Annotated in this window: 206 protein-coding genes, 1 tRNA gene and 1 pseudogene (3 of these 208 cut by a window edge); 115 read left to right on the top strand and 93 right to left on the bottom strand. The window is 65.5% G+C overall.

The features are described from left to right. Positions 1-21, top strand: partial view of an MFS transporter gene (locus FIV34_RS11345; protein WP_139982783.1) — the 3' portion only. 1,173 nt of this gene lie to the left of the window's left edge; only the last 21 of its 1,194 coding nucleotides appear in the window; its start codon lies off the left edge, out of view; the stop codon is at positions 19-21. Here the strand turns inward: FIV34_RS11345 and FIV34_RS11340 are convergent. Then, positions 1-919 carry the 5' portion of a LysR family transcriptional regulator gene (locus FIV34_RS11340; RefSeq protein WP_139982781.1) on the bottom strand. It extends 26 nt beyond the left edge of the window, so only the first 919 of its 945 coding nucleotides appear in the window; the start codon lies at positions 917-919; its stop codon lies off the left edge, out of view. The two genes, FIV34_RS11345 and FIV34_RS11340, sit on opposite strands and share 47 nt — an antisense overlap. Positions 920-1,061: 142 nt before the next feature. Here FIV34_RS11340 and FIV34_RS11335 point away from each other — a divergent pair, with 142 nt between their 5' ends. Continuing rightward, the gene (locus tag FIV34_RS11335; RefSeq protein WP_170207595.1) at positions 1,062-2,039 is read left to right on the top strand and encodes an MBL fold metallo-hydrolase; all 978 of its coding nucleotides are present in this window, start codon (positions 1,062-1,064) and stop codon (positions 2,037-2,039) included. On the opposite strand, the gene FIV34_RS11330 is transcribed toward FIV34_RS11335, so the two are convergent. The 4 genes from FIV34_RS11330 to fumC are packed head-to-tail and all read right to left on the bottom strand — an operon-like array spanning position 2,008 to position 6,597. Then, positions 2,008-3,249, bottom strand: a complete 1,242-nt coding sequence (locus FIV34_RS11330) for a threonine/serine exporter family protein (RefSeq protein WP_139982777.1) — start codon at positions 3,247-3,249, stop codon at positions 2,008-2,010. The genes FIV34_RS11335 and FIV34_RS11330 overlap by 32 nt on opposite strands. Next, entirely contained in the window at positions 3,242-4,744 is a 1,503-nt protein-coding gene (gene mqo / locus FIV34_RS11325; protein ID WP_139982775.1) for a malate dehydrogenase (quinone), read from the bottom strand. Before mqo ends, FIV34_RS11330 begins: the two co-directional genes overlap by 8 nt. Next, the gene (locus tag FIV34_RS11320) at positions 4,741-5,136 is read right to left on the bottom strand and encodes a cupin domain-containing protein (protein ID WP_139982773.1); all 396 of its coding nucleotides are present in this window, start codon (positions 5,134-5,136) and stop codon (positions 4,741-4,743) included. The genes mqo and FIV34_RS11320 overlap by 4 nt, the downstream gene beginning before the upstream one ends. 12 nt (positions 5,137-5,148) lie before the next feature. Beyond that, on the bottom strand, positions 5,149-6,597 hold the full coding sequence (gene fumC, locus FIV34_RS11315; RefSeq protein WP_425462895.1) for a class II fumarate hydratase: 1,449 nt from the start codon (positions 6,595-6,597) through the stop codon (positions 5,149-5,151). A 282-nt stretch (positions 6,598-6,879) separates the two neighbouring features. Here fumC and FIV34_RS11310 point away from each other — a divergent pair, with 282 nt between their 5' ends. Continuing rightward, positions 6,880-7,725, top strand: a complete 846-nt coding sequence (locus FIV34_RS11310) for an alpha/beta fold hydrolase (protein ID WP_139982771.1) — start codon at positions 6,880-6,882, stop codon at positions 7,723-7,725. A gap of 11 nt (positions 7,726-7,736) precedes the next feature. Here FIV34_RS11310 and FIV34_RS11305 read toward each other — a convergent pair whose 3' ends face one another. Next, on the bottom strand, positions 7,737-8,360 hold the full coding sequence (locus FIV34_RS11305) for a response regulator (RefSeq protein ID WP_139982769.1): 624 nt from the start codon (positions 8,358-8,360) through the stop codon (positions 7,737-7,739). A 191-nt stretch (positions 8,361-8,551) separates the two neighbouring features. On the opposite strand from FIV34_RS11305, the gene FIV34_RS11300 reads away from it, so the two are divergent. The 11 genes from FIV34_RS11300 to FIV34_RS11250 all read left to right on the top strand — a co-directional run bounded on the left by FIV34_RS11300 (position 8,552) and on the right by FIV34_RS11250 (position 21,124). Further along, complete coding sequence (locus tag FIV34_RS11300; RefSeq protein ID WP_139982767.1) at positions 8,552-9,100, top strand: helix-turn-helix domain-containing protein; 549 nt, start codon at positions 8,552-8,554, stop codon at positions 9,098-9,100. Between the two features lie 86 nt (positions 9,101-9,186). Beyond that, complete coding sequence (locus FIV34_RS11295; RefSeq protein ID WP_139982765.1) at positions 9,187-9,867, top strand: response regulator transcription factor; 681 nt, start codon at positions 9,187-9,189, stop codon at positions 9,865-9,867. Positions 9,868-9,990: 123 nt separating this feature from the next. Further along, positions 9,991-10,632 carry a hydrolase gene (locus FIV34_RS11290; protein WP_139982763.1) on the top strand — a complete coding sequence of 214 codons (642 nt, stop codon included), beginning with the start codon at positions 9,991-9,993 and terminating at the stop codon, positions 10,630-10,632. Positions 10,633-10,636: 4 nt separating this feature from the next. Next, on the top strand, positions 10,637-10,879 hold the full coding sequence (locus FIV34_RS11285) for a DUF1427 family protein (protein WP_139982761.1): 243 nt from the start codon (positions 10,637-10,639) through the stop codon (positions 10,877-10,879). Between the two features lie 20 nt (positions 10,880-10,899). Beyond that, the gene (locus FIV34_RS11280; protein WP_139982759.1) at positions 10,900-12,786 is read left to right on the top strand and encodes an amidohydrolase; all 1,887 of its coding nucleotides are present in this window, start codon (positions 10,900-10,902) and stop codon (positions 12,784-12,786) included. Between the two features lie 20 nt (positions 12,787-12,806). Continuing rightward, entirely contained in the window at positions 12,807-13,193 is a 387-nt protein-coding gene (locus FIV34_RS11275) for a DoxX family protein (RefSeq protein ID WP_211352630.1), read from the top strand. Next, complete coding sequence (locus tag FIV34_RS11270) at positions 13,183-14,802, top strand: MFS transporter (RefSeq protein WP_139982757.1); 1,620 nt, start codon at positions 13,183-13,185, stop codon at positions 14,800-14,802. The genes FIV34_RS11275 and FIV34_RS11270 overlap by 11 nt, the downstream gene beginning before the upstream one ends. Before the next feature lie 17 nt (positions 14,803-14,819). Then, positions 14,820-15,692 (top strand): glyoxalase, encoded by an 873-nt coding sequence (locus FIV34_RS11265; protein WP_139982755.1) that lies wholly within the window; start codon positions 14,820-14,822, stop codon positions 15,690-15,692. After that, positions 15,689-17,110 (top strand): alginate export family protein, encoded by a 1,422-nt coding sequence (locus tag FIV34_RS11260; protein ID WP_139982753.1) that lies wholly within the window; start codon positions 15,689-15,691, stop codon positions 17,108-17,110. Before FIV34_RS11265 ends, FIV34_RS11260 begins: the two co-directional genes overlap by 4 nt. A gap of 118 nt (positions 17,111-17,228) precedes the next feature. Beyond that, entirely contained in the window at positions 17,229-18,002 is a 774-nt protein-coding gene (locus FIV34_RS11255; protein WP_211352629.1) for an alpha/beta fold hydrolase, read from the top strand. Positions 18,003-18,274: 272 nt separating this feature from the next. Then, positions 18,275-21,124: a sensor histidine kinase gene (locus FIV34_RS11250; RefSeq protein WP_170207594.1), complete on the top strand. Its 2,850-nt coding sequence runs from the start codon at positions 18,275-18,277 to the stop codon at positions 21,122-21,124. Here the strand turns inward: FIV34_RS11250 and FIV34_RS11245 are convergent, their stop codons facing one another. Next, entirely contained in the window at positions 21,125-21,751 is a 627-nt protein-coding gene (locus tag FIV34_RS11245; RefSeq protein WP_139982749.1) for a hydrolase, read from the bottom strand. It abuts the gene before it with no gap. 194 nt (positions 21,752-21,945) lie between these two features. Between FIV34_RS11245 and FIV34_RS20975 the strand changes: the two genes are divergently transcribed. The 4 genes from FIV34_RS20975 to FIV34_RS11230 are packed head-to-tail and all read left to right on the top strand — an operon-like array spanning position 21,946 to position 23,410. Beyond that, positions 21,946-22,092 carry a hypothetical protein gene (locus FIV34_RS20975; protein ID WP_170207593.1) on the top strand — a complete coding sequence of 49 codons (147 nt, stop codon included), beginning with the start codon at positions 21,946-21,948 and terminating at the stop codon, positions 22,090-22,092. 35 nt (positions 22,093-22,127) lie between these two features. Continuing rightward, positions 22,128-22,505: a hypothetical protein gene (locus tag FIV34_RS11240; RefSeq protein WP_139982747.1), complete on the top strand. Its 378-nt coding sequence runs from the start codon at positions 22,128-22,130 to the stop codon at positions 22,503-22,505. 33 nt (positions 22,506-22,538) lie between these two features. Next, positions 22,539-23,018 (top strand): hypothetical protein, encoded by a 480-nt coding sequence (locus tag FIV34_RS11235; protein WP_139982745.1) that lies wholly within the window; start codon positions 22,539-22,541, stop codon positions 23,016-23,018. 38 nt (positions 23,019-23,056) lie between these two features. Then, positions 23,057-23,410 carry a PHD finger domain-containing protein gene (locus tag FIV34_RS11230; protein ID WP_139982743.1) on the top strand — a complete coding sequence of 118 codons (354 nt, stop codon included), beginning with the start codon at positions 23,057-23,059 and terminating at the stop codon, positions 23,408-23,410. Positions 23,411-23,415: 5 nt separating this feature from the next. Here FIV34_RS11230 and FIV34_RS11225 read toward each other — a convergent pair whose 3' ends face one another. Further along, positions 23,416-27,075, bottom strand: coding sequence for a LamG-like jellyroll fold domain-containing protein (locus FIV34_RS11225; RefSeq protein WP_139982741.1), 3,660 nt, complete (start codon positions 27,073-27,075; stop codon positions 23,416-23,418). Between the two features lie 437 nt (positions 27,076-27,512). Between FIV34_RS11225 and FIV34_RS11220 the strand changes: the two genes are divergently transcribed. Genes FIV34_RS11220 through FIV34_RS11200 form a run of 5 tightly spaced genes read left to right on the top strand, consistent with a single transcriptional unit; the run spans position 27,513 to position 34,681 of the window. Continuing rightward, positions 27,513-28,763: an efflux RND transporter periplasmic adaptor subunit gene (locus FIV34_RS11220; RefSeq protein ID WP_139982739.1), complete on the top strand. Its 1,251-nt coding sequence runs from the start codon at positions 27,513-27,515 to the stop codon at positions 28,761-28,763. Between the two features lie 16 nt (positions 28,764-28,779). Continuing rightward, positions 28,780-29,550 carry an ABC transporter ATP-binding protein gene (locus FIV34_RS11215; protein ID WP_139982737.1) on the top strand — a complete coding sequence of 257 codons (771 nt, stop codon included), beginning with the start codon at positions 28,780-28,782 and terminating at the stop codon, positions 29,548-29,550. Continuing rightward, positions 29,547-31,988, top strand: a complete 2,442-nt coding sequence (locus FIV34_RS11210; protein ID WP_139982735.1) for an ADOP family duplicated permease — start codon at positions 29,547-29,549, stop codon at positions 31,986-31,988. Before FIV34_RS11215 ends, FIV34_RS11210 begins: the two co-directional genes overlap by 4 nt. A gap of 10 nt (positions 31,989-31,998) precedes the next feature. Continuing rightward, the gene (locus FIV34_RS11205) at positions 31,999-33,387 is read left to right on the top strand and encodes a sigma-54-dependent transcriptional regulator (protein WP_139982733.1); all 1,389 of its coding nucleotides are present in this window, start codon (positions 31,999-32,001) and stop codon (positions 33,385-33,387) included. Continuing rightward, the gene (locus tag FIV34_RS11200) at positions 33,374-34,681 is read left to right on the top strand and encodes a sensor histidine kinase (protein ID WP_139982731.1); all 1,308 of its coding nucleotides are present in this window, start codon (positions 33,374-33,376) and stop codon (positions 34,679-34,681) included. Before FIV34_RS11205 ends, FIV34_RS11200 begins: the two co-directional genes overlap by 14 nt. 156 nt (positions 34,682-34,837) lie before the next feature. Here the strand turns inward: FIV34_RS11200 and FIV34_RS11195 are convergent, their stop codons facing one another. Then, a complete protein-coding gene (locus tag FIV34_RS11195; protein ID WP_139982729.1) occupies positions 34,838-35,131 on the bottom strand; it encodes an energy transducer TonB in 294 nt (97 codons plus the stop codon). 117 nt (positions 35,132-35,248) lie between these two features. On the opposite strand from FIV34_RS11195, the gene FIV34_RS11190 reads away from it, so the two are divergent. After that, the gene (locus tag FIV34_RS11190) at positions 35,249-35,998 is read left to right on the top strand and encodes a DUF72 domain-containing protein (RefSeq protein WP_139982727.1); all 750 of its coding nucleotides are present in this window, start codon (positions 35,249-35,251) and stop codon (positions 35,996-35,998) included. A gap of 55 nt (positions 35,999-36,053) precedes the next feature. Here the strand turns inward: FIV34_RS11190 and FIV34_RS20970 are convergent, their stop codons facing one another. Further along, entirely contained in the window at positions 36,054-36,305 is a 252-nt protein-coding gene (locus FIV34_RS20970; protein ID WP_170207592.1) for a hypothetical protein, read from the bottom strand. A 105-nt stretch (positions 36,306-36,410) separates the two neighbouring features. Between FIV34_RS20970 and FIV34_RS11185 the strand changes: the two genes are divergently transcribed. The 5 genes from FIV34_RS11185 (at position 36,411) to FIV34_RS11165 (ending at position 42,107) form a co-directional block, all read left to right on the top strand. Beyond that, a complete protein-coding gene (locus FIV34_RS11185) occupies positions 36,411-37,055 on the top strand; it encodes a YceI family protein (RefSeq protein ID WP_170207591.1) in 645 nt (214 codons plus the stop codon). Between the two features lie 307 nt (positions 37,056-37,362). Then, the gene (locus tag FIV34_RS11180) at positions 37,363-38,388 is read left to right on the top strand and encodes a LacI family DNA-binding transcriptional regulator (protein ID WP_139982723.1); all 1,026 of its coding nucleotides are present in this window, start codon (positions 37,363-37,365) and stop codon (positions 38,386-38,388) included. A 104-nt stretch (positions 38,389-38,492) separates the two neighbouring features. Further along, positions 38,493-39,077 carry a sugar dehydrogenase complex small subunit gene (locus FIV34_RS11175; RefSeq protein WP_139982721.1) on the top strand — a complete coding sequence of 195 codons (585 nt, stop codon included), beginning with the start codon at positions 38,493-38,495 and terminating at the stop codon, positions 39,075-39,077. 19 nt (positions 39,078-39,096) lie between these two features. Continuing rightward, positions 39,097-40,683 carry a GMC family oxidoreductase gene (locus tag FIV34_RS11170; RefSeq protein ID WP_139982719.1) on the top strand — a complete coding sequence of 529 codons (1,587 nt, stop codon included), beginning with the start codon at positions 39,097-39,099 and terminating at the stop codon, positions 40,681-40,683. Then, positions 40,683-42,107 carry a cytochrome c gene (locus FIV34_RS11165; RefSeq protein WP_139982717.1) on the top strand — a complete coding sequence of 475 codons (1,425 nt, stop codon included), beginning with the start codon at positions 40,683-40,685 and terminating at the stop codon, positions 42,105-42,107. Before FIV34_RS11170 ends, FIV34_RS11165 begins: the two co-directional genes overlap by 1 nt. A gap of 25 nt (positions 42,108-42,132) precedes the next feature. Here the strand turns inward: FIV34_RS11165 and FIV34_RS11160 are convergent, their stop codons facing one another. From FIV34_RS11160 to FIV34_RS11150, 3 genes are all read right to left on the bottom strand, one after another. Next, positions 42,133-42,621, bottom strand: a complete 489-nt coding sequence (locus FIV34_RS11160) for a hypothetical protein (protein WP_139982715.1) — start codon at positions 42,619-42,621, stop codon at positions 42,133-42,135. Between the two features lie 185 nt (positions 42,622-42,806). Further along, the gene (locus FIV34_RS11155) at positions 42,807-45,458 is read right to left on the bottom strand and encodes an excinuclease ABC subunit UvrA (RefSeq protein ID WP_139982713.1); all 2,652 of its coding nucleotides are present in this window, start codon (positions 45,456-45,458) and stop codon (positions 42,807-42,809) included. 139 nt (positions 45,459-45,597) lie between these two features. Beyond that, positions 45,598-48,654, bottom strand: coding sequence for a TonB-dependent receptor (locus FIV34_RS11150; RefSeq protein ID WP_139982711.1), 3,057 nt, complete (start codon positions 48,652-48,654; stop codon positions 45,598-45,600). A 379-nt stretch (positions 48,655-49,033) separates the two neighbouring features. On the opposite strand from FIV34_RS11150, the gene FIV34_RS11145 reads away from it, so the two are divergent. Genes FIV34_RS11145 through FIV34_RS11135 form a run of 3 tightly spaced genes read left to right on the top strand, consistent with a single transcriptional unit; the run spans position 49,034 to position 50,923 of the window. After that, positions 49,034-49,606, top strand: a complete 573-nt coding sequence (locus FIV34_RS11145; protein WP_170207590.1) for a cytochrome b — start codon at positions 49,034-49,036, stop codon at positions 49,604-49,606. Beyond that, entirely contained in the window at positions 49,603-50,157 is a 555-nt protein-coding gene (locus FIV34_RS11140) for a sigma-70 family RNA polymerase sigma factor (RefSeq protein ID WP_139982706.1), read from the top strand. Before FIV34_RS11145 ends, FIV34_RS11140 begins: the two co-directional genes overlap by 4 nt. Beyond that, entirely contained in the window at positions 50,147-50,923 is a 777-nt protein-coding gene (locus FIV34_RS11135; protein WP_139982704.1) for an anti-sigma factor family protein, read from the top strand. The genes FIV34_RS11140 and FIV34_RS11135 overlap by 11 nt, the downstream gene beginning before the upstream one ends. A gap of 15 nt (positions 50,924-50,938) precedes the next feature. Here the strand turns inward: FIV34_RS11135 and FIV34_RS11130 are convergent, their stop codons facing one another. After that, positions 50,939-51,142 (bottom strand): 2-hydroxymuconate tautomerase, encoded by a 204-nt coding sequence (locus tag FIV34_RS11130; RefSeq protein ID WP_139982702.1) that lies wholly within the window; start codon positions 51,140-51,142, stop codon positions 50,939-50,941. Between the two features lie 207 nt (positions 51,143-51,349). Here FIV34_RS11130 and FIV34_RS11125 point away from each other — a divergent pair, with 207 nt between their 5' ends. Next, positions 51,350-52,096, top strand: a complete 747-nt coding sequence (locus FIV34_RS11125; RefSeq protein WP_139982699.1) for an SDR family NAD(P)-dependent oxidoreductase — start codon at positions 51,350-51,352, stop codon at positions 52,094-52,096. Positions 52,097-52,100: 4 nt separating this feature from the next. Here the strand turns inward: FIV34_RS11125 and FIV34_RS11120 are convergent, their stop codons facing one another. Then, a complete protein-coding gene (locus tag FIV34_RS11120) occupies positions 52,101-52,616 on the bottom strand; it encodes a lipocalin-like domain-containing protein (protein ID WP_139982697.1) in 516 nt (171 codons plus the stop codon). 109 nt (positions 52,617-52,725) lie between these two features. Here FIV34_RS11120 and FIV34_RS11115 point away from each other — a divergent pair, with 109 nt between their 5' ends. Further along, positions 52,726-53,652, top strand: coding sequence for a LysR family transcriptional regulator (locus FIV34_RS11115; protein ID WP_139982695.1), 927 nt, complete (start codon positions 52,726-52,728; stop codon positions 53,650-53,652). Positions 53,653-53,674: 22 nt separating this feature from the next. Here the strand turns inward: FIV34_RS11115 and FIV34_RS11110 are convergent, their stop codons facing one another. Next, positions 53,675-55,588 carry a glycoside hydrolase family 76 protein gene (locus FIV34_RS11110; protein WP_139982693.1) on the bottom strand — a complete coding sequence of 638 codons (1,914 nt, stop codon included), beginning with the start codon at positions 55,586-55,588 and terminating at the stop codon, positions 53,675-53,677. 529 nt (positions 55,589-56,117) lie between these two features. Here FIV34_RS11110 and FIV34_RS11105 point away from each other — a divergent pair. After that, positions 56,118-57,209 (top strand): ComEC/Rec2 family competence protein, encoded by a 1,092-nt coding sequence (locus FIV34_RS11105; protein WP_170207589.1) that lies wholly within the window; start codon positions 56,118-56,120, stop codon positions 57,207-57,209. 6 nt (positions 57,210-57,215) lie between these two features. Here FIV34_RS11105 and FIV34_RS11100 read toward each other — a convergent pair whose 3' ends face one another. Beyond that, entirely contained in the window at positions 57,216-57,548 is a 333-nt protein-coding gene (locus FIV34_RS11100) for a hypothetical protein (protein ID WP_139982688.1), read from the bottom strand. A 262-nt stretch (positions 57,549-57,810) separates the two neighbouring features. Between FIV34_RS11100 and FIV34_RS11095 the strand changes: the two genes are divergently transcribed. From FIV34_RS11095 to FIV34_RS11080, 4 genes are all read left to right on the top strand, one after another. Beyond that, a complete protein-coding gene (locus tag FIV34_RS11095; protein ID WP_139982686.1) occupies positions 57,811-58,038 on the top strand; it encodes a hypothetical protein in 228 nt (75 codons plus the stop codon). Between the two features lie 137 nt (positions 58,039-58,175). Beyond that, on the top strand, positions 58,176-58,544 hold the full coding sequence (locus FIV34_RS11090) for a nitrogen regulation protein NR(II) (protein WP_139982684.1): 369 nt from the start codon (positions 58,176-58,178) through the stop codon (positions 58,542-58,544). A 60-nt stretch (positions 58,545-58,604) separates the two neighbouring features. Beyond that, positions 58,605-60,686 (top strand): catalase, encoded by a 2,082-nt coding sequence (locus FIV34_RS11085; protein WP_139982681.1) that lies wholly within the window; start codon positions 58,605-58,607, stop codon positions 60,684-60,686. Positions 60,687-60,794: 108 nt separating this feature from the next. Continuing rightward, positions 60,795-62,213 (top strand): sugar porter family MFS transporter, encoded by a 1,419-nt coding sequence (locus FIV34_RS11080; protein ID WP_139982679.1) that lies wholly within the window; start codon positions 60,795-60,797, stop codon positions 62,211-62,213. Positions 62,214-62,225: 12 nt separating this feature from the next. On the opposite strand, the gene FIV34_RS11075 is transcribed toward FIV34_RS11080, so the two are convergent. From FIV34_RS11075 to FIV34_RS11045, 7 genes are all read right to left on the bottom strand, one after another. Further along, positions 62,226-62,549, bottom strand: coding sequence for a type II toxin-antitoxin system PemK/MazF family toxin (locus tag FIV34_RS11075; protein ID WP_139982677.1), 324 nt, complete (start codon positions 62,547-62,549; stop codon positions 62,226-62,228). Beyond that, complete coding sequence (locus tag FIV34_RS11070) at positions 62,549-62,806, bottom strand: AbrB/MazE/SpoVT family DNA-binding domain-containing protein (protein WP_139982675.1); 258 nt, start codon at positions 62,804-62,806, stop codon at positions 62,549-62,551. The genes FIV34_RS11075 and FIV34_RS11070 overlap by 1 nt, the downstream gene beginning before the upstream one ends. 118 nt (positions 62,807-62,924) lie before the next feature. Continuing rightward, positions 62,925-64,181, bottom strand: coding sequence for a histidine-type phosphatase (locus FIV34_RS11065; protein ID WP_170207588.1), 1,257 nt, complete (start codon positions 64,179-64,181; stop codon positions 62,925-62,927). Between the two features lie 10 nt (positions 64,182-64,191). After that, positions 64,192-66,678 carry a TonB-dependent receptor gene (locus FIV34_RS11060; protein ID WP_139982671.1) on the bottom strand — a complete coding sequence of 829 codons (2,487 nt, stop codon included), beginning with the start codon at positions 66,676-66,678 and terminating at the stop codon, positions 64,192-64,194. 98 nt (positions 66,679-66,776) lie between these two features. Continuing rightward, a complete protein-coding gene (locus FIV34_RS11055) occupies positions 66,777-67,835 on the bottom strand; it encodes a FecR family protein (RefSeq protein ID WP_139982669.1) in 1,059 nt (352 codons plus the stop codon). Next, entirely contained in the window at positions 67,828-68,334 is a 507-nt protein-coding gene (locus FIV34_RS11050; RefSeq protein ID WP_139982667.1) for an RNA polymerase sigma factor, read from the bottom strand. The genes FIV34_RS11055 and FIV34_RS11050 overlap by 8 nt, the downstream gene beginning before the upstream one ends. 79 nt (positions 68,335-68,413) lie before the next feature. Further along, the gene (locus FIV34_RS11045) at positions 68,414-69,019 is read right to left on the bottom strand and encodes a phosphatase PAP2 family protein (protein WP_139982665.1); all 606 of its coding nucleotides are present in this window, start codon (positions 69,017-69,019) and stop codon (positions 68,414-68,416) included. A gap of 83 nt (positions 69,020-69,102) precedes the next feature. Between FIV34_RS11045 and FIV34_RS11040 the strand changes: the two genes are divergently transcribed. From FIV34_RS11040 to FIV34_RS11030, 3 genes are all read left to right on the top strand, one after another. Next, a complete protein-coding gene (locus tag FIV34_RS11040; protein ID WP_139982663.1) occupies positions 69,103-69,540 on the top strand; it encodes a low molecular weight protein-tyrosine-phosphatase in 438 nt (145 codons plus the stop codon). Between the two features lie 83 nt (positions 69,541-69,623). Continuing rightward, complete coding sequence (locus FIV34_RS11035; protein WP_139982661.1) at positions 69,624-71,090, top strand: YjbF family lipoprotein; 1,467 nt, start codon at positions 69,624-69,626, stop codon at positions 71,088-71,090. Further along, complete coding sequence (locus FIV34_RS11030) at positions 71,087-73,267, top strand: YjbH domain-containing protein (protein ID WP_139982659.1); 2,181 nt, start codon at positions 71,087-71,089, stop codon at positions 73,265-73,267. Before FIV34_RS11035 ends, FIV34_RS11030 begins: the two co-directional genes overlap by 4 nt. 55 nt (positions 73,268-73,322) lie before the next feature. On the opposite strand, the gene FIV34_RS11025 is transcribed toward FIV34_RS11030, so the two are convergent. The 3 genes from FIV34_RS11025 to FIV34_RS21365 all read right to left on the bottom strand — a co-directional run bounded on the left by FIV34_RS11025 (position 73,323) and on the right by FIV34_RS21365 (position 76,053). Further along, complete coding sequence (locus FIV34_RS11025; protein ID WP_139982657.1) at positions 73,323-74,660, bottom strand: UDP-glucose dehydrogenase family protein; 1,338 nt, start codon at positions 74,658-74,660, stop codon at positions 73,323-73,325. A 43-nt stretch (positions 74,661-74,703) separates the two neighbouring features. Next, positions 74,704-75,819 carry a polysaccharide biosynthesis/export family protein gene (locus FIV34_RS11020; protein WP_170207587.1) on the bottom strand — a complete coding sequence of 372 codons (1,116 nt, stop codon included), beginning with the start codon at positions 75,817-75,819 and terminating at the stop codon, positions 74,704-74,706. A 105-nt stretch (positions 75,820-75,924) separates the two neighbouring features. Further along, positions 75,925-76,053: a hypothetical protein gene (locus FIV34_RS21365; protein WP_281286815.1), complete on the bottom strand. Its 129-nt coding sequence runs from the start codon at positions 76,051-76,053 to the stop codon at positions 75,925-75,927. 625 nt (positions 76,054-76,678) lie between these two features. Between FIV34_RS21365 and FIV34_RS11015 the strand changes: the two genes are divergently transcribed. Together FIV34_RS11015 and galE are read left to right on the top strand one after the other, a co-directional pair. Beyond that, complete coding sequence (locus tag FIV34_RS11015) at positions 76,679-78,148, top strand: undecaprenyl-phosphate glucose phosphotransferase (protein ID WP_139982655.1); 1,470 nt, start codon at positions 76,679-76,681, stop codon at positions 78,146-78,148. A 3-nt stretch (positions 78,149-78,151) separates the two neighbouring features. Then, positions 78,152-79,129 carry a UDP-glucose 4-epimerase GalE gene (gene galE, locus FIV34_RS11010; RefSeq protein WP_139982653.1) on the top strand — a complete coding sequence of 326 codons (978 nt, stop codon included), beginning with the start codon at positions 78,152-78,154 and terminating at the stop codon, positions 79,127-79,129. Between the two features lie 21 nt (positions 79,130-79,150). Here the strand turns inward: galE and FIV34_RS11005 are convergent, their stop codons facing one another. The 9 genes from FIV34_RS11005 to FIV34_RS10965 are packed head-to-tail and all read right to left on the bottom strand — an operon-like array spanning position 79,151 to position 90,163. Then, positions 79,151-80,608 carry a right-handed parallel beta-helix repeat-containing protein gene (locus FIV34_RS11005; RefSeq protein ID WP_139982651.1) on the bottom strand — a complete coding sequence of 486 codons (1,458 nt, stop codon included), beginning with the start codon at positions 80,606-80,608 and terminating at the stop codon, positions 79,151-79,153. A 17-nt stretch (positions 80,609-80,625) separates the two neighbouring features. Further along, positions 80,626-81,447: a glycosyltransferase family 2 protein gene (locus tag FIV34_RS11000; protein ID WP_139982649.1), complete on the bottom strand. Its 822-nt coding sequence runs from the start codon at positions 81,445-81,447 to the stop codon at positions 80,626-80,628. Further along, positions 81,444-81,929 (bottom strand): serine O-acetyltransferase, encoded by a 486-nt coding sequence (locus FIV34_RS10995; RefSeq protein WP_139982647.1) that lies wholly within the window; start codon positions 81,927-81,929, stop codon positions 81,444-81,446. Before FIV34_RS10995 ends, FIV34_RS11000 begins: the two co-directional genes overlap by 4 nt. Then, complete coding sequence (locus FIV34_RS10990) at positions 81,919-83,148, bottom strand: O-antigen ligase family protein (protein WP_139982645.1); 1,230 nt, start codon at positions 83,146-83,148, stop codon at positions 81,919-81,921. The genes FIV34_RS10995 and FIV34_RS10990 overlap by 11 nt, the downstream gene beginning before the upstream one ends. After that, entirely contained in the window at positions 83,148-84,020 is an 873-nt protein-coding gene (locus FIV34_RS10985; RefSeq protein ID WP_139982643.1) for a glycosyltransferase family 2 protein, read from the bottom strand. The genes FIV34_RS10990 and FIV34_RS10985 overlap by 1 nt, the downstream gene beginning before the upstream one ends. Positions 84,021-84,062: 42 nt before the next feature. Further along, a complete protein-coding gene (locus FIV34_RS10980; protein WP_139982641.1) occupies positions 84,063-85,487 on the bottom strand; it encodes an MOP flippase family protein in 1,425 nt (474 codons plus the stop codon). A gap of 14 nt (positions 85,488-85,501) precedes the next feature. Beyond that, positions 85,502-86,734 (bottom strand): glycosyltransferase, encoded by a 1,233-nt coding sequence (locus FIV34_RS10975; RefSeq protein WP_139982638.1) that lies wholly within the window; start codon positions 86,732-86,734, stop codon positions 85,502-85,504. 2 nt (positions 86,735-86,736) lie between these two features. Then, positions 86,737-87,966, bottom strand: coding sequence for a colanic acid biosynthesis pyruvyl transferase WcaK (gene wcaK, locus FIV34_RS10970; protein ID WP_139982636.1), 1,230 nt, complete (start codon positions 87,964-87,966; stop codon positions 86,737-86,739). A 16-nt stretch (positions 87,967-87,982) separates the two neighbouring features. Further along, a complete protein-coding gene (locus FIV34_RS10965) occupies positions 87,983-90,163 on the bottom strand; it encodes a polysaccharide biosynthesis tyrosine autokinase (RefSeq protein WP_425462894.1) in 2,181 nt (726 codons plus the stop codon). A gap of 675 nt (positions 90,164-90,838) precedes the next feature. Between FIV34_RS10965 and FIV34_RS10960 the strand changes: the two genes are divergently transcribed. After that, positions 90,839-91,948 carry a histidine kinase gene (locus tag FIV34_RS10960; RefSeq protein ID WP_139982634.1) on the top strand — a complete coding sequence of 370 codons (1,110 nt, stop codon included), beginning with the start codon at positions 90,839-90,841 and terminating at the stop codon, positions 91,946-91,948. On the opposite strand, the gene FIV34_RS10955 is transcribed toward FIV34_RS10960, so the two are convergent. The 7 genes from FIV34_RS10955 to FIV34_RS10930 all read right to left on the bottom strand — a co-directional run bounded on the left by FIV34_RS10955 (position 91,930) and on the right by FIV34_RS10930 (position 98,181). Continuing rightward, positions 91,930-92,724 (bottom strand): c-type cytochrome, encoded by a 795-nt coding sequence (locus FIV34_RS10955; RefSeq protein WP_139982632.1) that lies wholly within the window; start codon positions 92,722-92,724, stop codon positions 91,930-91,932. The genes FIV34_RS10960 and FIV34_RS10955 overlap by 19 nt on opposite strands. Beyond that, complete coding sequence (locus FIV34_RS10950; protein WP_139982630.1) at positions 92,721-94,346, bottom strand: cbb3-type cytochrome c oxidase subunit I; 1,626 nt, start codon at positions 94,344-94,346, stop codon at positions 92,721-92,723. The genes FIV34_RS10955 and FIV34_RS10950 overlap by 4 nt, the downstream gene beginning before the upstream one ends. Beyond that, on the bottom strand, positions 94,336-94,902 hold the full coding sequence (locus FIV34_RS10945; protein WP_139982628.1) for a cupredoxin domain-containing protein: 567 nt from the start codon (positions 94,900-94,902) through the stop codon (positions 94,336-94,338). Before FIV34_RS10945 ends, FIV34_RS10950 begins: the two co-directional genes overlap by 11 nt. A gap of 10 nt (positions 94,903-94,912) precedes the next feature. After that, positions 94,913-95,086: a hypothetical protein gene (locus tag FIV34_RS20965; RefSeq protein WP_170207585.1), complete on the bottom strand. Its 174-nt coding sequence runs from the start codon at positions 95,084-95,086 to the stop codon at positions 94,913-94,915. A 14-nt stretch (positions 95,087-95,100) separates the two neighbouring features. Further along, positions 95,101-96,351, bottom strand: a complete 1,251-nt coding sequence (locus FIV34_RS10940; protein ID WP_211352627.1) for a cytochrome c — start codon at positions 96,349-96,351, stop codon at positions 95,101-95,103. Positions 96,352-96,353: 2 nt separating this feature from the next. Further along, complete coding sequence (locus tag FIV34_RS10935) at positions 96,354-97,106, bottom strand: c-type cytochrome (protein ID WP_211352626.1); 753 nt, start codon at positions 97,104-97,106, stop codon at positions 96,354-96,356. Positions 97,107-97,257: 151 nt separating this feature from the next. Further along, entirely contained in the window at positions 97,258-98,181 is a 924-nt protein-coding gene (locus FIV34_RS10930) for a LysR family transcriptional regulator (protein ID WP_139982624.1), read from the bottom strand. Between the two features lie 98 nt (positions 98,182-98,279). On the opposite strand from FIV34_RS10930, the gene FIV34_RS10925 reads away from it, so the two are divergent. The 3 genes from FIV34_RS10925 to FIV34_RS10915 are packed head-to-tail and all read left to right on the top strand — an operon-like array spanning position 98,280 to position 99,702. Further along, the gene (locus FIV34_RS10925; RefSeq protein ID WP_139982622.1) at positions 98,280-98,708 is read left to right on the top strand and encodes a DMT family transporter; all 429 of its coding nucleotides are present in this window, start codon (positions 98,280-98,282) and stop codon (positions 98,706-98,708) included. 11 nt (positions 98,709-98,719) lie between these two features. Further along, on the top strand, positions 98,720-99,172 hold the full coding sequence (locus tag FIV34_RS10920) for a DMT family transporter (RefSeq protein ID WP_139982620.1): 453 nt from the start codon (positions 98,720-98,722) through the stop codon (positions 99,170-99,172). A 2-nt stretch (positions 99,173-99,174) separates the two neighbouring features. Continuing rightward, the gene (locus tag FIV34_RS10915) at positions 99,175-99,702 is read left to right on the top strand and encodes a hypothetical protein (RefSeq protein WP_139982618.1); all 528 of its coding nucleotides are present in this window, start codon (positions 99,175-99,177) and stop codon (positions 99,700-99,702) included. Between the two features lie 4 nt (positions 99,703-99,706). On the opposite strand, the gene FIV34_RS10910 is transcribed toward FIV34_RS10915, so the two are convergent. After that, on the bottom strand, positions 99,707-100,723 hold the full coding sequence (locus FIV34_RS10910; protein ID WP_139982616.1) for an LLM class flavin-dependent oxidoreductase: 1,017 nt from the start codon (positions 100,721-100,723) through the stop codon (positions 99,707-99,709). A gap of 129 nt (positions 100,724-100,852) precedes the next feature. On the opposite strand from FIV34_RS10910, the gene FIV34_RS21360 reads away from it, so the two are divergent. Next, a complete protein-coding gene (locus FIV34_RS21360) occupies positions 100,853-101,806 on the top strand; it encodes an NADP-dependent oxidoreductase (RefSeq protein WP_139982614.1) in 954 nt (317 codons plus the stop codon). Here FIV34_RS21360 and FIV34_RS10900 read toward each other — a convergent pair. Next, positions 101,803-102,195 carry a DNA-binding transcriptional response regulator gene (locus FIV34_RS10900; protein WP_139982612.1) on the bottom strand — a complete coding sequence of 131 codons (393 nt, stop codon included), beginning with the start codon at positions 102,193-102,195 and terminating at the stop codon, positions 101,803-101,805. The two genes, FIV34_RS21360 and FIV34_RS10900, sit on opposite strands and share 4 nt — an antisense overlap. Before the next feature lie 160 nt (positions 102,196-102,355). Between FIV34_RS10900 and glgX the strand changes: the two genes are divergently transcribed. From glgX to FIV34_RS10880, 4 genes are all read left to right on the top strand, one after another. Then, a complete protein-coding gene (gene glgX / locus FIV34_RS10895) occupies positions 102,356-104,476 on the top strand; it encodes a glycogen debranching protein GlgX (protein ID WP_139982610.1) in 2,121 nt (706 codons plus the stop codon). A gap of 35 nt (positions 104,477-104,511) precedes the next feature. Continuing rightward, a complete protein-coding gene (locus tag FIV34_RS10890) occupies positions 104,512-105,744 on the top strand; it encodes a two-component system sensor histidine kinase NtrB (RefSeq protein ID WP_139982608.1) in 1,233 nt (410 codons plus the stop codon). Between the two features lie 117 nt (positions 105,745-105,861). Next, a complete protein-coding gene (locus FIV34_RS10885; protein WP_211352625.1) occupies positions 105,862-109,239 on the top strand; it encodes a response regulator in 3,378 nt (1,125 codons plus the stop codon). Positions 109,240-109,256: 17 nt separating this feature from the next. After that, positions 109,257-110,027, top strand: coding sequence for a YkgJ family cysteine cluster protein (locus tag FIV34_RS10880; RefSeq protein WP_139982604.1), 771 nt, complete (start codon positions 109,257-109,259; stop codon positions 110,025-110,027). Positions 110,028-110,036: 9 nt separating this feature from the next. On the opposite strand, the gene FIV34_RS10875 is transcribed toward FIV34_RS10880, so the two are convergent. Then, positions 110,037-111,044 carry a GlxA family transcriptional regulator gene (locus tag FIV34_RS10875; RefSeq protein ID WP_139982602.1) on the bottom strand — a complete coding sequence of 336 codons (1,008 nt, stop codon included), beginning with the start codon at positions 111,042-111,044 and terminating at the stop codon, positions 110,037-110,039. Positions 111,045-111,168: 124 nt separating this feature from the next. Between FIV34_RS10875 and FIV34_RS10870 the strand changes: the two genes are divergently transcribed. After that, entirely contained in the window at positions 111,169-112,098 is a 930-nt protein-coding gene (locus FIV34_RS10870; protein WP_139982600.1) for a LysR family transcriptional regulator, read from the top strand. A gap of 71 nt (positions 112,099-112,169) precedes the next feature. Then, positions 112,170-113,045 (top strand): NmrA family NAD(P)-binding protein, encoded by an 876-nt coding sequence (locus tag FIV34_RS10865; protein WP_139982598.1) that lies wholly within the window; start codon positions 112,170-112,172, stop codon positions 113,043-113,045. Positions 113,046-113,054: 9 nt separating this feature from the next. Here FIV34_RS10865 and FIV34_RS10860 read toward each other — a convergent pair whose 3' ends face one another. Next, the gene (locus FIV34_RS10860) at positions 113,055-113,702 is read right to left on the bottom strand and encodes an HD domain-containing protein (RefSeq protein ID WP_139982596.1); all 648 of its coding nucleotides are present in this window, start codon (positions 113,700-113,702) and stop codon (positions 113,055-113,057) included. A gap of 68 nt (positions 113,703-113,770) precedes the next feature. Continuing rightward, positions 113,771-114,529, bottom strand: coding sequence for a helix-turn-helix domain-containing protein (locus FIV34_RS10855; protein WP_139982594.1), 759 nt, complete (start codon positions 114,527-114,529; stop codon positions 113,771-113,773). A 909-nt stretch (positions 114,530-115,438) separates the two neighbouring features. Here FIV34_RS10855 and FIV34_RS10845 point away from each other — a divergent pair. Together FIV34_RS10845 and FIV34_RS10840 are read left to right on the top strand one after the other, a co-directional pair. Then, positions 115,439-116,977: an MFS transporter gene (locus tag FIV34_RS10845; protein WP_139982590.1), complete on the top strand. Its 1,539-nt coding sequence runs from the start codon at positions 115,439-115,441 to the stop codon at positions 116,975-116,977. A gap of 126 nt (positions 116,978-117,103) precedes the next feature. Beyond that, positions 117,104-117,874 (top strand): energy transducer TonB, encoded by a 771-nt coding sequence (locus tag FIV34_RS10840; protein WP_139982587.1) that lies wholly within the window; start codon positions 117,104-117,106, stop codon positions 117,872-117,874. Between the two features lie 15 nt (positions 117,875-117,889). On the opposite strand, the gene FIV34_RS10835 is transcribed toward FIV34_RS10840, so the two are convergent. The 3 genes from FIV34_RS10835 to FIV34_RS10825 form a co-directional block, all read right to left on the bottom strand. Beyond that, complete coding sequence (locus FIV34_RS10835) at positions 117,890-120,943, bottom strand: TonB-dependent receptor (protein WP_139982585.1); 3,054 nt, start codon at positions 120,941-120,943, stop codon at positions 117,890-117,892. A gap of 181 nt (positions 120,944-121,124) precedes the next feature. Then, positions 121,125-121,511 carry a TraR/DksA family transcriptional regulator gene (locus FIV34_RS10830; RefSeq protein WP_139982583.1) on the bottom strand — a complete coding sequence of 129 codons (387 nt, stop codon included), beginning with the start codon at positions 121,509-121,511 and terminating at the stop codon, positions 121,125-121,127. A gap of 88 nt (positions 121,512-121,599) precedes the next feature. Beyond that, positions 121,600-122,649, bottom strand: coding sequence for a permease (locus FIV34_RS10825; RefSeq protein ID WP_139982581.1), 1,050 nt, complete (start codon positions 122,647-122,649; stop codon positions 121,600-121,602). Between the two features lie 83 nt (positions 122,650-122,732). Between FIV34_RS10825 and selD the strand changes: the two genes are divergently transcribed. Continuing rightward, complete coding sequence (gene selD, locus FIV34_RS10820; RefSeq protein ID WP_139982579.1) at positions 122,733-123,773, top strand: selenide, water dikinase SelD; 1,041 nt, start codon at positions 122,733-122,735, stop codon at positions 123,771-123,773. 13 nt (positions 123,774-123,786) lie between these two features. Here the strand turns inward: selD and FIV34_RS10815 are convergent. The 7 genes from FIV34_RS10815 to fdnG all read right to left on the bottom strand — a co-directional run bounded on the left by FIV34_RS10815 (position 123,787) and on the right by fdnG (position 132,641). Further along, a tRNA-Sec gene (locus FIV34_RS10815) sits at positions 123,787-123,882 on the bottom strand. Then, positions 123,835-125,799, bottom strand: coding sequence for a selenocysteine-specific translation elongation factor (gene selB, locus FIV34_RS21510; protein WP_139985885.1), 1,965 nt, complete (start codon positions 125,797-125,799; stop codon positions 123,835-123,837). The genes FIV34_RS10815 and selB overlap by 48 nt, the downstream gene beginning before the upstream one ends. Continuing rightward, positions 125,796-127,202 carry an L-seryl-tRNA(Sec) selenium transferase gene (gene selA, locus FIV34_RS10805; RefSeq protein ID WP_211352624.1) on the bottom strand — a complete coding sequence of 469 codons (1,407 nt, stop codon included), beginning with the start codon at positions 127,200-127,202 and terminating at the stop codon, positions 125,796-125,798. Before selA ends, selB begins: the two co-directional genes overlap by 4 nt. Positions 127,203-127,236: 34 nt before the next feature. Next, complete coding sequence (gene fdhE / locus FIV34_RS10800; protein ID WP_139982577.1) at positions 127,237-128,184, bottom strand: formate dehydrogenase accessory protein FdhE; 948 nt, start codon at positions 128,182-128,184, stop codon at positions 127,237-127,239. Next, positions 128,181-128,840: a formate dehydrogenase subunit gamma gene (locus FIV34_RS10795; protein WP_139982575.1), complete on the bottom strand. Its 660-nt coding sequence runs from the start codon at positions 128,838-128,840 to the stop codon at positions 128,181-128,183. Before FIV34_RS10795 ends, fdhE begins: the two co-directional genes overlap by 4 nt. Then, positions 128,837-129,754, bottom strand: coding sequence for a formate dehydrogenase subunit beta (gene fdxH / locus FIV34_RS10790; RefSeq protein WP_139982573.1), 918 nt, complete (start codon positions 129,752-129,754; stop codon positions 128,837-128,839). Before fdxH ends, FIV34_RS10795 begins: the two co-directional genes overlap by 4 nt. A 10-nt stretch (positions 129,755-129,764) precedes the next feature. After that, the gene (fdnG, locus tag FIV34_RS10785) at positions 129,765-132,641 is read right to left on the bottom strand and encodes a formate dehydrogenase-N subunit alpha (RefSeq protein ID WP_246058822.1); all 2,877 of its coding nucleotides are present in this window, start codon (positions 132,639-132,641) and stop codon (positions 129,765-129,767) included. Positions 132,642-133,088: 447 nt separating this feature from the next. Here fdnG and FIV34_RS10780 point away from each other — a divergent pair, with 447 nt between their 5' ends. Then, positions 133,089-133,847 carry an SDR family oxidoreductase gene (locus FIV34_RS10780; RefSeq protein WP_139982569.1) on the top strand — a complete coding sequence of 253 codons (759 nt, stop codon included), beginning with the start codon at positions 133,089-133,091 and terminating at the stop codon, positions 133,845-133,847. A gap of 6 nt (positions 133,848-133,853) precedes the next feature. Here the strand turns inward: FIV34_RS10780 and FIV34_RS10775 are convergent, their stop codons facing one another. After that, positions 133,854-134,762 carry a LysR family transcriptional regulator gene (locus FIV34_RS10775; protein ID WP_139982567.1) on the bottom strand — a complete coding sequence of 303 codons (909 nt, stop codon included), beginning with the start codon at positions 134,760-134,762 and terminating at the stop codon, positions 133,854-133,856. 117 nt (positions 134,763-134,879) lie between these two features. Further along, positions 134,880-135,869, bottom strand: coding sequence for a zinc-dependent alcohol dehydrogenase family protein (locus FIV34_RS10770; protein ID WP_139982565.1), 990 nt, complete (start codon positions 135,867-135,869; stop codon positions 134,880-134,882). Positions 135,870-136,053: 184 nt separating this feature from the next. Between FIV34_RS10770 and FIV34_RS10765 the strand changes: the two genes are divergently transcribed. The 4 genes from FIV34_RS10765 to FIV34_RS10750 all read left to right on the top strand — a co-directional run bounded on the left by FIV34_RS10765 (position 136,054) and on the right by FIV34_RS10750 (position 139,288). Next, positions 136,054-137,166, top strand: a complete 1,113-nt coding sequence (locus FIV34_RS10765) for an alkene reductase (protein ID WP_139982563.1) — start codon at positions 136,054-136,056, stop codon at positions 137,164-137,166. 15 nt (positions 137,167-137,181) lie between these two features. Further along, positions 137,182-138,105 carry a LysR family transcriptional regulator gene (locus FIV34_RS10760; protein WP_139982561.1) on the top strand — a complete coding sequence of 308 codons (924 nt, stop codon included), beginning with the start codon at positions 137,182-137,184 and terminating at the stop codon, positions 138,103-138,105. Between the two features lie 129 nt (positions 138,106-138,234). Then, entirely contained in the window at positions 138,235-138,849 is a 615-nt protein-coding gene (locus tag FIV34_RS10755; protein WP_170207584.1) for a restriction endonuclease, read from the top strand. A gap of 115 nt (positions 138,850-138,964) precedes the next feature. Next, positions 138,965-139,288, top strand: coding sequence for a carboxypeptidase-like regulatory domain-containing protein (locus FIV34_RS10750; protein WP_246058599.1), 324 nt, complete (start codon positions 138,965-138,967; stop codon positions 139,286-139,288). Positions 139,289-139,348: 60 nt separating this feature from the next. Here FIV34_RS10750 and FIV34_RS10745 read toward each other — a convergent pair whose 3' ends face one another. Together FIV34_RS10745 and FIV34_RS10740 are read right to left on the bottom strand one after the other, a co-directional pair. Continuing rightward, complete coding sequence (locus FIV34_RS10745; RefSeq protein WP_139982557.1) at positions 139,349-140,095, bottom strand: glucose 1-dehydrogenase; 747 nt, start codon at positions 140,093-140,095, stop codon at positions 139,349-139,351. Between the two features lie 112 nt (positions 140,096-140,207). Then, positions 140,208-141,029 (bottom strand): DUF5694 domain-containing protein, encoded by an 822-nt coding sequence (locus FIV34_RS10740; RefSeq protein ID WP_139982555.1) that lies wholly within the window; start codon positions 141,027-141,029, stop codon positions 140,208-140,210. 345 nt (positions 141,030-141,374) lie between these two features. Here FIV34_RS10740 and FIV34_RS10735 point away from each other — a divergent pair, with 345 nt between their 5' ends. Genes FIV34_RS10735 through FIV34_RS10720 form a run of 4 tightly spaced genes read left to right on the top strand, consistent with a single transcriptional unit; the run spans position 141,375 to position 146,003 of the window. Continuing rightward, the gene (locus FIV34_RS10735) at positions 141,375-142,439 is read left to right on the top strand and encodes an HlyD family secretion protein (RefSeq protein ID WP_246058598.1); all 1,065 of its coding nucleotides are present in this window, start codon (positions 141,375-141,377) and stop codon (positions 142,437-142,439) included. Next, positions 142,436-143,974: a DHA2 family efflux MFS transporter permease subunit gene (locus FIV34_RS10730; protein WP_139982553.1), complete on the top strand. Its 1,539-nt coding sequence runs from the start codon at positions 142,436-142,438 to the stop codon at positions 143,972-143,974. The genes FIV34_RS10735 and FIV34_RS10730 overlap by 4 nt, the downstream gene beginning before the upstream one ends. Beyond that, positions 143,964-145,421, top strand: a complete 1,458-nt coding sequence (locus tag FIV34_RS10725) for an efflux transporter outer membrane subunit (protein WP_139982551.1) — start codon at positions 143,964-143,966, stop codon at positions 145,419-145,421. The genes FIV34_RS10730 and FIV34_RS10725 overlap by 11 nt, the downstream gene beginning before the upstream one ends. 3 nt (positions 145,422-145,424) lie before the next feature. Beyond that, positions 145,425-146,003, top strand: coding sequence for a TetR/AcrR family transcriptional regulator (locus FIV34_RS10720; RefSeq protein WP_139982549.1), 579 nt, complete (start codon positions 145,425-145,427; stop codon positions 146,001-146,003). Here FIV34_RS10720 and FIV34_RS10715 read toward each other — a convergent pair. Then, complete coding sequence (locus FIV34_RS10715) at positions 145,996-148,293, bottom strand: sensor domain-containing protein (RefSeq protein ID WP_170207583.1); 2,298 nt, start codon at positions 148,291-148,293, stop codon at positions 145,996-145,998. The two genes, FIV34_RS10720 and FIV34_RS10715, sit on opposite strands and share 8 nt — an antisense overlap. Positions 148,294-148,391: 98 nt before the next feature. After that, positions 148,392-149,180, bottom strand: a pseudogene (locus FIV34_RS10710) (exodeoxyribonuclease III); the annotation flags it as partial. A 132-nt stretch (positions 149,181-149,312) separates the two neighbouring features. Here FIV34_RS10710 and FIV34_RS20960 point away from each other — a divergent pair. The 6 genes from FIV34_RS20960 (at position 149,313) to FIV34_RS10685 (ending at position 153,602) form a co-directional block, all read left to right on the top strand. Further along, positions 149,313-149,462: a hypothetical protein gene (locus tag FIV34_RS20960; protein WP_170207582.1), complete on the top strand. Its 150-nt coding sequence runs from the start codon at positions 149,313-149,315 to the stop codon at positions 149,460-149,462. A 9-nt stretch (positions 149,463-149,471) separates the two neighbouring features. Continuing rightward, on the top strand, positions 149,472-150,374 hold the full coding sequence (locus FIV34_RS10705; protein WP_139982543.1) for an SDR family oxidoreductase: 903 nt from the start codon (positions 149,472-149,474) through the stop codon (positions 150,372-150,374). 118 nt (positions 150,375-150,492) lie between these two features. Further along, positions 150,493-150,816 (top strand): hypothetical protein, encoded by a 324-nt coding sequence (locus FIV34_RS10700; RefSeq protein WP_170207581.1) that lies wholly within the window; start codon positions 150,493-150,495, stop codon positions 150,814-150,816. Positions 150,817-150,890: 74 nt separating this feature from the next. Next, positions 150,891-151,877 (top strand): dicarboxylate transporter/tellurite-resistance protein TehA, encoded by a 987-nt coding sequence (gene tehA, locus FIV34_RS10695; protein WP_139982541.1) that lies wholly within the window; start codon positions 150,891-150,893, stop codon positions 151,875-151,877. Between the two features lie 144 nt (positions 151,878-152,021). Then, positions 152,022-152,666, top strand: coding sequence for a hypothetical protein (locus FIV34_RS10690; protein WP_139982539.1), 645 nt, complete (start codon positions 152,022-152,024; stop codon positions 152,664-152,666). Between the two features lie 636 nt (positions 152,667-153,302). Beyond that, the gene (locus tag FIV34_RS10685; protein WP_139982537.1) at positions 153,303-153,602 is read left to right on the top strand and encodes a hypothetical protein; all 300 of its coding nucleotides are present in this window, start codon (positions 153,303-153,305) and stop codon (positions 153,600-153,602) included. Positions 153,603-154,060: 458 nt separating this feature from the next. On the opposite strand, the gene FIV34_RS10680 is transcribed toward FIV34_RS10685, so the two are convergent. Continuing rightward, positions 154,061-155,239: an IS30 family transposase gene (locus FIV34_RS10680; protein ID WP_139979782.1), complete on the bottom strand. Its 1,179-nt coding sequence runs from the start codon at positions 155,237-155,239 to the stop codon at positions 154,061-154,063. 396 nt (positions 155,240-155,635) lie between these two features. Here FIV34_RS10680 and FIV34_RS10675 point away from each other — a divergent pair, with 396 nt between their 5' ends. From FIV34_RS10675 to FIV34_RS10655, 6 genes are all read left to right on the top strand, one after another. Beyond that, positions 155,636-157,804, top strand: a complete 2,169-nt coding sequence (locus tag FIV34_RS10675; RefSeq protein WP_170207580.1) for a TonB-dependent siderophore receptor — start codon at positions 155,636-155,638, stop codon at positions 157,802-157,804. 176 nt (positions 157,805-157,980) lie between these two features. After that, positions 157,981-158,142 (top strand): hypothetical protein, encoded by a 162-nt coding sequence (locus FIV34_RS20955; protein WP_170207579.1) that lies wholly within the window; start codon positions 157,981-157,983, stop codon positions 158,140-158,142. A gap of 249 nt (positions 158,143-158,391) precedes the next feature. Further along, positions 158,392-161,121: a TonB-dependent receptor gene (locus FIV34_RS10670; protein ID WP_139985873.1), complete on the top strand. Its 2,730-nt coding sequence runs from the start codon at positions 158,392-158,394 to the stop codon at positions 161,119-161,121. A 28-nt stretch (positions 161,122-161,149) separates the two neighbouring features. Further along, on the top strand, positions 161,150-162,517 hold the full coding sequence (locus FIV34_RS10665) for an APC family permease (protein ID WP_139982535.1): 1,368 nt from the start codon (positions 161,150-161,152) through the stop codon (positions 162,515-162,517). After that, positions 162,499-163,443 carry a carbohydrate kinase family protein gene (locus FIV34_RS10660; protein ID WP_246058596.1) on the top strand — a complete coding sequence of 315 codons (945 nt, stop codon included), beginning with the start codon at positions 162,499-162,501 and terminating at the stop codon, positions 163,441-163,443. The genes FIV34_RS10665 and FIV34_RS10660 overlap by 19 nt, the downstream gene beginning before the upstream one ends. Next, a complete protein-coding gene (locus FIV34_RS10655) occupies positions 163,421-164,830 on the top strand; it encodes a family 4 glycosyl hydrolase (RefSeq protein ID WP_139982533.1) in 1,410 nt (469 codons plus the stop codon). Before FIV34_RS10660 ends, FIV34_RS10655 begins: the two co-directional genes overlap by 23 nt. 15 nt (positions 164,831-164,845) lie before the next feature. Here the strand turns inward: FIV34_RS10655 and FIV34_RS10650 are convergent, their stop codons facing one another. Continuing rightward, entirely contained in the window at positions 164,846-165,757 is a 912-nt protein-coding gene (locus FIV34_RS10650) for a serine hydrolase (protein WP_170207578.1), read from the bottom strand. 185 nt (positions 165,758-165,942) lie between these two features. Here FIV34_RS10650 and FIV34_RS10645 point away from each other — a divergent pair, with 185 nt between their 5' ends. The 5 genes from FIV34_RS10645 to FIV34_RS10625 all read left to right on the top strand — a co-directional run bounded on the left by FIV34_RS10645 (position 165,943) and on the right by FIV34_RS10625 (position 172,535). After that, positions 165,943-169,053 (top strand): response regulator, encoded by a 3,111-nt coding sequence (locus FIV34_RS10645; protein ID WP_139982529.1) that lies wholly within the window; start codon positions 165,943-165,945, stop codon positions 169,051-169,053. Beyond that, on the top strand, positions 169,026-169,883 hold the full coding sequence (locus FIV34_RS10640; protein ID WP_170207577.1) for a CheR family methyltransferase: 858 nt from the start codon (positions 169,026-169,028) through the stop codon (positions 169,881-169,883). Before FIV34_RS10645 ends, FIV34_RS10640 begins: the two co-directional genes overlap by 28 nt. Further along, entirely contained in the window at positions 169,880-170,452 is a 573-nt protein-coding gene (locus FIV34_RS10635) for a chemotaxis protein CheB (protein WP_139982525.1), read from the top strand. Before FIV34_RS10640 ends, FIV34_RS10635 begins: the two co-directional genes overlap by 4 nt. Continuing rightward, positions 170,449-171,576: a hybrid sensor histidine kinase/response regulator gene (locus FIV34_RS10630; RefSeq protein ID WP_139982523.1), complete on the top strand. Its 1,128-nt coding sequence runs from the start codon at positions 170,449-170,451 to the stop codon at positions 171,574-171,576. Before FIV34_RS10635 ends, FIV34_RS10630 begins: the two co-directional genes overlap by 4 nt. Before the next feature lie 80 nt (positions 171,577-171,656). Further along, complete coding sequence (locus FIV34_RS10625; RefSeq protein ID WP_139982521.1) at positions 171,657-172,535, top strand: VOC family protein; 879 nt, start codon at positions 171,657-171,659, stop codon at positions 172,533-172,535. A 2-nt stretch (positions 172,536-172,537) separates the two neighbouring features. On the opposite strand, the gene FIV34_RS10620 is transcribed toward FIV34_RS10625, so the two are convergent. Continuing rightward, positions 172,538-173,452, bottom strand: coding sequence for a LysR family transcriptional regulator (locus tag FIV34_RS10620; RefSeq protein ID WP_139982519.1), 915 nt, complete (start codon positions 173,450-173,452; stop codon positions 172,538-172,540). A gap of 97 nt (positions 173,453-173,549) precedes the next feature. On the opposite strand from FIV34_RS10620, the gene FIV34_RS10615 reads away from it, so the two are divergent. From FIV34_RS10615 to FIV34_RS10605, 3 genes are all read left to right on the top strand, one after another. Next, positions 173,550-174,299: an SDR family oxidoreductase gene (locus FIV34_RS10615; protein ID WP_139982517.1), complete on the top strand. Its 750-nt coding sequence runs from the start codon at positions 173,550-173,552 to the stop codon at positions 174,297-174,299. A gap of 111 nt (positions 174,300-174,410) precedes the next feature. Then, positions 174,411-174,731: a hypothetical protein gene (locus tag FIV34_RS10610; protein ID WP_139982515.1), complete on the top strand. Its 321-nt coding sequence runs from the start codon at positions 174,411-174,413 to the stop codon at positions 174,729-174,731. Between the two features lie 106 nt (positions 174,732-174,837). Continuing rightward, positions 174,838-175,065 carry a hypothetical protein gene (locus tag FIV34_RS10605; RefSeq protein WP_139982513.1) on the top strand — a complete coding sequence of 76 codons (228 nt, stop codon included), beginning with the start codon at positions 174,838-174,840 and terminating at the stop codon, positions 175,063-175,065. Between the two features lie 33 nt (positions 175,066-175,098). Here the strand turns inward: FIV34_RS10605 and FIV34_RS10600 are convergent, their stop codons facing one another. The 3 genes from FIV34_RS10600 to FIV34_RS10590 form a co-directional block, all read right to left on the bottom strand. Continuing rightward, a complete protein-coding gene (locus FIV34_RS10600) occupies positions 175,099-176,403 on the bottom strand; it encodes a carbohydrate-binding protein (protein ID WP_139982511.1) in 1,305 nt (434 codons plus the stop codon). A gap of 280 nt (positions 176,404-176,683) precedes the next feature. Then, a complete protein-coding gene (locus FIV34_RS10595; protein WP_139982509.1) occupies positions 176,684-177,433 on the bottom strand; it encodes a 3-keto-disaccharide hydrolase in 750 nt (249 codons plus the stop codon). A gap of 49 nt (positions 177,434-177,482) precedes the next feature. Then, positions 177,483-178,274 carry a CHAD domain-containing protein gene (locus FIV34_RS10590; protein WP_170207576.1) on the bottom strand — a complete coding sequence of 264 codons (792 nt, stop codon included), beginning with the start codon at positions 178,272-178,274 and terminating at the stop codon, positions 177,483-177,485. Positions 178,275-178,398: 124 nt separating this feature from the next. Between FIV34_RS10590 and FIV34_RS10585 the strand changes: the two genes are divergently transcribed. Continuing rightward, a complete protein-coding gene (locus FIV34_RS10585; protein WP_139982505.1) occupies positions 178,399-179,985 on the top strand; it encodes an inorganic phosphate transporter in 1,587 nt (528 codons plus the stop codon). Between the two features lie 3 nt (positions 179,986-179,988). Here FIV34_RS10585 and FIV34_RS10580 read toward each other — a convergent pair whose 3' ends face one another. The 6 genes from FIV34_RS10580 to FIV34_RS10555 all read right to left on the bottom strand — a co-directional run bounded on the left by FIV34_RS10580 (position 179,989) and on the right by FIV34_RS10555 (position 184,949). After that, positions 179,989-180,867 (bottom strand): bestrophin family protein, encoded by an 879-nt coding sequence (locus FIV34_RS10580; RefSeq protein WP_139982503.1) that lies wholly within the window; start codon positions 180,865-180,867, stop codon positions 179,989-179,991. A gap of 59 nt (positions 180,868-180,926) precedes the next feature. Beyond that, entirely contained in the window at positions 180,927-181,274 is a 348-nt protein-coding gene (locus FIV34_RS10575; RefSeq protein ID WP_139982501.1) for a 2-hydroxyacyl-CoA dehydratase, read from the bottom strand. A gap of 132 nt (positions 181,275-181,406) precedes the next feature. Beyond that, positions 181,407-181,928 carry a hypothetical protein gene (locus FIV34_RS10570; protein WP_139982499.1) on the bottom strand — a complete coding sequence of 174 codons (522 nt, stop codon included), beginning with the start codon at positions 181,926-181,928 and terminating at the stop codon, positions 181,407-181,409. Between the two features lie 17 nt (positions 181,929-181,945). Further along, positions 181,946-182,275 (bottom strand): BON domain-containing protein, encoded by a 330-nt coding sequence (locus FIV34_RS10565; protein ID WP_139982497.1) that lies wholly within the window; start codon positions 182,273-182,275, stop codon positions 181,946-181,948. Between the two features lie 162 nt (positions 182,276-182,437). Next, entirely contained in the window at positions 182,438-183,169 is a 732-nt protein-coding gene (locus tag FIV34_RS10560) for a 2OG-Fe dioxygenase family protein (RefSeq protein WP_139982496.1), read from the bottom strand. 49 nt (positions 183,170-183,218) lie between these two features. Next, positions 183,219-184,949: a L,D-transpeptidase family protein gene (locus FIV34_RS10555; protein ID WP_139982494.1), complete on the bottom strand. Its 1,731-nt coding sequence runs from the start codon at positions 184,947-184,949 to the stop codon at positions 183,219-183,221. Positions 184,950-185,088: 139 nt separating this feature from the next. Here FIV34_RS10555 and FIV34_RS10550 point away from each other — a divergent pair, with 139 nt between their 5' ends. Then, complete coding sequence (locus FIV34_RS10550) at positions 185,089-185,811, top strand: murein L,D-transpeptidase catalytic domain family protein (RefSeq protein WP_139982492.1); 723 nt, start codon at positions 185,089-185,091, stop codon at positions 185,809-185,811. Positions 185,812-185,864: 53 nt separating this feature from the next. Next, entirely contained in the window at positions 185,865-186,200 is a 336-nt protein-coding gene (locus tag FIV34_RS10545) for a hypothetical protein (protein ID WP_139982490.1), read from the top strand. Here the strand turns inward: FIV34_RS10545 and FIV34_RS10540 are convergent. Beyond that, positions 186,197-186,919, bottom strand: a complete 723-nt coding sequence (locus FIV34_RS10540) for an SOS response-associated peptidase (RefSeq protein ID WP_139982488.1) — start codon at positions 186,917-186,919, stop codon at positions 186,197-186,199. The genes FIV34_RS10545 and FIV34_RS10540 overlap by 4 nt on opposite strands. A 93-nt stretch (positions 186,920-187,012) precedes the next feature. Here FIV34_RS10540 and FIV34_RS10535 point away from each other — a divergent pair, with 93 nt between their 5' ends. Continuing rightward, entirely contained in the window at positions 187,013-187,240 is a 228-nt protein-coding gene (locus FIV34_RS10535) for a hypothetical protein (RefSeq protein WP_139982486.1), read from the top strand. Positions 187,241-187,246: 6 nt separating this feature from the next. On the opposite strand, the gene FIV34_RS10530 is transcribed toward FIV34_RS10535, so the two are convergent. Both FIV34_RS10530 and FIV34_RS10525 read right to left on the bottom strand, forming a co-directional pair. Next, positions 187,247-187,567, bottom strand: coding sequence for a DNA-binding transcriptional response regulator (locus FIV34_RS10530; protein WP_211352623.1), 321 nt, complete (start codon positions 187,565-187,567; stop codon positions 187,247-187,249). 101 nt (positions 187,568-187,668) lie between these two features. Continuing rightward, a complete protein-coding gene (locus FIV34_RS10525) occupies positions 187,669-188,139 on the bottom strand; it encodes a hypothetical protein (protein ID WP_139982482.1) in 471 nt (156 codons plus the stop codon). Between the two features lie 66 nt (positions 188,140-188,205). Between FIV34_RS10525 and FIV34_RS10520 the strand changes: the two genes are divergently transcribed. The 7 genes from FIV34_RS10520 to FIV34_RS20945 all read left to right on the top strand — a co-directional run bounded on the left by FIV34_RS10520 (position 188,206) and on the right by FIV34_RS20945 (position 193,033). Next, positions 188,206-188,619: a hypothetical protein gene (locus FIV34_RS10520; RefSeq protein ID WP_139982480.1), complete on the top strand. Its 414-nt coding sequence runs from the start codon at positions 188,206-188,208 to the stop codon at positions 188,617-188,619. A gap of 88 nt (positions 188,620-188,707) precedes the next feature. After that, positions 188,708-188,944, top strand: coding sequence for a hypothetical protein (locus FIV34_RS10515; RefSeq protein ID WP_139982478.1), 237 nt, complete (start codon positions 188,708-188,710; stop codon positions 188,942-188,944). A gap of 104 nt (positions 188,945-189,048) precedes the next feature. After that, positions 189,049-189,282 carry a hypothetical protein gene (locus FIV34_RS10510; protein WP_139982476.1) on the top strand — a complete coding sequence of 78 codons (234 nt, stop codon included), beginning with the start codon at positions 189,049-189,051 and terminating at the stop codon, positions 189,280-189,282. A gap of 73 nt (positions 189,283-189,355) precedes the next feature. Continuing rightward, positions 189,356-191,773 carry a DEAD/DEAH box helicase gene (locus tag FIV34_RS10505; RefSeq protein ID WP_139982474.1) on the top strand — a complete coding sequence of 806 codons (2,418 nt, stop codon included), beginning with the start codon at positions 189,356-189,358 and terminating at the stop codon, positions 191,771-191,773. Continuing rightward, complete coding sequence (locus tag FIV34_RS10500; RefSeq protein ID WP_246058595.1) at positions 191,770-192,657, top strand: ribonuclease H-like domain-containing protein; 888 nt, start codon at positions 191,770-191,772, stop codon at positions 192,655-192,657. Before FIV34_RS10505 ends, FIV34_RS10500 begins: the two co-directional genes overlap by 4 nt. A gap of 51 nt (positions 192,658-192,708) precedes the next feature. Further along, positions 192,709-192,867, top strand: a complete 159-nt coding sequence (locus FIV34_RS20950; protein WP_170207575.1) for a hypothetical protein — start codon at positions 192,709-192,711, stop codon at positions 192,865-192,867. 19 nt (positions 192,868-192,886) lie between these two features. Beyond that, on the top strand, positions 192,887-193,033 hold the full coding sequence (locus FIV34_RS20945; protein WP_170207574.1) for a hypothetical protein: 147 nt from the start codon (positions 192,887-192,889) through the stop codon (positions 193,031-193,033). 90 nt (positions 193,034-193,123) lie between these two features. Here the strand turns inward: FIV34_RS20945 and FIV34_RS10495 are convergent, their stop codons facing one another. Continuing rightward, positions 193,124-193,705 carry an FMN-dependent NADH-azoreductase gene (locus FIV34_RS10495; protein WP_139982472.1) on the bottom strand — a complete coding sequence of 194 codons (582 nt, stop codon included), beginning with the start codon at positions 193,703-193,705 and terminating at the stop codon, positions 193,124-193,126. Between the two features lie 129 nt (positions 193,706-193,834). Between FIV34_RS10495 and FIV34_RS10490 the strand changes: the two genes are divergently transcribed. From FIV34_RS10490 to FIV34_RS10480, 3 genes are read left to right on the top strand one after another with little or no spacing between them, the layout of a single operon-like run. After that, positions 193,835-194,863, top strand: a complete 1,029-nt coding sequence (locus FIV34_RS10490) for a LysR substrate-binding domain-containing protein (RefSeq protein WP_139982470.1) — start codon at positions 193,835-193,837, stop codon at positions 194,861-194,863. A 9-nt stretch (positions 194,864-194,872) separates the two neighbouring features. Then, complete coding sequence (locus FIV34_RS10485) at positions 194,873-196,018, top strand: pyridoxal phosphate-dependent aminotransferase (RefSeq protein ID WP_139982468.1); 1,146 nt, start codon at positions 194,873-194,875, stop codon at positions 196,016-196,018. Continuing rightward, positions 196,006-196,806, top strand: coding sequence for an amidohydrolase (locus tag FIV34_RS10480; RefSeq protein WP_139982466.1), 801 nt, complete (start codon positions 196,006-196,008; stop codon positions 196,804-196,806). The genes FIV34_RS10485 and FIV34_RS10480 overlap by 13 nt, the downstream gene beginning before the upstream one ends. Positions 196,807-196,825: 19 nt before the next feature. Here the strand turns inward: FIV34_RS10480 and FIV34_RS10475 are convergent, their stop codons facing one another. The 4 genes from FIV34_RS10475 to FIV34_RS10460 are packed head-to-tail and all read right to left on the bottom strand — an operon-like array spanning position 196,826 to position 199,829. After that, on the bottom strand, positions 196,826-197,899 hold the full coding sequence (locus FIV34_RS10475; RefSeq protein WP_246058594.1) for a C13 family peptidase: 1,074 nt from the start codon (positions 197,897-197,899) through the stop codon (positions 196,826-196,828). Beyond that, entirely contained in the window at positions 197,883-198,566 is a 684-nt protein-coding gene (gene mtnC, locus FIV34_RS10470) for an acireductone synthase (protein WP_139982464.1), read from the bottom strand. Before mtnC ends, FIV34_RS10475 begins: the two co-directional genes overlap by 17 nt. Positions 198,567-198,618: 52 nt before the next feature. Then, on the bottom strand, positions 198,619-199,188 hold the full coding sequence (locus FIV34_RS10465) for a 1,2-dihydroxy-3-keto-5-methylthiopentene dioxygenase (RefSeq protein ID WP_139982462.1): 570 nt from the start codon (positions 199,186-199,188) through the stop codon (positions 198,619-198,621). After that, complete coding sequence (locus tag FIV34_RS10460) at positions 199,185-199,829, bottom strand: methylthioribulose 1-phosphate dehydratase (RefSeq protein WP_139982460.1); 645 nt, start codon at positions 199,827-199,829, stop codon at positions 199,185-199,187. The genes FIV34_RS10465 and FIV34_RS10460 overlap by 4 nt, the downstream gene beginning before the upstream one ends. Positions 199,830-199,971: 142 nt before the next feature. Between FIV34_RS10460 and FIV34_RS10455 the strand changes: the two genes are divergently transcribed. Continuing rightward, positions 199,972-200,307, top strand: coding sequence for a high-potential iron-sulfur protein (locus tag FIV34_RS10455; RefSeq protein ID WP_139982458.1), 336 nt, complete (start codon positions 199,972-199,974; stop codon positions 200,305-200,307). Between the two features lie 314 nt (positions 200,308-200,621). Here FIV34_RS10455 and FIV34_RS10450 read toward each other — a convergent pair whose 3' ends face one another. The 3 genes from FIV34_RS10450 to FIV34_RS10440 all read right to left on the bottom strand — a co-directional run bounded on the left by FIV34_RS10450 (position 200,622) and on the right by FIV34_RS10440 (position 204,811). Continuing rightward, positions 200,622-202,061, bottom strand: a complete 1,440-nt coding sequence (locus FIV34_RS10450; protein ID WP_139982456.1) for an amino acid permease — start codon at positions 202,059-202,061, stop codon at positions 200,622-200,624. Positions 202,062-202,155: 94 nt separating this feature from the next. Then, the gene (locus tag FIV34_RS10445) at positions 202,156-203,646 is read right to left on the bottom strand and encodes an amino acid permease (RefSeq protein ID WP_139982454.1); all 1,491 of its coding nucleotides are present in this window, start codon (positions 203,644-203,646) and stop codon (positions 202,156-202,158) included. 211 nt (positions 203,647-203,857) lie between these two features. Further along, on the bottom strand, positions 203,858-204,811 hold the full coding sequence (locus tag FIV34_RS10440) for a transporter (RefSeq protein ID WP_170207573.1): 954 nt from the start codon (positions 204,809-204,811) through the stop codon (positions 203,858-203,860). A gap of 157 nt (positions 204,812-204,968) precedes the next feature. On the opposite strand from FIV34_RS10440, the gene FIV34_RS10435 reads away from it, so the two are divergent. After that, positions 204,969-205,523 (top strand): NUDIX hydrolase, encoded by a 555-nt coding sequence (locus FIV34_RS10435; RefSeq protein WP_139982450.1) that lies wholly within the window; start codon positions 204,969-204,971, stop codon positions 205,521-205,523. Here FIV34_RS10435 and FIV34_RS10430 read toward each other — a convergent pair. Then, positions 205,520-206,047, bottom strand: a complete 528-nt coding sequence (locus tag FIV34_RS10430; RefSeq protein WP_139982448.1) for a 3-hydroxyanthranilate 3,4-dioxygenase — start codon at positions 206,045-206,047, stop codon at positions 205,520-205,522. The genes FIV34_RS10435 and FIV34_RS10430 overlap by 4 nt on opposite strands. A gap of 108 nt (positions 206,048-206,155) precedes the next feature. Between FIV34_RS10430 and FIV34_RS10425 the strand changes: the two genes are divergently transcribed. Then, positions 206,156-207,430 (top strand): NAD(P)/FAD-dependent oxidoreductase, encoded by a 1,275-nt coding sequence (locus tag FIV34_RS10425; protein ID WP_139982446.1) that lies wholly within the window; start codon positions 206,156-206,158, stop codon positions 207,428-207,430. 8 nt (positions 207,431-207,438) lie between these two features. Here the strand turns inward: FIV34_RS10425 and FIV34_RS10420 are convergent, their stop codons facing one another. From FIV34_RS10420 to FIV34_RS10405, 4 genes are read right to left on the bottom strand one after another with little or no spacing between them, the layout of a single operon-like run. Next, positions 207,439-208,365 carry an MBL fold metallo-hydrolase gene (locus tag FIV34_RS10420; RefSeq protein WP_139982444.1) on the bottom strand — a complete coding sequence of 309 codons (927 nt, stop codon included), beginning with the start codon at positions 208,363-208,365 and terminating at the stop codon, positions 207,439-207,441. Between the two features lie 57 nt (positions 208,366-208,422). After that, the gene (locus tag FIV34_RS10415; protein WP_139982442.1) at positions 208,423-209,631 is read right to left on the bottom strand and encodes an acetyl-CoA C-acyltransferase; all 1,209 of its coding nucleotides are present in this window, start codon (positions 209,629-209,631) and stop codon (positions 208,423-208,425) included. Between the two features lie 51 nt (positions 209,632-209,682). Further along, the gene (locus FIV34_RS10410; RefSeq protein ID WP_139982440.1) at positions 209,683-212,052 is read right to left on the bottom strand and encodes a 3-hydroxyacyl-CoA dehydrogenase/enoyl-CoA hydratase family protein; all 2,370 of its coding nucleotides are present in this window, start codon (positions 212,050-212,052) and stop codon (positions 209,683-209,685) included. Between the two features lie 34 nt (positions 212,053-212,086). After that, on the bottom strand, positions 212,087-212,749 hold the full coding sequence (locus FIV34_RS10405; protein ID WP_139982438.1) for a TetR/AcrR family transcriptional regulator: 663 nt from the start codon (positions 212,747-212,749) through the stop codon (positions 212,087-212,089). A gap of 240 nt (positions 212,750-212,989) precedes the next feature. Here FIV34_RS10405 and ndk point away from each other — a divergent pair, with 240 nt between their 5' ends. The 8 genes from ndk (at position 212,990) to moeB (ending at position 220,996) form a co-directional block, all read left to right on the top strand. Then, entirely contained in the window at positions 212,990-213,415 is a 426-nt protein-coding gene (gene ndk / locus FIV34_RS10400) for a nucleoside-diphosphate kinase (RefSeq protein WP_139982436.1), read from the top strand. Further along, positions 213,412-214,548 (top strand): dual-specificity RNA methyltransferase RlmN, encoded by a 1,137-nt coding sequence (gene rlmN, locus FIV34_RS10395; protein ID WP_139982433.1) that lies wholly within the window; start codon positions 213,412-213,414, stop codon positions 214,546-214,548. The genes ndk and rlmN overlap by 4 nt, the downstream gene beginning before the upstream one ends. Further along, complete coding sequence (gene pilW / locus FIV34_RS10390) at positions 214,538-215,323, top strand: type IV pilus biogenesis/stability protein PilW (RefSeq protein ID WP_139982431.1); 786 nt, start codon at positions 214,538-214,540, stop codon at positions 215,321-215,323. The genes rlmN and pilW overlap by 11 nt, the downstream gene beginning before the upstream one ends. A gap of 86 nt (positions 215,324-215,409) precedes the next feature. Further along, a complete protein-coding gene (locus FIV34_RS10385) occupies positions 215,410-216,381 on the top strand; it encodes a helix-turn-helix domain-containing protein (protein ID WP_139982429.1) in 972 nt (323 codons plus the stop codon). 131 nt (positions 216,382-216,512) lie between these two features. Continuing rightward, positions 216,513-217,163, top strand: coding sequence for a YfgM family protein (locus tag FIV34_RS10380; protein ID WP_139982427.1), 651 nt, complete (start codon positions 216,513-216,515; stop codon positions 217,161-217,163). After that, positions 217,160-218,356, top strand: a complete 1,197-nt coding sequence (gene bamB, locus FIV34_RS10375) for an outer membrane protein assembly factor BamB (protein WP_139982425.1) — start codon at positions 217,160-217,162, stop codon at positions 218,354-218,356. Before FIV34_RS10380 ends, bamB begins: the two co-directional genes overlap by 4 nt. Before the next feature lie 21 nt (positions 218,357-218,377). Further along, a complete protein-coding gene (gene der / locus FIV34_RS10370) occupies positions 218,378-219,787 on the top strand; it encodes a ribosome biogenesis GTPase Der (RefSeq protein WP_139982423.1) in 1,410 nt (469 codons plus the stop codon). A gap of 27 nt (positions 219,788-219,814) precedes the next feature. Further along, positions 219,815-220,996 (top strand): molybdopterin-synthase adenylyltransferase MoeB, encoded by a 1,182-nt coding sequence (gene moeB / locus FIV34_RS10365; protein ID WP_139982421.1) that lies wholly within the window; start codon positions 219,815-219,817, stop codon positions 220,994-220,996. Here moeB and FIV34_RS10360 read toward each other — a convergent pair. Continuing rightward, positions 220,993-221,556, bottom strand: coding sequence for a GNAT family N-acetyltransferase (locus tag FIV34_RS10360; RefSeq protein ID WP_139982419.1), 564 nt, complete (start codon positions 221,554-221,556; stop codon positions 220,993-220,995). The two genes, moeB and FIV34_RS10360, sit on opposite strands and share 4 nt — an antisense overlap. Positions 221,557-221,606: 50 nt before the next feature. On the opposite strand from FIV34_RS10360, the gene folD reads away from it, so the two are divergent. From folD to guaA, 3 genes are all read left to right on the top strand, one after another. Next, complete coding sequence (gene folD, locus FIV34_RS10355) at positions 221,607-222,461, top strand: bifunctional methylenetetrahydrofolate dehydrogenase/methenyltetrahydrofolate cyclohydrolase FolD (RefSeq protein WP_139982417.1); 855 nt, start codon at positions 221,607-221,609, stop codon at positions 222,459-222,461. Between the two features lie 76 nt (positions 222,462-222,537). Next, positions 222,538-223,992, top strand: a complete 1,455-nt coding sequence (gene guaB, locus FIV34_RS10350; protein WP_139982415.1) for an IMP dehydrogenase — start codon at positions 222,538-222,540, stop codon at positions 223,990-223,992. A gap of 94 nt (positions 223,993-224,086) precedes the next feature. Then, positions 224,087-224,542: the beginning of a glutamine-hydrolyzing GMP synthase gene (guaA, locus tag FIV34_RS10345; protein WP_139982413.1), read on the top strand. It continues 1,101 nt past the right edge of the window; only the first 456 of its 1,557 coding nucleotides appear in the window; the start codon lies at positions 224,087-224,089; its stop codon lies beyond the right edge, outside the window.

The raw sequence follows: 224,542 nt of genomic DNA, 5'->3' as shown, positions 1-224,542 counted from the left end.
CAGGCCCCGCAGGCGCATTGAGGGGGTGGGTGTCGTCGGGGTGCATCAAGGCCTCGACGAACGCGGCAAAGGCCCTGGCCTTGGCACCGGGCAGCCGTCCTGCGGGGTAAACGGCCCAGAGCGAAATGTCCCCGAACGACCAGTCGGGCAGCAGCGCGACGACATCGCCGCTGCCCAGCTCTGCCTCCACCACCCAGCGCGATGTCACCGAAATGCCGATGCCAGCGAGCACCGCAGCCCGCAGACCTTCGGCGGCGGTGACGTGGAGGGGCCCGTCAACCACGACCTCCTCGGTGCGTCCGCCGCGGGAGGCAGTCCATTCACGAGAAAGGCCGCCATGGGCATACGTGATCACCGCATGCCGGCTGAGGTCGGCGAGCGTCGCCGGAGCGCCGTGGGCATCGATGTAGGCGCGCGATGCGACAGGTACGCGTTCGGTCCGCGCAAGCACCCGCGCCGTCATTTCCGAGTCGTCGAGCGTGCCAATGCGAAGCGCAAGATCCATTCCCTCCCGCAACAGGTCGAGAGGGTGGTCGTCCTGGATCATCTCCACATGGAGTCCAGGATGCGCCGCGAGAAACTGGGGCAGGCGGGGAATGATCCGCATGCGGCTGAAGGTTACGGGCACAGTCACGCGCAGTCGGCCCGTCAGTGCCGCCTGCTCGCCACGCGCCGCTTGCTCGGCTTCACCCAGGTGCGACAGGGCAAGCCTGGCGTGTTCATGGAACGCGCGCGCGGCATCGGTCGGAACGAGGCCGTGCGTGTTCCGCAGGAACAACCTGACCTGGAGGCGCTCCTCGAGCTGCGCAATGATCTTTGATACCGCGGGCTGGCCGAGGTCGAGGCGTCGCGCCGCGGCGGAAAAGGATCCGGTATCCATCACGGCATCGAACACCTGCAAGGAAGCGAAACGGTCCATTGGGGTCATCCTCTCACTGCGCGCCGCGGTCCAGCGGTGGGTTCTGGCGATCACGAGTGTGCCTGAGTGCGGATCACCTTTCTGCTATCCGGCCGCACGAGAATTGCACAGACTCATACCATCACACCCATGGTATCGTCCCATGCTGCTGCGCTCCTTCATTCGGCGTCATCCCGTATACGCAACGACAGCGCTGCTTGCGGCGCTGGACGTCACCTCCGTCGCCCACGCCGATGACACATCGGCAGGTTTTTTCAGGATGCCGCTCGGCAAGATCACCGTCGTGGCGCTCTCCGACGGGCGTTTTATGCTTCCCGCATCACAGTTGATGGTCGAGCCGAGGAAGGGGGAAGTGGCGGGCGCGCTGGCGAAGGCCCATCTCGATGACGGGGTGCCGACCTCGGTCAATGCCTTCCTCATCGACACCGGTGACAAGCGGATCCTTATCGATACGGGATCCGGGGCGTTCCTCGGCGCAACGCTCGGTGAGGTCGGCCAACACCTGAGGGCCGCAGGCTACCGCGCCGACCAGGTTGACGAAGTGCTCATTACACATCTCCATGCCGATCATGTCGGCGGACTCATCGATCATGGCAGGATGGTGTATCCGAATGCGACGGTGCGGGTCGATGCTCGCGAGCAGGCGTTCTGGGAAGACCGTGGAAACGCTGGCAAGGTCGATGCCTCGGTCAAGGCCACCTTCGATGCCGTCGCCACCGCCCTGAAGCCCTACGAAGCCGCCGGACACGTCAAACCCTTCAAGGCGGGCGACACCGTCGGCCCAGGCATCACCGCACTTGACGAACCGGGGCATACGGCGGGCCACACAGGCTACCGCGTCGAGAGCGATGGCAAGGTGCTGCTCGTCTGGGGAGATCTCGTCCACCTTGCAGCCGCGCAGTTTCCTGATCCCAAGGTCACGATTCATTTTGACAGCACGCCCGCCGACGCGATCCATACGCGTGAGAAGGCCCTCGCAGCGGCCAGCAAGGCGGGCTACCTCGTGGCCGGCGCTCACATCGCCTTCCCAGGTATAGGGAGAGTGGCGCGAGGCGGCACCGGCTTTAGCTGGATTCCAGTCGGGCCGGTCAGCGTGAATCACGCAAGCCCTCAACCATGAGCAATCCAGCAGCGATAGCCACCGTAAGGACCCCGGCGGCAGTCACTGAAGCAAGGGTGGCCGCCACCAGGTCGAACGACGCGGAAGCACCTGCCCGCATCACACCAAGGGCGCCGATCATCCCGCGAAATGCGTACGAGCCCGGTACCAGAGCGACCACTCCGGGAAACGCGAACGCCGTCCAGGGCAGTCTCATCGAGCGGGCTAAAAGCACGGCAAGAATACCTGCCGCGAATGAGCCGACAGCGGTCCCCGTCGTAAGGTCGCCGCCAAGGCTTACCGCGACGGTCCGCAGGCCATGTGCGAGCGCGCCGCATGCCGCGATTCCCGCGATGGCCCTCGACGGCGCATTGAAGGAGATGGCGAATCCGAGCGCTGCCATACCCGCAAACAGGAAATCCCACGGGATGCTGACGCTCCCTTGCTGCATGACATCAGGAAGATCCAGCTGCCACATAACGCTCGCTGCGGCCAGGCCTGTCGCAATGGCCATCACGATCATGGCGCCGTTCGCAAGCCGTGCGACACCCATGGCGGCGTGTCCATGAAAGACATCGCGCAACCCGTTTATGAGTGGTACGCCCGGAACGAGGACCATTCCAGCGGCGACCGCAGCCATTGACGGATTCACGCCGAGGTAGTGCAGCGGTGCGATGGCGGTTGCCGCGCTGGCTGCCGCGGTTACCGCAGCAACGCCCACGGGCAACATTCCCAGCTTCGGCAACGCCCGGCGCATCAGCGCGTTGAGCACGCCGGCACCCAGGGCCGCACCCACGACATAAGCGTCGGCCCCAAACAGTCGCGCGAGCGCGGCAGCGCTGCCGCCCACCGCCATGACCGTCATCCACTCCGGGTAGGTCGGCGGCCGACGCTCTAAGTCGTCGAGGCGCTTGTCCGCGTCGGACGTACCGCACGCCCCTGTGTTGAGGCCGTGTACCAGCACCTCGAGGCTGGAAAGGCGCCCGACGTCCACGCCGAGTGCCCCCATGCCGTGTCCAACGCGCACCTGATAGGCGTCACCATCACCAAGCATGAGAAGCAGGCGTTCGCTGCCGATGATGAGTTGTGCGGTCATCGCCCACCTGTTCGAGATGGCCTCGATGGACCTACGCGTGTCCTCGCTGTCGGCACCCGCCTCCAGAAGGAGCCTGGCGAGCCTCAGGAGCAGGTGGGCCCTGGAGTCCAGGCTCCGCTGTAAAGCCTCAGGCATCGACGTTGTCGATCTTCAGGATGGTTGCGGTCGCTGCCCGCGTGGCATCGCAGGCCGCGGCGTCCTGAATCAGGTCGATGCCATACGTTGGAAAAATCGTCCTCAGTTTTGGAAGCCACTCCGCCTCGGTCAGGCGTTCGGCAAAGCATGCGTGCAGGACCTGTACGGCGATGGCGGCAGCGGTTGATGCACCGGGCGAAGCGCCTAGTAGAGCAACAAGCGATTTGTCTGCAGCGGCCACGAGCTCCGTGCCGAAGACCAGTTTCCCGCCATGATCATCTGCGTCTGGCTTGATAATCTGGACACGCTGGCCCGCAACGGCTTCCTTCCACTGGGAGCGCTGGGCTGTTGGATAAAACGCCTGCAGCATTTCAAACTGGTGATGCGTGCTTTGTAGGACCTGGCCGATCAGGTACTCCTCAAGGGCCACATTCGCTTTGGCCACGGAGAGCAGCGGCTGGATATTGCTGGCGGTCACGGACTCGAACAAATCAGTGTGGGAGCCGTGCTTGAGGAACTTGGTTGAGAATCCTGCATAAGGGCCGAACAGCAAAGACGTCTTCCCATCCACGATGCGGGTATCAAGATGCGGCACTGACATGGGCGGCGAACCTGAGGACGCCTTGCCGTACACTTTGGCGTGATGCTCAGCGGCAACGCCTTCGACATCGCACCGCAGCCAGATGCCGCTCACCGGGAATCCGCCATAACCCTTCGCTTCCGGAATGCCTGACTTTTGCAACAGCGAGATGGCCGCCCCGCCGGCACCAATAAACACAAAGCGGGATGAGACGGTCCGGATGACACCGTCGGTTGTGCTCCTGAACGTCACGGCCCAGTGTTTGTCGTCATCCCGCTCCAGGGCCAGGACTTCGGAGTTGTACCTGATTTCGATCGACTCTTTCCCCAGATGCTGGATGAGCAGGCCGGTCAAGGCTCCGTAGTCGACATCGGTGCCGGTGACGAGACGCGTTGCGGCGACCCTCTGCGCCGGATCACGTCCTTTCATGACCAGCGGTGCCCATGTGGCAATCTGCGCATGATCTTCGGTGTACTCCATGCCCCGGTAGCAGTGATGCGCGCTCATGGCGGCATGGCGCGCCTTGAGGAACGTGACGTTCTCGTCGCCCCAGACGAAGCTCATGTGAGGGCAGGGATGGAGGAAGGCCCTGGGGTCAGGGATGGCGCCCGCTTTGACAAGATGGGCCCAGAATTCCCGGGAGACATCAAACTCGGTGTTAACCTTCAAGGCCTCAGAAATGTCAATGCTTCCATCGGCAAGCTGGGGGGTGTAGTTCAACTCGCAGTTCGCGGCGTGTCCCGTTCCCGCATTGTTCCAGGCCATCGAACTTTCCAGCGCACAGTCCTCGAGTCGCTCCAGGACCATCATCTTCAGCGCGGGCTCGAGTGCATGGAGCAATGCCCCGGTTGTTGCACTCATGACGCCAGCGCCGATGAGCAGCACGTCGACGGACGGGGAGGTTTTGGAATTCATGCTCCGTGTACCTTTTTCGTGAAGTGGAGTGCAGAGCCCGTGTCGTACACGACGTAAGCCCTGCGCCAGGGCTGGTCGCCGATGAGGCGCCAGCGGTGACCCGTCCCGCTGTCGTCCTGGGCTATGAGCACATCGCCCGGGTTGACGACAAACGTCGCTCCGGACTTGACCTCAAACTCGACGTTGCCGGCGAGCGTGAGCACGAACTGCGGTTGCGGGTCTTGATGCCACTCGAAAGAGCCGCCCGTTGTGGTTTCCTGGAAGGACAATTCATGGACGGCGATGGGCAAGCCGGACGCACGCCCGTGCAGGCCAACACCTATGTCAAGTTCCCCCTCCTCGAAGACCGAGTTGCCATCGGTTCCGGTCCAGAGCCTTACGCATCGAATCATCGTCTCGCTCCTTTATGCGCCGGCGAGACCGTGGCCGACCATGTCAATCGGGCGAATGGTCTTGTCAAAGGTCGCTTGATCCACCAGGCCTGAGGCGAGCGCGGCCTCTTTCAGGGTTGTTCCGTCAGCCACGGCCTTTTCCGCGATATGCGCAGCATTCTGGTAGCCGATGAGGGGAGACAGGGCCGTGACCAGCATGACGCTGCCCGCGACGTACTGCGCGATTTTCTCGGGCACAAGTTGCGTGCCCTCGACCGAGAACTCACGGAACCTGTCACATCCGTCGGCCAGGATTCGTATGGAATGCAGGATGTTGTTGATGATGACGGGGCGCATCGCATTGAGCTCGAAGTTACCTTGGCTCCCGGCAATGGCAACAGCGCTGTCGTTTCCAAGAACCTGGATGGCAATCATGACCATCGCCTCGCACTGCGTCGGGTTCACCTTTCCCGGCATGATCGAGGATCCAGGCTCATTGTCCGGAAGTTTCAGTTCACCGAGCCCGCATCGCGGGCCCGATGCGAGCCAGCGCATGTCATTGGCGATTTTCATCAGCGCGACGGCAAGTCCCCGAAGCCCTGCTGAGGCACGCACCATGGCATCCAGTGATCCCTGCGCCGTAAACTTGTTCGGCGCAGTCACGAACGGCTTTCCCGTCAGTTCGGCAATCCTGGCGGCCACGTCTACGGAGAATCCCGGAGGCGCATTCAAGCCAGTGCCGACCGCCGTACCGCCCACGGCCAGCGCGTAGAGGCCGCTCCGTGTTTGCTGGATGTCGTCGATGCACGCCCGGAGCTGTCCTGCCCAGCCGTGCCACTCCTGACCGACCGTCAGCGGTACGGCATCCTCAAGGTGCGTACGGCCGATTTTGACGACGGCCATCCAGTCGTCCGCTTTCCGTTCAATAACGCCAATGAGCGCGTTGACCGCAGGGACGAGCTGCTCGTCGATGGCCATGACGGTTGCGACGTGCATGGCCGTGGGGAAGGTGTCGTTCGATGACTGCCCCATGTTGACGTCGTCGTTAGGGCCGACGGGCTGCTGTGTCCCGAGTTCGCCGCCGAGCAGTTGAATGGCACGGTTGGACAGGACTTCGTTGACGTTCATGTTCGACTGCGTGCCTGAGCCGGTCTGCCACACATACAGTGGGAAGTGGATGTCCAGCTTTCCGCCGATCGCCTCGTCTGCCGCCTGGACGATAGCGTCACGTTTCCAGCCGGGCAGGCGGCCTGCCGTTGCATTGACCAGTGCGCAAGCCTTCTTCACGAATCCGTACGCGTGATAGACCTCAACCGGCATCTTGTCGCCGCCGATGTTGAAATGGTGCAGGGACCGCTCGGTCTGCGCGCCCCAATACCGGTTTGCTGGCACAGACACCATGCCCATGCTGTCGAATTCTTCCCTGGTACCTGTGGCCTCAATGCCAATCGGTATGGCGCGCAATCGGGGGATGTCGCTCACATGCATCTCCTCTGCTCTCATGAAGATCACCGCTATGCGCGGCGAATGGCGTTGCGGATTTCAAGCGTGATTTATACCAAGGAGGGGTAGCCGTTCGACTTGCAAGGAGCGACCGTTCAACCGGTGACAATTAACCTATAGCCGCCACTTTTTCGGGTGATAGCGTGAACGGTTCCGTAGTTTTTGCGCCAACGACGCGCGCTGTTAAGGGAACAAACGTCCTATATCGAGCTCGCTCAAGACGATACGTTGAAGCTTCTCTATGACTGCAGTCGATGCGCAATGAAACACCACACCGTCAGGGCCAACGGCATCCGCCAGCATTTCATCGACGCCGGTGAGGGTTCGCCGGTTGTCCTTCTCCACGGATTCCCCGAAACCAGTTACGCCTGGCGCCACCAGATTCCTGTATTGGCGCAGACGTATCGCGTCATCGCACCGGATCTACGTGGCTACGGCAAGACTGACAAGCCGGCAACGGGCTATGACAAGCGCAACATGGCGAAAGATCTTGTCGCGCTGCTCGACCAGCTCGGCATCGGACGCATCGCGCTCGTCGGTCACGATCGTGGTGCGCGTGTCGCGACGCGTTTTGCCAAGGACCACCCGGAGCGTCTCGACCGGCTCGTGGTCATGGACAACGTGCCCACCCGCATTGTCGCCCAGTCAATGAATGCAAAGGTCGCCAGGGCCTACTGGTTCTTTGCCTTCCACCAGGTGCTCGACTTGCCGGAGGCGCTCATTTCAGGGCGCGAGGATGTCTGGTTGCGTCACTTCTTCACCGATTGGTGCTACGACCCGCATACGATTGAAGGAGCTGACTTCGAGGCGTACGTGTCGGCGTACCGCGAACCGGGTGCCGTCCGCGGCGCCATGGCGGATTATCGCGCCGCGCCCGAGGACGTCCTTCAAGACGAACAGGACGCCGATACGCTCATTGGATGTCCCACGATGGCGATCTGGGGTGCCGACTTCGAAGCCGTCGGCGGTACTTTCGATATGGCAGCGGTCTGGCGCGGGATGGCAACGCAGCTTCGCGCCGAGCCCATTGCCCAGTGCGGCCATCTGCCCCAGGAAGAGCAGCCGGAAATCGTCAACAGCCTGCTGCTCGATTTCCTCAGCGGCTGAAACACCCTGATTCAGGCGAGATAACCCCTGGCGAGTGCGATGGATAGCGCATGCGCGCGGTTGGTCGCGCGCAGTTTGGCCATGATGTGGGAGAGGTGCTCCTTGACGGTGTCTGCGGCAATCCCGAGGTGCTGGGCTATTTGCTTGTTCTCCAGCCCGGCTGCCACGCCGCGCAAGACGGAGAGCTCCCGCTCCGTGAGCGGTTCATCGCCACGGTGTTCGGAAAGGCGTTTCGCGACCTCTGCCGAGACGCGGTGCTGCCCCGCGTGGACGGCGCGAACGACCCCCACGAGGTCGTTGGCGAGTGAGGTCTTGAGCAGGTAGCCCTGGGCGCCCGCTGCAAGGGTCCGTCTGGCGGCCGCATCCCCGCCGTAGGTCGTCAGCACGATCACACGGGCCATGGGCTCTATCTTCCGAATAGCGCGAACCACCGCGTCGCCATCCATATCTGGCAGCTTGAGGTCAATGACGGCTACATCTGGCCGCATGGTCCGGAAGGCCTCGATGCCCTCGGCCCCTGTCCCTGCCTGTCCGACGATGAGCACATCCGGTTCGGCCGCCAGCATGGCTACCACGCCAGCGCGGAAGAGGGGGTGGTCGTCGACGACGATGACGCGAATGGCCAGTGGTGTCATGGCGGTGCCCGGGGTTGGACTCGCGATCAGGATACGGCGTTTGGGCGATTGGCCGCACGTGCGATGAGAAAGATCATATTCCGGCCAAAAAGCCTTCGTCCTAAGAAAATGACCCCCCGTACAGGGGGTCACCCGTCTGGGGCGGGCGGATAGCATCCGATTCGTCTTCGGGCTGTGAAGATGGTGGCTCCATGCGAATCGATACCTCATCGCCGTCGGGTACGTCCGACGACGGCCAGTCGCCGGTCCGCGCCGTGCAGCAACTGCTTGACCATGCGTTGCGTCAAATCGCGGATGTCGACACCGCGGATCGCGTCGCTTGTGCGCGCTATATCGCGCAGGCGTTGCGAATTCACCAGGAGCGCATCACTGGCGGTGCGACGCGTACGCATAGCGGTCTGGCCGCGTGGCAAATCCGCACCGTCGAGGAAATCGCGCTCGCGCGGCTCGACCTCGGCCTTGCGATCAGCGACCTCGCCGCAGCGTGTAGTTTGTCGCGCGGCTATTTTAGTCGCGCGTTCAGGGTCACCTTCGGCGAAAGTCCGCATCGCTGGCGCCACGGCAAGCGCATTGAGCATGCCTGCCTGCAGCTTTCCAGTACTCGCGGAAGCCTCGCGGACATCGCCATCGCGTGCGGTTTCAACGACCAGGCGCACTTTACCCGCTCATTCAAGTCCGCGATCGGCGTGACGCCTCACGCATACCGCAAGTCGAGGGGCGTGGGGAGCATCCGCGCCTGACCTCGCCGGTGGTTTCCCTTTTCTCCCAAGGTCTAAACGAATCCGATGCACCGTAAGCTCTCCCTCCGCAGGCGCACGCCGCGTCCATGACTGAGCCGCCACGCGTTCCTGCAGCACAACGCCACAAGGTATCCCCGGACACCGATCGGCTTCAGCCCATCCGGATACTCGTTGTCGATGACCATCCGGTATTCCGCGCGGGGCTTATCGCCGTTCTCTCCGCTGCCGATGACCTGTTGGTCGTCGCTGAAGCAGCCACTGGGCAGGAGGCGATCGCTCTGTTTCGCAGGCACCGGCCGAACATTGCCCTGGTTGACATGGTGCTTCCCGACATGCCCGGCGAGCGCTTGATTACCAGTATCCGCCAACTTGATCCAGCGGCCCGCAGCATCGTTGTCACGACGTTTGGCGGAGATGGCGTGGCGCGCCGCGCGCTCAACGCGGGGGCGCAAGCCTACCTGTTGAAGACCTCGATGGGCACTGATCTTGTCGAAGCGATACGTGCAGTCCACCGTGGCGAGCACCGCATCGATGCACACGTTGCCCAGCAACTTGCCAACTTCAAGGGGCAGGACGTTTTGTCGGAGCGCGAGCTCGATGTCCTCCGCGGCGTCGCCGCTGGCCTGGAGAACAAGCAGATTGCGTCGCGCCTGGGTCTCTCACCCGAGACGGTCAAGGAGTACCTGTCGAACGCCATGGCCAAGTTGCGCGCGAGCAATCGTGCGCATGCCGTGTCCGTTGCGCAGGCGCGGGGTTTCTTCCGTTAAGCAGGATTTTTATCAAACGTCCGGCACGATGGATTCCAAAGATTCTATTCGTGCGTGGTATCGCTGCCTATCGTGAGTGTACTCGCAGGAACGGCCTGCGATATGCCAACGAGGCCTCATCCCATGTCGTTCAATGAACTCATCACGCCGGATAGCTGTGCGCTTGCGCTCATCGACTTCCAGCCGGCGATGTTTCAGGGCGTCCAGAGCCATGACCGGAAGGTCATCATGGACAATGTCCAGATCCTTGCGCGCGCCGCAAAGCTCTTCAAGGTACCGACAATCCTGACGACCGTCGCCAAGGACAGCTTCTCGGGTCCCTTCATGCCGGAAGTCACCGACGGTGTGTTCCCTGGCCAGGCCATCATCGACCGCACCTCCATCAACTCCTGGTTGAACGAGGACTTCCGCAAGGCCGTGGCTGCCACGGGCAGGAAGCGCTTCGTGCTCGCTGGCCTGTGGACGGGCGCCTGCGTGAACTTCCCCACGCTCGACATGTTGCGTGAAGGCCTCGAGGTGATTGTCGTCACCGATGCGTGCGGCGACACGAGTGTCGAGGCCCACGAGCGTGCCGTGCAGCGCATGGTCCAGGCCGGCGCGGTGCCGATGACCACGCTGCAGTTCATGTTCGAACTCCAGCAGGACTGGGCACGTTCGGGCACGTACGAGGGCGTCATGGATATCCTGCGCGCGCTGACGCCGTACGGCATCCAGGTGCGCTTCTCCAAGTGGGCGCTCGGCGAACATGCCTCTGAAGCGGGTTAAGGCCATGTGGCCCTACCTGATCTCCCTTGGCTTCGGCCTCGCGGTTGGTATTGCCTACGGGTTCTTTGGCGTGCGCTCCCCGGCGCCCCCGATGATCGCCCTCCTTGGTCTGCTCGGCATGCTTGCCGGTGAGGCGGCTGTGTCCTGGGCCAAGGGACATCCTGACGTCTGGGCCAACCTCTGGCACAGCAAGAGCTTCGCTGTGACCAAGGACGAGCCACCCCGATCCAACGACGACCCCGCCTGAGCCATTCCAGGAGCTTTGCCATGTCACACGTCCCCGTCCCGGACCTCATCTTGCACAGAGGTCTGTTCACCACGCTTGACCGGCGCCGTCCCACCGTTAGTGCCGTGGCCATCCGCGACGGCCGGTTTCTGAAAGTGGGAGATGATCATGAAGTTCTGGCGCTTGCCGGGCCGGGGACGCGCGTGGTGGATGTCGGTGGACGCCGGGTGCTTCCCGGGCTCATCGACAACCACCTTCATCTCATCCGTGGTGGCCTGAACTTCAACATGGAGCTGCGCTGGGATGGCGTCCCGAGCCTCGCCGATGCCATGCGCATGCTCCGCCGACAGGTAGAGATCACACCTCCGCCACAGTGGGTGCGCGTGGTCGGCGGGTTTACCGAGCACCAGTTCGTCGAAAAGCGCCTGCCGACCATCGACGAACTCAATGCGGTCGCACCGGACACTCCGGTATTCATCCTGCATCTTTACGACCGCGCGCTGCTCAACGCGGCGGCACTGCGCGTGTGTGGGTACACGAAAGACACACCCAACCCACCGGGCGGTGAAATCCTCCGGGACGCGAGCGGCAATCCGACCGGTCTACTGTTGGCCAAACCCAATGCATCCATCCTCTATGCGACGCTCGCCAAAGGGCCGAAGCTGCCGTTTGAGTACCAGGTCAATTCCACCCGGCACTTCATGCGCGAGCTGAACCGCCTTGGCATCACCGGTGCCATTGATGCCGGTGGTGGCTCGCAGAACTGGCCGGACGACTATGCGGTGGTCCAGCAGTTGTCCGACGCCGACCAGCTGACGATCCGCATTGCCTATAACCTCTTTACGCAAAAGCCGAAGCAGGAGAAGGACGATTTCCTTGAATGGACGAAGTCGGTGACCTACCAGCAGGGGGACGACTATTTCCGTCACAACGGCGCTGGCGAGATGCTCGTCTTCTCGGCCGCTGACTTCGAAGACTTCCGCCAGCCGCGGCCTGACATGGCTCCCGAGATGGAGGGCGAGCTTGAGGGCGTCGTGCGGATCCTCGCCCAGAACCGCTGGCCGTGGCGGCTGCATGCGACCTATGACGAGACGATCAGCCGCGCGCTGGATGTCTTCGAGAGGGTCGCCCAGGACATCGCGCTTGACGGCATCCACTGGTTCTTCGACCACGCCGAAACGATTTCTGACGCGTCCATTGATCGCATAGCAGCGCTGGGGGGTGGTGTTGCCGTGCAGCACCGCATGGCGTACCAGGGCGAATACTTCGTCGAACGCTACGGTATCGGCGCCGCACAGGCCACGCCACCGGTCCGCAAGATGCTTGATGCAGGTGTCAAGGTGTCGGCTGGCACGGACGCGACGCGCGTGGCGTCGTACAACCCATGGGTATCCCTTGCGTGGCTGACGACAGGGCGGACCGTGGGTGGCATGCGCCTGTATCCGCAGCGTAACTGCCTCGATCGCGATGAGGCACTGCGCATGTGGACCGAGAACGTCACCTGGTTTTCCAATGAGGAAGGCAAGAAGGGACGCATTGCCGATGGCCAGCTGGCCGATCTGATCATCCCCGACCGCGATTTCTTCGCGTGTGCGGAGGACGAGATCGTCGGCACCACGTCGTTGCTGACGATGGTGGGCGGCAAGGTGGTCTATGCGAGCGGACCCTTCTGCACGCTGGACGAGAGCGATATTCCCGCCGCCATGCCCGATTGGTCTCCCGTCAATGCCTACGGTGGCTATGCCTCCTGGGCGGAGCAGCAATTGCGGATGGACGGGGCAGAGCGGCGCCGACAGGCGGCTTGCGGTTGTGCCAGTGGGTGCTCGGTGCATGGACATGACCATGGGCGTTCGCACGCGGCCCCCCTCCCGGTCGATGACTTCAAGAGCTTTTGGGGCGCGCTGGGTTGCGCGTGCTGGGCTGTATGAACAGGCCCGCCCCGCTTCGCGTGGACGTTGTGCTGTGGCTCGCGCTTCTGGCGCTTTGCTCTGCCTATCTGCAGGGCGCTATCTGCAAGCTCATCGATTTCAATGCCGCCATCGGCGAGATGCAGCACTTTGGTCTGTCCCCAGCGCACCTGTTCGCGGCAGGCGTCATCGCCTTCGAACTGGTCTGCGCGCTTGCCGTCCTCACCGGGCACTTCCGGTGGATTGGCGCGTTCGCACTCGCCCTCTTTACCTTTGCGGCCAACTTCCTCGCCAACGCCTGGTGGCATGAGGCGGCAGGCCCCGGGCGCGACATGATGATGAACGGCTTCTTCGAACACCTCGGCCTTGCAGGCGCCTTCGTCTACGTCGGCTGGCTTGACCTTCGGGGGACCCGCCATGGCCACTGAGCAGGGTGGGCTTGCCGATAGCCTCAGGCCGCTTAAGCACGCAACCTTTGCCATTCTCTGGGTAGCGACGGTGCTGGGGAACACCGGCACCTTCATGCGTGATATCGCCAGCTCCTGGATGGTGACCGAACTTGGCGGTGGTCCGGCGGCGGTTTCGCTCATCCAGGCTGCGGGGTCGCTGCCCATCTTCCTGCTGGCCATTCCCGCAGGCGTCCTCTCCGACATCCTCGACCGCCGGCGCTTCCTTATTGCGGTGCAGGTCCTCCTGGCCTGTGTCAGTGCCACATTGATGATGCTTGCGGCAACCCACAACCTCAGTATCGCGGCGCTCGTCGCACTGACGTTTGTCGGCGGGATTGGCGCCGCACTGATTGGGCCGACCTGGCAATCCATCGTGCCCGAACTGGTCGACCGGTCGGAGCTCAAGGACGCGGTCTCCCTCAATTCCCTCGGAGTCAACATTGCCCGTGCCATCGGCCCTGCCGCGGGTGGTCTGATTCTCGCGGGCATGGGGGCGGCGGTGACCTACGGCACCGATGTCTGTAGTTACTTCCTCGTCATCGCAGCCCTTGTCTGGTGGCGACGCAAGAGCACGGCCGACACGGCGCTGCCGGAAAACTTCCTCGGCGCCTTCAGGGCGGGACTACGCTTCACGAAGGCCAGCCGTGAGCTGCATGTCGTGCTCATCCGGGCTGCGGTGTTTTTTGCATTTGCGTCTGCTGTCTGGGCGCTCCTGCCCTTGGTCGCGCGCGGCACGCTGCACGGCGGGGCCGGCTTTTATGGCGTATTGATGGGGGCAGTGGGTGCCGGCGCCATCCTCGGTGCGTTGCTCCTGCCAAAGATGCGCGCACGGTGCAGCGCGGATGCGTTGCTTCTCGGCGCGGCGCTCCTCTCCGCCCTCGTCATGGTTATTCTCGCCATCGTTCCGAATAAACTTGCCGCGTTCCTGGCACTCCTGGTGCTCGGCGGTGCATGGATCATGTCGCTGACGACGTTCAACGGGGTCGCCCAGGGTATCCTGCCCAACTGGGTGCGGGGCAGGGCGCTTGCGGTGTACCTCACCGTATTCAATGGCGCGATGGCGGCAGGGAGTATCGGCTGGGGTGCGCTCGCCGAGGCGGTGGGTGTGGCGCCCACGCTCATCGTGAGTGCGGCTGGCCTTGTCGTTGCTGCGTTCGTCATGCGTGCCATGCCGCTGCCATCGGCTGAGCTTGATCTTTCTTCGGCGCACCAGTGGGCCGAGCCGCTGACGACAGAACCCGTGGCTAACGACCGTGGTCCGGTGCTCATCCTTGTCGAGTATGACGTGGCCCGCGAGCGGCTCGCGGCCTTCCTCGTCGTCCTTGAACGCTTTTCGATAGAGCGCCTGCGTGACGGTGCCTACGCCTGGGGTGTCACCCAGGACTCGGGAAATCCCGAGCGGGTCGTCGAGTGGTTCATGGTCGAATCCTGGGCCGAACATCTACGCCAGCACGAGCGCTTCAGCCACGCTGGCGCGGATATCCAGGCGGAGGCCCTGGCCTTCCATCGCGGCCCCCAGCCGCCGCTGGTTACACATCTCATCGGTGTCAGCGCCCGCGCGGTAGCGCAGGGCCTTCCTTCTTCATGAATACACGGACTTCGCCCATGCGCCCCTACAGCCTTATTGCCTCCCTCGTGCTGCTCGTCTCCTCGGCCGCCATGGCCGAAACGCCCGACTATGCGGTCGGTTCCCAGTACGACACGACCCACGTTTACGTTGCGCCGTCCGATGTCGACGCGTTCGTCAGGAGCTTCACGGCAACATTCGGCGGCCAGTCGACCAAACAGGTCGTCGTGACCGTCACCCCGACGCCGTCGAGCACGTCCTCGCAGCTCGTGCAGACGCCGGTTGGCACCGTGTCGGTCTTCGGCTTTCGCACTCCGGTCCCGTATCCCTTTGGGCTTGAGCGCACCGGATATCTCGTGACCGACCTTGATGCAGCGGTAAAGGCCGCGAACGCGGCAGGCGCGGCGACCCTGGTTGCACCCTTCGATGACCCTATCGGGCGCGACGCGGTCGTCACCTGGCCGGGCGGCGTCAACATGCAGCTGTACTGGCACACGAAAAAGCCCGCTTACGCCGCGTTCGAGCATGTCCCAGAGAATCGCGTCTACCTTCCCGTTGAATCGGCTGATGCCTTCGTCAAAGCTTTCGTCGGATTTTCCCACGGCAAGGTCGTCTCCGATGATCGCCATGCGCCAGGCACCGAGCTCGGGCGCCGGGGCGTAACCTATCGCCGCATCCGCATCGAGTCGGTATACGGGAAGGCCACCGTGCTCGTGACTAACGGTCAGCTCGACTGGCCCTACGGCACGGAGCTGACGGGATACGAGGTCACCGATCTCGACGCCACGCTCAAGCGAGCGAAGGACAGTGGTGCAAAGATTGTTGTCGATGCGCATGCGGAAGGCGATCGCCATGCTGCGATGGTGCAGTTCCCCGGCGGCTACGTCGCTGAACTTCACAGCAGCAAATGACCCGTCGCGGCCTCCCGCTCGTCGCGGCCTTCTTTCTCGCGACCACGGCGGGCGCCCAGGACGTGCCCGACGAAAAGGGCACGACGAACGACGGCGTCGTCAGCACGCCAGGTCGGCCGGCCATCCTGCCCAATCGCTGGCAGGAGGACTGGTCGGTTCTCGCCAACCCGGCGGTCACCCGCCAGCCGGGCGATTCCCTCAAATACCTCCCCCTCGGCCCCGGCGGCGACCACTACCTTACCTTTGGCGCCTTGCTGCGCGAGCGGGTCGAGACCAATAACGCACCGGCCTTTGGCATCGGTCGTGACGACGACACCTATCTCCTGCAGCGCCTCCAGGTGCACGCAGGCCTGCGCTGGGGAGCACCTTGGCTGGCATTCGTACAGCTCGAGGATGCCCGTCCCTTTGCGAAGGCCAGCTGGGGGCCAACCGATCGCAATCGTGCGGACGTCCGCCTGGCCTTCCTCGCGTGGCAAGGTGACGTCCTCGGTGGCACGGTCCGCGTGCGCGCGGGGCGCCAGGACTTCGCACTGGACCTGCAACGCTTCGTCTCCCTGCGTGATGGACCCAATGTGCGCCAGTCCTTCGATGCGGTCTGGGCCAATTTCGAACGTGGTCCCTGGCGCGTCATTGCCTTCGTCAGCCACCCCGTTCAGTACCGCGACGAGCACGCCTTTGATGACACCTCAGGCTCGAACGACCGGTTCCACATGGTTCGCGTCGAGCGTCATGTGTTCGGAACCAACGAGCTGTCGTACTACCACGCCTGGTACGACACCGATGGTGCATCGTTCCTCGATGCACGCGGCAACGAACGCCGGCGTGTCGACGATGTGCGCTTTGCCGGACAGCATGGTCCCCTCGACTGGGACGTCGAGGGCATGCGGCAGCGCGGCCGGGTGGGGGATACAGCCATCCACGCATGGGCTGTCGGTACGCGGGCGGGCTGGACTTTGACGGACGCGACGTGGACGCCGCGCATCGGCATGCAGGTCGACACCGCCTCCGGTGATGACCACCCCGGCGACGGCCGCGTCGGCACCTTCAATCCGCTGTTTCCCAACGGTTACTACTTCTCCCTAGCCGGTTATACGGGGTACGCCAACCTCGTCCACGTCAAACCCAGCATCACCCTCAAGCCTTCCTCCACCCTGACGTTGCTCGGTGCGGTCGGGTTGCAGTGGCGGCGCACCACGAGGGATGCGATTTACGTCCAGCCCAACAACGCACTTGTCGATACAGCCGGGAGGGGCGGCAAATGGACGGGGATGTACGGCCAGCTCCGCCTCGACTGGAAGTGGCGTCCAGGCATCACGTTCTCTATCGAAGGAGACCATTTTCGTGCGGGCCGCACCATACGCGATGCGGGTGGCAGCGATGGCAACTACGGCAGCGTGCAGGTGCTCTTTGGGTGGTAAGCGATGCATGGACGTGCTGCGAATGGCTGCCGATGTTTCAATCGGCCGGGCGGTAGCATTCCTATCCTTCTGGGGAGGTCGGCATCGTCGTTCGACTCATATCCCCAGGAGCATTCCCGTGAAGAAGCATTTCCTCTCTCGCGCGCTGGCCGTTGCCGCGCTGGCCGTCGGTTCGCTCACTGGCGCACACGCCGAAGGCAAGAAGCCGACCATCGTGCTTGTGCACGGTGCATGGGCGGACGGTTCGAGCTGGAACAAGGTTATCCCGCTCCTCCAGGCCAAGGGCTACACGGTCTTTGCCGTCCAGAATCCGCTGACGTCGCTCGCTGCCGATGTCGCGGCCACGAAGCAGGTCCTTGAGTCGACCACCGCCCCGGTGGTGCTCGTTGGTCATAGCTGGGCGGGCACGGTGATCACCGAGGCCGGCAATGACCCGAAGGTCGCCGCCCTCGTCTACGTCGCGGCTTTCGCCAACAATGATGGCCAGGCAGCCGGCGAGCTGGTCAACGCCTATCCGAAGACGCCGGCGATCGGCACCCTCCGTGACGATGGGCATGGCTTCCTCTACCAGACCGAGCAGGGCGTGATTGAAAACTTTGCGCCGGACCTCCCACGCGCCGAGGCGAAGACGATGGCAGTGACCCAGGGTGCGCTGGCTGCTAGTACGTTTGCTGACAAGGTGACCCACGCAGCGTGGAAGGACCACCCGTCCTGGTACATCGTTTCGGCGAACGATCGCGTCATCAGCCCGCAGCTCGAACGCGATGCGGCGAAGCAGATGAATGCCAAAACCACGATTCTCGATTCGAGCCACGTGTCACTTCTCTCGCATCCGAAGGACGTGGCAAAGGTGATTGAAGAGGCCGCCGAATCGGTCGCCGGAGGAAGGTGATCCCGACTGTCGATGATGGGTGCCCTATTTGCCTGCGCATGATATAGGAAGTGCCAGAGCCGTCTAGTGACGCGTTGGCGCGCCAGGTGCGACATGCAATAGGGGGATCCTCGATGGTTTGCCTAACTTGCCGGTTCGGGCTGCCCCGATGCTGGATTCGACTCTGCCTCGCGCTGTTCGTCGCGATGGCAGCGTCGCCGTGGGCGGTCGCTAGTGAGATTCCCGGCTACATCACCACGACCTGGGGAGCTCAGGAAGGGGCTCCTCAGGACGTGCAGGCTCTTGCCGTGGACACGACGGGTTGGTTGTGGTTAGGCACATCTGGAGGTCTTTACCGCTTCGATGGACGATCGTTCAGTGCCCATGAGCTCCTGCCGCCCGGGTATCGCGGCTCTCGTCTGGTATCGAGCCTGATCCCTGATGCGAGTGGCGGCCTGTGGGTCGTCTATGGACGTGAAAGCGCCCGCCACCTCGAGGCGGACGGCAATACCATCACTGCACCTCCCGGGCTGCCTGATGCCGGAATAGAGTGGATAGTGATCGATGGCACAGGTCGGACGTTCGCCGCGGCCAATGGAAAGCTCTACGTCCTCACGAATGGGCGGTGGACCATGTGTGACAACCGGCGGTGGGGACTACCCGGTGATCGTATTCGATATGCCATTCTCGATGACGAAGGAAGCCTGGTCCTCGCAAGCGAGAGCGGCTCTTATCGGTTGCGTAGAAACGCGACGCGTGTCGAACAGATAACGGCTCAGCCGACCGGTCGCTTTTATCCAACGCCGGATGGTCGCGTCTATTATTCGTCCCAAGGCAATCTTCAACTGCTTTCCGACGTCCGGTCCAGCGAGCCGGCAAGGCGGTTCCAGGCAGGCAAGCTTGCAGCGTTTGACGTCAGGGGGCATTTCTGGACGCTGCTTGGGAAATGCCCCACGGTATGCGTGTTCACCGGATATCCGAAAACGGTCGTCAGTCCGGACGCCACGCCCAATGCCACCGATTTCCTCGCGCTGGGCCAAGACATCGGGGCAACTATATTGCTTGCAGACGCAGAGGGTAATACCTGGGTTGGGACGAAGAGCGGGCTTGTCCGCTTTCAACCGTCGGAGGTGGAAGCGGTCCCTTTGTCGACCGCGACCTACTACTTTGCAGTGATGCCCCAGCGCGATGGTACGGTCGTTGTCGCCTCCGACTCCCATGCCGTCGACGACGTACTTTATCGCCAGGGTGCGACGGGACTTGTCGCCCTCGCGCCGAACCTTGCCACCACGGCGATTGGCGAGTTTCCGGATGGGACAGTCGTATTGGGTGGTCACCGAGACATCGTTCGGTTGTCGGGTGCTGATCTATCCACATTCTCGCGACGACCTCAGGGTCTAGGAGATGAGCCTCTCCAGGTGGCTCTTCCATTGGATGCCCGTCGGCTCTGGGTGAGCGTCAGGGACCACGGACTATTTCTCGTCGACGAGAACCATTGGCGCCCAATATCTCCTGGCACGCCGTTGGCGAAGGGTTGGCCGCTCGTCGCGGCGGCGGCCGGCCAGGGCCGCACGTGGATGGGTTATGCGAATGGGGCGCTGGTTGATATGTCGTCGGACGCGCAGCCCAGGGCCACTGAGGTTTTAATGAGTGAGGTCGGCGCGGTCGGCGCCATTTTGCCCGGCGAGCGTCTCTTCGTCGGCGGTGAACTCGGGGTGGGCTGGTTCGAAGGCACCGTATTCCACGCGCTAAAACTGCGCCAGGCGAACTTGCTCAGTGGGGTTACCGGGCTTGTACGCACCGCGGACGGTGCCCTGTGGGCAAGCGGTCGTGCAGGCGTGGTCAGGGTCGGCGCGGCTGAGCTTGCAGCGGTCATGTCCGGCAAGGCAGATGAGGCGGCGTTTCGCATAATCGAGGCCAGCGCCGGCCTCCCGGGCGGCGCCCAGCAGACACGGCCACTGCCGACCCTGCATCTCGATGCGAACGGTTTACTGTGGGTAGCGGCGACATCAGGTCTCGCCAAGATCAATCCCCTGGCATTGCGTTCTCATCAAGGACCTCACGCCGCCATAACGGGCATGTCGTCCCCGGCAGGGGCGCTCCCGCTGTCCCGCGAAAGTACCCTTTCAGCCGACAATCGCGCTCTCGACGTGGCTTTCACCGGTGTTTCCCTGCGAGATCCGGACCGCGTGCAGCTTCGCTATCGCCTTCGTGGCACGGACGACGGATGGCACGTGGGAAGCGTGAATGGAACCGTCAAATACGAAGCGCTTGGACCAGGTGACTACCAGTTCGAAGTGCAGGCACGGGGACCCGAAGGCGACTGGTCCGCAAGCGTGGTCTCTCCGAAAGTCAGGGCGCTCCCTGCGTTTACCGAGACGTTCCTCTTCGTTGCACTGCTGTCGATTATCAGCGCGGTGGCTTTCTACGGCGCCCACCGATGGCGTCTGCACGTCGTTGAACGTCGCCAGTTAGATCGGCTGCGGGCCCAGTTCGAAGAGCGAGATCGCATCGCCCGTGAACTTCACGACTCGATGCTGCAGGGAATGCTGGGTGTTGCCTTGCGCGTCGGCGCGTGGAAGACCAATCCGCGTGCACCGGATGACCTGAAAAGCAGTTTTGGGACCGTCGCCGACCAGATTCTGGGTTTGGTCCTCGAAGCGCGGGCACGGGTCATCACACTGCGGAGCCTTGGCGCCGCGGGCCTGCCTCTTTCCGAGGCGATCCGCCTGATCGGGCAGGATCATGCTGAGGGTTCCCCCGCGGACTTCTTGCTTGAAGTCGTTGGCGACGATCGACCACTCGGCGATAACCTCAGTCAGCTGGTTCTCGACGTGGTGAGGGAAGCGGTCCACAACGCTTTCGTGCATGCGTCGCCGCACGTTGTCCATGTGACGCTGACATACGCGTCGGAAAGCCTGACCGCAACCATCGTTGACGATGGGTGCGGTATTCCTGCCCAGGTGCTCGAAGAAGGGCGACGCCCAGGTCATTGGGGCATGATCACGATGCAGGAGCGCGCTGCGAGTGCGGGCGCGCACCTCACCATGCACAGCGAACCAGGACGGACGGTTATCGAACTTCGTGTTCCGCTGGTCTCAAAGTCGCGTCGGTGGCGGGATTCGCGGCGAAGAAGGCGTTGATCACGCTGGCTTTATCATGTCCCGCGCGTAGTCAAGGCCGATGCCATAGCCACCGCCATGGTCGACGACGATGCTGCGCGCCGCTTCGTACGTATCGTGTCGGGTCCAGTCCCGCTGCAGCTCGAGCAGAAACTGGAGCCATGACGTGAGCACCGCGCCCGCTTGTTCGAGCCGTCGGAGCGCCGCATCGTGGCTTGCTGGCGTCAGGCCCCCGCAGGCATCCGCGACGACATGGACGCGGTACCCCTCGCGCAGCGCCGAGAGCACGGGGAAGCTCACGCAGGCCTCGGTGAGCAGGCCCGCGATGACAAGGGTCTTGCGGCCCGTGGCGACCACGGCTGAGCGCCCCGCCTCATCCTCCCACAGGTTCATGTTCCGCCGTTCGATGGGCGTGATATCTGGAAGTGCCGCGCGAAGTGGTGGCATCAGCGGGCCACTGTAGACTTTCGACGCCGATGTGCTGACGACAACAGGGACCTTGAACGCGACGGCGGTCCGTGCAAGGGCCACGGCGTTGCTGCGGAGCACCTGGCGGTCCTGGGAGCCGGCGGCGAACGCGAGGCCCGCCTGTTCATCGACAAGGACGACGGCGCATTCATCGGGGCTCAAGAGCGGAAGCATGGTCATGGGCGGGTCCGTCGGGGAAAGCACCATGATCGCGCGCGCTTACGGGGCGCTCTTGCGCAATTGGTCCCGGGATAGGGCCGCTTCGCGCAAGTGCGGCGGTAGGCGATGCCGGTTGGGGTGACCGACTTCCGTAGTGCCCGGTACACATGGCAAAGTGCGGTCTCGGACATGATCCTGGGACCAGGGAGCGCCGCATGCAGCCCATTACCGCACTAGCCGACCTGGAACGGTGGATTCAGCTGTCGGGTGACGATCCCGAGTTGCCGTTCTATATGTCGCTTGGACCCGGTCTGAGATTCGCCGTCTTTGGCGACTACTCGGTCTTGTTCGTCCCTGAGTAGTGAAGGCTGTCTGCCACTGGTCCGCGGAATGCGCCATGCAGCCCTTCGCCATGTTCTGTACGTATCCGGACCCGGTGGAGTATCTCCGCGAAACCGGGTCCGGTGGTCTGGTCGCGACGGGTGCCGATGACCCGGCTGCCATTGAAGAGTTCCTGACCCACGGCAATCGATGGAAGGGCTTCGTTTCGCCTTACGATGCATCGCATCGCTTCATCGTCCTTCCGGAAAGCCGGGCCTGGATGTTCATAGGCGACAGGGATGCCGACCTGGCGATCCTTGGATTCTCATCTGACGGGCTGCGGCAGAGTTTCATGGATGTCGCGGGCATTGGTTTCTTCGAGACCGCCGAAGATGCAGCCGCCCATGCCCATTCTTTCATGGGCTACACGTTGAACGTGGCCGATTGGCTATGATCATCCACCACGACCCTAAGGAAAGGACTACGCATGAGCGTCGACAGTAACCTGCACCAGGAAGCGCTGGACTGGAACAAGGCAGCTGAGTACGTCCTGTCCGCTGAAGCGATCGCGAAACGTGAACACGCCGGCGCACTCATCAAGTTCGATGGGGAGCGCACGAACGGAAAAATCTATACCGTGCTCCTGGACGGCTTCCGAGGTCAGGATCTGTTCTTCCGGATGGATACGAGCGACCTTCTTGGCACGCTTGCCAAGGCCTATCCCTTCGGAGACGACGCAACCTTTGACGTCGCCCAAACGGCGCGCCTGTCCCATTTGCTCTCCGAATGGGATAGGTGGGTAAGGAAGGGCTTTGTCCTGAGCCTCAATTTTGCGTGGGTCGACGGCGCGATGAGCTACTCGGCCATCATTTCCGGCGAGCACGGCGTGTTTGAACACATTCACGTCGAAGGCAAATCGATCCTCGAGGTCATGAGTAACGCGACGGGTCAGCTTGAGGCGCGATAGGGAAGGTCTGATTCATACTTTTGCCAGGAGACACCAGGATGCTGCTCAGACAATGGATCGCAGTCGCCATCATGATGGCATGGGTCCTACCAGCTATATCGAACGCCGCGGGCCGCGAACCCATCACCATTCGTACTGAAACCTACCCCAGGCCGCCGTACTCAGGGGCGACGTATTACGTCTACGAGAGGGGTGGTGCCGTTATCTGCACCAAGCTGGCTGTCTGTAATAAGTACGATGAGTGCCAAACCAGTTACCACGCCGGTGTGTTTAAAGATCCAGAGGACGTCGAGACTGGCAAGCCCTACGGTGGCTCACCAGCAGTGACGATTCCCGACGGCAAGCTCCGAAAGCACCAGTGTCTGGCGAAATTCGTCCCCGACGTTCTGTAAGACGGCTAGCTCGCCACCACCATCGAACTCCCCTGCGACGCCCCAAACAACGCATTGATCCGGCTCACCTTCAGCTGGTTCGCGCTGATGACGGTGGAAGGCACGATGCGTACGCCTTCCTTCTCCTTCACCGCGAACTGGCTGCTCAGCTTCGTGCCTTGTTTGGTGTAAACCAGGCTGACATCGGCCTTGATCACCTGCCCAGCGGAGACCAGCTCCACGCCGCCGATGCCCGGCTTGATGTTTATCTGCAGCTCGCCGCCGGCCGCGATGGGGATGTTGTCGATGGTCAGTCGTAGCTGGTCGTTGCCTGCGCCCAGGCGGTGCTGGACGAGCAGGGTGAGGCTCTGGTCGCGGTAGCTCTTCACCGAGAGCTTGCTGTTCTGGCTGCCAAGGTCGGTTACGGTGAAGGTATGCAGCTCGTTGGTACCGGCATCCCCCGTGAGGAGGTACTGGCTGAGGCCGTTCTTGATGGCGTACACAATCCGCCCGCCGCGAATGGAGCGCGTGGTGTGGATGAAATTGCCTGACACGGCCGGGAAGGGGTTCGCAGCGACGACGCCCTTGTTCTCCTTCGCGCCAAGGATCTTCTTGAACAGATCCGATTCCGCCAGGTGGTAAATCAGCCGGCCGTTATTGGCACTGACATATTCCGGCTGCCGCGCGAACTTTTCCCGGATGTCAGCCGGCGCCACCTGGCACAGGTACTCGCGGAGGGTCAGGCGGGTCCAGTCGCTGCCGCCCCGCTTGTTTGGCGGCGTCCGGCTGGTGATCACCTTCGGCGCCGAGCGCAGGTGGAACTCGGACGTCAGCACGCCCTGCGGGCGCGGACGCCGCGGATCATTGGGCTGGTCCACCTTGTCGCGCGGCGGCCTGGCGCATTCGCGGACGTGGTTGAAGCCCTTGTACGACACGAACTTGTTGGTCAGCGCCTTGCCGGCCTTCAGGCGGTTAATCGAGTCGGTGCCAAAGGCATCCAGGTCCACGCCGTTCTCGTCTGTCAGGCCTTGGGTCTCGCCGTCGGAACCGACGAGGATGATCACGCCGGACAGGATCAGCATGATCGCCTCGAACACCGGCGTACGCGGCCGCTCATTCACGACGTTATAGGGCATGTAATGCATTCGCCCGCCGCTCCATTCGCCACCGGTGTAATAGTCGTCGCCGACGCCCTGATAGGTGAAGGTGTTCTTGTTCGGATCGACGTAGATCACCCGCAGGGCATCGGTGGGCGAGGTGGTGGGGAAGTTGGGATCGTGGATGCGCATCTCCCACGGAGACACCTGGTCATCCCACTCCACGGGAAGGACGCAGTGCGGTGCCCCGCCAAAGTCGTAGTGCTCGGCGATGCACAGCACCGGATCACAGCCGGAGGCCTTCGCGGCGCGGGTGGCCTTGAACACGGAGATGGGGTCGTGCGTCTTGCCCGACAGGAACTCACCGACAAACCACCAGATAGCCGGTGCTCCCACCTGGTACTGGTGCTTGATGTTGAACTCGTTGACGACGATCGGATCCCAGGTTTTAAAGTCGCTGAGCGGGAGCCGAAGAATGCTTCGATGCTTCTTGCTGTAGATCGCCGACAGGGACATGCCAAAGCAATTACCCGGCTTGGCAAGGTGCTTCACCACCAGGTCGTAATAAAGGGTGGCCAGCCAGTCCAAGGGGTCCCACGCCTCCGGCTCGGAGTCCACGTCGCTGAAGGCCGCGGCGTATTGCTCGTGGGTGAGGGGATCCGTGCCGGCGTTATCCACACCCCACCACTTCTCCGCTTCTGTAAGCAGCGCTTCGTCGATGCGCTGCGATACCGACCACGTGATCGAATTGATGTTGTCGAACGAGCCGCTGTTGAACAGCCCATTCAAGTTATCGCGCCGACCCCAGGCATTGGCCATCTCCAGTGTGTACTCGTACGTGCCCAGGTGGTCGTCGTCATCGGGCCAGTCGCTGTCCCAGACGTCGAGGGTCATTTTGATGATCCGCGACGGCGAGTTCGGGGTGATGCCGGCCGGCCCAAGGTCGAAGGTGACGTTGGGTTCGTAGATGTTGTTGCCGTCGGAGTCGCCGCTGTGGGGCAGGCGCTCGGCGTGGATGACGTGGCCGCTGTCCTCGATGGTGGCGTGCAGGTAGACGTCGTTCTCACCGCGAAGCCAGCCCTCGGATTCCTTGGTGTCCAGGCGCCCCAGGTTGATGTCGAAGGTCCTGCAGACGATGGGATCGCTGCCGAACCAGAGGACGCTGCCTTTCTGGAAGGTGTTGTAGCGCGCGGGCTGGCTCGCACCGGGGATGTCGGTTTCATCGGAGGTGGGGAAGCCAAGGCTGCCGGAGGGACCGGTCTGGCTCCGGTAGGTGTCGCGGATGCTGCCATGGACTTCGAAGGCGCCCGTCGCGGCGCTCCAGTAGATGGTGCAGCCCTCGAACTCGCTGGTGCGGCCGATGGCCTGGGTGGCGCTGAAGAGGTCGCCTTCGTTGCTGACCGGGAAGCCCCAGGTGGCCGTGCCGCCCGTGGACAGGTATTTCGCGAGAATGGCGCCGTGGACTTCGAAGGCCTTTGGGCTGCCATTCTTCAGGTACATCTGCGCACTCTGGAAGATCTGCCGGGTACCGCCGGGGATGGAGGCGGCAACGGCCTGCGGTACGCCGATGGCGGCCGCTTCGCCCATGCCTTCGTAATCCACCCAGATCTGCCCCAGCACGGGGATGGCGCCTGACTTGGGCGACCAGTAGATACCGCCGCGGTTGAAGAGGTTCTTGCGGCAGCCGCTGATGGTGCCGTCCATCTCGTCCGAGATGAGGTAACCGATGGCCGCGCGATTGGGCATGGCCCAGTACGTCGCCAGGATGGCACCGTGCATGGAATACGCTTGCCCGTTGGCGTCCTGGTACATGAGGATGCCGCCGGTGAATTCCTGGATCCACGAGAGGCTGGGGAAGTCGTAATAGAACTCGCCCGTCGGCACGCCAAAGGCCAGCGTGGTTTTGATTTCTCCCTGCTTGTAGGTCAGGTACCACTGCGGGCTGGAGCGCCGTTCGTCCAGCTGGGATTCCAGCTCGATGGGCATGTCGGCCAGCAACTGCAGCGCCGCCATGGCGCCGATAAAGGGCTGACCGGTACCGTTGGCGGCGACGCCAGCGAATAGCGTGTCCGCCGAGCCCGCCGCGAGGGTGCCGGCCGGGAACGCATGTACCGAGTAAATCGTGCCGTCGACGAAGGTCGCCAGCGTGTCGGTGTCATACGCCAGGTCCAGCGCATACCACGTGCCCAGCTGGAGCTTGAGCAGGTATTGGGTCGACGCGCTGCCTGCGCCATAGGCCTGCGTGGTTACGGATGAAACCACGTGGAAGTCGCTGCCGTCCGAACCGGGGTCGAGGTACAGCGCGAAGGGCAGGGGATTGGCTGCTGCCAGTACCTGGCGGCTTGTGACGGCCGCATCCACCTTGATCACGACACGAACGCAGAACTTCGTCCGGTCGAGCTCGGGCAGGGGCAAGGACACCTGCAGGTCGCCCGTGCCGTCAAACGCCAGCGCATGCGGGTAGGTGCCGAGCGAGGTGGCGCCCGGGCCGGCAACGACCGTGCATCCCGTCACAGTGGCCGGTAGCGAGGTATCGGGGTTGGCTGGGGTCAGGCTATCCAGCGTGTAATCGACGATTTTCTGGCTCATGGCGCGTTACTCCACGGCAGCCGCGGCAATTCAGCGGCAAACGGGGACCTTACGCCGGGTACCGTGGCCGGGCCCATTGGCAATACGGCCTAGCCAGGCCCACGAAATGGGCCGTAGGGTGTAAGTAGATTTCGTGATGAGCCCGTCCGAAACGGCGATATCGGCACCAGTATCAAACGCCCATAAAAAAGCCCGCGGAGGGGGCCGCGGGCTTCGGGGGGAACGTCCATCAATGCAAAGGCAGCAGGGGAACCGCCGGAGATGCGTGGGACTGGTGCCTCTCGGCAACCTTGGGATAACTATACCCATTGGTACATGAATGGCCCGTTAAGTCGCTGAATCCGTACACCGACTGTCCGAAAACGGACGGTTCGCCACCCCGAAACCGCGCTACGAAGCCATTTCCGTCTTGGCACGCCCCGTGCTCTAGCCATGGCATGGACATCGCCAAAGCCTCCGCGCCCATCCTCCGACGCCCCCGATTGTGGTGGCTGGCCGGGGGTGCCTTCGCCCTGGTGGCCGTCGTCGGGGCCTCCCTGGCCCTGGGCAAAGCCACGCCCACGGTCATCCGTTCCGACGTCTGGATCGGTACCGCCCAGCTCGGCGACATGAAGCGCGAGATCCGCGCCAACGGCACGCTTGTGCCCCGGCAAATCCGCTGGATCACGGCCGGCGCGGCCGCGACCGTGCAGCAGGTGGTCGTCGAGCCCGGGGCACGCGTGCAGACCGGCACCCTGATCCTGCAGCTGGTGAATCCCGAGCTGCAGGCCAGCTTCGCCAAGCAGAAGGCGGCGCTCGCCGGTGCCGAGGCCGCCGTCACTGCCCAGAAAGCCCTCCTGCACTCCCAGCTGCTCGACGCGCAGGCCATCCAGACCCAGGCCCAGTCCGACCTGCTCACCGCCGACATCAAGCGCATCGCCAACGAGCGCGCCTTCGCCAAGGGCGCCTCCGCCGAAATCGAAGTCAGGCAAAGCCAGATCACCGTCGAGCAGGACCAGAAGCGCCTCGCCATCCAGCGCCAGCGCGTCGGCGCCATCCAGGCCAACATTGAAGCGCAGGTGCGCGCGGAAGAAGCCAAGCGCGACGAAGCCGCCAGCGCCCTGGAGATCGCCCGCCAGCAGGTCGAATCGCTGAGCGTCCGCGCCGGCATTGACGGCATCCTGCAGCAGGTGGACGTCGAGCCCGGCCAGCAGATCGCCTCCGGCGCCAAGCTCGCGCGCGTCGCCCGCCCCGACGACCTCATCGCGCGCCTGCAGGTGCCCGAAGCCCTCGCCAGCGAAGTGGCGCTCGATCTCCCCGTCGAGGTCGACACCCGCAACGGCAAGGTCACCGGACGCCTCATCCGCGTCGATCCCTCCGTACGCAATGGCAGCGTCACCGTCGACGTCGCCTTCGACAGCGCGCTGCCTGCCGGTGCGCGTCCCGAGCTATCCGTCGAAGGTCGCGTCGTGCTTGGCACGCTCGCCAACGTCGTCAACGTAGGCCGCCCGCACGCCACGGGACCCAACGCCACCGGATCCCTGTTCGTCATCCACCCCGGCGACAACGAGGCCCACCGCGTGCCGGTGCGCTACGGCGCGATGTCGAGCGACCGCGCCGCGGTGCTCGAAGGCCTGCACGCCGGTGACCAGGCCATCCTTTCCGATACCAGCCAGTGGACCGGCTATGACACCCTACGACTTCGCTGACATGGAGAGCGACCGCATGAACCCTGCCGACACCGCGAATGAACGCGCGCCCCTGATCCGCCTGGATGGCCTGGGCAAGGTGTTCCACACCGATGAGGTCGAGACCCACGCGCTCTCCGGCGTCTCGCTCGACATCCACGCCGGGGACTTCGTCGCCATTACCGGGCCCTCCGGCTGCGGCAAGTCCACGCTGCTGTCGATGCTCGGCCTGCTGGATTCACCCAGCACGGGGCGCTTCCTCCTCGATGGCGCCGATGTCGCCGGCCTCGACCTGCGCAGCCAGGCGCGCGTGCGCAACGCCAAGATCGGCTTCATCTTCCAGGCCTTCAACCTTATCGCTGACCTGACGGTGGAAGAAAACATCGCGTTGCCGCTGACCTTCCGCGACGACTATCGACGCGACGTGGCCCAGCGCCGCGTCCGCGAGGTGCTCGACCAGGTGGGGATGAGCCACCGTCATCGCCACTACCCGGGCCAGCTCTCCGGCGGCCAGCAGCAGCGCGTCGCGGTGGCGCGTGCCCTGGTCGGTGGGCCGCGCATCCTGCTCGCCGACGAACCCTCCGGCAACCTCGATTCGCGTAACGGCGAAGCAGTGATGCAGCTGCTCGAAGAGCTCAACCGCAATGGCGCCACGCTGTGCATGGTCACCCATGATCCGGCGTTTGCCCGCCGGGCCCACCGGATCGTGCACATGCTCGATGGCTGCATCGTCGACGAAGACACCTTCGACCGCCTGCGCAATGAAGAAGACAGGGACATGCCGCTGCTGCGCGAGGTCCTGCCATGATGCCGGCGTCGGTGGTTCTCACCGAACTGCGCCAGTCGTGGCGTGGCCTGTTCCGGCGGCCGGCCTTTCTGCTGCTGGCGGTGTTCACGCTCTCGCTGGGCGTGGCCACGATCACCGGCATGTTCGCACTGCTCGACCAGGCGCTGCTGAAGCCATTGCCGTTTCCGAATGCGGATCGGCTGGTGACGATGGGTACCTATCTGGACGCCAACGAGAACGCCGCCGCACCGGGCTATTACGCCCCGCTGCGCGCGATGTCGTCGATCGAATCCGCTGGCATGGTCAACGGCGGCAACGTCAACGTGAACATCGCGCCGGGCGGCCGCCCGGAAGTGGCCCGGGCCACCAGTGCGGACCGCGGCTTCTTCGAGACCCTGGGCTTGCCCATGGCGCTGGGGCGTAACTTCGACGAGGCGGAGAATCGCCCCAACGGCCCGGGCGCCGTGATTCTCACCCACGCCTTCTGGCGCTCGCGCTTCAACGCGGACCCGTCGGTGGTGGGGCAGACCCTTGAGGTAGAAGGCAAGGGCATGCAGATCGTTGGCGTGCTGCCGAAGGAGTTCCAGTGGCCCGTGCCGCTGGACCTGCTGCTGACGATGCAGCCGGACATGGCGTCGCAGAACCTGTCCACCAACCAGATGGTGATCGGGCGCATGCGGCCGGGCGCCACGCTGGCCGGTACGTCGGCGGAGACGGCGAGCACCCTGACCGCGCTGGTGCTGGCCTCGGCGGACAACATGGCGAAGGCCAGCGAGGCCCTGCGCCTGGAACCGCCGCGCGCGTTGCCCTTGCTCAGCAGTGCGTACGTGGGGGACACCGGGAAGACGCTTTGGCTCTTCGTCGGTGCGGCCTCGTGCGTGCTGTTGATCGCCGTGATCAATCTGGCCAGCCTGATCCTGCTGCGTTCGCTGACGCGTACGCATGCGAGCGCCGTGCGTGCCGCACTGGGTTCGTCGACGGGCCGGCTGAGCCTGCCCGCGTTTGGCGAAGGCCTGCTGATCGGCCTGCTGGGCGCGGCGTTTGGCCTGCTGCTGGCGTGGCTGGGGCTGCGGCTGATGGGTGACATCGTGCCGCCGGAATGGCTGCGCGGTGAACATGTCGCGCTGACCGGCACCAGCGTGGTCTTCGCCCTGCTTGCCGGCCTGGTCGCCGCCGTGGGCGCCACGGTGCTTGCCGTACTGCGTGGCCGTCGCCGCGAGTGGCGGCGCGAGCTGGTCGGCGGCGGACGCAGCGGGATCAGTCGCGAAGACGGCCGCACCGGGCGCGCGCTCGTGGTGGCCCAGGTAGCGGTCGCCGTGGTGCTGCTGGTGGGCGCGGCGCTGTTTACCCGCACGTTGCATGCGCTGGAGTCCGTGCCGATGGGCTTCAGCAGCCGTAACGTCACGACGTTCACGCTCTCGCCGGTGAAGGACCGCTACGTGACCGTCGCCGACGCGTCAGGGCTCACCCGCAAGGTGCTGGAGCGCCTGCAGCGATTGCCACAGGCCGAGGCAGCGGGTGCCTCAAGCAACCTGCCCACGGGCTCGCAGCTCAACTGGCCCATCGTGCTGCCGAACGGCTCCGAGGTAGGTGTTCAGTACCGCATGAGCAGCCCAGGCTTCCTCGAGACCGTGGGCGTGCCGCTGCTGACGGGGCGCCTGTTTACCGATGCGGATAACGCGGGCAGCGACGCGGTATGTGTCGTGAGCGTCTCCTTTGCCCGCAAGTATTTGGGCGAGGACGATCCGCTGGGCCGCACGGTGATGCTGCGGCTCGCGGACGATAAGCAGCTGCCGATGCGCGTGGTCGGCGTGGTCGGCGATGTCCGCCAGCGCGGACCCGCCGTGAACGCACCGCCGATCCTCTACACGCCGCTGGGGCAGGTGCCGGAAGGGATCTGGGCGATCATGCGCGAGTTTGGCCCGCTGAGCTTTGCGGTGCGGCTGCATCCGGGCATGGGGTTGGACGACGGCGCGTTGCGCGATGCCATCAACGAAGTGGCACCGGGCCAGCCCATCTCCGACGTGCAGACCCTGGCGACGGTGGTGGCGTCGACCACCAGCGCGCAGCGCCTCAACCTGTTGCTCGTGGGCCTGTTCGCCGGGCTGGCCTTGCTGCTGGCATCGGTGGGGCTGTACGCGGTGATGTCCGTGGCGGTGGCGGCGCACCGGCATGACTATGGCGTGCGTGCGGCGCTCGGCGCGACACGTGGGCGCCTGTTGATGACGGTGGTGCGCTCCGCGGCCATCCAGGTGGGGCTGGGGCTGGCGATCGGGCTGGCGATGGCGATGGTGTTGTCGCGCGTGCTGACCAGCTTCCTCTTCGGCATCCAGGCGCTGGACCCGTTGGCGATCGGTTCGGTGTTGCTCGTGCTCGGCCTGTCGGGCCTGCTGGCGAGCCTGCCGCCGGCGTGGCGCGCGGCGCATGTGCGGCCGATGCAAGCCCTGCGCATCGACTAAACTGGCGCCCATGGCCGATCCCTCCCAATCCGGCGCCTCGTTGCCGCACGTTCTCGTGGTCGATGACCAGGAGGCCGTGCGCGACGCGGTACGCCTCTTGTTGAAGCACTCCGGCTACCGGTTTAGCGAAGCGGCCACGCCTTCGGATGCGCTCGCGATGGTGGCCGGCGACGACTTCGCCGCCGTGCTCGTGGACATGAATTTCCGCCAGGACACGACCTCGGGCGAGGAGGGGCTGGCGTTGATCCGTGAGCTCACCGCGCGTAAACCGGAGCTGCCGGTGATCGCGATGACCGGCTGGGCGAGCATCGAGCTGGCTGTGGAAGCGATGCGCGAAGGGGCGGTGGATTTCATCGAGAAGCCCTGGCAGAACGCACGCCTGCTGAGCGTGCTGGCGTCGCGCATCGAACTGCGCCGGCAGGAACGCGACGTGCGCCACCTGAGCGATGCGCAGGCGCTGCTGCTGGATGACGGCGACAGCTTTATCGCGGAATCCCCGGCGATGCGCCGGCTGATGGACGACGTCGCGCGCATTGCCATGAGCGATGCGGCGGTGTTGCTGCTGGGCGAGAACGGCACGGGCAAGAGCGTGCTGGCGAAGCGCCTTCATCGCCTCTCGGGCCGCCGGGCACGACCCTTCGTGAAAGTGGATATCGGCGGCCTGGCACCCACGCTGTTCGAGGCGGAGCTGTTCGGCCACGTCAAAGGAGCCTATACCGACGCGCGGCAGGACCGCGCCGGCCGCTTCGAGACGGCGGACGGCGGCACGCTGTTCCTGGATGAGATCGGCAACCTGCCGCTGGAGCAACAGCCCAAGCTGCTGCGGGTGCTGGAGGACGGGGAATTCGAGCGGCTGGGTGCGTCGCGCACGCGGCGGGTGGACGTGCGCGTGGTGGCAGCCACCAACGCCGACCTGGATGCGGAAGTGGATGCCGGGCGCTTCCGTGAGGACCTGCTTTACCGCCTCAGCGTGTTTCCCATGCGCCTGCCGCCGCTACGCGAGCGCCGCGAGGACATCATCCCGCTGGCCCGCTATTACCTCGCCGAGGCCAGCCGTCGCTACCGCCGGGATCCGCCCGTGCTCGGCAGCGCCGTGGAGAGTGCTTTGCTGGACCACGCGTGGCCGGGCAACGTGCGTGAGCTGTCGCATGCGATGGAGCGTGCGGCGCTGCTCGGCGGCGATCACGTCAGCGCGGCAGACCTGCGTCTGCGCAAGTCATCGAAACCCCGCGGCGTCGAGGAGATGACCCTCGACGATGCCGAGGCGATGCTGCTGCGTGTGGCGCTGGAACGCCACGACGGCAACCTCATGCGCGCCGCGGAGCATCTCGGCATCACGCGGCAAGGGCTGTACCGACGATTGGAGAAACACGGGCTCCAGCGTGATGAAGCGGAGTAGGGCGGCAACGAGCGGACTGCTCGTCGCATTGCCTGCACTGCTGGCCCTGGGCGGCATGCTGCTGGTTGGCGTGCCGTCGCTCGCGGAGGCGATCGCGCTGTTCGTGCTGGTGGTGTTTCTCACCGTCGTGGCGTGGCGTGTCGCCGGTGGCCGGCCGAGCCGCATGCAGACCGTGGCCAACCTGCTGGAGGCCCTGCGCGAAGGGGATTACGGCGTGCGTGCCTCGGGCACCGAACGCCAGGACGACTTTGGTGACATCGCGCGCCGCTTCAACGAACTGGCCGCGCGGCTGCAGGATGAGCAACGCGGGCTGCAGGAATCGCTGCAGCTGTTGAGCAAGACGCTGGCCGCGCTGGATGGCGCCGTGTTCGCCTTCGAGCGCGATGGCCGACTGCGCCTGGTCAACCCGGCGGGCGAGCGTTTGCTCGGGCGCCAGGCGTCGGAGGTGCTCGGCATGGACGCCCATGCGCTCGGGCTGTCCGGCCTGTTCGACGTGCCTTCCGGCGATATCGTCCCTTACGAATTTGCCGGCCAGGCCGGCCGCTGGCAGGTAGGCCACGCCGCGCTGCGCAGCCGCAGCCAGGAAGGGCGCCTCCTCGTCGTCCAGCCCATGGAGCGTGCACTACGTGAGGAGGAGGCCCAGGCCTTCCGTCGCCTGCTGCGCGTACTCAGCCACGAGATCACCAACTCCATGACGCCGATCGGCTCCATGGTGGAAACGCTGCACGGCCTGCTCCCCGACGCCGGCCAGCCACTCGGCCCCGAACTCGACGCCGACCTTCGCCATGGCCTGGAAGTGATCGGCCAGCGCAGCGCCGCCCTGCAACGTTTTATCAGCCACTACGCGCGGCTCGCGCGCCTGCCATCACCGAACGTAGCCGTTGTGGATGTGGCAGCGTTCTGCGAACGCGTCGTGCGGTTGTTCGACGACGCGCGCATCCGCATCGAGCCGGGTGAATCGCTAAGCCTGCAAGGCGACCGCGATCAGCTCGAGCAGGTGCTGATCAATCTCCTGCGCAACGCCGTCGAAGCTGGCGGCGACGACGAGGTGCTGCTCGGCTGGCGTCGCGCCGGCACCCGCGTGCTGGTCGAAGTAAGCGATCTCGGCCCCGGCCTGCCACCCAGCGGCAACCTCTTCGTTCCGTTCTTCACAACGAAGGCCAACGGCGCAGGCATCGGCCTGGCGCTATCCCGCCAAATCGTCGAAGCACAGGACGGAACGTTGGAGTTGTTTGCGCGGGAAGGTTCGCGCGGTGCGGTGGCGCGTGTGAGCTTACCGGTGTCCGCGCGCTAGTCCGTTGCGTGGCGCGGCGTATCTCCAGCGCTGATCACTTTACATGCGTAACCTCAGACCGTAACCTTCCGCGCAGGTTGGTGCTGGCTTCCAATGGGCGTGCCTACGACCCAGCACAGAGACCTGTTTTTCTTTGCCCCGCTTTTGCGGGGTTTTTTATGTCGACGGATTGGGGGCGGCGTCGGATTCAAACACTACCGGAACCCGCACATGTGCGGCCACCGGCTTCCCCCGCACCATCGGCGGGTTGAAGTGCCACTTCTCCACGGCCACGATCGCTCGCGCGTCGATGTCTTTAGATCCCGACGACGTTACGACGGCCGTGTGGGTCGCGTGCCCGGAGGTGTCGACATCGACGTCGACCAGCACCGTGTTGCGTACGACCGACGCCGCGTCGACGGTAGAGGCCGCGCTTAATCCAAGGAGTGCGATCGCAAGTTTCCACGTCATCGGTTGGCTCCGGTCGATAGGCGAGGGATTGTAGCTTGACGATACGCAACCTTCATCGGCGCGGTGCCACCGTCAGCCTGGGGCTTCATACGGCAGGACTGACGTGGGCCATATGGCATGACGAGGCGCGACAGCGGAGCGGGAGGCAGCATCCGGGTGGGTTGCGCGGGCTGGGCGCTGCCGGCGAGTGTCGCCGGATCGTTCCCTTCGGACGGCACCCATCTCGAACGCTACGCGCAGGTGTTCTCCTGCGTGGAAATCAATTCGTCGTTCTATCGGTCGCATCAGCCGAAGACGTATGTCCGCTGGAAGAGCAGCGTCCCGGACGCGTTCCGCTTCAGCGTGAAAATGCCACGCACCATTACCCACGAAAGCCGACTCGAGAAGTGCGAGTCGCTCGTGCGAGCGTTCGTGCAGGAGACAGCTGGACTTGAAGAGAAACTCGGGTGCGTTCTGGTGCAACTTCCGCCCAGCCTTGCCCTCGATACCAACATCGCCACTGACTTCTTCGAGATGCTCCGGAGAAGCACGCCTGTTCCACTGGCGTGCGAGCCCCGCCACGCTTCGTGGTTCACGCCGGAGGGCGCCGCCGTTCTGGGCGACACTGGTGTCTCGTGCGTATGGGCCGATCCGCCGCCCGTCGCAGGCGTCGAGCCGCCCATCGACCGGGGCATGCTCTACCTCCGCCTGCACGGGTCACCGCAGGTCTATTACTCGGCGTACGACGACACATTCATCGAACGTGTCGCCGGGACGATGCGAGAGGCCCGCGATCAGGGCAGGGTGGCGTGGTGCATCTTCGATAACACCGCGCGCGGAGAGGCCATTCCGAATGCCCTGGCCCTGGCGAAGCTCACTGCCACTTAAGCGCCAGATCCCGCACCCGCTCGCATTCACTCCTGTCTTTCTGATCGCCATCGCTCTATTTGCGGTGCCTTGCATAGACATCGTCGGCTTCTGTTGAGCCTTGCTTTGCGTAAGCGGCCAGGCTCGGATGCTCCTTGAGCCGCTGGTCCAGCCACGCGGCCACCTTGTCCAGCTCGTTGGCGGCGAGATGGCAAACGATCTGGTTCATGCGAAGCAGGTAGCCGGCATCCTTGGCGGCCTGTTCCTGCGAATCCCCACACGCGGCGACGGCACTGGTCGCGATAAGCACAGCGAAGACGCGTTTCATGTTGGATCCCTGTTAGCTGGCGTGGAGGGGTGCCATGAGACGTGTTGTAACGCCCAACGGCACGGGGCTAGCTTACCCGTTCCCTCCCGCTCGCTGGATTTGCGCATGGCCCCGACGTTCGTAAAAACTTGCCTTTTTCTGGCGGTAGCGGCCTTGGTGCCGGTGGCGAGCGCGGCGCCGGCCGATCCGCCCAAGGCCGAAGACGCCAGCGCGGCAAGCCAGTACAAGAACCTCGGCCTGACCAAGGACCCGACCGCCGCGCAGGCCGGCAGCTACAAGCTCGACCCGCACCACACCTCGGTGATGGCGAAGCTCGCCCACATGGACCTGTCACGGTACACGCTGCGCTTCGATGAGATCAGTGGCAGCTTCGATTACACGCCCACCAGCAGCACCGCGTCGAACCTTTCGATCACGATCAATCCGGCATCCATCAGCACGGGCGATTCGACGTTCGACAAGCGCATTGCCACGCGGTATCTGGAAGTCGACAAGTTCCCGACGATCCATTTCACGGCGGACTCGGTGAAGATCGTGGGCGGCCACGCCACGGTGTCGGGCACCCTGGAATTTCACGGCATCAAGAAGCCGCTGGTGCTGAACACGACCTACCGTGGGTCTGCGCAGTCGCGCATGGGCTTCTCGGCGGAAGCGTCGTTCAAGCGCTCGGACTTCGGCGTGAGCCAGTGGATACCGCTTGAAGCGGATGAGGTCGACGTCATGATTGAAACCGAGTTCGTAAAGCAGTGAGATAGCGGGACCAGGTGATCAGGAGAGACGGCCATGGCCGGTGATGACAAACCCAGGGCGCGGCAAGAGGGCCCGACGGATGGTGAGCCCGGTTCCCTCGACAACGGGGGGAAAAGCCCCACGAGCGGGTCCGAACGCGAGAGGGCCCGCCGGGAAAAGGAAGCCACCAAAGGTGCCGATGTGGCGATGATTCGCCGCAAACGACTCCGCTCGGGACAGTAGTTCTGCACCTGCTCTTCACATCTGCGGGCAGGCGGTTGAGAGGCGCAACTGCTAGAATTGGTGCATTGCATCAAATTGCGTTCCCATGCCCAAACAGAAAACCCGCATCGTCGACCTGGCCTCCGCCGCTCGCGTCAGCCCGGCCACCGTCGACCGGGTGCTCAATGGGCGGGGTGGCGTCAGCGAGCGGGCCCAGTCGCTGGTGCTGGAAGCCGCCAAGCGGCTGAAGATCAACCGGGTGATCGAAACCCCGCCGGCGCGCTGGCTCAACGTGCCGATCCTGATGCAGTCGCCGACCATCCACTTCTATAAGGAGCTGGCCCGGCGATTCGGCGACCACGAGATGGCCATGCACCAGCTCAAGGTGCGCTGTGCCGTGCACACCTTCGATAGCATCATTCCGGCGAATATCGCCGAGCAGATCGAAGCCCTGGCCCGGCATGCCGATGCGCTGGTGCTCACGACGCACGATCATCCCGTCGTGCGCGATGCCGTCCGTCGGGTGGCATCGCGCTGCCCGGTGGTGACGCTGGCGTCCGACATCGCCGACAGCGGGCGCCTGGCTTACGTGGGTACCGATACCGAGGCGGCCGGCCGTCTGGCCGGCGAGTTGATGGGCCGGTTCCTCGGGCCGCAAGGCGGGCCCATCCTGCTGATCAAGGGCTACCACCACTTCCGCAGCCACGAGCAACGCGAGCGTGGCTTCACCCAGGTGCTGCGCCAGTCGTTCCCCAACGTGCGCATCATCGCCCGGGGTGACAGTCGCGAAGACCCGGGCAGCACCGCCGACATCACCCGTGATGTCCTGCGCGCCGTGCCCGGTTTGCGTGGCATCTACAACACGTCCGTGGGCGATGAAGGCGTCGCGGATGTGCTGGTTGCCGAGACCAAGCCACATGACGTTATCTTCATCGGGCACGACTTGACGGACAGCAATCGCCGTTTGCTGGAGCTCGGCCACATGGATGCCGTGCTCGACCAGAACCTCGCCGCCCAGGCCGCGCGGGCGCTACAGCACGTCCTGGCGCGCTTTGGCCGTGCCGCCACGCCGTCGCCGATGCTGCAGCCGACCAGCATCGTCATGCGCGAAAACCTGCCCGACGTGGCTTGAGGTAAAACCATCAATCTGAAGGATTGACGGTTTTACCTCAGAACGGCTGTTCATACTTCGAAGGCTCTTCCGCTTCTCAGCCGTCGCAAAAGGAAGCCCCATCCATGTCCAACCCTCCTGTTGCCCAGGCGGCGGGTGGCGACGCTTTGCCTGAAAATCCGGCACGCCGTCGCGTTCTCCTCTCCGCTGGCCTGATGGCCGCCGCCGCAGCCCTGCTTCCCTGGGCTCGCATGGCTTACGCCGATGCCCCCGCCCAGGCCAGCCCCGCCGACCTCGATGCGTTCCTCGGGCTCGGCGAGCGCCTGACCGGCCGCGCGCACCTGCCGCCCGACATCTCCGCCCGCCTGTTTGCCGCGCTCGCGCAGGGCAACCGCGCGTTCGGCGCCAGCGTCACCCGCCTGGTCAGGGCGATGGACATCGCCGGCGTCGACGACATGCGTGCCTTCAAGGGCTCGGCGGTGGATAGGAACCCCGAGCTCAAGGCCCTCGCCGTGAGCATCGTCAGTGGCTGGTACCTCGGCTATACCGGCACGCCGGAAGGCCTGGTGGTGAAGGACGACACGCAGTTCATCACCTACACCGGGGCGCTCATGTTCGAACCGACCCGCGATGTCACCGTGATTCCCACGTACGCCCGTGCAGGTACGGATCACTGGGCCGTTGCGCCCGCCAGCATCGCGACCGACTGAGCCGCGCAAGGACACCACCATGACTACCTCCTACGACGCCGACGTTGTCGTCATCGGCTCGGGCGCGCTCGGCAGCAACGCCGCGTATGAACTGGCCAAACAGGGCCGCTCGGTCATCCTGCTGGAAGCCGGTTCGCGCATCCCGCGCTGGAAGATCCTCGAGAACTTCCGCACCTCCTCGCGCAAGGCCAACTTCAACGACCCGTACCCCAACGAGCCGTGGGCACACACCTCGTACGACCCCGAGTACCTGGAAAACACGGGCTCCTTCAACTTCCGCCCGGGCATGCTGAAGCTGGTGGGCGGCACGACGTGGCACTGGGCGGCCGCCTGCTGGCGTTACCTGCCCAACGACATGAAGCTGAAGACGCTGTACGGCGTGGGCCGCGACTGGCCGATCGACTACGACACGCTGGAACCGTATTACCAGCGCGCCGAGGAAGCCCTGGGCGTGGCGGGCAACGGTGATGAGGACCAGAGCGGGCAGGGTGGCAAGGCCTGGCCGCCGCGGTCGCAGCCGTATCCGCTGCCGCCGGACGCCACCACCTACATGAACCAGCAGCTGGTGAAGCGCCTGGCGCCGGAGGGCTTTCACTACATCCACGAGCCGAACGGCCGCGTCACCCGCCCGTACGATGGCCGCCCCGCCTGTTGCGGCAACAACAACTGCATGCCGGTGTGCCCGATCGGCGCGATGTACAGCGGCGACATGCACGCGACGCACGCCGAGAACGCCGGCGCGAAGCTGATCACCGAAGCGACGGCTTATAAGCTGGAGAAGGGCGCGGGCAACAAGATCGTTGCCGTGCATTACCGCAAGCCGGACGGCAGCGACGTGCGCCTCACGGCCCGCTACTTCGTGGTCGCCGCGCACGGCCTGGAAACGCCCAAGCTGCTGCTGATGTCCGACGTGGCGAATTCGTCCGACCAGGTGGGCCGCAACCTGATGGACCACACCGGCATCGGCCTGCTGATGATCGGTGACGAACCGCTGTGGCCCGGACGCGGCGCCGTGCAGCAGGGCGGCATCTTCAACTGGCGTGACGGTGATTTCCGCAAGCAGCACTCCGCGGTGAAACACTCCATGTCCAACGCCGTGCCCAACCGCACGATTACCGAGCGCCTGCTGAAGCAGGGCGTGATCGGGCCCGAGCTGGATGAAGGCATCCGCCACGACGCCGCGCGCTGGATCGACGTGGGCACCGTGTTCGAGATGCTGCCGAGCCCGACCAACCGGGTCACCCCGAGCGACAAGAAGGATGCCCTCGGTATTCCGATGCTGCGGGTGAACTACGACGTGGATGACTACGTGAAGGCTGGCAAGGAAGTGGCGAAGAAGGATTACGCCCGCTTCGCGAAGATCTTCAATGCCCAAATCGTCGAAGACGAATCCGGCTGGCAGAACCGCGACCACATCATGGGTAGCGTGATCATGGGCAGCGATCCGAAGGACTCGGTGGTGAATGGCGACTGCCGCACCCACGACCACGACAACCTGTTCCTGGCCACCACCGGGGTGATCCCGGCTTCGGGTGTGATCAACCCCACGCTCACCGGCGTGGCGCTGTCGATCCGCATTGCCGACACGATCAACAAGGAAATCTGATGCGAGCCAACCTCACGTCACGCTGGCTGGGCCGGGCGGCGATGCTGCTGGTGGGGGCTGCCGCCTGCAGCGCCCACGCGCAGGACAGCGACCTGATCGCCCGTGGCAAGGTCGTGGCCACGGCCGGCGATTGTGCCGCGTGCCACACCTCCGCGCCTGCGCATCCGTACGCGGGCGGCCGCGCCATCGGCTCGCCGATGGGCAACATCTACGCGTCCAACATCACCCCGTTCAACGGCCACGGCATCGGCGGTTACACCGAGCAGCAATTCGCCGACGCCCTGCGCAAGGGCGTCAACGCGAAGGGGCAGCACCTTTACCCCGCCATGCCTTACACCGCGTACGCGGGCATCTCGGATGAGGACATGCATGCGCTGTATGCGTACTTCATGCAGGGCGTGAAGGCCGATGACAACGTCGTGCCGGAGACGAAGCTGCCGTTCCCCTACAGCATGCGCTGGACGATGGCGGCCTGGAATCTCCTGTACCTCGGCGATGGTCTCCACCCCGCGGACGCCACGGACGACGCCCGCGTCAACCGGGGCCATTACCTGGTCGACACGCTCGGCCACTGCAGTTCCTGCCATTCCCCGCGTACGTTCCTGATGGCGGAAGACAGCCACGCCTACCTGGCCGGTGCGAAGATCGACGGCTGGATGGCGCCGAATATCACCTCAGACCCGGTCAGCGGCATTGGCGCGTGGTCCGAGGATGAGATCGCGGCCTACCTGAAGACCGGCCATGTGAAGGGCAAGGGTCAGGCCGGTGGCGGCATGGCCGAAGCGGTGGAGCAGAGCCTCAGCCATTTGTCCGATGACGACGTGCACGCGATGGCCGCATACCTGAAGACGGTGAAGCCGATCCGGGATCCGGCCGATACGAAGGCTGCCTTCGAGTACGCGGGGGCGAGTGCGATTCCCGCGCTCGGCGTGCGCGAACCGGTGCGGCCCGATGGCGCGGTGGACCCGGAAGCGCTGCGCGTGGCTACCACCACCGATGGCGCCACCCGGTACGCCGGCGCCTGCGCAAGCTGCCACCAGCCGGACGGCGGCGGTACGCAGAACCAGTATTTCCCGTCGCTGAGCCACAATCGCGCGGTGGGCATGTCCGCCCCCGATAACCTGGTGATGGCCATCCTCCTCGGCATCGACCGCAAGGGCGCCGACGCCCACGTGGCCATGCCGGCCTTCGGCCGCGACCTCACCGACGAGCAGGTAGCCGCTGTCGCAACCTACGTGGAGCAGCATTTCGGAAACCCGGACGTCCACGTCACCGCGGACATCGTCGCCGGCATCCGCTCAGGCGGCCCAAAGCCACTGCTTCTCCGGCTCACGCCGTACCTGATGCTGGGTGGCGTGGTGCTGGCGGCGCTGGTGCTTTGGCTTATCGTGGTACTGATTCGGCGGCGCAAGCGAGCCGCGTGATGGCTTGGCAGTCCGTGGTCGTGACCTACTTTCCCTGGATGGCGTTTATGGCATCGGCTGCCACGGCGTGGCCAGATAGACGTAGAAGGAAAGCAGTGAACGACCACGTGGCAGCTAAAAGCAACGCGAGCATGGTGCATGCGAAGTAGAAGAACTGAATCTTCGTGGGAAACCGGCTGAGTTTCTCAGTCATCGCGTCCAGCTTTGCTGTGATGGTTTGCTGGAATTCGTCCAGCCGACCATTCATGCTCGTCAGCTTCGTATCGACGATCGTGCGGAAATCGTCGATCTTCGTATTCATGCTTTCGAGTCGCGTATCCATGCCGTCGAGCCGCGAGTCCATGCTATCGAGCCTGGCGTTCACGGTGGTCTCAAGGCTGACGAACTTCGCCGTCATGACCTCCCGGGACGCTTCTGCCTTTGCATCCATGACATCCAGTTTCGCATTCACGCCGGTGAGCTCCACCCGCATGTCGCGAAACCCGAGCTCTAATGTGGTGATCCGAGATTCCATAGTCCTATCATCGTGTGCGCTCACCGCGGCGGCAAGCCGAAGCTCGGGCCCGCGGTAGGATCTTTGTTGAGTGGTGTCTTGCGTTCTTGCAGCCATCATCCCTCCCTGTACTACGTCTGGCGCAGCAAACACATGCTATTCCAGCGTTTCGAGAGACGTGCCCGCGTCCTTCTGTAAGCGTTGCCTTACAGGTCGACGCCGAGCACTCGTGCCAGATATTTCGCAGTCACGCTCCCGGCCGCCGTTGCGACCTCGCGCGGCGGCCCGCTTGCCACGATGCGCCCGCCGTTGCCACCCGCGCCCGGGCCGACATCGATCACCCAGTCGCTACCCGCGACCACGCGCATCTCGTGCTCGATGACGATCACCGTATTGCCGGCATCGACGAGACCCTGCAGCTGGGCGACGAGCTTGTCGACATCCGCCGGATGCAGCCCGGTGGTCGGTTCGTCGAGTACGTACAGCGTGCTTCCGCGTTGCGGGCGTTGCAGTTCGGTGGCCAGCTTGATGCGCTGGGCTTCGCCACCGGAGAGTTCGGTGGCCGGCTGGCCGAGCCGGAGATAGCCCAGGCCGATATCGCGGAGCAGCTGTAGCGGCTTCAGGATGGCCGGTTCATCGGCGAAGAACGCGCAGGCTTCCTCGACGGTAAGACGAAGCACCTCGGCGATGTTCTTTTCGTTCCACTGCACCTTCAGGGTGGCCTCGTTGTAGCGGGCGCCGTGGCAGGTGGGGCAGGGGGCGAAGACGCTGGGCATGAACAGCAGTTCGACACTGACGAAGCCTTCGCCTTCGCAGGTGTCGCAACGGCCCTTGGGCAGGTTGAAGGAGAAGCGGCCTGCATCAAATTTCTTCGCCTTCGCGCTTTTTGTTGCGGCAAAGAGCTTGCGGACGTGGTCGAACAGGCCGGTATACGTCGCGAGGTTGGAGCGAGGTGTACGCCCGATCGGCTTCTGGTCGACCTGGACCAGGCGCTTGATGGCGTCCGCACCGGACTGGATGCGGCCGCCGGTCCGGATGACGACGCCCGGGCCGGGCTCGTCCGTCTCTTCGGGGAGCGCGGCAAGGTCCTGCCCAAGGTGCTCGCCGAGCAGCTCAACCAGCGCCTGGCTCACCAGGCTCGATTTCCCCGAGCCGGACACGCCGGTGACGGCGGTGAATACGCCGAGCGGAAAATCGACGTCGAGGTGGTCCAGGTTGTTTCGGGTGATGCCGCGCAACGCCAGTAAGCCATTGGGTTTGCGCGGCTCGCGAACGTCAATGCGATCGTGCCCAAACAGGTAGCGCGCCGTGTGGGAGGCCTTGACCGCCTTCAAGCCGGCAGGCGGGCCGCTGTAAAGCACCTGGCCACCGCGCTCGCCGGCGTCAGGGCCGACATCGACCAGCCAATCAGCGCGCCGCATCATGTCGAGATCGTGCTCGACCACGAAGATCGAGTTGCCTGCTTCCTTGAGCTGGACGAGCGCGGACATGAGCGCTTCACCATCAGCGGGGTGCAATCCTGCCGAGGGTTCATCGAGCACGTACACGACGCCGAAGAGGTTGGAACGAATCTGCGTGGCCAGGCGCAAGCGCTGCAGTTCACCCGGTGACAGCGTCGGGCTGGCCCGATCCATCGACAAGTAACCCAGGCCGAGGTTACGCAAGGTGGCCAGCCGCGCCAGGAGGTCTTGGGCGATGCGCTGGGCAGCGATGCGCTTCTCTTCCGAAAGGTTTGGCGTGCGCCGGACGTCGGAAGAACCTTCATGCGACAAGCCGCCTTCCGCCACGCGGCGCGCCATGTCCTTCTTGCCGTCGGCACGTGACCGCGTGCCCTTGCGGCCGCTCGCCGAACCGTCGTCGAAGCGTCCTTCCGCCACCGGCATCAGCACATCCGCCATGTCGTCGAACGACAACGCCGACAACGCGCCAATATCGAGCCCGGCAAACGTCACGGAGAGCGACTCCTTCTTCAGTCGCTTGCCGTGGCAGACCGGGCATACGCTGCCGATCATGTAACGCGAGACGCGCTTTTTCATCAACGCGCTTTGCGTCGTCGCGAAGGTGTGCAGCACATAGCGGCGCGCGCCCATGTAGGTACCCATGTAGCTGGGCTCCGTCTTGCGCTTCAGCGCCGCACGTGTCTCGGCCGGCGTGAACCCGGTATACACCGGCGCCACCGGCTGCTCCTCCGTGAAGAGGATCCACTCGCGCTGCTTCTTCGGCAGGTCACGCCAGGGGATGTCCACGTCGTAGCCGAGGGTGACGAGGATGTCGCGCAGGTTCTGCCCGTGCCAGGCGGGCGGCCACGACGCGATGGCGCGCTCGCGGATGCTCAGCGAGGGGTCCGGCACCATCGACTGCTCGGTGACCTCGTACACGTGCCCGAGGCCATGGCAGTGCGGGCAGGCGCCTTGCGGCGTGTTCGGGGAGAAGTCCTCGGCGAACAGCATGGGCTGGTTCGCGGGATAGCTGCCGGCGCGCGAGTAGAGCATGCGTACGAGGCTGGAAAGGGTGGTGACGCTGCCCACCGACGAGCGCGCACCGGGGGTGCCGCGCTGCTGCTGCAGGGCCACCGCGGGCGGCAGGCCCTCGATATCGTCGACATCCGGCACGCCCACCTGGTCGATCAGGCGCCGGGCGTACGGGGCCACGGACTCGAGGTAGCGGCGCTGGGCCTCGGCATACAGCGTGCCGAAGGCGAGCGATGACTTCCCGGAGCCGGAAATGCCCGAAAACACCACCAGGGCGTCTCGCGGAATGACGACATCCACGTTCTTGAGGTTGTGTTCGCGCGCGCCGCGGACGCTGACACAGTGGTCCGGGGTGGCCGTGGGGCGGTTCGGGGGCGTCTTCTTCATACCCGAAGTATCCCACGCAAAAAAAACGCCACCAGAGGCCTGGTGGCGAGGGGAGCTTTGCTTACCCCCGTCCTAGGGGAAATTGTTCTGAAGTTCGGTCCGGCGCCCAGGCTAGGGCGCCGGCCGGGACATGGCTGGATCAGAAGTCGTACGTGGCCGTCAGGCGAGCGTAGCGCGGCTGCTGGAAGTACTGGCCAAGACCGTAGTTGTTGAGCACGGTCTGCGGCAGCGCTTCGTACGTCGCGTAGCTGTTGAGCGGCTTGCGCTCGTTGGTGACGTTGAACACGCTGACCGCGAAGGCAAGCTTGTTCTCGAAGTACGACGGACGGTAGGTGACAGCCAGGTCCAGCTGACGGAACCAGGCGTTACGCTTGTCGCCCGGGTGCGACGGCTGGCCGTTGCAGTTGTGGTACGACGAGCCGTAGCCGATCGGATCCGGATCCGCCTCGCCATCTTCGAAGCCCAGGCAGGACTTCGGCGAGCCGGAGGCCAGGCGCAGGTTGCCCGAGAGCAGCCATTCGTCGGTGAGCTGGTAAGCGCCGTACGCCTTGATCTGGTGCGTGCGGTCGTTGGCCAGCAGGCCGTTGGCGTAGCGCATCAGCTCAGCCGAATCCCAGTCCTGCGTCTTCGAGATATCGGACTGGCCGATGTCGGACTTGGTCTGGCCTTCGGTGTTGCCGTAGGCGCGCGAGAACGTGTAGTCGAGGCGACCCTGCCACTTACCATCGAACGGATGCTCGAGGTACATGTCCAGTGCGTAGTAGGCGCGCTTGGCCTTCTGCGAGAAGCCCCAGTCTTCCTGGTTCATCTTCACTTCGGTGCGGCCGCTGCCGTCGACATTTTCCAGGCTGAACGTGTTGGTCGAACCCGGGTTGAAGATGATGCAGCCAGGCACCACCACCGAATCCGGATCCAGGCCTTCGCGGGTCATCTTGTCGCCGATCTTGCCGGTGTCGCAGACGTCATCGATGGCGGTACGCAGCTTGCGCACGGTCACCTTGGCGCCGGTGATCCAGTCGGAGCCGAGCTGCTTGTCGAAACCGAAGATGGCTTCATCCTGGTACTGCGACTTCAGGTCACGCGCGGCGACGGCCTGGGCGTCGATCGGCTGGCCGAACTCGCCGTCCGGCGACACCTTGCCGCCGATCTGGGTCAGGCCGGTCGGGCGACCGTTGGCGTCGATACCGGTGTAGTTGAAGTACTCGTAGGTGTACGTGGACGGCGAGGCGCCACGGACAGCGACGTTGTTGGGCAGGGCGAGGTAGTAACGGCCGAGGTTACCGTAGACCTTCAGGCTGGAATCGCCGAAGACGTCCCACGAGGCGCCGAGGCGCGGAGCCCACTGTGCCTGGTTGTTGACGTACGGCTTGTTCTTGTCGTTGAAGTTCTTGAAGCCGTCGTTACGCACGCCGATGCTCAGCATGACCTTGTCGGAGATCTGCCAGCGGTCTTCGAGGTACTGTGCGCGCTGGTCGAGCGACATGTTGGTGACGCTGGTGAACACCACGCGACGAGCGTAGTAGCCGTCGCCACCCGGTGCGCCGATGCCCTGGCCCACGCTGATCGGGTTACCCGGATTGGCCGAGTGGAAGTAGCGCCAGTAGTAGCCCGGGCCGCTGGTCGAGGTACCTTCTTCGATACCCTTGTAATGCATGTTGTCGATACCACCGGCGAGGTGGTGATCGCCGAGCTGCCATTCGAGATCGAGGCGCAGGCCGTGCGTACGGCTGCCGGCGTTCGGATCCTGGCTGGTGTTCGAGGCGTTGAGGTTGGTGATCTGGTTGCCACCGTTGAGCGCCGGGTTCTGCAGGTTCGGGCTCATGATGTACGGCTGCTGGTCGATGTTCGGGGTCGGGTTTGACAGGTAGTCGGTGGTCCAGCCCTTCGCATACGTAGCCGACAGCGTGATGTCATCGGTGATGTACGAGGTGTACTTGGCGATGGCGTACTTCGAGGTGATCTTCGACGTATCGGCGTTGGCGCCCGTGAGGCCGGTGCCGCTGCGCGTGTCGTAGTCGTAGCCGGTGTAGTAACCGCGCTGCTCGTCCGTCGAATGGATGCCGGTCAGCTCGAGGATGTTGGAATCGTTGATGTTCCAGTCGAGCTTGGCGTAGATCTTCGGCAGGTTGTACGTGTAGTGGTTCGTGGCCACCGGGTTGGATTCGACGTTCGACGTGCTGTCGCCCTCGGACTTTTCAGCCTCGGCCGCCAGGAAGAAGAACAGCTTGTCCTTGATCAGCGGGCCGCCGACATACGCGCTGTACGTCTGGGTCCACTTGGTGTTGTCTTCGCCGGAGCGATAGATCGTGCCGACCTTGTCGGCCTGCTGGTAGCCGTAGCCGGCCGGCAGGGCGCGGTTACCGTAGTACACGCTACCCGGGTTGGAGGCGGCGAACTTCGGCTCCCACAGCACCTGTGCACCGAAGTGCCAGTCGTTGGTGCCGCGCTTGCCGACCTGCGAGATCACGCCGCCATCCGAGCGGCCGTACTTGGCGGAGTAACCGCCCGTATAGACTTCCTGCTGGTCGATCGCGCCGTACGGCAGGCCAACGCCGCCGAGCGCCTTGTACGGATCGGTCGTGTTGTAGCCGTTGATGTAGTACGCGTTTTCCGACGCGCCCGAACCACCGAAGGAGACCGTGCGGAAGCGGCCGTTGCCGAGCGTGCTGCTACCCGGGACAGCGCCGGGAGCGAGCAGGGCGATGGCTTCGGCGTTACGGCCGAGCGGCAGGCGTGCCAGCGTTTCGGAGGTGACGACGGTGCGCGAGTCGACCTGCGAGGTATCGATGGCCGGCAGGCTGTTCGCGGTGACGGTCACCTGCGAGAGGTCCTGGGCGGACGCGGCGGTGGCGGCTGCGGCGGCGAACGAGACGTCCGTGCTGCCACCGACCTTGATGGAGACGTTCTTGCGCGAATCGACGACGGCACCGTCTTTCTTCGCGTTGACCGTGTAGCTGCCCAGCGGCAGGTTGTTGATGTTGTAGTGGCCCTGGGTATCGACCGGCACTTCGCGGGTCAGACCGTTGGAGCCGCTCACCTGGACGGTGGTGACGCTGCCCGGCTCAACCGAACCGGCGATGGCACCGGTGGTGGACTGCGCGTAGGCGCCGCCCGTGAGTCCCAGACCCGTCGCCAAGGCAAGCGCGAGCGTCGACCGGCGCAGCATGTGCGCCCGTACGTTGTTGCTGAACTGCATTGTGTCTCCCCGGATGGCCTTGCGGCCGCAATATGCGGACAAAATGCCCGCACAAAATTTGACAATCTGGTGCAAACGTTGCACCAACATCGCATGAAAGCAGCGCTACCCTCGCCACCTCTTTCCGACGTTAAGATTGCGTCTGTAATGGTGTCTATACGGTTTTTTCCTATAGACGGACCGCAAGAAATTGAGAAATTTCGTAAGGTGATGAAAGTTCTTAGGAATTTTTCTGTAACACGGCTGTGACACTTACGAAATTTCTTTGCGGCCGATGGCCGAATTTGCGATTTCGGGGCCTCGAGGGAATAAAAACGCGCCGTGGACGATCTGGGAGGCATGGGCACGCATCCCGTGCCGCGACCCGGAGGTTCCCCTGATGTCCATGCCAGCCCACGCGTTAAACGTAGCGGTGGCTTCCCCGCCGACGTCCTACACCAAGGTGGCCGTCGCCATGCACTGGCTGATCGCGCTGCTGATCTTCCTGAATGTCGGTCTTGGCTTCTTTATGGAGACCTTCCCGAAGAAGGCGCCCGGCCATGACGAGGTGCTCTTCTACCACGCGTCGTTCGGCAGCCTGATCTTCATGCTGGCGGTGTTCCGGTTGTTCTGGCGGAGCACGCACAAGCCGCCGGTGCTGCCCTCGACGATCCCGGCGTGGCAGCGGGGCCTGGCCCATACCCTGCACTGGGTGCTGTATTCGCTGATGCTGCTCGTGCCCTTGACCGGCTATCTCCATCGCATGGCGGGCGGACATCCGGTGAGCTTCTTTGGCCTGGGCAATCTGCCGGTCCTGATCGGGAAGGACGAGCCCTTGCGCCTGTTGACCGACACCCTGCACGTGTCCCTGGTCTGGGTGCTGTGTACCCTGGTGGTCGGCCATATTGGCGCGGCCCTGAAGCACCGGCTGATCGACCGTGATGGCGTGATCCAGCGTATGTTGCGTGCATGATCGCGACGAGCAACCGCACGGTGGTCGATGAGCTGGCGTTACGCCATCTCGATGCTGCCTACAATCTTGGCCGGTGGTTGCTCGGCAGCGAGCAGGATGCCGCGGACGCAGTGCACGATGCCTACCTCCGTGCCGCCCGCGCCAGCGATACCTACGCGGGTGGCAACGCACGCGCATGGTGGCTCGCGATCGTCCGCAACTGTTGCCTGGCTCGCCTGAGCCTGCGCAACAAGGACAAGCACAACGTCGCGATTGATGCGAACCCCGCGGCGGCGGAGCGTTGGCTACCGCGGGCCGAGGCCGAGGAGATCGAGGAGCGCCTGGATGATTCGAGGCGCTCGCAGCGGCTCGATGTGCACCTGCGCAATCTGCCCGTGACCTACCGCGAGGTGCTGATCCTGCGCGAGATCGAAGAGCTTTCCTACCGGGAGATTGCCGACGTGCTGGAAACGCCGATTGGTACGGTGATGTCCCGACTCGCCCGCGGGCGCGCCTTGCTGCAAAAGGCGCTGACCGAGGACGGCAGCATGGAGATCCCGCATGGACTGTAAGACCGCGAGCGATCTGTTGCCCCTGTACTTCGATGGCGAACTGGACCGCGCCACGAGCCGTGAATTCGAGGCCCATCTGGACGAATGCGCCGCGTGTCGCGACGCCCTTGTGGCGCTGGATAGCCTGCGTACTGCCCTGCGCAGCGAGACGGCGCGTTACGGTGCGCCTGCCAGCCTGCGTGCGCGCGTTGAGCAGAGCGCCGCGGCTCCTCCGGTCGCGCGGACCCAGCGGACACGCACGCATACACGCTGGCTCGCGATGGCCGCTTCGTGGGTGCTGGCCTTCGTTGCCGGCGGTCTCACGCTCGGCCTTTGGCATCAGGGTTCTGCCGGGGCCAGCGACGCGGCACAACTGAACCGCGACCTGTTCGCCAGCCACTGGCGTGCCCTCGCCGCGACGTCACCGATCGACGTGGTGTCGACGGACCAGCACACCGTCAAACCCTGGTTTGCCGGGAAGGTGGCCATGGCGCCGGCTGTGCACGACTTCGCCGACCAGGGGTATGCGTTGATGGGCGGTCGTATCGATTACGTGGGTAGCGAGCGCGTGCCGGTGCTGGTCTACCGGCACGGCAAGCACCTGATCGACGTGTTTGTCCTGCCCGAGATGGCCAGCTCGTCAACGCGTGACGTCGTGACAGCGCAGGGCTACGTGCTCGAGGCGGCCACCCTGGGCGGCCAGCGCGCGATGATCGTTTCGGATATGGACCGGGTGGAGCTGACGCGCTTCAGGGACCTGCTGAGCGCGCAGGTCCCGGAAAACTGAGCGCGCGTCGGACGGTCAGGGCTTTGCAGCGGCCTGTACTTCCGCCATCGTCCGGGAGCCCACGCTCCAGTGCTCACGCTCCACCTCGGTAAGGATGATGGTGACGGCATGCTCGGGTACACCGAGCGTTCGCTGGGTCACTTCGGCGACTTCTTTCATGAAGGTATTTTTCTGTTCCGGGCTGCGGCCGGCCAGCATCTGGACGTTGATCACGGGCATGGGTGGGGTCTCGTGGGGAAAGGGACGTGCTCCCTAGTTTGACGTGAGTCCGTGGCCTGTTAAATAGGCGGGACGCTCAATCGGTGGCGCGATCGTCGCACCTTCCCGGCCATGCCCCCGAGGCATGACGGGCTGCTCTTAAAGTCTTTCCTGTGGGCGTCGCAAGAAGCCTAAGCTCTCTCCATCCCCCCTTTTGAGAGCAACCCCATGACTTCCCTTACTGGTAAAACCGCCCTTGTGACCGGTGGCTCGCGCGGCATCGGCCGGGCGATCGCCCTGAAGCTGGCCCAGGCCGGCGCCCAGGTGCTGGTGCATTTCAGTGCGTCGCCGAAGGACGCCGACGAGGTGGTCGAGCAGATCATCCGGGCCGGCGGCCGCGCTACGGCGGTGGGCGCCGACCTGGGCGCGCCGGATGGCCCGCACAAGCTCGCCGCGGCCGTGCGCAAGGTGGTCGGCGACCGGCTGGACGTGCTCGTGAATAACGCGGGCGTGTCGTATGCCGCGACGATCGAAGACCAGACCATCGAAGACTTCGACAAGCAGTTCGCCGTGAACGTGCGTGGGCCGTTCTTCCTCGTACAGCAGCTGCTGCCGATCCTTGGCAAGGGCAGCTCCGTGGTATTCGTCAGCTCACTGGCGGCGCGTTCCGCGGTGGGCAATCTTTCCGCCTACGCGGCGACGAAGGGTGCGACGGATACCCTGGTGAAGCACTTCGCTGCGGCACTGGGTAGCCGCGATATCCGCGTGAATGCCATCGCTCCGGGCGTGGTGGAGACGGAGATGTCGAAGTTTGCGAAGACGGACGAAGGTCGCCAGTTCACCCTGGGCATGCAGGCATTGCAGCATGTGGCCCAGCCGGATGATATCGCCGGTGCCGTGCTGTTCCTTGCCTCGCAGGATGCCGGCTGGGTGAACGGTACGACCCTCGCCGTGGACGGCGGTTCGAAGCTCTGACCGGCTAGCGGACGCGCCGCCAGACGACCTCACCATGGGCTCCCTCGGCCGCGCCACTGGACGGCTTGGCGACGGTGTAGGTGAGCTCGTCGTCCTTGAGCGTATAGGCGGTGTCACCGCCCTTGCCGTCCCAGTTCGGGAAGGACGCCCGCAGGATCTGGCTGTGCATCGTGTGGGCGTCGGCGCTGACGTGGCCGAAGTGCGCGTTGCTGTCCATCGAGGCCGCTTTGTACTCCTCGGGAGTGCCCTTCGACTTGTCATTCACCGCGAAGGGCACCCGTTTCGCCCGCACGATCTGCATCATGTAGTCGCCCTGGGCATCGATAAGCCACATGCCTTCGGGCGAAGGTCCGTAGAGCTCCACGCGGCGCCCGTCCGGGTAAACGTTGTCGCAGCGGACGAGGGTCCACGCTCCGATCAGTTCGCGAGGCACGGGCATGGCGTCGGCCGCCACCGAGAGTGAAGGGACGATGGCGAGGGCCATGGCGCAGGCGAGCAGGGACGGGGGCAGGCGGGACATGGCGGCTCCTTCAGGGGATGGGTGGCCGGATCATGGCGCTGCTGGCTGGATTTGATAATGAGTCCGAATCTGGATTGACCTTCAAAACGAAGTTGAAGATCATCGGCACATGAACCGCCTGAGCGACATGCAGCTTCTTGTCGACGCGGCCGACCTCGGCAGCCTGTCGTCGGCAGGTCGTCGCGCTGGCCTGTCGCCGGCGGCGGCGAGCGCCTGCGTGCAGCGGATCGAGGCGGCGCTGGGTGCGCGCCTGTTTGAACGAACGACACGCCAGCTTCGCCTTACCGACGAAGGGCGCACCTATATCGCCTCGTGCCGGATCGTGCTCGACACCATGCGCGAAGCCGAGCGCGTGGTGCGCAGCGGTACCGGTAGCGTCAGTGGCACGCTGCGCGTATCCGCGCCCTCCGACCTGGGGCGCAACTTGCTGGTGCACATCCTTGACCGATTCATGGTCCGGCATCCCGACGTGCGAATCGTGCTGACTCTGTCCGATTCGCTCTCGCGATTCGTTCCGGACGACGTCGACGTGGCCGTGCGTGTCGGCCCGCTGGAGGATAGTGACCTGGTAGCGCGCCATCTCGCGGATAGCTGGCGGGTGGTTTGCGCTTCGCCCGAGTGCATCGCAGCCAACGGCATGCCGGACCATCCGGACGATCTTGCCGACCTGCCGACGCTTGTCCTCACCACCAGCGCGGGCCCGCGACGTGAATGGCGCCTCGGCGACACGGTGGTGCAGGTACGGCGCTATCACGAATGCACGGACAGCGAAGTCATCCGTACCTGGGCGGTGCTCGGCAGGGGATTTGCCTATCGGCAACTGTGGGCAGTGGCGAAGGACGTTCAGGAAGGACGATTGGCGCTGGTCCATCCCTCGACATGGCATGCCTCATCACCGATCCACGCGGTGTATCACCCGAACGCCTTCCAGCCTCCGCGCGTGCGGACCTTTGTCGACTTTCTTCAGGCGGAGATGGTGGAGCGCCTGACGCATGAAGCCGCCGCGCAACTCTTGGGCACTCCGCCCTCGCGTTAACGAGGGCGGAGTTTCCTGCCGCTTATTCGACGATGGTCGCCTTCACGTGGTAGACGCGGCCACCCCAACCGTCATTGGGGAAGCTGTCGGACACCTTCAGGTAGACCGGCTTGGAACCGTCCACCGCGGCGCCGAGGAACGGCGTGAGGTCGATCGTGCGGTCCGCCTTGTTGGATCCGTCGGTGACAGGGTTCGTCTCTTGCAGCACCGTGGTCCAATGCTCGTTGTCCGTGCTGGCCTGCACCAGGAACTCGGCGTCGATCGTCAGCGTAACGTGGGCCGACGTGGTATCCGCGGGGAACGGGAACCGGTAGGTGAAGTGCGCATTGCCATCGGCGAAACGGTTCTGCACGCCGTTGCTCTGCGAGTTAGCGGGATCGAACAGCCACGGGTTCTCATCCACCGTGCCGGTGTCGAAGTTGATCGCATGGGCGACCAGGACGTCGGCCTGTGTCGAGAAGCGCAGCCCTGCCGCCACGAGGTTGGCGGTGACAAGGTGATGGCCATCCGTCGCCGTGCCGGGCACGGTGACCTTCAGCGGAAGCGTGCTGCTGGCCGGAATGGCATTGCCGCGCGGTTGCAGGCGCACGAGTGACGCCCGTTGCGTGGCCGTCCAGCCCGACGGTGCATCCACCGAAGCAAGGGCGAGGAGCGGGAAGAAGCCCGTTGCCGAGCTGCTGAGGGTGATGGGAATGGTCGTCACCCCCGAGGCCGCCGGCATGATGACCGGTTGCGCCGGTGACAACGTGGCAGCCAGTGAAGCGAGCGGCGTCAGGGTTGGCACATTGCCCACCAGGGCGCTAAGCGCGCTGGCCTGCGTGCGCCAGTCGAACACGTTGGGATGGTCGTCGCTGGTGGCACCCGACCAGCGCGTGCCTAGGCGGCCCGCGGCGTCGCGGTCGTTGTTCCAGATGCTATCGGCCTGCTGATCCAGGAACGACGCGTAACGGCGGTCGTGGGTGGTGTCGACCAGGTCCGTCCAGTAGCGCATGAAGATGCCCTTGAACTGCTTGCCGTTGTCGTCGCAGGTCTGGTCGGTGGCGTCGCAGATTTCGGTGAGCGTGCCGTCCTTCACCAGCGCGTTCGGGCCGATGGCGGCATCGGCCAAGCGGCGCACCGAGGTCAGGATCTTCGGGTCACGGGTCGCGCGGAACAGTTCGAGGCCGCCGCCGATGGCGAGGCCCTGGTTGTAACTCCACACGTTCTGGCCGTTGTTGGTGCAGGCGTTGGTGAGGCCGTCATTGACCTGGCCATCGGCGTTGATCATGCCGCTGTTCTGGAACCAGGTCCACGCGGTCTTCGAGCGGCCCAGCCACAGCGTGTCGCCCGGGATGCGGTTATGCAGTTCGGCCGTCAGGCGGATCCACAAGCCGTTGGTGATCGCGTTCTTGTACGTGCGCTCGCCATCCCACCAGACGCCGCCACCGCAGGTGCTGGTGTCCCAGTAGCCGTACACGTAATTGGCGATGGTCACCGCCATGTTCAGGTACTTCGGGTCGTGGGTGAGGTCGTAGGCCTGCAGCCAGGTGAGGCCCCACCATTCGGAGTCGTCGATGGCCCGGCTGGTGAAGTTGCCCAGCAGCGGGTCGCCCGAGAGCACGCCGGCGGGGAAGACACCCTTGTCCTTTTCGAAGGTGTTGTTGAGCTGGCCGAGGTACCGGCGGTCGCCGGTGCGCTGCATGTAATCGCCGATGGTTTGCAGGGCCACGGCGGAGTTCCACCAGCTGGACGGGAACCAGGCCTTGTCCGGGTCATACGAACTCATCAGCACGTCCGCGGCGACGCGGGCACGGGCCATGGCGGTGGGGCCATCGGTTTGCGCGGCGTTGGCTTGGGTTTGTTCCGCGGCGATGGCAGGGCAGGCGGCGGCAAGGGCCGTCAGGCTGGCGACGGCCAGCAGGGTCTGAACTCGTGAACGTATCGCGACGAGGTTCATGGTCAGGGAGCGCTCCTCTTGAGTACCCACAATGGGGATGGAGGCAACGTTCCCCCCACCTTGCCGCAGCCGGACCGTGGGCGGTGATCCGGCCTGAAAGCATCTGCGCATGAAGAAGTAGTTAGACGTCTAAATTGCTCAACGGCTCGTGCGAAGTCGGGCGAGTGTTGCAGAGCCGAGACCGCAAAAGTGAGAACCAGTTCCGAAATTATCACGATTTAAATGCAGCGATGGCTCACGGTGCGTGCGACTGGCCGTTCGGCGTATGGCGTGGTCTGCACCGTCGTGAAACGATCGCTGGGGTCGACAGGGGGATGCTGCAATGCAGTACAAACGGTTCGTGCTTTTGAGCGCGTCGTTCGTTGTGTTGTGGGGTTGCGCCCATGGCGGTGCGCCACAGGCCGTGTCTTCTCCGGTACCCGTGGCGAGTGCGCGGAAGGTTGCTCCTGAGGCTGCGCCACCCGCGGTGAAACGCATCTCGCGGCAACGCGATGCCGTCGCTGCCCATGCCGCAACCGTACCGCCTCCCATGCAGGTGCATTTCATCAACGTGGGGCAGGGCGCCGCGGCCATCGTCGAGTTTCCCGGCAAGTGCGGGGCCATCCTGATTGATGCGGGCCGTGGCCCCGGATTCACGGGCGTGTTGCGCACCCACCTCGATGATTTCTTCGCCCATCAGCGTCCCGATCTCCAGGGTACGTTGACCACGGTGTACCTGACGCATCCGCACGAAGATCACCTGGGCTCGCTTTCTACGCTCGGCCTGACGGGCACGATCGTGCCGGTGTATGACGTGAAGAACCTCGTTGATGATGGCTTGCTGCAAACGAACGCGACCACGTGGCAACAGGCGCAGAAGGCATTCGGTGACTGGGTCGCGACGAACAAGGGAGCGACTCATCATCGCATCGTGGCGTTCAGTACCAAGCCGCAACAGGGCGGCTATACGGGGCCGGCGATCGATGCGATCCAATGCGCCGACGTCGACCCGAAGATCCGCGTGCTGTGGGGGCAATCAAAGAAAAACGTCATGGGGACGGCGGAGGACTTCAAGGATCCGAACAACCACAGCCTGGTGATTCGCATCGACTATGGCGCGTCGTCGATCCTGTTTACCGGTGACCTCGAAGCACCGGCGATCGCCCAGCTCCTCGCTGCGTATGCAAACCAGCCGGAACTGTTGGACGCGGATGTCTACGTCGTTGGCCATCACGGTTCGATCAATGGCACGACGCCCGCGCTCCTGAAAGCCATTACCCCGATGATCGCGGTGATACAGGTAGGCGACCTCGCGGACCCGGGCCGCGCACGTACGGCGCGGGACTACGCCCACCCGAATGCAACGACGGTCGATAATCTCGTGCACTCGGTGGCCTGCGGGCGGGAGCCGGAGGCGTACGCGCTGGTGACCTCAGTGACCAATGACGCGACCGACGACACGATCACGCCGATCGGCATGCCATGCCACGTCTACGCCACGGGCTGGAACGGCGATATCACCGTCAGCCTGCCTTACGACAACGCCGACCTTGAAGTGCAGCTCGATTGCGAACTGCGGTTTGCCGATGCGACCGACGCTGCCGCGGTCGAAGCCCACCATCGGTGCGTGGCCTCGCCCTGATCGCGCTCAGGGCGCGGCGCGCGGGCTAACGGCGCCGTAGGGAAGCACGGCGGCTGATGCCGTCGCAGCATCACGGGTCATCGCGCCGTACGGAAGGATGGCCTGCGGGGCTTCGGCCCTGGCGTGGCTGACGGCGCCATAGGGAAGGACGGTCGCGGATGCGAGTGATGCGTCGTGGCCGACGACGCCATACGGTGGGATGGTCGGCATGTCGCCGACGAACGACGCAACGCGTGCAGGCGATGCAGGTTGATTCGCTGACATCGCGCAGGCACAGGCGCCCACCAAAACGAGCGCAAGCGGCAGCCACCGCGCGCGTGAGCGGGAAAAGGTCTTCATGGGAGGGGCTCTAGGGATTACACCTGGATGGTGTCCGGAGCATCATCCGCCCCCGCCGACGTTCAATCCAATCGTTACTTGCTATAGAGCCGATAGCGCTGGTGAATACCGGATATTGGGCTCCAGTCGGGGGCCGGAGACGGCCTGCGCCAACAAGTAACACCCAGATAACACCTCGTGTGACATACGGGTGTCACCACTATGAGCATCCTATGACCGTCGATTGCCCTGTTTCTGCCGTGATTATCCGGCACCGCCCCACATGAACGCGGACGGGATTCGTCGCCGGATTTTCATTTTCTACCCTGGGATCAACCAGCGCACCTGGCGGGTGATTGCCGCCGGTGGCTCGACGGAATGCGCTTCCGAGGGCCAGGCCGTGGCGTTTGCGTTCCAGTGTGCGCACAAGGCCGGCGGCTCGCGCATGGTGGATGTGCTGAAGGAAACCATCTCGGGTGCCTGGATTCCCCTGATCGTCCCCATCGCCTGACGGGCGGATGGTGGAGGTTTGCCGGATTTGCGGGCATGCTCTGGCTGCATGCCGCGCAGGCTAGGGGGAAGATTTCATGTCCGGCAGGGGCCATGGATAGACAGCCAGCTGACACCACAGAAGATCTTGATCTCATCATGGACGCCCTCGGCGCCCATGCATCCGAAGAAACGAAGGGCGTAGTCGCCAGCAACCGCGCGGGCGTGATCGTCTACGCGAACGCGTGCGCTGCGGACATCCTCGGGGCTGTCCGGGTGGGCTCCGGCGTCGATGACTACAGTTGCATGCACGGCGTCTTCACGGAAGACGGCCGGCCTTATCCCTCCCGCGATCTTCCATTGTCGCGAGCGGTCCTGGGCAAAGAGACCACGCGCAACGTCCCGCTGCTCGTCCGTCGCAGTGACGGAGGCACGCATCGCATCAGTGTGTCGGGCAAGCCGCTCTACGGCCCGGATGGCGCCCACATCGGTGGCGTCGTCACGTTTGTGATTGTCCCGCCGGCTTGACCACCCGCTGTATACGTTGACGGGTGCACCGTCCGAGGCTAGCCCAAGCCGAGGTCAGCCATGGTCAGCAAAGCCACCACCCCTTCCGGATCCCCGCGTGACATGCGCGGTAACGGCGATGAACTGCATCAACCGGCCGGTGGATCCCATCCGCCCCTGACGACGAACCAGGGGCTGCCGGTCAGCGATAACCAGAACTCATTGAAGGTGGGCGAACGCGGCCCGGTCTTGCTGGAGGACTTCATCCTCCGCGAAAAAATCACCCATTTCGACCACGAACGGATTCCCGAGCGGATCGTCCATGCTCGCGGCACGGCAGCCCATGGGTTCTTCGAGCTGACCGCGTCGCTGTCGAAGTACACCACGGCGCGCGTGCTCACCGAAGTGGGCGAGCGAACGCCTGTCTTCACGCGATTCTCCACGGTTGCCGGCGGCGCGGGTTCGGTCGATACGCCGCGCGACGTCCGCGGCTTCGCCGTGAAGCTGTACACGAAAGAGGGTAACTGGGATCTCGTGGGCAACAACATCCCGGTGTTCTTCATCCAGGACGCGATCAAGTTTCCGGACCTCGTCCATGCGGTGAAGATGGAGCCGGACCGTGGCTTCCCGCAGGCGGCCACGGCGCATGACACCTTCTGGGATTTCATCTCGCTGACGCCCGAATCGATGCACATGATCATGTGGGCGATGTCGGATCGGACGATACCCCGTTCGCTCAGGATGATCGAAGGCTTTGGCGTCCACTCGTTCCGACTGGTGAATGCCAAGGGCGGCAGTACCTTCGTCAAGTTCCACTGGCGCCCCAAACTGGGACTTCAGTCCACGGTGTGGGATGAGGCGGTGAAACTGGCCGGTGCCGACCCGGACTTCCATCGTCGTGATCTCTTTGAAGCGATCACCGCGGGCAACTTCCCGGAATGGGAGCTGGGTGTCCAGCTGTTCACCGAGGACGAGGCCGCCCGCTTCCCGTTCGACCATCTCGATGCCACGAAGCTCATTCCCGAGGAGCTCGTGCCGCTGAAGATCATCGGCAGGATGGTGCTGGATCGCTGGCCGGATAATTTCTTTGCCGAGACGGAGCAGGTGGCATTCTGTCCCTCGCACCTCGTCCCTGGCCTGGATTTCAGCAACGACCCGCTCCTGCAGGGGCGGTTGTTCTCCTACCTGGATACGCAGTTGTCGCGTCTTGGGTCCCCCAATTTCCACCAGCTGCCCATCAACGCCCCGAAGTGCCCGTTCGCCAATCATCAGCGCGACGGCCATATGCAGCAACAGGTGCCCAAGGGGCGCGTGGCGTATGAACCCAGTTCGCTCCAGGCGGACTCACCGCGCGAGGAGCCGAAGTCCGGGTTCCGCTCGGCAGCCGTCGACGAAGCCGGGGCGCGGGGCAGGGTGCGTGCGGAAACCTTCGTCGACCACTACAGCCAGGCGCGTTTGTTCTTCATCAGCCAGACGCCTTATGAGCAGGCGCACATGGCGTCCGCGCTGGTCTTTGAGTTGTCGAAAGTCGAGACCCTGCACGTGCGCGATGCCGTGGTGGGACACCTGCGTCACATCGACGAGGACCTTGCGAAGCGCGTAGCGGCTGGCCTTGCGATGGATAAACTACCGCCGGCTCCGAAGGCACAGGCTCCGCTGGTCGAGATGCCACCGTCGCCCGCGCTGCAGATCATTGGCAAGATGAAGGCCACGCTGGAAGGGCGCGTCGTGGGCATTCTCATCAACGACGGGACGAACGCGAAGGCCGTGGCCGCCCTGCGCAAGGCCGTGGAGGCGGCGGGTGCCACGGTGAAGATCGTTGCGCCGAAGGTGGGCGGGGCGAAGCTCTCCGATGGAAAGAAGCTCGCCGCGGATGGCCAGCTGGCAGGCACGCCATCGATCGTCTTTGACGCGGTGGCCGTGCTCCTGAGCAGCGAGGGCGAGGAGCAGCTGGAGAAGGAAGCGGCCGCGGTGGACTTCGTTCGCGACGCGTTTGGCCATTTAAAAGCCCTGGCGCTCGATGAGGGTGGCCTTGCCCTGTTCGATGCGGCCGGACTGGAAGCCGATGACGGCGTCATCTCCGCTGAGGACCCGGCGGCGTTCGTCGAAGCGGCGAAGGGTCGGTTCTTCGATCGGGAAGCAAAGGTTCGCATCTTGCCCTGACATCTGGCACATTCCCCCGATGCCGGGGCTGACGGGGAATGCATTGATGCTTCGGTTGCAGGTGAAACTGTCGCGGCTCGCCGCGCGTACCCTTCCGATGGAGTCTGCATGAGCGTTATTACACCCTCCGCTACGGCGGCCAGCGAGGCCTCGCCGCGCGCGGGCCTTGTTGTCGGCATTGCTGTTATCGCTGCCCTGGGCGGCCTGCTGTTTGGTTACGATACGGGCGTGATCGGTGTGGCGCTCCTCGGTATCGGCCGGCAGTTCGCGCTTGACGATACGACCAAGCAGCTGGTCACCGGCGGCATTATCTTCGGCGCCTTGATCGGTTGCCTGGCCACGGGCCCTTTCTCCGATCGACTGGGCCGTCGGCGCATGGTGATCTTCGTCGGTGTGTTGTTCGCGCTGGGCTCGATCGCGTCGGCTCTTGCTCCCTCGGTAGGTTGGCTGATTGCTGCACGTTTCCTGCTGGGTCTTTCCGCGGGTAGCTCGACGCAGATCATCCCCGTCTATATCGCGGAAGTCGCGCCGACGAAGCATCGCGGCAAGATGGTGGTGCTCTTCCAGTTCATGGTGGTATTTGGGATCACCGTGGCGTATTTCACCGGCTTCGCACTCGGCGAACACTGGCGCTGGATGTTTGGCTTGGGCATCGTGCCAGCGATCATCCTGCTTGCTGGCATGGCCTTCCTTCCCGAGAGTCCTCGCTGGCTGGTGGCTGAGCGTCGCCTCGACGAGGCGCAGAAGGTCCTCGAGCGCATCCGTGGCAGCGCCTCGGCGGCGCGTGCCGAGATCGCCGAAATCGAAACCGTGGCGGAGCGGGAGCCGACCGGCCGCTGGAAAGACCTGACCAAGCCCTGGATCCGCCCGGCGATCGTCGTGGGTGCGGGTATCTCGATGTTCTCGCAGATCACCGGCAACAACGCGCTGATTTATTACGCGCCGACCATTCTCACCAAGGCGGGTTTCTCTGACGAGGCCGCCGTGCTGGGTACGGGTGCCAGTACGGTGCTGCTGGTGGTGATGACGGTAATCGGCAGTTTCCTCGTCGACCGCGTGGGTCGCCGGAGATACCTCCTGTGGATGGTGCCCGGCTCCATCGTGGCGCTGATCGCCATGGGCGTACTGTTCCAGGGCGCGGGCCCGCAAAACGATGTGACCCGCTGGGCCACCGTGGGCTGCCTCGCTGCCTACATGATGTTGAACTGCGGCAGCTTCGGCGTGTGCATCTGGCTGATCAACGCCGAGGTCTATCCCTTGTTCGTGCGCGGCAAGGGCTCCAGTCTCGGCTCTTTCAGCCACTGGTTCTTCGACCTGATCGTCACCCTCACCACGCTGTCCCTGGTGACGTGGCTCGGTGCCACGCACACCTTCTGGCTCTACGCGGCGATCTCGCTGGTCGCGCTCGTGTTCATCTATTACCTGGTGCCCGAAACGATGGGCAAGAGCCTGGAAGAGATCGAGCACGAACTGCGCGAAGACCGCTTCTACCCGTACCAGCAGAAGCGGTTGGCTAAGGGTGGTTGACGGCTGCGCGCGTCAGATAAGCGTTCGCAGCCGCGCCAGAACATCGTCGATCACCGCCTGTGGGGCTTGTTCGACGAAGGCATTCTTTCTCGCGGCGAAATCCAGCGCGCGAGGCTGGTCGCAGCGCACGACCCCCGACGTCCTGGTGCCGGCCAACGCGACAGCGAAGCCGGCCATACGTGAAAAGGTCCCACCGTTGGTGATCGGAAGTACGATGGGTGTCTTGCTGAGCTCGTTGAACGGCGCGGGTGAGAGCACCATCACCGGCCGAAAGCCGGACTGTTCATGGCCTGCGACTGGGTCCAGGCCCACCATGTAAATGTCGCCTCGCCGCATCAGATGAGCTCATTGCCGGCAGCGGTACCACCTGTCCAGGTCTGGTCATCCTCGGATAGCGGCTGCTCTGGATGGCACTGTGCGAGTAGCTGATCGAGAGAATATTCGGGCGCGCGGGTGGCGGTGACCACAAGCTTTCCACCGTCGATGTCGATACCGACCTGGGTACCGGCAGTGAGGTGCAGAATCTCAAGCAAGACAGGTGGAATGGCTAGCATGAGCGAGCCACCCACCTTCCGGATGCTGGTCTTGTACATGGCGATCGCTCGATGGCAGAAGTTATACTCTAATATAACCTTATTCGCACTGGCGTCAAGGCGAGAACGCCCCTGAATGCCGTAGTCGTTGGACTCGACGGCCGTCCGGGATGCCTCGTCAGGGGGCTCCGACGGCAGACGTCATAGGCTCGTTGGCAGCACTGACTGATACCGCATCGCCCACGGCGCGACCGGAAGTGGCTGCGAAGCTGCTGATGGGACACAGGGCGATCGCGCCACAATCCGGCTGTGGAAGGGACTTCAGAACGACCGCGTTTGCCGGAATGACGTCGCCCGCCCGAAGCGCGGCCAGTGTTGGCATCGCGACGGAAAGGCGAACGGCGTACCCGCCGGGAACTTTCACCAGGTCATAGACCAGGGCTCCCCCGGGCGGAAAGTCGTCACCCTTGGTCGCCGCCTGCCAGTCGAGGCCAAGCAGGCCGGCCTGGGCGGCGAGGTCCGTGTCGTGGCCGATGAGCACGAGTACGCGGGTTCCCGCCGGCGCCAGGGCCTTCACCGTGGTGGGCCTCCCTGCGGCTTCGGCGAGTGTCGCGCTGATGTGGGCCAGCATGTTGCCACCGCGCCCGCGCGAGGCTTCTGGTGTGGCATGGGCCAGCCGGAACGACGCGTTGTGCAGGCCGATGACTCGCGCGACGCCTTCGGCATCGAGCCTTCCCCAGCCGAACTGCGCGGCAGGCATGCCTTGCACGTAGGCAAGCATGATGTTCTCGGACAGCGAGCCCGCGGTTTTTAGCGCCTTTGCCGCATCGCCCCCGAGCAACACCTGCTTGCCGTCGCTCTTCGCCCTGGCCAGGCAGGCATCGTCATGGCAACCCAGCAGTACCTGCTGCAGTTCCGCCATCGTGGCGCGCGTGGTGTCGTCGATGGCTGCAGCATCGATGCCGGCCTTGTCGTCGTCATCGCCTCCTCCAGTGCCTCGGAATAGCGGGTCGTCCTGGCCCACGGGGAACGCTTGCCAGACGGGTGCGCACGAAGGCGAAAGCCCTTCCAGCAAGGCCTTCGCGCTGGCCTGGTTGCGCGGCGTGCTGTCGGCAATCACCCGCACCTCGCGCTTGCAGGCGTCCGCGGGAAGGCCGGCGTCGGCCAGGTCCCGCCGCATGCGCTTGCCCAGCGAGCGCAGGGTGTCGATGCCATGGGGCGTCAGCAGGCCGGGCGCCACGGGCCATGCGGGCCACGGCTCGCTGGCGTAGCGCGCCAGGTCCGCGGGCGCCTTGGTCGGCGATCGAATGCCGTGGCGCATCAGGATGATCCGCTGCACCACCGTTGCCTGGCTACCGTCGTCAGCCAGGGTGTCACCCGGCGACAGCATCCCAAGGGCGAGCAACAGGCCCACGATCCGAAACGTCATCGACATCGACATCACCTTACAGCTTCAACGACAGGTCAAGGAAAACGCCACGGCCGGGCAAGCCGAAGTACAGCGCGTCGCCGCTCACGCTCTGCGTGCCGGCATAACCGATGAACTTGTGGACGTTGAAGATGTTGTTGACGTCCATGCTCACCGACCAGCCCTTGCCGGTGGGGCCGCCGTCCTTGCTGCGGTAACCGAGGGCCGCATCGGTCGAGACGTAGCCGGCAAGGCGGTTGTCGTCGACGAAGACCGTGTTGCCGGCGTCGTCCGTGGCATTGTCGCTGCCGTACTGCTTGCCGACGAACTTGGTCATCAGCGAGCCGTAGTAGCCGAGCGGGCTGCTGTAGAGCAGGCCCAGCGCGGCGGTGACCTTCGGTGCCCCGGCAATCTGGGTGTCGGTGTTCTTGTACGTCGCCTTGTTATACGTCGCATTGCCGTAAAGGCTAAGCGTCGGCGTCATCGCCCACGTGCCCTCGACCTCGGCGCCCTTGTAGATCGCGCCGCCCGTATTGAGGTAGGTCTGCTGCTGGCCTTCGTCGGTGTTGACGAACGTGGCCGCCAGATAGTTCGAGAAATCGATGTAGTAGACATCGGCGCCGAAAGTCAGGCCGCGGTCCGCGAAGGCGGTGCCCAGCTGGTAGTTCGTCGTCGTCTCCGGCTTGAGCTGCTTGGAACCGACCAGTTCGATCACGTCGATCGGCGGCGCGAGAAAGCCCTTGGCGACCTGCGCGTACGCGCTCCAGTGGTCACTGAGGCTGTCGTGCAGGCTTAGCGAGGGCAGGGTGGCGTTGTAGTTGGCCGAGTTGTACTGCGAAACCTGGGCGTTTTCCTTGCTGATCGGCGCGTTCATCTGCCGGGTGACGGTGCTGTAGCGCACGCCGGGGCTCAGGGTGAGCGTGTCGGTCAGCATCCAGTCGTACTGCACGTAGGGCTGGAAGGTGTCGGTGCGGTCACGAAGGATGTAGTTGTACTTCGAGCCGTACTTGGTGTTGGTGGGCGTGCCCGTGGTCAGGTCCAGCGGGTACTGGTAGCGCGCGTCCTGGCTGCGTTCCAGCCACGCGCCCGTCTGCAGTTCACCCGGGCCGAGTTCGCGCTCGAAACGCAATACATCGCCGAAGCTGTGGAAGCCGGAGTCCGCGAGCTTGCCCGGTACATCCGTTTTCAGGGTCGATACCTTCTTGCCCGCCGCGTTGTACAGCGTCACGCCGTTGTCCGCTGGGTTGTTATCCGACGCATCGGTGGCCTTGCGCGCCCAGTGGTCGAAGCTGTTGTAGTAAGCCTTGTTGTCGATCGACCACGCGCCCAGCTGCGTCGCGAGGCCCACGTAGGTAAAGTTCGAGTAGTAGGCTGCGTTGTTATAGCCCTTGTAACTCTGCAGCGCCGGATCGTTCCCCAGGCCATAACGCCAGCCGAAATCGGCGATTTCCTGTTTGGTGGCGCCCTGCACCGTGTTCTGGTGTTCGCGGTTGTAGCTGCTGACGAAGGTCAGGGTGGTGGTCGGCGTCAGCGTGGTGATGGTCTTGATGAACGCGTGTTCGCGCTGGTCGTCGGTACCCTTCAGATAGGTGTCGCTCTTCTCCTTCGAGAGATCCGCGAAAATGCGCGTATTACCGAGGGTTTCTTCGGCATTCACGCCACTGGCGAAGGTGTTCCAGCTGCCTGCCGTGGTGTACAGCGTGATGCCATCGACGGCACCAGGATCGCGCGAACGCAGGCCTACCGTGCCGCCGAACGTGGCGTTACCGATGGTGGAACCGCCGCCGGGGCCGCGATCGATTTCAGCCTGGCCCAGGACGTGGTTATTGAAGTACGCCGACGTCGTGTGGTGCAGGTCGCTCGCATCACCGAAAGGAATGCCGTCGAACGTGATGTTGAACTGGCCGTCCTGGAAGCCACGGATGCTGATGCCTTCGTTCTTGCCCATGCCGGGGCCTTCGGGCGACGTCACCGTGACGCTCGGGGCGTACTTGATGATGTCGTCGAAATTCGAGTTGAACCGCAGGCCGTCGCGGATGAAACGCTCGTCGATCACGGAGGTAGGCTGGGTGGCTTCCAGCGGCGGTGCGCTGGGCGCCAGGGTGTCGACCGTATTGGCCTGGACGCTTACCGGGGCGAGGTCGCGGGCGGCGCTTTCGGCGTCGTTGATGGGCGGGAGTGGTGCGGCGCGGCGAGCGGCCGCGGCGCTTTTGTCGGTGCCGGCGCTGGCCACGAGGGTGACGGTGGTCGGCGTGACGAAGCGATAGTCCAGCCCGGTGCCGGCCAGCAAGGCATGCAACTGGCCCCTGGGCTCAAGCCCAGCCGGCACGGCTTTGCTACGCAGGGCATGCACCGCGTCAGGGGTGTATACCACCTGCAGGCCGGTCTGCCGAGCAAAGGTATCGAGCGCCTGGTCCAGTGGCATGGGAGCGATGGGTGCTTCGGTGGCTGCCTGAGCAGCGATGGCGGACGCGGGCAGGGTGCCGAGCAGCAGGGCGAGGTGGAAGGCGAGCTTGGTGCGCATGGGAAAGACTCATGAAGGAGGACGGTGCGCTGCGAACGCATGTCATCTACGAGTCGGCGGCACGCCGGTCGGGTACCGCTATTTCAATGAATTTTTTCTTACAGCCGATGGACGTGTACGCCTTCTGCGTCGCGGCGGACCTTCACGCCGGGCAACGTTTGCAGGTATGCCACGAACCCGGCGGGGTCGCGTGCGTGGAAACGCCCGCTGATGCGCATCTGGCCCAGCGACATGTCTTCGATGAGCAGCGGCGCCTGGCCGTAGTCGTTGAAGCGCCGTGCCACCTCGGCGATCGGTGTATCCCGGAAATCGATCTCGGCTGGAAGCCACGCAAGATCCTGCGTGAGGTCGCTGCGTGGAATGAGCCGGGTGAGGGTTCCATCGGCATCCAGGGTGGCGCCCTGGCCGCCCTGTAGATGTGCAACGACATCCTGGGTGCCGTCACGCGGGGCCAGTACATCGACGCGACCGCTGAGCACGGTCACATCGCTGCTGTTGGCATGGTTGCTCACCTGGAACACCGTGCCGATGTCGCGCAGGACGGTGCGGCCCAGCGTGACGCTCAGCGGCGCCGATGATGCATGGCCCACGTCGATCAGCAGGGTGCCACCAAGGACGGCGATATCACGTCGCTGGTCATCCAGATGGACGCGGATCGCGCTGCCACGATCGAGCTGGATCCGGCTGCCATCGCTGAGCGTCAGGCTTCGGGTCGCGTCCGCGGGTGCGCTGTACACGGTGCCTGCTGCCAGCACGGGGGCATGTGCATGCCAGGCCATGAGGGCGGCAAACGTGACGGCCGCGATGCTGGCCGCCGCGGCCCATGGCCAGTGCCGGCGGCGCGGCGTGACGGCGTGTCGTGGGTTGAAGCGTGACGGCACGCTGGTATGCGGACGCAAGGGCACGACGGCGGGCTCCGCTGCCGCCATCTCGACGAGGGCAGGCGTGTCGAGTGGCTCGCGCCCGGCGGCCTCGCGCATTTCCTCGTGCCACTGGACGATGGCCATGTATTCACCGACGTGCGCGGGCGAGTGGCGTAGCCAGGCGAGAAATGCGTCGCGCGACGATTCGTCCAGCCCTTCGCGGTTGGCGAGCAGCCACTGTGCGGCCTCTTCGGTGATCCGTCGAGCCGCCGCCTGGCGGAGATCGTCATCCATATCGACCCATCCCTTGCCGGCACGCGGCCAATCCCTTGACGATGTACTTCTTCACCATGTGCACCGAGATGTTGAGCTGCGTCGAGATGTCCCGGTAGTTCAGTTCGTCGCGGTAATGCAGCACCAGCACGGTGCGGCATTTCGGCGACAGGCGGGCCATCAGCTCCTGCAGGCGCTTGCTGCGCAGCGCCTGGTCGACGCCGGCAGCGGCCTCGCAGGGCGTGGCGAGCCGGTCAAGCACCTCTTCCACGCCGCCGTCTTCGCGTCCACCCGTCTGCCGACCGCCCGCGCGCTGGCGCAGCAGGTTGGTGGCGACGGTGAACAGGTAGGCCTCGGGATTCCGGATGGAGTCGGGGTCCGCCGAAAGCAGGCGCAGATAGGTTTCCTGGACCAGGTCCTGCGCGTCCCACGCGTGCCCGGCGCGTCGGTGGATATAACGCTGCAGCGGGCCGTCCTGCTCCAGGAGCAGGTGGGATAGGCCCGGAGAGGCGTCTGGCATAGGTGCGCCCTTGCGTCGTAGCCGCCGCGCGGGCGGCAGGCGAAAGCGCGGATGCTAGGGAGGCTTCATGACGGCGGTGTTACCGGTGGGTGTGGCGGGTAAACACATTCGAGTGCCCGCTTACCCAGAGCGCAATGTCCTTCAGCACATGCTGCGAAGGGAAGATCCGGCCGTAGAAGATGAACCAGAGGATGACGATGCCCGTGGCGAGGAGCAGCAGGTGCCATGCGGGAGGGGCGTCGTCACGGCGAAGACCGTGGATGAACCAGGCGGCGACGATGACGCCGAGCGTGGCGCCCATGGTCACCTCTGAAACACTGTGCACCTCCAAGGCAAGTCGCGATATGCCCACGGCGCCGCCGAGCGCCACGCCTGCCGCGATGGCAAGCCACGCGAGCGGCCGGGTCGCCATGCGACGTACCAGCAGGGCGGCAAGGCTTGGCCAGGTCAGCAGGGCCAACGCGGTGTGTCCGCTGAAGCCGGTGTAATCGAGTCCGGGTGGGCCTATGCCCCACGCCATGAAGGCCAGCTTCGAAAGCGCGACCATGCCGCCACACCCGATGGCCGCAAGGATCCAGCGCAGCGCATCGCGCCGTCGTGGTGACATGCCCAGCACGATGGCCATCCACGCGATGACCGGCAGCAGCAGGGCGCTGTCGCCGAAGCTGGTGACGTGATGCCACATCACAAGGCGTGGGGTATGGTGTTTATCATGGTGCCGTCTTGCATCGTGCCTCGTCTTTTCCTATTCGGGAGTGTTCGCCCCGCATGTTCCAACAGATCCTCGTCACCTGCATCGGCAACATCTGCCGCAGCCCGACCGCCGAATACCTCTTCCGTCGCCACCTCGGCGAGGGAAGCACGGTGCAGGTCTCCAGTGCGGGCCTGGGCGCGATGACCGGGCACGGCATCGACTCTACCGCGCTGGAGCTCCTGCGCGAATCAGGTATCGACGGTAGCGCGCACCGTGCGCGCCAGCTGGATCGCTCGCTCCTGCGTCGTGCCGACCTGGTGTTGGCGATGGAGCGGGCCCATGTCGCTTCCATTGTCCGGATGGCGCCGGAAGCGAGTGGGAAGGTATTCCTGCTGGATCGCTGGCTCGACGGGCAGGATATTCCGGACCCCTATCGGCAGGGGCGCCCCGCCTTCGAACATGTCTACAGGCTTATCGATAACAGCGTAAACAGCTGGATGAAATATCTCTAGCCGTAAAACGCGCAGTCAGTCAGTTTTCAGTCCGCTTTGGTCGTGTAGTGTCTGTGGGACATGCCGAGTGCGAAGGACGTGTGTTGAAGGTCCTTCAGTCAGTGCAGTCCTATGTGGGCCCTTTCTTTCAGTTATCTGACGGGCCCTTTAATCCACTTGCCGGACCATCGCTGATCTTGTCTTGGCCTGACGCCCGACAACGCGCATACGGCGCGCTACGTTTCATTGCCCTTGGCGGCCTCGCCCTCGCGCTTATCGCGATACAGGGCTGCTCAGCGGTATCCCGGGGAAGCGTGGAGGCTATCCGTCTCTCCATCCACGGAGAATCGGTGCATCCCACGGCGGAATTCGTGGCAGCGTCGCCGTATTACCAGCTCCAGGCCAACGGGCCACAGGGGCAGGCCATCCTCATTCTCGGCAAAGTGCAGGACGGATTGCTTGGCTGGTACGGCCAGGGCGACGACATCGTCTTTACGCGCAAGGGCCTCGTCGTAAGGACCACCGGTTTTCCGCAGAATCTCTCCAGCACGGTGCCTGGTGCGGTAGATCCCTTTGATGAAGGGCTCCAGCACGTCACTTCGCCCACGACGTATACACGTACGGTGGACTGGTCCCCCGGTTACCGGGGCGGCATCGTGATGCAGGCGACACTGTCGCCTGGCGGCTCGGAGGACATTGAGATCCTCGGCACGGTTCACCATCTGCGCCGCTACGACGAGCGCCTGAGCGGTGCCGGTGGCAGTTTTACCAACCGTTACTGGGTCGATCCGGCCGACGGTTTCATCTGGAAGAGTCGTCAGTACGTCGCGCCTGGCTTTCCGCTCGAGCTGATTCAGCTTCGCCCGTACACCGGATCCGCCGATCAACCGGATACAGCCGTTTATCCGTCCACGGGACGGCTTGCCGAACTGGCCGGGGCGGCACGGGTGAAGCCGGATGCATACGTGGCGGGCGCCGCCTGGTTGCGGCCGTCACTCGTGCCCGACCAGGTCCGGCTGAAAGCGGGCGTGGTGTTTGAACTGGGCGTCATCCGCATGGACGCCCTCAGCCACGGCAAGGACGCACTCGGCACCGATGCCGCGGCCTTCCAGGCCTGGATTACGTCGCTGCCGGTCACCGGGCGCCGCACCAGCGTGGTGCTTGACCCGGCCCAGCTGGAGGTCTCGCCACCCGACAACCTCACGACCGAGCCGGGCGACACCCTCTATTATCCGCAGCGTCCGACCGGGGTTCGTATCGTCGGCGCCGTCGCCAAACCATGCCGCGTGCCTCATGTCGCTCTGCAGGACGCGCGCCGTTATCTCGCCGATTGCCCGCCTTCGAAGGCCGCGGACCCGGACAGGATCTTCGTCATCCAGCCCGACGGTACCGTCTTTCCGCAGAACATCGCGGCATGGAACCGTGACCCGCCGCGCGTGCTCGCGCCGGGCGCATGGATCTACGTGCCGTTCAATCACACCGCCATCCGCGGGGCGACCGACGGGCAGTTCAATGAGGACGCCGCCGCGTTCATCGCCACCCAGCGCTTCGACGTGGAGGGCACGCCTTGAGGCGGCGCCATCCGGCATGGCGGGGCAGTTGCGCCGCCCTGGTGCTCTGGGCGGGTGGCGTCGCCAGCGTCCATGCGCAGGAGTACTACACGCAGAGTGACTTCGGCGGGGTGGGCTTGCTCCAGACGCCGACGGCGCGCATGGCGGAGGAGGGCGAATTCAGTTTCGTACTGAGCCGCACCACCCCGTATACGAACTACAACGTCTCCATGCAGCCGTTGCCGTGGCTGGAAGGAAGCTTCCGCTATACGAATGTCAGTAACCGCCTCTATGGCGCGCGCTCGCTCAGCGGTAGCCAGACCTACAAGGACAAATCCATCGACGTGAAGGCGCGTCTGTGGGAGGAATCGCGCTGGCTGCCTGCGGTGGCCTTTGGCGTGCGTGACGTGGGCGGTACGGGCCTGTTCTCCAGCGAGTACCTGGTGGCCAGCAAGCGCGCCGGCAACTTCGATTTCAGCCTGGGCCTGGCCTGGGGCTATATCGGCAACCGCGGCGATATCGCCAACCCGCTGAACTTCATCAGTGACCGCTTCCGTACCCGCCCGGCCAGCGGCACGGGGGCGACGGGTGCGCTGAGCATCAACAAGTTCCTGCGTGGCCGGCCGGGTTTCATCGGCGGCGTCGAATACCACTCGCCCTGGAAATGGCTGGTGCTGAAGGCCGAGCTGGACGGCAACGATTACAAGAACCAGCCGCAGAAGAACAACCAGCCGCAGCGCTGGCCCGTGAACCTTGGCGCCGTGTTCCGTCTCAACGGCAACGTGGACCTCACCCTGGGTTATGAGCGCGGCAACATCGGGACCGCGGCGCTGACGCTGCACAGCAACCTCGCCAAGCATGTCGGGCCGGAGAAGTCGTTCGATCCGCCGCCGGAGCCGGTGTCGTTTACCAGCGCGCCGGCAGCGGCCGCGCCCCCCGATCTCGGCGCGGGACAAGACGCGGCGCCACCGCCCGACCGCAAACCGCCGGCACAGGTGGACTGGGCCGAGGTCGCCAGGACCTTGAACGCCAATGCGGGCATCAACGTCAGCAGTATTAGCCGGCGTGGCTCGGAACTGGTGATCCAGGGTGAGCAGGAGCGCTTCTTCTATACGGCGGAAGGCGCAGGCCGCGCCACGCGCATTGTCGATAATCGCGTGGATAACAGTATCGACTGGGTCACGGTGACCAGCGAGCGAAACGGCCTGAGCACGGTGGATACCAGCGTGCACCGCCCGCGGTTCATCGAGCTGTTGAACCACGAGATCGACTTGCCCACCTTCCGCCGCAGCGTGGAACAGGACCCGGTGACCTCCCGCGAGGAGGAAGTGCTGTACAACGCCCCACTCAAGCGCTTCACGGGCGGCACGTCCATCGGTTATCAGCAGAGCGTTGGCGGCCCGGATGCCTTCATCTTTTACCAGGTGTATGGCGCGGGATACGGCACTTTCAACTTCAACCGGCACTTGTGGCTGGACGGCGTGCTGGCGGTGAACATCGCCAACAACTACGACAAGTTCCGCTATGACGCGCCCAGCAACCTGCCGCGCGTGCGTACCGACGTGCGCAAATACGTGACCAGTTCGGACATCACGATGCCGAACTTCCAGCTCACCGGCACCCACAAGCTGGGCGAAGATCTCTATGGCATGGCCTACGCCGGCATGCTGGAAAGCATGTACGCGGGCGCCGGCGGTGAAGTGCTCTACCGACCGTTCGGCGAGCACTGGGCCGTGGGTGGCGACATCAACTGGGTGAAGGCCCGCGGGTTTGACCAGGATTTCTCGCTGCGGAAGTACCACGTGATCACCGGGCAGGCCACGGGCTACCTGGATACGGGGTTCCACAACGTCACGCTCGCGGTCAGCGTCGGGCGTTACCTGGCGGGCGACTGGGGCACGACGATTGACGTGTCACGCCAGTTCGCCAACGGCACCCGCATGGGCGCCTATGCCACGGTGACGACCAAGTCGGGTAATGCGGGGTATGGCGAAGGCAGCTTTGACAAGGGCATCTACGTGTCGATCCCGTTTGATGCGCTGCTGCCTAACTCGTCGCGGAACAGGGCGACGCTGATGTGGCAGCCGCTGGTGCGTGACGGTGGCGCCCGCCTGAACAAGCGGTACACCCTGTACACGCTGACCAACGATCTCGACAGCGACCTGTTCGACAAGAACCTGGGGAAGATTTCCCAATAAGCCGGATGGATCACGGCAAGGCGCGCGCCGGTTCACCGGCGCGCGCCTTGGTTCGTTAGCGCTGGAGTGAGCGGCCGCGGCCGATGCCGTAGTAGGCGAGGCCGGCCTCTTCCACCGTGGCCGGGTCGTAGAGATTGCGGCCATCGAACAGGGCGGGTTCCTTCAGGGCCGCCTTCACCCGCGCGAAGTCGGGGCTGCGGAAAGCCTTCCACTCGGTGACCAGGGCGAGGACATCGGCGCCCTTGAGGGCATCGTACGGCGACTCGCAAAGGACGAGGTCATCACGCGTGCCGTAGATGCGTGCCGTTTCTTCGCGGGCCTCCGGATCGTAGGCGCGAACCTTGGCCCCTGCTTCCCAGAGCGCTTCGATGAGTCGCCGGCTCGGCGCTTCACGCATGTCGTCGGTGTTCGGCTTGAACGCCAGGCCCCACAACGCGATGGTCTTGCCAGCGACGTCGCCGTTGAAATGGCGCTGGATCTGCGCGAACAGACGGGTCTTCTGCGTGTGGTTCACGGCCTCGACCATGGCGAGCAATCGCGCGTCGTAGTCGTGTGCGCGGGCGATGCGCTCCAGCGCCTGCACATCCTTCGGGAAGCACGAGCCACCGTAGCCGGCGCCCGGGTAGATGAAGTGGTAGCCAATGCGGGGATCGGAGCCGATACCCTGGCGCACGAGCTCCACGTCCGCCCCGACGCGTTCGGCGATGTTGGCGATCTCGTTCATGAAGCTGATCTTGGTGGCCAGCATCGCGTTGGCGGCGTACTTGGTCAGCTCGGCGGATCGCTCGTCCATCACCACCATGCGGTCGTGGTTGCGGTTGAACGGGGCGTAGAGCTTGCGCAAGCGGCCCACCGCGCGATCGCTCGAGGCGCCGACGACGATCCGGTCCGGGCGAAGGCAATCCTCGACGGCGTCGCCTTCCTTCAGGAATTCGGGGTTGGATACCACGTCGAAGGCGATGCCTTCGCCGCGGCCAGCGAGTACCTCGGCGATGGCATCGCGGACCTTGTCGGCCGTCCCCACGGGTACCGTGGACTTGTTCACGACCACCGCGTAACGGTCGAGGTGCTGGCCGATGGTGCGTGCCACGCTAAGCACGTAGCGCAGGTCGGCACTGCCGTCCTCGTCGGGCGGGGTGCCGACGGCGATGAAGATGATCTCGCCGTGCGCAATGGCCGAGGCCGGGTCCGTGGTGAAATCGAGCTGACCGGCCGCGTGGTTGCGCGTGACGATGGGCTCGAGGCCCGGTTCATAGATGGGGATGACGCCCTTCTTGAGGCCCTCCACCTTGGCTTCGTCGATATCCACGCAGACTACGTGGTTGCCCATTTCCGCGAGACAGGCGCCGGTAACCAAACCCACGTAACCGGTACCAAAGATAGTGACCTTCATTCATGTCGCCTGTAGTGCGGGAAAGATGTCTCCGGCGCCTCCGCTACAACTGACTGTCGCGATCGAGGTTGTATTGGGCGGTCGCTGCGTTATTGATCAGGCCCGAGAGCGGGAGCAGCTGGCTGATGAAGCGGTTCCAGCGTGTAATGCCGGCTGGGCCGACGTAGATCACGTCACCGGGTTTCACCGCGAACTGCGCCGCCACCGCGAAGGCGGCGGGGGACGAATTGTCGAGCTGGAAGATCGAGGCAGGTGCCTTCTCCATGTTCTCGACGCCGCGGATGACATACACCGCCTTGCCGTTTGAACTGGTCTGGTTGAGGCCCCCGGAGCGCCCCAGGGCCTGCGTGAGGCTGAGATCCGTGGTCTTGAACGAGATGGCCTGCGGACGCAGTACCTCGCCCAGGACGTAGACCTCGTGGTTATCGTTGTAGGGCAGGTAGATGCTGTCACCGCCCTTCAGGTACACATCCTGGCCGCCCTGCAAGGTATGGGAGAGCGCGTCCAGGTTCAGGTGGTACTCGCGGTTGTCGCGCCGAAGCACGACGTTGGAGAGGTCCGCCAGCTGCGCGTTGACGCCTGCCGCGCCCACGGCCTGTGACAGCGTGAGCGGCGCGACGGTGATGTTCTGCGGGGACGTATTGGTGAATGCGCCGCCCATCGTGACGCGTTGGCTCGCAAAGCCCACGATGCTGATATCCACCTGGGGCTTGGCGATGTACTTGGTCAGCCGGTCGGAAATCTCCACCCGCAACTGCTCGATGGTGAGGCCCGTGGCCTTGATCTGGCCCACATACGGGTAGAACAGGGTGCCATCCGGGCGCACCAGGCGGCCGTTGGCGGCGGTTTGCTGCTGGGACCCCGCCGGTGAGGTGAGCTCGGGATGCTCCCATACCGTGATGTAAAGCGAATCGCCCGGGCCAATATGGTAGTCGTCGGGCTTGTAGGCGGTCAGCTCGGGATCAAGGCCGGCCGGGGTGGCCGAGGCCTTGTCCATGGCGATCAGCTTGGGGGTAATGGGGACGAGCTGGTAACGCGCGCCAGCGGCGCTCTCCTTGTCGTTCAGCTCGCCGGTGTTCATGTGCTGGCCGGGTGCGAGGACGCAGGCGTGCAGAAGCAGGCAGCATCCGGCCAGACCGAGGGTCGGCAGGAACTTCATCGTGCGCGGATTCCTAGGGTGAAACTCCACTACTTAAACCGACCCAGCATTAACCGATCGGGAACGCATCGGACGTCTGGACGTCCAATTTCCTTACGCACCAACTTAGTGCGTGCCCGTCGTGCCGCCTGTGCCGCCCGTGCCGCCGGTTCCACCCGTGCCACCCGTACCGCCGGTGCCATCGTTACCCGTGCCCGTTGCGGAGTTGGCGGTTGCACCCGTTGCCGCTGCCATGGCAGCTGTGCCGGGGCCGACGCGTGCGGGCGCTACAGCACCTTGCGACGCGTGTCGTGCTTGCGTCGGAGTGGCGACGCGCGGCGCTTGCGCAGGAGTATTTTCGGCATTTCCATTTTCTGCGGCCGGTTGCGCTGCGCGCTGCGTTTGCGCCCACAGTGGTGCAGCAACAGCCAGGATGGTGCATGCAATGAGCAGACGCTTCATGATTTTTCTCCTGCAATGTCGAATCGCGCTGTGGCGAAGAGATGCGTGCTACGCGATACACACGCTGCGTGTTCAGGAACGCGTACGTTCATGCAACACGCATCATCATTCACCGCTATTGACGTGACAACAAGCAAGTCATTCCGCTGAACGTCAAAATTCATCCACTGTTTCTGTGACTCGTGTCAGCTTTTACGTGATACGCGATTGCGGCGAATTTCGTGGCCATGCAGCATCCTCTCATCTCGCGGTGTTGCGATGGTGGTGAACAAAACCGATTCCGGTGGCTCCGCGGAATCGGCCGAACGCGTGTTGGACCGATACGAGATCCTGGATGGAGCCTCGCCGGTGCTACAGGGGGCACGTACCTTGATACGACCGCTTTGCGGGCCGTGTCGCCTGGCAGAAGGTACTTGTCATGCAACTGAAAAAAATCAACGCTTTAGTTGATCTGGAGCTTCATGCGGGTGACCTGATGACGGCGGTCACCGCGGCCCACGTGGCCCATCTGGTGCGCTTTGAGGGCGCAGCCATGGACAGCACCTACGCGGCTGCCATGGTCATGCTCGTGCTGATGACCCTGGTCATATCCATGGGCTTGCGTGTGTACGAGCAACCGCTTGGCGAACGCCCGATCAGTCAATATTTGCGCATCGCAGCATCGTGGGCTGCGTCGTTTGTCGGTCTCATGGTGATGGGATATCTGCTGAAACTCGGCGACACGTTCTCACGTGGCTGGGTGTTGCTGACATTCGCGCTTGGGCTTGTCGGATTCGCGCTGGTACGACTCATCGCGCTTGTTGCATTGCGTCGCCTTCGTGAGCGTGGCGAAGGTATTGCACGCTGTCTCCTCGTCGGTGCGACCGATTCAGGTTTGCACATGCTTGAACAGGTGCGTGGCAATGCCGCACTGGGCATGGATATCACCGCGTACGTCAAAACGAGCTACGACCACGGCGTGCCCGAAGGCGTTCCGCTCGCAGGTTCGCTCCTTGAACTCGAAGACATCCTCCAGCGCGGTGAATGGGACGAGGTGCTCATCGCACTGCCGGTGAGTGCAAATCGCGCGATCACCTACGCCATGGACCGCATGGAGCAGTTCGTGGTCACGGTGAAGCTCGTGCCGGACCTGCTCGGCCGGCAGCTCATCAACCACCAGATGGAAGATTGCGGCGGCGTGCCTATCGTTACGCTGCGCACCAGCCCGCTGGAAGGCCAGGCATGGCTGGTGAAGAACATCGAAGACCGCGTGCTGGCCGCCGGTATCCTGCTCATGATCTCGCCGCTGATGTTGGCGCTTGCCATCGGCGTGAAGCTCTCCAGCCCCGGCCCCGTGCTCTATCGCCAGCGCCGCATCGGCCTGGATGGCAAGGAGTTCGAGATGATGAAGTTCCGCTCCATGCCCGTGGACATGGAGAAAAGCGGCAAGGTCGCGTGGGGCGGTGCGCAGAACAAGACCACCACCCGATTCGGCAAATTCATTCGCCAGACCAGCCTGGATGAGCTGCCGCAGTTCCTGAACGTGTTGCGTGGAGACATGTCCATCGTCGGCCCGCGCCCTGAGCGGCCCATGTTCGTGGAGCAGTTCAAGGGGGAGATCGACGGCTACATGCACAAGCACCTGGTCAAGGCCGGGATCACCGGCTGGGCCCAGGTGAATGGGTGGCGCGGGGATACCGATCTCACCCGGCGCATCGAGCATGATCTTTACTACATCAACCACTGGTCGCTCGGTTTCGACCTGCGGATCATCTTCATGACCCTGTTCAAGGGCTTCGTCCACAGTGAAAAGCAGTCATCGTCGCGGACAGGGCTGGTGGCCGGTGCCGCACCTGAGGCCGCCACCGCTCCGCAAACGCCCGTCGTTGTCGTAGAAGAGGCGCAGTAGACCTTGAAGATCCTGATTTGTGGTGGCGCGGGCTATGTCGGCTCGCACATGGTGCGCTACGTGCTGGATAACGGCCACGACGTGGTGGTGTACGACAACCTCTCCACGGGGCACCGAGGCTCGGTGCCCCAGGGGGTGCCGCTGGTGCACGGGGATATCGGTGACGCGGGCAAGCTCGCCCGGGTGTTCGCGGAACACCGTTTCGATGCGGTGATGCACTTCTGCGCGCGTTCGCTGGTGGGCGAGTCCGTCACCGATCCGTATGCGTACTACGAGAACAACGTAGGCAATACGATCTCGCTGCTGGAGGCGATGCGACATGCGTCCGTGGATCGCATCGTGTTCTCGTCGACGGCAGCGGTATTCGGGCACCCGGTGTCGGACACCATTGATGAGACGCACCCGACCGTGCCCATCAATCCCTACGGCCAAAGCAAGCTGATGATCGAGCAGGTTCTGGCCGATGCTGCCAAGGCGTATGGGCTCCGCTCCGTGGCCCTGCGTTATTTCAATGCCGCGGGTGCGTCATCGTGTGGTTCCATCGGCGAGGCCCACGACCCCGAAACACACCTTATCCCCAACGTGCTGAAAGCGGTGCTGGGACAGGGCAAGGGCCTGAAGGTGTTCGGTACGGACTACGACACCCGCGACGGCACCTGCGTACGTGACTACGTCCACGTCAGCGACCTCGCCTCGGCGCACATGCTGGCCATTGATTACATGGCGCGCAACGAAGGCGCATTCACCTTCAACCTGGGCAACGGTGAAGGTTTCAGCGTTCGCGAAGTGATCGCGGCGGCGGAGAAGGTGACGGGGCGACCGGTGCCGCACGAGTTCGCCGAGCGTCGGGCCGGCGACCCCGCCACCCTGGTCGCCTCGAGCCAGCAGGCGCGCGACGAGCTGGGCTGGCAGCCCGCCATGGCGCGAATGGAGGACATCCTCGCCAGCGCATGGAACTGGCACCTGCAACCCCGCTTCTGACGGCGGGGCTTCGGTTTCGGGTCAGGCGCCGGCGAGCTGCCCGATGCGGGTCATCGCATCGGGTACGGCCTTGCCATCGGCGAAGCAGGACTTCACCAGCGCATTAACCTGGGCCAGGGTGGGCCGGTGATCACGAAAGCGCTGCAGCATGGCGTGGTCCGTCGCATCCATCCGGTTCTCGGCCAGGCGCGTGGCCTGCGCCACCTTCATATCGATGCCCGGGGACGCCGGGGAAACGACGATGTTGTCGTGGATGGCCGTGCTGCTCGGCACGCCTTTCCAGCTGGTAGCCTTGAACACCGTCACCTCGGCGCCGGCGATGGGCTTCTCGGGGATGATGATGATGTTGTTGTAGATCTGGCTGCCATCGACGGGCCCAGAGATGCGCAGGCTCGCGCTGTCGGTCTTGCGCAGGGCGTCGTTGATGCTGACGTTGAAGCGGACGACCGTGCCGGAGTTGCCGATGTCGCCCGCGCTGCGCCCGTCGTTACAGACCAGTGCCATGCCGCCGATGTTGTCGTGGCTGTAGTTGTACTGGATCACCGTGTTGCGGCAGTGGAAATCGGCGTCGAAGCCCTGGCCATCCGCGTAGGCCTTGTGGTCGCTGACCTCGTTGTACTGGATGGTGGTGTTGTCGCAGTCGAACGGCCAGATGCCGGCGGCCGCTTCACCACGTGGGAGCGGGCCGCACTGGCTGACCGTGTTGTGCTCGACCAGGGCGCCATCGCAGCCCTTGATCAGGATGGCGTCTCCCGGCACCCGGGTGATCCGGTTGCCGCGGACGACCACGCCCGTTCCCAGGCCGCCCTTCCGGCTGCCGGCGGCAAGGAAGAGAATGCCGTCACGCTGGGCATTGTCCAGGACATTATCGGCAATGGTAAGGCCGTCGTAGCGGGTTGGCTTGTTGGCGCCCCTGGCTTCGATGAGGATGCCGCTACCGCCGCCATCCTTCTTCACCGGCACGCCGTTGACATCACGGACGTGCAGGCCCTGCAAGGTGATGCCATGCACGACGCCGGCATCCTGGTGGAACAGGTGTACGCCCGTGCGTTTCGCTGCCGGCTGTGGCCCCTGGTTCGAGATCTCCAGGTTGCGCACCGTCCAGTATTCGATGTTCTGCAGGCGGAGCGTCGATGGCGCCTTGCCGTCGGCATGCAGGTGGGGCAGCGCACCCTGGCCATAGGCATCCACCACGATCGGCGCGCCGGCGCTACCCGAACCCCTCGGCAGGAATGCCCCCGGGTAGTCGCCGCCACGTTTGAACAGGATGCGATCGCCCGGGGCGAAGGTCTCTTTGTTCAGCCGGTCCAGGCTGCGGAAGGCCTGCGCCTCGCTGCTGCCCGCGTGGCCATCGTCACCCGCGTGGGCGTCAACGTAGAACGTTCGCTTGGCGGCCGCGGCCTTGACGTGGCGTAGCGGATAGATCGCGAGCATGGCCAGCGCGAGGCTGGTGTGGCGCAGGAAAGTCCGGCGGTCCATGGGCAGCCTCCGTGGCGTCAGCGACGCTCACTCAGGGAATAGCGGTACACGCCGCCGTGCTTCCTCAGCATGTAGGCGAAGCCAGCGAGGTGCTTGATGGCGAGTTTCGAGAACTTGCGCGTCCGCCGCTTGTAGTCGTGGACGATGGAGATGCGCCGCGAATAATAGTTGCGCAAGCCGAGCTTGCGGGTGCGTACGCAGAACTCCGCGTCTTCCGGGCCGAAGAAGATCCGGTCGTCGTAACCCATCAGCAGCGCGGCGGTCTTCTTGGTGAAGGTCTGGTTCGCGCCAAGGACGTAGTCCACTTCCATCGGATCGGCCTCGTTCTCGAACGTTGTGTCGGTCATGAGGTGGCGGTCCAGCTCGCGCTGCACGAAACCCAGCTTGCGGCTGGCCGGGATCCGCGCGGCGATGGGCTGGTAGAAGCGCGGAAAGCGCCGCGTGGAGTCCTGTCGGGTGCGGTCCACGTTCAGCAGCTCGAAGCCGACGACGCCCGCGTCCGGATGCTCCCGGAAGAACGTGTCCACGACGGCGCCGGGGTCGCTGGTCAGGAAGATGGTGTCGTTATCCAGCGTCATGCAGTACTTGCCGCGGGACAGGAACAGGCCGCGGTTGCGCGCCGGGCCCACGCCAAGGTTGGTCTCCAGCGGGAAGTAACGGATCTGCGGAAGGGTGGCGACGAATTCGGCGCTGCCATCCCGTGAGCCGTTGTCCACCACAATCACTTCATCCAGGGCGAAATCCACCTTGTCCATGAGGGACAGCAGGCAGCGCTCGAGGTTGGCGAGCTCGTTCCAGGTGATGATGATGATCGACAGGCGCTTCTCAGCCTCGCTCATGACGATGTTCCTAGGGGGGCGTGGGTTTTCAGGGATGAGGGGGTGATGACGGCGTTGGCTTTCACCACATAGTTATCCGGGATGACCACGGGCCCGAAGATGCAGGCGCCCGTGCCAATCGTGACGTTGTCACCGATGACGGGCGTGCCGTCACCAGGGAAGCGGTTACCGATGCAGACGCGCGCATACAGCGTGCAGTTGCGGCCAATCGTGGTCTTGCCGTTGATGATCACGCCGAAGGCATGGAAGATCACCAGCCCCGGGCCGATCGTCGCTGTCGTTGGCACGTAGCTCTTGAAGATGAACTCGGCGACTTTCTCCAGCACCCGCAGCGGCGTGTGGAACACCGTGCCGCGCGCGCTGGCGATGACGCGATAGGTGAGGATCACCCAGAACGACTGGTCCAGCATCCACCAGATCATGCCCCGCCATCCGGGCATCGCCTTCAGGCGACGGGCGTCCGCGCGAAAATCACTGAGCATGGGCGGGCTCCGGCAGGGGAATAGGTGCCTTGCTGCGTAGCCAGGCCCGTCGTGCTTTTTCGTGTTCGCCCGCTTCCGCCTTCAGGCGCCGGTGGCGTACCTCCTGGCGGGCGTAGAACATGCCGACGAAGAACCAGAAGTACGCTTCGTAGCCACTGAACTCGATGCAGGCGAGCATCAGGTAGAGCAGCAGGAAGGCCTTCACGTTGGTGTTCTGGCCTTCGGTCTTCGAGAACAGGATGTGGGCGCACATGACGAGGAAGAGCAGGGCTGACTGCAGGCCGCCCTCAAGCAGGAACTGCAGGTAGATGTTGTGGACGTTGTTTTCCACGAACTTCAGGCCCGAGATCTGCTCCATGATCGGCACGCCGTTGCCCACGCCGTAGCCGAGCAGGTTTTGTTTCAGGGCCACGCCGGCATTGGTCCACAGGGCGAGGCGGCCCACGTTCTTGTGTTCCAGCTGGGTCTCGGCCTGGAGGTTGAAGCGGTCCAGCACCGGTACATCGATAACCTGCGAGAGGATCAGGCCGACGACGAGTACCACCATCGCCACGCAGAAGAACGTGTAGAAGTAGTAATGCCGGGTCTTCCGCATGCGCCAGGCAGCAATGAAGATGGAGACGGCGGCGCCGATCAGGCCGGCGCGCGAGAGCATGGTGGCGCTGGTCAGGAAGGCGATGCCGGCGGCGATGGGATAGGCCCGGGTCCCGATCAGCAGGATGGACAGCAAGGCCAGCAGGCTGGCTTCGATGTTGCGGCCGCCCGTGGACATGTACAGCACGCTCGAGGCTGTCTCGCTTCGCGTATAGATCGAGCCAAGGGCATTGGCGTAGGCGATGTCGCGCAGGATCAGGAAGGTGAAGCAGCAGCCCAGCATCCAGATGAAGATCTTGCGCAGCTCCATCTCGGCCAGCTTGTGGCCGAACACCATGCCCAGGAAATAGGACGACGCCACGAAGACGATCAGGGTGGAGCGCAGGCCGCCACCGTACGTGGCGGCGGCCGCCAGCGAGGTCGTCGTCACCACGGCGATGAACGCCGTCGCCGGGTTCAGCTTCAGGTACCTCGCCGCCGGCAGGTAGAGCACCGGCATGATCAGCAGCAGGAGATGGTAGACGTTGATATGCGTCTTGCTGGTGGTGCTGTGCCCAAGCGGAATCTGGACGAAGATCATCGCCATGAGGGTGATCGCCGTGGCCCGGGTCTTGTTGAGCACCATCAGCCGAGCGCCACGCCGAAGAATTTGTGGATCAGCACCTTCATGGTGGACTTGTAGCCGCCCAGGGAGGCGTTGCGGGCGATGTCCCGCAGCGGCGGCCGCTCCCGGTTCATCACGTACTGGATGTTGCGGTGGTTGCGCTGCTGGTCGGCGCTCATCAGGCCGGCATGCTTGGCGATGAAGCGCTGGCTGCCTTCGGCGCGCTTGTTCGAGTTGCGGATGCGGGCCCGGCTACGGTCGTCGTCGACGAAGGAGAGCAGGTGGCGGGAGCGCACGGCCGTACCGTAACGGTCGGCCAGGCGGATCCACATGTCGTAGTCCTGCCAGCTCGGCATGTCTTCGTCGAAGCCGCCCAGCTCACGCATCCGCGACAGCTCCGTGAGCACCTGGTTGCCTGCGTGGTTGGCGTAGAGCAGGGCAGGCAGGGTGAGCTCATCGGCCTTTGCCAGTTCGGCCGCTGAGTAGCGGCGGTCGCGCAGCATGTCCACCTGCTGCTGATCCTGGAAGTACTTGAAGCGCGTGCAGGCGAATGACGGGGCGTGGGTGACGTAAAGGTCGACCAGGCAGGCCACGCGCTGCGGATGGAAGAAGTCGTCATCGTCCAGGCCGGTGACGTAGGTGCCACGGGCGTGCTCGATGCAGCGGTTGCGCGCGCGGCAGGCGCCTTGCGGCGTGTCATTGCGCAGGTAGGTGAACTTGCCGGGGTAGCGCTCGATGTACGAGGCCACGACGTCGGGCGTGTCGTCTTCCGAGGCCTCGTCGCACACCAGGATCTCGATCTCGTCGTAGCTCTGGGCCAGGACGGAGTCGATCGCCCGGCGCAGCAAGGCGGAGCGGTTACGCGTGGGGATGTAGACACTTACCAGCGCCATGGCGTGTTCGCTCCTGGGGTGGGAAGGCGGCAGGCGTGCATCTCAGGCACCCACCGGCGTGGCGTAACGGGACAGGAAAACGCTGCGGTTGCGCCAGGCGACCCACAGCAGCGGCGGCGCGGCGAACACAAAGCGGACGACGCAGGCCTTCCAGTCGTCGGCGGGATAGATCGCCACCGCGACCATCAGGAAGGCATACGGCACGACGCTTTCCAGCGTCCAGGCGCTGAAGAAGTCGCGCGGCGTGATGCTGATGATCTTCGACGAGAAGAAGTAATACGACAGCACCGTGGACAGCACCTGGCTGAAAGCGAGCGCCACGGCCATGGTCTCGAGCGAGCGCGACATCGCGCCGGCCACGCTCACCACCAGCGTGATGCCACAGATCTTCAGGTTCCAGGCAAATTCGACATCCGAGCGACCCAGGCTCTGGCTGAGCGCGCCGATGAGCGAGCCCAGGGGGCGCAGCATGCCGAACAGCAGCATCAGCGGAATGAGGTGGGCCACGCCGTCATAGCGGTGGCCGTAGAGCAGGGTGACCGCCAGCGGTGCCGCCACGGCCAGGCCGATGAAGACCGTGGCGCTGAACAGGGACACGCCGCGCAGGCCGAGGAGGTAGATCCGGCGCAGGGCGGCGGGGTCGCCTTGCAAGGTGGCCAGGCGGGGCAGCGCCAGGCGTTGCGCCACCGGCATGATCAGCTTGGTGGGTTGCAGCACCAGTTCCTTGGCCAGCGAGTACACGCCCAGCGAGGCCAGGCCGAGGAACTTGCCGAGGACGATCTGATCCGCCTGGCTGCGCAGCTGGTTGATCACCTGTGAGCCGAGCTGGAAGGCACCATAGCGCAGGGCTTCCCCGATAATCGGCCGGTCGAACTCGCGGCCCGGGTGCCAGTCGCGCTCGGCCGCGACCACGAAGAGCGCAAGGCGGACGAAGCTGTTGACGATCATCGCCCACACCGCCGCCTCGATGGACGCACCGAACCCCAGCACAATCACCACCAGCGTGGCCAGTCCGGACAGGCGACCCACGACTTCGATGCGGGCCAGTCGGGGGATCTGGAACGCCTTGATCAGGCTGGCCTGGTACTGGGCGGCAAGGCCAAGCATCACGAAGTTCAGCGTGGACAGGCGTAGCAGCGACCCCAGCACGTCGGACTGGTAGAAATCGGCGACCGCATAGGACGACACGAAGAGCACGGCGGCCGAGACCACGCCAAGCCCCACGCTGATGAAGAACAGCGAGGTGCGCTCCGGCCGGCTGATAGCCTGCCGGTGGATCAGGTAGCTCGACAGCCCCATGTCCTGGAGTAGGGTGGCGATGGCGTTGACGACGTTGACGATGGCCAGCGCGCCGAGCAGGTGCGCATCGACGTGATGGGCCAGGAGCGCTATCTGCAGCAACTGGCTGAGCGCGCTGACCACGGTGGATCCTGCGGTCCATGCGGCGTCGCGGCGTACGGAAGGCATCGTCGCGTCTCCTGTCAGGCCAGCTGCGCGGCCAGCTGGTCGTGCAGCTGTCGCTGATTGAAACGGGCCTCGACCGTATCGCGGGCATGGCGCGCGATCTGTGCCAGGTTGTAGTCGCCGCGCTGGATCGCGATGAGCTTCTCGGCCAGGGCGCCGGCATCCCGCTCGGGCACGAGCCAGCCGCTCTCGCCGTCGTCGATGAGTTCCGGAATACCGCTGTGCACGGTGGACAGGCAGGGCACGCCGGCCGCCATGGCTTCCATCAGTGACACGGGAATGCCTTCCTGGTCACCGTCGGCGGCCGTGACGCTCGGCAACGCAAACACATCGGCGGCGTGGAGCGCTGCCTGCACGAAGGCTTTCTCCCGGCGGCCGCGCAGGTGGATGTGTTCGCCGAGACCGCGTGAGGCCACGAAGGCCTCAAGGTCGGCCTGGAGGGGGCCGTCGCCAATGATCTCGAGGTCCACCGGCACACCCTGCGCTACCGCGCGTGCCACGGCCTCGCACAGGTACATCACGCCTTTCTTCTCGACCAGGCGCGCCACGGTGACGACATGCAGGGGGCTGCCCGAGGCGCGGACGGCAGCCGCACGGGCGACGAACGGGAAGCTGTCGAGGTCCACGCCCATCCGGTGCACCTGGATCTTTTCCGGGGCGCAGCCCATGGCCTCAAGCTTGCGTTGCCAGCGCGTGCTGATCGGCAGCATGCGGTCGCCAGCGGTAAACAGCGTCTGGTAATCCCGAGCATGGCGGGCGAGTACGCTGTGTTGCGACAGATCGAACCCGTGGAACACAGTGTAAAGCGGCCCCTCGATGAGCCCAAGCGAGCGCAGGTGCGCGGCCAGGACGCCGGTGGGGCCGAAATGGGCAATGATCGCGTCCGCCTTGATCGGCTGCGAAAGCCGCCGCGCCGCACCGGCCAGCGCGAGGCTGCGCGCGACGTGGCCGTATCGGCGCACGGAGAGGGCACGGCGCACGCGGTGCTGCCCCAGGCCGGGCACCACCTGCCCGAGCCGTCCGACCAGAAGTTTCCAGCGCCGCACGGCGCTCGCCGACTGGTCGAAGATGAAGGTGGCGCGCTCCATGAGTCCGCGGCTGTCGACCACGTCGCCCGGCGTGGGCGACGCACCCCGGCTTACCGCCAGGATGCGCACGTCGAACCCGCGGTCAAGCAGGCCAACGATCTGGTCGATCACGAACGTTTCCGAGTAGCGTGGAAACTCCGGGAGGACGAAGAGCACCGTCACGGTCAGGACCCGATGCCAAGCGTCGCCAGCACGGCTTCGCGTGCGAAGGCCTTTTCCCGCGCCACGGCGGCAGCGACGCGAGGCCGCAAGGTGTCGTCCTGCAGCAGGCCGAGCACCTTGGTCTTCAGCGTGCCATCCAGCAGCGACTTCACCGGCATCGACAGCTCCGACGTGCCGAGGCGCTGCATCACCCCCTCGCTCTTGTGCTCGTACGCAAGCGCAACAGCGGGCGTGCCGAAATTCATGGACATGATGGCGCTGTGCAGGCGGGTGCCAATGGTGAGCACGCACCGCGCGAAGCGATCGCCGAGCTGGACGTCGTTGAGTTCGTCCATCTCCACGTCCATGGCATCCGCGCGGCGCATGCGGCTACGCACGCGCAGGGCGATCATGCGGTCATCCTTGGGGTAACCGTCGATCGCCGTGCAGGTGGAGAGGGCGTGCACCTGGTATCCCGCGTCGGCCACGGCGTCGAGCAGCTCGGCGAACGCGGTCTCGTAGGTGTCCTGGCTGATGCCAAGGCGTTTATCGAACGGCGCCAGCTCGCGGAAGGTCACGGCGACGGTCGGGCGTGCATGCAGTGCCGCCGGTTCGCCCGTGGACACCAGCCAGGCGGTGTCCGAGGCCGCGCGGACCCGGTCGGCGGGGATCTGGCCATCGGCCATGTGTTTCAAGCTGACTTCCTCGCGCAGGGCAAGCGCATCGATGCGCGCCATCACGTCCTGGGAGATCTTCCGGAACAGCGGATGTTGGAAAGGCCCGACGCTGTGGCCGATGAAGTAGATCGGCCGCTTCGCCAGCAGGGCGCATAAGGAGTGGTCGTACTGCGTGGGGCCATACAGGTCCACGAAGAACGAGCCGCCCACCTGGATGACGAGATCGTAGGCTTTCATCGCTTCGATATAGTCGCGATGACGACGCGGCAGCGGGATAACCCGCGACCACCACGTGTCCGTCATGTGCCCGTGGAGCAGCCACGGGACGAAGCGACGAAGCACCTTGGCCTTGAGTGAGCCACCGCGTTGCTTGCTCGCGTCGTGGTAGTAGCCGTTCAGGACATCCGGTTCGAGCTGGCGGCCGAGCAGCCACGCCGAGCTGGTCGGGAAGCGGCTGATGACGTCGATCCGGCTACCGGGCACCGCGCTTTCCAGGCATTCCAGCAGGCCACGAAGGATAGCGCCGTCGCCGCGGTTGCCGCATGTGTGGTTTCCGACGATGAGTATGCGCGTCATGTGTAGGCGGCCAGGTTTACGTAGGTTCGGTGCTGTATTTGTAGTACGCGTAGGCGGCGTACCCTGCCGTGCGGCGCTCGACGGCATTGAAGATCGCGCCCTTCAGTTCCACGCCATTCTGTTCGAAGCGCTGCTGCGCCAGCGCCAGCTCACGGGCCTTGTTGAGCCCGAAGCGGGCGACCAGCAGGCTGGTACCGACGTGGTGGCCGATCACCGCTGCGTCTGTCACGGCCAGGATCGGCGGCGTATCAATGATGATGAGGTCGTACTGCGGTACGACGCTGCCGATGAACGCGGTGAAATGCTCGTGCATCAACAGTTCGGAAGGGTTGGGCGGCACGCGGCCGCGGCTGATGAAGTCCACGTTGGGCACGATGTTTTTCTGGATGATGTTGCCCAGTTCATGCGAGCCCACGAGCAGGTCGGACAAGCCTTCGCCGGCACGGATGCCAAGATGCTGATGGAGCGTGCCGCGGCGCATGTCGCCGTCCACCAGGAGCACCCGCTGCCCCGCCTGCGCAATCACGGCGGCCAGGTTGGCGGAGACGAAGGTCTTGCCCGCGAACGGACTGGCGCCCGTGATCATCAGGATGTTGTTCTTGGCCTCGAGACGCGCGAAATGCAGGCTGGTACGCAGGCTGCGGAACGCTTCCACGGCCAGGTCGGCAGGGTCGGCGATGGCCAGCAGCGTCTTGCGTGCACCGCGTGGCCCGCGCGCTCCGATGGCCTGGCCACGGCTGAGGGGCACGGACGCATAGACGGGCAGGCCAAGGTCTTCGATCACGGCCGGATCTTCGACGCCGCGATTCAGGATCTGCTTGAGGAAGACGAAGGCGAGGGCGAGGAACCCGCCCAGGAACGTGGCGATGACCACCACCAGCGCCTTGCGTGGCTGCACCGGCTGGTTCACGTCCACCAGCGACGAGTCCACGATACGCACGTTACCCACCGTGCCCGCCCGTGCGATATCCAGCTGCTGGGCCTGGTTGAGCAGGCTGGTATAGGTGTTGGAGCTGACCTGGACATCGCGATTGAGCTTCAGGAGCTCCTGCTGGGTATCCGGCAGGCCGCCCACCTGCTTCTCCATGGCGGCTTTCTGGGCTTCAAGCGTGCCCATCTGCTGCTGCAGGGCCTGGTAGGCCGGGTGGTCATGGGTAAAGCGGCGGTCGATATCGGCCTGCTGCATGTGCAGCTGCTGGATGTTGTTCTCGACGCCAACGATCTGGTCCAGCAGGCCCTTGGTCTGCATGCTGATGTCGACGGTGCCGGACTTGGTCTGGAAGACATTGAGCGCCGCCTGCGCGCGGTCCAGCTCATTGCGCACCTTGGGCAACTGGTCTTTCACGAACTGCAGCTGGCTGGCGGCTTCCGCGGAATTGCGCTCGACGTTCTGGCGGACATAGGCCCGGGTTATGTGCTCCATCACCTGCTGCGCAAGCACGGGGTCCGCGTTGTTGTACGTGAGGTCGATGATGCCTGAATCCGTGCCCTGCTCAAGCGCCACGATATCGGTCTGCAGCTTGTTGACCGTGGTGAGCATGGGCTGCTCGACCACATCGAAACGCGTGCCGGGATTCGCGACCAGTTGCCGAATCTGCACCGTGACATCGCCGGACTTCACCAGCTGGCCGACAGCGCCACTGGCAATGACCTTGTCGTTATCGTCGAGCAGCGTGAACTGATGGTTTTCGCCGGCGCGAAGCTGCAGCTTGTGGTTCATCAGCGCGTCGGGGAGGTCGAGCTTGAAGATATCGACCACTTCGCCGCCCCAGCCATAGCGGCTGAGGCCAAAGCGCACGGCGCCCAGCTGGCCTGGCTTATGTCCGCGCGAGAGATAATCCCCAAAAAGGGGCAAACGCTGCGGATCGACCTGCACATTAAGGCGTAATTCGTCTGCGGCCTGGCCGATCACCAGGCGCGACGTAATCAAGGCAATCTCGGTGGTCGCCTGCGACGCGGTCGTCCCAAGCGATTGCGTGAGATCACTCAGGCCGGGCAGGGAAGGCGTCTTCTGCTCAACCTGCACCACCGAGGTGGCCTGGAAAATCGGCGTCGCGAATACCGCGTAACACACGCCGATAAAGAAAAATGCGCCTGTGACAGCAGCAATCACCCACTTGTGGTCCAAAAGCGTGCCGAACAGCGCGTTGAGGTCCAGGGTATCGTCGTCTCGCGCCTGATCAGTCGTCGTCATCATGCGTGGGCAGTTTGTCCCGAAGTGAAATGGCCGTCCGAACGGTTATAACGTGGTTTTGATGAATGACTCACTAAGCGCAGATCATCGCCGACACAAATGCGACACGAATCCGCGGATTCGTGGCTCTCGTCCGTTAGATAGCGTTCCGCAGCAGGTGCTGCGCACATTCCGCACGGGGCACATGGGGGATAGGGAGTCGATGTTGTCGGACAAATCCGCCCGACCGTGTGACTCGTGTGCCGCAGGCTTTGAGCTTAGTTGCGCAGACCACGGGCGCGGAAGTCAAAACGGCCTGTTCTGCGAACCGCATCAACAAAATACACTTCAGATGTCGGATGCCAGATAAATGCGTGATGGTTCAGTGAATGTGCATGTTCATGCTATCCACACGTGACTAACAATTGATTCATCATTCAGCCAGATGCGCTGCGATGCATCGTGGGTGTTGCCACCGAAGAATGCGGGTCGGGACGTGCAGCGTGTCGCAGTGCGCAAAGAGACTGGCGATGTACGCCTCGAGGCCTCGCCTCGTTCCCTGGTCGGTGACCTTGCCCGCGTTGTAGGGCTTCTCCGCCGCGATCTGTAGGCGGCCGAAATTTACGATTCGTCGCATAGACCGAGACGCTAATCCTTGCCACAGTGCACATCCCGCACGACCGACAAGGAATTCCCTTTATGGAAACGGTACAGGATCAATGCCGCGCCCAAGCCGCCTTCGGTGCGGCCGGATACGTACAAGAGTGGAAGAAAGCCGGGATCTATCCCTACGCGGATGAACCCGCGACGCCCATGGAGAACGTGGAGCGCCAGGTATTCGACATCGTCGCACTGAACGTTGCGCGTCACCTTCCCGACTTCGCTGCGACGGCGCTGAAAACGAAGAAGTTTCAACTCCGGATGCTCAGGCAGGTGATCGAGCATAGCCCGGAAGACCTTCAGCTCATCCTTGCGGAGGTGCTCAATCTCCCTGCCGGAAAGCGCGATGAGCTAGCGAAGCTTCTTCAGGACACCTCGCTCGCGGCGATCGTCAATATGGCAAAAATGGTTTCGGACCGCCTCAAGTTCCTGGACGGCCTTGAAGCCATTCTCTTCCATGCGGATTCCAAGAAGCGCCTCAAGGAGCGGTCGGAGCTGCACGGCATCATTGCGGACCATTGCTGGCTGTTCGGCGACGAGTTTTCGCTTTCTGTTGACGATCGATCGTTGACCGAGGTGCTGCGAGCGCACCGACGCATGCTTGGCGACGAGGCGTGTATCGACGAGCCCGTCGGGCACATCTCGCAGTCGAGGGGTATCGTCGACCTCATGCTGTCGAAGGCTACGCGCCGGCATCGGGCGAACGCGCTCACGCATCTCGTGGTCGAGTTAAAGCGGCCGGCCGTTAAGATCGACGCGCGGTGTATCACCCAGATCGAGGAATACGCGTTCTCGGTGGCCGCGGATGAACGGTTCCGAGCGGTAGGCGTCAACTGGAACTTCTTCGTCATCAGTGATGACTACGGGCCGTACGCCAATGGCCGGATTCTTGACGCGTCGGGGCTGATCCATCGCAAGAGCGACATGGCGGTATACGTCAAGACGTGGGCGCAGCTTCTTGACGAGAATCGCGCCCGCCTTCAGTTCTTGCAGGAACACCTCGCGTCACAGCCAGTGAAGAAGGAGGCGCTGAGGTTTCTTCGCGAACGGCACGCGGAATATCTCGATGGCATCGTCGTCGGAAAGGTAGATCCCGGTTCCGCCCGAGTGACCAGCGATGGCATCGGCGCTTACCGATTACCGGCGTAATAATCCGCCGCCGCATCGATCTCCGCGTCAGTCATGTTTCGGGCGACATTGCGCATCTGCTCGCCGATGTCGTTTCGCCGGGTTCCGTGATGGAAGGCTTCCAACTGGGCCTTGAGATAGGCCCGCGGCTGTGAATCCAGCCACGGTGCGCCCAGCTTGCTGTCCATGCCACCGTGGCACGACCCGCAGGGGGCGATGTTCCGCATGGGGGCGCCCACGGCGACGATGTCGGGCGCCGCGCCCAGGTCACGGGCGCTTCCACGCGGCAGTGAGGCATAGAACACGGAGAGATCGCGCAGGTCCTGGTCGCCGAGGTCCGCGACCAGCGGCTTCATGACTGCGCTAGCGCGGGCCCCGCCCTGAAAATCCCTCATTTGCTTATAAATGGATGTCGCGTCCACGCCGGCGAGGTTCGGGATATCGGCCGAGCTCACACCGCGGGTGCCGTGACACATGGTGCATTTCAGGGCGAGCGTGGCGCCGCGACCAACGCCTAGCACCGCCGATTGCCTGGCGAGCAGGTCAGGCGTCACCACCACCGTGGACGTCGGGTGGGAGGCGGCCACGGGGGCCTCCGTCGATATCAGCCACCCTCTGGGATCGCCCGCTGCCCCGCACATCGCATTCCACACGCCCCTGAAGGCGTTCTCATCCTGGGCGGAAGGTAGCCAGATGAACCCCACTACGAACGAGAACACAAAGACCAGGAAGGTACCGCCCACGCTGACGGTGAACCAGCGATTGCGCAGGAAGGCGAAGCGCGAGCCGTCGCTCATGGTTTGCCTCCCACATAGACCGCAGGCACCTTTGCATCGTGCATCTGCAGCAGCTGGACGATCGGGTAGCCGTAGTTGGTGATGGTGAGGGCGATCATCAGGCCCACCCACAGGCCCAGCCCGTTCAGCGCGAAGGGCAGGTTCACCGGCTCATGCACGGGCTTGCTGAAGGTGTAGGGCCCCGGATCCAGCGCCTGGGCCCGGTGGTTGCGGATCAGTACCGTGAGGAACAGCGCCGCCGAGATCACCAGGATCGCACCGCCGACGACCGACATCATGACCGTCAGCGCCTGGGTATCGCCGCCGGGCGCCGTATAGTCGTAGAAGGCCATGCGACGCGGCATGCCGAGCAAGCCGGCGTAGTGCCAGGGAAAGGTAAGCACCACCATGCCGATGAACCACAGCCACAGTTGCGTGCGGATCATCCGGAGATCCGCGATGACACGGCCCGTCAGGTGCGGCCACAGGTCGTACGCGATGGCGAAGTACATGATGACGATGGCACCGGCGAAGATCAGGTGGAAATGCGCCGTGACCCACTGCGTGTTGTGGATGGTGGAGTTCAGCTGGTAACTCATGTTGATCAGGCCACCCGCGCCGCCAAAGCCCAGCAGCACGAAGGACAGCGCCAGGGCCAGCATCTGCGGGTTGTCCCACGGCAATGCCTTGACCCAGCCAAAGGCGCCTTTGCCCCCGCGCAGGCGGGAGGCGATTTCCACCGAAGCGCAGATCGTGAATACCGTCAGCAAGGTGGGTACGGCCACCATCGCGGTGAACACCGAATGCAGGAACTTGAAGCCTGAGCCCACCTCGGGGTCGGCGAACAGATGGTGGATGCCGATGGGCATGGCGAACACGAGGAACAGGGCGAAGGACAGGCGTGCCATCGTGTCGCTGTAAAGGCGCCCGCCGATCGCGCGCGGCACGATCGTGTAGAACGCGATATACGCCGGCATCAGCCAGAAATAGACGATGGCATGCAGCGTCCACGAAAACAGCACGCGAGCGAGCCCGGCATTGATCGTCGAGCTGAAGCCGAGGGCTACGGGGAGAATCTGGAACAGCAGTTCCGACGCCGCGCCCACCGCCGTCCACCCCCACAGGTACGCACCCGCCACGGTGGCGAACATGGGCAGTGGCACCGGGGCACCCGGGTTCGCCCGCTTCCACACCGCGAGGTTAACTCCCATGAGGACGACCCAGACCCACGATCCGACGACCACCAGCACTACGCCGAGGTAATACGAGGCATGGCCGACCATGGGCGGATAGAACGTGTAAAGCACGGAGTCGAGGCCCAGGCCCACGGGAATCGCCGCCCCCAGCGTCCCGATGACGATCATCCAGAAACCCGCCCACGCCCAGCGCAGGCCGACCAGCTTCTGTTTCAGCGAGATTTCGCTGAAGGCGTAACCGAAGCCCATGGCAACCAGCGTGGGAAACACGTACCCCATGATCGTGCCGTGCGCGGTCACCGAGCGGTAATACAGGTCTGCGTTTCGCAGCCAGCCATGCAGCGGGCTGCGGATGAACATCTGCCATTCGCCAAGCAGGATCGCCACGCCGAACACGGCGAAGGCCAGCCAGAAGTGGGCGAGGACCAGGCGCTTGTTAAAGATCACAGGTCGCCCTCCTGGCATGGTCGGTGAGTTGGGTAAAGGCGTTCTTGTCGACCACCCTGACGTTCGCCCACATGCCCTCGTGTCCCGTGCCGCAGAATTCGTGGCAAGGCATCAGGTGATCCCCCGGCGCATCAAACGTGGTCTTGAACGTCGAGATGAAGCCCGGCTCCACCATGGAGTTGATGTTGGTGCCGGTGATGAGCATGCCGTGGATCACATCCGCGCTGGTTGCCCGGAACGTGATGGGCGTGCCGGCCGGCACGACGATGCACTGTGGCGTGAAGGAATACTGCTGGCCAATCAGCCTCACGACCACCGACCCGTCGGGCTGCAAGGCGCTGCCCAGGTTGGCCTCGGCGAACTCGCCTGACAGGTGCAGCGTTGTGGGGTCGATGGTCTCGACGCGCGAGGGCGGCATCATCGCCGCATGCAGGCCGGTGTAGATGGTCATCGCCACCAGGAGCACCATGAGGCCGAGCATGACGAAGCCCCAGCGCCGCTCGACACGGGCGGCGACGTCGGTGTGGTCGTGCATCTCGGAAGCGGGTTGCGCCATGGGGAAGCCTTTAGCGAAGCGTGCCGCGGGGAAGGAAGGCGAAGAAATAGAACAGGAACCACATGGCCATCACGATGGCCACCGCGATACCCGCGACGGCCAGCGCGCCGCGAGGGCCGCTGCGGACGATCTCGTCCACGCGCGCGTCTTCCTGCGTGGTGTCGGTCGGCTCGTTGTCAGTCATGGGCAGGGCCTCGGTCAGTCCAGGGGTGCCGCGCGCAGTTTGTTCACGTCGCGATTCGATACCGGCGTGCCGGTGTTTTTCCACGCCGTGCGGATATACGTCACCACGGCCGCTACTTCCTCATCCGACAGCTCCTGGGCGAATGGGGGCATGCCGTAAGGCCGCGGATTGCGCAGTGTCCCCGGCGGATAGCCGCCGTTGAGTACCATCCGAATGGGGTTCACCGGCGAGTCCATCTGGATGGACTGGTTGCCGGCCAGGGGCGGGAAGTCACTGGCGCGACCTTCGCCATGGGCGCCATGGCAGACCGCACACTGGTCCGCGTAGATCTTCTTGCCGAGCGGGGCGAGGCGAAGCGCTTCCGGTTCCTGTGCGTGTGAGGGGGCTGAAGTCGACGACGTGGAAGCGTGCGACGACGGCAGGTCCTTCAGGTACACGGCCATCGCCTGGATATCGGCGTCGGACAGGTATTGCAGGCTGTTATGGACGACTTCGGCCATGGGGCCGTACACGGCGCCGCGTGCCGACACACCGCTCTGCAGTAGATCCGAGATGTCCTTCAGGCTCCACTCGCCTAGGCCCGCTTCGCGGTTCGACGTCAGTGAAGGCGCGTACCAGTCCTGCATGGGAATCAGCCCGCCTTCATAGGCGGATGCCTTCGAACTGCCGCCCAGCGCATTGATCGGCGTGTGGCACAACGAGCAGTGGCCCGGCCCTTCGACGAGATAGGCGCCGCGGTTCCACTCCGCGGATTTCTGCGCGTTGGGTGTGTATTCGCCTTCGTCGAAGTACAGCGTGCGCCAGCCGAGCAACAGCTTGCGGTCGTTATAGGGAAAGCGCAGGTCCTGATCACGGCTGCGCTGCTTCACCGCCGGCACTGTGCGCAGGTACGCATAGATGGCGTCGACATCGGCCCGGGTCATGCGCGTGTAAGCGGCAAAGGGCATGGCGGGATAGAGCAGCTCGCCCGAGCGCGACTTGCCGGTGTGCATCATCTTGTAGAAGTCGTCGGCGCTCCACGTGCCGATGCCCGTGTCCTTGTCGGGCGAGATATTCGGCGAGTACAGCGTGCCGAAGGGTGTGGGCATGGCGAGGCCGCCCGCAAACGGCTTACCGCCGGGGCTGGTATGGCAGGCGATGCAATCCGAGGCGCGGGCCAGGTATTCGCCACGGGCGACCGTGGCCGCTTCCTGGGCGTGGGCGCCGCAGGCAAGCGCGAAGACCATGCAAAGGGCCATGAAGAAACGTACGGTACGTGTGGGCATGCTCATTTCGGTGCACCCGGCACGCAAGTCAGCGCCAGGGGGAGCGACCCCGCGGTGGCCGGCGCCGCGTTGAGCGGTGCGGGCAGGGAGGATAGCCACGCCGATACGGCAGCGATGTCAGCGTCGGACAGGCGAACCGTGATGCGCTGCATGCAGTTCGGGTTATCCGTCACGCGTGCGCCATAACGGGAGGCGCCAAGCTGCGCACTGATGTACTTGGCGTGCAGGCCGAGCAATCCGGGAATATCCGGTGACACGCCCGTCAGCGACACGCCATGGCAGGCGATGCAAGCCGGGATGTGCCGTGCATCGTCACCTTTGAGCCCCAGTTTCTCGCCCAGCGCCATCACCTGGGGCGTGACGTTGGGTTTAGGAAGGGAGGGGAAGGGTGTCTGCTGGGTGGCAAAGTACTGGGCCATCTCCTGCAGGTACGCATCGGGCAGGTATTCCAGCAGGTAGTTCATCGGCGCGTATTTGCGCTTGCCATCGCGGAACGCGACCAGCTGGTTGTAGAGATAACCCGCCGGCTTGCCGGCAAGGCGTGGGAAGTAATCGTCCTTCGTGCCCTGGCCCTGGTGACCGTGGCACGTGGTGCAGGCCATCACCCGCGCGTCGATCGTGTCCGGTAATGTCACCGTGCTTGTGGCTTGCGCGTACGCGCCACCGGCCATGCCGCAGAAGGCGACTGCGATGAGGTACGCAGTGTTCCGGTGGCCCGCGCGCGGCGCCACCATGGCACGGAGACTCGTTTTCATGGTTCGGATGGCTAGCGACAGGTCGGCTTCTTTGTAAAGACTGACCCTTTCGCGGTCTTGCTTGAAACCGTCGTGACGTAGGCCATAACCCTTGAATGCAAGCCTCTTTTTGACTCAAGTCACTAAGTAGAACTACTGCGCAACCACGGCATCACACCTGGTCCCAGTAGGGCGGTGTGCCGATGTGTTCGATAAGGAAGTCGGTGAGCACGCGCACCTTCCGTGATCGGGACCGGTTCTCGGGCGAGAGCAGGTGGATACCCGGTGGTTCGGCCTCGACCGAACCTTCCCACTCCGGCAAGACCTTGACCAGGCGGCCGCTGGCGAAGCTCGCTGGCGTGAACAGCCACGTAGGAAACAGCACGAGACCGAGCGACGCTTCGGCGGCCGACATCAACGACTCGGCGTTGTTGCTTTCGAACGTGCCGCGCACGGCGAACGCTTCGTAACGCGCGTGCCCCGGCTTTCGGAAGTACCAGCGCTGCGCGCCCATCGTGCCGCGGTAGACCAGGCAGTTGTGTGCGGCCAGATCACCGGGATGGACAGGTACACCGTGGGCGTCGAGGTAGTCCTGGCTCGCGCAGAGGAGGTAACGCTGTGTGCCGATGGCTCGACCGACCAGCCGTGAGTCATCGAGGTGCCCGACGCGAACGGTGATATCCGCGCCTTCCTGTACCGGATCGACGAAGGCGTCGGTCAGGCTGAGGTGGACGGAGAGTGCCGGATACACCTTCTGTAGCGCGTGGAGGATGGGCGCGATGTGCAGCCGGCCAAGGGCGAGCGGCGCGTTGACCCTGACCAGCCCTTTGGGCGCGGCGTCTTTATCCGCCGCTTGCTCGGCAGCCATGTCCAGGAGATCCAGGGCCTCGCGGATCGTGGCGTAGAACCGTTCGCCGGCATCCGTCAGGCGCACGGCGCGGGTGTGGCGAAACAACAGTTGCTGGCCGACCTCGGCTTCCAGCGCGGCGATGTACCGGGAAACGGAGGACGCCGGAACCCCGAAGTGGCGCGCCGTGGTGACGAAACTGGCCGAGGTGGCGACCATGGCGAAGTAACGCAATGCGTTGATATTCATCGAGTTGCGAAACCAGCAATGGTGTATTCGCATTCTACGTGATTGTTCCACTTTCAGCAGCGCCCTACCTTTGTCCGTCTGTTTTCGGAACCGCTGGCATGAAACACGTTTGGCTTATCCCACTGGTCGTCGCGGCCGGCATGGGGCTCTCCGTCGAGGCGGGCCTGCTTGGCCCCCTGAGCGGCGAGGTGGGGCACGGCTGGGCCGTCTTTGGCATCTTCGCCGTCGGCTCCCTGCTGCTTACCTTCGGCCTGGTGTTCGGCCGGCCCCGGCTGGCCCTGATGTTTTCGCAACCGCGCTGGCTGCTGACCGGCGGCGTGCTCGGGCCCGTCTACGTCGCGGCGCTGACGATCGCCACCCCGTTCATCGGCGTGGGGCTCACCATGGTGGGCATCCTGTTCGGCCAGGTGGGCGCCAGCCTCGTCATCGATCATTTCGGCTGGCTCGGCAGCGCGAAGCGCGAGGTGGATGGTTACCGCGCCGGCGCCCTCGTCGCCATTCTCGCCGCCCTCTGGCTGATTCATTAAGGAACGACGCGATGCTTATCCTGATGTTGATCGTCGTCGTTATCAGTGGCGCGGTGCTCTGCGCGCAATCGGCCATCAATGGCCGCCTGGGTGCCAACGTGGGCGTGCTGGAAAGTGCCTGGCTGACGTTTACCCTGGGTGCCTTGCTCAGTTTCCTGTGGGCGTTCTTTGTCGAGCCATCCCACGCGCTCACTCTTTTCAACGTGCCACGCTGGCAGGTGACCGGTGCCTTCTTTGGCGTGGTTTACATGCTGGTGATCGTGTTCGCCGTGCCGCGCGTGGGTACCGCCGTGGCGACGGTGGCGGTGATCAGCGGACAGCTGCTGATGAGCCTGCTGATCGACAACTTCGGCTGGCTGGATAATCCCGTGTTGCCGCTCGGCGCCGCACGCCTTGCCGCCATGGCACTTCTGGCGCTCGCGCTCTTCCTGATATACCGGAGCAACGCACGACAGGGCAGGTAGCGATGACCGACGTAGTGAGCGCCGCACGACGTGCCCTGAAGGTCTACAGCCTGGAGCCCGCCGAATGGGAGAAGCGTTGTTTCACCGCGGTGAATCTCGTCTCGCTGGAGCTGTTGTCACTGCGGATGAAGCATGAGATCGTCGTCGGCAACATTGAAGTCGACGGGCGCCCGTACTACGCGACGACGCAGGCCAGCCTGCAGACCGAACTGGACGCCGGCTACGACCCGATCCTCACAGCGAATGCGCACACCTGGATCGAGATGCCCGATGGCAAGGTGCTCGATCCTACCATCATCCCGACGCTTGCCCTGCGCTCGATACTCCACGTCAAGTGGAGCGACGCGATCTACCTGGGCCCGGGAGAGGGCCAGTGGCGTGGAAGAACCCTGCGCTACATGCCCATGCTGCGCGGCCTCGAGTACTACCGGCACGTGGTGATCTCGGCCCTGCCCGAAGGCGTGGCCGAGGATTTCATGAAGCGGCGTGCCGATGCCTGGGCCGACGACCTGGCCGCTTTGAACCGCTAAGCGGTCACCGCCAGCCGAGGGCAGGGGCTACGTGCTTGAGGATGGACTCGATGAGGTGCACGTTGTAATCCACGCCGAGCTGGTTGGGCACGGCGAGCAGCAGCGTATCCGCTTCGGCAATCGCCTTGTCTTCGGCGAGCTCAGAGATAAGCACTTCGGGTTCCGCGGCGTAGGTGCGGCCAAACACGGCCTCCATGCGGTCGATGAAGCCGATCTGGTCGCTGCTCTTGCTCCGGCCGAAATAGGCGCGGTCGGTGTCGTTCATGATCGGGAAGATGGAGCGCAGCACGGAGACGCGAGGTTCGCGCGTGTGTCCGGCTTCTACCCACGCGTCGCGATACGCCCGCATCTGCTTAGCCTGCTGGATGTGCAGCGGCTCGTTGGTTTCGTTGGCCTTGAGGGTCGAGCTCTGCAGGTTCATGCCCATCTTCGCCGCCCACACGGCCGTGGCGTTCGATGCCGAGCCCCACCAGATGCGCTCGCGCAGGCCCGGCGCGTGCGGTTCCAGGCGCAACAGGCCGGGTGGGTTGGGGAACATGGGATTCGGGTTGGGCTGGGCGAAGCCCTTGCCTTCGAGCAGTTGGAGAAACACCTCGGCATGCCGGCGCCCCATGTCCGCATCGGTTTCGCCTTCCGCCGGCTCGAAGCCGAAATGCCGCCAGCCGTCGATCACCTGCTCGGGCGAGCCGCGGCTGATGCCCAGCTGCAGGCGGCCGCCGCTGATCAGGTCCGCCGCACCGGCGGTTTCCAGCATGTAGAAGGGGTTCTCGTAACGCATGTCGATCACGCCGGTGCCGATCTCGATGCGCTGTGTCTTCGCGCCAATGGCGGCGAGGAGCGGGAAGGGCGACGCCAGTTGCTGGGCGAAATGGTGCACGCGGAAATACGCCCCGTCGGCGCCGATCGCTTCCGCTGCGACGGCCAGGTCGATCGACTGATGGAGGACGTCGCTGGCAGAGCGCGTGCCCGAGTGCGGCGAATCGGTCCAGTGGCCAAAGGAGAGGAAGCCGATGCGTTTCATGGGACACCCTTGAACGGTTAAGAGGTATCCGGCGCACTATACGCCGCTGGCATTTCCTCCAAGCCACGGGCGCACGGGCAGCTCCATCATGCCGGCAACGCCGTCTCGGCCCCTCAAGGAACCCACCCGATGAAAGCCGCCTGGATCGCTGATGCGCCACACGGAGACCTGTCTATCGTAGTCGGCGAGACCGCGGATCCCGAAGCTGACGCGCGCGGGCTGCTCGTCGCCGTCGAAGCGGTGGGCCTCACCTTCGGCGAACCGCATTGGGTGACCAATGGCAGCATGGCGCTTCCTGACGGCCGTCCACGTCCGTTGCCGGTCATCATCGGCCACGAGTTCGCCGGACGCATCGTGGATGCGGCGGCGGGCGAACACGCGTTCAGCGTGGGCGACCGGGTGTTTGGCCTTATCGACTTCTGGCGCAATGGCGCGGCGGCCGAACTGGCGTACGTGCTGCCTTCGGAAATCGCCCGCGTGCCCGAGGGGCTCAGCGCCACCGATGCCTCGACGCTGCCGATTGGTGCCCTCACCGCATGGCAGGGCTTGTTCGACCATGGCCGCCTGCGAGCCGGGGAAACCGTACTGATCCACGGCGGCGCTGGTGCGGTAGGCACCTTCGCCATCCAGATTGCCAAGGGCGCCGGCGCGCGCGTCATTGCCACGGCGCGTGGTGCGGAGGCCGCGGCGCTGTGCCGGACGCTGGGGGCCGATGTGGCAGTGGATACCGCGACGGCGCGCTTCGAGGATGCCGCAGCGGGGATCGACCTGGTGTTCGACACGGTGGGCCGGGACCTGCTGGAGCGAAGCTGGGCCATCGTGCCGAAGGGTGGCCGGCTGGTCACCATCTCCGGGGAGGCCGAAGACGCCCCGTCACCCGATCGCGCACGCGAGGCGGGTATCGAGGCGTTCTGGTTCATCGTCCGACCCGATGCCGGTCAACTAGCCGAACTGGGCCGCTGGGCGACTGACGGGCGCATCAGGGTGACGATCGACGCCGTGTTCCCCCTGGACGAGGCACGACGCGTCTTCAGCGAGGCGCCGGGCCGCCCGCACGCCGGCAAGACGGTCCTGACGATCTAGGCGCCCGTGCCCGCCGCGAAGATCGTCGCGCGGTCGATCGCCTTGTCGAGTTCGGCCACGCTGAAGGGCTTCACCAGATGCACCGCGCTGGACGGTGCATCCTTCGCCAGTTCGTAAGGGTCGGCCAGCATGATGACGATGCCCATGCCGGGATTTTCTTTCGCCGCCTCGGACAGGTAGGCTCCGTGCCGGTCTTCGCCCGGGGCCGGGACGGCGGCCACCAGGAAATCCACCCGCCATTGCGCCAGCGCCAGTTCGGCGGCACCGGCATGCGTGGTGGCGCAGGACACGATGAACCCGCGCGTCGCCAGGCACTGGGCCACCGTGGCGGCGAGATCCGGATTGGGCTCAATGACGATGGCCACTGGCTGGCGTCGCGGCTGGGACATGGGCTGCGCCTCCCTCATGCAATGCATTCTACGCCGCTCTAGCATGCCCGACCTTTCGTTTCGGGGGTCTTTCCGTTGATGAGCGGGCGTCCCACGGGCCGTGCACGATGTCTCCACCGACGCTTGCGCACCCTCGTCGGATTCCAGAGGGCATCCCCGCATGAACCATCCATCGTCCCGCCCGCCCGTCGTTCGCGAGGGCCGGGCTTTTCCGCGCGGTGCCCACTTCGACGGCGAGGGCACCAACTTCGCCCTGTTCACCGCCCATGGCACCCGGGTGGAGCTTTGCCTGTTCGATGACGAGGGCAACGAAACCCGGGTCGACCTGCCCGAATACACCGACGAAATCTGGCACGGCTACCTGCCCGGGGTCGGCCCGGGCCAGCAGTACGGCTACCGGGTGCATGGCCCCTACGAGCCGACCCAGGGACATCGCTTCAACCCCAACAAACTCCTTGTCGATCCGTATGCGCGCGAACTGGCCGGCGACCTGGTCTGGTGCGATGAGCTGTTCGGCTACACGATCGGCCACCCGGACGCGGACCTGAGCTTCGACGAACGGGACAGCGCGCCGTTTGTGCCCAAGGCGGTCGTGGTGCAGGAAGACTACGACTGGGGCGGCGACGTCCGCCCGATGCGGCCCTGGGACGAGACCGTCATCATGGAGACCCATGTGCGCGGTTACACGATACGCCACCCGGACGTGCCCGAAGACATCCGCGGCACCTTCGCCGGCCTCGCCCATGACGCGGTCACGGATTACGTCGGTTCGCTCGGCGTAACGGCGGTGGAGCTGCTGCCGGTGCACGCGTACGCCGACGACCAGCATCTGCTCGAGGATGGGCGTCGCAACTACTGGGGCTACAACACGCTGGCGTTCTTCGCCGTCAAGCGCCGCTACCTCGCCACCGGCCATCGCAATGAGGTGCGGGACACGGTGCGCGCACTTCACGCGAAGGGCCTGGAGGTCATCCTCGACGTGGTCTACAACCACACGGCGGAGGGCAGCGAGCTGGGGCCGACGCTGTCGTTCCGCGGTATCGATAACGCCTCGTATTACCGCCTCGCGGACGATCCGCGCTACTACATCAACGATACGGGCACCGGTAACACGCTGAACGTGTCACAGCCGCGCGTGATCCAGCTGGTGACCGATTCGCTGCGGTACTGGGTGGACGAGATGCACGTCGATGGCTTCCGCTTCGACCTGGCCACGATCCTCGGGCGCGAGCCCAGCGGCTTCGACCAGCGCGGTGGCATCCTGGATGCGGTGGGCCAGGATCCACTCCTGGCCAGCGTCAAGCTGATTGCCGAGCCGTGGGACTGCGGCCCGGGCGGTTACCAGGTGGGGCATTTCCCGCCGGGCTGGGCGGAATGGAACGACCGCTATCGCGATGACGTGCGCGCCTTCTGGAAGGGCGATGAAGGCATGCTCGGCGAGTTCGCGACACGGCTGACGGGCTCGGCCGACTTCTTCGCCAAGCGCGGACGTCGCCCGTGGGCCAGCGTCAACTTCATCACGGCGCACGACGGGTTCACCCTCGGCGACCTGGTCAGCTACAACGAGAAGCACAACGAGGCCAACGGCGAGGACAACCGCGATGGCTCGGACAACAACCATTCGTGGAACGGTGGTGCCGAAGGCCCCACGGACGACGAAGGCATCCTCGCGCTGCGCGAGCGGCAGATGCGCAACCTGCTTGCCACGCTGTTCCTTTCCAAGGGCACGCCGATGCTGCTTGCCGGTGACGAGCGTGCGCAAACCCAGGGCGGCAACAACAACACCTACGGCCAGGACAGCGAGATTGCCTGGATCGACTGGACCCGGGACCCGACCGACGGCCGCCTGGCGGACTTCGTGCGCAAGGCCGTGAAGCTGCGCGAGCGCTTCCCCATGCTCACCCGTTCCCGGTTCCTGGATGGCCGGTTCCAGGAGGCGTCCGGCGTGGTCGACTTCAACTGGCTGGCGCCGGACGGCTCGGAGATGCAGGAGGTGCACTGGCAGCCCGCGGCCCGCTCGCTGGCGTTGATGGTCGACGGCCGTGCGCCGCGCTCGGCGGTCTCCGGCCGGGGTACCGATACCACCGTGCTGGTGGTGGTGAATGCCTGGGAGGAAGGGGTGGAGTTCACCTTGCCCCGCCGGGACGACTGCCTCACCTGGCAGCTGGCGCTGTCGACAGCCCTGGAGCTGGATGAGGGGCTGGCCGTGCGTGGTGGCGACACGTTCGTCTGCCCGCCACGGTCGCTGCACGTCTTTGCCTGTGAGGGCGCCGCCCCCTAGACATTTGTTTACACGGATCCCGATATCCTCCCGGCATGGAAAGCACCCCTACCTTCAAGCAGCTGGTCGACCTCTCGGACGACTGCGTCAAGGAACTCGACCTCGACGGGCGGATCGTGGCGATCAACGCCTGCGGGGTCGTCCTTCTTCGGGCGCCCAACGAGGGTGCCCTGATCGGGCAGGACTGGGTGGCAATGTGGCCCGACGCCTTCCAGGCGGTGGTTCGCCGGGGCCTGGATGCGGCCCGGGAAGGCCAGCGGAGCCGGTTTGTCGCCGCCAGCGAAAACCCGGACGGGTCGTTGCGCTGGTGGTCGGTCATCGTCGGGCCGCTGCGCGATGCCGACGGCCACGTGTTCCGGCTGGGCGGCATCAGCCGGGAGGTGACCGAGCGCGTCAACCTGGAACAATCCCTGGATTCCTTGAACGATTCCCTGCGCCACCGGCTGGCCGCCGCCCAGCGCTCGGTGGACCAGGGTGCCCGGCGGGTCGTCGCCTTGCAGGACGAGCTGGCGCTGACCAGCATGGCCCGGGGTGCCGCGGAACACGTGGCGCTGCAGGCCCAGAAGGGTGAGGCGGTGGGGCAGGTGGTCGCCGGGATGGGACACGACCTCAACAACCACCTGCAGACCATTCTTTCGGCGCTTGACGTGCTGAGTGACCTCTCGCCGTTGCAGGCCCGCTACGTGGGCTTCGCCCAGCAGGCGGCGCACCACGCCGCCCTGATGTCCCGGCGCATGCTGGCGTTCTCCCGCACCCGGCCGCATTCGCCGGACTATGTCGACCTTGCCGAAGTGGTCGCCGATGTCTTCCCCCTGATGGAAAGCACGGTGCGCCGTGGGACGTCCATCACGCTGGACCCGGCGCCGGCCCCGTTGCTGGTGTTTGCCGACGGCCACGAAGTGCAGCAGGCGCTGATGAATGTCGGCCTCAATGCGCGTGACGCCTGCGAGGCGGGCGGCAGCATCCGGGTGTCGTTCGGCGAAGTCCATGTTGCTCCGGACGCGTCGTCCGCCAGCTTGCAGGATGGCGACTACGTCTATGTGGACGTCACGGACTCCGGCCCCGGCATGAGCGATGACGTGAAGGAGCGGCTCTTCCAGCCGTTCTTCACGACGAAGCCCGAAGGCACGTCCAGCGGCCTTGGCCTTGCCCAGGTGCTGGGCCTGATGCGCCAGGCTGGCGGTGCCGTCGAGGTGGAGTCTTCCCTTGGCGCGGGCACCCGCGTACGGCTGCTCTTCCCGAAGACGCGGGAACTGGCTGTCGCCTGACTCCCGTCGAGCGCGGCCTGCATGGTAGCCTGAGGGGTTGCCAACAGGATCCGAGCCGCCATGACGCTCCACCCGACGTCCCGACGTTCCTCACAGCGTGCCGCGGGGGAAACCCGCATGCTCCTGGCCCTGCTGTTCGTGGTCGTTTTCTTCGTCTGCAGCGGCCTGGTGGCCGGGGCGAATATCCACACCATCCGCAGCGACAACGCGCTGGTGATCCGTTCGCAGGAAACCGTGGCCGCCCTCGGCGACATCCTGTCGAGCATCCAGGATGCCGAGACGGGCCAGCGCGGATACCTGCTCACGGGCAACGAAGGCTACCTGGAGCCCTACAAGGCGTCGCTGACGCTGATGCCCGCGCGGCTTGAAACGATTCGCGTGACGCTGGACGGTGATGCTGGCCAGCAGGCACGCCTGCGCGAGCTGGGCGTACGGATCGGCGACAAGCTGGCCGAATTGCGCGAGACGATCGAACTGCGCCGCGGCCAGGGGCTTGAGGCCGCCCTACGTGTCGTGAACTCTGATCGCGGAAAGGCCTCGATGGACGACATCCGCGCTCGCCTGGCCGCCATGCGCGCCGTCGAGTTCGACCTGCGTGCCAAGCGCCTGGCGGAGATGGAGAGCGCCTACGGCACGGCGCTGACCAGCGGCGTCGCCAGCGCGCTGCTGGGCGTCGGCCTGACGATTTTCGTGGGCTTGCTTATCCGCAGGAATTCACGCGCCCGCGAGCGCGACGCCTGGCTACAGGCCGGACGACTCGAGCTGGCCACGGTGATGGCCGGCGACAAGGACGCGGGTGAGCTGGGCGGCGCGATCCTGTCGTTCCTGGCCGGGTTCGTCAGTGCCGAGGCAGGCGCCTTGTTCACCGCGGCGCACGGGCGTTTCGAGCGCGTCGGCGCCATCGGCCTCGCGACGGATACCGTCGGCGAGAGCGTCCGCCCGGCGGGAAGCCTGCTCGGCCGTGCGATTGACGAGAACCGCGTCATCGTCGTGTCCGACGTGCCGGACAACTATTTCACGGTGGGCTCGGGCCTTGGCCAGGGCAAGCCGCGCCACCTGCTCATCGCGCCGGGCATCTCCGACGGCATGGCCCAGGGCGTGCTCGAACTCGGCTTCTTCCGTCCGGTGGACGAGGACGTGGTGACGCTCCTCGAACAGGCCTCGCCGGCCATCGCCGTGGCCCTGCGTTCGGCCGCCTATCGCGCCGAGCTCAACCGCCTGCTCGAAGAAACCCGCCGCCAGTCCGAAGCGCTGCAGGCCCAGCAGGAAGAGCTGCGCGTCTCCAACGAGGAGCTGGAAGAACAGAGCCGCGCCCTGCGCGAATCGCAGCACGAGCTGGAAGAGCAGCAGGCCGAGCTGGAACAGACCAACGCGCACCTGTCCGACCAGTCGATGCAGCTGGAATCGCAGCGCGATGCGCTGTCGACGGCGAACCAGTCGATCGAAGCCAAGGCGCGCGAAGTGGAGCGGGCCAGCAAGTACAAGTCCGAGTTCCTGGCCAACATGTCGCACGAACTGCGCACGCCGCTGAACTCGGCGCTGATCCTTTCCAAGCTGCTGGCGGACAATACGGCCGGTAACCTGTCCGAAGAACAGGTGAAGTTCGCCCGTACCATCCACACCTCGGGCAACGACCTGCTCACGTTGATCAACGACATCCTCGACCTGTCGAAGATCGAAGCGGGCCACGTGGATGTGCGCAGCGAGCCGATGCGCGTGGAGACCCTTCTCAACGACCTCTCGGCCTTGCTTTCGCCGGTGGCCGCCGAGCGTGGCCTCAGCTTTACCGTGAGCGCGAGCGCGGATTGCCCGCCGATTATCGAAACGGACCGCCAGCGCCTCGAGCAGGTGCTGAAGAACCTATTGTCCAATGCGTTGAAGTTCACCGAGAAGGGCGGTGTGACGCTGGGCGTTCGCGCCGATCGCGGCGGGCGCATCGCGTTCACCGTGGCGGACACCGGCATCGGCATCGCGCCGGAACAGCAGGCGCGGATTTTCGACGCCTTCCAGCAGGCGGACGGCTCGATCAGTCGTCGCTACGGCGGCACGGGCCTGGGTCTTTCCATCTCGCTGGAGCTGGCGCGACGCCTCGGTGGCGACATCAGCGTGCAGAGCGAGCCGGGCAAGGGCAGCACGTTCACCCTGACGGTGGCCACGAAGCTCGAGGGCGGCGGCACGCCCGTGCCTGTCGCGCCGGCTCCCGTGGCGGCGCCCTTCGTGCCGCCGGTGGTTAGCCCGGCGCCCGTGGTGCCTCGTCCGGCACCGGCGGCCTTGGCCGAAGCCTTCGCAGGCGGCGAAAAGGGCCGGCTTATCCTGGTGATCGAGGATGACGAGGCGTTCGCCGAGATCGTCAGCGACCTGGCGACGGAGATGGGCTTCCGCGCCATCGTTGCGCGCACGGCCGGCGACGCCCTGACCATGGCCCGCGAGCACCTGCCGCACGCCATCATCCTGGACGTGGGCTTGCCGGACCAGTCGGGCCTGTACGTGCTCGACATCCTCAAGCACGACGTGCGCACCCGGCATATCCCCATCCATGTGGTCTCCGCAGCGGATCACTCTCGCACGGCCCTGTCGCTGGGCGCCGTCGGTTACCTCGTGAAGCCCGTGACGCGTGATGCACTGACCGGGGCGCTGGACTCGCTCGAAGCGCGCCTGTCGCAACGCCCGCGCCGCGTGCTCGTCGTGGAAGACGACGCGGTGCAGCTCGACGCGATCCGCCATCTCCTCGCCTCGGCCGATGTCGAGACCGTGGGTGCGCCCACGGCCGCGGAATGCCTGTCGGCCCTGCAGGGGCAGACGTTCGACTGCATGGTGCTCGACCTTTCGTTGCCGGATACGTCGGGCTTCGAGCTGCTCGAAACGCTGAGCACGAAGGACGCCTATGCTTTCCCGCCGGTGATCGTCTACACCGGCCGCGTGCTGTCTTCCAGCGAAGAAGACCGCCTGCGTCGTTACTCCAGCTCCATCATCATCAAGGGCGCGAAGTCCCCTGAGCGCCTGCTCGACGAAGTCTCGCTGTTCCTGCACCAGGTGGTGAGCGAGATGCCGGAATCGCAGCAGGGCATGATCCGCGCGGCCCAGCATCGGGACGCGGTGCTCGAAGGCCGTCGCATCCTCCTCGTGGAGGACGACGTGCGCAACGTGTTCGCGTTGATGAACGTGCTCGAGCCGCACGGCTGCCTTGTCACCATCGCACGCAATGGCCAGGAGGCACTCGATCTGCTGGCGGCGGTCGGCGAAGGCCGGCATGCGCCGTTCGAACTGGTGCTCATGGACATCATGATGCCGGTGATGGACGGCCTGACGGCCATGCAGCATATCCGGCGGGATGCCCGCTGGAGCCGCCTGCCGATCATCGCGCTGACCGCCAAGGCCATGCCGGATGACCAGCAGCAGTCCATGCAGGCCGGCGCCAGTGACTATGTCGCCAAGCCGCTGGACGTGGACAAGCTGCTGTCGCTGATCCGCGTGTGGCTGACGGACAAGGGCTGAGGACGGCGGACCGACCCATGCCCCTGCATTTTTCCTGCACCATGTGCGGCCGTTGCTGCCACGGCCTGCGTCTTCCGCTCAGCGTGCGCGAAGCACTGACGTGGCTGGATGACGGCGGTAGCGTCGAGGTGTTCTGCGAAGCCGTGCCCTGGCCCGAAGAGCCCGATGCCGACAACGGGCCGGCCTGGCATAAGCGCAAGCGTTCGTTCCTGGCGATGAGCGGCCATCTGCCCGTGCGGGTGATCGTCACCCTGGTCGCGAGCTTCGACGGCGCCTGCCCGAACCTGCGCGACGACATGGGCTGCGGGATCTACGCGCGCCGCCCCACCGCGTGTCGCATCTATCCGGCCGAAGTGAATCCCTTTGTCTCGGTTGAACCCGCGATCAAGCTCTGTCCGCCCGAGGCCTGGCAGAGCGGCGAGGTGCTGCAGAACGATGACGGCAGCTGGGCTGATCCGGTCGTTGCGACAGCGGTGGTCAAGCGCCGCGAGGACGACTACGCGGAAGGCGCGGCCAAAGCGCAGCTATGCACACTGCTGGGTATTCGCGAAGCAGGGCTGTCGAACGAAGGCACCGTGGCCTACGCGCCGTCTGCCGCGCACCTGCGTGGCGCACTCGAAGCCGTGGTGGATGGGGCAGCCGCCCCGTCGCCCGACGACGACTGGCTCCTGGTGTCGCACCGCCTTCGCACGATGTGGCTGCTTGAATCAGCAGGTGCGCGGTCGATGCAGGCGGTTGATCTTGCTGGCGCCGGGCGTCGGTTCATCAGCTTCGTTGAGCCGGACTAGCCGCTCGCCTCAGGCAAACCGGCGCGCATAGTCGCGGGGACTCACGCCAAAGCGCCGGGTGAACGCCTTCCGCAGCACGTCCACGCTGCGGTAGCCGCAGCGGCGGGCAATCTCCTCGAGCGTCCGCCCGCCGCGTTCAAGCGCGCGGCCCACCGCTTCCAGCCGCACCTCTTCCACGTACTTTGCCGGTGTCGTCTTCAGCTCATGCTTGAACAGGCGAATGAGGCTGCGCACGCTGGTCGCCTGGCGATCCGCCAGCATCTCGACGGTGAGGTCGGCATCCAGGTGCTCGGTGATCCAGTGGCACAGGGCGGCTAGTTCGGGTCCCAGCGCTTCATCGGTGCGCAAGGTGGCGCTGAATTGCGCCTGGCCGCCGGGCCGGCGCAGGAACAGCACGAGGTTCCTGGCAATCTCCAGGGCAAGCGCATCGCCCAGGTCCTCGGCCACCAGGGCCAGGGCGAGGTCGATACCCGACGAGATCCCGGCCGAGGTATAGACGTTGCCGTCCTTGATCCAGATGGGCTCCGGGTCGACCTGTACGGCGGGGTAGCGTTCCGAGAGCTGCCGCGTGAGGCGCCAGTGCGTGGTGGCGCGCTTGCCGTCGAGTACGCCGGTCTCGGCCAGGGGGAAGGCGCCGACACAGATGGAGCACACGCGCCGCGCCGTGCTCGCTCGCTTGCGGATCCACGCGGTCACCGAAGGATGCGACTCGACCGGCGTGAAGCCGGCGGCGATCACCAGCGTATCGATGCCCTTGCCCGACCGCGTCTCCTGCGCGAGCGTGCGGTGCGCCATGAGCGCGATGCCCGTCTCGCTGGCCACCTGCAGCCCGGGGCCCGGCGTCACCAGCTCGAGCACATAGGGCGGCTGCGCCCCCTTATGCAAATGATTGGCGAAGGCGAACACCTCGGCCGGCCCGATCGCGTCAAGCGCATCCACGGGCGGGATCGCGAGGATCACCACCCGTTTCGGCGCGGCATGCAGGGTGCGGGAAGGCCGCCGGGTTCGCGTTGTCATGCCGTCATCGTAATCCCGGCCCGCCGCGGCGCGGAATAGCATTTATTCCTCGCGCCGAGGCGTGGATCGGCGGAAAATCGGCGGTAATGACCTGTTCGGCCGTCTGGTGGCCAGGATGTGACACGTGGATAAACTCGATGCGATGCGCCTGTTCGCCCGGCTGGCTGAGCTGGGCAACTTCTCGCGGGCGGCAGCCGAGTTCGGGATCTCGCAGTCGGCGGTGAGCAAGCAGCTCGCACGCGCGGAAGGGAGCCTGGGCGCCCAGCTGCTCCGGCGTTCGACACGCGGGCTGAGCCTGACCGAAGCCGGCCAGGAGTACTACGACGCGATCAAACGCCTGCTCGATGGCATCGACGACGCGGAGACCCGGATTGGTGACGGGCAGCGCGCGCCGTCGGGCCTGCTGCGCATCGCGTTGTCGGCGTCCTTCGGGCGCCTCTACGTGCTGCCCCACCTCGCCGAGTTCTTCAGCCTCTATCCGGACGTGCAGATTGACGTCGAGATATCCGATCGCCGTTCCAACCTGGTGGCGGACGGCATTGATCTCGCCGTGCGCATCGGCCCGTTGCCGGATTCATCGATGGTCGCGCGGCGCATCGGGCGTTCCGAATGCGTCACCGTGGGATCGCCCTCGTACTTCGCGCTGCACGGCGTGCCCACGCACCCGAATGACGTGACCCGCATGCCCAGTGCCGTGCTGGCACGCGAGGGCACCCTAAAGACCTGGCAGTTCTTAGACGACGGGCAAGCGCTTTCCGTCGCGCCCCTGGCCCGTGTGCGCTTCAATGATGCCGAGCTTGTCCTGGCCTCGGCGCTGCAAGGCGTGGCCATGGCGCATGCGCCGCGCTGGCTGTTTGCCGAGGCACTCGCGACGGGGAGTCTTATCCAGGTGCTGCCCGACTATGCGCCGGCGCCGGTGCCGATCAGCGTGATCACGCCGGCGGGGCGTCGGCCGCCGCGCAAGGCCTCGGTCTTCGCCGAATTCCTCGCCAGTAAATTCACCGACATCCCCCACGTGACGCTTTCTGGAATAGGTGAAATTCTGGCGCGATAAGCGCCGCATGCATGGTGTTCGCGGTGGTGGCCCCCAAAACGGGGCGATCATTCACTGCACAGGTCAACACCATGGCACATCGTAAACATCTCATCACGGGCGCAACCGGCAAGACCGGGAAGCACGTTGTCCAGGCCCTTCTTGCCGCGGGCGAATCCGTCCGGGCCTTCGTCCATCGCGAAGACGAGCGGTCGGAGGCGCTCAGGGCCGCCGGCGCCGAGATCTTCGTCGGCGACCTGCTTGAACACGAGGACGTGCTGCGTGCCACGGATGGCGTCGACACCGCTTACTTCTGCTTCCCGATTACCCCGGGCCTGATCCAGGCAACGGCCTATGTCGCCAACGCGGCGAACCGCCACGGCCTGGAGCTGGTGGTGAACATGTCGCAGATCTCCGCGCGCGAGGATTCGCAAAGCCACGCCGCGCGCGACCATTGGCTGGCCGAGCGCGTGCTGGATAACGCAGGCGTGCCCGCGCTGCACATTCGCCCGACGTTCTTCGCCGAATGGCTGGTGTTCCCGTGGGTGCGCGACCGCATCGTCCATGAAGGAGCGATTACGCTGCCGTACGGTGAGGGCACCCACGCGCCCATCGCTGGCGAAGACCAGGCCCGTTTCATCGCCGCGGCCCTCATGAACCCGCAGGCGCATGCGGGCAAGATCGAGCTGCTGCGCGGTCCTGTCGTGGTCAGCCAGGCGCAGATCGCGGAGAAGCTCGGCGCCGTGCTGGGCAAGGAGGTGGTCTATCGCCCCGAATCGCTCGAAGCCTACCGCGCCTCACTGGAAGGCTACGGCTTGCCTGCGTTGCTCATCCAGCATTTCCTTGCTATCGCCATCGACTACCAGAACGGCGTTTTCACCGGAACCGATGGCGTGATCGAGCGGGTGACGGGTGAGGCGCCCATGACCGTCGAGACCTTTGTAGCGAAGCACGCGAACAGCTTTTGACGCCGTGCCTCAGCTGTCGAACGGGGCGCCGTCTATCAGGTCGCACCCGTTCGGCAGGTGGAAGCCCGGGATATGCCGATGGCCGATGTCGACCTGGCCGGTGCCCGCGGCAAGGATTGGCTTCTTCCGGGTTACTTCCGCCAGCGCTTCCTGGAAGGCCTTTTTAAAGCCGAGGCGTGGATAAAGGGCCAGCGTGTCGTCGATGAGCTGCGTCGGCAGTTCGTCGTACCACATGCCCAGCACGTCCAGGTGTGCGCCCATATGGACAAGCGCGATCTCGGGCGCCTTGTACTGCGCGATGCCAATGGCGGAGTGCAAGGCGATGGCGTCCCAGACGGTTTGTGCCTTTGTGTCGTCGTAGCCATCGGCAAGCAGCAGGCGCCGGGCAGCATCAGCGCCATCGACTTCGAAACGCTTGTCCGCGCCGAAATGCTCGGTGAGCCCAAGGTCGTGCAGTACCGCCGACAGGTACACCACTTCGCGGTCGTACGTGAGGCCGCGTTGCTTGCCAAGAAACTCGGCGAACCACCAGCTGCGGTGTACGTGGTTGAGCATGGCGGGATTGTGCACCCGCTGGACCAGTGCGGCGGCCTTCCGGGTGAAGGCCGAATCTGGCGCCGTGACGCCGGCAAGGGTGATGGGGGCAGGGTGGGTCATGGGTGTCTCCAGCTAGGGAAATGGCTGGATTTAGCTTAGGCGTGGCGCTTGTGGCACAAATGACTAAATCAGGTTGATTTGTGCCAATCCTCAGTCGCGTCGTCCACGGGCACCATGCACTCGACGCGGAGCTCCTGCGGTGCCGGGGCGCTGGGCGTGCCAACCGTCGTGACGAGCGAGAAGTAGCTGAGCCGCCGGCTGCCATCCGTCAGCGTCAGGGGGATCACGGGAAGGTCGGCGGCTTCACTGGGCACGTCGTCGCCAGGGACGCCCGGATACGCGGTCAGTTCGGCGACCAGCGCCTGGGTGGCTTCGTCGATGACGCCTCCCACGGCCTCGCGTCGCACGCGCTGCAGCATCGATGCTGAAAATCGTGGCCAGTCCGCAATGAAGGGTCGCAGTGCCTGCGGATCGAACAGCATGTGCAACAGGTTGCGCGGCGCGGGCCAGCGGTCAAGGTCGATAAACGAGGCGAACAGCCGGCGCGTCGCCTCGTTGGCCAGGATGACATTCCAGTGCCGGTCCATCACGATGGCAGGGAAAGGCTCATGCTGCGCAAGCATGCGCTCCAGCGCCTTTCGCACCAGTGCGTAGGCGTCCGCATCCCAGGCCTCGGCGGCATATTGCGGGGCATAGCCCGCCGCCAGAAGCAGCTGGTTACGCTCGCGGAACGGCATGTCCAGGCCATCGGCAACCACCATGAGGGTGTGCCGGCTAGGGGCGCTTCGCCCGCTCTCTATGAAGCTCAGGTGCCTCTGCGACACGCCGGTTTCAAGCGAGAGATCGATCTGGCTGATCCCGCGCATACCGCGCCACGCCTTGAGCATGCGGCCTAGTTCGCTTCCGGCAACGCGGTTCTGTGGTTCCACGAGACGCTCCCGTCGTAAATGATGCCGGCCACCGGTACCCACCGGCCGGTGGTCAGTATGGATCGACGAGAGAGGGGCCTCAATGACGTGGGAGGTAATGATGTGCCGGTAACGTTGTTAGGACGACAACAATGAAAACGGCCAACGCAGCCACCACTACAGCGGCGCCAATGTTCAGGATCCACGTCCGGTACGGTGAAAAGGCGAACTCCTCACCCGGTGACTCGGCGCCGCATGCGCCACAGCGCATGGTGCCGGCCAAATGTGGCGAGGAAGGGTTCGAACTAGTGGCCATGGCTGACTCCAGGCATTAAATGGACAAACGCGTACACCGCACTTGCTAGTACGTAAACGACGAGCGAAAAGCGCCAGAGTCTCCTTCCGTGCATGGGTAGGTGTGGATACGGCACCGGCTCTACCGCGCCCAGCACGCACCATGTGGTTGAGAGGAGGCTCAGTGCGCCTAGCAACCACTTCAAGCCTGACCAATCGTCGGGAACCTCCAGCCAGCAGCCCGAGCACACAGCGATGGTGGCCCAGCCAAGCTGTCCATCTTTCACCACGAGAAAAGGATGGACGTTGTGTCGATCCTTCCAACGAGCCAGCCAAATGATCCAGAAAAGCGCGGGCCCGGCGGCGGCTGGCACAACGATGGACATGATCAGCCAGTGCATCCCTCGTCTCTCCTCATCTGGAAACATAGAGTGACGAGCGACTGACAATCAGCCTAGCTTCCTTTAGCGGTAAGGAATGTAGTCCGGCCGCGTGCACCAATGTGAGGTTTCGCCTGCGGCTTGTCAGGCCGGTGCCTTGCCCACGTACGCCGCGTGCAATCCGGCCGACGCCGTAACGCGGTAGTCTCGCTTCATGACCCCGTCCAGCCACGCCGCCCCCGCCGATCCTTCCGCAAACTGCACGGAGAGCGCCCGGCGCTGGACCCTCGTCGTGGCCGTGATCGGCTCGGGCATGGCGTTTGTGGACGGCACGATCGTCAACGTGGCCTTGCCGGCCATCCAGCGGGCCATGCAGGCGACGTCCGCGGATGCGCAATGGGTGATGGAGTCGTACGCGCTGCTCCTGTCAGCGCTGCTTCTCGTCGGCGGCGTACTCGGCGACCGGTTCGGCAGGCGCCGGGTATTTGCCGTGGGCGCCGTGGTATTCACGCTGGCCTCGCTGGCGTGTGCGGCCTCGCCAGGCATCGTGGCGCTTATCGTGGCGCGCGGGGCGCAAGGCCTGGGCGCCGCGCTGCTCGTGCCGGGGAGCCTGTCCCTGCTCACGTCGGCCTACCCGAAGGAACGCCGGGGTAGGGCGATCGGCACGTGGTCGGCCTTCAGTGGCGTCACGGCTGCGATCGGCCCTGTCCTCGGCGGCTTCCTGGTCGAACATTTTTCGTGGCACTGGGCGTTCCTCATCAACCTCCCCCTGGGCATTGCGCTGGTCGCCATCTGCCAGTGGCGCGTCCCGGAGAGCAAGGGCGCCGACGCCGGCCGAGTGGACGTGCTCGGTGCGGTGCTCGCTACGCTGGGCCTGGCTGGCGTCGTCTATGCCCTGATCGAAGCGCCGCAACTCGGATGGCTCGCGCCCGCTGTCGTGGGGGCGGCCGCCGTCGGCGTGGTCGCGCTGGTGGCCTTTGTCGTCGTCGAGCGGCGCGTGGCATCCCCCATGCTGCCGCTGGGCCTGTTCCGGGACCGCAATTTCGCCGGGGCGAACCTGCTCACGCTGCTGCTGTATGCCTCGTTGGGTGGCAGCATGTTCTTCGTGCCCCTGAACCTGATCCAGGTGCAGGGCTACGGTGCGACCGGTGCCGGGGCGTCGTTGCTGCCGTTTATCGTCATCATGTTCCTGCTTTCTCGCGTGTCAGGCCGATTGGTGGACCTTGTCGGCGCACGCCTGCCCCTGGTCGTCGGCCCGATCATCGCGGCGGCGGGCTTCGCGCTTTATGCCGTGCCCGGCGTCGGCGGGTCGTATTGGACAACCTTTTTCCCCGCGGCGACGGTGCTGGGCCTGGGCATGAGCATCACCATCGCGCCCCTGACGACCACCGTGATGAACGCGCTGGACCCTACGCTTGCCGGCACCGCGTCGGGGGTCAATAACGCCATGTCGCGCGTTGCGGGCCTGATCGCGATCGCGGTCTTCGGTGTGCTGCTCACGCACGGTTTTGACGCGGCGCTGAAGCACAGCCTCGCCGACATGCACCTGCCGCGGGAGTCAGTGGAAACCATCCTTGCGCAGAAGGCGAAGCTCGCCGGCATCGAATTGCCACCTGGCGCCGAGGCGGCAAAGCGAGTCGTTGACGCGTCCTTTGTCGCGGGATTCCGGCAGGTGATGATCCTGTCGACCGTCCTTGCGCTGCTGTCGGCCCTGACGGCGGCGCTGATGATCCGGGACCGACCAAAGGCCTAGGGACGGCAGCGGCACGGAGTGATAGTCCTTCTGGGCTAATCGAATGCCTTCCCGAAAGCCGGGCGATAGTGACTAGAATCAGTGACGGTGGCGGCTGACGTGGTCTTCCGGCAGGGGGAGGGGGCGATGCAATCCATGGGTGTGGTCCGGGTGGGATGCCTGGCGCTCGCGTGTGTCGCGGGGGCGGCGGTGGCTGCCGACACGAGCCTCGAGACCGTGCTTGCCCAGGCCTCGGTCACCAGTGCCACGACACTCGGCAAGCAGTACAACGCCGTGCTCTACGCCGGTGCCGGCATGGACAACACCAAGGCGATGATCAACCTCTGTGCCGCGTTTGACCCGCCGGAGGACATGGACGGCCTGGTTGTCAGTGGCGTGGTGTATCCGGGCGGCGTGGTGCGCCATGCCCGGGTGATGCCAGATACACCTTTCGCACGTTGCGTAGCGCGGCGTTTCGTCAGTCAGTCGTTTCCCCCGCTTCCTGTGAGCGCGCCATCGTTCGCCATGGCCCTGCTGATTGACGTGGCCACGGGGCATGCCAGCGACCCCTTCACCTCGTTCACGCAGAAGGGCAGTCGTGAGGCGATCACGAAGGCCAGCGCGCCGCTGTATGCCCCGCGCCCCGTCTATCCGAAGACGGCCGTCACCGATCGCGCCACCGGCAAGACCATGGTGCTTATTGTCTTCGGCAACCTCGGTACGCCCACCGACGTCAAGCTCGAAACCAGCAGCGGCGACCCGCGCCTCGACAGCGCCGCGCTGGATGCGGCGCGCCATTGGGTGTTTCGCCCGACTCTGGGCCGGCGCCTGAGCGTACGCGTGCCGATCACGTTTGCCCTGCAGACCGACTGCGGCACCGATTGCACTCGAAGCTGGACGCCTGCCGACGATCAGTGAGCCCGCCCCCCGGGCTCAGAAGTCGTAGCTCACCCCGAACCGCACGTAACGCGGCAACTGCCTGACCTGCGCCTGCCCGTATTGCGGGTCGGCGACGCCGGGGTCCGTCTGCGAGTACGGGTAGATATTCAACGGGCGCTGCTCATTGGCCACGTTGAACACGCTCGCGGTGAAGGCGAGCTTGCCGTCGGCAAAGGTCGGGCGATACGTCGTGCCGATGTCGAGCTGGCGGATCCACGGCAGGCGTCCCTGCGACCCCGGCGGCGACGGCTGGCCGTTGCAGTAGTGGTACGAGCCACCGTATTTGCCCGGGTCGGAGAGGTCCGGGCCGTAGTAGCCCAGGCAGATCTTCGGCGAGCCGGAGACGAGGCTGAGGTTGGCCGAGACCAGCCATTCGGAGGTGAGCTGGTAGTAACCATAGAGCTTGATCTGATGGCGGTGGTCGTTATTGGTGACCCCGTTGGTGTGCTCCATGATGTAGCTGTTGTCCCAGTCTTCACTGGTGGAAGCGGCCGTCTGCTGCAGGTCGGAGCGCAGCTGGCCCTCGGTGTTGCCGTAGCTGCGCGAGAACACGTAGTCCAGCTTCGCGTACCAGCTGCCGTCGAACGGATGCTCGAAGAAGCCCTCCAGCGAGTAGTAGCGGCGCTTCAGCCCCTGGAATCCCAGTTCTTCGTTGCTCAGCGGCACGTTCACCACGTTACCGCTTGCGTCGATCAGGTTGAAGGTGTTCGCGCGACCCGGGTTGAACAGGTAGCAGCTGTTCGTCGAGGTCACGTCGTAACCGAGCGACGCCGCCTTGGCCGTGATGCGATCGACGTCGCAATAGTCGTCGATGGCGCTGCGCAGGATGCGTTGCGTGGCTTTGGCGCCGTACACCCAGTCGGCGCCGAGGGTCTTCTGGAAGCCAAGGATGAACTCGTCCTGGTACTCGGACTTCAGGTTCTTGGCGGTGACGGTACGCGCATCGGGCAGGATGCCGTAGTAGTTGTTCGAGGAAACGGGTGCCGAAAACGCCGTGAGGCCGGTGGGCAGGCCCTGCGAGTCGATACCGCCGTACGTGAAGTACTGCGAGGTGCTGAGTGCGGCGCCGGCGGCATTGAGGCCGGGATTCAGGGGCAGGCCAAGGTAGTAACGCCCCGCATTGCCGAACACCTTGAAGCTCGCATCGCCATTCACATCCCAGCTGAAGCCGAGGCGTGGCGCCCACTGGGGGCGATGCTGGCTGACATACGAATCGCCATCGCGGTTGAAGTTTTCGAACTGGTCATTGCGCAGGCCGAGTGACAACAGCCACTGATCGCTGACCTGCCACTTGTCCTCGACGTACTGCGCACGCTGCGTGGCGCGGACGCTGGCCAGTGAGCTCGCCACATGGCGAACCACGTAATAGCCTTCCTGGCCATTCGGGAAGCCGCCGGGCGCCGGGACGTTCAGCCCGGTGGAAATGGGAATGTTCGGATCCGCCTGGCCGTACGTCCAGTAGTAGCCATCACCCGATGCGGTAGAGCCCTGGTCGATGGCCCGCGTCACCTGGTTATCCATACCCGCGCTTAGCGTGTGGTCGCCCAGGGTGTAGGTGATATCGATGCGCGTGTTCGTGCTTCGCGTGCTACGGCCGGGGTTGATGATGGTCTGGACCGTCTGGTTGTTGCCGATCGGCGAACCACCGTTGAGCGCGGGATTCTGGTTGATGAGGCCGTCCGCGTAGGTGAGCGAGCCATCATAGTCACCCGGCTGGTCGTACTGGTCGAGCTTCATCTTGCCGTACAGGGCAGAGATGGTGAGGTTGTCGGTGATGTAGCCGGTGTATTTGGCTGACCACAGGTCGCCGCCGGTCTTGGTGTTGTCGGCCGTACCGATGCGCTCGCCGCGCTGCAGGGCGCTGTAATCGTAGTCGTAGATGCTGCCCTGGGTTTCGCGCTTGCTCGAGGCGCTGGTGACTTCCAGGATGTTGTTGTCCGTGATGTTCCAGTCGATCTTGCCGTACCAGCGCGGGGAGTCGTAGCGGTAGTGAACGTCCGGGCTGACGTTATCCACCGCGTTATGCGTCGTGCCCTGTTCGCGCTCGAACTCCCCGGCGAGGAAGAAGAACAGCTTGTCCTTGATCAGCGGGCCGCCGACGTAGGTGCTGACCGTGGTCACCCAGTCCCGGTTCTCGCGGTTGGGCTTGTACAGGGACCCGGCGACAGGCGAGGCGGTCAGGCCGTTGGTGTAGAACGTGTTGACCGAATCCGCCCGCGCAAAGGCGGGTTCCCAGAGGATCTGCGCGCCGTAATGCCAGTCGTTGGTGCCGCGCTTGCCCACCTGGTTGATGACGCCGCCATCGGAGCGGCCGTACTGGGCGCTGTATCCGCCCGTATAGATCTCCTGCTGGTCGATGGCGCCATAGGGCAGGGAGATGCCGCCCATGCCGCGCTGGGGGTCCGTCACGTTGTAGCCGTTGATGTAATACGCGTTCTCGCTCGCCGCGGATCCGCCAAAGCTGTTGATGCGCTGGCCGGTCGGGCCGGTGTATCCGCCGCTGTTCAGCACCACGCCGGGGGCAAGCCGGGCGACTTCATCCGCGTTGCGCGCGAGCGGGAGCTTTGCCAGCTGGTCGGCCGTGATGACACTGCGGGAGTCCACGGCGGCGACATCGATCGGCGGCGTGATGTTCTGCGAGACCGTGACGGAGTCAAGGCTCTGGACCGGGGCGGCGGTAAACGACACATCGACCGAGGCGCCGACGCGCAGGGTGACGCCGCTGCGCTTCTGGACCTCCGCGCCGCTCTTTTTCAGGGTGACGGTGTACGTGCCCAGGGGTAGCTGGCCTGCGGCGTAGCGCCCCTTGTCATCGACGGTGACCTCGCGCGCCAGGCCCGAATCGCCCTGGATGAGCACGCTTTCGCCCGCATCGACAGGGGCCTGGCCGGTGATGGTGCCCGTGGTGGACTGGGCCTGCGCGTGGGCAGCCCCAAGGATCGCGATCACCGCGACGAACAGGCGGGTGCGGGCAGAAAATGCGGCATTAGGCTTCAAAACAGCTTCCCCTGATATTCGGAGTGAGGCGCGGGTGGATGCATCGTTCATGTTGCGATGCGGTAGGCGCCAACAAGGAATATCGAATAGACGTCTATATGTCTAGACGTACATACGTGAAAGTTCCGCCAAACGGGAAACATAGCGTTTCCCGTGGCGAACACTGGGGAGGCAAAAGGGGTTCCCATAAGCCGGGATCCGGCTTATGGTGGGGAGTTAGCCCCGGATCGGCTTACAGGCCGCGGCGAGCGTTGCGCTCGCGGGCTTCGGATTCCTCGACCGTATAGATGGTCTCCGGAACGGCTTCCAGGCGCGCGCGGGGGATGGGCTCGTCGCTTTCATCGGAGAGGCCGTAGGTGCCTTCTTCGATCTTCTCGAGCGCGCGATCGACAGCGGCAACGCGATCTTCGCTGTGCTTGAGCACGGCCTCGTCTACTTCCTGCTGGGCGAAGCGCTCGCCGTCGTCGCCCTCGTCCTGCGGCTCGCCGCCGGCGGCGGTCTGCCAGGCCTGCTCATCGGACCCCGCGGCATTGCCGACGGACACAAGCTGGCGGCGAAGCTCGACCAGACGCGCCTTCTGTTGGGCGATGAACGCGGCGTCTAGGGTTTGGCTGGACATGGTGGCTCTCCGTGCGTGGTTCGTGGGAAAGCGCGTGGTGTAACAGGGATAGGCGGCACAGGCTTGTGAAATCCGGCTTCCCCCGGTGTCAACGCATGCCCGCGGCCGCCGCGATGGCCCCGCCAAGCACCCCGAAGGCCACCACGGCGGCGGCCAGTGCCACGAGCAACCGCCAGGGCAGGGAACGCCCGAGCATGGCCAGCGACGGCAGGCTCACCGGCGGCAGCGTGAACAGCAGCGCCGCGGCCGGGCCCGCGCCCATCCCGAGGGCGAGCATCGCCTGCACGATCGGCACCTCGCCTGCCGTGGGAATGACGAACAGCATCCCGGCGATGGCGAGTCCGGCGATCCAGTACCACTCGTTGCCAATCTCCGGACCAATGTGCGGGAACAACCAGGCGCGAGCCGCGCCGAGCGCGAGGACGATGACGATGTACTCGGGAATCAGGCGCAGCGTCATGCGAACGAAGATCTCGAGCCAGCGTCTCGCCACGCTGGCGGCGGAACGCGACTCCGCGACGACGGGCACGTCGAGCGGCGCGACGGTAGCCGGCCCCGCCAGCCGGTTGGCCAGCCAGCCCAGGCCAAACACCATGGGAATGGCCAGGGCGATGCGCAGGCCGACCCACTGCCAGCCGAGGACAAAGCCGGTGAACACGAGCGTCGCAGGGTTGAGCAGGGTGTTGCTGAGCCAGAAGGCGACGGATGCGCCCGGCGCGGCACGCTGTTGGCGCAGGCCCGCCACCACGGGCGCCGCGCAGCAGGTGCACATCATGCCGGGAATGCCCAGCAGGCCGCCGGCAAGCGTGCTGCCGAAATTGGCGCGGCCGAGCATGCGCTGGATCGCCGTCGCGGGCAGCAGCGCCTGGACGGCTGACCCGAGCAGCAGGCCGAGCACCATGGCCTTCCAGATGGCCTTGCCGTACGCCAGCGCGTAATCCACGGCGGCGCTCCACGAGGGCGAAGGCGCGGCATCCGCATCACCCATCAGGATGGAATGGCCGATGGAGTGATGGGCGGCAGCGTCGAAGGCGCGGCCGTAGTACGGGTACCACTTGACGTAGAAAAGACCGGCCACCACCAGCAGGCCGAACACGAGCCAGCGTGTGGCGTACCGGTTGCGCGAAGCGACCGTCATAACTTTTCCTTGCGGTGGATCCGTCGGCTATGCTGCATCACGACGTGCACGGCGCGCTATCGCACTTTTGTATGGATGTGCCCATGAATCCTCCTCGTTTGACGGATCTTGCCCACGGTGGCGGCTGCGGCTGCAAACTGGCGCCCTCCGTCCTGCAGGCCTTGCTGGCCGACAAGGCCACGGCGCTGCCGTTCTCGCAGCTCCTTGTCGGTAACGAATCCAGCGATGATGCGGCCGTGTGGCAGGTCGACGACCGCACCTGTGTGATCGCCACGACGGATTTCTTCATGCCGGTGGTGGATGACCCCTACGACTTCGGCCGCATCGCCGCGGCGAATGCGTTGTCGGACGTCTACGCCATGGGTGGCAAGCCGATCATGGCGCTGGCCATCCTGGGCATGCCGTTGGGCAAGCTCGATGTCGAAACCGTGCGCCTGATCCTCGCCGGTGGCGAAGCGGTCTGCGCGGAGGCGGGTATTCCCGTCGCTGGCGGCCATTCGATCGACACCGCCGAGCCGATCTACGGCCTGGCGGCCATCGGCCTGTGTGCGCCCTCGGAAGTCCGCCGCAATAGCGGTGCGAAACCGGGTGACGTGCTGATCCTGACCAAGGGGCTGGGTGTCGGCGTGTACTCGGCCGCGTTCAAGAAAGACGCCTTGCCGAAAGACGCCTACGACGAAATGATCGCGTCCACGACGCTGTTGAACCGCGTCGGGCACACGCTGGCCCAGGATACGGATGTCCACGCGATCACCGACGTCACGGGCTTCGGCTTGCTGGGCCATGCGATGGAGATGGCGCGTGGCAGTGGCGCGCGGCTGCGCATTGATGAATCGCGCGTGCCGTTCCTGACGCAGGCAAAGGCCCTGGTCCAGGCGGGCTATGTCACCGGCGCATCGAAGCGCAACTGGGCCAGTTATGGCGAAGGCGTCGCGTTGCCCGACGGCATCGCCGACTGGCGCCGCGACCTGCTCACCGATCCGCAGACGTCCGGTGGACTTCTCGTGTCATGCAAGCCCGACAGGGCCGGCGATCTGCGGGCGATGATCGATGCGGCGGGTTATCCGCGCGCAAGCATCATCGGTGAGGTCACAGCCGGCACGCCGGGCGTCGACGTGGTGTAGTCGGCAACGAGGGTGGCGGAAGAGAATGGGAGTCGAACCCACCCGAAACAGTCTGGCTGCCTCACCCGGATTTGAAGTCCGGACGCCCCACCGGGGACGCTTCTCTTCCATAGAGATCAAGATAGTCGGCGCGCAGGCTGCGTCGCGTGCCGCGATTGAGCATAACACCCTGCCTGTCGAAGCATTCCAGGATCTGGATGGCGACCTTGCGCCCGTTATCGAGGCGGTCGCGAAACTCCGCTGCCGTAAAGCGTCCGTCCGGCGCATGCGCGGCGATGTCGGCGGCGATCAGCACCATCTCGTGCATCACCGGACGCAAGAAGAAATGATCGTGCGCCACCTGGTCGGCCAGGCCGCGACGGGCAGCCGATTTCAGGCGCTGGCGAATCTCGTTCTCGGGGCGGCCTAGCAGCGCGGCGATATCGCGAACGCGTGGCGGACGGAAGCGCTCGTCGCCCCCCAGCAGGGGAGCAATGAGCTGCCAAGCCGCCTCGTCTTCCGGCGTGGCCGTGGGCGTATGGCTGGCAAGACGAAGAAATGCACCATCGCGTACGACGCGGGCCGCGACATCAGGATGCTGCAGCGCCTGGACGAACGCCGCGGCCGGGAGGCGCGGCAGGATCGCCCGGCGTAGCGTTTCCCGTGGCAATCCCTGGAGATCGGGGTGCTCACCGTGGAACGCGGCCAGCGCCTCGGCGAGCGCCTCGACAAACTGCTGCCAGCGCAGGGGACTGAGTGCGGTGCGCCCATCGCCTGCGTTGAACAGGACGGGCGACAGCGGCGCTACCGCACGGTCGACGGCGCCGGCGGCGAGTGCGCGGTCGCGTGCAAAGGCCTCGAGATCGCGCGCGAACGGCGGCGTGTCGAGCAGGCCGCGCAGGCTGTCCGTCGGGTCGGGCTGCGAGAGCGCCTCGCGTTCGGCAAGGCGTTGCGGCGTCCGTCGCTGCCGCGCGGGTGCGCGCAGGTCGATGAAAAAACCACCGCCTACCGTGCGCTGTGCGGTGGTATCACGCAGTACGAACCGGTCCAGTGCCGCGGCGGCGATCGGGCGGTCGAGGACGAGCTGCACGTCGGCCACGTCGCCGGGTCTGAGCTGCTCGCCGTCAAGCAGCACCACGCGCGCGCCCACGTCGGCCGACGCATGGTGCAGGCGGGCAGGGAACCACGAGGTGATCGCGCGTGGCTCACCGGGAAGGAGACGCAAGCGTGCGTCGATGCGATCCGTGGGGGCGTGCAGGAAGGGATCGACCACCATGTCGCCGCGGTGGATCGCATCCTTCGTGATGTCGGGGCCGGCCAGGTTCAGGGCCACGCGATCGCCGGCGCACCCTTCTTCGGCGTCCTGGTCCTGCGCGTGGATGGAGCGCACGCGCGCTGGCAGGCCCGATGGACTGATGACCACCGCATCCTTCACCTGGATGGCCCCGGACAGCACGGTACCCGTCACCACCAGGCCGATGCCCGGCAGCGTAAACACGCGGTCGACCGCCAGCCGGAAACGGTCGTTGTCGTGATGGGCGTGGCGCGTCCAGGCTTCCGCCGCCAGCTTCGCGTGGAGGGCGTCCATGCCGAGTCCGGTCACCGCCGACACCGGCAGGATCTCGGCCTCGGCGAGGGTGGTGCCCTCAACCATCTCGCGTACCTGTGCGGCCACGTCGGCGATTCGGTCGGGGCCTACGGCGTCGGCCTTGGTCAGCGCGACGATGCCACGTTCAATGCCAAGCAGGTCGAGGATCGCCAGGTGCTCGCGGGTCTGCGGCATGACCCCGTCGTCCGCGGCGACAACAAGCAGGGCGACGTCGATGCCACTGGCACCGGCCACCATGGTGCGGACGAACTTTTCGTGGCCGGGTACGTCGATGAATCCCAGCGTGGGGCCATCGGGAAGCGGGAGGTAGGCAAAGCCCAGGTCGATGGTGATGCCGCGGGCTTTCTCTTCTTTCAGGCGGTCGCCAGGGACGCCGGTGAGCGCTCTCACCAGCGAGGTCTTGCCGTGGTCGATGTGCCCCGCCGTGCCAACGATCATGCGTTGCCGGCGGCCAGGTTGGCGAGGAAGGCGGGCTCGTCCGCCTCGTCGAGGCAGCGCAGGTCCAGCTGCAAGGCGCCCTCGGTGATGCGGCCGATCACCGGGCGAGGTAGCGCGCGCCAGGCGGTGGCGAGGGCCTCCAGCGTGCGTTGGCTGCCGTGCGGGCGAATCATCAGCGCGGCACTGGGCAGGGTATCCAGGGGCAGCGCCCCGGAGCCCACCTGGCTCGCGCATTCGCCGACGTCGACCCCGAAGGCATTCCCGATGCACGCCGCCACGCCCTCGCGAAGACGATGCGCCTGTGCACTGATCGCGTCGCGCGTGCGGCCGAGGAAACGCAGCGTGGGTAGCCGCTCGCCGAGACGGTCCGGGTCGCGATAGAGGCGCAGCGTCGCTTCGATCGCCGCAAGGCGGATCTTGTCCACGCGCAACGCGCGCTTCAGCGGATTGCGGTTGATCGCGCCGATGGACTCGCGCGTGCCGACGATGAAACCGGCCTGCGGGCCGCCGAGCAGTTTGTCGCCGGAGAACGTGACCAGGTGCGCGCCTTCCTGCACGGCCTGGCGCACCGTGGCCTCGCGCGCCACGCCATAGGCCGAGAGATCGACCAGGCTGCCTGAGCCCAGGTCGTTGAGCAGGGGCACGCCGCCGGCGTTGGCGATGGCGACCAGTTCCCGCGCATCGACCTCGGCCGTGAAGCCCTGGATACGGTAGTTCGACGTGTGCACCTTCATCACGAGACCGGTGTGCGCGTCGATGGCATGGCGGTAATCCGCGGCATGCGTGCGGTTGGTCGTGCCGACTTCCACCATGTCGGCGCCAGCGCGCGCCATGATGTCAGGCATGCGGAACGCGCCGCCGATTTCGATGAGTTCGCCGCGCGAAATGACGGCGCCGCGACCCAGGGCGAAGGTATTCAGGCAAAGCAGGACGGCTGCCGCATTGTTGTTCACCACGGTGGCGTCTTCGGCGCCGGTGAGTTCGCGCAGCAGATCGCGCACGTGGTCGTCGCGTTCGCCACGGCCGCCTTCGTCGAGGTCGAATTCGAGGGCCACGGGATGGCGCATGGCATCCACGGCCGCGTCGATCGCCGCTTCGGCCAGCAAGGCGCGGCCCAGGTTCGTATGCAGGACGGTACCGGTAAGGTTGAACACCGGCCGCAGCGCGGCGGGTTGGGCGTCCAGCCGCTGGCGGGCCTCATGGACGATGTCGGCGGGCTCGACCGCCGTTGTGGCACCGCCGCGCAATGCGGAACGGGCTGCGTCCAGCGCGCCGCGGATGGCTTCCGTGGTGGCGACACGGCCATGGGCCTCAAGCAGCGCCGCCGCTTCCGGCGCGGCCAGCACGGTAGCCACGGCGGGCAGGCGGCGCAGGGCGCTCGTGTCGGAATCGGCCATATCCATGGGGCCGAGCGTAGCCCCATCATGCGGATGCTGGCTAGTCGATCTCCGCGGTGTTGGCGACCAGCAGGAAGGGGTTGGGCGCGTGCCGCGAGAAACCGGCCTCGGCGACCATGATGTCCAGCCCCAGCGAGGCCAGGTCGTCGGCCATGGCGTCCACCTGCATGTCCTGCACCTGGTAGAGCAGCTTGCTGTACGTGTGGCACTCGCCACAGGTCTCCGCCTTGACCAGGCCGTTGTCGCCCTCGATGGCCTGGACCTGCAGCAGGCGCGTGCCACCGCAGGTAATACAGATGACCCGCACGTGGTTCCACGCGGTGGCGCACAGCGAGCAGTGCAGGTAGCGGGTGCCCGGGGTAAGTCCCGTCGCGGTGACCATGCCGGCGACGCTGGGCGAGCCGCAGGAGGGGCAGAGATTGCGCTCTTCGAGCAGGCGCAGGTCGGCCACGGCCAGGCGCGACGCGGAGACGGTGAAGTACACCTGCAACGCCGCCGCGATGTACACGGCAGCGGCCGTTTCCGCCGGCATAACGCTGCCGCGCAGGAAACGGTCGGCGAGCGCATCGAGGCCGCTGTCGTCCAGGCCACGGAGATAATCGATGGCCTCGATGGCAGGCGGTGGCAAGGCGATGGACTCGATCTCGGCGAGCAGCAGCCGGAGCCCCTCACGCCAGGCCGGGTCGCGGCCATGGCCGTCGGCCGCCAGCGGTGGGAGGCGTGCCTCGACGGCGCGCGCGACGTCGGCGGCAGGCAGGATGGCCGACGGGGCGATCGTGGTGGCCACCGCGTGCTGCGCGCGCGACACGGCCGCCATGAAAAGCAGCCAGTCCGCGAGCGGATGGCCCGGCGCCAGCGCCTCCAGGCGAGCCGCTGCCGCGGCGAAACGCCGCTGGCGGTCCGGCACGATGATCGGGTCGGGCGACTTCACGCCCGCATGCGAGGGGCCGCTCCATTTGGCGTTGGGTGGCGCTTCGGCTTGCTTCACGTGTGCTTCCCGGGACGGTCGTCACTACGACGATAACCGATCAGGTGATGGAACCACTTGCGGTGGTGATGCCAGGCCCAGCCCGGGGTGACGTAGCCCTGGGTCATGCTGCGCACGGAGTCACGGATCCAGATCGCGGCGTAGACATGGACGACGAAGACCAGGATGGCGGCGAAGGCGCACAGGCTGTGGATGAGGATGGCCACGCGCTGTACTTCAATCGGCGTGGACTTGCCGAAGTACACCTCCCACATCAGCAATCCCGTGAAGAACAGCACCGGGATCAGGAAGGTCATCGACCAGAACACCAGCTTCTGGCCGGCGTTGTTCCGGCCGATCGGCGGCACATGCTCGTCGTCGTTCATGGCCACGTGCACGATGGCCTTGGACCATTCGACGTCGTCGCGATTGGGCAGGTTTTCCCGCCAGAACTGGATGATCATGCCGATCCAGCTCACCACCAGGCACACGCCGAACCACGGATGCGCCGCACGGGCCCACTGGCCGCCGCCGAACAGGCCGGACAGCCAGAACAGGATCGGATGGAACATCGACAGCCCGGACAACAGCAACAGGATGAACAGGCCCGCGTTGATCCAGTGGTTGATGCGGTTCACCGTGGTGTACCGCGTGATGGCGTTGGCAGGACGGGTCATGGCGCCTGTTCCTCCTCGGTTTCACGCATCTCGCGGGCGGCCTCGGCTTCATCCTCCACCGTGGTTTCGTTCGGGCCGATGGTGATCCAGTGGAAGAACGCGCCGATCGCGGCAAGCGCCACGGCGGCGACCGCCAGCGGTTTGTAGAGGCCTTTCCAGGCCAGCACGAGCGCGCTGATATGCGGCTTGTCAGGCAGGCCGGAATACAGCGAGGGTTTGTCCGCGTGATGCAGCACGTACATCACGTGCGTGCCGCCCACCTCGGCCGGGTCGTACAGCCCTGCCTTGTCGAAACCGCGCGACTTCAGGTCGACGATGCGTTCCGCCGCCTGCTGCTGCATGTCCGTCTTGGCGCCAAACATGATGGCGCCCGTCGGGCAGGCCTTGACGCAGGCTGGCTCCAGGCCGACGGTGACGCGGTCCGAACACAGGGTGCACTTGTACGACTTGTGGTCCGTCTTGCTGATGCGCGGGATGTCGAACGGGCAACCCTTCACGCAGTAACCGCAACCGATGCATTTGTCGCTGATGAAATCCACGATGCCATTGGCGTACTGGACGATGGCGCCGGGCGCCGGGCATGCCTTCAGGCAGCCCGGATCCTCGCAGTGCATGCAGCCGTCCTTGCGGATCAGCCATTCGAGGTTGCCCTGTTCGTTCTCGTACTCATTGAACTTCATCAGGGTCCATACGCTCGGCCCCAGGTCCTGGGGGTTCTCGTAGGAGCCTTCGAAGTGGCCGATTTCCGGGCGCAGGTTGTTCCACTCCATGCACGCTGACTGGCAGGCCTTGCAACCTATGCAGCGGCTGACGTCAATGAGCTTTGCAACCTGGTCCTCATGGCTGCGCGCCGCCGGCGGCGTCATGGTGGTCGCGGAGCGGCGGACGTAGTCTTGGGCTTGTAGATCGGACATGTCGTTCGCCTCAGGCCGCGGGAGCCGACGTCTTTTCGACGTTGACCAGGAACGCCTTGAACTCCGGCGTCTGCGTGTTGGCGTCACCCACGGATGGCGTCAGCGTGTTCGCGCCGTACCCCTTCCTGGCCTGGCCGGTGAATCCCCAGTGCAGCGGCACGCCAATCACGTGCGTGGCCTTGCCGTCGACGATGAGGGGCTTGATGCGCTTGGTAACGTACGCCTTGCAGATCACCTCGCCGCGCTTGGACGACACCTTGACCCAGCCGCCCTGGGCGATGCCTTTCTCCTTCGCCAGCACCTCGCCGATCTCCACGAATTCCTCGGGCTGGAGGATCGCGTTGATCAGCGCGTGCTTGGTCCAGAAGTGGAAGTGCTCGGTGAGCCGGTAGGTGGTGGCCACGAACGGGAAGTCATGCCGGCTGCCGAACGCGGCGCGGTCGTCGTCGAACACCCGGGCCACCGGATTGGCCCGGACGTTCGGATGCAGCACGTTGTCGACGGGGGATTCCATCGGCTCGTAGTGCTCCGGGAACGGCCCCTCGGCCATGAGGTTGCGGGCGAACAGTCGCGCGACGCCTTCGACATTCATGATGAACGGGCCGTCGTTGGCCGACGGCTTCTGGGTCACCACGTAGTCGGGTACGTCGATACCCGTCCACTTCGTGCCGTTCCACTCGATCACGGGCTTTTTCGGATTCCAGGCCTTGCCGTCAGGGTCCGCACTGGCGCGGTTGTAGAGGATGCGCCGGTTGGCCGGCCACGCCCACGCCCAGTTCGGCGCGATGCCTTGCTCGCGCGGGTCCGTCGCATCACGCCGCGCCATCTGGTTACCTTTCTCCGTGAACGAGCCGGCGAAGATCCAGCAACCCGAGGCCGTGCTGCCGTCATCGCGCAGTTGGCCGAAGCCGTCCAGCAAAGTACCGGCCTTGGTCGTCACGTTCGTCGTGGCGTCGGTGATGTCGGTGAGGACACGCCCGTTCATCTCCCTGGCCAGCTCTTCGGGGTCGGGCTCCCACGGGTCGCTGTATTTCCACGTCATGCCCATCAGGGCATCCGGGAACGCGCCGCCTTCCTTCTTGTAGAGGGCACGCAGGCGCTGGAACAGGCCGGTCATGATCCAGATATCCGACTTGGCGATACCCGGTGGATCCGCCGCCTTCCAGTGCCACTGCAACCAGCGCGCAGAATTCACCAGCGAGCCATTTTCTTCGGCAAAGCAGGTGACCGGAAGCTGGAAGACTTCGGTCTGGATCTCGTGCGACTGCGCCGGGTTCTGCGGGCCGAAGTCCTGCCAGAAGCGCGAGGTCTCGGTATCCAGCGGATCCATCGTCACCAGGAACTTCAGCTTGCTCAGGCTGCGGCGGATCTTCCCGCGGTCCGGGAAGGCCTGCAGGGGGTTGAAGCCCTGGCAGATGTAGCCGGTGAGCTCGCCTTTGCCCATCATCTCGAAGGCCTTGATGATGTCGTACAGCGGGACGTCGAGCTTGGGCAGCCAGTCGTAGGCCCAGTTGTTTTCCTTCGTCGCATTGTCGCCAAACAAAGCTTTTTGCAGGCTGACGACGAACTTCTGGGTGTTCTGGTAGTAACTGGTCTGGCCAGGGCGCAGCGGCTTGAACTGCTTCGTCCGCATGTACTCGTCGAAGCTGGTTTCCTTGTCGTTGGGCAGCGTCAGGTAGCCGGGCATCTGGTTCGACAGCAGGCCGATGTCGGTGAGGCCCTGGATGTTCGAATGCCCGCGCAGGGCGTTCATGCCGCCACCGGCCACGCCGATATTGCCCAGCAGCAGCTGCACCATGGCCATGGCACGGATGTTCTGCGCACCTACGGTGTGCTGCGTCCAGCCCAGGGCGAACAGGCTGGTCATGGCCCTGTCGGGGGCCGACGTGCTGGCAATCATTTCGCAGATATGCAGGAACTTGTCCTGCGGGGTGCCGCAGATGCGCGAGACCATCTCCGGGGTGTAGCGGGAGACGTGCTGTTTCAGCAGGTTGATGACGCAGCGCGGGTCCTGCCAGGTGTCGTCGGCCTTGGCAAAGCCGTTCTCGTCGATCTCGTAGTCCCACGTGGTCTTGTCATACGCGTGGGTCTGGTCGTTGAAGCCGCTGAACAGGCCTTCCTGGAACGTAAAGCCCTCCTGCACGAGCAGGCTTGCGTTCGTATAGGCGCGCACGTAGGTGTGCTGGATCTTGTCGTTCTCCAGCAGGTAATGCATCAGGCCGCTGAGGAACGCGATATCCGTGCCCGGCCGAATGGGGGCGTAGTAGTCGGCCACGGAGGCCGTTCGGGTAAAGCGCGGGTCTACGACGATGAGCTTCGCACCGTTCTCGATCTTCGCTTCAATCACCCACTTGAAGCCGCACGGATGCGCCTCGGCGGCGTTGCCACCCATGACGATCACGATATTGGCGTTCTTGATGTCCTGCCAGGTGTTGGTCATCGCACCGCGACCGAATGATGGGGCCAGACTGGCCACCGTCGGTCCGTGTCAGACGCGCGCCTGGTTGTCGAACACCACCATGCCGAGGGAGCGGGCCACCTTCCACGTGAAGTAGGCGGTTTCACTGGAGGCGGCGGAGGCAGCGAGCATGCCCATGCTGGTCCAGCGGTTGACCGTCGTGCCTGCTGCGTTGGCGGTGATGAAGTGCTTGTCGCGGTCGTCCTTCATCAGGCGGGCGATGCGATCCAGCGCGAAGTCCCAGGAGACTTCCTTGAACTCGGTGCCTCCAGGCTCGCGGTAGCGCGGTGCCTTGAGGCGGGTAGGGGCGTGGACGATATCGAGCAGCGCGGAGCCCTTGGGGCACAGCGTGCCTCGGTTCACCGGATGATCCGGATCCCCCTCGATATGGATGATGTTGGACCGGGCGTTCTTCGCCTTGTCACCCATGCTGTAGATGAGGATGCCGCACGCCACCGAACAATAGGTGCACGTGTTGCGGGTCTCGGTCGCGTGGGTGAGCTTGAAGGGGCGGACGGCAGCGGCTTGCGCCACCCCTGAGGCCCCGAACCCGATCATGCCGAGGCTCGACGCAGCGAGCCCCATGCCTGTCAGCTTTATGAACTCGCGGCGGGTAAGTGCCATCGCAAGAACTCCGTAGGAAACCTGGCTGGACCACCGCACCCCTGTCAGGGCCGGCACTGGCTTGTGTTCCTTCCTCTCAGGAACTTACCACGATCCTACCCAGCCCGGTGGGGCCTTTCCTGCACGAAACGCGCCTGCCGCGACGCCCCGCCCATTCATGTACCCGGCGCATAGGACATAGCGCCCCGGGGCGGCTACCGGCTGCGCCGGCCGGCGCCTAACGTGTCGGCATCCACACAACGGGAACCTCCCATGCGTACCAGCGGCAACACGATTTTCATCACCGGCGGCGGTTCGGGCATTGGCCGCGGGCTGGCCGAGGCCCTGCATCGCCAGGGTAACCAGGTCATCATCGGCGGGCGCCGGCGCGAACGGCTCGAAGGCGTGCTGGCTGCGAACCCCGGCATGGCCGCCGTCGAGATCGATGTTTCGAACCCGGCCGATATCGAGCGTGTCGCCGCCAGGCTCATCGCGGACTATCCGGCGCTCAACGTCCTGATCAACAACGCCGGGATCATGGAACTGGACCATGCCGCGGGGCGGCAGGACGACGCCCAGATGGTGTCCACCATCACCACGAACCTCATGGGTCCCCTTCGGCTGACCTCGGCGCTGGTCGACCACCTGAAGACCCAGCCGGGTGCGACCATCATCTACAACAGCTCGGTACTGGCCTTCGTGCCGCTGGCGTTCACCGCCGTGTACTCCGCGACGAAGGCGGCCCTGCATTCCTACGTCCTGTCGCAGCGGTTCCTGTTGGCTGACGAGGGCGTCCGCGTCCTCGAGATCGCTCCGCCGTGGGTGCGTACGGAGCTGATGAACAGCCAGGAAGCGGAGCTGGCCATGCCGGTGGACGATTTCATCGCGCAGACCATGGCGGTGCTCAACAGCGGTGCCGATGAAGTCCTCGTCGAAGGGGCGCTGCCGATGCGGAACAACGCGGGGCCAGCCGAACACGCGTTCGTCAACGCCTTCAACACCCAGGTGACGCCGATCTTCGGCGGCGGCTGAGCCCGCTCAGGCAGGCAGGCGCGCCACGCCGGGGTTTGCGGCAAGGCTCGCCACCAGATGCTGGACGGCGGCCCGGGCAAGTGCCCGGGTTGCCCGCCCGTGTGGGTAATAGGCATAGACCGGCACGTCGGCCATGCGCCACTCGGGAAACAGGTGCACGAGGGAGCCCTCGGCCAGCTCGCGCTGGCAGGCCCAGCCGGTGGTGGATGTGATGCCCATGCCGGCGACGGCGGCCGCCACCGCGGCTTCGTTCTCATTCGAGTGGAAGTGGGATTTCAACTCGAGGTGAATGACCTCACCGTCCCGCTCGAAGCGCCAGGCTGTCGGCACCACGGACGCGGGTCCGCCGACGATGCGGTGCGCGGCCAGGTCGGCTGGCGTGCGTGGCGTGCCTGAGCGCGCCAGGTACGACGGCGCCGCCAGCACCATGCGCGGGATGGTCGCCAGCGGTTTCGCCACGGCGCTGGAATCGGGCAGGCTGCCGACGCGAATGGCGACATCCACCGCGTCGCGCACGAGATCCTGCCGCCGGTCTTCGAGCAGCATCTGCAATTCCACACCCGGGTGCTGCTCGGTGAAGTCCGCCAGGCGCGGGATGATTTCGCGCAGCGCGATGCTGTTGGGCATGCTCATGCGAAGCAGGCCACGCAGATCGCCGCCTTCACGTACGCAGTGTTCCGCTTCGTCGAGCGCCATCAGGATCGGTTCGATGCGGGCGAGGAACTCCGTGCCCGCTTCGGTCGGTACCACGGCACGCGTCGTGCGTGACAGGAGCCGCGCGCCGAGGTCGGCTTCCAGGTCGGCGATCGCCCGCGACGTCTGCGACTGCGACAGGCCCACCTCGCGCGCGGCGGCGGAAAAGCTGCCCAGCCGCGCGACGCGGGTGTAGAGCCTGAGCGTAAAGATGTCTTTCATCGGCCATATCCCCGGGCGCGCCGATTCATGCGCGGCACGCATGGAAGATAGCCTAAGCGCATGGCTACCGGGGCACCCGGGGGAGGGCCACTCTGTCGTCAACGGCCAGCAGGCCGTCTAGACCTTCACGACGACACGGCCGATATGCTCATTCCTCTCCAGGTAACGATGCGCCTCCACGATCTCGTCGAAGACGAACGTCCTGGCGATGCGCGGCTTGAGCTTGCCGCTGGCGAGGCCCTCGCTGATGAAATGGACGGCAGCCGCCTGACGCTCGGGGTTCGTGGTGGTGCCAAACAGGTTGTAACCGCGGATCACCGGTTCGCGCGGAATCACGTCAAGCAAGGGCAGCGGGGTGACTTCATCACTGAGCGCGCCGTAGACGAAGACCGTGCCGCCATGCGCCATGGCTGCCAGCAGGGTCGGGAACTGCGCGCCGCCCACCGCTTCGAAGGCGAACGTGGCGCCCTTTCCATCGGTCAGCTGCATGACCTCGGCAACGAGATCCTGCTCCGCGGTGGCGATGACGTGCTTCGCTCCGGCGGCGAGCAGGGCGTCGCGCTTGGCGCTGGTGCGGGTGAGGGCGATCGGCGTGGCACCGAGCATGTTCACCATCTCGATGGCGCCGAGGCCGACCGAGCTGGAGGCCGCGGACACCAGGACGACATCGTCGGGCACCAGGCGCTGCCGTTCGACGAACGCGCCGTACGGGGTGATGTACGGATTCCAGATGGCCGTGGCCTCTTCGAAGGACAGGCCCTCGGGAATGGCCACCACGGCATGGGCCGGCGCGAGCACGAGCTCGCCGTACATGCCGTAGTCGTTCAACGAGAACGCCGGGACGGTGCTTACCCGGTCGCCCACCTTCACGTGGGACACGTTCGCGCCGACCGCCTCCACCACACCGGCACTTTCGTAGCCGAGGCGGGCAGGCAGGTGCACCGGTTCCACGTAGGCGCCATTGCGCCACATGGCTTCGGCACGGTTGAGGCCGATCGCCTTGACCTGGATGCGGACTTCGTCCGGGCCAGGCGCGCGAACGGCGATATCACGGATCTGGAGGACATCAGGGCCTCCGTACTGCTCGAACAGGACAACGCGGGACATGGCGGGCGCTCTTTCATCAGGCCGCGACGTGCGGCGATGACGCAAACGTGCGTGCCCAGCCTGAAAACAGAATGGCGCTCCCTGTCCGAAGTGAATGGACTGCCGCGGCGCTACTGAACCCGGCGAGCGTGCCCACTTTTTCTCCAACGTGCTTCCCCCCCTCCTATCAGACAGGCCTTTTGCCATGAACAGCTCCCTCTTCAAACCCGTCACCCTTGGCCCCTATACCCTCGCTCACCGCGTGGTGATGGCCCCCCTCACGCGCATGCGTTCGGAACAGCCCGGCAGCCGGCCGGGTGACCTGATGGTCGAGCACTATGCCCAGCGCGCGACGAAGGGCGGCTTCATCGTCGCCGAAGCCACCGTGGTGTCGCCGAATGGCGACGGTTACCTCGGCAGCCCGGGCATCTACTCGGATGCGCAGATCCCCGGCTGGAAGCGCGTGGTGGATGCCGTGCACGCCAAGGGTGGCCTGATCTTCCTGCAGCTTTTCCATGCCGGCCGCCAGTCGCATGTCGACATGCAGCCGGATGGCTCGCTGCCGGTGGCCCCGTCGGTGGTCGAGGGCTACGAAGGCGTGGCCTATACGAAGAACGGCTGGGTGCCGGCGTCGCCTCACCGCGCGCTGGCCGAAGCCGAAGTGGTCGACATGGTCGAGCAGTTCCGCCTGGCGGCAGAGCGCGGCAAGCAGGCCGGCTTCGACGGCATTGAACTGCATGGCGCCAACGGCTACCTGATCGACCAGTTCCTGCAGGACGGTTCGAACCAGCGCACCGACCGCTATGGCGGCTCGATCGAAAACCGTGCGCGCTTCCTGCTTGAGATCACCCGTGCCGCGATCTCGGTGTGGGGCAAGGAACGCGTTGGCGTGCGCCTGGGGCCGAACGGCAACTTCGGTGGCATGCATGACTCCAACCCTGAGGCGCTGTTCACCTATGTCGCCGCCGAGCTGGATGCCCTGGGCATCGCCTACCTGCACCTGATCGAGCCGCGCGTCCTGGGTAATGCCGAGGACGCCACGAAGGACCAGAACCCGGTGGCGTCACGCCAGCTGCGCCAGGTGTTCCACGGCACGCTGATCGCCGCGGGTGGCTTCAAGCCGGCGTCTGCCGCGGCGCTGGTCGATGAGGGCACGGTCGACCTGGTGGCTTTTGGCCGCTACTTCATCTCCAACCCGGACCTCCCGGCACGCATCGCGAACGGCTGGCCCCTGGCCGACTACGACCGCGATACGTTCTACGGTGGAACGGCGGTAGGCTACACGGACTACCCGGCGTTCGCCGCCGCCACGGCCTGACCCCCGCGCACGCCCATGGACAGCCTCAGTTCGTTCTCCACCTTCGTGCACGCGGCGGAAACCCGCAGCTTTACCGAGGCCGGCCGGCGGATGGGGCTGTCCGCCTCGGCCGTCGGCAAGACCATCGCGCGGCTCGAGGCGCACCTCGGCGTGCGGCTCTTCCATCGCACCACGCGCAGCATCGCGCTCACCCCGGAGGGTGAGCGCCTGCTCGACAGCTGCCGGCGGATCCTTGCCGAGGTGGATGAGGTAGAGAACGAACTGGCCGGCAACCGCGCCGCGCCGAGGGGAAAGCTGCGCGTGTCCTTGCCCTTGCTCGGCCGTCTGTTCGCGCCCGCGCTGGCGAGCTTCATGCGCCAGTACCCGGATATCGAACTCGACCTCGATTACAGCGACCGGCTGGTCGACATCGTCGACGAAGGGTTCGACCTCGCCATCCGCACGGGGGAGGGCGTGGATTCGCGGCTGATGTCGCGGCGCATCGGCGTCTACCATCTGGTGCTCGTGGCCTCGCCGGCGTACCTCGCGCTTCGGGGGACGCCCACCGGGCCGGCTGATCTGGCAACGCATGCGCTGCTGCACCACCGCTATCCCACGACCGGCAAGCTGGAGCCCTGGCCGCTGCGGCGCGAGGGTGATGGCCAGGAGCCACCGCTGCCGGTGGCCGCAGCGGCGAGCACGCTGGCGCCGCTGCTGGAGATGGCCGAAGCAGGCGCGGGCATCACCTGCCTGCCGGACTTCATCGTCCAGCAGAGCCTCAGGGATGGCGACCTCGTCCAGGTGCTTGCCGCCCACACCGAGCACGCCAACGTGTTCCGGGCCGTATGGCCGTCCAGCCGGCATATCGCGCCACGCCTGCGCGTCTTTATCGATCATCTGGGGGCTTCGTTGTTCCCCGAAAACGCCCCGGCGGGGCCCACTACCGCACCGGTGCGTTAGCGCTTACCATCGGCCTGTCCGGCAGTCGGCCCAAGGGGGGCGTCACCCGGGCGGGGGAGCCAGCATGGAATCTTGCTTCAGCGCCGGAAGGCGCCACAGGGATTGCACGCCCGTTACCGGGGGTGCCACTTGAATCGCTACGCGAAGCGCGTACGCGAGCGCTGGGACGACGCACTCAGCCGGGTAGGGTGGGAAGAGTTCGAACGTCGCATCGGCGAGTACTACGCCAGCCAGGGCTACCGGGTGGAGCACACCGGCACAGGCAGCGGCTTCGGCAAGACCGATGGCGGCGTCGAGCTGAAGCTGTTCAAGGACACCGCGTACATCGTGGTCCAGTGCAAGCACTGGAACGCACAACAGGTGCCGCACAACCCGGTGCACGAGCTGATCGGGGTGATGCATACGCAGGGGGCGAACGGGGCCATCCTGGTCACCTCGGGTGAATTCACCCGCGCCGCGCTCGATTCGGCAGCGCGCTTTCCGGGTATTACCCTGATCGACGGGCCCACCATCCGCGGCATGATCGGGCCGATCGAAGAGCCGCTGCTACAGCCACCGGTGCTGGCGCCGATGCCTTACCGCGAGTTGGCAAGCTACTCGCGACGCAGGGATGCCGTGCTATTCGGCGTGGCCATTGTCGCGACGGTGGCCAGCTTGCTTGTCTACACGCACTTGATCCGAACAGCCACGCTACCGTCGACGAAGAAGGGGTCACACGTGACGGCGCCCGTTGTCGCGCCTTAAGGTCGCGAACAAACGCGCGTGCCTTCCGTTTAACAAAGTAGTGCGCAAAACGCATCCCAGCGGCACAACGCCACCAGGTAGCATCACACCGTTTTTCAACAAGGGGGAGTTTGCAGTGAAGGTACGTCTTTTGTTCGTGGGTGTGCTGGCCCTGGCGGCATCGGTCGCTGGTGCGCAGGGCACGGCAGGCAGCATCTTTGGGCATGGCCCGGCCGGCGGTTCCGTGACGGCCACCAGTGGCACGGGCGCGCAGCGTCACGCCACCATCAATGGCCGCGGCCGCTATACGTTGTCGCCGCTGCCCATGGGTTCGTATACGGTGACGCTCGAGAACAAGGGCGCCACGGTGGATACCCGCAAAAACGTCAACATCACCGTGGGCCGCGGCCTCGAGGTCGATTTCGCCTGCGAAAACGACAAGTGCGAGGAAGGCGGCTGAGCCAACAGCAAGGGCCCCTGCCTGTGCGCAGGGGCCCTTCGTCTCGCAAGTGCTACGCGCTTAGCGCATGCCACCGGCCGCAAGGATCGTCTCGCCGGTGACCCAGCCAGCGTCATCCGACGCCAGGAACGTCACGATCGGAGCGATATCGCTCACCTGGCCGATACGGCCCAGCGGCGTCTGGCCTTCGGCCCATGCCTGGAAGTCCGAACCGACGAAGCCCGCGCTGTGCGTGCCTTCGGTTTCCACCATGCCGGGGTTCACCGAGTTCACGCGGATGCCGCGCGGGCCAAGCTCACGCGAGAGCACGCCGGTGATGGCATCGAGCGCGCCCTTGGTACCCGTGTAGATCGCGGTTTCCGCCGGCACGAGCCGCGTGACGCCCGAACCGATGTTGATCACGCTGCCACCCTTGCCAAGGTGTGGCGACGCGGCGCGCGTGACGAGCAGGGGGCCGAGCACGTTGGTGTCGAACATGCGGCGATACAGCGCCTCGGTGGTGTTCTCCACCGACGCGAACTCGTACACGCCGGAGTTGTTTACCACGATATCGAGACGGCCAAAGTTCTCGACAGCCGCGGCGACCAGCTTGCCGGCGTCGGCTTCCTTCGTGATGTCCGCACCCACGGCCACGGCGTTGCCACCGGCGGCCTTGATCTCGGCGACGACCTTTTCGGCGCCTTCCTTGCTGGAGGCATAGTTCACGACGACGCTGGCGCCCGCGGCGGCCAGCGACTTCGCGATCCCCGCGCCGATACCCTTCGAGGCACCGGTAACGATGGCGACTTTATCTTTCAGCTTGCTCATGGCGTTTCCCTTGGAAGCATGGCCGGCTCGACATGAGCCGCCTGCCGCTATGTCTGGGGCCGGCCATCAGGGGCTGTGATACCTCGCGGGGAAAAGCACCTTTGCCTGACCGTCAACGATGCGTGGCTTTCAAGTACGCGGAGGGCTCCACCAGTTCAAAAACCCCGGATTCCGTCGCGTCCTTGCGCAGGTAGGGCGCATGGCCCGCGCCGTAGACGACCAGGAGGCGATCGCTGGGCGAGGTAACCAGTTCGCGCAGATGGGTGAAGATGCGCAGGTTGCGCGCGTACCACTGGCCGACCCAGGCGGCACCGGGATTGTTCGCGTCATCGCCGAAGAAGGCCATGTCGAAATAGCCCTTCTCGTCCTGGTGCATGACGGCCGGGTCGTTGAAGTACAGGTACCACTCCGTCACGGTGTGCGTCTTCAGCAGTTCGGTTTCCTTCACCGCACCGGCCTTGAAGCCGCCGACGAGCTGGTCGTACTGCGCGGTCTTGCCGTTGGCCTTCGCCCAGGCTTCCCAGTCGTAGTCAGCGTCCTTGCCCGGCGCATTGTCATTCCAGTCCACGGCATCCACGCGCGGCAGGCCCAGCTTCTTTGCCAGGCGCAATCCGATCTGGTCGGTCTCGTCGGCGGAAAGCGTGTACGTGCCAGCACGATACGCGGCATAGCGGGCATCCAGCGCCGCCTGTTTCGCATGCGGCCATTCGATGGCGATGTGCGTGGGCTTGAATGCGGCGAGCTGGTCGACAAGGCTTTCGATCTCCGCCTGCCGCTTCGGCGCGAGCACGTTCTCGACCTGCGTGTTGGCGATATCCCGGTTGTGGTTCGCCAGGTGCACGGAACCAAGCATCAGCATCCTGGGCTTTTCCTGCGCCGTCGCGGCGAGGGGCGAAAGGGCGAGCAGTGAGAGCAGGATCCAGCGGTGCGTCATGGTGCGTCCTTTGCGTGGGTAGGCGTGAACAGGTCGGATGCGCGCGGGCGCGTTTGGGTTGCCATGACGAATGGCAGCGGCGAATCGGTATGAAGAAACGGTGGCGCCATAAAAGCGCGACGGCCGTCACGCTTCGCAGCCCGTCCCATCGGCACGATAAACCTGCCTGGCGCCCCCCGGATCCCCCATCGCCAGGCGCAGCGCCGTCCGGTCCATCAGCCGGATTGGCGCTTTTTTTTGCCCGACATTCCGCCCGGGTAGAACTATTTTTCCTCCCAACCCCTTGTAACTCAACCGGTCGGCCATAGAATTACGAACGTACTCCAACTACCTCAGGTGCCCACCGTGTCCGCTGTCATCGATTCGCCCGCCACCCCGACCCGGCGCAGCAAGCCCCTCAAGATGGCCGCTGGCGCCATCGTCCTCGTCGGGGCGCTCGCCTACGGCGCCCACTGGTGGACCACGGGCCGTTTCATCCAGGACACCGACGACGCCTATGTCACCGGTGATGTCACCGTCATCGGTTCCAAGGTGTCCGGCTATATCCAGGCGGTGGCCGTCACGGACAACCAGGCCGTGAAGCAGGGCGACCTGCTCGTCCGCATCGACGACCGCGACTACCGGGCGGCCGTCGCCAAGGCCGACGCGGCGGTGGCCGCGCAGGAAGCCGCGCTGCGGAACCTCGATGCGGTGGCAGCCCTGCAACAGAGCGTGATCCACCAGGCCGAAGCCAGCCAGTCCGCCGCCGATGCCGAAGCCACCCGCGCCCGGCTCGATGACACGCGCTATGGCGACCTGGTCAGCCGCTCGGCGGTCTCGGTCGAGGCGGCGCAGCGTGCTCGTGCCGCGGCGCAGACGGCCAGCGCGGATCGCGCGAAAGCCAGCGCCGCCGTCGAGGCCGCGCGACGCCAGCTCGACGTGATCGACACGCAGAAAAAGCAGGCGGAAGCGGCCCTTGCGCAGGCCCGGGCACAGGCCGACAGCGCCCACCTCGACCTCTCGTATACCGAAGTGCGTGCACCGGTCGATGGCACCATTGGTAACCGCCGCGCCCGCGTTGGCGCCTTCGTCAGCGCCGGCAGCCCCATGCTTGCCGTGGTGCCCGCGCATGGCCTGTGGGTGGACGCCAACTTCAAGGAAGACCAGCTGGCCGGCATGAAGGTGGGGCAGGCCGTGGACGTGCGTGCCGATACGCTGCCCAGCCACCCGTTCCATGGCCATATCGCTTCGCTCGCACCGGCCACCGGCGCCCAGTTCAGCGTGTTGCCGCCGGAAAACGCGACCGGCAACTTCACCAAGATCGTCCAGCGCGTGCCCGTGCGCGTGGTGCTTGATGGCAAGGACGGTGACCTCGGCCTGCTGCGCCCGGGCCTTTCGGTCACCGCTACTGTTGATACCAACGCGCCATGAGCCCCGTCGCCCACCTTACCCCGGGCCAGAAGACCTTTGCCTTCGCCAGCATGTGCGTGGGCATGTTCATCGCGCTGCTCGACATCCAGATCGTGTCCGCCTCGCTTCGCGATATCGGTGGCGGCCTCTCGGCCGGTGCCGATGACACCGCCTGGGTGCAGACCAGCTACCTGATCGCCGAAATCGTGGTGATCCCGCTGTCCGGCTGGTTGTCCCGGGTGTTCTCTACGCGCTGGTTGTTCGTGGCGTCCGCGGCCGGGTTCACCCTGACCAGCCTGTTGTGCGGCATGGCCTGGGATATCCAGAGCATGATCATCTTCCGCGCGGCCCAGGGTTTTCTGGGCGGCTCGATGATCCCGACCGTGTTCACCACCGCGTTCGTGTTTTTCGAAGGCAAGCAGCGCGTCATTGCTGCGGCGACCATCGGTGCGCTGGCGTCGCTGGCACCCACGCTCGGGCCCACCCTGGGTGGCTGGATCACGGATAACTATTCGTGGCACTGGCTGTTCTTCATCAACCTGGTGCCGGGCATCTTCGTGACGTTCGCGGTGCCGGCGCTGGTCCGTATCGACGAGCCCGACCTTTCCCTGCTGAAGGTGGGCGACTGGTTCGGCATCGTGCTTATCGCGCTGTTCCTCGGTTGCCTGGAATACACGCTGGAAGAAGGCCCGCGCTGGAACTGGATGGAAGACAGCGTGATCCGCACCACCGCCTGGACCGCGGCCATCGCCGGCGCGCTCTTCGTCTGGCGCGAGCTGACCGCCGAGCATCCGGTGGTGGACCTGCGCGCGCTGAAGGATCGCAACTTCGCGCTGGGGTCATTCTTCTCCTTCGTTACCGGCATCGGCCTGTTCGCGACGATCTACCTCACGCCGCTGTTCCTGGGCCGCGTGGAAGGCTATAGCGCCCTGCAGATCGGCAAGGCAGTGTTCTCCACCGGCGTGTTCCAGATCCTCACGATCCCGGTGTACACCTTCCTCGCCACGCGCGTGGACCTGCGCTGGATCATGATGGTGGGCATGGCGTTGTTCGCCATCTCGATGTTCGAGTTCACCCCGATCACGCACGACTGGAGCGGCGCGGAACTGTTGCTGCCGCAGGCCCTGCGTGGCGCGGCCCAGCAGCTGGCGGTGCCGCCGGTGGTCACGCTCACCCTGGGTGGCCTCGCGCCGGCACGCCTTCGCCACGCGTCGGGCCTGTTCAACACCATGCGTAACCTGGGCGGTGCGATTGGCATTGCGGCCTGCGCCACCATCCTCAACGATCGCACCAACCTGCATTTCCAGCGCCTTGCCGAGCAGCTGACGCCGGCGAACGAAGCGATGAACAGCCTGCTCGCGAACATGGACGGCGCCGCCCAGGCCTCGGGCGCGGCCCTGCGCCAGCTGTGGCAGCTCACGTTCCGCGAGGCGCAGACCATGACTTACAGCGACGCCTTCTTTTCCATCATGTTGTGCTTTGTGCTTGCGACGGCCATGGTGCCGCTGATGCGCAAGGTGCAGCCCCCTAAAGGTCCTTCCGCCGATGCGCACTAAGCTGCTTCCCCTGTTGTTTTCCCTGTCCCTGGCCGGGTGCACGGTTGGCCCGGATTACGTCAAACCCAGCCTGCCGGTGACGCCGACGTGGCACCAGCAGGCCGCGCTGGACCAGCGTGCCGGCGAAGCGCCCGCGCCGGTGCTGGATACGTGGTGGAACGGATTCGATGATCCGGAACTGAGCACCATCGTCTCCCGCGTGCTGGCGCAGAACCTTGACCTCGCGGCGTCGGCCGCGCGTGTCGACCAGGCCAGCGCCGTGGCACAGCACGCCCACGCAGACCGCTTGCCGCAGGGCAGCCTGGATGCGAGCGCGGCCCGCCTGCGCCAGTCCGAGCGCAGCCCGCTGGGCAAGCTGGCCAGCCCGACGCCGGGTTATGACCGCAACCAGACCTATGAGGACGTGGGTGCCGGCGCCAGCTGGGAGCTCGACCTGGCCGGTGGCCTGCGTCGTGGCGACGAAGCCGCCAACGCGGCGTGGCAGGCGGCGGAAGCCACGCACGCCGGCGTGCGGATCAGCCTGGCCGCTGAAGCCGCCGATGCGTACTTCCGGGTGCGTGGCGCGCAGGCGCGCATCGCCATTGCCAACGAACAGATCCAGAACGAACAAGGCCTCGTCGACCTCGTCCGCCTGCGCCTGCAACACGGCCTGGGTACGGAGCGCGAGGTGGCGCAGGCGGAAGCCTTGCTGCTCCAGGCCCAGGGCACGGTGCCGCCGCTGCAGGCCGAGCTCGATACCCAGCTCAACCGGTTGGACGTCCTGATGGGCTCGGCGCCGGGCACGTACGCCAGGGAAATCGCTTCGACGGGCAGGCCTTATCGGATCCCCAGCGTCGACGGTGCGGGTGGCCCGGCCTCGCTGCTGCGCCGCCGTCCGGACGTGATCGCCGCGGAGCGCCAGCTTGCCGCGAGCAACGCACAGATCGGCGTCGCCCTCTCGCAGTACTATCCGCAGGTGTCCCTGTCCGGCCTGTTGGGCTTTGCCACGCTGGACAGCGGCAAGCTGCTGACCGGGTCGGCCTTCCAGTCGCAAGGCGCGCTGGGCCTGCACTGGCGCCTGTTTGATTTTGGCCGCGTGGATGCCGAGGTGAAGCAGGCGCGCGGCGCGAATGCGGAGGCCCTGGCCCGCTACCGGGGCTCCATGTTGAAGGCGACGGAAGACGTGGAAAATGCGATCGTGGCGTTGACCCAGCTCGAAGCCCAGCACACCGTGCTCGGCAACGAAGTGGCAGCGCATGAACGGGCTCGTGATGCGGCCCAGGATGCGTACAAGGGTGGTGCGGTGAGCCTGCTGGAAGTGTTGGACGAAGACCGCCAGCTACTGGCGTCGCGCGACCTGCTTGCCCGTGTACGTACTGATGACGCCCGTGCGGCCGTCAGCGCCTTCCGTGCGCTCGGCGGAGGCTGGGATGTGCCGGCCACCACGCTGGCCGATGTTTCGAGGTGACCCATGCGATACGCGAAAGACCACAAGGAAAAGACCCGCCAGCGCATCATTGAAATTGCCTCGCAGAACTTTCGCGAACGCGGTTTCGAGGGCGAGGGCATCGCGTCGGTGATGCAGGGCGCGGGCCTGACCAATGGTGCGTTCTTCAACCACTTCAGCTCGAAGGAAGACCTTGCCCGCGAGGTCGTGGCATACGCCATGGCCGAACGCCTGGCCTTCCTCGAGGAGCGCCTCGCGGCGGGTGGTGGCAGCGCCGTGGCTTACGTCGAGTCTTACCTGTCATTGCGCCATCGGGACAACCCGCAGCAGGGCTGCCCCATCGCCACGCTGGTGGCCGATGTCGCGCGCCGGACGGACCCCGTGCGCGAGGCGTTTGCCGCCGGCATGGATGCGTTGGTGGACCGGCTCGCCCAGCAATGGCCCACCCTGGACAAGGCGGCAGGGCGCGCCCGTGCCATTGCGTTGTACAGCCTGATCAACGGGGCGCTTCAGCTGGCCCGGGCGACGAAGGACGCCACGCTGTCCGAGGAGATCCTCGCGGCCGGCAAGCAATCCGCCCTGGCGCTGATCGCGGCTACATGAGCGAGACGCGATTCTTGCCGGAGGCCTTGGCTTCGTAAAGCGCATCGTCGGCGCGGCGGACGAGGGCCAGCGCATCCACCCCATGCTGCGGGGCCGTGGCGACACCCACGCTGAGCGTCACGTGCAGCGCCATGTCGTGCCAGAAGAACGGTTCGCTGGCGGCATCGACAAAGTCCTCGGCCCGCACCATCGCTTCACGAAGCGAGATCGGTGGCGCGAGCAGGGCCACGAACTCGTCGCCGCCCAGGCGGCAGACGGTATCGGCCTTGCGGGTGCGCCTGAGCAGGCGCTCGGCGAACTGGCGCAGCAGCTCGTCACCGGCGGCATGGCCGTGCACATCGTTGACGGCCTTGAAGCCGTCGAGGTCCATGTAGAGCACGGCGAGGCTGTCGCCGGCCTTGAGGTGGGCGAGGGCGGCCTTGAGCCGTTCCTCGAACACCAGTCGATTAGGCAAGCCGGTGAGCGTGTCGGATTCGGCCAGCTGGCGCATCCGGTCGGCCACGGCGCGGGCCACCGACACATCGCGCAGCACCAGCACGCCGCCGACAACGTGGCCGCCGCGGTCACGGATCGGCGTCGCAACGTCTTCGATATCCAGCCGCGTGCCATCGGCCAGCAACAGCTGGCGAGCTTGTAGCATGTCCACCGTGCGTTCTTCGGTGATGGCGCGCATCAGCGAACTCTGGCTCGGCTGGTCGTGCATGTCGCGCAGCTGCACCACGGATTCAATCGGCATGCCGCGGACTCGCATCGCCGGGCGAACCAGCAACGCTTCGGCGCGCTGGTTGAGGAAGGTGATCGCGCCGGTAACGTCCGTCGTAAGCACGGCGTCGCCGATGGAATCCAGGGTGACCTGGGCCAGCTCCTTGGCGGCGAACAGGCTTTCTTCGAGCTTCTTGCGCTCGCTGACGTCGGTCACCATGACGTAGAAGCCGTGGAAGGCCCCGTTATCGTCGAACTCCGGCGTATACGTGACGTCGCCGGTGAAGAACTTGCCGTGCAGGTTCATCTGGTTCATTTCGAAGCGCACGGCCTGGCCGTTGCGCACGCGGGCCAGCATCGGCACGAGGCGCTGGTAGTTCGCATCGCCCACGAACTCACGCAGCGTCTGCCCGAGTTGTGGGGCCATGTCGCCAAACCACTGGCGGTACGTGGCGTTGACGAAGCGATAGGTCTCCGTATCGTCGAGACGGCCAATGAGGGCAGGGATGGCATCGGTCATCCGGCGCAGGCGCTTGCGCGAATGGTCGAGTTCTTCCTGCAGCATGCGGGCCCCGGTGATGTCCTGCAGCAGGGCGACGTAGCCGCTGGTCACGCCGCCGACGACCACCGGCGTGGCATGCGCATGGGCCCAGACCATCAGGCCATCGGCACCGCGGAAGCGGAACACCTGTTCGAAGCGGTCGCCGCTGGCCATCAGGGCGCGCCAGGCCTCGACGACACGAACCTGGTCGCTGGGTTCGATGTTCTCGCGCATGAACGTGGCCACGTCCTGGCCCGCGCGGGCGCCGACCCATGCCGCCGCCTGCGCGTTCTGCCAGCGCGGCATGCCATCGGCATCCACATGGAAGACCGCCAGTGGCGCGGCGTCGGTGAAGGCCTGCAGTTCGGCGCGGCCGCGTTGCGTGGCGTCGAGCGCGTCGCGCCATCCATCGAGGAGGCTGCGCACCATGTGCCGCGAGCGGCGCAGGGTCACCACCGACCAGGCGACCAGGCCCGCAAGCGCCAGGCCGGCGATAGAGAGAATAAGGTCGAGCCGCGCCTGGCCGCGGGCCAGGCGGGTATGTTCGTAGGAGGCAAGCGCCGCGACGTCCCGGGCCACGGCGTCGTTCCGCGACTGGTACTCCGTGCCCATCACCGTTTCGATGCGCCGCTGGCTCTCGCCGGCCGCCGGGTGGCCCAGCAGGGGAGCCGCCGTGTCGACGCGCTGTTCGACGCTGTTGGCGAGGGACGACACCAGGGCGGTTTCGCGGGCGTCGCCGCCCACCCCCGCTTCGAGCGCACCGACATGGGCCCGGGCCTTCGCCACGGCCTGACGCCACGCAAAGGCGGCGTTGGGGTCGTCGCGCAGCTCCCAGGCGCCGACGGCGACGCGCATTTCGTGGACGTCTTCGGCGATCGCCTGGGTGGCGATCAGCACCTCGTAGCGTTTCCCCACCTGCCGCTGCGCGGCCAGCAAACCCATGGCCGTGGCGATGCCCGCCAGGGTCAACAGGACGACCAGGGCCACGCTGGCCTTGCTGCTGCGGTCGACGAGACGGGTAAGCCGTGCGTGGCGCTCTTGGGGCATGGAGGTGCAGGTGGTCGGGGTAAGGGTGAATCTATCAAACCCGCCGCTCCCACGCTCCGCTTTTTTGGCGGTTCTGTGCGCTGGCGCGCTTACCTGCGGGGGCGGGCTTGCGCCGGATCGCGTAGTTCCACCCAGGTGGGGGCGTGGTCGCTGGCCTTGGGCAGGTCGCGTACCCATCGATCAACGCCGGCGTTTTTCAGGCGGCTGGCAAGGTCGGCGGAGAGTAGAAGGTGGTCGATGCGCAGCCCCCGGTCACGGGGCCAATGCTGCCGGAAGTAGTCCCAAAACGTATAAATGTGCGCGTCCGGGTGCATCGCACGGAGGGCGTCCGTCCACCCCTGATCGAGCAAGCGAGTATAGGCATCACGCGTCTCGGGCTGGAGCAGGGCGTCCCGGCGCCAGTTTTTCGGGTCGTAGATATCGTCGTCGGTGGGGACGACGTTGTAGTCGCCAGCAAGCACGACGGGGTAACCCGTGTCGAAAAGCGGTTTCGCATACGCAATCAGCCGTTCGAACCACGCGAGCTTGTAGTCGAACTTGGGGCCCGGTCGCGGGTTGCCGTTAGGCAGGTAGAGGCAGCCCACCAGCACGCCATGCGCGAGCGCTTCGATGTAACGGCTATGGATGTCTTTCGCGTCGCCGGGGAGGCTGCGCCGGCTTTCCACCGGGTCTTCGCCCCGCGACAGGATAGCCACCCCGTTCCACGATGCCTGGCCGGACCAGACTGCGCCGTACCCCGCGTCGTGGATCGCGTCGATGGGAAAGCCCTTGTCGGGCGCCTTCAATTCCTGCAGGCAGGCCACCTCCGGCTTTTCACGCTCAAGCCATTCGAGCACATGCGGCAGCCGGGAGGTGATCCCGTTGACGTTGAAGGTGGCGATCTTCATGGCCTTACTGTCTCGTCCGGCCCGTCGACGACCGGTGATGGCCGATGCCGTGTGACGCCCGGTCTCACGAACTGGCTACCCATCGTTCAACGGGGCGCTGTGAGGGTTGACGTTCCCCGATGGAGAACTCGCATGGCTAACGAAAAGAACGCTCCCCCGAAACATCCGGGCCAGAACGATGTGCCTGAGCATCCGCGCAACCCGACGCGCGAACGGGAAACTGACGCGTCTGGCGATCCGCTCGATGGCAGCGGCGAAGACAACCAGCAGAAGAAGTCGTAGGAGCAACGCATGAGCAAGGGCAAGACCGAAACGGTTCTTATCAACCCCGTGACCCAGTACCCCGGGCCGCCATTTGACACCCCGAAGCAGTCCGCGCCCGGCACCGTGCACAAGCTGCACCCGCCCGCCGACCATGGTGAAACCAGCTACAAGGGCCACGGCCGGCTCGCTGGCCGGCGGGCACTGGTGACGGGCGGCGACAGTGGCATCGGCCGCGCCGCTGCCATTGCCTTTGCCCGCGAAGGCGCGCACGTGGTGATCAACTACCTCCCCGAAGAGGAGGCAGATGCTCGCGAAGTGATCAAGCTGGTTGAAGCCGAGGGCGTCGCGGCCAAGGGCATTCCGGGCGACCTGAAGGATGAAGCGTTCTGCCGTTCGCTGGTGAAGCAGGCCGCGGAGGTGATGGGCGGGCTCGACATCCTCGCCAACGTCGCAGGCAAGCAGACCCACCAGGAAAGCATCGCCGACCTTACGACGGAGCAGTTCGACGCGACGTACAAGACCAACGTCTATGCCCTGTTCTGGCTGTGCAAGGCCGCGCTGGAGATCATGCCCGCCGGTAGCACCATCGTGAACACGGCCTCGATCCAGTCGTATTCGCCCTCCGACATCCTGCTCGACTATGCCTCGACCAAGGCAGCCATCGTGGCCTTCACCAAGTCGCTGGCGAAACAGGTGGCGGAGAAGGGCATTCGCGTGAACGCGGTGGCCCCGGGGCCGTTCTGGACGGCGTTGCAACCGTCGGGCGGCCAGCCGATCGAGAAGATCAGGGACTTCGGCGCGCAGGTGCCGTTGAAGCGACCGGGCCAGCCCGTTGAGTGTGCACCGCTGTATGTGCTGTTGGCATCCAGCGAATCCAGCTACGTGACCGGTGAGACGTATGGCGTAACGGGCGGAAATCCGCTCCCCTGAAAACTCGCGTCCGGCGGGCATGAATGCCTGCCGAACGCATCGCGCTGCGCACGGCGATGAAATGAACAGGAAAGCCTTGGGTCGTTCTAATCTCGCCCTTTGCCCCTGAAGGATTTTCATGCGCCCAGCGTTTGCCATGCCCACCCTGGCCCTCGCCGCCGCCCTGGCCCTGTCCGCCTGTGCCCCGGCGCCGCGGCTGGCCCGGAACGAAACCCTCGTGGTCGTGACCCACGAGCCGCCGCCGGTCGTCGAAGAAGTCGAGCCCGCCGGGCGCCCGGGTTGGGTATGGGCCCATGGTTACTGGCGCTGGAACGGCCATGACTACGAGTCCGTCGGCGGCCATTGGGAGCGCGATCGCCCCGGCTACCACTACGTGCATCCGTTCTGGGAAAACCGCAAAGGCAAATGGGTGCTTCACGCAGGCGTCTGGGTCAAGAACTGACCGAAGCCGAATCGCCAAGACGACCCCGGATGGCCTCAAGATAGTGGGCGCGTTTCCCACCCGTGAGGCTTGCCATGGTGCTCCGTCGGTCGATTCCCGCGTCGTTCTTCGGCATGGTCCTGGGCCTGGTCGGCCTGGGCAGCAACTGGCGTAACGCCAGCCACCTGTGGGGTGTGCCGCCGGTCATCGGCGAAGCGATCATGACGGTGGCCTTCGTGGTGTGGGCCGTGCTGATCACGTGCTACGCCATGAAGTGGATCGGTCACCGCGAAGCGGCCTTCGAAGAGGCACGCCACCCGGTGCAGTGTTGCTTCATCGGGCTGGTGCCGGCGAGCACCGCCTTGATGGCCGTGGTACTCGCGCCCCATGCGCATGGGTTGGCGCTGCTGGCCCTCGTGGTCGGCGGTGCGGGCCATGTGCTTTTCAGCGTGTGGCGCGTCGGTGACATGCTGCAGGGCGGGCGGGAAATGACGACGGTGACGCCGGTCATCTACCTGCCGTCGGTGGCGGGTAATTTTATTACGTCCATTGCCGCTGGCACACTGGGCTATCCGTCGTGGGGCTTGCTGTTTCTTGGCGCGGGGGTGTTCGCGTGGCTCTCGCTTGAGTCGGTCATCGTGAACCGCCTGTTCCACGCGCAGGCGCTGCCGGTGCCGCTGCGGCCGACGCTGGGCATCCAGCTCGCTCCGCCGGTAGTTGCCGTCGCGGCATGGCTGGCGAATACCCAGGGCGCGCCGGAGCTCATGGTCCAGGCGACATGGGGCTACGGGTTGCTGCAACTGTTCCTGATGATCCGGTTGCTGCCGTGGATCATGCAGCAACCGTTCGCGCCCAGTTACTGGGGTTTTACTTTCGGACTGACAGCACTTTCGGGGACGGCGATCGCGATGACGTCACGCGGACTGACCGGCGCCATCGCGGATCTGGCACCGGCGCTGTTCGTGGTGACGAATGTCACACTCGCCGTCATTATCATTGGCACCATCGTACGGGCCGCGCAGGACAAACTGCTGCCACCCGCCGCACCATCGCAAGTCACGGCCGTGCCGACGACCAAGTGACAGATTTGCTCATACTGCGAATATACCGAACGGGTTAAAGCCATGGATCGACGTGCCGCTACGCTATGTCCGGCATCGCCCCTATCCCCCAGATGCCGGCTTTTATCGCCGCGGCGCCCTCGAGGTGGCCGCGGCGCTTTTTCGTTGCGTCTTGTGTTCGGTGTACTGGCGTTCTTTGCCTTCGCGCATGTCCATGCGGAAGGCGGCAGCTACAACGTCGACGACGCGTCCGTCGTCGGCAACGGCAAGTGCCAGCTTGAGTCGTGGCTGCGCGAGTGGTCCAACGGCAGCAACGGCGTCTACACCGTGCCAGCGTGCGGCGTGGGCGCCGTCGAGCTGGGCCTGTCGCTGAACACGGAGCAGCGCACCCACGGGGTGACCGCGAACCCTGGTGCAAAGTGGCAGTTGCGCAACGGCGACACCAAGGGCATCGGCGTCGCGTTGGCGACGAATGCGACGTACCTGCATGGCCACCAGGAAGACGTGCAGGCTTACGTTTCGACGACATTTGGACTGGATGATGCACGCCGCGTGATGGTGGCGTTGAATGCCGGCGCTGACCGCATGCGGCATGATTCGACGCATAGTCTGTTTGGCGCGGGTTTGTCGTGGTCGTTGACGGAGCGTTGGGAGTTGCTGGTGGAGCGCCTGTGGACGCACCGGACGATTGATGACCAGGGTGGTGTGCGGTTTGGTTGGGATGATTCGAGTGTGGACCTGGTGATTGGCAGTGAGCGTGGGCCTCATCGGGAGCACTGGATCAACCTTGGTTGGAACGTGGCGTTCTGATTGTCGTCTGGCTCGGCTTCGCCTTCGACTCGGCGGCGCTCGCCTTCGGCATCGCGTTAGCTCTCTGGCGTGGTCGCAGTGGAGCCCTGGGTGCCCACCCTCGCTGCTCAGACAACGCTCTGCGTTCGAGAAGGAGAGCCGCTACGCGGCTGGTTTATCTATTGGCCTTCGGCCGCGAACCGGTGGCTGGGCGGGGGTTTTCGACACGGCTTCCGGCGATCTCAGCTGGTCGATGCAACACCGTAGTCTGGTCAGGACGGAGGTGGGCATCATGAGCAGAACAGTTCGGCTATGGCGTCATTTGTCGACGGCGGATCGCGAGCGTATCTGGACAGATTGGCAAGCCGGGGTGTCTCCCAAGGCCATCGCCCGGCTGCTGGAGCGGGACGGCGCCCTATCGGACGACGACAGTATCTGTCCCACGAGACCATTAGCCGTTTTGAGTCGGCGTGGGCATCTTCGTACCGCCACCGCGCAATCCGCTCAGGGACGCTCGGACCCTTCAGCTGACTGAGCGTGAGGAGATCTCCACGCGGCTTGTGCCAGGGCCATTCCTGACCTGCCGTATCGCCTCAGCTCGCATATCGTCACGCTGGGGCGAGGCGCCGTCATGCATCTGTCGCGAGGTGGGGCGCAATGGCGGCCGTGATCCGCCGCTATCGCGCGGCGCTCGAGGCCGATCAGCGCGCCTGGACGCATGCCCTGCGCCCCAACGATTCTGCTCGCTCGCCAACGTGCAGGTTCGCCTTGGTCGCCCGCAACTGGCCCATCGTTGGGCACCACAACAGATCAGTGGGTGGCTTCGCCCGGCCCTATCCGGAGGACGACAGTATGCGGGTGTCTCACGAGACCATCTACCGTGGCCTGTTTATCCTGAACCAGCGACCGCTTAAAAAAAGCTTCTGGCGCATCTTCGTACGCGCCGATCGGTACTAAATCAAACCGTTGCATCGACCAGCTGAGATCGCCCCTGCCGTGACGAAAACGCTGGGCCATCCATGGCCCACCCCCTGCGGGCCCGATCCTTCCAGCCCCCTCGCTCCACTAAACTCGCCTCGAGGGTGAGCACCCAGGACTCCTTTCATTCCTGAGGTTTCGTCTCGGAATGCAACCGCCCGAAGGTTTGGTGGTTACCACTTCGACGAGCGAAAGCCGTTGGCGTGAGTACGACAGCCGATAGTGCATTTGTAGGAGCAACCACCGTATGAGGGGGGGCGCCTGCGACAGCGCGGACGTTGCCGGCGTTGGCCTTCCGACACGACGCCTCTGCGATGAAGAGAGTCCTCGGTGCCCACCCTCGAGGCGAGTTCGCGGAGGCGAGGGGGCTGGAAGGATCAGGCCCGTAGGGGCGCGGCCATGGAGGGCCGCGCGTTTTCGTCACGGCAGGGGCGATCTCAGCTGGTCGATGCAACGGTTTGATTTAGTACCTCTGCCGGGGTCTGGAAGTCCAGAGTTTGCCGCGGTCGCTGGTTCAGCTCCTTGGCCACGGCGTTGAGCTGAGCCTGGGTGTAATGGCTCAGGTCCTGCCCCTTCGGGAAGTACTGGCGAAGCAAGCCGTTGGTGTTCTCGTTGGATCCGCGCTGCCACGGGCTGTGCGGGTCGCAAAAGTAAACCTGCACGTTGGTTGCCAGCTTGAATCGTTGGTGCTGGGACATCTCCGGGCCGCGATCCCAGGTCAGCGAGCGCCTCAGCTGGGCCGGTAGCCGGCGGATGTGCTTCGCGACGGCGTCGACCACGGTCTCGCTGTCACGCGCGGGAATTTTTATCAGCATTACGAAGCGTGATCGCCGCTCGACGAGCGTGACGATATGCGAGCTGAGCGTGCCAGCGAGCAGGTCACCCTCCCAGTGCCCTGGTACCGCCCGATCGTCCGCGTCGGCGGGGCGCTCGCTGATCCTCAGGGCGTCGGGGGTCAGGCTACGGCCACCCTTGCGGGCCCTTCCGTGGCGTCCCTGGGCCAGCGGATAGCGCACCGATCGGCGCGTACGAAGATGCGCCAGAAGCTGCTTTTTAAGCACTCCCCGTGTCTGGATAAACAGGCTGCGGTAGATGGTCTCGTGGGACACCCGCATACTGTCGTCGTCCGGATAGCGCCGGGCAAGCCACCCACTGATCTGTTGTGGTGCCCAACGATGGGCCAGCTTGCTGGCGACCACACGGCGAAGTGCGCCGCGGCGAGCGAGCAGACACTCTTTGGGGCGCAGGGCATGCGTCCAGGCGCGCTGATCGGCCTCCGCCGCGCGATAGCCGTCACGGCCGCCATTGCGCCCCACCTCGCGACAGATGCTGGACGGCGCCCGCCCCAGCGTCTGGGCGATACGGCGCAGGGAATGGCCCTGGCACAAGCCTCGTGAGATCTCCTCACGCTCAGTCAGCTGAAGGGTCCGAGCGGATCGCTTGCGCGGTGGCGGTGCAAAGCCTCCACGCCGACTCAAAACGTAATAGATGAGGGCGCCGTCCCGCTCCAGCAGCCGGGCGATGGCCTTGGGAGACACCCCGGCTTGCCAATCTGTCCAGATACGCTCGCGATCCGCCGTCGACAAATGACGCCATAGCCGAACTGTTCTGCTCATGATGCCCACCTCCGTCCTGACCAGACTACGGTGTTGCATCGACCAGCTGAGATCGCCGGAAGCCGTGTCGAAAACCCCCGCCCAGCCGCCGGTTCGCGGCCGTAGGCCCATAGGAAAACTGGCCGCGTAGCGGCCCTCCTTTTCGAACGCTGGAGTCGATGTCTGAGCAGCGAGGGTGGGCACCGAGGGCTCTCCTTTGGCAACCCGCCAGCTTGCGGGTTAGGCCGCCAAAGCCGCTGAAACCCCGCGAAAACACCCTACTAACCGCAGATCTTAACCGTTAAGCCACCTTCTGATTGCGTTTCATTCGTGTTAAGATTGGATGGCCAAACGATGAGCCAGCCCCCTCGGCAAGCCCCAGTCGTCCACTCGACTTCCATCTCAAGGGGCTCTTTCATGACTCATCGCCACCGCGCGATTCCGCGCCTGTCCACGCTTGTGCTTGCCCTGGCCGCTGCCATGCCGGCTGCCTACGCGCAGGACGCCACGCACAGCGATAGCACCAAAAAGGACACCACCACGCTCGATGCCGTGAGCGTCCAGGGCCAGCGTGCGCCGACCTATACCGCCGACGAAAGCAGTGCGGCAACGCGCCTGCCGCTTACCCCGCAGGACACGCCGCAATCGCTGAGCATCATCACCGAGCAGCGGATCGAGGATCAGCACCTCACCAACGTCCGTGCCGTGCTCGACAACACCACCGGTGTGTCGTCCAGCCAGTACGACACCGAGCGCGTGGTGTTCTGGTCGCGTGGTTTCCAGATTGAGAACGTGGCCAACGATGGCGTGCCGGTGGCACCGGGCCTCAACGCGGGGTCGGCGGATGCCACGCTGGATACGGCTATTTACGACCGCATCGAAGTGCTTCGTGGCGCGTCGGGCCTGTTGAGTGGCGCGGGTAGCCCGGCGGCATTGATCAACTTCGTTCGCAAGCATGCCGACAGCAAGACGCTGCAGGCGGATGCGACGGTGAGCTATGGCTCGTGGAATACGAAGCGCGCGGAGTTCGATATCTCCTCGCCGCTGAATGCGTCGGGCAGCGTGCGCGGCCGCGTGGTCGGCGTGCATGAGGATGGCGATTCCTACCTCGACCGCTACAGCAACACCAAGAACGTGTTCTATGCGGTGCTCGACGCGGATCTTGGCGAGAACACCGTGCTCAGCGTGGGTTACGACTACCAGAAGAGCAAACCCGACGGCGTGACCTGGGGTACGTTCCCCGCGTTCTATGACGATGGCACGCAGATCAGATGGCCGCGGTCGTTCAGCAGCGCGGCCAACTGGACGTTCTGGAACCAGACCACGCAGACGGCCTTCGCCGACCTCAAGCACACCTTCGATAATGGCTGGCAGGTGCACGCCATGGCCAGCCATCGGCAGACCGATGGCGACGATGCGTTGTTCTATGTGTATGGCTTCCCGAACCGCGATTCGGGGGAGGGGATCACGCCTTACGCGTACCGGAGCCGCCAGCACGGGCGGCAGAACATGCTGGACGTGTACGCGTCGGGTCCGTTCGAAGCGTTTGGCCGCGAGCACGATCTCGTTGTCTGTGCCAGCGGTTCGCATTACTCCAACGATGCTTACGAATACCCACACGGCGATTTGCCGGACGTTGGCAATTTCCTCGACTGGACGGGGCAGTATGCCTACCCGGATTTCGCCGCCACGGCGGATCGTGCCTCGCTGGTCCGGGTCGAGCAGAAGGGTCTGTACGCGGCGGCGCGCTTCTCGCTGGCGGATCCGCTGAAGCTCGTGGTCGGTGCGCGTCGTACCAGCTGGATGAACGATACTAATGACGCGTCGGCGGGTCTGTATCACCAGAAGCAGGACAAGACGATCCCCTATGCGGGGCTGATCTACGACATCACCCCAACGTACTCGGCGTTCGCCAGCTACACGCAGATTTTCGACCCGCAGGATAACCGCCGGGCGGATGGCAGCTTCCTGGATCCGATGGTCGGCAGCAGTCGCGAGGTGGGTATCAAAGGCCGTCATTTTGGCGGTGCGCTGAATACCTCGCTGACCTTCTTCGATACGCGCCTGTCTTCCGTGGCCGAAGCTGACGTGGGCCAGTTGCTTCCGGATGGCATCACCCAGGCGTACAACAGCGTGGATGGCACGCGGTCGCGGGGATATGAGTTTGAAGCGTCCGGCGCGTTTTCCGATGACTGGAACGGGACGCTCGGCTGGTCGCATTTCAACGTGAAGGGCCCGGATCACACCGGTGAGCTGCGCCCGGCCTTGCCCCGTACGCTGGTGCGCCTGTTCACGACCTACCGGTTGCCGGGCGCCCTCAACAAGCTGACGATCGGTGGTGGCACCAACTGGCAGGCGGCGAGCCACACGCCGGTGGATGGCCCGAACGGCCCGCAGCGCGTGGACCAGTCGTCGGTGTTCCTGGTGACGGCCATGGCGCGCTATGCGTTCGACGACCGCGCCTCGGTGCAGCTGAACGGGGATAACCTGCTCAACCGGAAGTACTTCGTGCTCGATGAGTACAGCAACCTGTATTACGCGCCGCCGTCGACTTATACGGTGTCGTTCAACTACCGGTTCTTCTGATCCGGCGATTTGCTGCTTCGCAGCAGGTTTATCGAATGATATCCGCCCGTTGACGCGGATTTTACGGTGCGCTATATCTGACAAAGGCGCCGCGGTGATTTTTCCCGCGGCCGCTTCCGCGATTGCATGCATGGGGCATGCAACGGCGTGCACCTCGCGATCGGTACCGGGACACCATGCGTCAGCGCAATCCCAATCCAGCGAACCCAGGTAGCGCCCTTGCGGAGCTGTCGTTCCCGTTCGTGCGGGGCGATGGCCATCCTATCCTCGCGCGCGCCAAGCTCAGCGCCCTGCGTTCGCGTGGCAAATCCCTCGCCGGCTACTCCCCGCCGCGCTAATCCGCCTGGTTCGTCTCTCTGATCGGCCCATCCTTTCGCCAGGACGCCCGGTGCACGTGTTGAACGCGTGCGAGCCGTAACGTCAGCGTATTCGTACGCCGAAGGTCGCTGGTCAGCATATCCGCAACACACGGCGGAGGGCCGCGTGTTGTCTGTAGCGACACTTTCGGGGTGGGGTGACTTGTGCATAACCAACAGATTCTGACGAAGAAGGCGCTTGTGCTCGCCGTCTGTACGGTCTTTGGCTTCATGGCGGTGCCTGCGTTTGCCCAACAGGCAGCGCCTGCCGCTGACGCGCCGGCCAAGGCCGAGAAAGACAAAGCAGAGAAGGACAAGGCCGTACAGATGAAGGCGCTGAGCGTGGTGGCCAACCGCTACGACGCCACCAACATGCGCATGGACTCGGTCAATACCGTGGACGTGCTCTCCGCCAGCGACCTGCAGCACACCGCCGTGCATAACGTGGCCGAAGCGCTGGGCCTGATGTCCGGCGTCAACGTCACCACCACCGGCACCGGCTATTTCGGCGGCATCGATGGTGCGGCGCGCGGCGAAGGCATGTTCGCTTCCGTGCGCGGGCTGCCTTCTGAGTACAACGTCAACCTGGTCAATGGCAGCAACGTGGCGCAGGGCATGCCGTACAGCCGTAGCGTGCAGCTGAGCCTGTTGCCGCCGTCCGGCTTGCAGACCATCGTGCTGAACAAGACCTCCACCGCGGACATGGATGGCGATGCGATCGGCGGCACGATCGATTTCCGTACGCCCAGCGCGTTTGATTTCAAGAAGGACTTCAGCGGCAGCATCACCGCCAGCGGCCGCAGCGAGAGCCGGGCCAGGGATTACGGCGGCAGCGGCCTGGGCAGCGGCCTGGCCGGCGAACTGCAGACCAAGTTCGGTGAGCAGAAGCAGTTCGGCTTCTATATCAGCGCCTATTACGATTACCGCAACATCGCCAACAGCGAGATCGGTGCGGCGGAAAGCGCCTCGAATGACGGGTCATGGGCGTTCCTGCATGCCACGGCCGAAGGCGAGAACGCGCCGGGCTATGACCCGCAGCACAACCTGACCAGCATCGGTACCAACGTCGGCATCGCCTCGGGCTTCGAGCGCCGTTACGGCGGCAACATGTCGTTCGACTGGAACGTGGACCCGACGCTGCGCGCCTACGCGAAGATGTCGTATGCCTATGCCCTGACCGAGCAGAACACCACCTACAACCAGCTGCTGCCGCAGGACGTCACCTACGTTCCTACGTCGACGCCCGGCGTCTACAGCCCGAACATCGGCCGGATCGCCAACCGTTTCTGGTTCGAGACCAATCCGGAACGGGCCGACCTGGCGACGATCCAGTTTGGCGCGGACAAGACCGCCGGCGGCTGGACGATCTCGCCCAACGTGTTCTGGAGCATCGGCCGTAACGACCGTCCGGAGCACGTCGAGATCGATGGCCGCGAAGACAAGTACTCGCAGGATAACTTTGCCTATAACCAGAGCTCGCTGCTGAGCTACGGCGGCAATCACTTCCCGTACCCGGTGCTGACCCCCGCGCTGCTGAACTCGGTCAACAACATCCAGAACATGTACGCCAATGACTATGGCGAGGTCACCCGCATCCGTTCGGGCCAGAAGCGCGGCGGTGCGAAGCTGGACCTGCGTTACGACTTCGAGGACGGCCCGTTGCAGTCGGTGAAGTTCGGCGTGAAGTACAGCGACAGCTCGCGTGAGTTCACCAACCGCGACTGGTCCACCGGCGGCATCAACGACGGCACCACCACGCTGGACGACCTCGGCATCTTCAAGGGCTATTACAGCCAGATCTTCCCGGGCAAATACCCGTGGACCACGCCGCAGGTGAGTCGTGCCGCGGTGGCCGACCTGATCGCCGCCCACGTGCAGCCGTCGGACCTGGATACCTGCAGCCAGCTCGACTACAACAACTTCAACTGCGACACCATGCGCGGTACCGAGGCCGTATCGGCCGCCTATGCCATGGCGACGATCGAGCAGGGGCCGTGGGAGATCATTCCCGGCGTGCGCTTTGAACATACCTCGATCCACAACACGTTCTGGACGACGCCGCAGGACACGGAAGGCAACGAGCTGCCGGGCTACTTCAGCAACAACCGCACGATCTATAACGAGCCGCTGGGCAGCCTGTTCATCAACTACCGCCCGGGTGGCAACGTCGTCTTCCGTGGCGCGATCTGGCAGAGCTATACGCGCCCGGCGTTCGTCCAGCTGGGTGGCGGCGAGCAGATCAGCGTCTCCAACGGCGTGACGACGATCACCCGCGGCAACCCGGACCTCGACCCGATCAAGGCCACCAACGTGGACCTCGGCGCCGAGTGGACGACGGAGCGCGGTGGTTACGTGTCGCTGACCAGCTACTACAAGAAGCTCAGCGATTACATCTACGACAGCGGTGGCGGCCAGGCCAACCCGAATACCTCGGGCGTCGGCACGGTACTGACCAAGACGCCGACCAACGGCGGCGATGGCCACGTCTACGGCATCGAGGCCACCTGGCGGCAGAAGTTCGAGAACCTGCCGGGCGCCTGGAACGGCCTGGGCTTCAGCGTCAACGCCACGCGGCAGAACTCGAAGGTGGACCTGGGCCGCGAGGGCTTCTCCAACGAACGCCTGCAGCAGGCGCCGGAGCGCATGGCCAATGCGGAAGTCTTCTATGAGAAGTACGGGTTCTCGCTCAACCTGAGCTACCACTACACCGGCTCGTACATCTCCAACTACGACTTCCTCAACCAGAGCTCGCCGTGGGATGACCTGTGGCTGCGGCCGATCCGCCGCGTGGACCTGCACGCCGGTTACCAGCTGGATAACGGCCTGCAGTTCGACCTGCAGATCAGCAACCTCACCAAGCAGTACCAGTACTGGTCGCATATCGGCCAGTACAGCCTGGTGAATTCGGATATCGTCGATGCAGGGCGGACGACGCTTCTGACCGTGAAGTACTCGTTCTGAACGCCCATCACCTGCGCGGAGTGGCTGCATGACGGGCTGGCGTGACAGCGGTAACCCGGTGGTGCCTGGTACGGCACCACCGCGGGCCATCGGCCTGTGGGGCGGCCTGTCCGCCAATGTGCTGAACATGATCGGGATCGGGCCGTTCGTGACGATTCCGCTCGCGCTCACCGCGTTGGCCGGGCCGGCCGTGTTGCTGGGCTGGATCGCCGGCGCGCTGCTCTGCCTTTGCGATGGACTGGTGTGGGCCGAACTGGGTTCCACGGTGCCGGAGTCCGGCGGCCCCTACCACTACCTGCGGGAGGCGTTCGGGCGTGAACGGGCAGGGCGCCTGTTCGGTTTCCTTTACCTGTGGCAGACCCTGCTGACGGCGCCACTGTCCATCGGTTCGGCGGCGGTCGGCTTCGCACAGTACGCGGGCTACCTCATGCCGTCGCTGGGCACGACCGGCCACGTGTTGCTCGCTGCCGGCCTTTGCCTGCTGAACACCGCGATCCTTTATCGCAAGGTGGGCGACATCCAGCGCCTGTCGCTGGTGATCACCGTGGCCGTGGTGGCCGCGTGCGCGTGGGTAGTGTTCACCGGCATCACCCACTTCGACCTGGCCACGGCCAGGCACTTCATGGACATGCCATCGCCGTCGGGCAAGGGCTTCTGGCTGGGACTCGGTGCGGTGTCGCTGATCGCCGTGTACGACTACGGCGGCTACAACAACGTGTGCATGCTCGGTGGCGAAGTGAAACAGCCGCGGCGGACCATTCCGATGGCCGTGCTGCTGTCGATCCCGCTGGTCGCCGTGCTTTACCTGGGCCTGAACATCAGCATCCTTGGCGTGTTGCCCTGGGAAACCGCCGCGCATTCCACCGCCGTGGTCGCCGAGCTGATGCAGGCCGTGCATGGCGCATGGGGTGGTGAGGTCGCGGTGGTGCTGATCCTCGTGGCGAGCTGGGGATCGGCGCTGGTCGTACTGCTGGGCTACTCGCGCGTGCCGTATGCGGCGGCGTCGGAAGGGCAGTTCTTCCGGCCGTTTGCACGCCTGCACCCGCGTGATGGCTTCCCCACCGTATCGCTGGTGTTCGTGGGGATCACGTCGGCCCTTGCGTGCTTCCTCTCGCTGGAGCGGCTGATCAGCATGCTGATGGTGGTGCAGATCCTGTTCCAGTACATCGCGCAGTGTTTTGCCGTGGTGGCGCTGCGTCGCCGTCGCGCGGATGCCGATGTCTTCCGCATGCCGCTTTATCCGTTGCCGATCGCGATCAGCGTGGTGGGCTGGCTTTATCTCGTCGCCACCAGCGGCACCAGCACCATGCTTACCGCCGTGATCGCCATTGCGGTCGGTGGCATGATTTTCCTTTGGCAAGCCCGGAGAACCCGCACGTGGCCGTTCCGCACCTGAAACCCTGGGATGTCGCGGTCGTCGGGGAAATCTTCGCCGACCACGTCTTCACCGGCTTCCCGCACTGGCCGCAACCCGGCGAGGAAGTGATCGCTGAGGGCTACGTCCGCGAGCTGGGCGGTGGCAGCGTCAATACGGCCTGCGGCCTGTCGCGCCTGGGCCGCCGCGTGCGCCTGGTGGGCCTGATCGGCGATGCGGATTTCGACTGGTTCGAGCACCGCCTGGGCGAGTTCGGCGTCGGCATGGGTGGCATCCGCCTTGAAGCGGACGGCACCGGCATCACCGTCAGTGTGTCGATGCGCGACGACCGCACGTTCTTTACGTACCCAGGTGCCAACCGGGGCCTGCCCGAGCTGTTGAGGGAACAGGCGGTGCTTACCGACCTGACGGTGGCCCGGCACGTGCACTTCGCCATGCCACTCTCCCGCGCGCTGGCCGCCACCGTGCTGCCGGCGCTGCGTGCCGCAGGCTGCACCACCTCGCTGGACGTCGGTCACTCGCCGGCATGGCTGCGCGATGCGGACAACATCGCGACCATCCGCGACGTCGACCTGTTCCTGCCGAACGCCGCGGAAGCCGCCCTGCTGTGCGGGCGCGACAGTGCCGATGCCTATGTCACCTGGGCGGTGGAAAACGACCTGCCGCGTGTCGTGCTCAAGCGCGGCGCCGCCGGTGCGCTCGTCGTCGCCGACGGCGCCCTCTGCCACGTCGCACCGCCCGTGATCGACGTCGTCGATACCACTGGCGCCGGCGACGCCTTCAACGCCGGCCTCATCGACGGCTGGCTCGACAACGAACCCCTTGGCCGTGCGCTTGAGCGCGCCTGCATCTGCGGCGCCCAGTGCAGCACGGCCCCTGGCGCCCTGGCGGCGCTTCCCCATCCCCCCTTGTTGAGGACCCTACGTGAACGGACGTACCGATCGTAAGATCGCCCTGGTTGGCGGGGGCAGCGTTCGCTCGCCCCTGGTGGTATTTGGTGTGAACGAAGCGGCGCAGGCCCTCGGTGCCGCCGAGATGGTGCTGTACGACCCGGACCCGGCCCGCCTGCGCGTGATGGTTGACCTGGGCAAGGCCATCGTGAAGCGCTTTGGCGGCGAGCTGCGCCTGCGTGGCGCGTCGTCCATCGAAGACACCATCGAGGGCGCGGATTTCGTGCTCAACAGCATCCGCATCGGCGGCATCGCCGGGCGTGCGGCGGATGAGCGCGTGGCGATTGAACACGGCTACCCGGGCCAGGAAACCACGGGGCCGGCCGGCGTGGCCATGGGCCTGCGCACCATTCCGGCGGCGATCGAGCAGGCGCGCCTGGTGGAGACGCTTTCGCCGGACGCGTGGCTGGTGAACTTCACCAACCCCGCGGGCCTGATTACCCAGGCGGTGAACGACCACAGCAAGGCACGCATCGTCGGCATCTGTGACACGCCGACGGAGCTGTTCCACAACATCGCCCGCGCGCTCGGCGAGCCCTACGAAGACGTGGAGTGCGATTACGTCGGCCTGAACCACCTGGGCTGGGTGCGCGGCGTGCGCGTGCGCGGCGTGGAACGGATCGACGCGCTGCTCGACAACGACGAGCTGTTGCGCAGCCTGTACCTGGCGCCGCTGTTCGACACGGACATGATCCGCACGTTGCGACTGATCCCCACGGAGTACCTGTTCTTCTACTACGAGCGGCAGCGCGCACTGGCCAACCAGCGTCGCCAGGGTGGCAGCCGTGGGGCCGAAATCGCCACCCTCAACGACGAGTTGTTCGCCACGCTCAGTGCGCGTCTCGCGGCCGGGCAGGGCGATGAAGCGGTGGACATCTATGCCGCTTACCTCAACCAGCGCTCGGGCTCCTACATGAAGCTGGAGGCCGAAGGTGGCTCGGCGTTTGACCAGGGCGTGAGCCTGGAAGGCGACCCGTTCCGCGTGGCGACCGGTTATCACCGCATCGCCATCGACGTGATGAGTGCGGTGACGGGCGCGAAGCCCGCGGCGATCGTGGTGAATACACCTAACCGCGGCGCCGTGCCCGACCTGCCGGACGCGGACGTGGTGGAGACGCTGTGCGACATCTCACTGGACCGGATCGAACCACGCCCGCTTGCGCCGCTGCCCGACGCGGTGGCGGGGCTGGTGCGTTCGGTGAAGGCCTATGAGCGCGCGGCGATCGCGTCGGTGCTGGAAGGCACGCGGCTGGGCGCCCGCAAGGCGATGCTGATCCACCCGGCGATCGGCGAGTGGACCCCGACCTCGAGCCTGCTGGACGCGCTGCTAGGCCACGTCAACGAAGACGGCGAGTGCCTGTGCCAGGGGCCGGCCCACCGGTAAGCCCCTGGCCGGACGTCACATCGAGGCGGCGGTGAGCCTGCCGATCTCGGCGAACCACTTCGTGGCCTGCTCCGGCGTGGCGCGGGCATTGGCCAGGAACACGACGACGACGCGTTTCTGGCCGTTCGGCGCGGTGATGATGCCGATGTCGTTGAAGGCGGCCATGCGCCCGTCACGCGTGCCGCTCGTACCGGTCTTGTCGGCGAGCTGGTAGCCCGCCGGCAGGCCGCCGCGGATCCGGTTCGGGATCACCTGTGCCGACATCATGCCGAGCAGCTTCTGCGTCGAGCCTGCCGACAGCAGCTCGCCGGCCTGGAGCTTGCGCAGGAAGGCGCCGGCGCCCTCGAGCGTGCTGCTGTCGACATGGCTGGCGAGGACGGCATCGGCGCCTTTCGTATCGAACAGCCGCGCGAGTTCGCCTTCGCCCATGTCGATGCGGATGCCTTGCACGCCCTTCGATGCAAGGAACCGCGTAGCGACCGGGCTGCCGCCGAGCAGGCGGAGCAGGGCGTCGACCGCCGTGTTGTCGCTCTGGGTCACCGCGGCATGCAGCAACTCGTCGACGCTGACGTCGCGCGGGCCGGCCTTCAGCGACGCGCCGACGGACGGCACGGCGGAGCCGTCGACCACGTCGGCGGGGCCCAGGTGCACGGTACGGTCCAGCGTGAGCGTTCCGGCGCCGACCTGGCTGAGCACGGCCGCGGCGATGGGTGCCTTGAACACGCTCATCATCAGGTACGGCCGGCCGGCGTTGACGCTCACCGACTGGCCGGCGGCCGGGTCCATCACCAGCACGCCAAGCGTCCCCGGCCGGGCCTGGTCGGCGACCTTTTGCAGCGCCGCCTGCAGGTGGGCGTCCGGGGCGGCGGCCAGGGCGGCGCTGGTCACGAGGGATAGCGCGACGCCGCGCAGGAGGGGCTTGAGCATGGGGGAGCACCTGTTCGTCGGGGTGTGGGCACGGTAGCCCCGGGCCTGGCCCCGCGCGTGTCGCAATAAGGGCATTTTGCTGACGGATTAACCATCACATCGTCTTTACGGCCGAATCGGCACCTTTCCAAGGTTGTGCCCGAGCTACCGGCCGGGCAGGCGCCAGCTTTGCAGGGGATATCCGTTTGAGCCAGAAGCAGTTAACACGCGACCGCACCATCTGGGCCGTCGTGTTCGTCATCCTCGCCGCCACCCTGGCGCTCGATGCCGCGACGCCGCTGGGCTACTCGGTATGGTGCTTCTACTTCTTCGCCGTCGGCCTGACCGTGTTCCAGTCGCGCCGGGACATGCCGCTGGTGGTCGCCTTCGTGTCGACCGTGCTGATTGCCATCGGCTACAAGCTCTCGCCCCCCTCCATCGCGGCCAGCTTCTCCGAGGTGAACCGGACCATCGGCGCCGTGTCGTTCTGGGGTATCGCGGCCCTCGTGACCCAGGCGCTGCGGGCACGGACCGCGGCCGAACGGATGCTGTGGCTCCAGGAAGGCCAGAACGCGGTATCGCATGCCTTGCGTGGCGAGCAGTCGCCCGAGGAGATCGCCCGGCATGCCGTGGGCGCACTGTGCGCGCGGCTGGGGGCACAGGTGGGCGCGCTGTACCGGGCGGACCGGCACCAGCTGGTGCTCTGCGGCGGTGCCGGCTTGCCGGCGGACCACCCGGGCACGCTTTCGCGCGATGGCGGCCTGCTGGGCGACGTGCTCGCCGACGGCGAACCGCGGCGCCTGGCCAACCTTTCCGACGCGCACGTCGCGATCGCATCCACCCTCGGGCGAAGCACGCCCACCGAAGTGTTCCTCATGCCGGTGACAGCGGACGGCAACCCGGTCGGCGTCATCGAAATCGGCCGGGTCGGCGGCACGGATCCGTTCGGCGCCGACATGGACCTGCTCGCCCGGACCGGTGAAGCGATCGGCGTGGCCCTGCGCACCGCCGCGCTGCGCGAACGCCAGAACGAGCTCCTCGAAGAAACCCAGCGGCAGAGCGAAGAGCTGCAGACCCAGCAGGAAGAACTGCGCGTCGCCAACGAAGAACTGGAAGTGCAGAGCCGCAGCCTGCAGCAGTCGCACGCCTCGCTGGAAGCGCAGCAGGCAGAACTGGAGCAGACCAACGTGCAGCTGGAAGAGCGCACGCACGACCTGGAACGGCAGCGTGCCGGCCTGCTCGCCGCCCAGGCCGAGCTCGCCCGCAATGCGCGTTTGCTCGAGGTCACCAGCCAATACAAGTCCGAGTTCCTCGCCAACATGTCGCACGAGCTGCGCACGCCGCTGAACAGCTCGCTGATCCTGGCCAAGCTGCTGGTCGACAACAAGGACGGCAACCTCAGCGACGACCAGGTGCGCTATGCCAGCGCCATCCACGCCTCCAACAACGACCTGCTGACCCTGATCAACGACATCCTCGACCTCTCGCGGATCGAGGCAGGCCACGTGGAGATCGTGGCCGAACCGCTGGCGATCGACACGCTGCTGGATCGGGTACGCGACACCTTCGAGCCGCTGGCGGCGGAGAAACACCTGGCCCTGCGCATCGAGATGGCGCCCGGCGCGCCCACGCGCCTGATCGGTGACGAACAGCGCCTGCGCCAGGTGGTGAAGAACCTCGTGGCCAACGCCGTGAAGTTCACCGAGTCCGGTGAAGTCGCCCTGCGGGTGGAGGCCGCCCCGGCGGACCGCGTGCGCTTCACCGTGTCCGACACGGGCATCGGCATCGACGCGACCCAGACCGACGTCATTTTCGAAGCCTTCCGCCAGGCCGATGGCAGCACCAGCCGCAAGTTCGGTGGCTCCGGGCTGGGCCTGTCGATTTCACGCGACCTGGCGCGGCGCATGGGCGGCGATATCAGCGTCGCCAGCGACCTGGGCCGCGGCAGCACGTTTACCCTCGAACTGCCCGTGGATGCCAGCGCGTTCGTGAGCGAAGCCCCGGCCGCCGAGCTCGCGCCCAGCACGCTGGCGGCGCCGGCTAGCCGCTTGCCATCCGTTACCCGTCCGTCAGCGCCTTCGCCGGCCGCGGCACCCGCGCCAGCCGTCTCCGTGGCGGACGACCGCGGATCCCGGCAGCGTCCGGGCCGGCTGATCCTTGTCGTCGAAGACGACCCGGTGTTCGCCGGCGCCCTGGTCGAGCTGGCGCACGAACTGGATTTCGACTGCATCGTCGCGGCGAGCGCCGATGAAGGCCTGGCCCTGGCCGCCGCCCATTCGCCCAGTGGCGTGCTGCTGGATATCGGCTTGCCCGATGTCTCCGGCCTGAGCGTGCTGGAGCGGCTGAAGCGCGACCCTGCGACGCGGCACATTCCGGTGCACGTGGTGTCCGCCACGGAGCAGGCACAGCTGGCCCTGGAGTTGGGTGCCATTGGCTACCTGATGAAGCCGGCCTCGCGCGAGCGCCTGGTGGATGCGATTGCCCAGCTCGAAGACCGCCACCAGCGCACGATGCGACGCCTGTTGATCGTCGAAGACGACACCGACCTGCGCAACAACCTCACGCTGCTGCTGGCCCGCGACCAGCTGGAGATCGTGGCCGTCGGCAGCATCGGTGATGCATTGAGCCAGCTGTCGACCACCACGTTCGATTGCCTGGTGATGGACCTGGTGCTGCCCGACGGTAGCGGTTACGACCTGCTGGAACACATGGCCGGCAGCGACGCGTTCGCGTTCCCGCCGGTGATCGTCTACACCGGCCGCTCGCTCACCCGCGAGGAAGAGCAGCGCCTGCGCCGCTATTCCAAGAGCATCATCATCAAGGGGGCGCGCTCGCCGGAGCGGTTGCTCGACGAAGTGACCCTGTTCCTGCACAGCGTCGAGGCATCCCTGCCCACCGACCAGCAGCGCCTGCTGCGCGAAGCCCGCAAGCGCGACGCGATGCTGGACGGGCGCACCGTGCTGCTGGCCGAAGACGATGTGCGCAACATCTTCGCCCTCACCAGCGTGCTCGAGCCGCTGGGCGTGAAGCTGGAGATCGCCCGCAATGGCCGCGAAGCCGTGGAGCGGCTGGATCGCGCGGACGTCGACCTGGTGCTGATGGACATCATGATGCCGGAGATGGACGGCCTGGAAGCCATGCGCCGGATCCGTGCCGACCGCCGCTTTGCCGACCTGCCGATCATCGCGCTCACCGCCAAGGCCATGTCCGACGACCGCGAGCGCTGCATCGCGGCCGGCGCCAACGACTACATCGCCAAGCCCATCGATATCGACAAGCTCGTATCGCTGTGCCGCGTCTGGTGCTCGAGGCGCTGATGTCCACCGAAACCGAGCTGTTCGACCTCGAGCTCAAGGTACTGCTGGAAGCGGTGTACCTGCGCTACCACTACGACTTCCGCCACTACGCGGTGAGCTCGTTGCGCCGGCGCATGCGCCACGCCATGAGCCGGCACGGCCTGGAACGGTTGAGCGACCTGCAGCACCGTGTGCTCCACGACCCGGCGTTCTTCGCCGAGGCCATGCAGTACTTCACCGTCCAGGTCTCGGAGATGTTTCGCGATCCCGGCTATTTCGCCGCGCTGCGCGAGCATGCCGTGCCGGTGCTGAAGACCTACCCCAGCATCAAGGTGTGGGTCGCCGGGTGCAGCACGGGTGAGGAAGTGTGGTCGATGGCCATCCTGCTCGAAGAAGAGGGCCTGCTCGACCGCGCGGTGATCTACGCCACGGACATCAACCCCAAGGCCCTGGAAGCGGCGGAGAGTGGTGTATTCGCGCTGGACCGGATGGCCCTGTTCAGCCGCAACTACCAGGCGGCCGGTGGTCGGCATTCGCTGTCGGATTACTTCACCACGGGCTACGGCGGCGCCGTGTTCGATCGCCGCCTGAAGAAGCAGGTGGTGTTTGCCGACCACAGCCTGGCCACCGACGCGGTGTTCTCCGAAGTGCACCTGGTGTCGTGCCGCAACGTGTTGATCTATTTCAACCGCGAACTGCAGGACCGCGCCGTCGGCCTGTTCCACGATTCGCTGGTCCGCCGTGGCTTCCTTGGCCTGGGCGCGAAGGAGTCGCTGCAGTTCGGTGCGCACGCGGCCGATTTCGAAGCGTGCAGCGCGCAGCAACGCCTGTACCGGCGGACGGCCGCATGAGCACGCCGTTCCCGCAGGCGGTGGTGATCGGCGCCTCGGCCGGTGGCGTGCAGGCGCTGCGCGAGGTGCTTCGCTGTTTCCCCGCGCGCTTCCCGGCGCCGGTGCTTGTGGTGCAGCACATCCCGCGCGACCGGCCCAGCGGCCTGGCCGCGCTGTTCGACGGGGAATGCCCTTTGCCGGTGGCCGAGGCGGAGGACAAGGAGCCGTTGTGCCCGGGGGTCGTCCTGTTCGCACCGCCGGATTACCACCTGCTGGTCGAGGATCGTTCGACGGTCTCTCTCTCGCGGGACGAGCCGGTACTGTACTCACGGCCCGCGATCGATCCGCTGTTCGAGTCCGCCGCTGACGTCTTTGGTGCCGGCCTGCTGGGCATCCTGCTCACCGGGGCGAGCAGCGACGGCAGCGCGGGCGTTGCCGCGGTGCGCCGCGAAGGGGGCACCGTGTGGATCCAGGATCCGGACGAAGCCGTTTCACCTGTCATGCCTGCGTCGGCCATCGCGTTCGCGGGTGCCGATGCCATCGTTACCTTGCGCGACCTGTGTCGCCGATTGGGAAGCTTCACGCCATGAATCTGTCGATGACCCTGCCGGAGGAACCGGCGACCGTGCGTGAGCTGACCAATGTGCTGATCGTGGACGATGTCCCGCAGAACCTGGTGGCCATGGAAGCGCTGCTCGCGCGCGACGACATCCGCATCCTCAAGGCGGCGTCGGGGCCCGAGGCCCTGGAGCTGCTGCTGGTCCACGACGTGGCGCTGGCCCTGCTGGACGTGCAGATGCCGGACATGGACGGTTTCGTCCTCGCCGAGCTGATGCGCGGCTCGCTGCGCACGCGCGACGTGCCGATCATCTTCCTCACCGCCTCGCCGAACGACCCGGCCCGTTCGTTCAAGGGCTACGAGACCGGCGCGGTGGACTTCCTGCACAAGCCGATCGACCCGCGGGTCATCCTTGGCAAGGTGGACGTGTTCGTCCAGCTCTACCAGCAGCGGCAGCAGCTGAAGGCACAGAACAGCCGGCTGGAGCGCGCACTGCAGCTCAATGAAGCGATGATCGCCGTGCTCACCCACGACCTGCGCACGCCGCTGTCGGCGATCAGCCTGTGCGCCGACCGCATCGTGGTGGAGACCACTGACGGGCCACTGGCCCGCACCGCGCATCACATCGAAACCAGCGCGAAGCGCATGGCCCGGATGATCGACCAGCTGCTCGATTTCTCGCGCATCCGCTCGGGCTCGATCCGCCTGGACCTCGCCAGCAACGACCTGGCCGCCGTGGCGAAGGCCGTGGTTGAGGAAACCCGCCAGGCCCATCCGACGCGCGCCATCGAAATGGCCTTCGAGGGCGAGACCGCCGGGTACTTCGATGCCACGCGCATGTCCCAGGTGCTGTCGAACCTGCTGGGCAACGCGGTGCAGTACGCGTTAGGCAGCACACCCATCCTGTTGGTGGTGGACGGCAGCGATCCGGCCACGGTGCAGATCAGCGTGCGCAACGCCGGCGTGCTCCCGGCCAACCTCGTGCAGCGGATCTTCGAGCCGTTCAAGGGCAGTTTCCACCAGAGCCGCGGGCTGGGACTAGGCCTGTACATCGTCGATCAGTTCGTGCGCGCGCACGGCGGTACGGTAACGGCACAGAACGTCACCGATGGCGTCGAGTTCGTCATTGACGTGCCGCGTAACGTGGTGCGTTGAGCCGCGGGCGATGGATTTGTGCAAACGATGGCTCTTGCATGCCATGACGTGATGCGGGTGGGCTTCTACACTGCCACCCCATGCGCACACATCTCCTATTTGCCTCGCTCGCCCTCGCTCTTGCCACGCCCGCTTTTGCGGCGACGCAGGATTTTGCGGTTGGACCCCAGTACGACAGCACCCATGTTTACGTCGCGCCCCAGGACGTCGACGCGTTCGTGGCGAGCTTTGCCGCGACCTTCGGTGGCCAGTCGACGAAGCAGGTGGTCGTCACCGTGACGCCGACGCCGTCGAGCACCAGCTCGCAGCTCGTGCAGACGCCGGTGGGGCCGCTGTCGGTGTTCGGCTTCCGCACGCCTGTGCCGTACCCGTTCGGCCTGGAGCGCAGCGGCTACCTCGTGACCAACGTGGATGACGCCGTGAAAGCCGCCAACGCGGCGGGTGCCGCCACGCTGGTGGCGCCATTCGACGATCCGATCGGTCGCGACGCCGTGGTCTCATGGCCGGGCGGGGTGAACATGCAGTTCTACTCGCACACGAAGAAGCCCGACTACGCGGCGCTCGCGCACGTGCCCGAGAACCGCATCTACGTACCGGTGCAGGCGGCCGATGCCTTCGTGAAGGCCTGGGAGCGCTTTGCACACGCCAAGGTGGAGTCGGACGACCGCAACGCCGCCGGCACGGATATCGGCCGCAAGGCCGGCACGTACCGGCGCATCCGCCTTACTTCGGGCTTCGGCAAGGCGACGGTCATCGTCACCGATGGCCATCTCGACTGGCCGTACGGCAGCGAGCTGACCGGCTACGAAGTGGATGACCTGGACGCGGTGCTCACCAAGGCGCGCAGTGCCGGGGCGAAGGTCGTCGCAGACGCCCACCAGGAAGGCGACCGTCGCTCAGCCATGCTGCAGTTCCCCGGCGGTTACGTTGCCGAAGTCCACAGCCAGCCGGCGCACTGACGCTACGGGGTGACGGGGACGCCCTGGATCAGCCGCTTGGCCAGCCGTGGCTGGCTGAACTGCTCGATCCACCAGGCCAGGGCGCGGCCTTCGGTATCGCCGCGCCACGCCACATAGAGCGTGTTCGGCTCGCGCGGATCGGCCATGCGCTTCTCCACCAGTTCGCCGGCGTCGAGGAGTGCCTTTGCCCGCGGCCGCGGTACCCAGCCCACGCCGAGGCCGTCACGCTGGGCGAGGATCTTTGCGCGCATGGTCGGCACGGCGAGCGTTGGCTGGCCACCTTGCGTGCCATACCCACGCGACATGCCGCGCGAGGAATCCGCGACGACGATCGCACGGTGCTTCGTCACCGTATCGGCGTCCAGGGGCTCCTTCGCCTTGGCCAGGGGATGCCGCGGTGATACCGCGAATACCCATTCCATGACCCCGAGTTCGTGCCAGCGCAGCTTCGGAATCGCCGGCGGCTCGTTCGTCGCACCCACCACCACGTCGGCGCGGCCATCGCGCAAGGCTTCCCATGTGCCGCCGAGGACCTCGTGCGTCAGGCGCAGGCGCACGCCGGAGTCCAGGGCATCAAAGGCGCGGATGGAAGGGAGCAGCAGTTCGAATTCGAGCAGTTCGTCGGTGACGATGGACAGGCGGTCTTCCCAGCCACCGGCCACCTGCTTCACGCGCTGGGTGAGCCGGGACACGTCTTGCATGAGCCGCGCCGCCTCGTTGGCCAGCAGCTGCCCGGCGGGCGTGAGTTGCAGGCGATAGCGGCGGCGATCGAAGAGCAGGGCGTCGAAACGGTCTTCCAGCTGGCGCGCGGCGTGCGAAAGGGTTGAGGGCGCCTTGCCCAGCCGGGCGGCCGCCCGGGACAGGCTGCCGGTCTCGCGGATGGCCTCCAGCAAGGCCAGTTCGTCTTCCGACAACATGTTCGACCCCATCGAACGTTTACGACGAGGAGATGGTACGCCAATCGACGGCATGCGGAGCAACCTATGCTCCATACCAACCCCACGGAGTCACACCATGAACCGTTTCACTGGCAAGAACGTTCTCGTCACCGGCGGCACCAGCGGCATCGGCCTCGCCGTCGCCCAGGCCTATGCCGCCGAAGGCGCCCGCGTCGTCATCACCGGCCGTGATGAAAAGACGCTCGGGCAGGCGGTCGCCCAGGTGGGCGCCGGCACTGTCGGCCTGCGTAACGATGCCTCGAACATGGCCGATGCGAAGGCGCTTGGCGCCGCGTTGAAGAGCCAGGACATCAAGCTCGATGCCGTCTTCATCAATGCCGGTGTCGCGAAGTTCGCGCCGTTCGACCAGGTCGATGAAGCCTTGTGGGACCTGACCTTCGATACCAACGTGAAGGGCGCCTACTTCCAGTTGCAGGCGGTGCTGCCGCAGCTCAACCCGGGTGCGTCCATCGTGCTGAATGGGTCGATCAACGCGCATATCGGCATGCCGAACTCCTCGGTGTACGCGGCGAGCAAGGCCGCCCTGATTACCCTGGCGCGGACCCTTTCGGCCGAACTGCTGCCGCGTGGTGCCCGTGTCAACGTGGTGAGCCCGGGCCCGGTGCAGACGCCCCTTTACGGCAAGCTCGGCATGGACGCGGCGCAGCTCGAGGCCACGGCCGCCCAGATCCAGGCGCAGGTGCCGCTGGGCCGCTTCGGCCGTCCGGAAGAAGTGGCGGCCACGGTGCTGCACCTCTCGTCGCCGGAATCGGGCTTTATCGTGGGCACCGAGATCGTGATCGACGGTGGCATGAGCCAGCTGTAAGGCGCCAGCTAACCGCCAGCTAAGCGTGGTGAGCCCGGGCTACCCGGGCTTCACCCGTTGGAGACACCCCCGGGCATCACGATCGCGGCACCTCCCACCGAGTGCCGCCCGATGCCCGAACGCCCCTGTCGTAGTTTTGCCCTCGCACCCGGGCTGACCGTATGCCGGCATTGCATCGTTGCCGTGCTGAAAGGCGATACCTCGCCCGCGTCGCGATGGGTGGCTTTCGCCTGGGCCGTCGGCATCGCGTTTGCCGCCGCGGGCCTGATGGTCCTGTTGCATTCGCGGGGCGTATTAGCGTGGACGCTGGCGGTGACAGCCGTATGCGTCGGCGCGTTGATCGGTGCCGTCCTCACCGAACAGGGCGGCGTCCATCCTCGCGTTGCGCCGCGCATCGTGGCGGCTGACGGTGAAGAGACCGATGCTAGGTAGTTATACGTAAGACAGAAACACGCGTGTTCCTTAACCTCGGCGCCGCACACCGGGGCGAGCACCCTGGCTAGATCCCGCCAGCGGTACTGCGATGGACACGATTCAATTGAATAGACGCGCGAACCTACGCACCATCCTTGACGAGCTGGCGGTCGACGGGATCACCGGCGCCGTCACGCGCGCGTCCATCCTCGGCATCGACGACCGCGAACTGCTGGCGATGCTGCGCGGGAAGTACATCAGCAACGAAGCCGCCCGTGAAATCGAGTGGGCCATGCAGCGACGCGAAGGCTGGCTGGACGAAGACCACCGCCGCGAAACCCTCGACCATTAAGCGGTGCCGGCGATGCCGGCACCGCGACGCCGGTCAGTGACCCAGGTTGGAGAGGAAGCGCTTCGTGTACTGCAGCGTGCTGCTGGATGGCAGTGAGTTGCACACCGGCGAGGCCGTGCTCTGCGAGCAGGGCGTATCGCGATCCAGCGACCAGAAGTGCACGCCGGCCAGTTTGTTGGTGGCGGCGTAGTTGGTCACCGTATCGATGTCCGCCACCGTGAACACCTCACTGGAGACGTCGTTCACGCCGATCATCGGGGTGACTTCGATCTTGCTGGCCGGGATGCCATAGGTGTGCTCGAGGTTGAGCACCGACTGCACCGCGGACTGGCTCATGTCGCACGCGCCGTTCTTGACCACGCACACGCCCGCACCGGCGGCGCCGTAATCCATCGCCATCAGGTTGATGGTGTAGTTGGTCATGCCCGAGGCCTTCACCGCCTTCACCACCGTATCGCCGGTGCTGTTGAGGCCGCCAAAGCTGCCGTCGGAAGCGGCGAGGGTGGCGAGGGTGAACGACACGCGCAGGCCCGGATGGATGCTCTGCGCATACACCGCCTGGCTCACCAGCGAGCTCAGCTGCTGCGGCGTCTGCCCACCTTCGATATCGAAATCGATGCCGACCAGGTGCGAGCTGTTGTAGCGGTTGATGAACTGCGCCATCCCCGTGGCACTGCCGCAGGTAAACACGCCTGCCTGGCCACCCGTGGAGACGACGTAGTTGATGCCAGCCGCGTTGAGGCGCGCGACGTTCGCGTCGGCAAACGCCTGGCCGGGCACACCGCCCCAGTTTTCCGTACCGCATTCGCCGCTGGCAAAGGCCAGGGTGATGGCGCCGAGGTTGGGTACCTGGGTGGAGACCAGGCTGCCCGAACCCACCACCGGCAGGCGCGTGCCGGTGACCGACGTCGACATGATGTTGGTGTTCCAGTCCATGTTGATCGTGACGTCCTTATACGGACTGAAGAACAGGTCACCCGCGCCCGGGGGCGGATTGGTCGGCGGGGGATCCGTCGGCGGCGGGTCGGTCGGCGGCGTGCCGCCGCCGCTGCAGGCGCCCTGCGAGGTCCACGGCTGGCCGGAGCCGGCAGCGCCACTGCTGGTCGCCGGGTCGTTGCCCTGCGTCCACCAGTTGGCCTTGTAGTTCACGCCGTTCTCGCTGGCGAGGTTGCCACCGGTATAGACCGTGCCCGCGCTCCACGCCGCCGCACACGCGGTCGCGGCATTTGCCGGGGCCATGGGAATCACGGCGGAAAGGGCGAGGGCAATGGCGACGCCGAGCGTGCCAGTACAGCTTCCGAGCACAAGACGGGACCGAACACCTGCATTCACGTGCATGACGACTCTCCGTTTCGAGTGGTGTTGCCGAATGGTTTGGTTTCCCCCTGTCGCGGACCCGGTGTAGTCCCCAATGACAACGTTGTCTATTCGTGGATTGCCGTTTTGTGACCGGGTAGGCGAAGCCCTGGCTCACGCCATTTGTCGCGCTGCGACACGCTTTAGGAGAGGAAACCGTTTAACCGGGGGATCCAGCGTCGATCGGAAGGTGCTGCGCCGCGATAGGCTGGCCATGCACGAAAACGGACATCCTTGTCCGTTGATGACAACGTAGTCAGGATCAGCCAAGGTCTTTGATGCGGATGCTGCGGAACCAGATGCGGATGGGCGGGGTGCCCTTGTCTTCACCGCCCTGCAGGGAGATGTGGCCGCGGGTGAACTTGGCGAAGCCGGGCATCTTCGCAAACTTGGTCTTGCCCACCAGCGCGTTCCATTCGGGCGTCCAAAGCTGGGTATCGACCGTCTTGTGGCCGTTCTGGAAGAACTGCATGTGGCCGTGGTCGACGATGATCTCGACCTGGTTCCAGTTGCCGTTCTCGCGGACGTTTTCGATGTCCGAGGAGATCAGGTCGAAGAGGTCGCCGGAGCGTTCCTTGAGGGTGTAGCTGTCCGGCTTGGTGCAGACCAGGTCGGCGATCTGCAGCTCGGGGCCGGTTTCCCACGTGTACTTGTACTTCGGCGCTTCGCTGACGTTGAACATGACGCCGGCGTCCGCGCAGGCCGTCATTTTCCATTCGAGCTTCAGGTCGAAGTTCTCGTATTCGCCATCGGTGACGAGGTCGGCGAAGTCGGCGTCGGGGGCCTTGAGGTCGCGGTCGAGGCGGATGGCGCCATCGGCGATGCTCCAGTCCTTGCCGGTGCCTTTCTGCTGGAACGAGTGCCAGCCGTTGAGCGTGGTGCCGTCGAACAGCAACTTGAAACCCTGGCCGCGCTCGGCGTCCGTCAGGGTATTCGGCGCATCGGCTGCGTGGGCGACGGGCAGGGCGATGAGGCAGGCGAAGGCGAGGGCTTTGGCGCAGGGGCGAAGCATGGGCAACTCCGGCGGGGAAAACCCCGAGCATACAGACGTCCGGACGCCCTTACACTTTTCGGAATTTCTTGAGCTCGTCGGCAATCTGCTCGACCAGTGGCGTCGTCAGCCCCGGCTTGCGAATCGCCCTCAGCTGGACGCGCAGCGCGCGCAGATCCTGCTTGGCGCCCAGGGCGTCGGAAAGCTTCGCCATGGCGTGCGTGGCGGCCTTGTCCTGTTTGGCGCGATGGTGCGCTGTCTTGTGCGTGGCGCTGAGCACGCGCTTCCAGTACTGCAATTGCATGCGCATCCGGCGTGCGCGCCGCCGCCATCGATGCAGGTTGGCCGGCGTGGCGCCTTTTCGCACCCGTTTCTGTGCGCTGGCGACACGTCGCTGGCCGGCATCGAGTGCGGCCTCAACGACGCCTCGCTTCACGAGCCGCCAGGGCAGTCGTTCGATCAGGTCGCAAAGGTCGCGCATGGCATGGCGGCGCTTCAGGAACCGGGGGTCTTTATGGAGGGCCTCCACCAGGCGGCCGTCCCGGCGATGTTCCAGTACGAGGATCGCCTCGGCCCAGCCCGCCGAGGGCCGCGGGCCGCCCAGGTGCGTCGCGAGGGTCACCGCCACGTGGGCGTCCCGGAGGGGCGATAAGCCGGTGGCGAGCTTGCCGATGCGGGCTTCGATCTCGACCAGGGCGTCGCCGAAGACCTCCGAACCAAGCCGCAGCAGGCTCTTCAGCCGCCGCAGGCCCTTGCGTGCCGCGTGGATGCCGGCATGCCGATCCTTGGTGTTGGCCAGCGAACGGGCGATGCCGCGACATTCCCGGGACGCGAATAGCGCCATGGCCGTCGGAATGCTCATCGCGGGCTTTGGGGTCATCCCTTCGTATATAGCACGGCCGAGGCATCGGTGGCGTCGACGGGACTGACACCAGAGCGTCATGGAGGCTTGTTAGTTGTTGGGGGATACCGACCGGAGGCGCACGATGAACAGCACCGTCCTGACCAACCAGCCCGTTGGCTCCCCCGCCGTCCGCAGGCTAAGCCTGGGAATTTTCGGAGGCGTCCTTCTCGCCGCGGCGATCTACGTGGGCTCCCAGCTTGGCCACGACCTGCTCTCGGCGCCCTCAAGTCCGGCCTTCGAGTACGTCCTGCTTGGCATCGCGCTGCTGATCGCCCTGGGCTTTGAATTCGTCAACGGGTTCCACGACACGGCCAACGCCGTCGCCACGGTGATCTACACGCGCTCGCTCCCGGCGACCTTCGCCGTCGTCTGGTCAGGCACCTTCAACTTCCTCGGCGTGCTGGTGAGCAGCGGTGCCGTCGCCTATACGGTCCTGCAGCTGCTGCCCATCAACCTGGTACTTAACGTCGGCAGCGGCGTCGGCTTCGCCATGGTGTTTGCGCTGCTGATCGCGGCGATCCTGTGGAACCTCGGCACCTGGTGGCTCGGCCTCCCGTCATCCAGTTCGCACACGCTGATCGGCTCGATCATCGGCGTGGGCCTGATGAACCAGGCGATGAATGCCGGCAACGCGAATGCCGCGGTGGACTGGAGCCAGGCGCTCAGCGTCGGCAAGTCGCTGCTGTTCTCGCCCCTGATCGGTTTTGCGCTGGCCTGGCTGCTGCTTATCGCGCTGAAGACCTTCGTCAAGGTGCCCGAGCTTTACGCCGAGCCCCATGGCGACCAGCCGCCGCCGTTCTGGGTGCGCTGCCTGCTGATCACCACGTGCACGGGCGTGTCGTTCATGCACGGCTCGAACGACGGCCAGAAGGGCATGGGCCTGATCATGCTGATCCTGATCGGCACGGTGCCCAGCGCGTACGCGCTGAACCGGGCCGTCACCGCCGGGGAAACGCAGACCTTCGTGTCGGTGGCGCACCACGCGAGCGAGACGATCGCCCGCTACGCGCAGGGCGCCGTGCCAGTAGCGAATCCGCGCGCCGAGATCGAGAAGTACATCCAGACCCACCAGGCCACGCCGCAGACGCTCGGCGCACTGAACCAGCTGACCACGACGATCGCGGACCAGGTGGCGCAGCGCCCGTCGCTGGCGGACCTGCCGCAGCACGAGGTGAACAACGTCCGCAACACCATGTACCTGAGCTCGGAAGCGCTGCGGCTCATGGCCAAGGACAAGCAGCCGCAGTTCGCTGCCGAAGACCAGGCCGTGCTCGACAACTACCACGGCCTGCTGGACAAGGCGACGAAGTTCATCCCCACCTGGGTGAAGGTGGCCGTGGCCATCGCGCTGGGCCTGGGCACGATGGTGGGCTGGAAGCGCATCGTCCGCACGGTGGGCGAACGCATCGGCAAGGAGCACCTCACCTACGCGCAGGGCGCGTCGGCCGAAGTCGTCGCGATGCTGACCATCGGTGCCGCCGACCGCTGGGGCCTGCCGGTGAGCACCACGCATGTGCTGTCGTCCGGCGTGGCCGGCACCATGACAGCCAATGGCTCGGGCCTGCAGTGGCCCACGGTGCGCAACATGTTGCTGGCGTGGGTGCTGACGCTTCCCGTGTCGATCGCGCTGGCCGGCGGGTTGTTCTGGTTGCTACGCCACGTCTTCTAGGCGTTAGCGTTCGTCAAGCAACGCCAGCAAATCGTTCTGAATCGCCGTGGTGTATGCATCGATCGGGAGATCGTTGGGCATCACGTCGAACGGGTCTTCGATCTGGTCACCCAGGGCATCGAGGCCGAAGAACGTGTAGGCGAGGATGGCGACCACGACGGGCGTGAACCAGCCCATGACGCCAACGAGGCAGAAGGGCAGGAAGAAGCAGTACACGTGCACCGAGCGGTGCAGCAGCAGGATGTACGAGAACGGGATGGGCGTGCCGCTGATGCGCTCGCAGCCGGCCAGCACGTGCGAGAGCTGGCTGATCTTGCCATCCACCGTGGCGACAAGGATGGGGTCTGCTCCGTCGCTGCGCGCCGCCTCGGCAAACGCGATGCCCATGCGATGCAGCAGGTACGCCGGCCGGTTCGGTGCGGCGAGGATGTCCTCAGCCAACCGCGGCGACAACCAGCGGGTCAGTTCCGGCGTCGGGTCGCTGCCCCGCAGGTGGTGTCGCAGCGCGTGGGCGAAGGCGATGACCATGCCCATCAAGGTGGCGCGGGTGGTGGGGCTGGCCGAGGGCAGGAAGGCGCTGAGCTGACGGGCCAGGTCCCGGGCCACGATGAGCAGCTCCCCCCATAGCGTGCGTGCTTCCCACCAGCGCTGGTAAGCGACCTGGTTACGGAAGCCGAGGAAGATCGCGAGGGTGAGACCCATCAGGGTCAGCGGCGTGGCGTTCAGGCCGCCGCGAAACCAGCCGTATTTGAGGTCGAGTACCGCGACCAGCGCGGAGAGCAGCACCGCGTAGGCGACCCGCCGCCAGATGACCGGCATGATCGTGCCGCGGTAGGCGAAGAGGAGGGAGCGGATGCCGGGTGTGCGGGTGCTGGGGGGCATGGGAGAGGACAGGTTAGAGCGGTCGCACCCTGAAGGGCGTAAACGCACAGGGTGCGCTCCTACAAAGGGGCGGTGGGGTCGTCGGATTTCTTGCGGCGGCGCTTGGGGGCGGGTTGCGCGAGGAGCGCCTGGAGGTAGGCAACGCCTTCTTCTTCGGGGAACCAGGCCACGACGTCGGCGACGCTGAGCTTGTAGCTGATCCGGAGCGCATCGAAGGCCTGGCGAGCCTCGGCCAGCGGATCGACGCGTACGACCTTCGGGCGGCCGGGCTTGCGCTTCTCCGGCGGTGGTGCGGGCGGCGGAGCAGGGGCCGCGGCCGGCGCGGGAGCGTTGGCGGCCTGTCGGCGTTCGAGTGCGGCGAGTTCGTCCTGGAACTGCTTGAAGTCGTATTTACCGGACGAGTTCATCACATCAATCTGCCACTACGTTGCGTCGATTATCGCACGGGCAGATGTCGGAAATTTGAGAATGAGGGACATGCTTCGTCGCTGGCGTCTCACCGGACCGGCCTGTCGGGCCGATCCGGCATCAGCGGCCGATCAGCCAGGCACGCGGGCTTCCGAGCCCGTTGAGATGTCATCGGCGTTGTTGCGCTTGAAGACATCCTTCGCCACGTCGCGCTGGTGGCCATCGTCCACGTGCACCGAAATCAGGATGCTGCCTTCGCGTACCTTGGCGTCATAGCGCTTGGCCTCGAATTCGGGGATACCCATGCCGACCAGGGCACCGATCAGGCCGCCCGTCGCCGTGCCGACCGCGGCGCCGCCGAGCGCCGCCATGATCGGACCAGCGGCAATGAAGGGGCCGACGCCGGGAATCGCCAGCGCGCCGATGCCGGCAAGCCAGCCGAGGCCCGCGCCCAGGCCAAGACCCACGACGCCACCGGCGGTGGCGCCCTCCGGTGCCTTGGTGTGGTGCTCATGCGCGAAGTCGCGGGTGCCACGGCGGTCAGGCAGCAGGGCCGAGATATCGTCGCTGGTGAACCCAGCCTGCTTCAGCTCCAGCACGATGTGCTCGGCCTGCTCGACGGTGCGGGTGGTGCAATAGACGGACGCTTTCATGGCATGCCTCGCTGGGTTCAGTGTTTGATATCGAGCTGGTTGTCGACCTGGGTCACGCCGGCGACGCCCTTGGCGAGCTGCTCCACGCGGGCCTTCTCGGCGACGTCCTTCACGGGCCCGCGCAGCGTGACCGTGCCGTTGGACGCAATGAATTTGACGTTGTGAGCCATCGTCGAAAGGCTGTCATCGTCGACGATGGCCTTGCGCACGGCGGCGGCGACCTTGATGTTGGCCGCGTCATTGGGTTGATCGATGGGCGTGCCATGGTCACCGCTGCGGTCACGCTTGTTGATCTGGGTGTTGTCGACCTTGCTGGCGTCCTGCGCAAAGGCGGGTGCCGCTGCCATGGCGAGGCACAGCAGAGCGGCCACGGGACGTAAGGAAAAGCGGTGTAGGGACATGGGGGCGCTCCGCACGGGGGATGCGCCCAGTACGCCGCAGCGGGCGTGAACCAGTGGTGCAGCGGGTGTCCAGAGCGGGGCGACTACCCCGTCTGCCGGTTAACTGGATCAGGCCGCGCGGAAGGTGACGACCAGCACGTCGCGGTGCGACGCTTTCGCGCTATCCAGCGCCGTGACGGGCGTGACGCCGTGGAACACGCGCGGATCGTGGATCAGCGCGGCATCGAACGCATGCGTGAGGGTGAACTCACCCAGCTCGCGCCCGTCCGGCGAATGAATCGTCGTCGTACCGCTGGCGATATTCTCGCGATCGACCAGCAGTACCAGCACATAGTCGACGCCGTCGCGGTGGCTGCCTTCCGGCGTCGGCTCGCCTGCCGCGCCCGCCGTAGCCTCGATCCGGAACTGGTGCACTTCGATATGCCAGCGCGGCACCTCCGGCGAGAGGCCACCGAAGAAGTCACGGCAGAAGTCGAGGATGCTCGACATGGTCGGGCCGCTCGCGATTTCCGGCAGGACGGGTTCGAACCAGCGCTCCAGGTCGCCCTGCAGCGTGTTGTAGGCCAGCGTCTGGAAGTGGGCGCGGTGCGCGCGCGGTTCGACATGGCCGAAGCGCTCGGCGGCATAGATGGCGTGCCGGCGGCGGCGGAAGCGGCCCGTGGCTTCGAGATACGTGTCCGGTTCCAGGGCGTTCCAGCTGGCGGCGAAGGCCTCCCAATCCTTGAGCGGCCCCGAATGGCCCACCAGTTCGCGCATCGTCTCGCCGCGTACGAAGGCGAAGCCTTCGTCGTGTACCTGGTCGTGGAGGGTGGTTTCGGTCGCTTCGAGGGGGGCGTTCATCCGCGCAGTATACGCCCGGGGGGCGGGCCCGCAGCGCGGCAAAACGGCGCTACGGAAAGCGCTGGGGCTTGTCCAGCGCGCTGAGCAGCGGCCCGTCACGGCCGTAGATGTCGTTTTTGTAGGCGAGGCGGCCGTCGTCATCGACGTCCACCGTCCAGTAGGCCAGAAGGATCGGCACGCTGGTCGGCAGGGTGACGTTCTGGGTCTTGCCCGCGGCGATGCGTTGGTCGATCGCGTCGCGATTCCACTTTTCCTCGTCGTTGAACAGCAACTGGACCAGGTCCAGCGGGTGCTCGACGCGAATGCACCCCGAACTGGTATCGCGTTTGGCCTTCGAGAAAAGCTCCTGGTGCGGCGTATCGTGCAGATACACCGAGAAGGTGTTCGGGAAGCGAATCACCACCTGGCCCAGCGAGTTGCCGGGGCCGGCGTCCTGCCGCAGCGTGATGCCGCGCGGGTTGGACCAGTTCACCTTGGCAGGGGAAAGCGTGTTGCCCGCACTGTCCAGCACGCGAATGCGGTTGTTGGCCAGGTACGCCGGGTTGGCGCGCACCTTGGGCAACATGTCGTTTTTCAGGATCGTGGGCGGCACCGTCCACGTGGGGTTGAAGGTGATGTAGGTGATATCCGAGCGGAAGATCGGCGTGCTTCGATACGGCTTGCCGACCTGCACGCGCGATTTCCACACAGGATTGCCGTCGCGATAGAAGGTGACCTTGAAGCCGGCGACATCCACGACGACAAAGGTGGTGGGCAGGGCATGCAACAGCCAGCGCGCACGCTCGAGGTTGGCGCGCACCTGGCCGATGCGCTGGGCCACCGGCACGTTCAGGGCAGCGAGCGTATCCGCGCCCACCGCACCGTCCACGTCGAGATTGTTGTCGGCCTGGAAGCGCTTCACCGCATCGGTGACCGGGTTGTCGTAGTGCTGGCCATGCGCCAGCGTCGTGTCGAGGTAGCCGCCGGCGACGAGCCGTGCACGCAGGGCGCTCACCCGCGGATCCTTCATGCCCGGTTTGAGGGAATCGCCCTCGGGCACCGTGGGCCAATCGCCATTCGCCGCCGTCGCGCGCAACTGCACCAATCCATCGCGCAGCTTCGCGTACAGGGGATGCTGGGGACGGGCCATGGCAAAGGCCTGGTCCACAGAGCGTTCGTCGATCGAGGTCTCCAGCATGGCCAGGCCCTGCTGCGGGTCGATCGCCAGCGGGTCGATGTTCCACACCGGGTCCAGCCGCGTCGGGTCCACCTTGCCACGGGCCAGCTGGACGAGCGCGGTGATGTAGGCGCGGGTCGCCATCAGGTCAAAATCGGCATGTTCAGCGGCGCCAGCGTCTTTATACCCGGGTGCTTCCCAGATCCGGCGCAGCGCGTCCAGGCCGTAGTCCTGGGGCAGCAGGCCGTCGCCATCGAGGGACGCCAGGCCAGCGAATAATTGGTCGACGTTATGGCTGTCGGACCAGGCCGGGGCGTAATGCCGCTGGGTGTAGAAATCCGACAGCGCCTGGCCGATGGCCGCCTGCTGGCGCGAAATCGGGCCGCCCTGGAGCGGTGCCAGCGCCATGATCCGGCCATAGACCGCCTGGGCGGCGGGGTCATCCGGCGGTGGGGGCTGCGGCACGACGCCGCCGGCGGATGACCCCGGCGCTGGCGCAAGGATGGGCGGCGGGCTGGCGGCGGAGACGGCGGCCGAGGGGGTCTGGGCCTTGCCGCACAAGGGCAGGGCCGAGAACAGCACGATGACGGCCAGGAGGCCATGCAACCGCTTTTCCATAGTCATTGCCTATAGCTTCCAGTGTTTCGCGCGGTGGTTGCTTCACGCTTTTCACATATATGAAGGGCACAGATGTGACGATGTTGTGGTCAGTAAATGATCACCGCGTTAGGATCGGGCAGTCTGTAATCCCCCGGTTGGCCTGATGATTCGAACGATACGTACGCTTTTGGCGTTCGCACCGCTCCTCGGTGCGGTCGCCTTCCTCCCGCTCCAGGCGCATGCCGCCGACTCCCTCGGTGACGCGCTGGCCAAACTGGCCCCCTCCGCCGACCCCAAGGTGATTGGACTCGCCGTCCAGGCCTCGGAGTGCGCGCAAAGCCAGGGTGGGCCGCAGTCCAACCGCCTGGCGGTCATCGATTACTCGAAGCCGTCGTCCGAGCCGCGCCTGTGGGTGTTCGACACGGTGAACCGCAAGCTGCTGTTCCAGGAGCTCGTGGCCCACGGCAAGAACAGCGGTGACGGCAGCAGCACGAAGTTCTCCAATGCCCCGAACAGCCTGGCTTCGAGCATCGGCCTGTTCCGCACGTCTGATACGTACATGGGCAAGAACGGTTATTCGCTGCGCATGACGGGCCTGGAGCCCGGCGTGAACAACAACGCACTCGCGCGCGCTATCGTCATCCACGGGGCGGCGTATGTCAGTGAAGCCATGGCGCATGCCGCGGGCCGCATTGGCCGCAGCTGGGGTTGCCCGGCGGTGAGTACCGCCATTGCCCACAAGCTGATCGATGCGCTGAAGGGCGGGCAGATGGTGTTCTCGTACTACCCGGACCAGAAGTGGCTGGCGTCGTCCGGCTACCTGAAATGCAACGCCAACCAGCTGGCCAAGGCTGAAGGCAACGCCACCGCGCGCGCGGGGATCTGATCCTCGCGGCCCGTGTCGGCTAGAATCCCGGGAACCTCACCGTGGAATCGAGCATGAAACACGTTCTTGCGATCGCCGGCTGCATCCTCCTGGCCGGCTGCGCCACCAGCGGCATGAAAGACACCCTGCCCAAGCTCAGCAGCAAGACCGGCAAGAACGTGCCGGCCTATGTGCAGTGCGTGGTGCCGAAGTGGCAGGCGCTGTCGAAGGACGCGAAGGGCGACGCGAAGGACGACAAGGGCGTGGTCACGTCCAACGACGATGGCAAGCATGAGCGCCTGGAAGTCACGGCCAACGCCTCGGGCGCCCAGGTCGTGATGTTCGAAATGCAGAAGGGCAAGGGCGACTACGACGGCCGCTTCCGCGACGAAGCGATTTCCTGCCTCTAATCGTTCGCCTTGATCCCCTGCGACGGCACCGCGCCGTCCAGGGGTTCGACCAGCTCGGGCGCGTTGTTCTTCGGCGAGCCCACGGCCCTGGGTACCGGGTAATAGACCAGCTCGGGCTCGTTCGCCGCTTCCAGCAGCGGCAGCGCGACGTCGGCGGGTGCGAACAGCCAGTCCTCCCAGGCGTCAGGCGCGAGGATCACCGGCTGGCGGTCATGGATATCGCCGCCCACCTTGCCCGGCTCGCCGGTAATGATGGTGTAGCTGCGCAGCGGCTCGCCATCCTCCCCACGCCACACCTCCCATAAGCCGGCGAACAGCAGCAGGCTGCCGTCCGGTGGCCGGATGAAGAACGGCTGCTTGCTGCCTTTCTCGCCCTGCCATTCGAAATAGCCGGACGCCGGGACAAGACAGCGGCGCTTCTTCACGGCCGAGCGGAAGGCTGGCTTTTCGGCAAGGCCTTCACGCCGGGCGTTGATCAGCCGCGTACCGATCGAGGTGTCCTTCGCCCATGAGGGCACCAGGCCCCAGCGATGCAGGCCCACGTGGGCATGGCCTTCCTCGCCGCCTGTCACCACCAGGGCCCGCTGGGTCGGGGCGATATTGAAGTGGTCGTCGCGCTGGTTGATCTCGCTGGAGAGGTCCAGCTCCAGGCGCTCGAGCACGTCGCGGGCTTCCCGCGAGAGGCTGGCCGGTCCGTAGGTGGCGTAGCGTCCGCACATGCCTCCGAGGCTACGCTTTTTTTCTGTAGCGTTCGCGCTGCCTTTATACGCACATTGCTGCACTCAACCTCCCGAGAGCTGCCGGAGCGTGCCATGGGCCATGACCTGGACGAAGAATCCCGCATCGACGTCGAGTGCCTGCGCGACAGCAGCGCCCATGACGTCCCTCGTTTCACCTGGGACTACCGGGTATTTGCCCGCGACGGGACCACGATCATCGACACCAGCGACAGTGGCGGGGTGTCATACGACTCGCAAAAGATGGCCATGTCCGAAGGCTGGCGGATGGCGCGGGAATCGCTGGCGCGGCTGGACCGCTAGCCGGATCTAGCCGGCGGACGAGGCGTCAGGCTCGCGGGCGCGGTCGATCGCGGCGAGGAGCTGCGAGCGGTCGAACGGCTTTTCGAGGAACACGGCGTGCCGCGGGAAGGGCGCCAGGTCCTGCGGCAGCCGGCTGGACACCACGACCACGGCCGTTTCCGGCCGCTCGCGCAGCACGGCCTGGATGATGCTCGTGCCCCGGCGCTCGCCCGGGGTATCCGCGTGGATCACAAGCACCGCCAGGTCCGGCATGTTCTGGTAGGCCCGCTTCGCGTCCCGGTAGGTCACGGTGGCGCGGGCGGCATACCCGGCGTCGTCCAGGACCATGGCAACCGTCTCCGCCACCATGCTTGCGCGGTCAAAAACAAGGGCGTCGGGGCGGCTGCTCATGGGTGCAGTGTAGAGCTGAATCACGGACTTTGCGCAGGTTATTCCGTGGCTTCTTCCGGCGGCCAGTCGGCATTGATCGCCTTCACCTGCGCGGCCAGGTCGCGAACTTCCTGATCACGGTCGGCAATGCGTTTTTCCTCAGCGGCCCGCTGCGCAGCGTAGTCGTGGTTCGTGCCCTGCACGGCGTCGTTCACCAGGCGGCAGGTCGCCTCCAGGTTGGCGGCCCGGGTGTGGAAGCCGAGGCGGTCGGCCAGGATTTCCAGGCGCATGCCGGGCTGGGTCTGCTCCAGGGCGCGGGCGCGTACGGTAAACACCTGTTGCCATTCGCGCTCGGGCGCGCCTGTCAGTACGGCTTCGACACGGGGAATATCGGGGCGATCGAACTGGCCGATGTCGTCCACGGCCTCGAACGATTCGATGTCGATCCAGTCGCGGCTGGCCATGGGGGCGTCTTCCTGGGTGCGTGGCGGGGCCGCATTGTTGGGTCCGAAGCGTGCAGGCTGCGTCATGGCACTTCACCGGCGTTGCACATGTGCGAAAGAATGCTTGCCAGGTCCCCCACGGAGTTCCAAGCCATGCGCTACCTCGCCATCGCCGGCCTGACCCTGCTTGCCGGCTGCGCCACCCAGAACGAACGCCACGTCGGCATCCACGATGTCCTGTCGAGCACCACCTTCGCCTACCAGAACGCCACCGATGGCGACGCCACGCTGACCGTCGTCCGCGACCAGGGCCTGTGGGGCGCCGGCTGCTCGAGCGCCGTGTATGTCGATGACAAGGTGGTCGCGGACATGGAGATCGGCCAGCAGCTGGTGCTGCATGTCCCCTCGGGCAGCCGCAAGCTCACCGTGATGCCGCATGGTGCCTGCAGCAGCGACCGCGTCGACGCGGATGCCACCGTGGGCCAGGGCGAAACCAAGACCTTTTCGATCCCCGCCAGCGGCGTCGGGCTGACGGCCGCGGCGCCCCCTCCGCCGCCGAAGGCCTGACCTTTCAGAAAATCCTTGTCATTGGCGGCGTGAAGGCGCAAAAATCGGGCCATGACCGCATCACGCCGCCAGCCCGGAGAGCCGTAACATGCATCGGCGCATCGTGGGCCAGTACTGTGTCGAGGTACGCACCCTCCGCAATGCCACGGGCTTGTGGAAGTCGGCGTACATCGTCGAGCTGGCGCATGCCGGCCCGCGTGACTTCGTCATGATCACGCTACTGGACGAATTCCTCGATGAGCGCGCCGCGGTGGATGCCGCGATGGAAAAGGGTTGCCAGCACGCCGGATGGCTCGCGGCGGCCCGCAACGCCTACTCGGGCTGACGTGACCACGGCGGGCACCTCGCCGTAACGCCTCCGCGACGATCCCGCACCTACGGTCCAGCCATGGAGGGCAGCGTGCCTTCCCATGGCGGAGCGCTCCCCTGGTGCGGATTATCTTCTACCTCCCGTACAACGCCTCGCCCCGCGGGCAGTGGATCGTCCGCCGCAATGCCGACCTTGCCGGGCAGTTCGCCACGCGCGATGAGGCCCTGACCCATGCGCACCTCATGGTGGGCGCGTTCCGAGCCCTGCCGGGCAACGAGGCGGAGCTGAAGATCGAGGACGAAAACGGCAACTGGCGCCTCGATGCCGCCTCCAGCGAGGCTTCCGCACGCTAAGCGGCGACGCCGTCGCAGGATCTGAGACAGGGGCGGGGGATAAACGGACCCCATCCCTCGTCGTCGACCCGCCATGGCCGCCTACCTGCAAGCAAAGCGCACCGACGAGGCCGACGCCGTCCTCGCCAACCTCCACGACGGCCGGACGCTGGCCCACCGCCTGACCGACAAGTACAGCGATCGCGTCGCCTCGGCCTTCACCGTGTTCGGCCGCGAGGGGCGCTTCGTGCCGTTGCCGGCGGACCTGCCGGCACCGCTGGCCCGCGCGCTGTCCGCCCGCGGCATCGACCGGCTCTACTCGCACCAGCAGGAGGCCTGGGATGGCGCGCGTGCGGGTCGCAACGTCCTGGTCGCCACGCCCACCGCCTCGGGCAAGACGCTTTGCTACACGCTCCCGGTGGTCGCCTCCGTCCTGGAATCCGGGGCCAAGGCCCTGTACCTGTTCCCGACCAAGGCGCTGGCGCAGGACCAGGTGTCCGAGCTGCTGGAACTGAACCGGGCAGGGGACCTGGGCGTGAAGGCGTTCACCTTCGATGGCGACACGCCGGGCGATGCCCGCCAGGCCATCCGCCTGCATGGCGACGTGGTGGTGAGCAACCCGGACATGCTGCACCAGGCGATCCTGCCGCACCACACGAAGTGGGCGCAGTTTTTCGAGAACCTGCGCTACGTCGTGATCGACGAGATCCACAGCTATCGCGGCGTGTTCGGCTCGCACCTGGCCAACGTGTTGCGCCGGCTGAAACGCATCTGCGCGTTCTACGGCGTGCGCCCGCAGTTCGTGTTGTGCTCGGCCACCATCGGCAACGCCCGTGAGCATGCCCAGGCGCTGATCGAGGACGAGGTGCTCTCGGTGCTGGAAAGTGGCGCGCCCAGCGGTGACAAACATGTCTTGCTGTGGAATCCGCCGGTGGTCAATCCCGACCTTGGCCTGCGCGCTTCGGCGCGATCGCAGACCAACCTGATTGCCCGGGTGGCGATCAAGGCGAAGATGAAGACGCTGGTGTTCGCGCAGTCGCGGCTGATGGTCGAGGTGCTGACGAAGTACCTGAAAGACGTGTTCGACCATGACGTGCGCAAGGCGCCGCGGATCCGCGCTTATCGCGGTGGCTACCTGCCTACCGAGCGCCGCGAGGTGGAGCGCGAGATGCGCGCGGGCAACGTGGATGGCATCGTCTCCACCTCCGCGCTGGAGCTGGGCGTGGATATCGGCAGCCTGGATGCGGTGGTGCTCAATGGCTACCCGGGTTCGATCGCCGCGACCTGGCAGCGCTTCGGCCGTGCCGGGCGCCGCCAGCAGCCGTCGCTGGGGGTACTGGTGGCCACCAGTGCACCGCTGGACCAGTACCTCATGAGGCATCCGGCCTTCCTCACCGAGGCCAGCCCCGAGCATGCGCGGATCCAGCCGGACCAGCCGCTGATCCTGCTCGACCATATCCGCTGCGCCGCGTTTGAGCTGCCCTTCATCAGCGGCGACCCGTTCGGCCCGAACGACGCCGAGCCTTACCTGCAGGTGTTGCAGGAGTCCGAGGTATTGCATCGCGAGGGTGAACGCTGGGAGTGGATTGCCGACAGCTATCCGGCCAACGCGGTGAGCCTGCGCTCGGTGGCCGACGGCAACTTCGTCGTCGTCGATCGCACGGAAGGCCGGCAGCGGATCATCGCCGAGGTGGACTACTCGGCGGCGGCGCTGACCCTGTACGAAGGCGCCATCCATATGATCCAGAGCGTCCCCTACCAGGTGGAACGGCTGGATTGGGAGGGGCGCAAGGCGTACTGCACGCGCACGCATGTCGACTACTACACGGATGCCATCGACTACACGAAGCTCAAGGAGCTGGAGTGTTTCGACGACGCCGGTGCGGGTGAGGGCACGTCGCGGCACGGGGAGGTTCACGTGGTGCGCCGCGTGTCCGGCTACAAGAAAATCCGCTACTACACCCACGAGAACATCGGCTACGGGCCGGTGAACCTGCCAGACCAGGAACTGCATTCCACGGCCGTGTGGTGGCAGCTGCCGCAAGGCGTGCTCGATGACGTGTTCCGTTCGCGGCAGCACGCGCTGGATGGCTTCCTGGGCGCGGCGTATGCCTTGCACACGGCGGCAATTGTCGCCGTGATGGCCGAGCCACGCGACCTGCAGAAGGCGGTCGGTTCGGGCGACGGCGGCTGGTCGGCGCAGGTAGATGCCGGCGGGCGGGGGCAGATCCGCGCGCCGGATGGCGAGCTGGCGCTGCCGGATGCGTTCGAGCGCTTCCTGCCCACCGTCTACCTTTACGACAACTTCCCGGGTGGCGTGGGCCTGAGCGAGCCCTTGTTCCGCCGCGCGCCGGAACTGGTGCGCCATGCCCTGGCCACGGTCGAGGGATGCGAGTGCAAGGCGGGTTGCCCCGCCTGCGTCGGGCCGGTGCTGTCGGCCGATGAACACCGCGACATCACGCCGAAGGCGCTTGCCGCCAAGGTGCTCCAGCTGTTTGGAGCGCAGGCGTGAGTGATCTTGCCGCGAAGCTGGCTGCCCTGCGCAAGCAGGCCGGTGCGGCCATGGGCGCGGCGACGCGCGCGGTACAGGCGCCCGCGAGGGCGACTTCGGTGGATCTGGACGCGCTCCGCCGCATGGCCGGCGTGCGCGATCGTGTAAGCCTGGGGCTGGTCCGCGCCATACCCTCGCGGCCCGTCACCCGCGAGGTTCCCGGTGATGAACTCGCTCCCGGTCTGCGTTACCTGGAACACCACAGTGCCTGGCCCGAGCCGCCGGACGAGTTTGACCTCAGCTTTGCCCGCCTGACGACCGCGCGACGCGAACACCTGCTGCACTTTGATACGGAAACCACGGGCCTCGCCGGTGGTACCGGCACGCGTGCCTTCATGATCGGCGCAGCGGACTGGTTCGGCGGGCGCCTGCGCGTACGCCAGCTCTATCTCACCAGCATGGCCGCGGAAACGGCGATGCTCAGTGAGTTTTCCCGCTGGATCCATGCCGATACGGTGCTCGTGAGCTACAACGGCAAGTCGTATGACGCGCCGCTCCTCTCCACGCGCTACCGGCTTGCCCGGCTGGCCAATCCGCTCACCGGGCTTACCCACGTCGACCTGCTGCACCCCATGCGCCGTCGCTACAAGGCGGTGTGGGAGAACTGCAGGATGCAGACGGCCGAGCGCAAGTTGCTGCAGATCGTCCGCGAGGATGACCTTCCCGGATCCGAGGCGCCGCGGGCATGGCTCACCTACCTGCGTGGCGGCTCATCCACGGATCTGGTCCGCGTGGCTGAACACAACCTGCAGGACGTGCGCAGCCTGAGTGGATTGCTGGTGGATGCCCACGGCTGGGCGGCGCGTGATGCGCAGGCCCTTTCGCTGGCCGGTGACGAAAAATAGACGTGGCTCCGAGCACGCTGCGGGATGCCTTATCGTCCAGGAGACCAGGCGATGAACGAAGCGACGAAGCCTTGCGATCACGTGGGCTGCGGCTGCCAGGTACCGGTATCGCGCGAGTACTGCAGCGAAGCGTGCCGCATGGCGGCGGAAGAACAGAATGTCGGTGGCGCGTGCGAGTGCGGCCATGCCGCCTGCCAGCAGCGGCACTGAAGCACGAGGAGACAGCGCCATGACCAACGACGGTAAGCAGCAGACGCCGGGCTACAAGGAGGAGAACCCGAAACCGCGCACCGGTAAGGAGCATATTCCGGGCGAGGGGCATCCTAAGGAGCACCAGAACATGCCTAAGGAGAAGCCGGGGAAGCAGGGGAGCTGAGGCGCAGCCCTGGAGGGGTTTCGCGAACGGCGTCGCGCACAGGGTGCGCTCCAACGAGGAGCGACCTGGGCGCGACGTTTTTGCTTGGTGTTACGCGGCCTTGCGGAGGAGGCCGCCGATGCCGGCGGTGGCCGTCTCGAGGGCCTGGGCCTTGTGCTCATCACCCATGGCCACGCCTTCGGCGCGGACGAACTCGATGTCGGTGACGCCGAGGAAACCGAACACCGCACGCAGGTAGGGCTCCTGGAAGTCCATGCCCGCGGCCGGGCCAGCGCTGTAGATGCCGCCGCGGCTCGAGGCCACGATGACGCGCTTGCCACCGGCCAGGCCCTGCGGGCCATTCGCCGTGTAGCTGAAGGTCTTGCCGGCGACGGCGATGCGGTCGATCCAGGCCTTCAGCGAGCTGGTGATGCTGAAGTTGTACATCGGGGCGCCAATGACGACGACGTCGGCAGCCAGGAACTCTTCCATCACCTTTTCCGCTTCCGCGGCATTCGGGTCGTTCTCACCGGCCGGCAGGCCCCAGTGGGCGAGCGGGGCGGCGTGCAGGTCACGGTAGGTGACCTCGGTGCCCGGGTGGTGGCTGACGAACTCGGAAACGATGGCCTGGGTCAGGCCGCGCGAGACGGAATGGGCGCCCAGGGCGCTGGCGTCGATGTGCAGGAGTTTCATGGCGGATCCTCGTTCGTTGGTCCCGCCGCTAGCGGGAATGGAGAAAAGGTACGCCTCGGACAATCAATTGATTAGTCGGCATGGAGTAGACTGATTGTTCTGATTAGGAAACAACCGAGGCATGCCGTGATGGAAGGCGCCCTGCAGGACCTGAACGACCTCTATTTCTTTGCCTCCGTGGTCGAACACGGGGGCTTTTCCGCCGCAGGGCGGGCCCTGGGCATCCCCAAATCGCGTCTTTCCAAGCGGATTGCCCAGCTGGAAGACCGCCTCGGCGTGCGCCTGCTGCAGCGAACCACCCGCCGATTCGTGGTCACCGAGATTGGCGAGCGCTTCTACCAGCACTGCCGGGCGGTGCTGGAAGAGGCCAAGGCGGCCCAAGACGCCGTGGACGAGCTGCGCACCGAGCCCCGGGGCGTGGTCCGGATCAGCTGCCCCATCTCGATCGCCCAGAACATCGTCGGCCCCATGCTGCCGGCCTTCCTGCTCGAGCACCCCAAGGTGCAGGTGCGCCTCACCGCGACCAATCGCCGGGTGGACCTGATCGGCGAGGGCTACGACGTGGCCGTGCGCGTCCGCGAGAAGCTGGATACGGACGCTACCCTGGTCCTGCGCAGCATCGGCTACGCGCGCAGCCTGCTGGTGGCCAGCCCGAAGTTCCTGGATAGCCACGGCCGGCCGAAAACGCTGGAGGAACTGGCCCAGCTGCCGGCGCTCAGCATGTACGAGCACGAAGGCGCCCAGGTCTGGGAGCTGGTCGACAGCGCCGGTAAGAAGGCCGCGGTGGAGGTCAAGCCGCGGCTGGTGAGCGGCGACTTCACCGTGCTCATCGCCGCCGCCGTGCAGTGCTGTGGCGTGGCCCTGCTGCCGGAGGATTACTGCGCGCCCATGCTCTCCACCAAGCAGCTGGAGTGGGTGCTGCCCGAGTACACCACCGCCCAGGGCACGCTGCATTTCGTGTACCCGAGCCGCCGCGGGCTGCTCCCGGCCGTGCGCAGCTTCGTGGACTTCCTGGCCGAGCGCCTGCCCAAGGCCCAGGCGGAATTCCACAAGGATTGCGAGAAGGTGGCGGCGGACCCGGGCAGCAGGGGGGCGATCGCCATGCGCCGCATGTTAGGATCGGAAGATACGGCGGCGTTTGGCCGTCCAAACGAATAAGGGCGTTCGATGCAGATCGAAACCAAGCTTCCCAAGGTCGGTACGACCATTTTCAGCGTCATGAGCCAGCTTGCGCTGGAGCACAAGGCCGTGAACCTCGGCCAGGGTTTCCCGGACTTCGAGCCGCCGGAGCCGCTGCGCGAGGCGATCACCCGGGCCATGGCCGAGGGCAAGAACCAGTACGCCCCCGGCGTCGGCATCGCGAAACTGCGTGAGCAGATCGCGCTGAAGACCGAGCGCCTCTACGGCCACCGGGTGAGCCCGGATACCGAGGTGACGGTGACCTCCGGTGCCACCGAGGCGCTGTTCTCGGCCATCGCCGCCGTGGTCCGCGCCGGTGACGAAGTCATCGTGTTCGACCCGTGCTACGACAGCTACGAGCCGGCCATTGAACTGCAGGGCGCCACCGCGGTGCACATCCCGCTGGAGCTGCCCTCGTTCGGCATCGACTGGCAGCGCGTGCGCGAGGCGATCACGCCGAAGACGCGGATGATCCTGGTGAACTCGCCGCACAACCCGTCGGGCGCCGTGCTGTCGCGTGCCGACCTGGACGAACTGGCCGCGATCGTCCGTGATACGCCGATCATCGTGCTGTCCGACGAAGTCTATGAGCACATCGTGTTCGACGGCGCCGAGCACCAGAGCGTGCTGCGCCACGAGGAGCTGGCGGCGCGCAGCATCGTCGTGTCGTCGTTCGGCAAGACCTACCACTGCACGGGCTGGAAGGTGGGCTACGCGGTCGCGCCCAAGGCGCTGACGGCCGAGTTCCGCAAGGTGCACCAGTACCTGACGTTCTGCACGTTCAATCCCGCGCAATGGGCCTTCGCCGAATTCCTTGAATCCACGCCCGAGCATTACCTCGAGCTGCCCGCCTTCTACCAGGCCAAGCGCGACCGCTTCCGTGAGTTGCTGGCCCCGTCGCGCCTGAAGCTGCTCGACGTACCGGGCGGCTACTTCCAGCTGGTGGATTACAGTGCGATCCGCGACGTGGACGACATCAATTTCAGCGAGTGGCTGGTGCGCGAGGGTGGCGTGGCCGCCATTCCGCTCAGCCCGTTTTACGAGACCGCGCCGGACACCCGCCTGGTGCGCCTGTGCTTCGCCAAGAACGACGCCACCATGGAAGCCGCCGCGGAGCTCCTGTGCAAGCTCTGACCGTCACCCTGGTGCAGGGCGCCACGCGCTGGCACGACGCGCCGGCGAATCGCGAGTACTACGGCCGCCTTGTGCGCGGGGCGCCCAGGAGCGACCTCATCGTGCTGCCGGAGACCTTCCTCTCCGGCTTCACCAACGACACGCTGGGCAACGCGGAGACCATGGATGGCGAGGGCGTGGCCTGGGTGCGTGCGCTGGCCAGGGAAGTGGACGCGACGATCACCGGCAGCCTGGTGATCCGCGAAGGCGAGACCGTCTACAACCGCCTGGTCTGGGCGTCGCCGAATGGCGACCTCGCGTACTACGACAAGCGCCACCTGTTCCGCATGGCCGGCGAGCACACCCGCTACGGCGGCGGCCGCGAGCGGCTGATCGTCGAGCTGAAGGGTTGGCGGATCCTGCCGCAGGTCTGCTACGACCTGCGCTTCCCGGTGTGGCTGCGCAATGGCCGCAACGAAGCGGCTGAGGGCGGCATGGATTACGACCTGTCGCTGTTCGTTGCGAACTGGCCGTCGCCGCGCCGTGGGCCGTGGCGCACGCTGCTGCGTGCCCGTTCTATCGAGAACCTGGCGTACACGATTGGCGTCAACCGCGTGGGCGTGGACGGTAACGACCACCCGTACGCGGGCGACAGCGCCGTGATCGATCCGGTCGGCGAAGCCCTCGTGGAGCTCGGCGCGCAGGAGCAGGTAGTGACCATCGCCATCGATCCGGCCCCGCTGCTGGCCCACCGCGAACGCTTCCCCGCCTGGATGGACGCCGACCGCTTCTCCCTGCACGACGACTGATGCCGCCGTCCCGCCCTCGCTATTTCGCGGGGGCGAACGGCACGGCCGGGCCGATCTTCGCGACCTTGCGCCACGTGGCCAGTTTGTCGGCGATACCCGCGCCCACGTCGATCTGCGGTTCCGACGGCGTCACCGCATCGCGCTTTTCCCAGCCGGCGATCTCGGTCCTGGCCTGGTCGAAGGCCTGGACGAAGTCCGGCGTGGCGTTCAGCCCGTCGGCAAGCCAGGCGTGGCCAAAGTAGGTGATGTCCGAATCCGAGCCACAGCCGAACGACGTGCGATCCGTCCGCGCCGAGGTCATCACCAGGCTGCCGGCCCCGCGCAGCTTCGGTACGTAGCCGCCCGAGTAGCAGGCGTTCACCACCACGACCTTCCAGCGGAAATCGTGCCGGGCCAGGATCTGCGACAGGCCGTCCGGGTCGAGCTGGTCGAGCGGAATCGGATCCATGTCCACCAGCAGGCTATGGTCACTGCCGCCGTGCGTGGCGATGTACACCAGAAGGATGTCGTCCTTGGGGTTCATTACCCTCGCGAGGCCGTCCAGCGCGCTTTCGAGGTTGCTCCAGCTTGCCAGGGGGCGCGTCGCCAGGGTATCGGGGTTGTTCTCCAGCACGAGCGTGTGGCCCGGGCTGCCGAAGCGCGTGCCCATCAGCTTGTCGAGGTACTCGGCCTCGTTACGGAAGACGTCCTCGGAGGCGTCGCCGCCGAAGGCCACGGCATACACGTTGGGCTTGCCGGGGGTGCGCTTGGCGAGCTTGCCCAGGGCCGTGCGCATGGCTTCCGGTTGGGACGCGAACACCTGTTCGGGCGTCGGCGCGTTGTCGGGCCAGTTGCCGACGTCCAGCTGGAGACCCTCGTCGTCCGCGGCGTCGTCGGCAGCGGCCACGGTGGCGGCCGGCGCCGGGCGGGCAGGGGGCGCGCTGCTGCCGGCCACGGCAGGCGTGGACGCAGGGGCCGGCGGGCGCGGCGCCACCGAGGTCATGACCGGGCGCGGCCCGAAGCCGAGGACGGCGGCGGTCAGCAACGCGCCGGCGATGAAGCCGGCGAGCGTGTAGATCGCCGTCCGGCGACCGGGATCAAGGCTGGATGGCATCGAAATCCGCCACGGCGGGGTGGCCTGCGTCGGTCATCGGCAGCGGCGGGCGCACCAGGTGGGTCGTGTGCATGCCGGCCTCGCGGGCGGCGTCCAGCTCTTCGCGGATATCGGAAAGGAACAGCACCTGCGCCGGCGCCAGTCCGATCGCCTCGGCGATGAGGCGATACGACTGCACCTCGCGCTTGTGGCCGGTCTGGGTGTCGAAATAGCCGGAGAACAGCGGGGTCAGGTCACCGTTTTCGCTGAAGCCGAACAGCAGCTTCTGCGCCGGCACCGAGCCCGACGAGTAGACGTACAGCTTCAGGCCCTGCTCGTGCCACGCCTTCAGGCGGCCGGCCACTTCCGGGTACATGTGCGACACGTAGGCGCCGGACTCGTAGCCTTCGCGCCAGATCATGCCCTGCAGGGCCTTCAACGCCGTCGACTTGCGGTCTTCGTCAATCCAGCGGATGAGCAGGTTGATGATCTCGCCGCGCGTGGCCTCGACGATGCCCGCCTCTTTGGCGGCCTCGTGCAGCCAGTGCTGGACCTCGGGCTCGTCGGTGTGGGTTTCCACGTAGGCCGGCAGGTGCTGGCGGGCGTAGGGAAACAGCACGTCCTTCACGAAGTCGATCGAGCTGGTGGTGCCCTCGATGTCGGTGAGGACGGCGCGGATATCAGACATGGGAAAAGCCTGCGGATCGGGGAATCCGCAGGATAGCCGAGCCCGGGTGCCTTTACGACGTGACGGGTGCCGAGGGGTGCGGATCCATGCGCGGAAAACGCTCCGCGATGTCCTCGCCGGTGAAGCTGGCGACCCAGCCCTCGACGTTGGTGAACAGGCGGATCGCCACGAAGTACGGCGAGACGCTCATGTCGAACCAGTGCGGGGTGCCGTCGGGCACGCCGATCAGGTCGCCCTGTTCGCACAGCACCTCGTAGACCTTGCCGTTGATGTGCAGGGTGAACTGGCCGGCGCCGGCGACGAAGAAGCGCACTTCGTCTTCGCTATGGGTGTGCTCGTTCAGGAATTTCGAGCGGAAGGCGGCCCGGTCCGGGTGGTCCGGCTTCAGGCTGATCACGTCCACGGCCTGGTAGCCGTTTTCCTTCATCAGGCGGTCGATGTCGCCACGATAGGCGGCGATCACTTCGTCCTGGCTTGCACCGGGCTCGATCGGCTGGCTGGCTTCCCAGGCTTCGAAGCGCACGCCCACGTCGCCGAGGGCTTTCGCGATCGCAGCGTGGTCGGTCATGACCGCCAGCGGGGCGTCATGGTGGGCATCGTCGTAGATACGCAGACGGCTCATGGGGAAAGCCTCCTCAGGTCGAGTTCGCAGCCCAGCAGGAATTCCAGCGCCTCGAGATGGCGGCGGGTCTCCGCCATGTCGCGGCCCCAGGTGTAGATGCCGTGGCCGTTGATCAGGTAGGCGTAGAGCGGCTTGCCGCTGTCGATCCAGGCGTCCACCTGGGCTTCGAGTTCCGGCATGTGCTGGGTGTTGGGGAAAACGGGGATCTCCAGCACGCTCTCATGCGTGGTGTAGCCGGAGATGGCCTTCTGCAGCTCCCACCCTTCCAGGCGGATGCGGCCTTCGTTGGCGAACAGACGCGAGGCCACGCTCTGGGTGCGCGAATGCGTGTGCAGCACCACATTCGCCTCCGGGTAGCGCTTATACACCTGGGTGTGCAGGCCGGTCTCGGCGGAGGGGCGCGAATCGCTGCCCACGGCCTTGCCGTCCATGTCCACCACCATGATGTCATCGCGCCCCAGGCGGCCCTTGTCGCGGCCGGAGATCGTGATGGCGGCGAGGCCGTCATCCAGGCGCATCGAGAAGTTGCTGCTGGTCGCGGGCGTCCAGCCGAAGGCGGCCAGGTCGCGGGCGGCATCGGCAATGGCGTCGGCGCGGGTGGCCAGCAGGGCCGGATCGAGGTGGTCGAGGGTTTTTGTCATGGGTTTGGACGTCTAAATCAGGGGGCGACTATACCATGGGGGTGTGACCGGCCCGGGTAGCCGGCCGCCCGGCGAAAATGCGAACCATTCCTTTTTTGGCTTTTGCGTAGGATGGAGCGCATTCCCCGCAAGAGGCATGTTCATGGCAGAGAATGACACCCACAACATCGAGGGTCGCCGCCGATTCCTCAAGGCCGCCGCAGGTTCCGTCGCCGCCGCGACCGTGCTTGGCACCCTCCCGCGCCGCGCCCAGGCCCAGGACCTCCCGCACCTTTCCCCCTCCGACCCGACCGCCTCGGCCCTGAAGTACGTCGAGGACGGCAGCAAGGCGCAGGGCAAGAAGACGGCCAGCGACGCCTGCTTCAACTGCAACTTCTACCAGGGCAAGGCGGGAGCCGCCTGGGGGCCGTGCCAGCTGTTCCCGGGCAAGGCGGTGGCGGCGAAGGGCTGGTGCGTGTCTCACGCTGTCATGATCTGACCGGTTCGGTGGTCCGGAGCGATCCGGCCCCGGAAAACAGAAAGGCCAGCCCCAGGGCTGGCCTTCTTTTTTGTTGGAACCGACAAAAATGCTGCCCAAGCGCGCCAGGCCGAGGAGCTGACCCGCCTGACGCGCCGGGCGGCAATCCGGGGCCCACTGCCAAGTGATATACCCACGGAACCGGGATGATACTCCCCTCGGGGCACGACCGGCCAATGGCAGTTAAATGACGAACGTGTTTTTGCGTGATTCGTCGCAAAAACAGAAACTTAACGAAGAAACCTCATGTAGGGGCGCAGGAACGCCCCGAGGCCTCAACCACGCGCCCGCAAGCGGCTGTGGCGGTAGCTATAGCCGAAGTAAACGACGATGCCGAGCAGCGTCCACACACCCATCAACACCCAGTTGCGCACGCCCATCGACCACAGCAGGAAGATGCAGCTGAGCACACCAAGCGTGCACGTCACCGGTGCAATCGGCACGCGGAACGAACGCGGGATATCGGGCGCGGTACGACGCAGGATCAGCACACCGATGCACACCGCGCTGAACGCGACCAGCGTGCCCATCGAGGTGAGGTCGCCAAGCAGGTTGAGCGGGAAGACGGCAGCGAGCGCAGCGATGCCGACGCCGGTGAGCACGGTGTTGATGTGCGGCGTGCGGTGCTTCGGATGGATGGTGGTGAACACTTTCGGCATCAGACCGTCGCGGGCCATGATCATGAAGATGCGCGGCTGCGCGATGATCATGACCAGCACCACCGACGAAAGGCCGATCAGCGCGCCGACTTCGACGATGCCGCGCAGCCAGCTCAGTTCCGGATGGTTGCGGATGGCGGTGACCACCGGCTCGGCCGTATCCAGCTGTGCGAACGGCACCAGGCCCGTCAGCACGGCGGCCATGGCGATGTAGAGCACGGTGCAGATGCCCAGCGAGGCGAGCGTGCCGATCGGCATGTCGCGCTGCGGGTTCTTCGATTCCTGGGCCGCCGTCGACGTGGCTTCGAAGCCGATGTAGGCGAAGAACACCATGGACGCACCGCGCAGGATGCCGTTCCAGCCGTAGCGGTCGCCGCCCTGGTTATCCGGGATGAACGGGTGCCAGTTGGCCGTATCGATGTGGCTGGCACCGACGACGATCACGACGATGATCAGGGCGACCTTGAGGATCACCATGGCCATGTTCAGGCCGGTGGATTCCTTGATGCCGACGTAGCAGAGCCAGGTCAGCGCCAGGGTGATGCCCACGGCGGGAAGGTTGAACAGCGCGCCGGTGGTGACCAGGTGGCCGTCGATGAAATCCAGCGGCGCGTTGGTCAGCGCCGGCGGGATGTGCAGGCCGACGTGATCGAGAAGGCTGACGAAGTAACCCGTCCAGCTCACCGCCACGGCCGAGGCCGACACGCCGTACTCGAGAATGAGATTCCAGCCGATGAACCACGCGGCGCCTTCGCCCAGCGTGGCGTAGGCGTACGAGTACGCGCTACCGGACACGGGGATCAGCGAGGCGAATTCCGCGTAGCACAGCGCGGTGAACACGCTGCAGATGGCGGCCAGGATAAAGGAGAGGATGATCGCCGGGCCGGCATGTTCCGCCGCCGCGACACCCGTGATGACGAAGATGCCGCCGCCGATGACTGCGCCGATGCCCAGCGCGGTCAGCCCCCAGGGGCCCAGCGTGCGTCGCAGGGCGGGGCCGTGCGCGTCGTCGGGTTCGGCCTGCGGGGATTTCTTGGCGAGTAGCTGCTTGAGCATGGACGGCTCGTATGGCGGTGGCGAAAGGAAGAATAGCCGTAAAACAGGGAAGGCCGGCGGATCACCGCCGGCCTTCCCGGGTGGCCGTGTTGGATCAGCCGAGCGACTTGCGCAGCTTGCTGTGCGCGTAGCCGTAACCGAAGTAGATGACCTGGCCGATGATGATCCAGCCCATCATCAGGCGCCAATGCTCTTCAAAGGCCTGCCAGAACAGGTAGACGCAGGCGAGGGCGCCGACAATCGAGATCGGCCACACCATCGGGACGCGGAAGCTGCGCTTCAGGTCCGGGCGGGTGTAGCGCAGGATCAGGATGCCGATGCACACGGTGGCGAACGCCAGCAGGGTGCCCATCGAGACCAGCTCGCCGAGCACGCTGACCGGGAACAGGCCAGCCATGGCGGCGGCGGCGACACCCACGATGATCGTGCCGACGTACGGCGTGGCGAACTTCTTGTGGACGCGGGCCATCGACGGCGGCAGCAGGCCGTCGCGTGCCATCGAGAAGAAGATGCGCGGCAGGCCCATCAGCATCACCAGGATCACCGACGACAGGCCGGTGATGGCACCGACGACGACGATGGCTTTCAGCCAGGCCAGCTGCGGGTACAGGCCCAGGGCGGTAGCGACCGGCTCCGGCGTGTTGAGGATGCGGAACGGGGCGATACCGGTGAGCACCAGCGCCACGGCGATGTACAGCACGGTGCAGATGGCCAGCGAGCCGAGGATGCCGATCGGCATGTCGCGCTGCGGGTTCTTTGCTTCGCCTGCCGCGGTGGACACCGCGTCGAAGCCGACGTACGAGAAGAACACGATGGTCGCGGCGCGGAAGATACCGCTCCAGCCGAAGGTGCCTTCGCCCTCGTTCGGCGGGATGAACGGGTGCCAGTTCGCCGGGTTGATCATCTTGATGGCGAACGCCAGGAACAGCAGGATCACGGCGACCTTGATCGCCACGATGATCGAGTTGACGAAGGCGGACTGCGTGATGCCGACGTAGCACAGGCCCGACAGCGCGGCGATGATGCAGACCGCCGGCAGGTTGATCAGCGTGCCGGTGGCCTGGATGTGGCCCTCGATGAACTGGAACGGCGCCGACGACAACGAGGCGGGCAGGGTGATGTCACTGCCGACCATGCTGCCGATGAGACCGAGCAGCTCGTTGAAGTAGCCCGACCAGCCGGCAGCCACGGTGGCCGCGGCGAACAGGTATTCGAGCACCAGGTTCCAGCCGACGAACCAGGCGACGTATTCGCCGAGCGTGGCATACGAATAGGAGTAGGCGCTGCCCGAGACCGGCAGCATGGCCGCGAACTCGGCGTAGCACAGGCCCGCCAGGGCGCAGGCGAAGCCCGCGATGATGAAGCTGATGACCAGTGCCGGGCCGGCATGCAGCGCGGCTGCCTGGCCGGTGATCACGAAGATACCGGCACCGATGACGGCGCCGATGCCGAGAAGAATAAGGTGCTTCGCCGTGAGGACGCGCTTGAGCTCGCCGCCACCGTGTGCGCCGGTTTCAATATGCTCACCAGCGTCGACATGCGGCGCGGCCTCGATGGGATGCGTCGCGAACAGGTGTTTCAACATGTGTCTCCCCTACTGCCGGAAGTGCTCTTTATTATTGGGACCGCCGCGGCAGCCATGATGGAACGCCGTCCCCGGGAGAGCGGCACGGAACCATAGCCCAGCGGGGCACGGCCGTACAAGCTGCAATGCGAGGCCCGCCAAGGCCTTTGCACGGGGGGAGGTCGTTGTCACCATGACTTACGGCGGTTGTGCGTGGAACGAGGGCGGTGCGTCAGAACACCATGTTCAGTGCGGCCTGCGGTGCCACGTAGGCCGCCGCGTTGCGACCGGCCACGGTGAACTGCACGCCGGCGATGAGACCGAGGGTGGCACTGAGGTGGTATTCCACCGCCGGTGCCAGGCTGAGGTCCTGCGACGGGCGGTGTTCCCAGGCTCGGTGCGACTCCTGCATGCGCACCTTGCCGGTGCGATTGAACACCGCTTCGCCGACCAGTACCCAGCGCGGATGGAGCGCGTACTCCGCGGCGATGGAGGCGTTCCAGGCTTGCCCGTGGCGGGCGCTGCCGTGGAATCCCGGACCCGTACCGTACACGCTGGTGCCGTGGAGACGGGTGAGCCCGGGGCTCGGACTCCACGCCACCTGGCCGCGCCAGCGCAATGCCCGCCCGTCCGCCAGCCATTGCAGCTTCTGGGCGCCGAACGCCAGCGTGGTGCGCGAGGTACCGTTCCCGGTGCCATTGAGCGGATTGGTATTGAGGTGGTGATACTTGCCGGTGGAGAGTCGCTGTGCCAGCGAGACGGCGGTCACCCAGCCGGTACCGTCATCGCCGGGGCCGCTGAGTCGCTGGAGCAGGCGCACGTGGGTGTCACCGATGCGCAGGCCATCCGTGTGCCCTGATGGCGTTGACGTGCGCAGTGCGCTGAGGGTGAGCTGCACGGAGGTGGTCTCACCCAGGCCGTAGATCACCGGCAATGCGACCTGCCACTGGCGCGTTCGCTCGCGTTCCCGCAGCGCGTGGCGCGACCCGTCGTTGCCGTAGCGGGCACGCACGTGGGTATGGATGAGGTAAGGCTCGATGTTGAGCATGTCCTTCGGGAGGGGATTTACCGCCGGCGTCACCAGCGGGCCGGTGAAATCGGGCATGTCGTGGGTGGTCGAGGCCAGGGCGGCGGCGGGACCGAGGGCGATCAACGCGGCGGTGGTGCGGAGAAAACAGGATGTCATGCGCGGCTCCATGCGATGGGTGCGGCCTCATGGCCGCGGGGAAGTCGATGCGCTTCGTGCGCACGACCCATCCTAGGCAGCAGGGTTCCTCCGGGGACATCGGACTAATCTGAAAAACGCGTGCGAAAATACGCACACGTTTCCTCGGATTTCCCTGATGAGCCCCACCTTCCGCCCGCTTGCCATCGCCCTTGAGCGCTACGCCGCCCGGTATCCCGACGAACACGACGTCGCGTCGTTCCGCGCATGGCTGGCGAGCGAGGCGCAGCCGTTTCACCGCGAGACACGGGCCGGGCACTTCACGGGCTCCGCGTGGCTGGTCAGCGCGGATGGCCAGCGCGTGCTGCTGATGCACCACCGCAAGCTGCAGCGCTGGCTGCAGCCCGGCGGCCACGCCGACGGCGAGGCAGACCTTGCCAACGTCGCGCTGCGCGAAGCGGAGGAGGAGACCGGGCTAACCGATCTGGAAGTGCAGCCGCAGCTGTTCGACGTGGATCGCCACGTCATTCTCGCCCGTGGCCAGGAGCCGCAGCACTGGCACTACGACGCGCGCTATGTGGTGGTCGCGCGCGGCTCGGAAGCCTTCGCGGCGAATGAAGAGTCGCTGGGGCTGGCCTGGCGCGACATCGCCGATGTGGCCGCCGATGAAACGAGCGACCCGTCGCTTCGCCGCATGGCCGCGAAGTGGCTGGCGGCGGGACGCGGCCGCTAGGCTTCCGCGTAACGCGCCGGTGCGGGGTGGACGGTGCCGCACGCCTTGCACGTGCGCGCCTCCTCATCCCGGTAGAACTCGTCGAACACAGGCGGGAAGTCGCTCTCGATGCTCTTGAGCCCGAAATAGCGCTCGAAGAGCTTGTGATTGCAGTTAGCGCAGAACCACATCAGGCCGTCGCTTTCGCCGGCCAGGCGGCGCCGCTCGATCACCAGGCCGACGGAGTCGGGCATCCGTTGCGGTGAATGCGGCACGCGCGGCGGCAGGTAGAACATCTGGCCGGCGCGGATGGGGATGTCCTTCGCGACGCCCTCGTCCTGCACCTTCAGCACCATCTCGCCCTCGAGCTGGTAGAAAAACTCCGGGCCTTCGTCGTAGTGGTAATCCGTGCGGGCGTTCGGGCCGCCGACGATCATCACGATGAAGTCGCCATCGACGATGCACTTGTTGCCCACGGGCGGCTTGAGCAAGGCGCGGTGCTCGTCGATCCAGCGTTGCAGGTCGATAGGAGGCGTGAGGCTCATGCGGCAGGCTTCATGGATGAATGCCGCGATCATACTCCCGGCCGGGGACTTCCCGCCGCCTGCGGCATGGCGTACAAGGACGGACCTGCCCGTTAAGGATCCTCCCGGATGGCGTCGTGGTATCACGCCCGCCAAGCTGCGCCGACGCCGCGACCGCCGCCCCAGGGCAAGCGGGACGCTGCCGTCGTGGTCGTGGGTGGTGGCTTCGCCGGGCTGAACACGGCACTGGGACTCGCCGCCCGCGGCGTCCGCGACGTCGTCCTGCTGGAAGCGCAGACCATCGGCTTCGGCGCGTCGGGACGTAACGGCGGTTTCGTCTTCGCCGGCTATTCGCTCGGCGAACGCGCTCTGCTGGAAAAGCTGGGCGAGCCGCGTGCCCGCGACCTTTATGCGCGCACCGTGGCAGCGGTCAACCTGATTCGCCAGCGCATCACCACGCTGGGCATCGATTGCGACAGGGTGGACGCGGGCGTGGTCTGGGCGAACTGGTTCCGCGATGCGCGCTTGCTGCGCGCGCGGCAACAGCTGCTCGCGGAACACTACGGCAGCGAGTGGCAGTGGCTTCCCGCCGACGCGATGCACGAGTTCGTGCACAGCCGGCGCTACCACGACGGCCTGTACGAGCGGAACGCGATGCACATCGACCCGCTCGCCTACGCGCGTGGCCTTGCCGCGGCGGCGGAAGCGGCCGGTGTCACCCTGCATGAAGGCTCACCCGTGCGCATGCTCGAGCGTCGGGGCCCGCGCTGGGTGTTGCGCGTGGGTGAGGCGGAGATCGAGACGCCGAACGTGGTGCTTGCCTGTGGCGGCTACCTCGCCGGGCTGGACCGCCGCATCGACCGGGCCGTGCTGCCTATCGCCACCTATGTGATGGTGACCGAGCCGCTGGGCCCGCGCCTGGCCGAGTGCGTGCGAACGCAGGCCGCCATTTACGACACGCGATTTGCGTTCGATTACTACCGGCCCCTGCAGGACACGCGGCTGCTATGGGGTGGGCGCATCTCCATTCGCGACCGCAGCCCCCGCGCCGTGCAGAAGCTGCTGACCCGCGACCTCGAGCGGGTGTTTCCTTCCCTCAAGGGCGTGAAGGTCGAGCACGCGTGGTCGGGGCTGATGAGCTATGCCCGCCATGAGATGCCCCAGGTGGGCACCCACGGCAATGGCCTGTGGTACGCGCAGGCCTTCGGCGGGCATGGCCTGGCGCCGACCTGCGCCGCGGGCGAAACGCTGGCCGACGCCATCGCGTCCGGCGAGAAGTCCGTGCCGGCGTACGCTGAGTTCGGCCTTGATCCCGTGCACCGTCCGTTCGGCTACCTGGCCGCCCAGGGGACGTACTGGAAATACGAGATGGCGGACTGGATGAAGTCGCGCCTCGAGGGCTGAGGGCCTCGTCAGGCGGCCTTCGCCTTGTCCAGCCAGACGACGATGCCCTGGGCGTTGAGGCGGATATCGATCTTCAGCAGCTTCGTGATCTCGTCGGCGCCCATCGTCACCCCGTGTTTCTTCGCCCGGCCCACGTAGAGGTCGGCGAAATCCGTGGCGATACGTGCCTCGCGGTCAGGATCGCCCGCATGGCGCCGTGCGATGGCCACCATCGCGTCGATCTGCTCGTGCAGGTCGTTTGCCAGGCGCTTCACCTGTTCGACGCGGTCGAAATGGGTGAGGTACATCGCTGCCGGCTCGTAACGCATCATCCGCTCGATGGAGGCGTGGGCCTCGTCCGGGTCGAACTGCACCGGTGAGGTGGTCGGGATGATGAAGGGGCCGTTCGCGGTATCGAACTCGCGGTAGGACAGGCCGAAGATGTCGCCGGTGAAAAACGCGCTGGACTGATCGTCGTGGATGGCGATGTGGTGTTTCGCGTGGCCCGGCGTGTCCAGGCAAAGCAGGGCACGGCCTTGAAGGTCGATGACGAAGCCGTCCGAGGCCTCGATCACGCGGTCCTTCGGCACCGGCACGATGGTGCCGTAATCACGGCGCACGGCCTCTTCACCGTAGACGCCGGTCGCCCCGGCGATCAGCACGGACGGGTCGATCATGTGCCGCGCGCCGCGCGGATGCACCGCGAGCATGGCGTGGGGCAGGTGTTTCATCAGTTCGCCGGCACCGCCAGCGTGGTCGAGGTGAACGTGGGTGAGGATCACCCAGTCGATGTCGCCGGGCCGCAGGCCGGCCGCCTCGATCGCCTCGAGGAAGCGCGGCACGGAGTGCGTCGTGCCGCTGTCGATGATGGCCCCGCGGCCGCGCTCGACGACCAGGTAGGCAGCGTCGAAGCGCGGGCGGCCGAAGCCGGTGTCGATGGTATGGATGCCGTGCATGGGTGAAGCGTACCGCCGTCGGGGGCGGGCGCGCGAGCGCACCGCCCCCGGGGGGAATTACAGCGCCTCGAAGATGCCGGCGGCGCCCATGCCGGTACCGATGCACATCGTCACCATGCCGTACTTCTGCTTGCGGCGACGCAGGCCGTGGATCAGCGTGGCGGCGCGCACGGCACCGGTGGCGCCGAGCGGGTGGCCGAGGGCGATGGCGCCGCCCAGCGGGTTCACCTTCGACGGATCCAGGCCGAGGTCGCGGATCACGGCCAGCGCCTGCGCGGCGAAGGCTTCGTTGAGCTCGATCCAGTCCAGCTGGTCCTGGGTGATGCCGGTCTGCTTCAGTGCCTTCGGAATCGCTTCCTTCGGGCCGATACCCATGATGTCCGGCGCCACGCCGGCCACGGAGAAGCCGACGAAGCGGGCCAGCGGGGTCAGGCCGTAGTCCTTGATCGCCTTTTCCGAGGCGAGCAGCAGCGCGCCGGCGCCGTCGGACATCTGCGAGGAGTTACCCGCGGTGACCGAGCCGCCGAACTGGCCGTTGCGGAACACCGGGCGCAGCTTGCCGAGCACTTCCAGCGACGTATCGGCACGCGGGCCTTCGTCGAGGGTGATGATCCGGCGGTCTTCCTTCACCGTGCGGTTCTTCAGGTCCGGGTAGCGGTCGTCGAGCTGGAACGGAGTGATCTCGTCCTTGAACTCGCCGTTCTGGATCGCCGCCAGCGCCTTCTGGTGGGACTGCAGGGCAAACGTGTCCTGGTCTTCGCGGCTGACCTTCCAGCGCTCGGCCACCTTCTCGGCGGTGATGCCCATGCCGAAGGCGATGGCGCGGTTTTCGTCGTTCTCGAAGATGGCCGGGTTCATGGCCACCTTGTGGCCCATCATCGGCACCATGCTCATCGACTCGGTACCGCCGGCCAGCATCAGGTCGGCTTCACCCAGGCGGATGCGGTCGGCGGCCATGGCGATGGCCTGCACGCCGGACGAGCAGAAACGGTTGATGGTGACGCCCGGCACCTGCTCGGGCAGGCCGGCCAGCAGCACGCCGATGCGTGCGACGTTCATGCCTTGCTCGGCTTCCGGCATGGCGCAGCCGATGATCGCGTCGGCGATCAGCGCCGGGTCGATGCCCGGGGCCTGTTCCATCACGGCACGGATGACGTGGGCGAGCAGGTCGTCGGGGCGGGTGTTACGGAACACGCCGCGCGGCGCCTTGCCCACCGGGGTACGGGTGGCGGCGACGATGTAGGCGTCTTGCACTTGCTTGCTCATGAGGTGGTTCCTGGTAAGGGGGCAGGTCGTTGGCGTAGAGCGCGAGGCGCGTCAGTTACGCAGCGGCTTGCCCGTCGTCATGGTGTGGGCGATGCGGGCCTGGGTCTTCTCGGTCTGGGCCAGCTCGACGAAATGCTTGCGCTCGAGGGCCAGCAGCCACTCTTCGTCCACCGGCGAGCCGCGCTCGATCGGGCCACCGGACAGCGTGTCGGCGATGCGGCCGGCGATGTTCACGTCGTGCGGCGACGCGAAATAACCTTCCACCATGTTCGCCAGCGAGGCCTTGAACGTGGCCGTGCTGGTGTCGCCAGCCGCCGGGATGGCGCGTGCCGGCAGCGGCGGACGGTAGCCGGACTCGGCCATCGCGCGTGCCTGGGCCTTGGCCACGTGCAGCACCTCGTGGGTGTTGAAGACGACGACGTCGTCCTTGCGCAGCAGGCCCAGGGTCTTCGCCTCGAGCGCGCTGGTCGACACCTTCGCCATCGCCACCGTCTCGAACACCTTCTTCAGGTATTCAAACGGGTCTTCCGGGTTGTGCTGCGCGGCGCGCACGGCAAGTTCCTTCAGGCCACCGCCGGCCGGCAGCAGGCCGACGCCCGCCTCGACCAGGCCGATGTAGCTTTCCAGCGCGGCCACGGTACGGGCCGAGTGCATCTGGAATTCGCAGCCGCCACCCAGGGCGAGGCCACGCACGGCCGCCACCACGGGCACCAGCGAGTACTTGATGCGCATGCTGGTGGCCTGGAAGTTCGCCACCATGGCTTCGAACTCGGCGAGCTTGCCGGCCTGCAGCAGGCCTAGCGCACCCTTCAGGTCCGCGCCGGCCGAGAACGGCTCGGTCGGCTGCCACAGCACCACGCCGCGGAACTGCTGCTCGGCAAGGCCGATGGCATGCTGGATGCCGTCGAGCACGTGGTCGTTCACCGTGTTCATCTTGGTCTTGAACGAGATGACGCCGATGTCGTCGCCCGACGTCCACAGGCGGACGCCGTCGTTTTCCCACACCGTCGTGCCCTGGTCGAAGGTCTCGCCCAGGATCGGGTCCGGGAAGGCCTGGCGGCTGTACACCGGGTGCGACGAACGCGGCTTCTCGGCGTTGGCGCTGGCCGAGTACGAACCGGCCTTGCCGTGCACGCCCTGGCGGCCGTCGGTGACCCATGCGGGCAGCGGCGCGCTGCTCATGGTCTTGCCGGCGGCGATATCTTCAGCGATCCAGCCCGCGACCTGCTGCCAGCCGGCGGCCTGCCACAGCTCGAAGGGACCGAGCTTCCAGCCGTAACCCCAGCGGATGGCGAAATCGACATCACGCGCCGTCTCGGCGATATCCGCCAGGTGGAACGCGGTGTAATGGAAGAGGTCGCGGAACACGGCCCACAGGAACTGCGCCTGCGGGTCGGACGACGCACGCAGCTTCGCGAACTTCTCCGACGGGTTCTTGATCGCCAGGATGGCGGCCACTTCGTCGGACGGCTTGCCCTCCGACGGGCGGTAGTCCTGCTTCTGCAGGTCGAGCACGACGATGTCCTTGCCCGCCTTGCGGTAGAAGCCGGCACCGGTCTTCTGGCCCAGCGCACCCTTGTCGATCAGGCCCTTCAGCCACACCGGCGGCTGGAAGTACTTGTGCCACGGGTCGTCGGGCAGGGTGTCGCCCATGGTCTTGACCACGTGGGCGAGGGTGTCCAGGCCCACCACGTCGGCGGTGCGGAACGTCGCGCTCTTCGGGCGGCCGATGGCCGGGCCGGTCAGCGCATCGACGGTGTCGAAGCCCAGGCCGAACTGCTCGGTGTGGAACATCGTCGACAGCATCGAGAACACGCCGATGCGATTGCCGATGAAGTTCGGGGTGTCCTTGGCGATCACGACGCCCTTGCCCAGGGTCGTGGTGAGGAATGCCTCAAGGCCTTCGATCACGCTGGCGTCGGTAAGGCGCGTCGGGATCAGCTCCACCAGGTGCATGTAGCGCGGCGGATTGAAGAAGTGCACGCCCGTGAAGCGATGGCGCAGGGCTTCCGGCAGGGCCTCGGCCAGGCCGTTGATCGACAGGCCGGACGTGTTGCTGGCCAGCACGGCGGTCTTCGACACGTGCGGGGCGATCTTCGTATAGAGATCCAGCTTCCAGTCCATGCGCTCGGCGATCGCTTCGATCACCAGGTCCACGTCGGCCAGCTGGGCCAGGTCATCCTCGTAGTTCGCCGGGATGATGGCCGCGCCCAGCGACTTCTCGGCCAGCGGGGCCGGCGAGAGCTTGGCCAGGTTGGCGATGGCTTTCAGGGCGATACCGCTCTTCGGGCCTTCCTTCGCGGGAAGGTCGAAGAGGACGGTTTCTACGTTGGCATTCGTCAGGTGCGCGGCAATCTGCGCGCCCATGACGCCGGCGCCGAGAACCGCGGCCTTGCGGATGCGTAGCGGTGTTGCGGTCATGGATGATCTCCGAGGGTGCAAAGGGTCGTCCCGGTCAGCGACTGGCCGGGGCGTTCGAAAGGGAGGGGTTGCGCATGCCGGCGGCGGCGAAGCGAATCAGGTGCTCGGCGGCGGTTTCGCGGTGGTCGCGCTCGGCGACGTCGCTCTTGCGCTGGATGATGCCGAAGTCGGCCATGGCGTAGGTCAGCGCGCCGGTGACGATATCCAGCCGCCAGTAGATGTCTTCGCGGGCGAGGCCAGGAAGCAAGCGGCTGAATTCATTGGCAAACTGGCGCAGGATATGGCCGTAGTTCTCAGACAGGAACTTGCGCAGCGTTTCGTTGTGCTCGGCATAGGCCCGGGCCAGGACGCGGACGAAGGCGGCGCCACCGCCATCGTTCCGGGAAAGGTCCAGGGCAGGGCGGATGTAGGCGTCGAGGACATCCTCCAGCGAGGTGTCGTCCTTGCCCGCCAGGCGCTGCAGGGCGGCCATGCGACGGCTGTTCAGCTCGTCCAGGCGGCGGCGGAACACCTCCTCGATGAGCTTGTCCTTGGAGCCGAAGTGGTAATTCACGGCGGCCAGGTTGACCCGGGCGGCGGCCGTCACCTGGCGCAGGGAGGCCCCGGCGAAGCCATGGGTGGCGAACAGGGCCTCGGCGGCGCCCAGGATGCGTTCCTTGGTGCTGCGCTCACGTGACGCGTACGGGGCACTGGTCATGGCGGGCCACTCCGGCAGGGCTAGTTTGAATCAAACGATCGTTTGAGAATACGCCTGCCTCGATTTGGTGGTCAATGTGCGCCGCACAACCCTGCAAACGGCTTGCGAATGAGCTAGAATCTGTCAAGAATTCGTGAGCTAAGTCAGTCATTCCTGACGGCTTTGCCATCAAACTTTCACCGGGCACCCCCGTGGGGTCCGGCAGTATCTATTTCTTCAATCCTTTCCCGGAGCACCCGTATGGCGCTGGAGCGCACCCTTTCGATCATCAAGCCGGACGCCGTCAAGAAGAACGTCATCGGCGAAATCCTGGCCCGCTTTGAAAAGGCTGGCCTCAAGATCGTCGCCGCCAAGATGAAGCAGCTGACCCGCGAAGAGGCCGAAGGCTTCTACGCCGTCCACAAGGAGCGTCCGTTCTTCGGCGCGCTGGTCGACTTCATGATCTCCGGCCCGGTGATGATCCAGGCGCTGGAAGGCGAAGGCGCTGTTCTGAAGAACCGCGACCTGATGGGCGCCACCAACCCGAAGGAAGCCGCTGCGGGCACGATCCGCGCCGACTTCGCCGAATCGATCGACGCCAACGCCGTGCACGGCTCGGATTCGCTCGAGAACGCCGCCAACGAAATTAAGTACTTCTTCAACGACTCGGACGTCGTCTCCCACTGAGAACTGCCGTGAATACGCCTGCCGACAAGGTCAACCTGCTCGACTTCGATCGCCAGGGCCTGCGCGATTTCTTCGCCAGCCTGGGCGAGAAGGCGTATCGCGCGGACCAGGTCATGAAGTGGATCTACCACCGTCTCGAAAGCAATTTCGAGAACATGACCGACGTCGGCAAGGCTCTTCGCGAAAAGCTCAATGCGAGCTGCTACGTCGGGCCGCCGGCCACCGTGTTCGAAAAGGGCGCGGTGGACGGTACCCAGAAGTGGCTGCTCGGCATGGATGGCGGCAACGCCATCGAGACGGTGTACATCCCGGAACCCACCCGCGGCACGCTGTGCGTGTCGTCCCAGGTGGGTTGCGCCCTGAATTGCCAGTTCTGCTCCACGGCAACCCAGGGCTTTTCCCGCAACCTGTCCACGGCCGAAATCATTGGCCAGATGTGGGTCGCGGCCAAATCCCTCGGCAATGTCACGCACCAGCAGCGTCGCATCACTAATGTGGTGATGATGGGCATGGGCGAGCCACTGCTGAACTTCGATAACGTGGTCAAGGCCATGAGCCTGATGCGCGACGACCTGGGCTTCGGCCTGGCGAGCAAGCGCGTCACGCTGTCCACGGCCGGCCTTGTGCCGATGATCGACCGCCTGTCGGCAGAGAGCGACGTCTCCCTGGCCGTGTCGCTGCACGCGGCCAACGACGAGCTGCGCACCGAACTGGTGCCGCTGAACAAGCGCTACAACCTGGCCGAGCTGGCCGCTGCCTGCGAGCGCTACATCCGCCGCGCGCCACGCACGACGATCACGTTTGAGTACACCCTGATGAAGGGCATCAACGACCGTCCGGAGCACGCCCGCCAGCTGGTGAAGTTCATGCGCCGCCTGCCGGGCGCGAACAAGGTCAACCTGATTCCTTTCAATCCGTTCCCGGGCACGCGTTTCGAGCGCTCGGAGCCGGAGGAAATCCGCGCGTTCCAGACGCAGCTCCTGAACGCCGGTGTGCTTACCATGCTCCGCCGCACCCGCGGCGACGATATCGACGCCGCCTGTGGTCAGCTGAAGGGGCAGGTGGTCGACCGTACGCGCCGCCAGGCGGAGTTCCGCAAGAAACTCGACGAAGGGGTTGTGAATGCGGCTTGAGCGGTGGGGGATGGTGGCGGCGCTCGCCTTCGCGTGCGCTGGCTGTGTGACGACGGGTGGCGACGGCCCGGGTGCCCGGCTGAAGCAGGACACCAAGGCAGATGAGCGCCGGCATGGGGCCGAGGTCCACACGGACCTGGGCACCAAGTACATGGAACAGGGCAACCTTGAAGGTGCCATGGGCAAGCTCAAGAAGGCCATCGAGTTCGACCCCACCTACGCCCCGGCGCATACCGTGCTGGCGGTGCTCTACGAGCGCATCAACGATCCGGTGAATGCCGAGATCGAATATCGCAAGGCCATGGAGCTCGACCCGAAAAAGGGCGACCCCAATAACAATCTCGGCGCTTTCCTGTGCAAGCAGGGCAAGGCGGCCGAGGCGAAACCGTATTTCGACCGTGCCCTGGCCGACCCGTTCTATGCAACGCCGGACGTGGCACTGTCCAACGCGGGTACGTGTGCCGAGAAAGCGCGTGATTACGACGGCGCCGAGGTGTACTTCCGCAAGGCCCTCGATCGCAACCCGCGTAACCCGGACGCCCTGTATCAGATGGCGAACGTGTTGTACCTTAAGAACGATGCCTTCCGGGCACGTGCCTTCCTCCAGCGTTTCGACGCGCTGGGCGTGGCCAGTCCGGATGCGTTGAAGCTCGGTCACGATATCGAGCTCCGTCTGGGCAACGGGGAGGTTGCCCAGGACTATGCCAAACGCCTGCGTGAAAAGTTCCCGGATTCGGAACCCGCGCATGCTCTTGAAGCCACTGCACGTCAATGACCACTGCATCGTCGAATTCAAACGGTCGGGACGGGCGCGAACAGGATCTGTTCGCTGGCATCGAGCCCCAGAACAGGGAGGACGCCATGGACCCGCAGACTGATTCCCAGGCCGCCGATGGCGGTCGCGTTCTCATTGACCACGCGCATGAAGGGCATTTTGGTGCCCGCCTGCGCGCGGCACGCGAGGCGCGTGGCTACACCATTGAAGCCTGTGGCCAGGCCCTGCGCCTGCCCGTGCGCCTGATCCGCCAGCTCGAAGCTGGCGAGTACGGCGGCATCGATTACCAGGTCTACCTCAGCGGTTACCTGACCAAGTACGGCCGGCACGTCGGTGTGGACGAAGAGGCCATCCAGGCTGAACTCGCCCGCCTTGCGCCGCGCCAGCGCCAGCCGGACCTTGTCGTCACCGGCGGTGTCTCGCATTCGCGTTACCTGCTTGAGCGCTACGTCACGGCGGCCACCTACGTGGTGCTCACCGCGATCATCGTGGTGCCCATGGTGTGGCTGGGCGTGCGCGGCACGCTCGACCGCGACATGCCACGCCTTGCCCCGCTGGACGCCTCGCCGGTAGCCCAGCAGGACGCGCCGGCCACGTCGTCGACCAGCGCCGCTGCCGTGGCATCGGCCACGCAGCCGCAGGCCGCGACGCCGGCGGAAACCCGTCCGGAAGACCAGCAGCCGGTCCTGGCCTCCATGGCCATGTTCCCGCCGCTGGACCACAGCGCCGCGCGGACGCCGCTGGCCACCAGCGCCGCGGCACCCGCGGCGGCTGCCACAGGCCAGGGTGGGCACGAGCTCACGCTGAACCTGCCGTCCGCCAGCTGGGTGGAAGTGACCGACGCGACGGGCCAGCGCCTGGAGTACGGCATCCTTCCGGCCGGTACGCAGAAGTCGTACCACAGCGACAGCACGCTGGACGTCCGCATCGGCAATGCCGGCGGCGCGCAGGCCACGCTGGACGGCCAGGCGGTTCAGCTCGACGGCTTCCGTCGCGCCAACGTCGCCCGCTTCCGCGTGGATATTCGCGACGGCAAGGCTGCGCCGGTCTCGTACTGACCGGCCCAGGCGCCGCCTCGCGGCGCTTTTCGGGTATCCTTACCTATTGATCCGCGCCGCCATCCCCTGATGGCCGGCGTGGGCTTGTTTTCCTCCAGGTTTGCTGCGCCGGGCGCGCAGTGGGTGATCGCATGGCATTCGACATTTACGACGACTACGAACAGGGCGAACGCGTCCAGCAGTGGCTCCGCAAGAATGGTGTTTCGATCATTGTCGGCATCGCCCTTGGCCTCGTCCTGATCTTTGGCTGGCAGCAGTGGAAGTCGCACCGCGCGGGCCATGAGCAGGCCGCCGCCAATGAGTACGCCGCACTGCAGGCCGCCGTCGGCACCAACAAGACCACCGAATCCGATGTGCGTACCGAGAGCCTGATGAAGGACTACTCGGATACCGCCTGGGCCGTCTTCGCCGCCGGTGAGCGCGCGCAGCGCAGCCTCCTGGCCGGTCAGTTCGACAAGGCCGGCGGTGACCTCGACTGGGCCCAGGCCCATGCGAAGGACGACACCCTCAAGGCGCTCGTCAGCCTGCGCATCGCGCAGCTGAAGTACGCCCAGAACAAGCCCCAGGACGCCATCACGGCGCTCGACGCCCTCCAGGGCAAGAGCTTTGTCGCATCCGCTCAGGAACTCCGCGGCGATGCGCTGGTCAAGCTGGGACGCCAGGAAGACGCTCGCAAGGCCTATGAGGCCGCGATCGCTGCCATGGGCGACAGCGCACCGCAACGCGGTGTGGTTCAAACCAAACTCGAAGATCTGGCCGTGGCCGGGAAGCAGGGTGCATGAAACGTTTCTGGGCAATCGCGTTGACTTCGTCGCTGGCCGCCGTGGCCGGGTGCCATTCGTTCAAGAAGGAAAACGTCGAACCGCCGACCCCGCTCGACAAGAAGTTCGAGCCGACCGTCAAGGTTGAGCGTCTGTGGAAGTCCAGCGTCGGTGACGGCGCGGCTGAATCGGGTATCCGCATGCGTCCGGCGGTTGCCGACGGCGTCGTGTATGCCGCCAGCACGGACGGCAAGATCCGCGCCTTCGACGCCAACAGCGGCAAGACGCTGTGGTCGAAGAGCATGCGCCAGCACGGCTGGTTCGGCTGGGGCGACGACAAGCGCGAAGACTCGCGCTTCTCCGGTGGCCCGGGCGTCGGTGGCGACCTGCTCGCCGTCGGCACCCTCGATGGCCACGTCTATGCCATGAACGCGAAGGACGGCGAGCGCCGCTGGGCTGCCGAGGTCTCCTCGGAAGTCGTCACCGCGCCGGTTGTCGTCGGCGACCTCGTGGTCGTCCGTTGCAACGATGGCCGCGTGTACGGCCTCGATGCGAAGTCGGGCGAGCGCCGCTGGGTGTACGACCAGTCGCAGGTGCCGCTGCTCAGCCTGCGCGGCAATGGCCGCCTGCTCGTGGCGAACGGCGTGGTGTTCATGGGTAGCGACGCCGGCAAGCTGGTGGCGGTGCGCCTGGACAACGGCGAAAAGCTCTGGGAGCAGACGCTCGCCACGGGTGACGGCCGTACCGAAATCGACCGCCTGAATGACGCCGATGGCGCCATCACGCTGGACGGCAGCACGCTGTACGGCGCTGCCTACCATGGCCAGGTCGCTGCGTTCGACGGTCCCAGCGGCCGTCCGCTGTGGAACCACAATTTCTCCACCTTCACGTCCCTCGACATCCACGGTAACGCCCTCTACGGCGCGGACGACACCTCGCAGGTGTTCGCCTTCGACAAGAGCAGTGGCGCCAACATCTGGAAGCAGGACGCGCTGAAGTGGCGCTGGGTGACCGGCCCGGCTGCCCAGGGCGATTACCTCGTCGTCGGCGACCTCGATGGCCACATTCACTGGCTGAGCGGCAGCGACGGCAAGATCGTCGCCCGCGAGCGCCTGTCGAAGAAGGCCATCCGTGCCCAGCCGGTGGTTTCCGGTGACACCGTGTACGTTGAAGACGTGGAAGGCCACGTCGGCGCGTACCGCGTCGCCCATTAATTAAGGATTGCTGCTTCCCCCATGTTACCCGTCGTCGCCCTGGTCGGCCGCCCCAACGTTGGTAAGTCGACCCTATTCAATGCGCTGACGCGTACCAGGGATGCCCTTGTCGCCGACATGCCCGGCGTCACCCGTGACCGTCATTACGGTGTCAGCCATCTCGGCGAGCGCCCGTTCGTCGTGGTGGACACCGGTGGCCTGTCGGGCAGCGATGAAGGCCTGGAAGGCATGACTGCCAAGCAGGTTCGCCTCGCCATCAGCGAAGCGGACCTGCTCGTCTTCGTGGTGGATGCCCGTGACGGCCTGCTGCCGCTGGACGCATCCATCCTCAATGAGCTCCGCCGCAGCGGCAAGCCCGTCATCGTCGTGGTCAACAAGACCGACGGCGTGGACGAGGTGTCCGTCATGGCCGACTTCGCCGCGTTCGGTATCGCCGAAACGCTGCCGATGTCCGCCGCGCACAACCGTGGCGTCGACCGCCTGGTGGCGAATGCGATGCCGCACCTGCCGCCGGACGAAGATGAAGACCTCATCGGCCGTCCGTCGCTGGAAGAGCAGGGCATCCGCGTGGCCATCGTCGGCCGCCCGAACGCCGGCAAGTCCACCCTCATCAATCGCCTGCTTGGCGAAGACCGCCTCATCGTTTCCGATGTGGCGGGCACCACCCGCGACCCGATCCGCGTGCCGCTTGAACGCGACGGCAAGCGCTTCACCCTGATCGACACCGCCGGCGTCCGTCGCCGTGCGCGCGTGGAAGAGGCGCTGGAGAAGTTTAGTGTTATCAAGACGTTGCAGTCTATTTCTGCGGCGCAGGTTACGGTTATCCTGATCGACGCGCGTGAGAACCTGGCCGACCAGGACCTCACGCTGATCGGCCACGTCATCGAAGAAGGCCGTGCGCTGGTTGTCGCGGTGAACAAGTGGGATGGCCTGGACAGCTACCAGCGCGACCAGACAATGGCCGCCCTCGGCCGCCGCCTGCAGTTCGCCGACTGGGCCAAGACCGTTTTCATCTCGGCCCTGCACGGCTCGGGCATGCGCGAACTGATGCGCGCCGTGGTCCGCGCGCATGCGTCCGCGACCAAGGAAATGACCTCCAGCGACCTGACCCGCACGCTCGAAAAGGCGTACGAGGGTTACCAGCCGCCGCTGGTGCGTGGCCATGCCCCGAAGCTGCGCTACGCGCACCCGGGCGGCAACAATCCGCCGACCATCATCATCCACGGTAGCCGCACGAAGCATATCGCGCCGGCCTATCGGCGCTATCTGGAAAACTTCTTCCGCAAGCGCTACAAGATGGAAGGCACGCCGATCCGCATCGACTTCCGCGACGGTGAGAACCCGTTTGCCGGCAAGAAGAACGTGCTGACCGACAGCCAGGCGCGTCGCCGCCAGCGCATCATCCGCAACGCGAAGCGGCGCGAAAAGTAAGCGCGCCGCACCTCCCAGAGGTGCCGCATGACCGAAGGCCTCGATCGCGAACGCTGGTTAGCCGACCTGCGTTCGCGCGTCCCCGAAACGACGGCCGCCGATGCCCTGGCGCGACAGCGGGGCGGCGCCCTGCTGATCGACGTACGCGAGGACAACGAGCGCGCCACGGGCTCGCCGACCGACGCCCTCGGCCTGTCCCGCGGTTTCCTTGAACTTCGTATCGAGCAGGCCGAGCCGGATCGCGATCGCGAGCTGCTGCTCCTGTGTGGCAGCGGCCAGCGCTCGCTTCTGGCAGCGGAAGCCCTGCAACGCATGGGTTACCGGCATGTGCACTCCGTCGCCGGCGGCATGGCCGCGTGGAAGGCGGCCGGGCTGCCGGTGAGTGCGGGCGCGCTCGATAGCGATGCCGCTGAGCGCTACAGCCGCCAGGTGCTGCTGCCGCAGGTCGGTGAAGCGGGGCAGGCGAAGCTCACGAACGCCCGCATTGTCGTGATTGGCGCCGGCGGCCTCGGTGCCCCCGTGCTCCTGTACCTCGCAGCCGCAGGCGTCGGCCACATCACGGTCGTCGACGACGACCGCGTCGAGCGCTCGAACCTGCATCGCCAGGTGGTGCACGCCGATGCGCGGGTAGGGATGGGTAAGGCCGATTCGGCCCGCATGGCCTTACTCGCGCTCAATCCGCGGGTGGAGGTGCGAGTGGTCGCCGAGCGGCTGGATGCGGCAAACGTGGAAGCGCTGCTTGCCGGTCACGACGTGGTGATCGACGGCGCGGACAACTTCGCCACCCGCTACCTGCTCGCTGCCGCAACGCACCGCCTTGGATTGCCGATGGTCTACGCCGCTATTGAGCGCTTCACCGGCCAGGCGAGCGTGTTCGATCCCCGCCGCGACGATTCCCCGTGCTACCGCTGCCTGTTCCCCGAGCCGCCGGCCGCCGCTGACGCGCCGAACTGCGCAGAAGCGGGCGTGCTCGGTGTGTTGCCTGGCACCCTGGGTCTTGTCCAGGCCACCGAGGCGCTCAAGCTCGTGCTTGGCATCGGCCAGCCGCTGGTCGGCCGCCTGCTGATGTACGACGCGCTGGGTATGCGTTTCCGCGAACTCACCTTGCGCCGTGATCCGGCGTGTCCCGGATGTGGTCCCGAAGCCCGGTTTGACGGCTACGTCGACCTGGAGCGGATGTGCGCCGCCGCCGGGCTGGCAGGCGCCTAGTCGCCTGCCGGAACCACCGAATACATCGCGGCATCGGTTGGTTTAGCGTTTATAACCAATCGATTACGCAACATTCCTTCGTATGTACCTCCAATGCGTTCAGCCGCCTTCCGGCTGGGCAGGTTGTCATGGGCCGCGACAATCTCCACGCGGCTCAGGCCGACCATCTCGAACGCGAAGCGCAGGGCCAGCTTGCCCGCCCGGCTTACCATGCCGCGGCGATGCTCGGACTCGCGCACCCAGTAGCCGAGGTTGGCGAAGCGGTGCTCCCGGTTGCGCTGGTTGATGCCCATGCCGCCGAGGAAGCGATCCGTCTGCGCATCGACGATCACCATCTCGAAGCCGTCGCCCAGCAGCCACGCCTGCTTGCACAGGCGGATCCAGTCCTGGGCCGTGGCGATGTCGTAATCCGGGCGCGCCCAGGCCAGCCACGCCCCCGCGCTGGCGACCGATTCGCGCACCGCATCGGCCAGGCCTTCCGCATCGTTGTCGCGGTAGGCGCGCAGGCGCACCACGCCGTCGGCGAGGTCGTGCGGGTAGGGCACGGTATCAATGGTCATTCCCCATTAAATCACGGATAATGCACCGCTTTTCGCAGGGCGAACTTTCCATGACGGCACGCATCCTCGACGGTAAGCGCATCGCCCACGAACTGCTCGACCATATCGGCCGGCGCGTGGCCAAGCGGGTGGCCGAAGGCCGCCGCGTCCCGGGGCTCGCCGTGGTGCTCGTCGGTGACGACCCGGCCTCCGCTGTCTACGTGAAGAACAAGCGCCGCGCCTGCCAGCAGGTGGGCATCGCCTCGTTCGCTTACGACCTGCCGGCAGCGACGACGCAGGATGAGCTGTTCGCCCTCATCGATAACCTCAACGCCGATCCCGCCGTGCACGGCATCCTCGTGCAGTCACCGCTGCCGCATCACATCGATGAGGACGCCCTGGTCGATCGCATCGATGCGCGCAAGGACGTCGACGGCTTCCAGGCCGTGAACGTCGGCCGCCTCGCGCTGCGCCGTTTTGGCCTTCGCCCGTGCACGCCCAAGGGCGTCATGACCCTGCTGGGCCACACGGACCATCCGGTGCGGGGTCGCCATGCGGTGATCGTTGGCGTCTCGAACCACGTCGGTCGCCCGCTCGCCCTTGAGATGTTAATTGCTGGTTGTACAGTGACTTGCTGCCACAAGTTCACGCAAGATCTCGAAGGCTTCGTGCGCCAGGCGGACATCCTCGTCGTGGCTGCGGGCAAGCCCGGGCTGGTCAAGGGCGAATGGGTGAAGCCGGGTGCGGTGGTGGTCGACGTCGGCATCAACCGCCTGGAAGACGGGCGCCTGGTGGGCGACGTGGAGTTCGCGCCGGCCGCCGAGCGGGCATCGTGGATTACCCCGGTGCCGGGTGGGGTCGGGCCGATGACGGTGGCTACCCTGATTGAGAACACGTTGGAGGCGGCCGAAGCGTTGGACGCATAGGACGGGCGGTCGCACCCCCTGTCGTGATGTTGTAACGCAGGGTATAATGGCGTGATTTACTCGCGGGACTAATGCTATGCGCATCCTTGCCGAGGCACTCACTTACGACGACGTGTTTCTGGTTCCCGGCCACTCCACGGTACTTCCCCGTGATGTGGACACCTCAACGCGGTTCACGCGCGGCCTGCGCCTGAATATCCCGATCGTGTCCGCTGCCATGGACACCGTCACCGAAGCCCGCCTCGCCATCACCATGGCCCAGAACGGCGGCATCGGCATCATCCACAAGAACCTGACGCCCGCGCAGCAAGCTGCCGAAGTGGCCCTGGTGAAGAAGTTCGAGGCCGGCGTCATCCGCAGCCCGATCACCGTGGGTCCCGATACGTCGATCGGTGAAGTCATCGCACTCACCCGCGCACACAACATCTCCGGCGTGCCCGTCGTCGACGGTGGCCGCCTCGTCGGCATCGTCACCGGCCGCGACACCCGCTTCGAGCGCAAGCACGACGACCCGGTCCGCAACATCATGACCCGCGAAGAGCGGCTCATCACGGTGAAGGAAGGCGCGTCGCAGGACGAAGTCCTCCAGCTGCTGCACAAGAACCGCATCGAAAAGGTCCTGGTCGTCGACGACGCGTTCCAGCTCCGTGGCCTGATCACGGTGAAGGACATCCAGAAAGCCCGTGACAACCCGTACGCCGCCAAGGACTCGCACGAGCGCCTGGTGGTTGGCGCCGCGGTGGGCGTCGGTGGCGACACCGAGGCACGCGTGGAAGCACTGGTGGCCGCCGGCGTCGACGTCATCGTGGTCGATACGGCCCACGGCCATTCGCAGGGCGTCATCGAGCGCGCTGGCTGGGTCAAGAAGCGCTACCCGCAGGTCCAGGTCATCGCCGGCAACATCGTCACGGGCGAAGCGGCGCGTGCGCTGCTCGACGCCGGCGTCGATGCCGTCAAGGTGGGCGTGGGCCCGGGCTCCATCTGCACCACCCGTATCGTCACCGGTATCGGCGTGCCGCAGATCACCTCGATCGACCTGGTCGCCACCGCGCTGAAGGGCGAAATCCCGCTCATCGCCGACGGCGGCATCCGTTACTCCGGCGACATCCCGAAGGCCCTGGCCGCCGGTGCGTCGTCCGTGATGCTCGGTTCCATGTTTGCCGGCACCGAAGAATCCCCGGGTGAAGTCGAGCTGTTCCAGGGGCGTTCCTACAAGAGCTACCGCGGCATGGGCTCCATCGGTGCCATGCAGCTGGGTTCGAAGGATCGCTACTTCCAGGACGAAGCCGACGCCGACAAGCTGGTGCCGGAAGGCATCGAAGGTCGTGTGCCGTACCGTGGACAGATGCGCAACATCATCCATCAGCTGATGGGTGGCCTGCGTGCCTCCATGGGTTACATGGGCACGGCCAATATCGACGAGATCCACCAGAAGGCGCAGTTCGTGAAGGTCACGGGTGCCGGCGTGCGCGAAGCGCACCCGCACGACGTGCAGATCACGAAGGAAGCGCCGAACTACCGCCTGGACTGACCGCCCCAGGCGCTCGCTCCAGGTGACCCAGGACGCCCGCTCGAAGTGGGCGTTCTGCTTTTTGCCTTACCGAATTCCACTGCAGGCCGCCCCGATGACCGACATCCATAGCGACAAGATCCTCATCCTCGACTTTGGCTCGCAGTACACGCAGCTGATCGCCCGCCGCGTCCGCGAGATTGGCGTCTACTGCGAGGTCTGGGCGTGGGATCACGCGCCGGACGAGATCCGCGGCTTCAACCCGCGCGGCGTCATCCTCTCCGGTGGCCCTGAGTCGGTGACCGAAGCTGACTCGCCGCGCGCCCCCCAGGTGGTGTTCGAGCTCGGCGTCCCCGTGCTGGGCATCTGCTACGGCATGCAGACCATGTCCGAGCAGCTCGGTGGCAAGGTCGAAGCCGGCCACCATCGCGAGTTCGGCCCGGCGACCGTCACCTTCGCCTCCTGCGGCCTGTTCGACAGCGTGCTGGAAGATGGCGAATCGCTGGGCGTGTGGATGTCCCACGGCGACCGCGTCACCACGCTGCCGTCCGGCTTCCGCGCCACCGCGTCC

It is taken from the genome of Luteibacter pinisoli, from assembly GCF_006385595.1.
Taxonomy (GTDB): domain Bacteria; phylum Pseudomonadota; class Gammaproteobacteria; order Xanthomonadales; family Rhodanobacteraceae; genus Luteibacter; species Luteibacter pinisoli.
The sequence above is the reverse complement of the archived record's forward strand: the minus strand, read 5'-3'. Positions and strand labels throughout refer to the sequence as shown.

What these genes read in the sequence shown, in the direction of transcription:
- FIV34_RS11335 (WP_170207595.1), top strand. Translation starts at nt 1,062, where the DNA reads ATGCTGCTGCGCTCCTTCATTCGGCGTCATCCCGTATACGCAACGACA.
- FIV34_RS11330 (WP_139982777.1), bottom strand. Translation starts at nt 3,249, where the DNA reads ATGCCTGAGGCTTTACAGCGGAGCCTGGACTCCAGGGCCCACCTGCTC.
- mqo (WP_139982775.1), bottom strand. Translation starts at nt 4,744, where the DNA reads ATGAATTCCAAAACCTCCCCGTCCGTCGACGTGCTGCTCATCGGCGCT.
- FIV34_RS11320 (WP_139982773.1), bottom strand. Translation starts at nt 5,136, where the DNA reads ATGATTCGATGCGTAAGGCTCTGGACCGGAACCGATGGCAACTCGGTC.
- FIV34_RS11310 (WP_139982771.1), top strand. Translation starts at nt 6,880, where the DNA reads ATGAAACACCACACCGTCAGGGCCAACGGCATCCGCCAGCATTTCATC.
- FIV34_RS11305 (WP_139982769.1), bottom strand. Translation starts at nt 8,360, where the DNA reads ATGACACCACTGGCCATTCGCGTCATCGTCGTCGACGACCACCCCCTC.
- FIV34_RS11300 (WP_139982767.1), top strand. Translation starts at nt 8,552, where the DNA reads ATGCGAATCGATACCTCATCGCCGTCGGGTACGTCCGACGACGGCCAG.
- FIV34_RS11295 (WP_139982765.1), top strand. Translation starts at nt 9,187, where the DNA reads ATGACTGAGCCGCCACGCGTTCCTGCAGCACAACGCCACAAGGTATCC.
- FIV34_RS11290 (WP_139982763.1), top strand. Translation starts at nt 9,991, where the DNA reads ATGTCGTTCAATGAACTCATCACGCCGGATAGCTGTGCGCTTGCGCTC.
- FIV34_RS11285 (WP_139982761.1), top strand. Translation starts at nt 10,637, where the DNA reads ATGTGGCCCTACCTGATCTCCCTTGGCTTCGGCCTCGCGGTTGGTATT.
- FIV34_RS11280 (WP_139982759.1), top strand. Translation starts at nt 10,900, where the DNA reads ATGTCACACGTCCCCGTCCCGGACCTCATCTTGCACAGAGGTCTGTTC.
- FIV34_RS11270 (WP_139982757.1), top strand. Translation starts at nt 13,183, where the DNA reads ATGGCCACTGAGCAGGGTGGGCTTGCCGATAGCCTCAGGCCGCTTAAG.
- FIV34_RS11265 (WP_139982755.1), top strand. Translation starts at nt 14,820, where the DNA reads ATGCGCCCCTACAGCCTTATTGCCTCCCTCGTGCTGCTCGTCTCCTCG.
- FIV34_RS11260 (WP_139982753.1), top strand. Translation starts at nt 15,689, where the DNA reads ATGACCCGTCGCGGCCTCCCGCTCGTCGCGGCCTTCTTTCTCGCGACC.
- FIV34_RS11245 (WP_139982749.1), bottom strand. Translation starts at nt 21,751, where the DNA reads ATGACCATGCTTCCGCTCTTGAGCCCCGATGAATGCGCCGTCGTCCTT.
- FIV34_RS20975 (WP_170207593.1), top strand. Translation starts at nt 21,946, where the DNA reads ATGCAGCCCATTACCGCACTAGCCGACCTGGAACGGTGGATTCAGCTG.
- FIV34_RS11240 (WP_139982747.1), top strand. Translation starts at nt 22,128, where the DNA reads ATGCAGCCCTTCGCCATGTTCTGTACGTATCCGGACCCGGTGGAGTAT.
- FIV34_RS11235 (WP_139982745.1), top strand. Translation starts at nt 22,539, where the DNA reads ATGAGCGTCGACAGTAACCTGCACCAGGAAGCGCTGGACTGGAACAAG.
- FIV34_RS11230 (WP_139982743.1), top strand. Translation starts at nt 23,057, where the DNA reads ATGCTGCTCAGACAATGGATCGCAGTCGCCATCATGATGGCATGGGTC.
- FIV34_RS11225 (WP_139982741.1), bottom strand. Translation starts at nt 27,075, where the DNA reads ATGAGCCAGAAAATCGTCGATTACACGCTGGATAGCCTGACCCCAGCC.
- FIV34_RS11220 (WP_139982739.1), top strand. Translation starts at nt 27,513, where the DNA reads ATGGACATCGCCAAAGCCTCCGCGCCCATCCTCCGACGCCCCCGATTG.
- FIV34_RS11215 (WP_139982737.1), top strand. Translation starts at nt 28,780, where the DNA reads ATGAACCCTGCCGACACCGCGAATGAACGCGCGCCCCTGATCCGCCTG.
- FIV34_RS11210 (WP_139982735.1), top strand. Translation starts at nt 29,547, where the DNA reads ATGATGCCGGCGTCGGTGGTTCTCACCGAACTGCGCCAGTCGTGGCGT.
- FIV34_RS11205 (WP_139982733.1), top strand. Translation starts at nt 31,999, where the DNA reads ATGGCCGATCCCTCCCAATCCGGCGCCTCGTTGCCGCACGTTCTCGTG.
- FIV34_RS11200 (WP_139982731.1), top strand. Translation starts at nt 33,374, where the DNA reads ATGAAGCGGAGTAGGGCGGCAACGAGCGGACTGCTCGTCGCATTGCCT.
- FIV34_RS11195 (WP_139982729.1), bottom strand. Translation starts at nt 35,131, where the DNA reads ATGACGTGGAAACTTGCGATCGCACTCCTTGGATTAAGCGCGGCCTCT.
- FIV34_RS11190 (WP_139982727.1), top strand. Translation starts at nt 35,249, where the DNA reads ATGACGAGGCGCGACAGCGGAGCGGGAGGCAGCATCCGGGTGGGTTGC.
- FIV34_RS20970 (WP_170207592.1), bottom strand. Translation starts at nt 36,305, where the DNA reads ATGAAACGCGTCTTCGCTGTGCTTATCGCGACCAGTGCCGTCGCCGCG.
- FIV34_RS11185 (WP_170207591.1), top strand. Translation starts at nt 36,411, where the DNA reads ATGGCCCCGACGTTCGTAAAAACTTGCCTTTTTCTGGCGGTAGCGGCC.
- FIV34_RS11180 (WP_139982723.1), top strand. Translation starts at nt 37,363, where the DNA reads ATGCCCAAACAGAAAACCCGCATCGTCGACCTGGCCTCCGCCGCTCGC.
- FIV34_RS11175 (WP_139982721.1), top strand. Translation starts at nt 38,493, where the DNA reads ATGTCCAACCCTCCTGTTGCCCAGGCGGCGGGTGGCGACGCTTTGCCT.
- FIV34_RS11170 (WP_139982719.1), top strand. Translation starts at nt 39,097, where the DNA reads ATGACTACCTCCTACGACGCCGACGTTGTCGTCATCGGCTCGGGCGCG.
- FIV34_RS11165 (WP_139982717.1), top strand. Translation starts at nt 40,683, where the DNA reads ATGCGAGCCAACCTCACGTCACGCTGGCTGGGCCGGGCGGCGATGCTG.
- FIV34_RS11160 (WP_139982715.1), bottom strand. Translation starts at nt 42,621, where the DNA reads ATGGAATCTCGGATCACCACATTAGAGCTCGGGTTTCGCGACATGCGG.
- FIV34_RS11155 (WP_139982713.1), bottom strand. Translation starts at nt 45,458, where the DNA reads ATGAAGAAGACGCCCCCGAACCGCCCCACGGCCACCCCGGACCACTGT.
- FIV34_RS11150 (WP_139982711.1), bottom strand. Translation starts at nt 48,654, where the DNA reads ATGCAGTTCAGCAACAACGTACGGGCGCACATGCTGCGCCGGTCGACG.
- FIV34_RS11145 (WP_170207590.1), top strand. Translation starts at nt 49,034, where the DNA reads ATGTCCATGCCAGCCCACGCGTTAAACGTAGCGGTGGCTTCCCCGCCG.
- FIV34_RS11140 (WP_139982706.1), top strand. Translation starts at nt 49,603, where the DNA reads ATGATCGCGACGAGCAACCGCACGGTGGTCGATGAGCTGGCGTTACGC.
- FIV34_RS11135 (WP_139982704.1), top strand. Translation starts at nt 50,147, where the DNA reads ATGGACTGTAAGACCGCGAGCGATCTGTTGCCCCTGTACTTCGATGGC.
- FIV34_RS11130 (WP_139982702.1), bottom strand. Translation starts at nt 51,142, where the DNA reads ATGCCCGTGATCAACGTCCAGATGCTGGCCGGCCGCAGCCCGGAACAG.
- FIV34_RS11125 (WP_139982699.1), top strand. Translation starts at nt 51,350, where the DNA reads ATGACTTCCCTTACTGGTAAAACCGCCCTTGTGACCGGTGGCTCGCGC.
- FIV34_RS11120 (WP_139982697.1), bottom strand. Translation starts at nt 52,616, where the DNA reads ATGTCCCGCCTGCCCCCGTCCCTGCTCGCCTGCGCCATGGCCCTCGCC.
- FIV34_RS11115 (WP_139982695.1), top strand. Translation starts at nt 52,726, where the DNA reads ATGAACCGCCTGAGCGACATGCAGCTTCTTGTCGACGCGGCCGACCTC.
- FIV34_RS11110 (WP_139982693.1), bottom strand. Translation starts at nt 55,588, where the DNA reads ATGAACCTCGTCGCGATACGTTCACGAGTTCAGACCCTGCTGGCCGTC.
- FIV34_RS11105 (WP_170207589.1), top strand. Translation starts at nt 56,118, where the DNA reads ATGCAGGTGCATTTCATCAACGTGGGGCAGGGCGCCGCGGCCATCGTC.
- FIV34_RS11100 (WP_139982688.1), bottom strand. Translation starts at nt 57,548, where the DNA reads ATGAAGACCTTTTCCCGCTCACGCGCGCGGTGGCTGCCGCTTGCGCTC.
- FIV34_RS11095 (WP_139982686.1), top strand. Translation starts at nt 57,811, where the DNA reads ATGAACGCGGACGGGATTCGTCGCCGGATTTTCATTTTCTACCCTGGG.
- FIV34_RS11090 (WP_139982684.1), top strand. Translation starts at nt 58,176, where the DNA reads ATGGACGCCCTCGGCGCCCATGCATCCGAAGAAACGAAGGGCGTAGTC.
- FIV34_RS11085 (WP_139982681.1), top strand. Translation starts at nt 58,605, where the DNA reads ATGGTCAGCAAAGCCACCACCCCTTCCGGATCCCCGCGTGACATGCGC.
- FIV34_RS11080 (WP_139982679.1), top strand. Translation starts at nt 60,795, where the DNA reads ATGAGCGTTATTACACCCTCCGCTACGGCGGCCAGCGAGGCCTCGCCG.
- FIV34_RS11075 (WP_139982677.1), bottom strand. Translation starts at nt 62,549, where the DNA reads ATGCGGCGAGGCGACATTTACATGGTGGGCCTGGACCCAGTCGCAGGC.
- FIV34_RS11070 (WP_139982675.1), bottom strand. Translation starts at nt 62,806, where the DNA reads ATGTACAAGACCAGCATCCGGAAGGTGGGTGGCTCGCTCATGCTAGCC.
- FIV34_RS11065 (WP_170207588.1), bottom strand. Translation starts at nt 64,181, where the DNA reads ATGTCGATGACGTTTCGGATCGTGGGCCTGTTGCTCGCCCTTGGGATG.
- FIV34_RS11060 (WP_139982671.1), bottom strand. Translation starts at nt 66,678, where the DNA reads ATGCGCACCAAGCTCGCCTTCCACCTCGCCCTGCTGCTCGGCACCCTG.
- FIV34_RS11055 (WP_139982669.1), bottom strand. Translation starts at nt 67,835, where the DNA reads ATGGATGACGATCTCCGCCAGGCGGCGGCTCGACGGATCACCGAAGAG.
- FIV34_RS11050 (WP_139982667.1), bottom strand. Translation starts at nt 68,334, where the DNA reads ATGCCAGACGCCTCTCCGGGCCTATCCCACCTGCTCCTGGAGCAGGAC.
- FIV34_RS11045 (WP_139982665.1), bottom strand. Translation starts at nt 69,019, where the DNA reads ATGTGGCATCACGTCACCAGCTTCGGCGACAGCGCCCTGCTGCTGCCG.
- FIV34_RS11040 (WP_139982663.1), top strand. Translation starts at nt 69,103, where the DNA reads ATGTTCCAACAGATCCTCGTCACCTGCATCGGCAACATCTGCCGCAGC.
- FIV34_RS11025 (WP_139982657.1), bottom strand. Translation starts at nt 74,660, where the DNA reads ATGAAGGTCACTATCTTTGGTACCGGTTACGTGGGTTTGGTTACCGGC.
- FIV34_RS11020 (WP_170207587.1), bottom strand. Translation starts at nt 75,819, where the DNA reads ATGAAGTTCCTGCCGACCCTCGGTCTGGCCGGATGCTGCCTGCTTCTG.
- FIV34_RS21365 (WP_281286815.1), bottom strand. Translation starts at nt 76,053, where the DNA reads ATGGCAGCGGCAACGGGTGCAACCGCCAACTCCGCAACGGGCACGGGT.
- FIV34_RS11015 (WP_139982655.1), top strand. Translation starts at nt 76,679, where the DNA reads ATGCAACTGAAAAAAATCAACGCTTTAGTTGATCTGGAGCTTCATGCG.
- FIV34_RS11005 (WP_139982651.1), bottom strand. Translation starts at nt 80,608, where the DNA reads ATGGACCGCCGGACTTTCCTGCGCCACACCAGCCTCGCGCTGGCCATG.
- FIV34_RS11000 (WP_139982649.1), bottom strand. Translation starts at nt 81,447, where the DNA reads ATGAGCGAGGCTGAGAAGCGCCTGTCGATCATCATCATCACCTGGAAC.
- FIV34_RS10995 (WP_139982647.1), bottom strand. Translation starts at nt 81,929, where the DNA reads ATGCTCAGTGATTTTCGCGCGGACGCCCGTCGCCTGAAGGCGATGCCC.
- FIV34_RS10990 (WP_139982645.1), bottom strand. Translation starts at nt 83,148, where the DNA reads ATGGTGCTCAACAAGACCCGGGCCACGGCGATCACCCTCATGGCGATG.
- FIV34_RS10985 (WP_139982643.1), bottom strand. Translation starts at nt 84,020, where the DNA reads ATGGCGCTGGTAAGTGTCTACATCCCCACGCGTAACCGCTCCGCCTTG.
- FIV34_RS10980 (WP_139982641.1), bottom strand. Translation starts at nt 85,487, where the DNA reads ATGCCTTCCGTACGCCGCGACGCCGCATGGACCGCAGGATCCACCGTG.
- wcaK (WP_139982636.1), bottom strand. Translation starts at nt 87,966, where the DNA reads ATGACGCGCATACTCATCGTCGGAAACCACACATGCGGCAACCGCGGC.
- FIV34_RS10965 (WP_425462894.1), bottom strand. Translation starts at nt 90,163, where the DNA reads ATGATGACGACGACTGATCAGGCGCGAGACGACGATACCCTGGACCTC.
- FIV34_RS10960 (WP_139982634.1), top strand. Translation starts at nt 90,839, where the DNA reads ATGGAAACGGTACAGGATCAATGCCGCGCCCAAGCCGCCTTCGGTGCG.
- FIV34_RS10955 (WP_139982632.1), bottom strand. Translation starts at nt 92,724, where the DNA reads ATGAGCGACGGCTCGCGCTTCGCCTTCCTGCGCAATCGCTGGTTCACC.
- FIV34_RS10945 (WP_139982628.1), bottom strand. Translation starts at nt 94,902, where the DNA reads ATGGCGCAACCCGCTTCCGAGATGCACGACCACACCGACGTCGCCGCC.
- FIV34_RS20965 (WP_170207585.1), bottom strand. Translation starts at nt 95,086, where the DNA reads ATGACTGACAACGAGCCGACCGACACCACGCAGGAAGACGCGCGCGTG.
- FIV34_RS10940 (WP_211352627.1), bottom strand. Translation starts at nt 96,351, where the DNA reads ATGCCCACACGTACCGTACGTTTCTTCATGGCCCTTTGCATGGTCTTC.
- FIV34_RS10935 (WP_211352626.1), bottom strand. Translation starts at nt 97,106, where the DNA reads ATGAAAACGAGTCTCCGTGCCATGGTGGCGCCGCGCGCGGGCCACCGG.
- FIV34_RS10930 (WP_139982624.1), bottom strand. Translation starts at nt 98,181, where the DNA reads ATGAATATCAACGCATTGCGTTACTTCGCCATGGTCGCCACCTCGGCC.
- FIV34_RS10925 (WP_139982622.1), top strand. Translation starts at nt 98,280, where the DNA reads ATGAAACACGTTTGGCTTATCCCACTGGTCGTCGCGGCCGGCATGGGG.
- FIV34_RS10920 (WP_139982620.1), top strand. Translation starts at nt 98,720, where the DNA reads ATGCTTATCCTGATGTTGATCGTCGTCGTTATCAGTGGCGCGGTGCTC.
- FIV34_RS10915 (WP_139982618.1), top strand. Translation starts at nt 99,175, where the DNA reads ATGACCGACGTAGTGAGCGCCGCACGACGTGCCCTGAAGGTCTACAGC.
- FIV34_RS10910 (WP_139982616.1), bottom strand. Translation starts at nt 100,723, where the DNA reads ATGAAACGCATCGGCTTCCTCTCCTTTGGCCACTGGACCGATTCGCCG.
- FIV34_RS21360 (WP_139982614.1), top strand. Translation starts at nt 100,853, where the DNA reads ATGAAAGCCGCCTGGATCGCTGATGCGCCACACGGAGACCTGTCTATC.
- FIV34_RS10900 (WP_139982612.1), bottom strand. Translation starts at nt 102,195, where the DNA reads ATGTCCCAGCCGCGACGCCAGCCAGTGGCCATCGTCATTGAGCCCAAT.
- glgX (WP_139982610.1), top strand. Translation starts at nt 102,356, where the DNA reads ATGAACCATCCATCGTCCCGCCCGCCCGTCGTTCGCGAGGGCCGGGCT.
- FIV34_RS10890 (WP_139982608.1), top strand. Translation starts at nt 104,512, where the DNA reads ATGGAAAGCACCCCTACCTTCAAGCAGCTGGTCGACCTCTCGGACGAC.
- FIV34_RS10885 (WP_211352625.1), top strand. Translation starts at nt 105,862, where the DNA reads ATGCTCCTGGCCCTGCTGTTCGTGGTCGTTTTCTTCGTCTGCAGCGGC.
- FIV34_RS10880 (WP_139982604.1), top strand. Translation starts at nt 109,257, where the DNA reads ATGCCCCTGCATTTTTCCTGCACCATGTGCGGCCGTTGCTGCCACGGC.
- FIV34_RS10875 (WP_139982602.1), bottom strand. Translation starts at nt 111,044, where the DNA reads ATGACAACGCGAACCCGGCGGCCTTCCCGCACCCTGCATGCCGCGCCG.
- FIV34_RS10865 (WP_139982598.1), top strand. Translation starts at nt 112,170, where the DNA reads ATGGCACATCGTAAACATCTCATCACGGGCGCAACCGGCAAGACCGGG.
- FIV34_RS10860 (WP_139982596.1), bottom strand. Translation starts at nt 113,702, where the DNA reads ATGACCCACCCTGCCCCCATCACCCTTGCCGGCGTCACGGCGCCAGAT.
- FIV34_RS10855 (WP_139982594.1), bottom strand. Translation starts at nt 114,529, where the DNA reads ATGCTCAAGGCGTGGCGCGGTATGCGCGGGATCAGCCAGATCGATCTC.
- FIV34_RS10845 (WP_139982590.1), top strand. Translation starts at nt 115,439, where the DNA reads ATGACCCCGTCCAGCCACGCCGCCCCCGCCGATCCTTCCGCAAACTGC.
- FIV34_RS10840 (WP_139982587.1), top strand. Translation starts at nt 117,104, where the DNA reads ATGCAATCCATGGGTGTGGTCCGGGTGGGATGCCTGGCGCTCGCGTGT.
- FIV34_RS10835 (WP_139982585.1), bottom strand. Translation starts at nt 120,943, where the DNA reads ATGAACGATGCATCCACCCGCGCCTCACTCCGAATATCAGGGGAAGCT.
- FIV34_RS10830 (WP_139982583.1), bottom strand. Translation starts at nt 121,511, where the DNA reads ATGTCCAGCCAAACCCTAGACGCCGCGTTCATCGCCCAACAGAAGGCG.
- FIV34_RS10825 (WP_139982581.1), bottom strand. Translation starts at nt 122,649, where the DNA reads ATGACGGTCGCTTCGCGCAACCGGTACGCCACACGCTGGCTCGTGTTC.
- selD (WP_139982579.1), top strand. Translation starts at nt 122,733, where the DNA reads ATGAATCCTCCTCGTTTGACGGATCTTGCCCACGGTGGCGGCTGCGGC.
- selB (WP_139985885.1), bottom strand. Translation starts at nt 125,799, where the DNA reads ATGATCGTTGGCACGGCGGGGCACATCGACCACGGCAAGACCTCGCTG.
- selA (WP_211352624.1), bottom strand. Translation starts at nt 127,202, where the DNA reads ATGGATATGGCCGATTCCGACACGAGCGCCCTGCGCCGCCTGCCCGCC.
- FIV34_RS10795 (WP_139982575.1), bottom strand. Translation starts at nt 128,840, where the DNA reads ATGACCCGTCCTGCCAACGCCATCACGCGGTACACCACGGTGAACCGC.
- fdxH (WP_139982573.1), bottom strand. Translation starts at nt 129,754, where the DNA reads ATGTCCGATCTACAAGCCCAAGACTACGTCCGCCGCTCCGCGACCACC.
- FIV34_RS10780 (WP_139982569.1), top strand. Translation starts at nt 133,089, where the DNA reads ATGCGTACCAGCGGCAACACGATTTTCATCACCGGCGGCGGTTCGGGC.
- FIV34_RS10775 (WP_139982567.1), bottom strand. Translation starts at nt 134,762, where the DNA reads ATGAAAGACATCTTTACGCTCAGGCTCTACACCCGCGTCGCGCGGCTG.
- FIV34_RS10770 (WP_139982565.1), bottom strand. Translation starts at nt 135,869, where the DNA reads ATGTCCCGCGTTGTCCTGTTCGAGCAGTACGGAGGCCCTGATGTCCTC.
- FIV34_RS10765 (WP_139982563.1), top strand. Translation starts at nt 136,054, where the DNA reads ATGAACAGCTCCCTCTTCAAACCCGTCACCCTTGGCCCCTATACCCTC.
- FIV34_RS10760 (WP_139982561.1), top strand. Translation starts at nt 137,182, where the DNA reads ATGGACAGCCTCAGTTCGTTCTCCACCTTCGTGCACGCGGCGGAAACC.
- FIV34_RS10745 (WP_139982557.1), bottom strand. Translation starts at nt 140,095, where the DNA reads ATGAGCAAGCTGAAAGATAAAGTCGCCATCGTTACCGGTGCCTCGAAG.
- FIV34_RS10740 (WP_139982555.1), bottom strand. Translation starts at nt 141,029, where the DNA reads ATGACGCACCGCTGGATCCTGCTCTCACTGCTCGCCCTTTCGCCCCTC.
- FIV34_RS10730 (WP_139982553.1), top strand. Translation starts at nt 142,436, where the DNA reads ATGAGCCCCGTCGCCCACCTTACCCCGGGCCAGAAGACCTTTGCCTTC.
- FIV34_RS10725 (WP_139982551.1), top strand. Translation starts at nt 143,964, where the DNA reads ATGCGCACTAAGCTGCTTCCCCTGTTGTTTTCCCTGTCCCTGGCCGGG.
- FIV34_RS10720 (WP_139982549.1), top strand. Translation starts at nt 145,425, where the DNA reads ATGCGATACGCGAAAGACCACAAGGAAAAGACCCGCCAGCGCATCATT.
- FIV34_RS10715 (WP_170207583.1), bottom strand. Translation starts at nt 148,293, where the DNA reads ATGCCCCAAGAGCGCCACGCACGGCTTACCCGTCTCGTCGACCGCAGC.
- FIV34_RS20960 (WP_170207582.1), top strand. Translation starts at nt 149,313, where the DNA reads ATGGCTAACGAAAAGAACGCTCCCCCGAAACATCCGGGCCAGAACGAT.
- FIV34_RS10705 (WP_139982543.1), top strand. Translation starts at nt 149,472, where the DNA reads ATGAGCAAGGGCAAGACCGAAACGGTTCTTATCAACCCCGTGACCCAG.
- FIV34_RS10700 (WP_170207581.1), top strand. Translation starts at nt 150,493, where the DNA reads ATGCGCCCAGCGTTTGCCATGCCCACCCTGGCCCTCGCCGCCGCCCTG.
- tehA (WP_139982541.1), top strand. Translation starts at nt 150,891, where the DNA reads ATGGTGCTCCGTCGGTCGATTCCCGCGTCGTTCTTCGGCATGGTCCTG.
- FIV34_RS10685 (WP_139982537.1), top strand. Translation starts at nt 153,303, where the DNA reads ATGGCGGCCGTGATCCGCCGCTATCGCGCGGCGCTCGAGGCCGATCAG.
- FIV34_RS10680 (WP_139979782.1), bottom strand. Translation starts at nt 155,239, where the DNA reads ATGAGCAGAACAGTTCGGCTATGGCGTCATTTGTCGACGGCGGATCGC.
- FIV34_RS10675 (WP_170207580.1), top strand. Translation starts at nt 155,636, where the DNA reads ATGACTCATCGCCACCGCGCGATTCCGCGCCTGTCCACGCTTGTGCTT.
- FIV34_RS20955 (WP_170207579.1), top strand. Translation starts at nt 157,981, where the DNA reads ATGCGTCAGCGCAATCCCAATCCAGCGAACCCAGGTAGCGCCCTTGCG.
- FIV34_RS10670 (WP_139985873.1), top strand. Translation starts at nt 158,392, where the DNA reads ATGGCGGTGCCTGCGTTTGCCCAACAGGCAGCGCCTGCCGCTGACGCG.
- FIV34_RS10665 (WP_139982535.1), top strand. Translation starts at nt 161,150, where the DNA reads ATGACGGGCTGGCGTGACAGCGGTAACCCGGTGGTGCCTGGTACGGCA.
- FIV34_RS10650 (WP_170207578.1), bottom strand. Translation starts at nt 165,757, where the DNA reads ATGCTCAAGCCCCTCCTGCGCGGCGTCGCGCTATCCCTCGTGACCAGC.
- FIV34_RS10635 (WP_139982525.1), top strand. Translation starts at nt 169,880, where the DNA reads ATGAGCACGCCGTTCCCGCAGGCGGTGGTGATCGGCGCCTCGGCCGGT.
- FIV34_RS10630 (WP_139982523.1), top strand. Translation starts at nt 170,449, where the DNA reads ATGAATCTGTCGATGACCCTGCCGGAGGAACCGGCGACCGTGCGTGAG.
- FIV34_RS10625 (WP_139982521.1), top strand. Translation starts at nt 171,657, where the DNA reads ATGCGCACACATCTCCTATTTGCCTCGCTCGCCCTCGCTCTTGCCACG.
- FIV34_RS10620 (WP_139982519.1), bottom strand. Translation starts at nt 173,452, where the DNA reads ATGTTGTCGGAAGACGAACTGGCCTTGCTGGAGGCCATCCGCGAGACC.
- FIV34_RS10615 (WP_139982517.1), top strand. Translation starts at nt 173,550, where the DNA reads ATGAACCGTTTCACTGGCAAGAACGTTCTCGTCACCGGCGGCACCAGC.
- FIV34_RS10610 (WP_139982515.1), top strand. Translation starts at nt 174,411, where the DNA reads ATGCCCGAACGCCCCTGTCGTAGTTTTGCCCTCGCACCCGGGCTGACC.
- FIV34_RS10600 (WP_139982511.1), bottom strand. Translation starts at nt 176,403, where the DNA reads ATGCACGTGAATGCAGGTGTTCGGTCCCGTCTTGTGCTCGGAAGCTGT.
- FIV34_RS10595 (WP_139982509.1), bottom strand. Translation starts at nt 177,433, where the DNA reads ATGCTTCGCCCCTGCGCCAAAGCCCTCGCCTTCGCCTGCCTCATCGCC.
- FIV34_RS10590 (WP_170207576.1), bottom strand. Translation starts at nt 178,274, where the DNA reads ATGAGCATTCCGACGGCCATGGCGCTATTCGCGTCCCGGGAATGTCGC.
- FIV34_RS10585 (WP_139982505.1), top strand. Translation starts at nt 178,399, where the DNA reads ATGAACAGCACCGTCCTGACCAACCAGCCCGTTGGCTCCCCCGCCGTC.
- FIV34_RS10580 (WP_139982503.1), bottom strand. Translation starts at nt 180,867, where the DNA reads ATGCCCCCCAGCACCCGCACACCCGGCATCCGCTCCCTCCTCTTCGCC.
- FIV34_RS10575 (WP_139982501.1), bottom strand. Translation starts at nt 181,274, where the DNA reads ATGAACTCGTCCGGTAAATACGACTTCAAGCAGTTCCAGGACGAACTC.
- FIV34_RS10570 (WP_139982499.1), bottom strand. Translation starts at nt 181,928, where the DNA reads ATGAAAGCGTCCGTCTATTGCACCACCCGCACCGTCGAGCAGGCCGAG.
- FIV34_RS10565 (WP_139982497.1), bottom strand. Translation starts at nt 182,275, where the DNA reads ATGGCAGCGGCACCCGCCTTTGCGCAGGACGCCAGCAAGGTCGACAAC.
- FIV34_RS10560 (WP_139982496.1), bottom strand. Translation starts at nt 183,169, where the DNA reads ATGAACGCCCCCCTCGAAGCGACCGAAACCACCCTCCACGACCAGGTA.
- FIV34_RS10555 (WP_139982494.1), bottom strand. Translation starts at nt 184,949, where the DNA reads ATGACTATGGAAAAGCGGTTGCATGGCCTCCTGGCCGTCATCGTGCTG.
- FIV34_RS10550 (WP_139982492.1), top strand. Translation starts at nt 185,089, where the DNA reads ATGATTCGAACGATACGTACGCTTTTGGCGTTCGCACCGCTCCTCGGT.
- FIV34_RS10545 (WP_139982490.1), top strand. Translation starts at nt 185,865, where the DNA reads ATGAAACACGTTCTTGCGATCGCCGGCTGCATCCTCCTGGCCGGCTGC.
- FIV34_RS10540 (WP_139982488.1), bottom strand. Translation starts at nt 186,919, where the DNA reads ATGTGCGGACGCTACGCCACCTACGGACCGGCCAGCCTCTCGCGGGAA.
- FIV34_RS10535 (WP_139982486.1), top strand. Translation starts at nt 187,013, where the DNA reads ATGGGCCATGACCTGGACGAAGAATCCCGCATCGACGTCGAGTGCCTG.
- FIV34_RS10530 (WP_211352623.1), bottom strand. Translation starts at nt 187,567, where the DNA reads ATGGTCCTGGACGACGCCGGGTATGCCGCCCGCGCCACCGTGACCTAC.
- FIV34_RS10525 (WP_139982482.1), bottom strand. Translation starts at nt 188,139, where the DNA reads ATGACGCAGCCTGCACGCTTCGGACCCAACAATGCGGCCCCGCCACGC.
- FIV34_RS10520 (WP_139982480.1), top strand. Translation starts at nt 188,206, where the DNA reads ATGCGCTACCTCGCCATCGCCGGCCTGACCCTGCTTGCCGGCTGCGCC.
- FIV34_RS10515 (WP_139982478.1), top strand. Translation starts at nt 188,708, where the DNA reads ATGCATCGGCGCATCGTGGGCCAGTACTGTGTCGAGGTACGCACCCTC.
- FIV34_RS10505 (WP_139982474.1), top strand. Translation starts at nt 189,356, where the DNA reads ATGGCCGCCTACCTGCAAGCAAAGCGCACCGACGAGGCCGACGCCGTC.
- FIV34_RS20950 (WP_170207575.1), top strand. Translation starts at nt 192,709, where the DNA reads ATGAACGAAGCGACGAAGCCTTGCGATCACGTGGGCTGCGGCTGCCAG.
- FIV34_RS20945 (WP_170207574.1), top strand. Translation starts at nt 192,887, where the DNA reads ATGACCAACGACGGTAAGCAGCAGACGCCGGGCTACAAGGAGGAGAAC.
- FIV34_RS10495 (WP_139982472.1), bottom strand. Translation starts at nt 193,705, where the DNA reads ATGAAACTCCTGCACATCGACGCCAGCGCCCTGGGCGCCCATTCCGTC.
- FIV34_RS10490 (WP_139982470.1), top strand. Translation starts at nt 193,835, where the DNA reads ATGGAAGGCGCCCTGCAGGACCTGAACGACCTCTATTTCTTTGCCTCC.
- FIV34_RS10485 (WP_139982468.1), top strand. Translation starts at nt 194,873, where the DNA reads ATGCAGATCGAAACCAAGCTTCCCAAGGTCGGTACGACCATTTTCAGC.
- FIV34_RS10475 (WP_246058594.1), bottom strand. Translation starts at nt 197,899, where the DNA reads ATGCCATCCAGCCTTGATCCCGGTCGCCGGACGGCGATCTACACGCTC.
- mtnC (WP_139982464.1), bottom strand. Translation starts at nt 198,566, where the DNA reads ATGTCTGATATCCGCGCCGTCCTCACCGACATCGAGGGCACCACCAGC.
- FIV34_RS10465 (WP_139982462.1), bottom strand. Translation starts at nt 199,188, where the DNA reads ATGAGCCGTCTGCGTATCTACGACGATGCCCACCATGACGCCCCGCTG.
- FIV34_RS10460 (WP_139982460.1), bottom strand. Translation starts at nt 199,829, where the DNA reads ATGACAAAAACCCTCGACCACCTCGATCCGGCCCTGCTGGCCACCCGC.
- FIV34_RS10455 (WP_139982458.1), top strand. Translation starts at nt 199,972, where the DNA reads ATGGCAGAGAATGACACCCACAACATCGAGGGTCGCCGCCGATTCCTC.
- FIV34_RS10450 (WP_139982456.1), bottom strand. Translation starts at nt 202,061, where the DNA reads ATGCTCAAGCAGCTACTCGCCAAGAAATCCCCGCAGGCCGAACCCGAC.
- FIV34_RS10445 (WP_139982454.1), bottom strand. Translation starts at nt 203,646, where the DNA reads ATGTTGAAACACCTGTTCGCGACGCATCCCATCGAGGCCGCGCCGCAT.
- FIV34_RS10440 (WP_170207573.1), bottom strand. Translation starts at nt 204,811, where the DNA reads ATGACATCCTGTTTTCTCCGCACCACCGCCGCGTTGATCGCCCTCGGT.
- FIV34_RS10435 (WP_139982450.1), top strand. Translation starts at nt 204,969, where the DNA reads ATGAGCCCCACCTTCCGCCCGCTTGCCATCGCCCTTGAGCGCTACGCC.
- FIV34_RS10430 (WP_139982448.1), bottom strand. Translation starts at nt 206,047, where the DNA reads ATGAGCCTCACGCCTCCTATCGACCTGCAACGCTGGATCGACGAGCAC.
- FIV34_RS10425 (WP_139982446.1), top strand. Translation starts at nt 206,156, where the DNA reads ATGGCGTCGTGGTATCACGCCCGCCAAGCTGCGCCGACGCCGCGACCG.
- FIV34_RS10420 (WP_139982444.1), bottom strand. Translation starts at nt 208,365, where the DNA reads ATGCACGGCATCCATACCATCGACACCGGCTTCGGCCGCCCGCGCTTC.
- FIV34_RS10415 (WP_139982442.1), bottom strand. Translation starts at nt 209,631, where the DNA reads ATGAGCAAGCAAGTGCAAGACGCCTACATCGTCGCCGCCACCCGTACC.
- FIV34_RS10410 (WP_139982440.1), bottom strand. Translation starts at nt 212,052, where the DNA reads ATGACCGCAACACCGCTACGCATCCGCAAGGCCGCGGTTCTCGGCGCC.
- FIV34_RS10405 (WP_139982438.1), bottom strand. Translation starts at nt 212,749, where the DNA reads ATGACCAGTGCCCCGTACGCGTCACGTGAGCGCAGCACCAAGGAACGC.
- ndk (WP_139982436.1), top strand. Translation starts at nt 212,990, where the DNA reads ATGGCGCTGGAGCGCACCCTTTCGATCATCAAGCCGGACGCCGTCAAG.
- pilW (WP_139982431.1), top strand. Translation starts at nt 214,538, where the DNA reads ATGCGGCTTGAGCGGTGGGGGATGGTGGCGGCGCTCGCCTTCGCGTGC.
- FIV34_RS10385 (WP_139982429.1), top strand. Translation starts at nt 215,410, where the DNA reads ATGGACCCGCAGACTGATTCCCAGGCCGCCGATGGCGGTCGCGTTCTC.
- FIV34_RS10380 (WP_139982427.1), top strand. Translation starts at nt 216,513, where the DNA reads ATGGCATTCGACATTTACGACGACTACGAACAGGGCGAACGCGTCCAG.
- bamB (WP_139982425.1), top strand. Translation starts at nt 217,160, where the DNA reads ATGAAACGTTTCTGGGCAATCGCGTTGACTTCGTCGCTGGCCGCCGTG.
- der (WP_139982423.1), top strand. Translation starts at nt 218,378, where the DNA reads ATGTTACCCGTCGTCGCCCTGGTCGGCCGCCCCAACGTTGGTAAGTCG.
- moeB (WP_139982421.1), top strand. Translation starts at nt 219,815, where the DNA reads ATGACCGAAGGCCTCGATCGCGAACGCTGGTTAGCCGACCTGCGTTCG.
- FIV34_RS10360 (WP_139982419.1), bottom strand. Translation starts at nt 221,556, where the DNA reads ATGACCATTGATACCGTGCCCTACCCGCACGACCTCGCCGACGGCGTG.
- folD (WP_139982417.1), top strand. Translation starts at nt 221,607, where the DNA reads ATGACGGCACGCATCCTCGACGGTAAGCGCATCGCCCACGAACTGCTC.
- guaB (WP_139982415.1), top strand. Translation starts at nt 222,538, where the DNA reads ATGCGCATCCTTGCCGAGGCACTCACTTACGACGACGTGTTTCTGGTT.